Origin of the sequence: Mycobacterium barrassiae (assembly GCF_025822765.1) — a bacterium.
In the GTDB taxonomy this organism is placed as follows: Bacteria; Actinomycetota; Actinomycetes; order Mycobacteriales; family Mycobacteriaceae; genus Mycobacterium; species Mycobacterium barrassiae.
Genome location: NZ_JACKUK010000014.1, coordinates 57,184 through 283,003 on the forward strand (window position 1 = coordinate 57,184; position 225,820 = coordinate 283,003).

226 protein-coding genes and 1 tRNA gene (1 of these 227 cut by a window edge) are annotated in these 225,820 nt (G+C 66.8%); 144 read left to right on the top strand and 83 right to left on the bottom strand.

Translation table 11 applies throughout. The features are described from left to right. The 3 genes in view from H7J93_RS04530 to ribD are tightly spaced (at most 40 nt apart) and all read left to right on the top strand, a layout consistent with a single transcriptional unit that may run on beyond the window. Window positions 1-1,189, top strand: partial view of an RsmB/NOP family class I SAM-dependent RNA methyltransferase gene (locus H7J93_RS04530; RefSeq protein WP_267305104.1) — the 3' portion only. The gene continues 203 nt to the left of window position 1, outside the view; 1,189 of the gene's 1,392 nt are visible here — the last part of the coding sequence; its start codon lies beyond the left edge, outside the window; its stop codon occupies window positions 1,187-1,189. A 40-nt stretch (window positions 1,190-1,229) separates the two neighbouring features. Continuing rightward, on the top strand, window positions 1,230-1,907 hold the full coding sequence (gene rpe, locus H7J93_RS04535; RefSeq protein ID WP_267305105.1) for a ribulose-phosphate 3-epimerase: 678 nt from the start codon (window positions 1,230-1,232) through the stop codon (window positions 1,905-1,907). Then, window positions 1,904-2,905, top strand: a complete 1,002-nt coding sequence (ribD, locus tag H7J93_RS04540; protein WP_267305106.1) for a bifunctional diaminohydroxyphosphoribosylaminopyrimidine deaminase/5-amino-6-(5-phosphoribosylamino)uracil reductase RibD — start codon at window positions 1,904-1,906, stop codon at window positions 2,903-2,905. Before rpe ends, ribD begins: the two co-directional genes overlap by 4 nt. Here the strand turns inward: ribD and H7J93_RS04545 are convergent. The 3 genes from H7J93_RS04545 to H7J93_RS04555 form a co-directional block, all read right to left on the bottom strand. Further along, a complete protein-coding gene (locus H7J93_RS04545; RefSeq protein ID WP_267305107.1) occupies window positions 2,886-3,893 on the bottom strand; it encodes an ABC transporter ATP-binding protein in 1,008 nt (335 codons plus the stop codon). The two genes, ribD and H7J93_RS04545, sit on opposite strands and share 20 nt — an antisense overlap. Window positions 3,894-3,896: 3 nt before the next feature. Then, a complete protein-coding gene (locus H7J93_RS04550; protein ID WP_267305108.1) occupies window positions 3,897-4,946 on the bottom strand; it encodes an ABC transporter permease in 1,050 nt (349 codons plus the stop codon). A 74-nt stretch (window positions 4,947-5,020) separates the two neighbouring features. Next, entirely contained in the window at window positions 5,021-5,584 is a 564-nt protein-coding gene (locus H7J93_RS04555; protein WP_267305109.1) for a type 1 glutamine amidotransferase domain-containing protein, read from the bottom strand. A gap of 186 nt (window positions 5,585-5,770) precedes the next feature. On the opposite strand from H7J93_RS04555, the gene H7J93_RS04560 reads away from it, so the two are divergent. Further along, window positions 5,771-5,932: a hypothetical protein gene (locus H7J93_RS04560; RefSeq protein ID WP_267305110.1), complete on the top strand. Its 162-nt coding sequence runs from the start codon at window positions 5,771-5,773 to the stop codon at window positions 5,930-5,932. Window positions 5,933-5,941: 9 nt separating this feature from the next. Here H7J93_RS04560 and H7J93_RS04565 read toward each other — a convergent pair whose 3' ends face one another. Beyond that, complete coding sequence (locus tag H7J93_RS04565) at window positions 5,942-7,663, bottom strand: MFS transporter (RefSeq protein ID WP_267305111.1); 1,722 nt, start codon at window positions 7,661-7,663, stop codon at window positions 5,942-5,944. Beyond that, window positions 7,663-8,355: an LppX_LprAFG lipoprotein gene (locus H7J93_RS04570; RefSeq protein WP_267305112.1), complete on the bottom strand. Its 693-nt coding sequence runs from the start codon at window positions 8,353-8,355 to the stop codon at window positions 7,663-7,665. The genes H7J93_RS04565 and H7J93_RS04570 overlap by 1 nt, the downstream gene beginning before the upstream one ends. A 63-nt stretch (window positions 8,356-8,418) precedes the next feature. On the opposite strand from H7J93_RS04570, the gene H7J93_RS04575 reads away from it, so the two are divergent. The 5 genes from H7J93_RS04575 (at window position 8,419) to H7J93_RS04595 (ending at window position 11,856) form a co-directional block, all read left to right on the top strand. Next, window positions 8,419-8,910 (top strand): GNAT family N-acetyltransferase, encoded by a 492-nt coding sequence (locus H7J93_RS04575; protein ID WP_267305113.1) that lies wholly within the window; start codon window positions 8,419-8,421, stop codon window positions 8,908-8,910. Window positions 8,911-8,919: 9 nt separating this feature from the next. Next, on the top strand, window positions 8,920-9,540 hold the full coding sequence (locus H7J93_RS04580) for a riboflavin synthase (protein ID WP_267305114.1): 621 nt from the start codon (window positions 8,920-8,922) through the stop codon (window positions 9,538-9,540). A gap of 65 nt (window positions 9,541-9,605) precedes the next feature. Beyond that, window positions 9,606-10,931, top strand: coding sequence for a bifunctional 3,4-dihydroxy-2-butanone-4-phosphate synthase/GTP cyclohydrolase II (locus tag H7J93_RS04585; RefSeq protein ID WP_267305115.1), 1,326 nt, complete (start codon window positions 9,606-9,608; stop codon window positions 10,929-10,931). Further along, window positions 10,928-11,410, top strand: a complete 483-nt coding sequence (gene ribH, locus H7J93_RS04590) for a 6,7-dimethyl-8-ribityllumazine synthase (protein WP_267305116.1) — start codon at window positions 10,928-10,930, stop codon at window positions 11,408-11,410. Before H7J93_RS04585 ends, ribH begins: the two co-directional genes overlap by 4 nt. Continuing rightward, window positions 11,407-11,856, top strand: a complete 450-nt coding sequence (locus H7J93_RS04595) for a PH domain-containing protein (RefSeq protein ID WP_267305117.1) — start codon at window positions 11,407-11,409, stop codon at window positions 11,854-11,856. Before ribH ends, H7J93_RS04595 begins: the two co-directional genes overlap by 4 nt. Here the strand turns inward: H7J93_RS04595 and H7J93_RS04600 are convergent. Next, window positions 11,843-12,313, bottom strand: a complete 471-nt coding sequence (locus tag H7J93_RS04600) for a GNAT family N-acetyltransferase (protein WP_267305118.1) — start codon at window positions 12,311-12,313, stop codon at window positions 11,843-11,845. The genes H7J93_RS04595 and H7J93_RS04600 overlap by 14 nt on opposite strands. Then, a complete protein-coding gene (locus H7J93_RS04605) occupies window positions 12,310-14,250 on the bottom strand; it encodes a gamma-glutamyltransferase family protein (RefSeq protein ID WP_267305119.1) in 1,941 nt (646 codons plus the stop codon). The genes H7J93_RS04600 and H7J93_RS04605 overlap by 4 nt, the downstream gene beginning before the upstream one ends. A gap of 53 nt (window positions 14,251-14,303) precedes the next feature. On the opposite strand from H7J93_RS04605, the gene uvrC reads away from it, so the two are divergent. The 4 genes from uvrC to whiA are packed head-to-tail and all read left to right on the top strand — an operon-like array spanning window position 14,304 to window position 19,202. Beyond that, window positions 14,304-16,286, top strand: a complete 1,983-nt coding sequence (gene uvrC / locus H7J93_RS04610) for an excinuclease ABC subunit UvrC (RefSeq protein ID WP_267305120.1) — start codon at window positions 14,304-14,306, stop codon at window positions 16,284-16,286. 11 nt (window positions 16,287-16,297) lie between these two features. Then, complete coding sequence (gene rapZ / locus H7J93_RS04615; protein WP_267305305.1) at window positions 16,298-17,209, top strand: RNase adapter RapZ; 912 nt, start codon at window positions 16,298-16,300, stop codon at window positions 17,207-17,209. After that, window positions 17,206-18,228 (top strand): uridine diphosphate-N-acetylglucosamine-binding protein YvcK, encoded by a 1,023-nt coding sequence (gene yvcK, locus H7J93_RS04620; protein ID WP_267305121.1) that lies wholly within the window; start codon window positions 17,206-17,208, stop codon window positions 18,226-18,228. The genes rapZ and yvcK overlap by 4 nt, the downstream gene beginning before the upstream one ends. Beyond that, window positions 18,225-19,202, top strand: coding sequence for a DNA-binding protein WhiA (gene whiA, locus H7J93_RS04625; protein ID WP_267305306.1), 978 nt, complete (start codon window positions 18,225-18,227; stop codon window positions 19,200-19,202). The genes yvcK and whiA overlap by 4 nt, the downstream gene beginning before the upstream one ends. A gap of 74 nt (window positions 19,203-19,276) precedes the next feature. Here whiA and H7J93_RS04630 read toward each other — a convergent pair whose 3' ends face one another. Next, entirely contained in the window at window positions 19,277-19,666 is a 390-nt protein-coding gene (locus H7J93_RS04630) for a hypothetical protein (RefSeq protein ID WP_267305122.1), read from the bottom strand. Between the two features lie 29 nt (window positions 19,667-19,695). Continuing rightward, window positions 19,696-20,013, bottom strand: a complete 318-nt coding sequence (locus H7J93_RS04635; RefSeq protein ID WP_267305307.1) for a hypothetical protein — start codon at window positions 20,011-20,013, stop codon at window positions 19,696-19,698. Between the two features lie 117 nt (window positions 20,014-20,130). On the opposite strand from H7J93_RS04635, the gene H7J93_RS04640 reads away from it, so the two are divergent. The 7 genes from H7J93_RS04640 to ppc all read left to right on the top strand — a co-directional run bounded on the left by H7J93_RS04640 (window position 20,131) and on the right by ppc (window position 29,693). After that, window positions 20,131-22,746 carry a winged helix-turn-helix domain-containing protein gene (locus H7J93_RS04640; RefSeq protein ID WP_308204908.1) on the top strand — a complete coding sequence of 872 codons (2,616 nt, stop codon included), beginning with the start codon at window positions 20,131-20,133 and terminating at the stop codon, window positions 22,744-22,746. Between the two features lie 4 nt (window positions 22,747-22,750). Beyond that, on the top strand, window positions 22,751-23,461 hold the full coding sequence (locus tag H7J93_RS04645; RefSeq protein WP_267305124.1) for an ABC transporter substrate-binding protein: 711 nt from the start codon (window positions 22,751-22,753) through the stop codon (window positions 23,459-23,461). A gap of 72 nt (window positions 23,462-23,533) precedes the next feature. Continuing rightward, a complete protein-coding gene (gap, locus tag H7J93_RS04650) occupies window positions 23,534-24,556 on the top strand; it encodes a type I glyceraldehyde-3-phosphate dehydrogenase (protein WP_267305125.1) in 1,023 nt (340 codons plus the stop codon). 5 nt (window positions 24,557-24,561) lie between these two features. Beyond that, window positions 24,562-25,776 carry a phosphoglycerate kinase gene (locus tag H7J93_RS04655; protein WP_267305126.1) on the top strand — a complete coding sequence of 405 codons (1,215 nt, stop codon included), beginning with the start codon at window positions 24,562-24,564 and terminating at the stop codon, window positions 25,774-25,776. Window positions 25,777-25,789: 13 nt separating this feature from the next. After that, on the top strand, window positions 25,790-26,575 hold the full coding sequence (tpiA, locus tag H7J93_RS04660; protein ID WP_267305127.1) for a triose-phosphate isomerase: 786 nt from the start codon (window positions 25,790-25,792) through the stop codon (window positions 26,573-26,575). A 30-nt stretch (window positions 26,576-26,605) separates the two neighbouring features. After that, on the top strand, window positions 26,606-26,842 hold the full coding sequence (gene secG, locus H7J93_RS04665) for a preprotein translocase subunit SecG (RefSeq protein ID WP_083149609.1): 237 nt from the start codon (window positions 26,606-26,608) through the stop codon (window positions 26,840-26,842). A gap of 61 nt (window positions 26,843-26,903) precedes the next feature. Further along, window positions 26,904-29,693 carry a phosphoenolpyruvate carboxylase gene (gene ppc / locus H7J93_RS04670; RefSeq protein WP_267305308.1) on the top strand — a complete coding sequence of 930 codons (2,790 nt, stop codon included), beginning with the start codon at window positions 26,904-26,906 and terminating at the stop codon, window positions 29,691-29,693. Between the two features lie 9 nt (window positions 29,694-29,702). Here ppc and H7J93_RS04675 read toward each other — a convergent pair whose 3' ends face one another. The 8 genes from H7J93_RS04675 to tkt all read right to left on the bottom strand — a co-directional run bounded on the left by H7J93_RS04675 (window position 29,703) and on the right by tkt (window position 38,430). Next, window positions 29,703-29,996, bottom strand: a complete 294-nt coding sequence (locus H7J93_RS04675) for a hypothetical protein (RefSeq protein WP_267305128.1) — start codon at window positions 29,994-29,996, stop codon at window positions 29,703-29,705. A 56-nt stretch (window positions 29,997-30,052) separates the two neighbouring features. After that, entirely contained in the window at window positions 30,053-31,336 is a 1,284-nt protein-coding gene (locus tag H7J93_RS29245) for a cytochrome P450 (protein WP_267305129.1), read from the bottom strand. Then, window positions 31,336-31,713, bottom strand: coding sequence for an ATPase (locus H7J93_RS04685; RefSeq protein ID WP_267305130.1), 378 nt, complete (start codon window positions 31,711-31,713; stop codon window positions 31,336-31,338). The genes H7J93_RS29245 and H7J93_RS04685 overlap by 1 nt, the downstream gene beginning before the upstream one ends. Window positions 31,714-31,931: 218 nt before the next feature. Further along, window positions 31,932-32,669, bottom strand: a complete 738-nt coding sequence (gene pgl / locus H7J93_RS04690; RefSeq protein ID WP_267305131.1) for a 6-phosphogluconolactonase — start codon at window positions 32,667-32,669, stop codon at window positions 31,932-31,934. Further along, window positions 32,666-33,577, bottom strand: coding sequence for a glucose-6-phosphate dehydrogenase assembly protein OpcA (opcA, locus tag H7J93_RS04695; RefSeq protein ID WP_267305132.1), 912 nt, complete (start codon window positions 33,575-33,577; stop codon window positions 32,666-32,668). Before opcA ends, pgl begins: the two co-directional genes overlap by 4 nt. Before the next feature lie 97 nt (window positions 33,578-33,674). Continuing rightward, complete coding sequence (gene zwf / locus H7J93_RS04700; protein WP_267305133.1) at window positions 33,675-35,201, bottom strand: glucose-6-phosphate dehydrogenase; 1,527 nt, start codon at window positions 35,199-35,201, stop codon at window positions 33,675-33,677. After that, a complete protein-coding gene (tal, locus tag H7J93_RS04705) occupies window positions 35,198-36,319 on the bottom strand; it encodes a transaldolase (RefSeq protein ID WP_267305309.1) in 1,122 nt (373 codons plus the stop codon). Before tal ends, zwf begins: the two co-directional genes overlap by 4 nt. Before the next feature lie 17 nt (window positions 36,320-36,336). Continuing rightward, window positions 36,337-38,430, bottom strand: a complete 2,094-nt coding sequence (tkt, locus tag H7J93_RS04710; protein WP_267305134.1) for a transketolase — start codon at window positions 38,428-38,430, stop codon at window positions 36,337-36,339. 177 nt (window positions 38,431-38,607) lie between these two features. On the opposite strand from tkt, the gene H7J93_RS04715 reads away from it, so the two are divergent. Continuing rightward, window positions 38,608-39,540, top strand: coding sequence for a heme o synthase (locus tag H7J93_RS04715; RefSeq protein WP_267305135.1), 933 nt, complete (start codon window positions 38,608-38,610; stop codon window positions 39,538-39,540). A gap of 10 nt (window positions 39,541-39,550) precedes the next feature. After that, window positions 39,551-40,501, top strand: a complete 951-nt coding sequence (locus H7J93_RS04720; protein ID WP_267305136.1) for a DUF1254 domain-containing protein — start codon at window positions 39,551-39,553, stop codon at window positions 40,499-40,501. On the opposite strand, the gene H7J93_RS04725 is transcribed toward H7J93_RS04720, so the two are convergent. Continuing rightward, the gene (locus H7J93_RS04725) at window positions 40,498-41,469 is read right to left on the bottom strand and encodes a quinone oxidoreductase family protein (RefSeq protein WP_267305137.1); all 972 of its coding nucleotides are present in this window, start codon (window positions 41,467-41,469) and stop codon (window positions 40,498-40,500) included. The genes H7J93_RS04720 and H7J93_RS04725 overlap by 4 nt on opposite strands. Before the next feature lie 17 nt (window positions 41,470-41,486). Here H7J93_RS04725 and H7J93_RS04730 point away from each other — a divergent pair, with 17 nt between their 5' ends. Next, the gene (locus H7J93_RS04730) at window positions 41,487-42,425 is read left to right on the top strand and encodes an ATP-grasp domain-containing protein (RefSeq protein ID WP_267305138.1); all 939 of its coding nucleotides are present in this window, start codon (window positions 41,487-41,489) and stop codon (window positions 42,423-42,425) included. Here H7J93_RS04730 and H7J93_RS04735 read toward each other — a convergent pair. Beyond that, window positions 42,321-43,331: a COX15/CtaA family protein gene (locus H7J93_RS04735; RefSeq protein ID WP_267305139.1), complete on the bottom strand. Its 1,011-nt coding sequence runs from the start codon at window positions 43,329-43,331 to the stop codon at window positions 42,321-42,323. The genes H7J93_RS04730 and H7J93_RS04735 overlap by 105 nt on opposite strands. Before the next feature lie 118 nt (window positions 43,332-43,449). Then, window positions 43,450-44,028, bottom strand: a complete 579-nt coding sequence (locus H7J93_RS04740) for a TetR/AcrR family transcriptional regulator (protein WP_267305140.1) — start codon at window positions 44,026-44,028, stop codon at window positions 43,450-43,452. 90 nt (window positions 44,029-44,118) lie between these two features. Between H7J93_RS04740 and H7J93_RS04745 the strand changes: the two genes are divergently transcribed. Further along, window positions 44,119-44,805 carry a hypothetical protein gene (locus H7J93_RS04745; RefSeq protein ID WP_267305141.1) on the top strand — a complete coding sequence of 229 codons (687 nt, stop codon included), beginning with the start codon at window positions 44,119-44,121 and terminating at the stop codon, window positions 44,803-44,805. Here the strand turns inward: H7J93_RS04745 and H7J93_RS04750 are convergent. From H7J93_RS04750 to H7J93_RS04765, 4 genes are read right to left on the bottom strand one after another with little or no spacing between them, the layout of a single operon-like run. Next, entirely contained in the window at window positions 44,719-45,492 is a 774-nt protein-coding gene (locus tag H7J93_RS04750; RefSeq protein ID WP_267305142.1) for an ABC transporter permease, read from the bottom strand. The genes H7J93_RS04745 and H7J93_RS04750 overlap by 87 nt on opposite strands. Further along, window positions 45,489-46,430 (bottom strand): ABC transporter ATP-binding protein, encoded by a 942-nt coding sequence (locus tag H7J93_RS04755; RefSeq protein WP_267305143.1) that lies wholly within the window; start codon window positions 46,428-46,430, stop codon window positions 45,489-45,491. The genes H7J93_RS04750 and H7J93_RS04755 overlap by 4 nt, the downstream gene beginning before the upstream one ends. Further along, the gene (gene mptB / locus H7J93_RS04760; RefSeq protein ID WP_267305144.1) at window positions 46,427-48,130 is read right to left on the bottom strand and encodes a polyprenol phosphomannose-dependent alpha 1,6 mannosyltransferase MptB; all 1,704 of its coding nucleotides are present in this window, start codon (window positions 48,128-48,130) and stop codon (window positions 46,427-46,429) included. The genes H7J93_RS04755 and mptB overlap by 4 nt, the downstream gene beginning before the upstream one ends. 16 nt (window positions 48,131-48,146) lie before the next feature. Beyond that, window positions 48,147-49,154 (bottom strand): NADP-dependent oxidoreductase, encoded by a 1,008-nt coding sequence (locus H7J93_RS04765; protein WP_267305145.1) that lies wholly within the window; start codon window positions 49,152-49,154, stop codon window positions 48,147-48,149. A 76-nt stretch (window positions 49,155-49,230) separates the two neighbouring features. Here H7J93_RS04765 and H7J93_RS04770 point away from each other — a divergent pair, with 76 nt between their 5' ends. From H7J93_RS04770 to H7J93_RS04800, 7 genes are read left to right on the top strand one after another with little or no spacing between them, the layout of a single operon-like run. Continuing rightward, window positions 49,231-49,950, top strand: coding sequence for a helix-turn-helix transcriptional regulator (locus H7J93_RS04770; RefSeq protein ID WP_308204906.1), 720 nt, complete (start codon window positions 49,231-49,233; stop codon window positions 49,948-49,950). Then, a complete protein-coding gene (gene sufB, locus H7J93_RS04775; RefSeq protein ID WP_267305147.1) occupies window positions 49,947-51,374 on the top strand; it encodes a Fe-S cluster assembly protein SufB in 1,428 nt (475 codons plus the stop codon). The genes H7J93_RS04770 and sufB overlap by 4 nt, the downstream gene beginning before the upstream one ends. Then, entirely contained in the window at window positions 51,374-52,561 is a 1,188-nt protein-coding gene (gene sufD, locus H7J93_RS04780) for a Fe-S cluster assembly protein SufD (RefSeq protein ID WP_267305148.1), read from the top strand. The genes sufB and sufD overlap by 1 nt, the downstream gene beginning before the upstream one ends. Next, on the top strand, window positions 52,561-53,331 hold the full coding sequence (sufC, locus tag H7J93_RS04785) for a Fe-S cluster assembly ATPase SufC (RefSeq protein ID WP_267305149.1): 771 nt from the start codon (window positions 52,561-52,563) through the stop codon (window positions 53,329-53,331). The genes sufD and sufC overlap by 1 nt, the downstream gene beginning before the upstream one ends. Window positions 53,332-53,333: 2 nt before the next feature. Then, entirely contained in the window at window positions 53,334-54,590 is a 1,257-nt protein-coding gene (locus H7J93_RS04790) for a cysteine desulfurase (RefSeq protein ID WP_267305150.1), read from the top strand. Window positions 54,591-54,601: 11 nt separating this feature from the next. Continuing rightward, window positions 54,602-55,057 carry a Fe-S cluster assembly sulfur transfer protein SufU gene (gene sufU / locus H7J93_RS04795; RefSeq protein ID WP_267305310.1) on the top strand — a complete coding sequence of 152 codons (456 nt, stop codon included), beginning with the start codon at window positions 54,602-54,604 and terminating at the stop codon, window positions 55,055-55,057. Continuing rightward, window positions 55,035-55,382 carry a metal-sulfur cluster assembly factor gene (locus tag H7J93_RS04800; protein WP_267305151.1) on the top strand — a complete coding sequence of 116 codons (348 nt, stop codon included), beginning with the start codon at window positions 55,035-55,037 and terminating at the stop codon, window positions 55,380-55,382. The genes sufU and H7J93_RS04800 overlap by 23 nt, the downstream gene beginning before the upstream one ends. Window positions 55,383-55,423: 41 nt before the next feature. Here the strand turns inward: H7J93_RS04800 and H7J93_RS04805 are convergent, their stop codons facing one another. The 5 genes from H7J93_RS04805 to H7J93_RS04825 form a co-directional block, all read right to left on the bottom strand. Next, entirely contained in the window at window positions 55,424-55,768 is a 345-nt protein-coding gene (locus H7J93_RS04805) for a hypothetical protein (RefSeq protein WP_267305152.1), read from the bottom strand. Window positions 55,769-55,861: 93 nt separating this feature from the next. After that, on the bottom strand, window positions 55,862-56,422 hold the full coding sequence (locus H7J93_RS04810; protein ID WP_267305153.1) for an HAD-IA family hydrolase: 561 nt from the start codon (window positions 56,420-56,422) through the stop codon (window positions 55,862-55,864). A 105-nt stretch (window positions 56,423-56,527) separates the two neighbouring features. Next, window positions 56,528-56,962: a VOC family protein gene (locus tag H7J93_RS04815; protein ID WP_267305154.1), complete on the bottom strand. Its 435-nt coding sequence runs from the start codon at window positions 56,960-56,962 to the stop codon at window positions 56,528-56,530. Next, window positions 56,959-57,837, bottom strand: a complete 879-nt coding sequence (locus H7J93_RS04820) for a DUF427 domain-containing protein (protein ID WP_267305155.1) — start codon at window positions 57,835-57,837, stop codon at window positions 56,959-56,961. Before H7J93_RS04820 ends, H7J93_RS04815 begins: the two co-directional genes overlap by 4 nt. Window positions 57,838-57,860: 23 nt before the next feature. Next, the gene (locus H7J93_RS04825; RefSeq protein ID WP_267305156.1) at window positions 57,861-58,730 is read right to left on the bottom strand and encodes an alpha/beta fold hydrolase; all 870 of its coding nucleotides are present in this window, start codon (window positions 58,728-58,730) and stop codon (window positions 57,861-57,863) included. An 85-nt stretch (window positions 58,731-58,815) separates the two neighbouring features. Here H7J93_RS04825 and H7J93_RS04830 point away from each other — a divergent pair, with 85 nt between their 5' ends. From H7J93_RS04830 to H7J93_RS04875, 10 genes are all read left to right on the top strand, one after another. Then, window positions 58,816-59,337 carry a CGNR zinc finger domain-containing protein gene (locus H7J93_RS04830; protein WP_267305157.1) on the top strand — a complete coding sequence of 174 codons (522 nt, stop codon included), beginning with the start codon at window positions 58,816-58,818 and terminating at the stop codon, window positions 59,335-59,337. Window positions 59,338-59,348: 11 nt separating this feature from the next. Beyond that, window positions 59,349-61,055: an MOSC and FAD-binding oxidoreductase domain-containing protein gene (locus tag H7J93_RS04835; protein ID WP_267305311.1), complete on the top strand. Its 1,707-nt coding sequence runs from the start codon at window positions 59,349-59,351 to the stop codon at window positions 61,053-61,055. A 28-nt stretch (window positions 61,056-61,083) separates the two neighbouring features. Next, window positions 61,084-61,626: a hypothetical protein gene (locus H7J93_RS04840; RefSeq protein ID WP_267305158.1), complete on the top strand. Its 543-nt coding sequence runs from the start codon at window positions 61,084-61,086 to the stop codon at window positions 61,624-61,626. A 24-nt stretch (window positions 61,627-61,650) separates the two neighbouring features. Then, window positions 61,651-62,307, top strand: a complete 657-nt coding sequence (locus tag H7J93_RS04845; protein WP_267305159.1) for a hypothetical protein — start codon at window positions 61,651-61,653, stop codon at window positions 62,305-62,307. Further along, entirely contained in the window at window positions 62,304-62,939 is a 636-nt protein-coding gene (locus H7J93_RS04850) for an RNA polymerase sigma factor (protein ID WP_267305160.1), read from the top strand. Before H7J93_RS04845 ends, H7J93_RS04850 begins: the two co-directional genes overlap by 4 nt. 11 nt (window positions 62,940-62,950) lie before the next feature. Then, window positions 62,951-63,175 carry an anti-sigma factor family protein gene (locus H7J93_RS04855; protein WP_267305312.1) on the top strand — a complete coding sequence of 75 codons (225 nt, stop codon included), beginning with the start codon at window positions 62,951-62,953 and terminating at the stop codon, window positions 63,173-63,175. Window positions 63,176-63,253: 78 nt separating this feature from the next. Continuing rightward, the gene (gene trxA / locus H7J93_RS04860) at window positions 63,254-63,619 is read left to right on the top strand and encodes a thioredoxin (protein WP_267305161.1); all 366 of its coding nucleotides are present in this window, start codon (window positions 63,254-63,256) and stop codon (window positions 63,617-63,619) included. An 18-nt stretch (window positions 63,620-63,637) separates the two neighbouring features. After that, window positions 63,638-64,495, top strand: coding sequence for an enoyl-CoA hydratase (locus H7J93_RS04865; protein WP_267305162.1), 858 nt, complete (start codon window positions 63,638-63,640; stop codon window positions 64,493-64,495). 26 nt (window positions 64,496-64,521) lie between these two features. Beyond that, window positions 64,522-66,150, top strand: a complete 1,629-nt coding sequence (locus H7J93_RS04870; protein ID WP_267305163.1) for an ABC-F family ATP-binding cassette domain-containing protein — start codon at window positions 64,522-64,524, stop codon at window positions 66,148-66,150. Window positions 66,151-66,249: 99 nt separating this feature from the next. Beyond that, on the top strand, window positions 66,250-66,447 hold the full coding sequence (locus tag H7J93_RS04875) for a helix-turn-helix domain-containing protein (RefSeq protein ID WP_267305164.1): 198 nt from the start codon (window positions 66,250-66,252) through the stop codon (window positions 66,445-66,447). On the opposite strand, the gene H7J93_RS04880 is transcribed toward H7J93_RS04875, so the two are convergent. Further along, window positions 66,438-67,031, bottom strand: a complete 594-nt coding sequence (locus tag H7J93_RS04880) for a TetR/AcrR family transcriptional regulator (protein ID WP_267305165.1) — start codon at window positions 67,029-67,031, stop codon at window positions 66,438-66,440. The two genes, H7J93_RS04875 and H7J93_RS04880, sit on opposite strands and share 10 nt — an antisense overlap. Before the next feature lie 2 nt (window positions 67,032-67,033). Beyond that, a complete protein-coding gene (locus H7J93_RS04885; RefSeq protein WP_267305166.1) occupies window positions 67,034-69,838 on the bottom strand; it encodes an aconitate hydratase in 2,805 nt (934 codons plus the stop codon). A 159-nt stretch (window positions 69,839-69,997) separates the two neighbouring features. On the opposite strand from H7J93_RS04885, the gene H7J93_RS04890 reads away from it, so the two are divergent. The 11 genes from H7J93_RS04890 to H7J93_RS04940 all read left to right on the top strand — a co-directional run bounded on the left by H7J93_RS04890 (window position 69,998) and on the right by H7J93_RS04940 (window position 80,221). Further along, entirely contained in the window at window positions 69,998-70,549 is a 552-nt protein-coding gene (locus tag H7J93_RS04890; protein ID WP_267305167.1) for an Rv1476 family membrane protein, read from the top strand. Window positions 70,550-70,757: 208 nt separating this feature from the next. Further along, window positions 70,758-72,179 (top strand): NlpC/P60 family peptidoglycan endopeptidase RipA, encoded by a 1,422-nt coding sequence (gene ripA / locus H7J93_RS04895; RefSeq protein WP_267305168.1) that lies wholly within the window; start codon window positions 70,758-70,760, stop codon window positions 72,177-72,179. A gap of 53 nt (window positions 72,180-72,232) precedes the next feature. Further along, complete coding sequence (gene ripB / locus H7J93_RS04900; RefSeq protein ID WP_267305313.1) at window positions 72,233-72,895, top strand: NlpC/P60 family peptidoglycan endopeptidase RipB; 663 nt, start codon at window positions 72,233-72,235, stop codon at window positions 72,893-72,895. A gap of 175 nt (window positions 72,896-73,070) precedes the next feature. Next, on the top strand, window positions 73,071-74,219 hold the full coding sequence (gene moxR1 / locus H7J93_RS04905) for a chaperone MoxR1 (protein WP_267305169.1): 1,149 nt from the start codon (window positions 73,071-73,073) through the stop codon (window positions 74,217-74,219). After that, window positions 74,216-75,160, top strand: a complete 945-nt coding sequence (locus H7J93_RS04910) for a DUF58 domain-containing protein (protein WP_267305170.1) — start codon at window positions 74,216-74,218, stop codon at window positions 75,158-75,160. Before moxR1 ends, H7J93_RS04910 begins: the two co-directional genes overlap by 4 nt. 28 nt (window positions 75,161-75,188) lie before the next feature. Further along, a complete protein-coding gene (locus tag H7J93_RS04915) occupies window positions 75,189-76,196 on the top strand; it encodes a VWA domain-containing protein (protein ID WP_267305171.1) in 1,008 nt (335 codons plus the stop codon). Between the two features lie 15 nt (window positions 76,197-76,211). Continuing rightward, window positions 76,212-77,222, top strand: coding sequence for a VWA domain-containing protein (locus H7J93_RS04920; RefSeq protein WP_267305172.1), 1,011 nt, complete (start codon window positions 76,212-76,214; stop codon window positions 77,220-77,222). Between the two features lie 43 nt (window positions 77,223-77,265). Next, entirely contained in the window at window positions 77,266-77,982 is a 717-nt protein-coding gene (fabG1, locus tag H7J93_RS04925; RefSeq protein ID WP_267305173.1) for a 3-oxoacyl-ACP reductase FabG1, read from the top strand. A 16-nt stretch (window positions 77,983-77,998) separates the two neighbouring features. Beyond that, window positions 77,999-78,808, top strand: a complete 810-nt coding sequence (gene inhA, locus H7J93_RS04930; protein ID WP_267305174.1) for an NADH-dependent enoyl-ACP reductase InhA — start codon at window positions 77,999-78,001, stop codon at window positions 78,806-78,808. A gap of 9 nt (window positions 78,809-78,817) precedes the next feature. After that, a complete protein-coding gene (locus tag H7J93_RS04935; RefSeq protein ID WP_267305175.1) occupies window positions 78,818-79,831 on the top strand; it encodes a ferrochelatase in 1,014 nt (337 codons plus the stop codon). Between the two features lie 99 nt (window positions 79,832-79,930). Next, on the top strand, window positions 79,931-80,221 hold the full coding sequence (locus H7J93_RS04940; RefSeq protein ID WP_267305176.1) for a hypothetical protein: 291 nt from the start codon (window positions 79,931-79,933) through the stop codon (window positions 80,219-80,221). An 8-nt stretch (window positions 80,222-80,229) separates the two neighbouring features. Here H7J93_RS04940 and H7J93_RS04945 read toward each other — a convergent pair whose 3' ends face one another. Then, entirely contained in the window at window positions 80,230-81,087 is an 858-nt protein-coding gene (locus H7J93_RS04945; RefSeq protein WP_267305177.1) for an Rv1486c family protein, read from the bottom strand. Window positions 81,088-81,146: 59 nt separating this feature from the next. On the opposite strand from H7J93_RS04945, the gene H7J93_RS04950 reads away from it, so the two are divergent. Further along, window positions 81,147-81,578, top strand: a complete 432-nt coding sequence (locus H7J93_RS04950) for an NfeD family protein (RefSeq protein WP_267305178.1) — start codon at window positions 81,147-81,149, stop codon at window positions 81,576-81,578. A 36-nt stretch (window positions 81,579-81,614) separates the two neighbouring features. Beyond that, window positions 81,615-82,847, top strand: a complete 1,233-nt coding sequence (locus tag H7J93_RS04955) for an SPFH domain-containing protein (RefSeq protein ID WP_267305179.1) — start codon at window positions 81,615-81,617, stop codon at window positions 82,845-82,847. A 6-nt stretch (window positions 82,848-82,853) separates the two neighbouring features. On the opposite strand, the gene H7J93_RS04960 is transcribed toward H7J93_RS04955, so the two are convergent. Then, complete coding sequence (locus H7J93_RS04960; protein WP_267305180.1) at window positions 82,854-83,597, bottom strand: TVP38/TMEM64 family protein; 744 nt, start codon at window positions 83,595-83,597, stop codon at window positions 82,854-82,856. A gap of 147 nt (window positions 83,598-83,744) precedes the next feature. Here H7J93_RS04960 and mutA point away from each other — a divergent pair, with 147 nt between their 5' ends. The 4 genes from mutA to lipL are packed head-to-tail and all read left to right on the top strand — an operon-like array spanning window position 83,745 to window position 90,208. Further along, the gene (gene mutA, locus H7J93_RS04965; RefSeq protein WP_267305181.1) at window positions 83,745-85,601 is read left to right on the top strand and encodes a methylmalonyl-CoA mutase small subunit; all 1,857 of its coding nucleotides are present in this window, start codon (window positions 83,745-83,747) and stop codon (window positions 85,599-85,601) included. A gap of 1 nt (window position 85,602) precedes the next feature. Continuing rightward, window positions 85,603-87,888 carry a methylmalonyl-CoA mutase gene (gene scpA, locus H7J93_RS04970; protein ID WP_267305182.1) on the top strand — a complete coding sequence of 762 codons (2,286 nt, stop codon included), beginning with the start codon at window positions 85,603-85,605 and terminating at the stop codon, window positions 87,886-87,888. Between the two features lie 11 nt (window positions 87,889-87,899). Next, window positions 87,900-88,877, top strand: coding sequence for a methylmalonyl Co-A mutase-associated GTPase MeaB (gene meaB, locus H7J93_RS04975; RefSeq protein ID WP_267305183.1), 978 nt, complete (start codon window positions 87,900-87,902; stop codon window positions 88,875-88,877). 59 nt (window positions 88,878-88,936) lie between these two features. Next, window positions 88,937-90,208: an esterase/beta-lactamase LipL gene (gene lipL / locus H7J93_RS04980; RefSeq protein WP_267305184.1), complete on the top strand. Its 1,272-nt coding sequence runs from the start codon at window positions 88,937-88,939 to the stop codon at window positions 90,206-90,208. A 13-nt stretch (window positions 90,209-90,221) separates the two neighbouring features. Here the strand turns inward: lipL and H7J93_RS04985 are convergent, their stop codons facing one another. Both H7J93_RS04985 and H7J93_RS04990 read right to left on the bottom strand, forming a co-directional pair. Next, the gene (locus H7J93_RS04985; protein ID WP_267305185.1) at window positions 90,222-90,959 is read right to left on the bottom strand and encodes a hypothetical protein; all 738 of its coding nucleotides are present in this window, start codon (window positions 90,957-90,959) and stop codon (window positions 90,222-90,224) included. Between the two features lie 43 nt (window positions 90,960-91,002). Beyond that, the gene (locus H7J93_RS04990; protein WP_083149549.1) at window positions 91,003-91,374 is read right to left on the bottom strand and encodes a transcriptional regulator; all 372 of its coding nucleotides are present in this window, start codon (window positions 91,372-91,374) and stop codon (window positions 91,003-91,005) included. A 137-nt stretch (window positions 91,375-91,511) separates the two neighbouring features. Here H7J93_RS04990 and H7J93_RS04995 point away from each other — a divergent pair, with 137 nt between their 5' ends. Then, window positions 91,512-92,177 (top strand): condensation domain-containing protein, encoded by a 666-nt coding sequence (locus H7J93_RS04995; RefSeq protein WP_267305186.1) that lies wholly within the window; start codon window positions 91,512-91,514, stop codon window positions 92,175-92,177. Window positions 92,178-92,458: 281 nt separating this feature from the next. Next, window positions 92,459-95,572 carry an isoleucine--tRNA ligase gene (ileS, locus tag H7J93_RS05000; protein ID WP_267305187.1) on the top strand — a complete coding sequence of 1,038 codons (3,114 nt, stop codon included), beginning with the start codon at window positions 92,459-92,461 and terminating at the stop codon, window positions 95,570-95,572. On the opposite strand, the gene H7J93_RS05005 is transcribed toward ileS, so the two are convergent. The 3 genes from H7J93_RS05005 to H7J93_RS05015 are packed head-to-tail and all read right to left on the bottom strand — an operon-like array spanning window position 95,565 to window position 97,575. Next, on the bottom strand, window positions 95,565-95,771 hold the full coding sequence (locus tag H7J93_RS05005; RefSeq protein ID WP_267305314.1) for an RNA-binding S4 domain-containing protein: 207 nt from the start codon (window positions 95,769-95,771) through the stop codon (window positions 95,565-95,567). The two genes, ileS and H7J93_RS05005, sit on opposite strands and share 8 nt — an antisense overlap. A 5-nt stretch (window positions 95,772-95,776) precedes the next feature. Continuing rightward, window positions 95,777-96,829 (bottom strand): TIGR03617 family F420-dependent LLM class oxidoreductase, encoded by a 1,053-nt coding sequence (locus H7J93_RS05010; protein ID WP_267305188.1) that lies wholly within the window; start codon window positions 96,827-96,829, stop codon window positions 95,777-95,779. Beyond that, entirely contained in the window at window positions 96,820-97,575 is a 756-nt protein-coding gene (locus H7J93_RS05015; RefSeq protein ID WP_267305189.1) for a ferritin-like domain-containing protein, read from the bottom strand. Before H7J93_RS05015 ends, H7J93_RS05010 begins: the two co-directional genes overlap by 10 nt. Before the next feature lie 33 nt (window positions 97,576-97,608). Here H7J93_RS05015 and H7J93_RS05020 point away from each other — a divergent pair, with 33 nt between their 5' ends. After that, window positions 97,609-98,973 carry a DNA polymerase IV gene (locus H7J93_RS05020; protein ID WP_267305190.1) on the top strand — a complete coding sequence of 455 codons (1,365 nt, stop codon included), beginning with the start codon at window positions 97,609-97,611 and terminating at the stop codon, window positions 98,971-98,973. On the opposite strand, the gene H7J93_RS05025 is transcribed toward H7J93_RS05020, so the two are convergent. Together H7J93_RS05025 and H7J93_RS05030 are read right to left on the bottom strand one after the other, a co-directional pair. Beyond that, window positions 98,955-99,413, bottom strand: a complete 459-nt coding sequence (locus H7J93_RS05025; RefSeq protein ID WP_267305191.1) for a hypothetical protein — start codon at window positions 99,411-99,413, stop codon at window positions 98,955-98,957. The genes H7J93_RS05020 and H7J93_RS05025 overlap by 19 nt on opposite strands. 12 nt (window positions 99,414-99,425) lie before the next feature. Continuing rightward, window positions 99,426-100,346: an asparaginase gene (locus H7J93_RS05030; protein WP_267305192.1), complete on the bottom strand. Its 921-nt coding sequence runs from the start codon at window positions 100,344-100,346 to the stop codon at window positions 99,426-99,428. 42 nt (window positions 100,347-100,388) lie between these two features. Here H7J93_RS05030 and lspA point away from each other — a divergent pair, with 42 nt between their 5' ends. The 6 genes from lspA to H7J93_RS05060 all read left to right on the top strand — a co-directional run bounded on the left by lspA (window position 100,389) and on the right by H7J93_RS05060 (window position 107,458). Next, complete coding sequence (lspA, locus tag H7J93_RS05035; RefSeq protein WP_372507784.1) at window positions 100,389-101,000, top strand: signal peptidase II; 612 nt, start codon at window positions 100,389-100,391, stop codon at window positions 100,998-101,000. After that, complete coding sequence (locus H7J93_RS05040) at window positions 101,000-101,929, top strand: RluA family pseudouridine synthase (RefSeq protein ID WP_267305193.1); 930 nt, start codon at window positions 101,000-101,002, stop codon at window positions 101,927-101,929. The genes lspA and H7J93_RS05040 overlap by 1 nt, the downstream gene beginning before the upstream one ends. A gap of 38 nt (window positions 101,930-101,967) precedes the next feature. Further along, on the top strand, window positions 101,968-102,813 hold the full coding sequence (rarD, locus tag H7J93_RS05045; RefSeq protein ID WP_372507789.1) for an EamA family transporter RarD: 846 nt from the start codon (window positions 101,968-101,970) through the stop codon (window positions 102,811-102,813). Window positions 102,814-102,859: 46 nt separating this feature from the next. Continuing rightward, window positions 102,860-103,042: a hypothetical protein gene (locus H7J93_RS05050; protein WP_267305195.1), complete on the top strand. Its 183-nt coding sequence runs from the start codon at window positions 102,860-102,862 to the stop codon at window positions 103,040-103,042. A gap of 73 nt (window positions 103,043-103,115) precedes the next feature. Beyond that, window positions 103,116-106,649: a DNA polymerase III subunit alpha gene (gene dnaE / locus H7J93_RS05055; protein ID WP_267305196.1), complete on the top strand. Its 3,534-nt coding sequence runs from the start codon at window positions 103,116-103,118 to the stop codon at window positions 106,647-106,649. Further along, the gene (locus tag H7J93_RS05060) at window positions 106,649-107,458 is read left to right on the top strand and encodes an isocitrate lyase/PEP mutase family protein (RefSeq protein WP_267305197.1); all 810 of its coding nucleotides are present in this window, start codon (window positions 106,649-106,651) and stop codon (window positions 107,456-107,458) included. The genes dnaE and H7J93_RS05060 overlap by 1 nt, the downstream gene beginning before the upstream one ends. Here H7J93_RS05060 and H7J93_RS05065 read toward each other — a convergent pair. Both H7J93_RS05065 and H7J93_RS05070 read right to left on the bottom strand, forming a co-directional pair. Next, window positions 107,455-108,288, bottom strand: coding sequence for a class I SAM-dependent methyltransferase (locus H7J93_RS05065; RefSeq protein ID WP_267305198.1), 834 nt, complete (start codon window positions 108,286-108,288; stop codon window positions 107,455-107,457). The two genes, H7J93_RS05060 and H7J93_RS05065, sit on opposite strands and share 4 nt — an antisense overlap. A gap of 35 nt (window positions 108,289-108,323) precedes the next feature. After that, complete coding sequence (locus H7J93_RS05070; protein ID WP_372507785.1) at window positions 108,324-109,064, bottom strand: hypothetical protein; 741 nt, start codon at window positions 109,062-109,064, stop codon at window positions 108,324-108,326. 29 nt (window positions 109,065-109,093) lie between these two features. On the opposite strand from H7J93_RS05070, the gene H7J93_RS05075 reads away from it, so the two are divergent. After that, window positions 109,094-109,495, top strand: coding sequence for an SRPBCC family protein (locus H7J93_RS05075; RefSeq protein WP_267305199.1), 402 nt, complete (start codon window positions 109,094-109,096; stop codon window positions 109,493-109,495). Between the two features lie 46 nt (window positions 109,496-109,541). Here H7J93_RS05075 and H7J93_RS05080 read toward each other — a convergent pair whose 3' ends face one another. Beyond that, window positions 109,542-109,736 carry a hypothetical protein gene (locus H7J93_RS05080; protein ID WP_267305200.1) on the bottom strand — a complete coding sequence of 65 codons (195 nt, stop codon included), beginning with the start codon at window positions 109,734-109,736 and terminating at the stop codon, window positions 109,542-109,544. A gap of 156 nt (window positions 109,737-109,892) precedes the next feature. On the opposite strand from H7J93_RS05080, the gene ilvA reads away from it, so the two are divergent. Beyond that, a complete protein-coding gene (gene ilvA / locus H7J93_RS05085; RefSeq protein WP_267305201.1) occupies window positions 109,893-111,173 on the top strand; it encodes a threonine ammonia-lyase IlvA in 1,281 nt (426 codons plus the stop codon). Window positions 111,174-111,189: 16 nt separating this feature from the next. Here ilvA and treZ read toward each other — a convergent pair whose 3' ends face one another. The 4 genes from treZ to sucT are packed head-to-tail and all read right to left on the bottom strand — an operon-like array spanning window position 111,190 to window position 119,445. Next, entirely contained in the window at window positions 111,190-112,914 is a 1,725-nt protein-coding gene (treZ, locus tag H7J93_RS05090) for a malto-oligosyltrehalose trehalohydrolase (RefSeq protein ID WP_267305202.1), read from the bottom strand. Next, complete coding sequence (treY, locus tag H7J93_RS05095; RefSeq protein WP_267305203.1) at window positions 112,907-115,120, bottom strand: malto-oligosyltrehalose synthase; 2,214 nt, start codon at window positions 115,118-115,120, stop codon at window positions 112,907-112,909. The genes treZ and treY overlap by 8 nt, the downstream gene beginning before the upstream one ends. Before the next feature lie 3 nt (window positions 115,121-115,123). Next, window positions 115,124-117,274, bottom strand: coding sequence for a glycogen debranching protein GlgX (gene glgX, locus H7J93_RS05100; protein ID WP_267305204.1), 2,151 nt, complete (start codon window positions 117,272-117,274; stop codon window positions 115,124-115,126). Next, window positions 117,274-119,445 (bottom strand): acetyltransferase SucT, encoded by a 2,172-nt coding sequence (gene sucT / locus H7J93_RS05105; RefSeq protein ID WP_267305205.1) that lies wholly within the window; start codon window positions 119,443-119,445, stop codon window positions 117,274-117,276. Before sucT ends, glgX begins: the two co-directional genes overlap by 1 nt. A 32-nt stretch (window positions 119,446-119,477) precedes the next feature. Between sucT and H7J93_RS05110 the strand changes: the two genes are divergently transcribed. The 4 genes from H7J93_RS05110 (at window position 119,478) to H7J93_RS05125 (ending at window position 123,192) form a co-directional block, all read left to right on the top strand. After that, on the top strand, window positions 119,478-120,764 hold the full coding sequence (locus tag H7J93_RS05110) for an adenosylmethionine--8-amino-7-oxononanoate transaminase (RefSeq protein WP_267305206.1): 1,287 nt from the start codon (window positions 119,478-119,480) through the stop codon (window positions 120,762-120,764). Between the two features lie 96 nt (window positions 120,765-120,860). Then, window positions 120,861-122,009 (top strand): 8-amino-7-oxononanoate synthase, encoded by a 1,149-nt coding sequence (locus H7J93_RS05115; RefSeq protein WP_267305207.1) that lies wholly within the window; start codon window positions 120,861-120,863, stop codon window positions 122,007-122,009. Then, window positions 122,006-122,683, top strand: a complete 678-nt coding sequence (gene bioD / locus H7J93_RS05120) for a dethiobiotin synthase (RefSeq protein WP_267305208.1) — start codon at window positions 122,006-122,008, stop codon at window positions 122,681-122,683. Before H7J93_RS05115 ends, bioD begins: the two co-directional genes overlap by 4 nt. Window positions 122,684-122,685: 2 nt before the next feature. Then, the gene (locus tag H7J93_RS05125; protein ID WP_267305209.1) at window positions 122,686-123,192 is read left to right on the top strand and encodes a 2'-5' RNA ligase family protein; all 507 of its coding nucleotides are present in this window, start codon (window positions 122,686-122,688) and stop codon (window positions 123,190-123,192) included. A gap of 3 nt (window positions 123,193-123,195) precedes the next feature. On the opposite strand, the gene H7J93_RS05130 is transcribed toward H7J93_RS05125, so the two are convergent. Together H7J93_RS05130 and H7J93_RS05135 are read right to left on the bottom strand one after the other, a co-directional pair. Next, window positions 123,196-123,531 (bottom strand): MmcQ/YjbR family DNA-binding protein, encoded by a 336-nt coding sequence (locus H7J93_RS05130; protein WP_267305210.1) that lies wholly within the window; start codon window positions 123,529-123,531, stop codon window positions 123,196-123,198. A 42-nt stretch (window positions 123,532-123,573) separates the two neighbouring features. Next, complete coding sequence (locus H7J93_RS05135; protein WP_267305211.1) at window positions 123,574-124,149, bottom strand: TetR family transcriptional regulator; 576 nt, start codon at window positions 124,147-124,149, stop codon at window positions 123,574-123,576. Between the two features lie 52 nt (window positions 124,150-124,201). Between H7J93_RS05135 and bioB the strand changes: the two genes are divergently transcribed. The 3 genes from bioB to H7J93_RS05150 are packed head-to-tail and all read left to right on the top strand — an operon-like array spanning window position 124,202 to window position 126,042. Further along, window positions 124,202-125,197, top strand: coding sequence for a biotin synthase BioB (gene bioB / locus H7J93_RS05140; RefSeq protein ID WP_267305212.1), 996 nt, complete (start codon window positions 124,202-124,204; stop codon window positions 125,195-125,197). A gap of 12 nt (window positions 125,198-125,209) precedes the next feature. Further along, a complete protein-coding gene (bsaP, locus tag H7J93_RS05145) occupies window positions 125,210-125,401 on the top strand; it encodes a biotin synthase auxiliary protein BsaP (RefSeq protein WP_267305213.1) in 192 nt (63 codons plus the stop codon). Then, the gene (locus H7J93_RS05150; RefSeq protein WP_267305214.1) at window positions 125,398-126,042 is read left to right on the top strand and encodes a DUF2567 domain-containing protein; all 645 of its coding nucleotides are present in this window, start codon (window positions 125,398-125,400) and stop codon (window positions 126,040-126,042) included. Before bsaP ends, H7J93_RS05150 begins: the two co-directional genes overlap by 4 nt. Here H7J93_RS05150 and H7J93_RS05155 read toward each other — a convergent pair. After that, a complete protein-coding gene (locus H7J93_RS05155; RefSeq protein WP_267305215.1) occupies window positions 126,008-127,345 on the bottom strand; it encodes a lipase family protein in 1,338 nt (445 codons plus the stop codon). The genes H7J93_RS05150 and H7J93_RS05155 overlap by 35 nt on opposite strands. Before the next feature lie 43 nt (window positions 127,346-127,388). Next, window positions 127,389-128,081 (bottom strand): NUDIX hydrolase, encoded by a 693-nt coding sequence (locus H7J93_RS05160; protein WP_267305216.1) that lies wholly within the window; start codon window positions 128,079-128,081, stop codon window positions 127,389-127,391. A gap of 32 nt (window positions 128,082-128,113) precedes the next feature. Here H7J93_RS05160 and nadA point away from each other — a divergent pair, with 32 nt between their 5' ends. From nadA to nadC, 3 genes are read left to right on the top strand one after another with little or no spacing between them, the layout of a single operon-like run. After that, window positions 128,114-129,172: a quinolinate synthase NadA gene (gene nadA, locus H7J93_RS05165; protein WP_267305217.1), complete on the top strand. Its 1,059-nt coding sequence runs from the start codon at window positions 128,114-128,116 to the stop codon at window positions 129,170-129,172. Next, window positions 129,169-130,725 (top strand): L-aspartate oxidase, encoded by a 1,557-nt coding sequence (locus H7J93_RS05170; RefSeq protein WP_267305218.1) that lies wholly within the window; start codon window positions 129,169-129,171, stop codon window positions 130,723-130,725. The genes nadA and H7J93_RS05170 overlap by 4 nt, the downstream gene beginning before the upstream one ends. Next, window positions 130,725-131,591 carry a carboxylating nicotinate-nucleotide diphosphorylase gene (gene nadC, locus H7J93_RS05175; RefSeq protein WP_267305219.1) on the top strand — a complete coding sequence of 289 codons (867 nt, stop codon included), beginning with the start codon at window positions 130,725-130,727 and terminating at the stop codon, window positions 131,589-131,591. Before H7J93_RS05170 ends, nadC begins: the two co-directional genes overlap by 1 nt. Here nadC and H7J93_RS05180 read toward each other — a convergent pair. Further along, complete coding sequence (locus tag H7J93_RS05180; RefSeq protein WP_267305220.1) at window positions 131,588-132,157, bottom strand: TetR/AcrR family transcriptional regulator; 570 nt, start codon at window positions 132,155-132,157, stop codon at window positions 131,588-131,590. The two genes, nadC and H7J93_RS05180, sit on opposite strands and share 4 nt — an antisense overlap. A 65-nt stretch (window positions 132,158-132,222) precedes the next feature. Between H7J93_RS05180 and H7J93_RS05185 the strand changes: the two genes are divergently transcribed. Further along, window positions 132,223-133,248, top strand: coding sequence for an alcohol dehydrogenase catalytic domain-containing protein (locus H7J93_RS05185; protein WP_267305221.1), 1,026 nt, complete (start codon window positions 132,223-132,225; stop codon window positions 133,246-133,248). Between the two features lie 4 nt (window positions 133,249-133,252). On the opposite strand, the gene H7J93_RS05190 is transcribed toward H7J93_RS05185, so the two are convergent. Both H7J93_RS05190 and H7J93_RS05195 read right to left on the bottom strand, forming a co-directional pair. Further along, a complete protein-coding gene (locus H7J93_RS05190) occupies window positions 133,253-133,663 on the bottom strand; it encodes a nitroreductase family deazaflavin-dependent oxidoreductase (protein ID WP_267305222.1) in 411 nt (136 codons plus the stop codon). 83 nt (window positions 133,664-133,746) lie between these two features. Then, complete coding sequence (locus H7J93_RS05195) at window positions 133,747-135,006, bottom strand: PGRS repeat-containing protein (RefSeq protein ID WP_267305223.1); 1,260 nt, start codon at window positions 135,004-135,006, stop codon at window positions 133,747-133,749. Window positions 135,007-135,664: 658 nt separating this feature from the next. Here H7J93_RS05195 and H7J93_RS05200 point away from each other — a divergent pair. The 11 genes from H7J93_RS05200 (at window position 135,665) to H7J93_RS05250 (ending at window position 144,594) form a co-directional block, all read left to right on the top strand. Beyond that, window positions 135,665-136,171, top strand: coding sequence for a hypothetical protein (locus H7J93_RS05200; RefSeq protein WP_267305224.1), 507 nt, complete (start codon window positions 135,665-135,667; stop codon window positions 136,169-136,171). A gap of 75 nt (window positions 136,172-136,246) precedes the next feature. Beyond that, a complete protein-coding gene (hisD, locus tag H7J93_RS05205) occupies window positions 136,247-137,563 on the top strand; it encodes a histidinol dehydrogenase (RefSeq protein ID WP_267305317.1) in 1,317 nt (438 codons plus the stop codon). Continuing rightward, on the top strand, window positions 137,560-138,690 hold the full coding sequence (locus H7J93_RS05210; protein ID WP_267305225.1) for a histidinol-phosphate transaminase: 1,131 nt from the start codon (window positions 137,560-137,562) through the stop codon (window positions 138,688-138,690). Before hisD ends, H7J93_RS05210 begins: the two co-directional genes overlap by 4 nt. Further along, window positions 138,687-139,301, top strand: coding sequence for an imidazoleglycerol-phosphate dehydratase HisB (hisB, locus tag H7J93_RS05215; protein ID WP_267305226.1), 615 nt, complete (start codon window positions 138,687-138,689; stop codon window positions 139,299-139,301). The genes H7J93_RS05210 and hisB overlap by 4 nt, the downstream gene beginning before the upstream one ends. Continuing rightward, window positions 139,298-139,915 (top strand): imidazole glycerol phosphate synthase subunit HisH, encoded by a 618-nt coding sequence (hisH, locus tag H7J93_RS05220; RefSeq protein WP_267305227.1) that lies wholly within the window; start codon window positions 139,298-139,300, stop codon window positions 139,913-139,915. The genes hisB and hisH overlap by 4 nt, the downstream gene beginning before the upstream one ends. Before the next feature lie 10 nt (window positions 139,916-139,925). After that, entirely contained in the window at window positions 139,926-140,660 is a 735-nt protein-coding gene (gene priA, locus H7J93_RS05225; protein WP_267305228.1) for a bifunctional 1-(5-phosphoribosyl)-5-((5-phosphoribosylamino)methylideneamino)imidazole-4-carboxamide isomerase/phosphoribosylanthranilate isomerase PriA, read from the top strand. Continuing rightward, complete coding sequence (locus tag H7J93_RS05230) at window positions 140,661-141,476, top strand: inositol monophosphatase family protein (protein ID WP_267305229.1); 816 nt, start codon at window positions 140,661-140,663, stop codon at window positions 141,474-141,476. Then, window positions 141,477-142,250, top strand: a complete 774-nt coding sequence (hisF, locus tag H7J93_RS05235) for an imidazole glycerol phosphate synthase subunit HisF (protein WP_267305230.1) — start codon at window positions 141,477-141,479, stop codon at window positions 142,248-142,250. It begins immediately after the preceding gene. Continuing rightward, a complete protein-coding gene (hisI, locus tag H7J93_RS05240; protein ID WP_267305231.1) occupies window positions 142,247-142,597 on the top strand; it encodes a phosphoribosyl-AMP cyclohydrolase in 351 nt (116 codons plus the stop codon). Before hisF ends, hisI begins: the two co-directional genes overlap by 4 nt. A 9-nt stretch (window positions 142,598-142,606) precedes the next feature. Beyond that, a complete protein-coding gene (locus tag H7J93_RS05245) occupies window positions 142,607-143,605 on the top strand; it encodes an alpha/beta hydrolase (protein ID WP_267305232.1) in 999 nt (332 codons plus the stop codon). Further along, the gene (locus tag H7J93_RS05250) at window positions 143,605-144,594 is read left to right on the top strand and encodes an alpha/beta hydrolase (protein WP_267305233.1); all 990 of its coding nucleotides are present in this window, start codon (window positions 143,605-143,607) and stop codon (window positions 144,592-144,594) included. Before H7J93_RS05245 ends, H7J93_RS05250 begins: the two co-directional genes overlap by 1 nt. On the opposite strand, the gene H7J93_RS05255 is transcribed toward H7J93_RS05250, so the two are convergent. Continuing rightward, window positions 144,578-145,381, bottom strand: a complete 804-nt coding sequence (locus tag H7J93_RS05255) for an ABC transporter ATP-binding protein (protein WP_267305234.1) — start codon at window positions 145,379-145,381, stop codon at window positions 144,578-144,580. The genes H7J93_RS05250 and H7J93_RS05255 overlap by 17 nt on opposite strands. Next, window positions 145,378-145,842 carry a peroxiredoxin gene (locus H7J93_RS05260; protein ID WP_267305235.1) on the bottom strand — a complete coding sequence of 155 codons (465 nt, stop codon included), beginning with the start codon at window positions 145,840-145,842 and terminating at the stop codon, window positions 145,378-145,380. Before H7J93_RS05260 ends, H7J93_RS05255 begins: the two co-directional genes overlap by 4 nt. Window positions 145,843-145,909: 67 nt before the next feature. Between H7J93_RS05260 and H7J93_RS05265 the strand changes: the two genes are divergently transcribed. From H7J93_RS05265 to H7J93_RS05300, 8 genes are all read left to right on the top strand, one after another. After that, window positions 145,910-146,623, top strand: a complete 714-nt coding sequence (locus H7J93_RS05265; RefSeq protein ID WP_267305236.1) for a phytanoyl-CoA dioxygenase family protein — start codon at window positions 145,910-145,912, stop codon at window positions 146,621-146,623. Window positions 146,624-146,626: 3 nt separating this feature from the next. After that, window positions 146,627-148,153: an anthranilate synthase component I gene (locus H7J93_RS05270; protein ID WP_267305237.1), complete on the top strand. Its 1,527-nt coding sequence runs from the start codon at window positions 146,627-146,629 to the stop codon at window positions 148,151-148,153. Further along, window positions 148,150-148,740 carry a TIGR02234 family membrane protein gene (locus H7J93_RS05275; RefSeq protein WP_267305238.1) on the top strand — a complete coding sequence of 197 codons (591 nt, stop codon included), beginning with the start codon at window positions 148,150-148,152 and terminating at the stop codon, window positions 148,738-148,740. The genes H7J93_RS05270 and H7J93_RS05275 overlap by 4 nt, the downstream gene beginning before the upstream one ends. Before the next feature lie 71 nt (window positions 148,741-148,811). After that, window positions 148,812-149,630: an indole-3-glycerol phosphate synthase TrpC gene (gene trpC, locus H7J93_RS05280; RefSeq protein WP_267305239.1), complete on the top strand. Its 819-nt coding sequence runs from the start codon at window positions 148,812-148,814 to the stop codon at window positions 149,628-149,630. A gap of 3 nt (window positions 149,631-149,633) precedes the next feature. Next, entirely contained in the window at window positions 149,634-150,893 is a 1,260-nt protein-coding gene (gene trpB, locus H7J93_RS05285; RefSeq protein WP_267305240.1) for a tryptophan synthase subunit beta, read from the top strand. Between the two features lie 14 nt (window positions 150,894-150,907). After that, window positions 150,908-151,678: a tryptophan synthase subunit alpha gene (trpA, locus tag H7J93_RS05290; protein WP_267305318.1), complete on the top strand. Its 771-nt coding sequence runs from the start codon at window positions 150,908-150,910 to the stop codon at window positions 151,676-151,678. Beyond that, window positions 151,675-153,777, top strand: coding sequence for a prolipoprotein diacylglyceryl transferase (gene lgt, locus H7J93_RS05295; protein ID WP_267305241.1), 2,103 nt, complete (start codon window positions 151,675-151,677; stop codon window positions 153,775-153,777). The genes trpA and lgt overlap by 4 nt, the downstream gene beginning before the upstream one ends. A 60-nt stretch (window positions 153,778-153,837) precedes the next feature. After that, window positions 153,838-155,124, top strand: coding sequence for an HNH endonuclease (locus H7J93_RS05300; RefSeq protein ID WP_267305242.1), 1,287 nt, complete (start codon window positions 153,838-153,840; stop codon window positions 155,122-155,124). On the opposite strand, the gene H7J93_RS05305 is transcribed toward H7J93_RS05300, so the two are convergent. Further along, window positions 155,110-155,775, bottom strand: a complete 666-nt coding sequence (locus H7J93_RS05305) for a response regulator (protein WP_267305243.1) — start codon at window positions 155,773-155,775, stop codon at window positions 155,110-155,112. The genes H7J93_RS05300 and H7J93_RS05305 overlap by 15 nt on opposite strands. Beyond that, the gene (locus tag H7J93_RS05310; RefSeq protein WP_276021387.1) at window positions 155,768-157,381 is read right to left on the bottom strand and encodes a sensor histidine kinase; all 1,614 of its coding nucleotides are present in this window, start codon (window positions 157,379-157,381) and stop codon (window positions 155,768-155,770) included. The genes H7J93_RS05305 and H7J93_RS05310 overlap by 8 nt, the downstream gene beginning before the upstream one ends. Window positions 157,382-157,467: 86 nt before the next feature. Here H7J93_RS05310 and H7J93_RS05315 point away from each other — a divergent pair, with 86 nt between their 5' ends. From H7J93_RS05315 to H7J93_RS05340, 6 genes are all read left to right on the top strand, one after another. Continuing rightward, window positions 157,468-158,466 (top strand): Bug family tripartite tricarboxylate transporter substrate binding protein, encoded by a 999-nt coding sequence (locus H7J93_RS05315; RefSeq protein ID WP_267305245.1) that lies wholly within the window; start codon window positions 157,468-157,470, stop codon window positions 158,464-158,466. Continuing rightward, window positions 158,463-158,984 (top strand): tripartite tricarboxylate transporter TctB family protein, encoded by a 522-nt coding sequence (locus H7J93_RS05320; protein ID WP_267305246.1) that lies wholly within the window; start codon window positions 158,463-158,465, stop codon window positions 158,982-158,984. Before H7J93_RS05315 ends, H7J93_RS05320 begins: the two co-directional genes overlap by 4 nt. Window position 158,985: 1 nt before the next feature. Continuing rightward, on the top strand, window positions 158,986-160,536 hold the full coding sequence (locus H7J93_RS05325) for a tripartite tricarboxylate transporter permease (protein WP_267305247.1): 1,551 nt from the start codon (window positions 158,986-158,988) through the stop codon (window positions 160,534-160,536). Continuing rightward, the gene (locus H7J93_RS05330; protein ID WP_267305248.1) at window positions 160,533-160,925 is read left to right on the top strand and encodes a universal stress protein; all 393 of its coding nucleotides are present in this window, start codon (window positions 160,533-160,535) and stop codon (window positions 160,923-160,925) included. Before H7J93_RS05325 ends, H7J93_RS05330 begins: the two co-directional genes overlap by 4 nt. A gap of 131 nt (window positions 160,926-161,056) precedes the next feature. Further along, window positions 161,057-162,484: a nitrate/nitrite transporter gene (locus H7J93_RS05335; protein WP_267305249.1), complete on the top strand. Its 1,428-nt coding sequence runs from the start codon at window positions 161,057-161,059 to the stop codon at window positions 162,482-162,484. 5 nt (window positions 162,485-162,489) lie between these two features. Beyond that, window positions 162,490-166,242 (top strand): bifunctional nitrate reductase/sulfite reductase flavoprotein subunit alpha, encoded by a 3,753-nt coding sequence (locus tag H7J93_RS05340; RefSeq protein ID WP_267305250.1) that lies wholly within the window; start codon window positions 162,490-162,492, stop codon window positions 166,240-166,242. Here the strand turns inward: H7J93_RS05340 and H7J93_RS05345 are convergent. Both H7J93_RS05345 and H7J93_RS05350 read right to left on the bottom strand, forming a co-directional pair. Next, the gene (locus tag H7J93_RS05345) at window positions 166,239-166,859 is read right to left on the bottom strand and encodes an FMN-binding negative transcriptional regulator (protein ID WP_267305251.1); all 621 of its coding nucleotides are present in this window, start codon (window positions 166,857-166,859) and stop codon (window positions 166,239-166,241) included. The genes H7J93_RS05340 and H7J93_RS05345 overlap by 4 nt on opposite strands. A 4-nt stretch (window positions 166,860-166,863) precedes the next feature. Next, a tRNA-Leu gene (locus tag H7J93_RS05350) sits at window positions 166,864-166,949 on the bottom strand. A 74-nt stretch (window positions 166,950-167,023) separates the two neighbouring features. On the opposite strand from H7J93_RS05350, the gene H7J93_RS05355 reads away from it, so the two are divergent. Together H7J93_RS05355 and H7J93_RS05360 are read left to right on the top strand one after the other, a co-directional pair. Further along, window positions 167,024-168,364: a M20/M25/M40 family metallo-hydrolase gene (locus H7J93_RS05355; RefSeq protein WP_267305252.1), complete on the top strand. Its 1,341-nt coding sequence runs from the start codon at window positions 167,024-167,026 to the stop codon at window positions 168,362-168,364. 16 nt (window positions 168,365-168,380) lie between these two features. Then, window positions 168,381-168,911, top strand: a complete 531-nt coding sequence (locus H7J93_RS05360; protein WP_267305253.1) for a YbhB/YbcL family Raf kinase inhibitor-like protein — start codon at window positions 168,381-168,383, stop codon at window positions 168,909-168,911. Between the two features lie 83 nt (window positions 168,912-168,994). On the opposite strand, the gene H7J93_RS05365 is transcribed toward H7J93_RS05360, so the two are convergent. Genes H7J93_RS05365 through H7J93_RS05375 form a run of 3 tightly spaced genes read right to left on the bottom strand, consistent with a single transcriptional unit; the run spans window position 168,995 to window position 171,325 of the window. Further along, window positions 168,995-170,059: a quinone-dependent dihydroorotate dehydrogenase gene (locus H7J93_RS05365; RefSeq protein ID WP_267305319.1), complete on the bottom strand. Its 1,065-nt coding sequence runs from the start codon at window positions 170,057-170,059 to the stop codon at window positions 168,995-168,997. Between the two features lie 7 nt (window positions 170,060-170,066). Then, a complete protein-coding gene (locus H7J93_RS05370) occupies window positions 170,067-170,324 on the bottom strand; it encodes a DUF5703 family protein (protein WP_372507787.1) in 258 nt (85 codons plus the stop codon). Further along, window positions 170,321-171,325 (bottom strand): YncE family protein, encoded by a 1,005-nt coding sequence (locus tag H7J93_RS05375; RefSeq protein WP_267305254.1) that lies wholly within the window; start codon window positions 171,323-171,325, stop codon window positions 170,321-170,323. The genes H7J93_RS05370 and H7J93_RS05375 overlap by 4 nt, the downstream gene beginning before the upstream one ends. Window positions 171,326-171,455: 130 nt before the next feature. Between H7J93_RS05375 and H7J93_RS05380 the strand changes: the two genes are divergently transcribed. The 5 genes from H7J93_RS05380 to H7J93_RS05400 are packed head-to-tail and all read left to right on the top strand — an operon-like array spanning window position 171,456 to window position 174,816. Next, complete coding sequence (locus H7J93_RS05380; RefSeq protein ID WP_267305255.1) at window positions 171,456-171,767, top strand: hypothetical protein; 312 nt, start codon at window positions 171,456-171,458, stop codon at window positions 171,765-171,767. Between the two features lie 42 nt (window positions 171,768-171,809). Next, entirely contained in the window at window positions 171,810-172,640 is an 831-nt protein-coding gene (locus tag H7J93_RS05385) for an undecaprenyl-diphosphate phosphatase (RefSeq protein ID WP_267305320.1), read from the top strand. Further along, window positions 172,637-173,341: a histidine phosphatase family protein gene (locus H7J93_RS05390; RefSeq protein WP_267305256.1), complete on the top strand. Its 705-nt coding sequence runs from the start codon at window positions 172,637-172,639 to the stop codon at window positions 173,339-173,341. Before H7J93_RS05385 ends, H7J93_RS05390 begins: the two co-directional genes overlap by 4 nt. Before the next feature lie 58 nt (window positions 173,342-173,399). After that, window positions 173,400-173,987 (top strand): DUF3090 domain-containing protein, encoded by a 588-nt coding sequence (locus tag H7J93_RS05395; RefSeq protein ID WP_083151113.1) that lies wholly within the window; start codon window positions 173,400-173,402, stop codon window positions 173,985-173,987. After that, window positions 173,971-174,816: an SCO1664 family protein gene (locus tag H7J93_RS05400; protein WP_267305257.1), complete on the top strand. Its 846-nt coding sequence runs from the start codon at window positions 173,971-173,973 to the stop codon at window positions 174,814-174,816. Before H7J93_RS05395 ends, H7J93_RS05400 begins: the two co-directional genes overlap by 17 nt. On the opposite strand, the gene H7J93_RS05405 is transcribed toward H7J93_RS05400, so the two are convergent. Further along, window positions 174,767-175,483: a Crp/Fnr family transcriptional regulator gene (locus H7J93_RS05405; protein WP_264073223.1), complete on the bottom strand. Its 717-nt coding sequence runs from the start codon at window positions 175,481-175,483 to the stop codon at window positions 174,767-174,769. The genes H7J93_RS05400 and H7J93_RS05405 overlap by 50 nt on opposite strands. A 128-nt stretch (window positions 175,484-175,611) precedes the next feature. Between H7J93_RS05405 and H7J93_RS05410 the strand changes: the two genes are divergently transcribed. From H7J93_RS05410 to H7J93_RS05420, 3 genes are all read left to right on the top strand, one after another. Continuing rightward, window positions 175,612-176,412: a 3'(2'),5'-bisphosphate nucleotidase CysQ gene (locus tag H7J93_RS05410; RefSeq protein WP_308204907.1), complete on the top strand. Its 801-nt coding sequence runs from the start codon at window positions 175,612-175,614 to the stop codon at window positions 176,410-176,412. 67 nt (window positions 176,413-176,479) lie between these two features. After that, on the top strand, window positions 176,480-177,718 hold the full coding sequence (gene mshC, locus H7J93_RS05415) for a cysteine--1-D-myo-inosityl 2-amino-2-deoxy-alpha-D-glucopyranoside ligase (protein WP_267305258.1): 1,239 nt from the start codon (window positions 176,480-176,482) through the stop codon (window positions 177,716-177,718). Window positions 177,719-177,758: 40 nt separating this feature from the next. Further along, complete coding sequence (locus H7J93_RS05420; protein ID WP_267305259.1) at window positions 177,759-178,637, top strand: SDR family oxidoreductase; 879 nt, start codon at window positions 177,759-177,761, stop codon at window positions 178,635-178,637. A 103-nt stretch (window positions 178,638-178,740) separates the two neighbouring features. Here the strand turns inward: H7J93_RS05420 and H7J93_RS05425 are convergent, their stop codons facing one another. After that, on the bottom strand, window positions 178,741-179,634 hold the full coding sequence (locus H7J93_RS05425) for a PAC2 family protein (protein WP_267305260.1): 894 nt from the start codon (window positions 179,632-179,634) through the stop codon (window positions 178,741-178,743). Between the two features lie 81 nt (window positions 179,635-179,715). Between H7J93_RS05425 and H7J93_RS05430 the strand changes: the two genes are divergently transcribed. From H7J93_RS05430 to H7J93_RS05465, 8 genes are all read left to right on the top strand, one after another. Continuing rightward, window positions 179,716-179,862, top strand: coding sequence for a hypothetical protein (locus H7J93_RS05430; protein ID WP_264073200.1), 147 nt, complete (start codon window positions 179,716-179,718; stop codon window positions 179,860-179,862). Between the two features lie 205 nt (window positions 179,863-180,067). Next, window positions 180,068-183,814, top strand: a complete 3,747-nt coding sequence (gene metH / locus H7J93_RS05435) for a methionine synthase (protein ID WP_267305261.1) — start codon at window positions 180,068-180,070, stop codon at window positions 183,812-183,814. Window positions 183,815-183,917: 103 nt separating this feature from the next. Then, window positions 183,918-184,601 (top strand): HAD family hydrolase, encoded by a 684-nt coding sequence (locus H7J93_RS05440; RefSeq protein ID WP_267305262.1) that lies wholly within the window; start codon window positions 183,918-183,920, stop codon window positions 184,599-184,601. Between the two features lie 58 nt (window positions 184,602-184,659). After that, window positions 184,660-186,126, top strand: a complete 1,467-nt coding sequence (locus H7J93_RS05445; RefSeq protein ID WP_267305263.1) for a sugar porter family MFS transporter — start codon at window positions 184,660-184,662, stop codon at window positions 186,124-186,126. A gap of 39 nt (window positions 186,127-186,165) precedes the next feature. Further along, window positions 186,166-186,447 carry a phosphoribosyl-ATP diphosphatase gene (locus H7J93_RS05450; RefSeq protein ID WP_264073108.1) on the top strand — a complete coding sequence of 94 codons (282 nt, stop codon included), beginning with the start codon at window positions 186,166-186,168 and terminating at the stop codon, window positions 186,445-186,447. Window positions 186,448-186,455: 8 nt separating this feature from the next. After that, window positions 186,456-187,313, top strand: a complete 858-nt coding sequence (gene hisG, locus H7J93_RS05455; RefSeq protein ID WP_267305322.1) for an ATP phosphoribosyltransferase — start codon at window positions 186,456-186,458, stop codon at window positions 187,311-187,313. Between the two features lie 69 nt (window positions 187,314-187,382). Then, complete coding sequence (locus H7J93_RS05460) at window positions 187,383-187,865, top strand: DUF4126 family protein (protein ID WP_267305264.1); 483 nt, start codon at window positions 187,383-187,385, stop codon at window positions 187,863-187,865. Between the two features lie 10 nt (window positions 187,866-187,875). After that, window positions 187,876-189,246, top strand: a complete 1,371-nt coding sequence (locus H7J93_RS05465) for an FAD-containing oxidoreductase (protein ID WP_267305265.1) — start codon at window positions 187,876-187,878, stop codon at window positions 189,244-189,246. Here H7J93_RS05465 and H7J93_RS05470 read toward each other — a convergent pair. From H7J93_RS05470 to H7J93_RS05490, 5 genes are all read right to left on the bottom strand, one after another. Further along, window positions 189,197-189,844 carry a flavodoxin family protein gene (locus tag H7J93_RS05470; RefSeq protein ID WP_267305266.1) on the bottom strand — a complete coding sequence of 216 codons (648 nt, stop codon included), beginning with the start codon at window positions 189,842-189,844 and terminating at the stop codon, window positions 189,197-189,199. The two genes, H7J93_RS05465 and H7J93_RS05470, sit on opposite strands and share 50 nt — an antisense overlap. Beyond that, complete coding sequence (locus H7J93_RS05475; RefSeq protein WP_267305267.1) at window positions 189,841-190,350, bottom strand: SRPBCC family protein; 510 nt, start codon at window positions 190,348-190,350, stop codon at window positions 189,841-189,843. The genes H7J93_RS05470 and H7J93_RS05475 overlap by 4 nt, the downstream gene beginning before the upstream one ends. Next, window positions 190,347-190,664 carry an ArsR/SmtB family transcription factor gene (locus tag H7J93_RS05480; RefSeq protein ID WP_267305268.1) on the bottom strand — a complete coding sequence of 106 codons (318 nt, stop codon included), beginning with the start codon at window positions 190,662-190,664 and terminating at the stop codon, window positions 190,347-190,349. The genes H7J93_RS05475 and H7J93_RS05480 overlap by 4 nt, the downstream gene beginning before the upstream one ends. Window positions 190,665-190,787: 123 nt before the next feature. After that, on the bottom strand, window positions 190,788-191,582 hold the full coding sequence (locus H7J93_RS05485) for a thioesterase family protein (protein ID WP_267305269.1): 795 nt from the start codon (window positions 191,580-191,582) through the stop codon (window positions 190,788-190,790). Next, window positions 191,579-192,469, bottom strand: coding sequence for a RecB family exonuclease (locus H7J93_RS05490; RefSeq protein ID WP_267305270.1), 891 nt, complete (start codon window positions 192,467-192,469; stop codon window positions 191,579-191,581). Before H7J93_RS05490 ends, H7J93_RS05485 begins: the two co-directional genes overlap by 4 nt. An 84-nt stretch (window positions 192,470-192,553) precedes the next feature. On the opposite strand from H7J93_RS05490, the gene H7J93_RS05495 reads away from it, so the two are divergent. After that, the gene (locus H7J93_RS05495; RefSeq protein ID WP_267305271.1) at window positions 192,554-193,393 is read left to right on the top strand and encodes a tRNA (adenine-N1)-methyltransferase; all 840 of its coding nucleotides are present in this window, start codon (window positions 192,554-192,556) and stop codon (window positions 193,391-193,393) included. Here the strand turns inward: H7J93_RS05495 and H7J93_RS05500 are convergent. Genes H7J93_RS05500 through H7J93_RS05510 form a run of 3 tightly spaced genes read right to left on the bottom strand, consistent with a single transcriptional unit; the run spans window position 193,390 to window position 194,785 of the window. Beyond that, window positions 193,390-193,686: a DUF503 domain-containing protein gene (locus H7J93_RS05500; RefSeq protein ID WP_267305272.1), complete on the bottom strand. Its 297-nt coding sequence runs from the start codon at window positions 193,684-193,686 to the stop codon at window positions 193,390-193,392. The genes H7J93_RS05495 and H7J93_RS05500 overlap by 4 nt on opposite strands. A gap of 12 nt (window positions 193,687-193,698) precedes the next feature. Further along, window positions 193,699-194,286 carry a lipoprotein LppK gene (gene lppK / locus H7J93_RS05505; protein ID WP_267305273.1) on the bottom strand — a complete coding sequence of 196 codons (588 nt, stop codon included), beginning with the start codon at window positions 194,284-194,286 and terminating at the stop codon, window positions 193,699-193,701. A gap of 7 nt (window positions 194,287-194,293) precedes the next feature. Further along, entirely contained in the window at window positions 194,294-194,785 is a 492-nt protein-coding gene (locus H7J93_RS05510; protein ID WP_264074047.1) for an MTB12 family secreted protein, read from the bottom strand. A gap of 146 nt (window positions 194,786-194,931) precedes the next feature. Here H7J93_RS05510 and arc point away from each other — a divergent pair, with 146 nt between their 5' ends. After that, entirely contained in the window at window positions 194,932-196,761 is a 1,830-nt protein-coding gene (gene arc / locus H7J93_RS05515; protein WP_267305274.1) for a proteasome ATPase, read from the top strand. A gap of 26 nt (window positions 196,762-196,787) precedes the next feature. Here arc and H7J93_RS05520 read toward each other — a convergent pair whose 3' ends face one another. Then, a complete protein-coding gene (locus H7J93_RS05520; RefSeq protein WP_267305275.1) occupies window positions 196,788-197,072 on the bottom strand; it encodes a DUF732 domain-containing protein in 285 nt (94 codons plus the stop codon). A 262-nt stretch (window positions 197,073-197,334) separates the two neighbouring features. Between H7J93_RS05520 and H7J93_RS05525 the strand changes: the two genes are divergently transcribed. Continuing rightward, window positions 197,335-197,976 carry a hypothetical protein gene (locus H7J93_RS05525; RefSeq protein ID WP_267305276.1) on the top strand — a complete coding sequence of 214 codons (642 nt, stop codon included), beginning with the start codon at window positions 197,335-197,337 and terminating at the stop codon, window positions 197,974-197,976. Between the two features lie 14 nt (window positions 197,977-197,990). Here H7J93_RS05525 and H7J93_RS05530 read toward each other — a convergent pair whose 3' ends face one another. The 3 genes from H7J93_RS05530 to H7J93_RS05540 are packed head-to-tail and all read right to left on the bottom strand — an operon-like array spanning window position 197,991 to window position 201,582. Then, window positions 197,991-199,160: a hypothetical protein gene (locus tag H7J93_RS05530; RefSeq protein WP_267305277.1), complete on the bottom strand. Its 1,170-nt coding sequence runs from the start codon at window positions 199,158-199,160 to the stop codon at window positions 197,991-197,993. Window positions 199,161-199,190: 30 nt separating this feature from the next. Beyond that, window positions 199,191-200,333 carry a hypothetical protein gene (locus H7J93_RS05535; protein ID WP_267305278.1) on the bottom strand — a complete coding sequence of 381 codons (1,143 nt, stop codon included), beginning with the start codon at window positions 200,331-200,333 and terminating at the stop codon, window positions 199,191-199,193. Then, complete coding sequence (locus H7J93_RS05540; RefSeq protein ID WP_267305279.1) at window positions 200,326-201,582, bottom strand: threonine/serine exporter family protein; 1,257 nt, start codon at window positions 201,580-201,582, stop codon at window positions 200,326-200,328. Before H7J93_RS05540 ends, H7J93_RS05535 begins: the two co-directional genes overlap by 8 nt. 39 nt (window positions 201,583-201,621) lie before the next feature. Here H7J93_RS05540 and dop point away from each other — a divergent pair, with 39 nt between their 5' ends. The 4 genes from dop to prcA all read left to right on the top strand — a co-directional run bounded on the left by dop (window position 201,622) and on the right by prcA (window position 205,042). Then, window positions 201,622-203,118, top strand: coding sequence for a pup deamidase/depupylase (gene dop / locus H7J93_RS05545; protein ID WP_267305280.1), 1,497 nt, complete (start codon window positions 201,622-201,624; stop codon window positions 203,116-203,118). 105 nt (window positions 203,119-203,223) lie between these two features. Further along, window positions 203,224-203,418, top strand: a complete 195-nt coding sequence (locus H7J93_RS05550) for a ubiquitin-like protein Pup (protein ID WP_267305281.1) — start codon at window positions 203,224-203,226, stop codon at window positions 203,416-203,418. After that, the gene (prcB, locus tag H7J93_RS05555; RefSeq protein ID WP_267305282.1) at window positions 203,415-204,320 is read left to right on the top strand and encodes a proteasome subunit beta; all 906 of its coding nucleotides are present in this window, start codon (window positions 203,415-203,417) and stop codon (window positions 204,318-204,320) included. The genes H7J93_RS05550 and prcB overlap by 4 nt, the downstream gene beginning before the upstream one ends. Further along, window positions 204,317-205,042 (top strand): proteasome subunit alpha, encoded by a 726-nt coding sequence (gene prcA / locus H7J93_RS05560; protein WP_267305283.1) that lies wholly within the window; start codon window positions 204,317-204,319, stop codon window positions 205,040-205,042. The genes prcB and prcA overlap by 4 nt, the downstream gene beginning before the upstream one ends. Window positions 205,043-205,045: 3 nt before the next feature. Here prcA and H7J93_RS05565 read toward each other — a convergent pair whose 3' ends face one another. Both H7J93_RS05565 and H7J93_RS05570 read right to left on the bottom strand, forming a co-directional pair. Then, window positions 205,046-205,930 (bottom strand): alpha/beta fold hydrolase, encoded by an 885-nt coding sequence (locus H7J93_RS05565; RefSeq protein ID WP_267305284.1) that lies wholly within the window; start codon window positions 205,928-205,930, stop codon window positions 205,046-205,048. A 53-nt stretch (window positions 205,931-205,983) separates the two neighbouring features. Further along, window positions 205,984-207,594 carry an alpha/beta hydrolase gene (locus tag H7J93_RS05570; RefSeq protein WP_267305285.1) on the bottom strand — a complete coding sequence of 537 codons (1,611 nt, stop codon included), beginning with the start codon at window positions 207,592-207,594 and terminating at the stop codon, window positions 205,984-205,986. A gap of 141 nt (window positions 207,595-207,735) precedes the next feature. Between H7J93_RS05570 and pafA the strand changes: the two genes are divergently transcribed. Beyond that, complete coding sequence (pafA, locus tag H7J93_RS05575; RefSeq protein WP_267305286.1) at window positions 207,736-209,094, top strand: Pup--protein ligase; 1,359 nt, start codon at window positions 207,736-207,738, stop codon at window positions 209,092-209,094. On the opposite strand, the gene H7J93_RS05580 is transcribed toward pafA, so the two are convergent. Continuing rightward, on the bottom strand, window positions 209,078-209,677 hold the full coding sequence (locus H7J93_RS05580) for a class I SAM-dependent DNA methyltransferase (protein WP_267305287.1): 600 nt from the start codon (window positions 209,675-209,677) through the stop codon (window positions 209,078-209,080). The genes pafA and H7J93_RS05580 overlap by 17 nt on opposite strands. A 22-nt stretch (window positions 209,678-209,699) precedes the next feature. Between H7J93_RS05580 and H7J93_RS05585 the strand changes: the two genes are divergently transcribed. The 6 genes from H7J93_RS05585 (at window position 209,700) to H7J93_RS05610 (ending at window position 216,593) form a co-directional block, all read left to right on the top strand. After that, window positions 209,700-210,704, top strand: coding sequence for a helix-turn-helix transcriptional regulator (locus tag H7J93_RS05585; RefSeq protein ID WP_267305288.1), 1,005 nt, complete (start codon window positions 209,700-209,702; stop codon window positions 210,702-210,704). Beyond that, complete coding sequence (locus tag H7J93_RS05590) at window positions 210,701-211,666, top strand: helix-turn-helix transcriptional regulator (RefSeq protein WP_267305289.1); 966 nt, start codon at window positions 210,701-210,703, stop codon at window positions 211,664-211,666. The genes H7J93_RS05585 and H7J93_RS05590 overlap by 4 nt, the downstream gene beginning before the upstream one ends. Window positions 211,667-211,695: 29 nt before the next feature. Further along, window positions 211,696-211,950 (top strand): Sec-independent protein translocase subunit TatA, encoded by a 255-nt coding sequence (gene tatA / locus H7J93_RS05595; RefSeq protein WP_267305290.1) that lies wholly within the window; start codon window positions 211,696-211,698, stop codon window positions 211,948-211,950. 50 nt (window positions 211,951-212,000) lie between these two features. After that, window positions 212,001-212,951, top strand: a complete 951-nt coding sequence (gene tatC / locus H7J93_RS05600) for a twin-arginine translocase subunit TatC (RefSeq protein WP_267305291.1) — start codon at window positions 212,001-212,003, stop codon at window positions 212,949-212,951. After that, window positions 212,935-215,730, top strand: coding sequence for a DEAD/DEAH box helicase (locus H7J93_RS05605; protein ID WP_267305292.1), 2,796 nt, complete (start codon window positions 212,935-212,937; stop codon window positions 215,728-215,730). Before tatC ends, H7J93_RS05605 begins: the two co-directional genes overlap by 17 nt. 68 nt (window positions 215,731-215,798) lie before the next feature. Continuing rightward, window positions 215,799-216,593, top strand: coding sequence for a DUF4333 domain-containing protein (locus H7J93_RS05610; protein ID WP_267305293.1), 795 nt, complete (start codon window positions 215,799-215,801; stop codon window positions 216,591-216,593). A 4-nt stretch (window positions 216,594-216,597) separates the two neighbouring features. Here the strand turns inward: H7J93_RS05610 and H7J93_RS05615 are convergent, their stop codons facing one another. Beyond that, complete coding sequence (locus H7J93_RS05615) at window positions 216,598-217,566, bottom strand: 5'-3' exonuclease (protein WP_267305294.1); 969 nt, start codon at window positions 217,564-217,566, stop codon at window positions 216,598-216,600. Between the two features lie 23 nt (window positions 217,567-217,589). On the opposite strand from H7J93_RS05615, the gene H7J93_RS05620 reads away from it, so the two are divergent. Together H7J93_RS05620 and H7J93_RS05625 are read left to right on the top strand one after the other, a co-directional pair. Continuing rightward, a complete protein-coding gene (locus tag H7J93_RS05620; RefSeq protein ID WP_267305295.1) occupies window positions 217,590-217,985 on the top strand; it encodes a VOC family protein in 396 nt (131 codons plus the stop codon). Between the two features lie 10 nt (window positions 217,986-217,995). Then, on the top strand, window positions 217,996-219,138 hold the full coding sequence (locus H7J93_RS05625) for a M24 family metallopeptidase (RefSeq protein ID WP_267305296.1): 1,143 nt from the start codon (window positions 217,996-217,998) through the stop codon (window positions 219,136-219,138). On the opposite strand, the gene H7J93_RS05630 is transcribed toward H7J93_RS05625, so the two are convergent. Then, complete coding sequence (locus tag H7J93_RS05630) at window positions 219,135-219,560, bottom strand: F420-dependent biliverdin reductase (RefSeq protein WP_267305297.1); 426 nt, start codon at window positions 219,558-219,560, stop codon at window positions 219,135-219,137. The genes H7J93_RS05625 and H7J93_RS05630 overlap by 4 nt on opposite strands. A 35-nt stretch (window positions 219,561-219,595) precedes the next feature. On the opposite strand from H7J93_RS05630, the gene dprE2 reads away from it, so the two are divergent. The 4 genes from dprE2 to H7J93_RS05650 are packed head-to-tail and all read left to right on the top strand — an operon-like array spanning window position 219,596 to window position 223,029. Further along, window positions 219,596-220,351 (top strand): decaprenylphospho-beta-D-erythro-pentofuranosid-2-ulose 2-reductase, encoded by a 756-nt coding sequence (gene dprE2 / locus H7J93_RS05635; RefSeq protein WP_267305298.1) that lies wholly within the window; start codon window positions 219,596-219,598, stop codon window positions 220,349-220,351. A 16-nt stretch (window positions 220,352-220,367) separates the two neighbouring features. Then, window positions 220,368-221,546: a precorrin-6y C5,15-methyltransferase (decarboxylating) subunit CbiE gene (gene cbiE, locus H7J93_RS05640; protein ID WP_267305299.1), complete on the top strand. Its 1,179-nt coding sequence runs from the start codon at window positions 220,368-220,370 to the stop codon at window positions 221,544-221,546. Next, window positions 221,543-222,298, top strand: a complete 756-nt coding sequence (gene cobM / locus H7J93_RS05645; protein WP_267305323.1) for a precorrin-4 C(11)-methyltransferase — start codon at window positions 221,543-221,545, stop codon at window positions 222,296-222,298. Before cbiE ends, cobM begins: the two co-directional genes overlap by 4 nt. After that, on the top strand, window positions 222,298-223,029 hold the full coding sequence (locus H7J93_RS05650; protein ID WP_267305300.1) for a cobalt-precorrin-6A reductase: 732 nt from the start codon (window positions 222,298-222,300) through the stop codon (window positions 223,027-223,029). Before cobM ends, H7J93_RS05650 begins: the two co-directional genes overlap by 1 nt. Here H7J93_RS05650 and H7J93_RS05655 read toward each other — a convergent pair. Continuing rightward, window positions 223,007-224,080: a phosphotransferase family protein gene (locus H7J93_RS05655; RefSeq protein ID WP_267305324.1), complete on the bottom strand. Its 1,074-nt coding sequence runs from the start codon at window positions 224,078-224,080 to the stop codon at window positions 223,007-223,009. The two genes, H7J93_RS05650 and H7J93_RS05655, sit on opposite strands and share 23 nt — an antisense overlap. A gap of 356 nt (window positions 224,081-224,436) precedes the next feature. Here H7J93_RS05655 and H7J93_RS05660 point away from each other — a divergent pair, with 356 nt between their 5' ends. Next, on the top strand, window positions 224,437-225,528 hold the full coding sequence (locus H7J93_RS05660) for an IS110 family RNA-guided transposase (RefSeq protein WP_267305301.1): 1,092 nt from the start codon (window positions 224,437-224,439) through the stop codon (window positions 225,526-225,528). Window positions 225,529-225,820: the final 292 nt, after the last annotated feature.

Genomic DNA, 225,820 nt, shown 5'->3' on the forward strand with positions numbered 1-225,820 from the left:
CACCTGTCGCACCCGCGGTCTGTTGGACGCGATCATCGGTGCGGCAGCGGGACGTTCGACGGACAAGATCGATCCCGTGCTGCTCGATCTGCTGCGCCTCGGCACCTATCAGCTGCTGCGGACCCGGGTCGAACAACATGCCGCCGTGTCCACCACCGTCGAGCAGGCCGGTATCGAATTCGACTCGGCGCGAGCGGGTTTCGTCAACGGTGTGTTGCGCACCATCGCCGGCCGCGATGAGCAGTCCTGGGTCGACGAACTGGCGCCGGATGCCGTGACCGATCCCGTCGGTCACGCGGCGTTCGTCCACGCTCATCCGCGCTGGATCGCGCAGGCGTTCGCCGATGCCCTCGGCGCCGACGCCGGGCAGCTGGACGCGCTGCTCGCCAGCGACGACGAGCGGCCGTCCGTGCATCTGGCCGCGCGGCCCGGTGTGCTCACCGCGGAGCAGTTGGCCGAGCAGGTCGACGGCACCGTGGGCCGGTACTCGCCGTACGCGGTGTATCTCTCCGGCGGTGACCCCGGTCAGCTCGCCCCGATCCGTGACGGTGCCGCGCTCGTGCAGGACGAGGGCAGCCAGTTGGTGGCCCGAGCGCTGACGTTGGCCGAACTGGACGGCCCGGATTCGGGACGCTGGCTCGACCTCTGCGCCGGGCCGGGCGGCAAGACCGCGCTGTTGGCGGCACTCGTCGGGGAGGGGCGGGTCACGGCGGTCGAACCCGCCGCGCGACGCGCCGACTACGTCGAGCAGAACACCGCCGGCCTACCGGTCGACGTGCTCCGCGTCGATGGCCGGGACCCCGGGTTGGATTCCGGCTTCGACCGTGTCCTGGTCGACGCACCGTGCACCGGACTGGGGGCATTGCGGCGCAGGCCTGAAGCGCGCTGGCGTCGGGTGCCCGCCGATGTCCCTCAGCTGGCCAAGCTGCAGCGTGAGCTGTTGGCCTCGGCGATCCGACTGACGCGACCCGGCGGTGTGGTGCTCTACGCGACCTGCTCGCCGCATCTTGCCGAGACCGTGGGCATCGTCGCCGATGCGCTGCGCAGGCATCCGGTGGCTGCGATGGACACCCGGGAACTCTTCGCCCCGGTGGACGGGCTCGGTGACGGACCGTACGTGCAGCTGTGGCCGCACCGGCATGGCACCGATGCGATGTTCGCGGCCGCCCTCAAAGTGCTCGAAGTGTGATGAGCGCTCGCGCGAAGAGCCAACAGATAGGGTGAGGCGCATGTCGAAGCCGTTGATTGCGCCGTCGATTCTGGCCGCCGACTTCGCCGAGCTGGCCGACGAGGCCGCCGCGGTGTCCGGCGCGGACTGGCTGCACGTCGATGTCATGGACAACCACTTCGTGCCCAATCTGACGATCGGGTTGCCGGTCGTCGAGGCTCTGCTCAAACGGACCGACATCCCGATGGACTGCCATCTGATGATCGACAACCCCGACCGGTGGGCGCCGCCGTACGCCGAGGCGGGCGCCTACAACGTCACCTTCCACGCCGAGGCGACCGACAATCCGGTCGGGGTGGCACGCGACATCCGCGCCGCGGGTGCGAAGGCGGGCCTGTCCGTGAAGCCCGGTACGCCCATCGAGCCCTATCTGGAGATCCTGCCGGAGTTCGACACGGTCCTGATCATGTCCGTGGAACCGGGATTCGGCGGCCAGAAGTTCATCCCCGAGGTGTTGCCGAAGGTCGGCATTGTGCGCCGCCTGGTCGACTCGGGTGAGCTGACGATCGTGGTGGAGATCGATGGCGGCATCAACGCGGACACCATCGAGCAGGCGGCTCTGGCCGGCGTGGACTGCTTCGTGGCCGGTTCGGCGGTCTACAGCGCCGAGGACCCCGCCGCCGCCGTCGAGTCGCTGCGGCGCCAGGCGGGTGCGGCGTCCAAGCATCTGTGCCTATGAACCTCGAGACCGCGATGCGGCTGGCGATCGAACAGTCCGAACGGGTCAAAGGCGCTACCTATCCCAACCCGCCGGTCGGCGCGGTGATCCTGGACAGCGACAACGAGGTCGCCGGCGTCGGGGCGACCGAACCGCCCGGGGGACCGCACGCCGAGGTGCTCGCCCTGCGCCGAGCGGGGCAGCGTGCCGTCGGCGGCACGGCGGTGGTGACCCTGGAGCCGTGCAATCACCACGGCCGCACCCCGCCGTGCGTGGACGCGCTTGTCGCGGCGGGCATTTCGGCGGTGGCGTACGCGGTCACCGATCCGAACCCGGTGGCCGCAGGCGGTGCGGCGCGGCTGGGCGAGCTCGGACTCGAGGTGGTGGCCGGTGTGCTGGCCGACGAGGTTTCGCGCGGGCCGTTGCGCGAATGGCTGCACAAGCAGCGCACCGGGATGCCGCACGTGACTTGGAAATTCGCCACCAGCGTCGACGGCCGCAGCGCCGCAGCAGACGGTTCCAGTCAGTGGATCACCAGCGAGGCTGCGCGCGCCGACGTCCACCGCAGGCGTGCCGTGGCGGACGCGGTGCTGGTCGGGACGGGCACGGTGTTCACCGATGACCCCTTGCTCACCGCGCGGCTACCCGACGGATCCCTCGCGGAACGCCAGCCGTTGCGCGTCGTGGTGGGCGAGCGCGAGATACCGCCCGAGGCCAAGATTTTGAACGACGACTCCCGAACGATGGTGATTCGGACCCGGGATCCGCACGAGGTGATCAAGGCGCTGTCGGACCGCACCGATCTGCTGCTCGAGGGCGGGCCGACGCTCGCGGGTGCGTTTCTGCGCGCCGGGGTGATCGACAGGATCCTGGCCTACATCGGGCCGATTCTGCTGGGCGGCCCGATCACCGCGGTCGACGACGTCGGCGTGCTGTCGATCGCGCACGCGCAGCGCTGGCGTTTCGACGGCGTCGAGTCGATCGGTCCGGACGTGCTGCTCAGTCTGGTACCGAACTAGTCGGTTTCAGCGGCCGGTGTTCGATCAGGTCGCGAATGCCGTTGGCGCCGAGGCGTTCCCGGAAGGCGCGCACGGTGTAGCCGATGACCGTCGCGTCGGTGCGTGCCCGCACCGTCGCCGAGCGCGGCAGGTGGAACACCGGGCCGATCTCGCCGAGGTAGTCGCCGGCCTTGGCGACCTTCTGGAGTTCCTCACCGCCGGTGGGTAATTCGCGGATGATCTCTAGCTCGCCATCGGCGACGACGTAGATCAGGTCACCCATCGTGCCCTGTTCGAACAACACCTCGCCGGCTTCCAATTCGACGGTGTCGGGGGGCCGCTCCGTCGAGGCGAACTCGGGAACGAGCTCGACGACACGGTCGGCCAACGGCAGAATCCTGCTGTCGTGGGTCGCCACCACCACCATCCGATCGCCGCTGGCGAGTTCCCGGATGAGGCGCAGCACCTCCTCGACCTGGATGAAATCGAGGTGCGCGGTGGGCTCATCGGCCAAGATCAGCGGGGGATCGAGCGCAATCGCACGCGCGACCGCGACCCGTTGCTGTTGGCCGCCGCTGAGATCGCCCGGCCGATGAGATACCCGGTCCTCCAGCCCGACGCGCGAAAGCAGCTGTCCCGCGCGTTTGCGTGCCGCGCGCCGGGGTTGGCCCGCCGCCAGCAGCGGCACCATGACGTTCTCCAGTGCGGTCAGGCTCGGCACGAGATTGAACGCCTGAAAGACGATGCCGACGGTCTCGCGGCGGTATTTCGACAGCTCGTGTCCCGTCAGCGACGTCACATCGACATCGCCGAATTTGATTGCGCCCGAGGTGGGCTTCAAGATGCCGCCGAGACACGACAACAGCGTCGTCTTTCCGCACCCGCTGGGCCCCATCAGAATCACGAGCGAGCCGGCGGACACATCGAGGTTGAAACCGTTGATGGGGCGGACGGTGTCGGCGCGACCCTTGTACTCAACCACCAGGTTCTGAATGCTGAGATCGCCCACGGCTCAGGGACCTCCGAACGCGATGGCCGGGTCGACCGAGACCGCCCGGTGCAGCCCTGTCGCGCTGGCAATGAGGCCGATCACGATGGCGAGCACGGGAAGCGCGATGAACGCCTGGACGGGAATGATGACCTGCATCGGGAACAGCGGCCCGAGCAACAGCGAAAGTCCGGCCCCCACAAGCGCCGCCAGCAGCGCAACGATGACCGCCTGCAGCGCGAGCCCGGCGGCGATGCTCTTGGTGGAGACTCCAATCGCCTTGAACACCGCGAAATCTCGCAGCCGCTCGAGCGCCGACAGATAGATCACCGATCCCACAACCAGAGCAGCGACCACCCACAGCAGAATGGCCACGATCGTGATCGAGTTCACGGCAACTTTCAACGGGCGCAACAGATCTTCGACCGCGCCCGCACGGTCGATCACGCGGTAGCCGGCGGGCGGCTGCTCGAGCGTGCCGCGCAGCCCGATGGATGCCACCAGCGGCTCGCCACCGTAGACAAGCTGCTGTGCGCCCTCGGTGGTGAGGAACACGTTGGGCAGGTTGGCCAGCGCAGTGGAGTTCTCCACGATGCCGACGATACGCAGCGTGCGCGAGGCGATCTCGACCTCCTCGCCGATCCCTCGGCCGAGGGTGCTCGACACCGCCACCTCGTCACGCGTCGACGGTGGGCGCCCCTCGGTCACCTCGGGCATGCCGGGCCCGTTCTCGGGAGCGCCGAAGATGTCCACGTTGCGCGTCGAGCCGTCCAGTGTGGCGGTACCGCCCGCGTAGGCCAGGGGAGCGGCCGCGTCCACCCCGGGAGCCTGCGCGACTCTGCGCAACTCCACCGGGGCGAACGGCGTCGCCCCGACAAACGGACCCGACGCACCAGCCTTGACGAGAAACAGGTCGACACCGAGGGAGTCGACGGTCTTGTCCGCTTCGACCCGGAACCCGTTGGCCAGACCGGTCAGAACGAGGGTCATCGCGAAGATGATGGCGGTGGACAGGATCGCGATGACGAATCGCCGTCGTCGCCACTGCATGTCGCGCAGCGCGGCCATCAGCATGGCGGCGACGTTACCGACGCCGACACGTTCGCGGGACAGGTTTGGCTTGGATGTGACCTTCTACGCCGTGACTTCTACGCTGTGACCCTGCCGACGACCTCGACCAACGCATTACAGAATGCGGGCAGATCATCGGGCTTACGGCTGGAAACCAATGTGTTTGGGCCGCGCGAGCATTCGACGACTTCGTTGTCGACCCAATTCGCACCGGCATTGACGAGGTCGGTCTTGACGCTGGGCCACGAGGTCATCGTCCGCCCGCGCACCACGTCGGCCTCCACCAGCGTCCAAGGCCCGTGGCAGATGACCGCGACGGGTTTGCCCGTGTCGAAGAAGCTCTTGGCGAAGGCGACAGCGTCGGCGTTCGTGCGCAGAAAGTCCGGATTGGCAACGCCGCCCGGGAGCACCAACGCCGCGTAATCCGATGCGGAAACGGCGTTGGCGGCCTTGTCGGCCTCAAACGTGTCGGCGGGAGTGAGGTGGTTGAACGCCTGAACCTTGCCGACTTCCGTCGACACGAGTTCGGGTGTGCCGCCCGCGTCCTGTACGGCCTTCCACGGTTCGGTCAGCTCGACCTGTTCGACGCCCTCGGTGGCCACCAAAAACGCTATTTTCTTGCCACTCAGTGAACTTGCCATTGATTATCGTCCTCCGAAATTGTTGCCTTCCTCACGCGCATACCCGGCGTAGTGAGCAGCAAACCGGGGACCCTACGTCGGTACACTCGTACCAGAGTCAGCCACCGTGGCCTGACGTTTGTTATCGCCGTATCGCGCTTTCACCGACGAGCTGCGCGTGTGAGCACGAAACGAAGGACGACGAGCATGACTGCATTGCAGGACTGGCTCAGCGAGCGCCCCGTGAATCCGCTGAATCCGCGAAATCTCAAGGCGTTGATTCGCGACGCCTTGCGGGGCGGTCCCAGCGACGAGCCTGAAATCCGTACCGAACCCACCCTGATGGGGCGGGGCCGAGAGCGCTGCTGAGCTCCGGTGTCAGTCTGGGCGGTGGTGGCCGCGCGGCTGCTCCAGCCGGGCCGTCTCGTCGGCGGCCTGACCCGATATCGCCTGGGTAGGCGCCTCGAAGGCCCGTGTCGGGTTGTCGTCGGCGGGTGAGCCGACGGCTGCCCGGTGCGGGGTGGCGTCCACCGCTTCGGTCATCGGCTCATCGGCGTGCTCATGGCGGCCGCTGATCAGCAGCGCGAGCAGCGCACCGATCACGCACACAACCGCCGTGATCTTGAAGATTTCTCCGTACTGCATCACGTAGGCCTCGACGGAGGCCTGCGCGAGCCGCGTGGTCTCGGCAGCAAATCGGCCAGCGGGGGTGTCGGCGTTGGCGGGCGGCAGCGCCGCCAGGCGTTCCTGCAGGTACTGGTTGAACTTGTAGAGTCCCCACGCCGAGAGTGCCGCGAGACCGATCAGCATGCCGATCATGCGCGCGACCACGACCGCAGCGGACGCGATGCCGTGCTGAGCGGCAGGCACCACCCGCAGGGTCGCCGACGTCAATGGGCCGATGACCAGGCCAAGACCCAGGCCGGCGATCACAAGGTCGGTATCCAGCATGGGCAACGTGATGAATCCGAGGTCGTGATGGGAGGACAGCACATCGGCACGCCACCCCGCGACCAGGTAGTAGCCGCCGGCAGCGATCAGCAGTCCCGCACACGCGACGATCCGGTCGCCGACCTTGGTGGCGATCCAACCGCCAAGCAGGGCACCGATCGGGAGCGCGACCAGGAAGCGCAGGAGGAGGAAGGCGGCCTGGTTCTGGTCCTGGTTGAGTACGCCCTGGCCGAACAGCTCGACGTTCACCAGGGTCACCATCAGCGCCGCGCCCGCGACCAGGGAGGCACCCAGGGCGGCGAGGAACGGCCGGAAGTGCACGCCTGCGGGTTCGATCAGCCGGGTCCGGGCGAACCGCTCCCACACGAAGAACGCCACAGCCGCGACCACCGCGCCGATGATCAACGGCGGACCGTAGCTGGGCAGCACCTGTTTGCCGTCGGGCGCCGGGTTGTAGAGACCCCAGGTCGCCAGGCCGAGGGTGACCGCGAGCAGCAGCCCGCCGATGACATCGACCTTCTCCGGATGGTCGGTCTTCTGGCGCGACGGCAGGCTGAAGTGGATCATCACCATCGCGATCAGGGCGAGCGGCACATTGACCCAGAACACCGACTGCCAGTGGTGGAAAAGCCAGACCAGGCTGATGCCGTAGATGGGACCGAGCACGCTGCCCAGTTCCTGGGCCGCACCCACACCGCCGAGCACGGCCGCACGGTTGCGGGCGGTCCACAGGTCGGCGGCGAGGGCCAGCGTGACCGGTAGCAGCGCGCCGCTGGCGATGCCCTGAATCAACCGGCCGATTACGAGGATGTCCAGATCCGTCGACATGGCCGTGACCACGGAACCGACGGCGAAACCGGCGAGGCTGGCCTGTAGCAACAGCTTTCGGCCGAACCGGTCCGATGCCCGGCCGAGCAGCGGCATCGCCGCGATGTAGCCGAGCAGATACACGGTGACGATCGGTGTGACCCGCTGGATCTGATTGATGCCGATGCCGACGTCGACCATGATGTCGCGGATGATCGTGACCACGACGTAGGTGTCGAGGGCACCGAGCAACACCGCGAGGCTGCCCGCGCTTATCGCGATGCGCCTGCCGGCCGTCGCCGACGCCGTGCCTTCGAGCGAGGCTTCGGGCGAGGCGGCCATCAGACGGCCGGCTTGGTGACCGTCACAGGCTTACCCCAGTCCGACAACGTCATCGTGAGGCTGGTGTCCTTGCTCGGATCCAACTTGGCCTGCACCAGTTCGTGGTTGCCTTCCTCGGCGATCCACGCGGTGCCCGGCACCGGGCCGGTGGCCCCGACCTGCGGCACGATCTTGTCGACGGCGTCCTTGCTGACGGTTCCCGTCACGCGGACGGTCTTGACGCCGTTGATGGTCTCGCGGCCCTCGGCCTTGGCATCGGAGAAGTTGGACAGCACGTTGGCCAGACCCTTGTCGGGCGACAGGAGCACCGAGGCGTCGTAGATGTCGGCGGCCGGGCCGAAATCCTGGAAGGTGCCCGCGGTGATCGCGCCGTACAGGATGCCGTCGACGACGACGAAGTTCACGCCCTGCAACTTCTGGCCGAGGAACAGGATGTCGGCCTTGCCCTGCGCGGCGACCGCGGGCGTGGTCGTCAGATCGCCCTCGAGGGTTTCGATCGGGAACGAGGCGATCTGGCCCTGCACCGTCAGCAGGAGATGCACGCTCGATTGGGCTCTGGTGGTCTCGGCGGACTGCTTGAGCAGTGTCGCGGCGTCGGGCAGGTTCTTGTTGTCCTCGGAGCCGGAGCACCCTGCGAGGAGAGCGGCGGCGGTGACGAGGGCGGCGAAGATCGCCAGGAGGCGGGTCTGCATGACTGCATCGTAGAGGGTCGGCTCACCTGGACGGGGTCGCCGGGCGCGGGTAGAAGTGGAAATATGGCTGCTGAGCTGGACTTTCGTCATGTCTCCGCGGAGGACGGTGACGGCGCTGCGCTACTGGCCGCGATGGTCGAGGAGATGCGCGAGCTTTACTGGGACATCGGCGACGGCCTGGATCTCACGTCGCCGGACATGCCCGCGGCGGGTCCCGCGGAGCTCAGCCCGCCGGGTGGCGCGTATCTGGTCGGGTACCGCGACGGTCGACCGGTCTGCGGCGGCGGCATCAAACGGCTTTCCGACGACGCATGCGAGATCAAGCGGATGTACGTCGTCCCCGCCGCGCGCGGCCAAGGCCTCGCGAAGGCGCTGCTGCACGCGCTCGAGGACGCGGCGCAGCACATCGGCTATGCCGTCGTCCGGCTCGACACCGGACCGCGGCAGCCACACGCCCGGGACCTCTATCTGGCCCACGGCTATCGGGAGATCGGCAACTTCAACGGCAATCCGGTGGCGACGTTCTTCGGCGAGAAGCGACTGTCCGGGGATTAGTCTGGCGGCGTGTTCACCGGAATCGTCGAAGAAATGGGCGAAGTCGTCGGCAAGGAAGACCTCGGCGATTTCGCCCGGTTTGCCATCCGGGGACCCGTCGTCACCTCGGACGCCGGTCACGGCGACTCGATCGCAGTGAACGGCGTTTGCCTCACCGTGGTCGAAGTGCGCCCCGACGGTGCCTTCACCGCCGACGTCATGGGCGAAACGCTGAACCGAACCAGCCTGCGCCGTGTCGGGGTGGGCAGCCGCGTCAATCTGGAGCGCGCCGCTGCCGTGAACAGCCGGCTGGGTGGTCACATCGTGCAGGGCCATGTCGACGGCACCGGCCACGTGATCGCGCGTACCCCGGCCGAGCACTGGGAGGTGGTGCGGATCGCGCTACCGATGGCGCTTAGCCGGTATGTGGTCGAGAAGGGCTCGATCACGGTCGACGGGGTGTCGCTGACGGTCTCCGCGGTGGGGCACGACTGGTTCGAGATCTCCCTGATTCCGACGACGCTCCAGTTGACGACGCTTGGTCAGGCCGAGGTCGGCAGCCCCGTCAACCTCGAGGTCGACATCATCGCGAAGTATGTCGAACGGCTGCTGGATGCCAAGGACGGCACCATCGACGCCATGGGTGATTGACGGCCGAAGTCCCAGGTCAGGGGAGCGGCAATAAGACTTGGGCTCTGGTGGTTCATACTGATGTGGTGACGAGGCTGGACACCGTGGAGCGGGCGGTTGCCGATATCGCCGCGGGGAAGGCCGTGGTGGTCATCGACGATGAGGATCGCGAGAACGAAGGCGACCTGATTTTCGCCGCCGAGAAGGCGACTCCGGAACTCGTCGCGTTCATGGTGCGGTACACGTCCGGCTATCTGTGCGTCCCGCTGGACGGTGCGATCTGCGACAAACTCGGCCTGCTGCCCATGTACGCGGTGAACCAGGACAAGCACGGCACTGCCTACACCGTCACCGTTGACGCGAAAAAGGGTGTGGGAACGGGCATTTCGGCCTCCGATCGCGCGACCACAATGCGATTGCTCGCCGATCCGACCAGTGTCGCCGACGACTTCACCCGACCGGGCCATGTCGTCCCCCTCCGCGCCAAGGACGGTGGCGTGTTGCGCCGCCCCGGGCACACCGAGGCAGCCGTCGACCTGGCCCGCCTCGCCGGTCTGCAGCCCGCAGGTGCCATCTGCGAGATCGTCAGCCAGAAGGACGAAGGCGCGATGGCGCAGACCGATGAGCTGAGGGTCTTCGCCGACGAGCACGATCTGGCCCTGATCTCGATCGCCGACCTCATCGAGTGGCGGCGTAAGCACGAGAAGCACATCGAGCGCATCGCCGAGGCCCGCATTCCGACCCGCCACGGCGAGTTCCGTGCCGTCGGCTACACCAGCATCTACGAAGACGTCGAGCACGTCGCGCTGGTGAAAGGCGATATCGCCGGACCGCACGGCGACGGCCATGACGTCCTGGTCCGCGTGCACTCCGAATGCCTCACCGGCGACGTTTTCGGTTCCCGGCGCTGCGACTGCGGCCCGCAGTTGGACGCCGCGCTGGCGATGGTCGCCCGCGAGGGGCGCGGTGTCGTGCTGTACATGCGCGGACACGAAGGCCGCGGCATCGGCCTGATGCACAAGCTACAGGCGTATCAGCTGCAGGACGCCGGCGAGGACACGGTCGACGCCAACCTGAAGCTGGGTCTGCCCGCCGACGCGCGCGACTACGGTATCGGCGCGCAGATCCTCGTCGACCTGGGTGTGCGGTCGATGCGGCTGCTCACCAACAACCCCGCCAAACGCGTTGGTCTCGACGGTTACGGGCTGCACATCATCGAGCGTGTGCCGCTGCCGGTGCGCGCCAATGCGGAGAACATCCGGTACCTGATGACCAAGCGCGACCGGATGGGCCACGACCTGATCGGCCTCGACGAGTACCACGAAGCCGTCACCATGGACTCCTACGAAGAGGGCGTGTATCTGCTCGGCGATCGCACGCCTCCGGAGCGCGATCTCGGCGGAGCCCTGTGAGCCCTGCTGCAGGCGTTCCCGATCTGCCCCAGCTCGACGCCGCTGGATTGAGGCTGGCCATTGTCGCCAGCACGTGGCACGAAACCATCTGTGACGCGCTGCTCGACGGTGCACGCAAGGTCGCCGCCGACGCCGGTGTCGAGAACCCGACAGTCGTCCGGGTCCTTGGCGCGATCGAAATCCCCGTCGTCGCACAGGCATTGGCCGCCAATCACGACGCGGTGGTGGCGCTGGGTGTGGTGATCCGCGGTCAGACGCCGCACTTCGACTACGTCTGCGACGCCGTCACACAGGGCCTCACGCGGGTATCGCTCGACTCGTCGACCCCGGTCGCCAACGGTGTGCTCACCGTGAACACCGAAGAGCAGGCCCTCGATCGCGCCGGGCTGCCCGATTCGACCGAGGACAAGGGCGCACAAGCGGCGGCTGCGGCGATCTCCACCGCGCTGACGCTGCGCGACCTCCGCCAACAATCATGAGCGACTGGGATGTGGAGATACGGCCCCATCTCACAACGTATTTCGCCTACGGCGCGGCGGCGCTCATCCTGGCGGCGCACATCACCGTCGGTGCGCTACTGAAGATCGCGTCGACGGGCGTCATCTTCCAGACCGCCGACCAGGTGGCGATCGCCATGCTCGGTGTCGTCATCGCCGGCGTGGTCCTGTTGTTCACTCGCCCCCGCCTGCGTGTCGGCGCCGACGGCATCGCGGTGCGGAACTTGTTGACCTACCGGCTGATTCCATGGTCGGACGTCGTCGATGTGTCATTCCACCCCGGTGCGCGCTGGGCGCGCATCGACCTGCCCGACGACGAATATGTGCCGGCGCTGGCGATACAGGCGGTCGACAAGGACCGCGCGGTCGAGGCGATGGACACCGTGCGCACGCTCATCGGGCGCTACAAGGCCATCAACTCACGCTGAGCGTCATCGCGACTTCGTTTTCGGGGCCAAGGGTTTCGACCGTCGGCGACGCGGCGAACCCCAGACTGCGGTACACGGCACGTGCCGCGGCATTGTCGGAGGCCACCCGGAGCGTGATGGTGCGCGCCCGCTGTTCGCGTGCCCAGTCCACCGCGGCGGCAACCAATTGGCGCGCCAGGCCGCGTCCGCGTGCGGCGGGGTCCAGCCACAGCGAGTAGAGGTAGACCGAGTCCGGGTTCTCTTGCTGCGCGGCGATCAGTCCGACAGGACGGTCGCCGACCAGTGCCGCGAACTGCGCGTGGTCCCGGAGCCGGCGTCGCCACTGCGCAGCAGTGAACGTGACCTCCTTCCGGTACTGGGGATCCTTCTCGCCCAGCGAGTCAACCAGGGCGCGCAACCGAATCACAGCGAAGGCCCGCCAATCCGATTCGGTCAGGCGGGTGATGCGTACGGTCACCTGGTGTCGCCCATCACCAGCCCCTCGCGGCGAGGGTCGGCGCCACCGATCAGGCCCGTATCGGTGCGGATGATCGCGGACAGGCCGCTCGACTGGTCCGCCAGATCGACTTGATGTCCCAGCTCCCGCAGACCGGTGACGAGTGGGTCGTGGTCTCCGTTGTCGGAGGTGTCGATGATGGGATGCTCACCGCCGATGTTGGTCTTGGGTGTGTTCGCCGCCCCGAAGTCGACCGAGGACACGGCCTGTTGGGGATCGAGCCCCCAATCCAGCATGGAGACAATCGTTTTGACGACGAACTGGATGATGACCGATCCGCCCGGCGAACCGAGCACCGAATAGAGCCTGCCGCCGCTCCCGACGGGGCCGTCGAAGATCAGCGTCGGTGCCATCGAGCTGCGCGGCCGCTTGCCGGGCTGGATCCGGTTGGCAATCGGAGCACCGTCGGGCCCTACCGGTTCGACTGAGAAGTCGGTGAGCTGATTGTTCAGGATGAACCCGTCGACCATGTGAAACGAGCCGAATGCCGACTCGACCGTGGTGGTCAGCGACGCTGCGTTGCCGTACGAGTCGATGATGCTCACTTGACTCGTACCGTGCTCGGGGGTCGGTGGCGCCGGGCTGGTCGGTGGGCCGAATTCACCCGGCTTCGCCGTCCCCATCGAGCGTGTTTCGGAGATCAGCCGCGCGCGCCCCGCGAGATAGTCGCTGTTGATCAACGAATTCGGCGAGCCACCGGGTAGCGGCACGAAATCGGTGTCGGCCACGTACTTGTCGCGGTCGGCATAGGCCAGCCGCTCGGCCTCGGAAATCAGGTGGACACCCATCACCGACGGTCTGCCGCCGTTGAGGTCGACGTCACCGGGGCCGTGCTCGGCCATGGCGAACTGCTCCAATATGCCCAGCGTCGCGGCGACGGCGATACCGCCCGACGACGGCGGTGGCATGCCGCAGACCTGTCTACCGCGGTACGGGGAACAGAGCGGGTCGCGTTTCTTGACGGCGTAGCCGGCCAGGTCCTCCGTGGTCATCAGGCTGGGCGTCCGGCCGCCGGACGTGTCGGCCGCCGCGTCGACGACGGCCTCGGCGATCGCGCCGGTGTAGAACGACTGTGGATCAGATGCGATGGCGCCCAACGTCTTTGCGTAGGCGGGGTTGGTCAGCCGAGTCCCTTCGGTTTTGGGGTTGCCGTCGGGATCGAGGAAGTATTCGCCTGCCTGGGGATCTGCCTTCAGCTCCGGTGCGGCATCGGCGATGGCTGCCGCCAGCCGCGGGCTGATGTCGAAGCCGTCGTCGGCGAGGGTGACGGCCGGGGTGAACAGGTCGCGCCAGCCGGTCTTGCCCTGCTCGGCGTGGACATCGGCCATGAGGCGGACGATGCCGGGCACGCCGATGGAACGTCCCGATGCGCGGGCGTCGGGCTTGGGCTCGGCGCGATCGGTGTCGGAGACCCAGCGCAGGTAGTTCTCGGTCGCCGCGGCGGGTGCGACCTCGCGCCCGTCGTACGCCTCTACGGAACCCGCCGCCGCGTCGTAGTACAGCAGGAACCCGCCGCCGCCGATGCCGGAGGACTGGGGCTCGACGAGGCCGAGCACCAACTGCGCGGTCACCAGCGCGTCGGCGGCGGTGCCGCCCTCGCGAAGCGCCTCGCATGCGGCCTGGGTGGCCAGCGGGTTGGCGGTGGCGACCGAATAGCTGCTGGTGCGCACGGTGGTCATGTCCGTGCGATAGCCGACTGCGATCTCGGGGTTGGTGGAGATGTCCTGGGAGCCCGTGGTGGGGGCCGTCGACGTCTTGAGGACCGGGGTTCCGTTGGCCACGATCGCACACGGTGTGGCAGCGCTCGGCTGGGAGCCGTCTTCGGCGGCGCATCCGGCCAGCACCAGCGCAACCCCTGTCAGCGGCGCCATCACTTTACTGAGCGATGAGATCCGCATCACCCGACGGTAGTTGATCTGACCCGTCTGAGGTCGGCAGTAACCTGGAATCCGTGCCCGATCCAGCGACGTACCGACCTGCCCCAGGGTCGATTCCCGTGGAACCGGGTGTCTACCGATTCCGGGATCCGCACGGCCGGGTGATCTACGTCGGCAAGGCCAAGAGCCTGCGCAGCCGACTGAACTCCTACTTCGCCGACCTCTCCGGGCTGGCGCCGCGCACCCGTCAGATGGTGACGACGGCGGCAGGCGTCGAGTGGACGGTGGTCAACACCGAAGTCGAGGCGCTTCAGCTCGAGTACAACTGGATCAAGGAATTCGATCCGCGATTCAACGTGCGGTACCGCGACGACAAGTCGTATCCGGTGCTGGCGGTGACGTTGAACGAGGAGTACCCGCGGCTGATGGTCTACCGGGGTGCGCGTCGTAAGGGAGTCCGGTACTTCGGGCCGTACTCCCACGCGTGGGCCATCCGCGAGACGCTGGACCTCCTCACCCGGGTGTTCCCGGCGCGTACCTGCTCTGCGGGAGTCTTCAAGCGGCACAGTCAAATCGACCGGCCGTGCCTGCTGGGGTACATCGACAAGTGTTCGGCACCGTGCGTCGGGCGGGTGACCGCCGAGGAGCATCGGCGGATCGTCGAAGACTTCTGCGACTTCCTGGCCGGCAAGACCGACCGCCTGGTCCGTGACATGGAGCACCAGATGAACCAGGCGGCAGAGCTGCTCGACTTCGAGCGGGCAGCCCGGTTGCGGGACAACATCTCTGCGATGAAACGGGCCATGGAGAAGCAGGCCGTGGTGTTCGGTGACGGCACCGACGCTGACGTGGTCGCCTTCGCCGACGACGCGCTGGAGGCGGCCGTGCAGGTGTTCCACGTGCGTGGTGGCCGGGTGCGTGGCCAGCGGGGGTGGATCGTCGAAAAGTCAGGGGAGCCAGGCGACTCGGGCCAGGAGCGCCTCGTCGAGCAGTTCCTGACGCAGTTCTACGGCGATCAGGCCGAACTCGACGGCGCGGCCGACGTGTCGTTGACTCCGGTGCCGCGACAGGTGCTGGTGCCGTGCCTGCCCGACAACGCCGAGGAGTTGGAGACGTGGTTGTCCCAACTGCGCGGGTCACGGGTGTCGGTGCGGGTGCCGCAGCGCGGCGACAAGCGCGCGCTCGCCGAGACCGTGCGGCGCAATGCGCAGGATGCGCTGGCCCAACACAAACTCAAGCGCGCGGGCGACTTCACCGCGAGAAGCGCTGCACTGCAGAACATTCAGGAGTCGCTGGGGCTCGCCGAAGCACCGTTGCGCATCGAATGTGTCGACATCAGCCATGTGCAGGGCACCGATGTGGTGGCGTCGCTGGTGGTCTTCGAGGACGGCCTGCCGCGAAAGTCGGACTACCGTCACTATGCGATCAGGAGCGCCGCGGGCGAGGGTCGTTCCGACGACGTGGCGTCCATCGCCGAGGTCACCCGACGGCGCTTCTACCGGCACCTGCACGACATGCAACACCCGACCGAGCTTGCGCCGGAGGGTAAATCGCGCAAATTCGCCTATCCGCCCAACCTGTACGTGGTCGACGGCGGCGCCCCGCAGGTCAATGCCGCGCAGGCGGTGCTCGACGACCTGGGCATCGACGATGTCGCCGTCATCGGGCTGGCCAAACGGCTGGAAGAGGTGTGGGTGCCCGCCGAGCCCGACCCGCTGATCATGCCGCGCAACAGCGAGGGCCTGTATCTGCTGCAACGGGTGCGCGACGAAGCCCACCGGTTCGCGATCACCTACCACCGCAGCAAGCGGTCCAAGCGGATGACGGCGTCGGCGCTGGATTCGATCCGTGGGCTTGGCGAGCATCGCCGCAAGGCGCTGGTGACACACTTCGGATCGGTGGCGCGCCTGAAAGAGGCCAGCGTCGAGGAGATCACCGCGGTACCCGGCATCGGGGTCGCGACCGCCAAGGCCGTCCTGGAGGCATTGGGAGTCCCGCCCGATTCGTCTCCGTCCGCAACGGGTATCGGCGATGATCAGAGCAGAGCATCCGGATGACAGACCAAGGCATGCACGAAGAACTCCACGAAGGCGCACCAACCGGCGACGGCGCTGAATCCGGCATTGACGTCGTACTGGTCACCGGGCTGTCCGGCGCGGGCCGGGGTACGGCGGCCAAGGTGCTGGAGGATCTCGGCTGGTACGTGGCGGACAACCTGCCGCCCGAGCTGATCGCGCGGATGGTCGAGCTGGGGCTCGCGGCGGGGTCGCGCATCACCCAGCTCGCGGTGGTGATGGACGTGCGGTCACGCGGGTTCACCGGCGACCTGGACTGGGTGCGCAACGAGCTGGCCACCCGCAACATCACCCCGCGGGTGCTGTTCCTGGAGGCGTCAGACGACATCCTGGTTCGCCGATATGAGCAGAACCGGCGCAGCCATCCGCTGCAGGGGAATCAGACACTTGCGGAAGGCATCGCGGCCGAGCGGGCGATGCTCGCGCCGGTACGGGCCGCGGCCGATCTGGTGATCGACACGTCAACGCTGCCGGTGCCCGCTCTGCGGGAGAGCATCGAGCGGGCCTTCGGCGGGGAGACCGTCGCGTACACGAATGTGACCGTCGAGTCGTTCGGATACAAGTACGGGCTGCCCATGGACGCGGATACGGTGATGGACGTGCGTTTTCTGCCCAACCCGCATTGGGTGGACGCACTACGGCCACATACCGGGCAGGACCCCGCGGTACGCGATTACGTGCTCGGTCAGCCGGGCGCGACGGAGTTCCTCGAGACCTATCATCGACTGCTGGACTTCGTCATCGACGGATACCGTCGCGAGGGAAAGCGCTATATGACTGTTGCCATCGGCTGCACGGGCGGCAAGCATCGCAGCGTCGCCATCGCCGAGGCGCTGGCGGCGCGACTGCAGGGCGGAGACGGCCTGACGGTGCGGGTACTGCACCGGGATCTGGGCCGCGAATGACTCCACGGATCGTCGCTCTGGGGGGTGGGCACGGCCTCTACGCCACGCTGTCCGCGGCCCGCAGACTGACCCCGCACGTCACCGCCATCGTCACGGTCGCCGACGACGGCGGTTCCTCGGGCCGGTTGCGCAGCGAACTCGATGTGCTGCCCCCCGGCGATCTGCGAATGGCGCTGGCCGCGTTGGCATCTGACAGCCCGCAGGGCCGGCTGTGGGCGACCATCCTCCAGCACCGCTTCGGGGGCAACGGTGCGCTTGCAGGTCATCCGATCGGCAACCTCATGCTCGCGGGTCTCAATGAGGTGCTGGCCGACCCCGTCGCGGCGCTCGACGAGCTCGGCCGCCTGCTCGGCATCCACGGCCGGGTGTTACCGATGTGCCCGATGGGGCTCGAGATCGAGGCCGACGTCGCGGGTCTGGAATCCGACCCCCGGATGAGCCGGGTGATCCGGGGTCAGGTGGCGATCGCGACCACCGTCGGCAAGGTGCGCCGGGTGCGGCTGATACCGGGCGATCCGCCGGCCACCCGTCAGGCCGTCGACGCGATCATGGCCGCCGATCTTGTGGTGCTGGGACCCGGATCGTGGTTCACCAGCGTCATCCCGCACGTGCTGGTTCCGCAGCTTGCGGCCGCCCTGCAGGCGACGACGGCGCGGCGGGCCCTGGTCGTGAACCTGGTCGCCGAACCGGGGGAGACGGCGGAGTTCTCCGCGGAGCGGCATATCCACGTGCTGTCGCAGCACGCGCCGGGTTTCACAATGCACGATGTGATCGTCGATGCGAGCCGTGTGCCCAGCGAGCGCGAACGTGAGCAGTTGCGCCGCACCGCCAGAATTTTGGATGCCCAAGTTGAGTTTGCCGATGTGTCCAGACCTGGTACACCTTTACATGACCCGGCGAAGTTGGCCGCGGCCCTGGAAGGTGTGAGGTTGCGCGGGACGGCGCCGCCGACGCCCGCAGCGCCGACTGTGCCCACACCGACAGCGAACGGACCGAGAGGTGACGACCAGTGGCGATGACAGCCGAGGTCAAAGACGAGCTCAGCCGCCTGGTGGTCAATTCGGTGAGTGCTCGTCGTGCCGAGGTGGCCTCACTGCTGCGGTTTGCCGGGGGCCTGCACATCGTGTCGGGACGGGTGGTCGTCGAGGCCGAGGTCGATCTGGGCATCATCGCGAGGCGTCTGCGCAAGGACATCTACGACCTCTACGGCTACAACGCGGTGGTGCACGTGTTGTCGGCCAGCGGGATCCGTAAGAACACCCGTTATGTGCTGCGGGTCGCCAAGGACGGCGAAGCGTTGGCGCGGCAGACCGGCCTGCTCGATCTGCGTGGCCGGCCGGTGCGGGGTCTGCCCGCGCAAGTGGTCGGCGGCAGCGTGGCCGACGCCGAAGCCGCCTGGCGCGGTGCATTTTTGGCGCATGGTTCGTTGACCGAGCCGGGCCGGTCGTCGGCGCTGGAGGTCAGTTGTCCCGGGCCGGAGGCGGCGTTGGCGCTCGTCGGCGCGGCCCGACGACTGGGGGTCAGCGCCAAGGCCCGCGAAGTCCGTGGCGCGGACCGGGTGGTGGTGCGCGATGGTGAGGCCATCGGTGCGCTGCTGACCCGCATGGGCGCCCAGGACACCAGGTTGACGTGGGAGGAGCGGCGGATGCGCCGCGAGGTGCGCGCGACCGCGAATCGACTGGCCAATTTCGACGACGCCAACCTGCGGCGGTCGGCGCGAGCGGCGGTGGCCGCCGCAGCGCGAGTGGAGCGCGCGCTCGAGATTCTCGGCGATACGGTGCCCGACCATCTGGCCGCGGCGGGCAAGCTGCGCGTCGAGCACCGACAGGCGTCGCTGGAGGAGCTGGGCCGCCTCGCCGACCCGCCGATGACCAAAGATGCTGTGGCAGGCCGTATTCGACGGTTGCTGTCCATGGCCGATCGTAAGGCGAAACAGGACGGCATTCCCGATACAGAGTCGGCTGTCACGCCGGATCTGCTCGAAGACGCCTAATTCTCTGCCCCGACTGCACGCTTGTTGTACTCATTCGTCGAGTAGCCGCGAAAACAAGCGTGCACTCGAGGAGGTCAATCCGACATCTGCTGCAGCATGTCCTCGTCACCCTGCGACAGCTGCTGCAAGAGCGTGGCGAGTTCGCGCTCTGTGCGGGTGAAGCTCTCAAACGCATTGAGAGCCAATGCATCTGACATGGCGGCTTCGTCGTGCGGCGCCATCGGTAGATCCCGGTAGCCGGCCATCTGTCGGGCGATTGCCGTCAATCGATCCGCGACGTCACGGTGCGCAACCACGAGTGCCGCATAGGCGTCGAGTTCGTGCCTGGCCTGAAGGTCATCGGGGTCGAGCGCTCTGGCGTGGACTTCGAGAATCGTTGCTTGCGCTGCAAACAACTCGCCGAGCTTGGCGGGCAGACTGGATCGGCTGGCCAAGCCCCGGCCGCAGGTCGATGGTTCGTCCATGCTTGGGGTCTGCCCGATATCGGCGGTACTCAACCGTCGCGAAGGCTGATGATCAGATCCTTGACTTCGGCGAACTGCTCGTCGACCGAGCGGAAGTTCGCTCGCGTCTCCTGGCGGAAGTCGATGAACTCGATCTTGAGTGCCGCCAGGTCCGTCTTGACGGCCGCGACATCGGTCTTGACGGCCGCGACATCGGTTTTGACGGCCGCAAGTTCGGAGTTGGCGCGCGCCAGACCAACCGAATGGTCCCGTTGGTTCGCACCGAGAGCGTTGACAGCGGATAGGACGGCGCGATAGTCGGCGTGCGAGGCCTCCAGTGCAGCTACCCGCGCTTCCAACTCGTCCATCCTGGCCACACGCCTGATCGTAACCGCATAAGGCCAACTCCTCCTGCAGCTATCCACAGGGTCGACCGCGTTCTGTGCGATTCTGTGCAGGTGTCCGCGGGGGACCCGCCCACGGGTGTGGTCACGTTCCTGTTCACCGATATCGAGGGTTCGACCCGTCGGTGGGAGTCCGACGCGGACGAAATGCGGTCGGCGTTGGCCGCACATGACAAGGTGTTGCGTTCTGCAATCGAAGCTCATGAGGGCTTCGTGTTCAGTCACAGCGGCGACGGGATGGCTGCAGCGTTCTCGTCGCCGATGGCCGCCATCGATGCGGCGATTGATGCTCAACGGGAGTTGCAGCTACCGGTCCGGATGGGTATCGCCACTGGCGAGGCCGAGTTACGCGACAACGACTATTTCGGCACAGTGCTCAACCGGGCGGCGCGGGTGATGGCTGCCGGCCATGGCGGGCAGATCCTGGTGGCCGAATCGACGGCCGGACTGCTCAGCGGAGTAGATCTGATTGATCTGGGGTCGCGACGTCTGCGAGATCTGCCGAATCCGGTCAGGGTGTACCAATTGCAGGTGCAGGGATTGCGTTCCGACTTCCCGCCATTACGGACACTCGACCCAACTCTTGGCAATCTGCGGCGTGCGACGTCGGCCTTCATTGGGCGAGAGGCCGAAGTTGCCGAGATCGCAACTCTGCTTCGCTCACGACGAATGGTCACGCTGACCGGTGTCGGGGGAGTCGGCAAGACCCGGCTCGCCGTCGAAGTTGCCGCGCAGCTATCGGGCGAGTTTCCAGACGGTATATGGGTTTTCGAGCTTGCCGCCGTCAGCGACCCCGTCGTAGTCCCGGAAGCGGTCGCGGCGGTCATGGGTATCACCCAGCAGCCTGGTCATACGATGACTGAGTCAGTCGCAGCCGCACTTGAGGGTCGACGCCGCTTGTTGGTCTTCGACAACTGCGAGCATTTGCTTGACGCGGTCGGGGATTTGGCCGAGGCCATTCTTGCCGCTTCGGCAACCTCAACGATCCTGGCGACGGGTCGTGAGGGTCTGGCGTTAGCTGACGAACAGGTCTGGCCGGTACGTTCTTTGAACGTCGATGCAGCGACGGAACTGTTCATCGAACGAGCCCGTCAGGTCGCCCCGACTCTGCAGATCGACAATGCGAACGTGGTCGCTGACGTGTGTCGACGGCTCGATGGAATACCGTTGGCCATCGAACTCGCGGCGTCGCGTATGTCGTCGATGGCCGTGGAGGAGATCCGTGATCATCTCGATCATCGATTCAAACTGCTTGTCGGTTCGCGGCGCGCCCTAGGACGTCACCAGACGTTACGTCAAGCTGTTGCGTGGTCCTACGACCTGCTAAGCGATGCGGAAAAGCAACTGTTGGAACGGTGTTCGGTGTTCGCGGGTGGATTCGACATCGAAGGCGCATGTGCAGTAGCTGGATTCGAGTCCGACAGCTACCACGTTCTGGACCTGCTCGACGCTCTGGTGCGCAAATCGCTTGTCATCGCCGAGCGGACGTCTGGGCGGACGCGGTTCTCGATGCTCGAGACGATCCGTGAGTTCGCCGACGAAAAGCTTGTGGACCACGGCGGCGGTGTCGAAGCGCGTGACGCACACGCCGGGTACTACGCGGGGCGCGAAGCCGAGATCATGGCGGTGTGGGACAGCCCACGTCAGCGCGAGACTTACCGTTGGTTTGGCACCGAGCTGTCCAACCTGCGCTCTGCATTCCGGTGGACCGCGGATCGGGAGCAGATTGATCCGGCCGCAACGATCGCCACGTACGCCGCATTGCTCGGCTTCTGCATCGAGAACTACGAGCCTGTCACTTGGGCTGAAGAACTGATCGAGACTGCCCGCGCTGTCAATCACCGCCGACTTGCGTATCTATGCACGATGGCGAGTGGTTGCTGGTTCGTAGGGCGTCTCGAGGAGGCCGTCCGATACAGCGACTCCGGACACGCGGCGTTACGCACCAGTGCGGATGAAATTCCATTCGGGTTCGCGGGCATTTTGGGCAGTCCCTATCTAGCCATCGGTCAGCCCGACCAGGCAGTCGAGCAGTGCCGTACCCGCCTCGCAGAGCGCGGTAACAAGCACCCGGTCATCGTGGCGGACTTAGTCATGTTCTTGACGATCGCAGGCCGCGATGAAGAGGCGATGGCTGCTACCGACGGCCTGCTCGCCAGCGCCGAGGACACCAGCAACCCTTTTGCAGTGTCGTTGGCGCTCATGGCTTTAGGTTTCGCCTGGCGCAACGCGGACCCTGACCGCGCGCTGGCGGCGACGCGCAGGGGCCTCGCGATTGCCCGCGACAGCGGCAACCGTTTCAACGAGTCCCACCTGACCGCCAATCTGGCCCAGCTCGACGCCGAGCGTGGTGATCCGTTGTCGGCGCTGGACCACATCGGCCTCGCGATTCGTCATATGCACGATTCCGGCAACATCGTCACCGTTCGCTCGCCGCTAGCCAACCTCGCGATCTTCCTCGACGGGATCGGACAGTACGAGGCAGCGGCTACCGTCGCGGGCTTTGCATTCAGTCCGCTGATGAGGGCGTCTTTCCCAAATCTCGAGGTTGCGGTCGCACACCTGCGCGGCGTTTTGGGCGAGCCGGCTTACGAATCGTTTGCTAGCAAGGGAAGGTCGATGACGACAGCTGCGATGGCGGCATATGCGTACGAGCAAATCGATCAGACACGGGCTCAACTCGAACAACTACGGTGAACCCATGGAGACGTTGAGAGTCGGTGCGGCCTTTCCCGATCCACCGTTCAACGGCATGCCGGACGATGGCGGTCTCGACATCGACCTGATGGCGGCAATCGCCGAGAAACTCGGTGCGACAGTCGAATTCATTTCCTATGACGGGCCTGACTTCAACGGTATCTTCGACGGGCTCGGATCGGCCTACGACTGCGTCACCGCCGGCACCACCGTGACACCCGAACGTGAGAAGAAGGCACGGTTCGTTCCGCCCTACCTCATCTCCGGACAGTCACTCGCCGTCGACACCAGGCGACTGCCCAACGTCACCTCCATCGACGACCTCGAAGGCCTGACCATCGGCGTGCAACAGGGCAACACCAGCCAGCCCATCGCCGACAAGCTCGTCGCCGACGGCAGGGCCAAGGCCGTCCGGGTCTACGACTACGGGACCATTCGCACCGCGCTCACCGACCTGACCACCGGCGCATGCGATGCGTTCATGAAACTCGCACCCGTGCTGACCGAGCTCGTCAAGCCGATCCCGGGTGTCGAGGTGGTGCAGCGCGGCATCTCGGTCGAGCACATCGCCATCGCGGTTCCCCTGCATGACCAGGCGCTACTGAGCCGCATCACCGTCGCCCAGGCCGAATTGGAAGACGACGGCACACTGCAGCGGATCCGGCGAAAGTGGCTGGGCAACCCGTATACGGATCAGAGTCTGGCCGTGCACTGACCAGCCCGCACGTGTCGACTGTCACAGCATTAGGCTGGCCGGTGAGCATCAAGGCAAAAAAGGGAGAAACACGTGACCATCCGGGTTGGCGTTAACGGCTTCGGCCGCATCGGACGCAACTTCTACCGGGCCCTCGCGGCGCAGAAGGCCGAGGGCAAGAGCACCGACATCGAGATCATTGCGGTCAACGACCTCACTGACAACGCCAGCCTGGCGCACCTCTTGAAGTTCGACTCGATCCTGGGCCGCTTCCCCGAGGACATCACCCTCGAGGGCGACGACACCATCGTCGTCGGCAGCACCAAGATCAAGGCGCTCGAGGTCAAGGAAGGTCCGGCCGCCCTGCCGTGGGGTGACCTCGGCGTGGACGTCGTCGTCGAGTCCACCGGCATCTTCACCGCCCGCGCCAAGGCGCAGGGCCACCTGGATGCGGGCGCCAAGAAGGTCATCATCTCCGCGCCGGCCAGCGACGAGGACATCACCATCGTGCTCGGCGTCAACGACGACAAGTACGACGGCAGCCAGAACATCATCTCCAACGCGTCCTGCACCACGAACTGCCTCGGCCCGCTGGCCAAGGTGCTCAACGACGAGTTCGGCATCGTCAAGGGCCTGATGACCACCGTCCACGCGTACACGCAGGACCAGAACCTGCAGGACGGCCCGCACAAGGATCTGCGCCGCGCCCGTGCCGCCGCGCTGAACATCGTGCCGACCTCCACCGGCGCCGCCAAGGCAATCGGCCTGGTGCTCCCGGAACTGAAGGGCAAGCTCGACGGTTACGCGCTGCGCGTGCCGATCCCCACGGGTTCGTGCACCGACCTGACCGCCGAACTGAAGAAGTCGCCTACCGCCGAGGAGATCAACGCGGCGTTCAAGGCCGCCGCCGACGGTCCGCTCAAGGGCATCCTCAAGTACTACGACGCGCCGATCGTGTCCAGCGACATCGTCACCGATCCGCACAGCTCGATCTTCGACGCCGGGCTGACCAAGGTGATCGACAACCAGGCCAAGACCGTGTCCTGGTACGACAACGAGTGGGGCTACTCGAACCGCCTCGTCGATCTGGTCGCGCTCGTCGGCAAGTCGCTCTAGTCGTCATGGCCGTCAAGACCCTCGACGATCTGCTCACCGAGGGCGTCGAGGGTCGGGGCGTGTTGGTGCGCTCCGACCTGAACGTCCCACTCGACGACGACCGCAACATCACCGATCCGGGACGCATCATCGCGTCTGTCCCGACGCTGAAGGCACTCTCGGACGCCGGTGCGAAGGTGGTCGTCACGGCGCACCTCGGCAGGCCGAAAGGTGGCCCGTCGCCGGAGTTCTCGCTCGCCCCGGTCGCCAAGGCGCTGGGGGAGCAGCTCGGCAGGCATGTCCAGCTGGCCGGCGACGTCGTCGGAACTGACGCGCTCGCACGGGCCGAAGGGCTGACCGACGGCGACATCCTGCTGCTGGAGAACATCCGGTTCGACGCCCGCGAGACCAGCAAGGACGACGGCGAGCGCCTGGCCCTGGCCCGCCAGCTCGTCGAACTCGTCGGGGATGACGGCGCTTTCGTGTCCGACGGCTTCGGCGTGGTGCACCGCAAGCAGGCGTCGGTGTACGACGTGGCGACCCTGCTGCCGCACTATGCCGGCACTTTGGTGGCCGCCGAGATCAAGGTGCTCGAACAGCTGACCAGCTCCACCGAGCGGCCCTACGCCGTGGTCCTCGGCGGCTCGAAGGTGTCGGACAAACTGGCCGTCATCGAGAACCTCGCGACCAAGGCCGACAGCATCGTCATCGGCGGCGGCATGTGCTTCACCTTCCTTGCCTCTCAAGGTGTTTCGGTGGGCAGCTCGCTGCTTGAAGAGGGTATGATCGACACCTGCCGCAAGCTGCTCGAGGACTACGGCGACGTCATCCACCTGCCGGTGGACATCGTTGTGGCCGACGAGTTCAAAGCCGACTCGCCTGCGGAGACCGTTGCGGCCGACCGCATTCCGGACAACAAGATGGGCCTGGACATCGGGCCCGGGTCGGTCGAGCGGTTCACCACGCTGCTGTCCAACGCCAAGACCATCTTCTGGAACGGCCCGATGGGTGTGTTCGAATTCCCCGCATTCGCGGCGGGCACCAAGGGTCTGGCGGAGGCCATCATCGCGGCGACGGGTAAGGGCGCGTTCAGCGTCGTCGGCGGTGGCGACTCGGCCGCTGCGGTACGCCAGCTCGGACTGCCCGAGGACGGCTTCTCTCACATTTCTACCGGCGGCGGCGCCTCCCTGGAATACCTTGAGGGCAAGACGCTCCCGGGTATCGAAGTGCTCGACGACTGAAAGGCGCTAGACCATGAGCCGTACGCCGCTGATCGCCGGCAACTGGAAGATGAACCTCAACCACTTCGAGGCGATCGCGCTGGTCCAGAAGATCGCGTTCTCGCTGCCGGACAAGTACTTCGACAAGGTCGATGTCGCGGTGCTGCCGCCGTTCACCGATCTGCGCAGTGTGCAGACCCTGGTCGACGGCGACAAGCTGCGCCTGACGTACGGGGCGCAGGACCTGTCCCAGCACGATTCGGGCGCCTACACCGGTGAGATCAGCGGCGCCTTCCTCGCCAAGCTGGGCTGCACCTATGTCGTCGTCGGGCACTCGGAGCGCCGCACCTACCACCACGAGGACGACGCCCTGGTGGCCGCGAAGGCGGCCGCCGCGTTCAAGCACGGCATCACCCCGATCATCTGCATCGGCGAGCAGCTCGAGGTCCGCGAGGCGGGCAACCACGTCGAATACAACGTGGAGTCGCTTCGTGGCTCGCTGGCCGGGCTGAGCGCTGAGCAGATCGGCCAGTCCGTCATCGCCTACGAGCCGGTCTGGGCAATCGGCACCGGCCGAGTGGCAAGCGCCACAGACGCGCAGGAGGTCTGCAAGGCCATCCGCGACGAGCTGGGCAAACTGGCGTCCCCGCAGCTCGCGGCCGCGGTCCGGATCCTGTACGGCGGCTCGGTGAACGCCAAGAACGTCGGCGAGATCGTCGCGCAGGAGGACGTCGACGGTGCACTGGTCGGCGGCGCGTCGCTGGATGGTGAGCAGTTCGCCACCCTGTCGGCCATCGCCGCTGGTGGGCCGTTGCCGTAGCGGTACTTTTCGGCCTGTAGGCTGTCGCCCATGCTCCTTGCCCTGCAGATCACGCTCATCGTCACCAGCTTGCTCGTGGTGTTGCTCGTGTTGCTGCACCGCGCCAAGGGTGGCGGTCTGTCGACCCTGTTCGGCGGCGGCGTCCAGTCCAGCCTGTCCGGCTCGACCGTCGTGGAGAAGAACCTTGACCGGTTGACGTACTTCGTCACCGGCATCTGGGTGGTCTCGATCATCGGCGTCGCGCTGCAGATCAAGTACGGCGTCTAGCCCCTCAGCGCGCCCTCGGCCTGCAGCCGACGGCGGCCGCGCCGATACTGGGGTCATGGTCATGGCAGAGGTCGGCGGACTGGAACCCATCGGTGCGGTACAGCGCACGAAGGTGGGTCGCGAAGCCACCGAGCCAATGCGCGAGGACATCAGGCTGCTGGGCACGATCCTCGGTGAAACCGTCCGTGAGCAGAACGGCGAGGACGTGTTCGACCTCGTCGAACGCGCTCGGGTGGAATCGTTCCGGGTGCGGCGCTCCGAGATCGACCGCGCCGAGCTCGCGTCCATGTTCGACGGCATCGACATCCACCAGGCCATCCCTGTCATCCGGGCGTTCACCCACTTCGCATTGCTGGCCAACGTCGCCGAGGACATTCACCGTGAGCGCAGGCGGCAGATCCACGTCGCCGCGGGCGAGCCTCCACAGGACAGCAGCCTGGCCGCGACGTACGCCAAACTCGAATCGGCCGAACTCGATTCGGCGACGGTGGCCGACGCGCTCGCAGATGCACTGGTTTCACCGGTGATCACGGCGCATCCCACCGAGACGCGGCGGCGCACGGTCTTTGACACCCAGCACCGCATCACCCAACTGATGCGGCTGCGCATGAGGGGCCACCATCACACCGACGACGGCCGCGAGATCGAGCGTGAGCTGCGTCGCAACATTCTCACGCTGTGGCAGACGGCACTGATCCGGTTGTCCCGGTTGAAGATTCAGGACGAGATCGAGACCGGCCTGCGCTATTACCCTGCGGCGTTCTTCGAGGTCGTGCCGCAGGTCAACGCCCAGGTGCGCAACGCGCTGCGATCACGGTGGCCCGATGCCGAACTGCTGAACAAGCCGATCCTGCGACCGGGCTCGTGGATCGGCGGTGACCGCGACGGCAACCCGAACGTCACCGCCGACGTGGTGCGGCTGGCGACGGGCGGTGCCGCCTATACCGCGCTGGAGCACTACTTCAACGAGATCACGGCGCTCGAAGAGGAACTGTCGATGTCGGCGCGGCTGGTGAAGATCAGCGACGAGCTCGCTGCGCTCGCGGATCAATGTCATGAGCCCGCCCGCGCCGACGAACCGTACCGGCGGGCACTGCGTGTCATCCACGCGCGGCTGACCGCCACCGCGAGCGAGATCCTCGACCGTCAACCTGAACACGTGCTCGACCTCGGACTCGAGAGTTACGAGACGCCGGCCGAACTGTTGGCCGACCTGGACGTCGTCGACAACTCGCTGCGCGTGAACGGCAGCGCGGTGCTGGCCGACGACCGGCTGTCGCGGCTGCGGGAAGCCGTCCACGTCTTCGGGTTTCACCTGTCCGGCCTCGACATGCGGCAGAACTCCGAAGTACACGAGGAGGTTGTCGCCGAGCTGCTGGCGTGGGCCGGCGTGCACCCCGACTACCGGTCGCTGCCGGAACCCGACCGCGTCGAGTTGCTTGCCGCCGAAGTGGCCACGCGGCGGCCGCTCATCGGGGAGGGCGCCGAACTCTCCGAGTTAGCCCGCAAGGAACTCGACATCGTCGCCGCGGCCGCCCGCGCCGTGAAGGTGTTCGGCTCGCAGGCCGTGCCGAACTACATCATCTCGATGTGTCAGTCGGTGTCGGACATGCTCGAGGCCGCTGTCCTGCTCAAGGAGGTCGGCCTGCTGGACGTCTCCGGACCGCACACCTACACACCCGTCGGCATCGTGCCGCTCTTCGAGACCATCGACGACCTGCAGCGCGGTTCGTCGATTCTCGAACAGGCCCTTGACCTTCCGGTGTATCGGGCCATCGTGGCGGCGCGCGGGGACAGCCAGGAAGTGATGCTCGGCTACTCCGACTCCAACAAGGACGGCGGCTACCTCGCGGCGAACTGGGCGCTGTATCGCGCTGAACTCGACCTTGTCGAGTCGGCACGCAAGACGGGAATACGGTTGCGACTCTTTCACGGTCGCGGCGGGACCGTCGGTCGTGGCGGCGGACCCAGCTACGATGCGATCCGCGCACAGCCTCCCGGCGCGGTGAACGGGTCACTCCGGATCACCGAGCAGGGTGAGGTCATCGCGGCCAAGTACGCCGAGCCGCAGACCGCCCACCGAAATCTCGAAACTCTGTTGGCCGCGACGCTGGAAGCCACGCTTTTGGACATCGAGGGCCTCGGCGACGCCGCCGGTCCCGCCTACGAGGTGCTCGACGACCTGGCGGCACGCGCACAGCGGGCGTACTCCGAATTGGTGCACGAGACACCGGGATTCGTCGAATACTTCAAGGCGTCGACACCGGTCAGCGAGATCGGGGCGCTGAACATCGGAAGCCGACCGACCTCGCGTAAGCCCACCACCTCCATCTCCGACCTACGCGCCATCCCGTGGGTGCTGGCCTGGAGCCAGTCGCGGGTGATGCTGCCCGGGTGGTACGGCACCGGCACCGCGTTCGAGGGCTGGATCAACGAGGGCGACGGGCGGCTGGAGGTACTGCAGGATCTGTATCGACGGTGGCCGTTCTTCCGCACCGTGTTGTCGAACATGGCGCAGGTGCTGGCGAAGGCCGATTTGGGTCTGGCGGCGCGCTACTCCGAGCTGGTCTCCGATGGGCAGTTGCGGCGGCGGGTGTTCGACAAGATCGCCGACGAGTACACGCGCACGCTGCGGATGCACAAGCTCATCACCGGTCAGGAGGATCTGCTCGCCGACAACCCGGCGCTGGCGCGGTCGGTCTTCAACCGGTTCCCTTACCTCGAGCCCCTCAACCATCTGCAGGTGGAGTTGTTGCGCCGCTACCGATCTGGCGATGACGACGAACTGGTGCAGCGCGGCATCCTGCTCACGATGAGCGGGCTGGCGACCGCACTGCGCAACAGCGGCTAGGACACCCGGCTAGTACGCCGCGCTGTCGCGGGCCTTCTCGAGCGCGGCGATCAGCGCGTCGACTTCGGCGCGCTTCTCCGCGGGCACGATCAGGGAGTAGAACGTCCCCACGTTGACGGTTAGCTGAAGCAGTTCTTCCCGCTCACCACCGAAGAGCTTCTTCCGACGGCTGATCTCCTTGATGTCGGTGCCCGCATATTTGTCTGCGGGGTTGCGGCCCCGCGAGGTGTTGGCCCGCAGCTTCTCGACCCAGTTGCCGTCGACCACGATGCTCTCGCCGTTGATCCCGTCGATCCGAAACATCCGGCGATCCTATCGGCCTAGGCGGGGTGAAGCTGGGTGAACGCCCTCGTGGAAGATTACGTTCGGGCGTACGCGATGGGGCATTCATCGGCAGCGCGCGCGACGCCGCCGATCTGTGCGGGCACCGGCCGCGGGTAGCCAGTCCATCCCGGTGACATCTCGAATGTGTTGAGCAGACACGTCATTGCCGCACTCATGGCCGCCAGCGAGAACGGTTGCGCGGGGCATGAGTGCTTGCCGTGTCCGAATGCCGTCACAAGTACGGGGGAGGGCAGGGCTGCCGCATCGACGAGGCGGTGGCGCTGCCAGCGATCAGGGTCCCAGACTTCCAGGCCCGGTGCCGCCGAGGTGTTCAGTAGCGGCAGTAGCGTGGCGATGGTCCAGCCGGCGGGGACGTGGTAGACCACGTCGCCGGTGTCGAGGTCGACGGGTGCCAGTACCGCCCGCGACATGATGGATCGCTGTGCCAGCCGGGTGCTCTCCAGCGCACATCGCTGGGCGAACTCGCTGTCGCCTGCGGCCACGCGCTGTCGTTGTTCGGGGTGCTCGAGCAGGTCGACCAGCGCCCAGCCGAGCGCGGCCATCAGGTTGGACATCGACGCGATATGGATGAGCGCGACGTCGAGTGCGATACCGCGCAGCCGCACAGCATCCGGTTCCGAGGACCACGCATTGACGATGCGGCCGAACAGATCGCTTTCATTGGAATCCGATGCCCGCATGGAGGTTTCGATGACCGCGACGATGTCCGCGAGGGCGGCCCGCTCAGCCTGCTTGTCCGCGGCCGCGACGGCCGCCATGGCGTCGGGATGCACGAACGCATCCGAACCGTCGAGGGTCTCGAAGGCCTCGACCAGACGTTCGAACGCGGTTCCCTCGCTACAACCGGGTCCCGCCCAGGAGGCCAGGCCCATGCGGTGCCCGAGACGGCGGGTGAGGGCGAACAGATCCACGGTCCCCTCGTCGCCCAGCTCGGCCACCGTCTGGATCAATGCATGGTCGAGGTTCGCGAGATAGGAGGCCACGTCGTCGCGGCGGAACAACGACGTCGGGAGAATGCGCCTGCCATCGAAGATGTCGTCGGGGAGTTTTCGTCGCAGCATCAGGTAGTCGGCGACGCCCTTGCTCGACGTCTCCTCGGGAAGCCGGTAGAACGCTTCGACGCCGGCCGGGGAGAACGTGAACAGGTAATGGTCGTCGCCACTGTGGACGGCGAAGGTGTCGCCGTATCGGGCGCGCGCTGCGGCGATGGTGGCGACCGCGTCGTCGACGGACACGTCCCACGGAAGGCCGACGCCCTCGGCGACCGGGGGCTTGGGAACCGGGTGGCTCTCGGGCACTAGAGACCGGTGGTCTTGCGCACCTTGTTGACCGCGCCGCGGACCACCTGTTCGGTCGCGGCCAAGGGGGAGATCACGGATTCGCCGAGACCCACGATGCGTTCGACGCGATCGACGATGCCCTCGAGGCGATCGACCATCGCGATGAGACGCGGCGCGAGTTCGTTGATGCGGCTGATCGTGTCGTTGAACCTCTCCAGCGTCGTGTCGAGCTTCTCGGTCGACTTGTCGAGGTCGACGAGCGTCTCGCTCAGTCCCTCGAGGATGGTGTCGACCTGCTCGACCGTGACGTCGGCGTTCAGTGCAGCCTGTGCCAGTTTCTGGATCCGTTCCCGGCCACTTCGCGGGGCGGGCTTACCAACACCCTTGTCTGCCATGACGGTCATTGGACCACACGCGCGGGAACCGCCGAGGCGGACTGGTCGTCTGACTCTGATGTGACGACGCGCAGAGGGAACACGACATCGCGCCAATGTCCGAGTGATTCGTGGCGCAGGACCGACGCGCCTGACGCGACCAGCCGGCGCCCCGACTACGACGCAGGCTTCCGGGATGGCGAGCGGGATCGCCGGGCCGACAAGCGGGGTTAGGGCCGCTACAGCTTGGACGCGGCTGCCTCGTCGAGCAGCCACACGGTCGCCTCACGACCGACCGCCCCTGCGGCGGGCAAGTCGACGGGCTCAGCGCCCCCGATGGCCGCCGCAACGGCGTCGGCCTTCGCCTCGCCCGACACCACCAACCACACCTCGCGGGACCGCTGCACAGCGGGCAGTGTCAACGTGATCCGCCGCGGCGGCGGCTTGGGGGAGTCGGTCACGCCGACCACCATCCGGGTGGTTTCGCGAACCGCCGGGGTGTCGGGGAACAGCGAGTTGATGTGTCCCTCGCCGCCCATGCCGAGCAGATGGACATCGAAATCAGGTGTCGGCTGGTCGTCGTCGGCGTACTCGGCCACCACCTGCGCATACGCCGCCGCGGCCGCATCGAGGTCGTCGCCGAACGCGCCGCCGCTCGGTGCCATCGCGTGCACGTTGGCTGCGGGGATGCCGACGTGGTCGATCAGCGCCTCGCGGGCCTGCTTCTCGTTGCGCTCATCGTCGTCCGCGGGCACGAAGCGGTCGTCGCCCCAGAACAGCTGGACCTTGGACCAATCGATTCCGGCACCCTGCTCACGGACCCGCTTCAGCAGTCCGGTCCCGGTGCCGCCGCCGGTCAGCACGATGAGCGCGCGTCCCCGTTGGCTGATCGCATCGGTGATCGCGGCCACCAACCGGTCGCCGGCGGCGGCGACCAAAGCAGCTGTGTCCGGGTACTTTTCGACGACTGTGCTCATACGTACTGCACCTTCTCGATTCCCTGCAGGGCCTCGTGGTAGATCTCGTCGGCGTCGAGCCTGCGCAGGTCCTCGGCGAGGCATTCCTTGGCCTCCCTGCGAGCCAACGGGATCAGCGAGTCCGGCTTCGCGGTCCTGCTGATCGTCGCCGTCACCCCGTTCTGCGGCCGGCGCAGCGTGATGGTCTCGGTGTTGCGGATCAGCTCCACCTTCAGTTCGCCGACCACCCTCTGCACGGGACCGTCGATCCGCGTCGCCAGCCAACCGGCGAGAACATCCAACGACGGTTCGTCGCGCAGGCCCGACACCACCGCTGACGTGACGGGCTCAAAAGGAGGCTGATCGAGTGCCGCCGTCAGGAGTGCGCGCCAGTAGGTGATGCGAGCCCACGCCAGATCGGTGTCTCCGGACGTGTACCCGGCCAGGCGACTCTTGATCGCGCGCATCGGGTCGGCGCAGTCCGTGGCATTGGTGATCCGCCGAACCGCCAAGTGCCCCAGCGGGTCCCGCGCCGGAACATCGGGACCGCCCGCCGGCCACCAGGCCACCACCGGGGTATCGGGCAACAGGAACGGCAGCACGACGCTGTTGGCGTGGTCAGCCATCTCGCCGTGCAGATGAAGGGCGACAACCTCACCCGCCCCTGCGTCGGCGCCGACACGCAGCTGCGCATCCAGCCGAGGTCGCTCCGCATTCCGATCGCCGGCGACCACGACGATCACCCGGCACGGGTGCTCACGGCTGGCGAAGTTGGCCGCCTCGATGGCGTCCTCGAGCAGCTCGTCCGTGTGCAGCGAGATGACAAGGGTGAGCACGCGGCTCAGCGTGATCGCGCCGCCCTCTTCGCGGAGTCCGGTGATCTTCTTGTTGATGTCGTTGGTGTTCGTATCGGGCAGGTCGACGATCATTTCGGCTCGACGCCTCCTCGCTCCGCTCCTCGCTGCGTTCCTCGCGCCGAGGGCGCTGCGGTACTCACTGCGATGCTCGCTCGTCGTCGCCTTCGCGTCACGGCCGCCTCCATTCCCTGCCCATGCGGTGCAACATCTCGTCGGCGGACGCAGGTCCCCAGGTACCGGACTCGTATGCTTCGGGTTTGCCGTGCGACGCCCAGTAGTCCAGCACCGGATCCAGTATTTCCCAGGAGAATTCGACCTCGCGGTTCACCGGGAACAACGACGGCTCGCCAAGCAGTACGTCGAGGATCAGGCGTTCATAGGCCTCGGGGGAGTCCTCGGCGAACGCCGAGCCGTACGAGAAGTCCATGTTCACGTCGCGGACTTCCATGGCACTGCCCGGGACCTTGGAGCCGAATCTCGTGGTGATGCCTTCGTCGGGCTGAACCCGGATCACCAACGCGTTCTGCCCGAGTTCCTCGGTCATCGTCTTGTCGAAGGGCAGGTGCGGGGCCCGCTTGAAGATCAGCGCGATCTCGGTGACCCTGCGGCCCAAGCGTTTTCCGGTGCGAAGGAAGAACGGCACCCCGGCCCATCGGCGGGTGTCGATCTCGAGGGCGATCGCCGCGTACGTCTCGGTGGTCGAATCCTTGGAGAAGCCCTCCTCCTCGAGCAGGCCGACCACCTTCTCGCTGCCCTGCCATCCCGCGGCGTACTGACCGCGCGCCGTGGTCTGGTCCAGCGGCTGCATCACCTGGGTGGCGGAGAGCACCTTGATCTTCTCGGCCTGCAACTCGCCGGGTCCGAAGTTGACGGGCTCCTCCATCGCGGTCAGCGCCATCAGCTGCAGCAGGTGATTCTGGATGACGTCACGGGCCGCGCCGACACCGTCGTAATAGCCGCCGCGGCCACCGAGGCCGATGTCCTCGGCCATGGTGATCTGGACGCTGTCGACGTAGTTGTTGTTCCAGATCGGTTCATACAACTCGTTCGCGAAACGCAGCGCCAGGATGTTCTGGACCGTCTCCTTGCCGAGGTAGTGGTCGATGCGGAACACCGACTCCTCGGGAAACACACTGTTGACCACTGCGTTGAGATCTCGTGCGCTGGCCAGGTCGTGCCCGAACGGCTTCTCGATGACCACCCTGCTCCACGAGCCCTCGCGTTGATTGGCCAGCCCCGACTGCTTGAGCTGTTCGCACACCACGGGGAACGCGTTCGGTGGGATCGACAGGTAGAAGGCGTGGTTGCCGCCGGTGCCGCGTTCAGCGTCCAGCTTCTGCAGCGTCTCGGCGAGCCGCTCGTAGCCCTTTGGGTCGTCAAAGGTGCCCTGGGCGAATCGAATTCCCTCCGCCAAGCGGTCCCAGACTTCCTGACGGAACGGCGTACGGGCGTGCGCCTGGACGGCCTCATAGACCAGCTTGGCGAAATCCTCGTCCGCCCAGTCGCGCCGGGCGAACCCGACGAGGGCGAAGTTGGCCGGCAGCAGCCCCCGGTTGGCGAGGTCGTAGATCGCCGGCATCAACTTCTTGCGCGCCAGGTCACCCGTCACACCGAAGATGACCACCGCGCAGGGGCCTGCGATGTGGGGCATCCGCTTGTCGCGCTTGTCGCGCAGCGGATTGCGCCACTCGCTCATTTCTTGGCGACGTCGAGCTGACCCTGCGTCGCTTCGAGAAGTTCTAGCCATGACTTCTCGAACTTCTCCACACCCTCGTCTTCGAGGACCCTGAAGACATCCGGCAGATCGATGCCGACAGCGTCGAGCTTGTCGAACACCGCCTGTGCCTCGCCGGCCGTTCCGGTGACGGTGTCTCCGGTGATGACGCCGTGGTCGGCCACGGCCTCGATCGTCTTCTCCGGCATGGTGTTCACGGTGTTGGGCGCGACGAGCTCGGTGACATACAGGGTGTCGGAGTAGTCCGGGTTCTTCACACCGGTCGACGCCCACAGCGGCCGCTGGACCCGCGCGCCGTCGGCCTTGAGAGCCGCGTAACGCGAACCGCCGAGGAACACCTCTTCGTATGCGGCGTAGGCGAGTCGGGCGTTGGCCACCCCCGCCTTACCGCGCAGTGCGAGCGCTTCATCGGATCCGATCTTCTCCAGCCGATTGTCGATCTCGGTGTCCACCCGCGACACGAAGAACGATGCGACCGAATGGATCTTGGAGATGTCGTGGCCGGCCTCCTTGGCCTTCTCCAAGCCCTGGAGATACGCGTCCATCACCAGGCGGTGGCGCTCGACGGAGAAGATCAGCGTGACGTTTACCGAAATGCCTTCGGCGAGAACAGAGGCAATGGCTGGAATGCCGGCTTCGGTGGCGGGGATCTTGATCAGCAGGTTGGGCCGGTCGACGATCTTCCACAGCTCGATGGCCTGCAGGATCGTCTTGTCGGTGTCGTGCGCCAGCCGCGGGTCGACCTCGATCGACACCCGGCCGTCGACACCGTCGGACAACTCGTACTGCTTGGCCAGCACGTCGCAGGCGTTGCGCACGTCGTCGGTGGTGACGGTGCGGATGGTCGCGTCGACGTCGGCGCCGCGCTCAGCCAGCTCCTTGACCTGATCGTCGTAGGCGTTGCCCTTGGACAGCGCCGCCTGGAAGATCGACGGGTTGGTGGTCACTCCGACGACGCTGCGGGTGTCGATGAGCTCCTGCAGGTTGCCGGTTTGCAGCCGGTCTCGTGACAGGTCGTCGAGCCACACGGAGACGCCTGCGGCGCTCAAGGCGGCCAGATTCGGGTTCTGCGTCATGATGTTCGCCCTTCTTCGGTCTAGTTCTCGATGGATCGCTCTGCCGCGGCGGCGACGGCCTCGGGGGTGAAGCCGAACTCGCGGAACAACGTCTTGTCGTCGGCCGATTCGCCGTAGTGCTCGATCGACACGATCTCGCCGGTGTCCCCGACCAGCTTGTACCAGCTCTGTGCGACGGCCGCCTCGACCGCCACCCGCGCCGAAACCGTTGGGGGCAGAACCGAATCGCGGTATTCCTTGGGCTGCGATTCGAACCACTCGACGCACGGCATGGACACCACATACGCCGTGATGTCCTTCTCGGCCAACAGCTTCTTGGCTTCCACCGCAAGCTGCAGTTCCGAACCGGTGGCGATGATGATCACGTCGGCGTCATCGGCGGGATTACCGCCGCCGAGCACATAGCCGCCCTTTGCGACACCCTCGGCGTCGGTGCCCTCCAGCACTGGAATGCCCTGGCGCGTGAGAATGAAACCCACAGGCCCGCTGCCGTTTCCGCGGGCGAGGATGCTGCGCCAGGCGTAGGCCGTCTCGTTGGGATCCCCGGGCCGTACCACCGAGAGGTTGGGGATCGCCCGCAGCGCCGCGAGGTGCTCGATCGGCTGATGTGTCGGCCCGTCCTCACCAAGCCCGATGGAGTCGTGGGTCCAGATGTAGATGGTGTCGATGTCCATCAGCGATGCCAGCCGGACCGCGGGGCGCATGTAATCGGAGAACTGAAGGAACGTTCCACCGAAGGCGCGCGTCGGGCCGTGCAGCACGATGCCGGACAGGATCGAGCCCATGGCGTGCTCGCGGATGCCGAAATGCAGCACCCGGCCGTACCAGTCCGCGGTGAAGTCCTCGGTAGAAATGGACGGCGGACCGAACGACTTCACCCCCTTGATGGTGGTGTTGTTGCTGCCGGCGAGGTCGGCCGAACCGCCCCACAGCTCCGGCAGTTTCGGCGCCACATCGTTGAGCACCTGACCGAACGCAGCCCGAGTCGCGATCGGCTTGCTGCCGGGCTCCCAGTACGTCAGGTCGGCGTCCCAGCCCTCCGGCATCTCCTGGGCGAGCAGCCGGTCCAGCAGGGCCTTGCGTTCGGGTTCGCGTTCGGCCCAGGCGTCGAATTGCGGCTGCCACTTCTCGTGGGCTTCCCGGCCGCGGGCCACCAGCTTGCGGGTGTGCTCGATGACCTCAGGGCGCACCTCGAACGTCTTGTCCGGATCGAATCCGAGCACTTTCTTGGTGGCCGCGACCTCTTCGTCGCCCAGCGCCGATCCGTGCACGCCGCCGGTGTTCATCTTGGTGGGCGCCGGGTAGCCGATGATCGTGCGCAACGCGATGAACGACGGCTTGTCGGTGACCTTCTTGGCTTCGGCGATGGCTTGTTCTATACCGACGACGTTCTCGCCGCCCTCGACCTCCTGGACATGCCAGCCGTAGGCGCGGTAGCGGGCAGCGACGTCCTCGGACAGCGCGATGTTGGTGTCGTGCTCGATCGAGATCTGGTTCTTGTCGTAGAACACGATCAGGTTGCCGAGCTGCTGGGTGCCGGCCAGTGACGACGCCTCGCTGGTGACGCCCTCCTCGATGTCACCGTCGGAGGCGATCACATAGATGTAGTGGTCGAACGGGCTCTCACCGCACGGCGTGTCCGGGTCGAACAGGCCGCGCTCATACCGCGACGCCATCGCCATCCCGACGGCCGAGGCCAGGCCCTGCCCCAGGGGTCCCGTGGTGATCTCCACGCCCTTGGTGTGGCGGAACTCCGGATGGCCGGGGGTCTTGGACTTCCACGTCCGCAGCGACTCGATGTCGGAGAGCTCCAACCCGAAGCCGCCGAGGTAGAGCTGGATGTACAGCGTGAGGCTGGAATGTCCGCAGGACAACACGAAGCGGTCGCGGCCCAGCCAGTGCACATCACTGGGGTCGTGGCGCATCTGGCGCTGGAACAACGTGTACGCGAGCGGCGCCAGGCTCATCGCCGTGCCGGGGTGCCCGTTACCGACCTTCTGCACCGCGTCGGCGGCCAACACCCGCGCAGTGTCGACAGCCAGGGAGTCGACATCGGTCCAGTCATCGGGGTGATGCGGACGGGTCAGGGTGGAAATCTCTTCGAGCGTGGTCACAGGCGCCCTCTCCAGGTCGAATGTTGAGCTCGGCAAGCTGCCTCTTCGACCACCCTAGTGCGGGAGCGTCTTCGGCTGCAGTCTGCTAGGGGGACGATTAGGCCGCCGTTCGGGAGCGGTCTACCATCCTCTGTAGTAGACGCCGTGTGCGCTGCAGCCATTTCAAGGAGTCACTGCGTGGATATTCGCGAGAGCCCGCTCCCCGTTGGGACGCACGGCCGGGTGCGCACCACGCTGTTGGGCTACCTCTCGCTGACGAAGCCGCGGGTCATCGAGCTGCTTCTGGTCACCACCATCCCGGCCATGCTGCTTGCGCACCGCGGCACCGTCGATCCGCTGCTGATCCTGAACACGCTGTTCGGCGGTCTGCTGGCGGCTGCGGGCGCGAACACGCTCAACTGTGTGGCCGACGCCGACATCGACAAGAAGATGAAGCGCACCGAGCGCAGGCCGCTGGCCAGGGACATCGTCCCGCGCAGTCATGCGCTGATCTTCGGGCTGATGCTCTCCGTCGGCTCGTTCTTCTGGCTGTGGTGGACGACGAACATGCTGTCGGCCCACCTGGCCGGCGCGACGATCGCGTTCTACGTGCTCGTCTACACGCTGCTGCTCAAGCGCCGCACGACGCAGAACGTGGTGTGGGGCGGCGCGGCGGGCTGCATGCCGGTGATGATCGGCTGGTCGGCGGTCACCGGCACCATCCAATGGCCCGCGCTCGTCATGTTCGCCATCATCTTCTTCTGGACGCCGCCGCACACCTGGGCGCTGGCGATGCGCTACAAGGAGGACTACGCCGCAGCCGGGGTGCCGATGCTGCCCGTGGTGGCCACCGAGACGCAGGTGACCAAGCAGATCCTGATCTACACGTGGCTGACCGTGGTGGCCACTCTGGCGCTGACGCTCGCCACCGGCTGGCTGTACGCCGCAGTGGCCATCCTGGCCGGCGCGTGGTTCCTGGTGATGGCGCATCAGCTGTACGGCGGTGTGCGACGCGGCCAGCCGGTCAAGCCGCTGCGGCTCTTCCTGCAGTCGAACAATTACCTCGCGGTGGTGTTCCTCGCGCTGGCCATCGACTCGGCGCTCGACCTTCCCACGCTGCTGCACCTGTAGCCGTCGGCCGATGTCCGGTGTCCGCGTCACCCCAGACAACTTCGCTCGCGCCGAGAGCGACCTCTACTTCGGAAACATCGTCAAGGACGGTGGTTTCGGCAGGTTCTTCCACATTCGTGAGCTGACCCCGATCGACCACCAGCTCGTCATCCGGGCCAACCGTGACACGCTCTACTCGGCGGCGGTCTTCGACCTGGACGCCGGCGCGGTAACCATCACGCTGCCCGACGCCGGTGGGCGGTTCCTGTCGATGCAGGTGATCGACGAGGACCACTACACCCCCGAGGTCCTCTACGACGCCGGCGAACACACCTTGACCCGCGAGCAGATCGGCACCCGCTACGTCGCGACCGCGGTGCGCATCCTGGTCGACCCCGACGACCCCGACGACCTCTCGGCGGTGCACGCCCTGCAGGACGCCATCGCTGTCAGCCAGGACGACTCCGGATCCTTTGACGTACCGCACTGGGATCCGGTGAGCCAGAGGACGGTTCGCGACGCCCTGATCACGCTGGCGACCACGCTGACCGACACCAGGGCCGCATTCGGCACCAGGGCGGACACCGACCCGGTGCGCCACCTGATCGGGGCTGCCAACGCCTGGGGCGGCAATCCGGAGAAGGACGCGCTGTACCTCACCGTCGTCCCAGCCGAGAACGACGGCGCGACGGTGCACCGGCTGGTCGTTGGTGAGGTCCCCGTGGACGGGTTCTGGTCGGTGACCGTCTACAACGCGGACGGCTACTTCTCGCCGAACGCGCAGAACGCGTACTCGTACAACAACGTGACCGCGCAGCGGGACGAGGACGGAACCATCACCATCCAGTTCGGCGGGTGCGACGGTGCGACGCCCAACTGCCTGCCGATCACACCGGGCTGGAACTACACCGTCCGGCTGTACCGTCCGCGCAGCGAGGTTCTCGACGGCACGTGGACCTTCCCGCAGGCGCAGCCCGTCTAGGGGACCAGCACCACCGAGCCGACGGTTTTGCGGCCGTGCAGATCGCGGTGGGCGTGGGGGGCGTCTTCGAGGCGGTATCGCTCGCTGACGGTGACGGTGAGGGTGCCGTTGGAGATCGCATCGAGCAGTTCACCTGCCCGCCAGGCGAACTCGTCGGGGGTGCGGGTGTAATGCACCAGCGTCGGCCGCGTCAAGAACAGTGAACCCGCGGCATTGAGGCGCTGCGGGTCGAACGGCGGCACTGGTCCGCTGGACGCGCCGAACAGTGCCAGCGTGCCGCGGACGGCGAGGCTGGCGAGACTGGCGTCGAACGTGGCGGCCCCCACGCCGTCATAGACCACGGCGACGCCGCCGTCGGTGAGCTGCTTGATCTTGGCGCCGAACTCCGCGGGATCGTCGGGGTAGTCGAGCACCTCGACGGCGCCCGCCTTACGCGAGAGCTCGGCCTTCTCGGGGGTGGACACCGTGGTGATCACCCGCGCCGCCAGGCTGGTCGCCCACTGCGTCAAGATCAGCCCCACACCGCCTGCGCCCGCATGCACCAGGACCGCGTCACCCTGCTGCACCGGGTACGTCGAGAAGATGAGGTAGTGCGCCGTCATCCCCTTGAGCAGGGCCGCGGCTGCCACGTCGGCGCTGACACCATCGGGGACGTAGGCGCAGAAATCCGCTGCGGCCAAGGCGTATTCGGCATACGCGCCGTTCGCCTGGGCGGTCACCACCCGGTCGCCGACCGACAGCGCGGCCACCCCGTCGCCGACAGCCTCGACGGTCCCGCACACCTCGTTGCCGAGGATGAAGGGCAGCTCCCGCGGGTACTGCCCCGAGCGGAAGTACGTGTCGAGGAAGTTCACCCCGATCGCCTCGGCCTTGATCAGCACCTCGCCGGGCCCAGGGGTCGGCTGCGGCTTCTCGACGTAGGTCAGGACTTCTGGTCCGCCGGTCTCGGCGATTTCGATGGCGTACATCCTTCTATCCTGCCTTGGTGAAACTTGCCCGACCCGACGTCTTCCATCCCCGCCTCGTACTCGCCGGCTGTCAGGCGTTACCTGAGGGAGACGGGGACGACGCCGGACTGGTCGATGTGCTGCGCAAACACGGCCTGCACGCTCGCTGGCTGCCCTGGGACGACCCGGCCACACTGGACGCCGATCTGGTGATCCTGCGGGCGACGTGGGACTACATCGAGCGCCTCGACGAGTTCCTGGACTGGACGACGAAGGTCAAGAACCTCGTCAACGCCCCGCGCGTGGTGGCGTGGAACACCGACAAGCGGTATCTGCTCGACCTCGCCGAAGCCGGGGTGCCGATCATCCCCAGCCATTTCGCCGCGCCGGGGGAGCGAGTGCGCCTGCCCGCCGGTGAGGTCGTGGTGAAACCCGCTGTCGGTGCTGGATCTGTTGGTGCACAAAGATTCACCGATCGCGACGACGCGCGTCGCCACGTCGATGCGTTGCACGCCGACGGTCGGACGGTGCTGGTGCAGCCCTATGACCGACGGGTCGAGAACGGTGAGACTGCGATGGTCTTTCTCGGCGGTCGGGAGTCGCACGCATTCACCAAGGGGCCGATTCTGCCGGCGCCGGGTGAACGTCCGGCGTTCGACGATTCGGGCACGTACGCCGAGGAGTCGCTGACACCGGCCGAGCCGGACTTCGAGCTGTGGGACGTCGGCCATGCGGCGTTGGCCGCCGCGGCCGCTCACCTCGATATCGAGGTTGCTGAGCTGCTGTACGCCCGCGTCGACGTGATCGGCGGACCCTCCGATCCGCAACTGCTCGAACTCGAACTCGTCGAGCCGTCGCTGGGTTGGCGTCAGCTAGACGCCGCGACCAGGGCGCGCAGGCAGCGCGACTTCGTCGTCGGGGTCGAGGACACCCTCGAGCGGCGCGGTCTCGGTCCGCTCTCGCATCGACGCCCATAGCGCGGCGGTCGCGGCCGTACATGCGGCCGCGCCTGCGACGTGGAGGGCGACCAGCGCCGCGGGGACGTTGTTGTAGAACTGGACGGCGCCGACGGCTCCCTGGGCGCACACGAGCACAACGAGCACCCCGAGCCGCAGCAGGACCGGCCTCGCTGCGCGGACGGCGAGCAGCCCGAAGCCCAGCGCCACGAGCAACGACAGGTAGGCCACGAGAAGCGTCGAGTGCATGTGCACGAGCGTGGTGATCTCGACCTGGAGCCGGGGCACCTGCTGGGTGATGCTCTTGTCGCCCGCGTGCGGGCCCGCGCCGGTGACGAACGTCCCGGTCACCAGCACCGCGGCGAGCGTGATCGCGCTGAGAACGGTCAACTGGCGCAACGGTTTCGGAACACGGTGGCGGACGACGCCGTCGTCGGGTTCGCCGATCTTGACGTAGAGCAGCACCGCGACCCAGACCATGGTCATCGATGCCAGCAGATGGATGGCCACCGTCCACCACAGCAGCCCGGTGAGCACCGTGATGCCACCGATGACAGCCTGGACCACCGTCGATGCGGGCATCAGCCACGCGTAGATCAGCACCTCGCGGCGCCTGCGTGCCCGGGTCACGGCGAGCACGGCCAGCGCTGCGGTCAGCACCACCAGGAACGTGAGCATTCGGTTGCCGAACTCGACGGCCTGATGGATACCGGCGACCTCGGGGTGGGGGATGGGCGTGAAGCTGCCGGGGAAGCACTGGGGCCACGTCGGGCAGCCGAGGCCCGAGGCGGTGACGCGGACGATCGCTCCGGTCACCGCGATACCGCCCTGGGTCACGATGACGGCGGCGGCGATGGCGCGCTGGACTCGCAGGCTCGGCAAGGGCAGAAGGTCGACGAGCCGCAGGAAGATTCGTCCGACGGGCACGGCTTAGATCGTAGAGCAGCTGTAACTACAGCCCGTAGTAGGGCTGGCCCAATCGCTATCCACGAAGTGCAGAGGAAGTTCGAGTGCGGACCTGCAAAACGTGGATAGCGATGCGAGCTCAGGCGGGACGACGTGGCGACACGAACGGCACCAGGACCTCGTCGACCAGCTGGACCACCAGCTCGTCGGTGATCGGGTCGCCCGTGATCAGCAGGCGGTGCCACAACACGCTCTGTCCCAGTTCACGCGCGATCTCGACGGGTACGTCGGACCGGACATCGCCGCGCTCGATTCCGCGGGCCAGCAGCGCGGCCATCTCCCGCTTGCGCCAGCCGATGACGTCCTGCTGAAAGGTCGCCATCAACTCGGGGTCGTGGGCCGCGGCCGCGACGGCGGCGCGCAGCACGTCGGCCTGCGGCCCGGTGAACAGCGCCGCCCATCCGCGCAGGATCGCGAGCATGTCGGTGCGGTAGCTGCCGGTGTCCTCGTGGGGGATCGCGGTGGTGGCGATGCGTAACAACGTGTCCCGCAGCAGTGCGGCGCGGTCGGGCCAGCGCCGATACAGCACAGGCTTGCTCGTCTGCGCCGCTGCGGCGACGGCCTCCATGGTGACCCCGGCCGGGCCGTGCTCGGCCAGGAGATCGAGGACGGCGGTGCGTATCGCCGCATCCAGTTCGTCACCGTGACGTCGCCGCATCGGACCTCCTCAAAAGAAACGCTTGCGTATCTTACGACCGAAGTCTAACCTGACCTCATAAGAAACGCTACCGTATCTTGGAGGTTCACAATGAGTCGTCTTGTGCTCTATCCGCTGCGCCCCGTCAGCTCAGCGACAGTCCATTTCAGCGAGCATCCGCACGGCCGGCGCCGCATCACGATCGATCACCGGCCGCTACCAGGCGTCACCCCGGCGATGATGCTCGACTGGTTCACCCACCTCGGCGGCACGATGTCCTACGGCGGCGAGGTCATCGATCGCTACCTCGCCTGGCATCCCATCGACCACATCAAGTGGGAACTCGCCCGGGAGGCGCCGGGCGGTGGTGCGGCCGAGGGGGCGCGGTTCCACATGGTCGAGGCGTTCGGCGCCAGGCCTGAGTACACGATCGATGAGATCGCCCGCGTCGAGAAACTCGACGAGACCGGCATCCGGCTGGTCAGGAGGGTGGCCGGTGTTCCCGTGTTCCAACTCGAGCACACCTGGTCGGCGGGCAGCGACGGCGCGCACTATGTCTCGGTGATGGACCTCGGCGTCCGGTCGGCGCTGCTGGCCCCGATCAACCGCATCGTGTGCCGCCTGTTTCCCGAGGACAAGATGCGGGCCTGGGTCAAGCACAACATCGAAGAAGTCGGTCAGCTGGAATATCTGCTGCCGCAACTGAAATCGTCAGGTGAAACGGAACCAGCGCAGGGCGGCCAGCGCCGCGACGCCGCCCCACACCGCGAGTACCGCCAGGCCGAACCAGTCAACTGACGGCGTCATCGCCTGCGACAGCGCCTCGGTGAGCGCGCCCGACGGGGTCAGTCGCGCCACCCAGGCCAGCGCGGTGGGCACCATGCCGGTCTCCACTGTCAGCGCGCCGAGTCCGGCGAAGACGAACCACAACAGGTTGGCCACCGCCAGCACGATCTCGGCGCGCAGGGTGCCGCCCAGCAGGAGGCCGAGCGCGGCGAAACCGGCGGTGCCCAACGCGATGATCACCGCGCCAAGGGCGAGGCCGACGAGGCTCGGACGCCAGCCGAGCGCAAACCCTATGACGCCCAAGATGATTGCCTGGAGGAACACGACCGCGACGACGGCCAGCGACTTGCCCGCGATGATGCCCCATACCGGCAGCGCGGTCGCGCCAAGCCGTTTGAGCGCCCCGTACCGGCGATCGAACGCCACGGCGATCGCCTGTCCCGTGAATGCGGTAGAGATCACCGCCAGCGCCATGATCGCGGGGACGAAGGTCGCCGCCCGGTTGTCGCCGAACGATCCCAACGGCAGCAGCGTCAGCCCCACCAGCAGGGTGATCGGGATGAACATCGTGAGCAGCAGCTGTTCGCCGTTGCGCAACAGCAACTTCAGCTCGAGACCGAACTGTGCGGTCAGCATCTTCCGGACCGTCGCCGGACGCGGGTCGGGCGTAAACGTCCCTGGCGCAAAGCGATTCGTCACGGCCGCAACTCCCGCCCGGTGAGGTCCAGAAACACGTCTTCGAGGCTGCGTTGTTCCACCCGCATGTCGGTGGCCAGCACGTTGACCCGCGCGCACCACGCGGTCACGGTCGCCAGCACCTGCGGGTCGATATCGCCTTCGACCAGATATTCGCCCGGCGCGGTCTCTTTGGCCGTGTACGTCTCGGGCAGGGCGGACACCAGAAGCGACAGGTCGAGCATTCGCGGGGCGCGGAATCGCAGTTGGTTCTCGGCGCCGCTGCGCATCAGTTCCTGGGGTGTTCCGGTCGCCACCGCGACACCGTGGTCGATGATGACGATCCGATCGGCGAGTTCCTCGGCTTCGGCGAGCTGATGGGTGGTCAGCACCACCGTCACACCGTCGCGGCGCAGCCCGTCGATCAACTCCCACACCACGATTCGGGCGTGTGCGTCCATGCCTGCGGTCGGCTCGTCGAGGAATACCAGCTCCGGGCGGCCCACCACGGCGCACGCGAGTGCCAGTCGCTGCTGCTGGCCGCCGGAGAGCCTGCGGTACGTGGTCTTGGCCGAGTCCGTCAGGCCCAGCGTGTCCATCAGCCACTGCGGATCGAGCGGGTTGGCGGCATAGGAGGCGACGAGATCGAGCATTTCGCCGGCCCGTGCGGCGGGGTAGGCGCCGCCGCCCTGCAGCATCACGCCGATGCGTTCGCGCACCGCGGCATTGTCGGCGACCGGATCGAGTCCGAGGATCTCGATCGTGCCCGAGTCGGGCTTGATGAAGCCCTCGCACATCTCGACGGTCGTGGTCTTACCGGCACCGTTGGGCCCGAGCAGGGCGAGCACCTCGGCGCGCGCCACCTCGAGGTCGAGCCCTGCCACCGCCGTCGTCGACCCGTACCGCTTGCTGACCCCGCGTAGGCGGACGGGGACGGGGGAGGTCCCCGATGGGTCGGTCACGGGGATTCAGCGTAGGCGTCGGGCTGCACCTGTTGTGGCGGCGGTGGCGGTGACGGCTTCGCCGCCATGTCGGCACCGTCCGTCTCGACGGGCACGTTGCGCCACGGCAGATGACGGTAGGTCAGCGCGATGAGCAACAACACGATCACCGTGCTCGCCACGACGGCCAGCAGGATCTGGAACAACGTGAACCGGTCGCCGTTGGCGGTCGGGCCGAAGATGCCGACGACGAGGGTCACGACGATCGTCGTCGTGCGGAAGGCCGGGCGGGTGGCCCACGCGGCCAGCGGGATGACCGCCCACAGCACGTACCAGGGCTGCACCACCGGAAACAGCAGGACGGTCAACCCGAGGGCGACACCGAGCCCACCGACCGGATGCAGGCGTCCGCGCAGGACGGCCAGCAGCAGCCAGGTCACCAGAATCGCGATGACGACGACACCGATCGCACGGGTCAGGCCGAGTATCGCGGTGGTGTGGTCGCCCAGCCCGAGCAGAATGCCGACCTGCCCGGTGCCCAGCGCGGCCAGCGTCGGCAGCGACATCCAGCTGCGCACGACGTTCGCGGTGCCCAGCGTGAAAAGCCAACCGAACCCGAGGCCGCTGGCCCAGCCGATCAGTGCCATCACCGCCACCGACACCGCGGTCAGCGAACCGCCCGCCAGGATGAACGCCTTGAACGTGCCGCCCCATCGGCAGGCCAGCGCCATCGCCACGAAGCCGAGGGCAAGCAGCGACGGCAGTTTGACCTGTGAGGACATCGTGATCAGCACGACGCCCACCAGGAGCATCAGCGACGGCCGCCAGCGCGCCCACGCTTCGGGCCCCTGCGGCCAGGCCAGCGGCCTTGGAATCAGCGGGCGCGCGGCGTCGATGCCCCGCAGCGCGAACTCGGTGCCCGCGAGCATCAAGCCCAGCATCAACGCCTCGTTGTGGATGCCCGCGACCAGATGCATGATCAGCAGCGGGTTGGCCGCGCCCAGCCACAGCGCACTCACCTCGGCCACCCCACACCGCCGGGCCAAACGCGGTGTGGCCCAGACGATCAGGCCGACGCCAAGCAGCACCACCAGTCGGTGGCACAGCACCGCGGCGACGATGTTCTCACCGGTGATCGCCGAAATGCCCTGCCCGATCCACAGGAACAACGGGCCGTACGGTGCGGGCGTTTCGCGCCACATGTTCGGCACCGACAGCGTGAAGACGTGGTCGAGGCCGAGGCCGGGCGCGGGTCCGACACGGTAGGGATCCAGACCTTTCATGGCGATCTCGCTCTGCGCCAGATAGGAGTAGACGTCGCGGCTGTACATCGGGGGCGCGATGAGCAGCGGCAGTACCCACAGCAGCAGGGTGCGATCCAGCTGGCTGCGCGACATCCGCCGTTGCCCGAGCGCAAACCGCCCGAGCATCAGCCATGCGAGCGCCATCATCACCGCGCCGGTGGTGGTCATCGTCAGCGACACCGTCTGGATCCGCGACGGCAGGTTGAGCAGACGAACGCCGAACGTCGGATCCTGCACCACGGGGCGGGCGCCGACACCCAGCGCGCCGATCGCCATCAGCACCGTGCCGGTCGCGCCGAACAGGCGGGTGCGCCGCATCGCGACGACTTCGGCGTCGTTGAGCGGCGAGCCCACCGCACGTTCGTCGGCATGCCAACGGGCAATCGACGAGCTCAGGGACCGGGCGCGGGCGGCCATCAATGCAGCGTAACCGTCAAAGCGCGACGATCACCTTTCCGGTGTTTCCGCCGCTGAACAACAGATTCAACGCATCGGGCGCCTTCTCGAGGCCCTCGACGATGTGCTCCGACGACTTGATTTTGCCTTCAGCGATCCAGCCGGCCATCTCGATCTGCGCGGCAGGGAAGCGGTCCAGGTAGTCGAGAATGATGAACCCCTCCATGCGCCCACGGCGCACCAGCAGGTTCAGATAGTTGCTCGGGCCGGGCGGCGGACCGTCTTCGTTGTAGGTGGAGATGGCCCCGCACAGCACCACGCGGCCGCGGTGCGCGATGTTGGCCAGGCAGTCGTTGAGGATCGAGCCGCCGACGTTGTCGAAGTACAGGTCGATACCGTCCGGGCAGGCTTCGCGGAGTCGCGCCGCGACGTCCTCGTTCTTATAGTCGATCGCCTCGTCGAAACCGAGCTCGTCGACGATGTGGGCGCACTTCTGCGGCCCGCCGGCGATGCCCACCACCTTCTTGGCGCCCTTGATCTTCGCGATCTGCCCCGCCGCCGAGCCGGTGGCACCCGCCGCTCCCGAGACCACCACGACGTCGCCCTCGGCGACCCGGCCCACGTCGGTGATGCCGAAATAGGCGGTCATGCCGGTGACGCCGAGGATCCCGATCGCCATGCCCGGCGAAACGCCCTCGGGCAGCACCTGCATCGCGCGCTCGCCGGCGTCGACGATCACGTAGTCCTGCCACCCCGTCATGCCGAACACCAGCTGCCCGGGCTGATAGGCGTCGGTCCGGCTCTCGACGACCTCGCCGACGCCGCCGCTGCGAACGACCTCGCCGATCTGGATCGGGGGCAGGTAGCTGGGCACGTCGTCCATCCACGTGCGGATCGTCGGGTCGATCGACAGGTATCGGACCTTCACCAGGGCCTCGCCGTCGCCGGGCTCAGGGGCCGGTTCGGGCTCCAGGCGTACCGTCTCGTCGTCGACGAGCCCGGAGGGCCGCCTGGCCAGGATCAGGCGCCGGTTGGCTTCGCTCATTGGCCGATCCTATGACGGTGCTCACGTAAGGCTGCCCTTGCTAGACCCGGTTTCGGAATTCCGTCACAATAGTGTTGTGAAATTCAGCCCGGACAGTGCCGACCGCCATACGCGTGGCGCGATCGTCCAGCTCCTGCTGGAGTCCGGGCCCATCACCGCAGGCGAGATCGGCGATCAGCTGGGTATCTCGGCCGCGGGCGTTCGCAGGCATCTCGACGCGCTTATGGAGGCCGGTGACGCGCAGTCCAGCGCGGCGGCGGCGTGGCAACACAGCGGCCGCGGCAGGCCCGCCAAGAGGTACCGGCTCACCCCGGCCGGTCGCGCGAAAATGGGCCACGCCTATGACGATCTGGCGGCCGCGGCCATGCGCCAGCTGCGCGAAATCGGTGGGGACGATGCGGTGCGCACGTTCGCGCGGAGGCGCATCGACAGCATCCTCTCGGGAGTAACCGAGGGAGCCGATGACGTTGAAACTGTCGTCGATCGCGTGGCAGATGCACTGACCAAGGCCGGGTACGCTGCGACCGCCACCAAGGTGAGCGGACCCCTCCACGGAATAGAGCTGTGTCAGCATCACTGCCCGGTGTCGCACGTCGCCGAGGAGTTCCCGGAGCTGTGCGAAACCGAGCGGGAGGCGTTCGCCGAGATCCTGGGTACGCACGTACAGAGGCTCGCCACGATCGTCAACGGTGACTGCGCGTGCACCACGCACGTGCCGCTTACCGAGACCCACAAGACCCTTCGGCACACAGCCCACGCCGAAGAAACCACGAGCAAGCTAGGAGCGTCGACATGACGACCACCCCAGAAGCCCTGACCCAGGAGCAGACCATTGAGTCACTGGGTCGCTACGGCTATGGCTGGGCGGACTCCGACGTCGCGGGGGCCAGCGCCCAGCGCGGCCTGTCCGAGGCAGTGGTGCGCGACATCTCCGCCAAGAAGAGCGAGCCCGAGTGGATGCTGCAGACCCGGCTCAAGGCGCTGCGCACTTTCGAAAAGAAGCCGATGCCGAACTGGGGTTCCAACCTCGAGGGCATCGACTTCGACAACATCAAGTACTTCGTGCGGTCCAGCGAGAAGCAGGCCGCCACATGGGACGACCTGCCGGCCGACATCAAGAACACCTACGACAAGTTGGGCATCCCGGAGGCGGAGAAGCAGCGGCTGGTCTCGGGTGTGGCGGCGCAGTACGAGTCCGAGGTCGTGTACCACTCGATCCGCGAGGACCTCGAGGCCCAGGGCGTGATCTTCCTCGACACCGACACCGCGCTCAAAGAACACGAGGACATCTTCAAGCAGTACTTCGGCACCGTGATCCCCGCCGGTGACAACAAGTTCTCCGCGCTGAACACCGCTGTGTGGTCGGGTGGTTCGTTCATCTACGTGCCCAAGGGTGTCCACGTCGACATCCCGCTGCAGGCTTACTTCCGGATCAACACCGAGAACATGGGCCAGTTCGAGCGCACGCTGATCATTGTCGACGAGGACGCCTATGTGCACTACGTCGAGGGCTGCACCGCGCCGATCTACAAGAGCGACTCGCTGCACTCGGCGGTGGTGGAGATCATCGTCAAGCCGGGCGGCCGGTGTCGGTACACCACCATCCAGAACTGGTCGAACAACGTCTACAACCTGGTCACCAAGCGGGCGCGGGCCGAGGCCGGCGCCACGATGGAATGGGTGGACGGCAACATCGGCTCGAAGGTGACGATGAAGTACCCCGCCGTGTGGATGACCGGCGAGCACGCCAAGGGTGAGGTGCTCTCGGTGGCGTTCGCGGGCGAGGGTCAGCATCAGGACACCGGCGCCAAGATGCTGCACCTGGCGCCGAACACGTCGAGCAACATCGTCTCGAAGTCAGTCGCGCGTGGCGGCGGCCGCGCCTCCTACCGTGGCCTGGTTCAGGTCAACAAGGGCGCGCACGGCTCGCGGTCCAGCGTGAAATGCGATGCGCTGCTTGTCGATACGGTCAGCCGCAGTGACACCTACCCGTACGTCGACATCCGCGAGGACGACGTCACGATGGGCCACGAGGCCACGGTGTCGAAGGTCAGCGAGGACCAGCTGTTCTATCTGATGAGCCGCGGCCTCACCGAGGACGAGGCGATGGCGATGGTCGTCCGCGGCTTCGTCGAGCCCATCGCCAAGGAACTCCCGATGGAGTACGCGCTGGAGCTCAACCGGCTGATCGAGCTGCAGATGGAAGGTGCGGTCGGCTAGTGAGCAACTTGACCGAGGCAGTTGAGGGTTCGGCCCTCACTGCCGTCAACAAGGGTGAACTGTTCTCGTCGTTCGACGTCAACGCGTTCGAGGTGCCCGGCGGCCGTGACGAGATCTGGCGGTTCACGCCGCTGAAGCGGCTGCGCGGCCTGCACGACGGGTCGAATGGGGACCCGAGCGGCACCGCGCGCATCACCGTGACCGAACGTCCCGGCGTCACCGTTGAATCCGTACAACGTGGGGACCAGCGGCTCGGCCAGGCCGGCAAGCCTTCCGATCGCGTTGCCGCGCAGGCCTTCTCGTCATTCGAGTCGGCGACCATCGTGACCGTCGCGCGGGATACCGAGATCGCCGAGCCGATCGAGATCGTCATCGACGGACCCGGCGAGGACCAAGTCGCCTACGGCCACCTGCAGATCCGCGTCGAAGAACTGTCGCGGGCCATCGTCGTCGTCGACCTGCGTGGCAGCGGGGTCTACGCAGACAACGTCGAGATCATCGTCGGCGACTCGGCAGGGCTTGGCGTCATCTGGATCGCCGACTGGGCCGACGACACCGTGCACGTCAGCTCGCACCACGCCCTGCTGGGCAAGGATGCGACGCTCGGGCATGTCAACGTCACCCTCGGCGGCGACGTCGTGCGGACCACCGCCACGGTGCGCTTCACCGCACCCGGCGGCGAGGCCAAGATGCTCGGCACCTACTTCGCCGACGACGGCCAGCACTTCGAATCGCGCCTGCTCGTGGATCACTCGCAGCCCAACTGCAAGTCGGATGTGCTGTACAAGGGTGCGCTGCAAGGCGATCCGGAGTCGCGCAAGCCTGACGCGCACACCGTGTGGGTCGGCGACGTGCTGATCCGCGCTGAGGCCACCGGCACCGACACCTTCGAGGTGAACCGCAACCTGGTGCTCACCGACGGCGCCCGCGCCGATTCGGTACCCAACCTGGAGATCGAGACCGGCGAGATCATCGGCGCCGGCCACGCCAGCGCCACCGGCCGTTTCGACGACGAGCAGTTGTTCTATCTGCGCGCCCGCGGCATTCCCGAGGATCAGGCCCGCCGTCTGGTGGTGCGCGGCTTCTTCAACGAGATCATCGCGAAGATCGCCGTGCCCGCAGTGCGCGACCGCCTGACCGAAGCCATCGAACGAGAATTAGCAATCACGGAATCGAGTACGTCGTAATGACCACACTGGAAATCAAAGACCTGCACGCATCGGTCTTCACGCCGGAAGGCGAAGAGGTTCCGATCCTCAAGGGCGTCAACCTGACGGTGAAGTCGGGGGAGACCCATGCGGTCATGGGGCCCAACGGATCCGGCAAGTCCACGCTGTCCTACGCGATTGCCGGTCATCCCAAGTACACCGTGACCTCCGGGTCGATCACGCTGGACGGTCAGGACGTGCTCGAGATGAGCATCGACGAGCGCGCCCGCGCCGGCCTGTTCCTCGCCATGCAGTATCCGATCGAGGTGCCCGGCGTATCGATGTCGAACTTCCTGCGCACCGCCGCCACCGCCGTGCGCGGTGAGGCGCCCAAGCTGCGGCACTGGGTCAAAGAGGTCAAGACGGCCATGTCCGACCTCGACATCGACCCGTCGTTCTCCGAACGCAGTGTCAACGAAGGCTTCTCGGGCGGTGAGAAGAAGCGCCACGAGATCCTGCAGCTCGGTCTGCTCAAGCCCAAGATCGCGATCCTCGACGAGACCGACTCCGGCCTCGACGTCGACGCGCTGCGCGTCGTCAGTGAAGGGGTCAACCGCTACCGGGAGACCGAGAACGGCGGCGTCCTACTGATCACGCACTACACGCGGATCCTGCGCTACATCAAGCCGCAGTTCGTTCATGTTTTCGTCGGCGGTCGCATCATCGATTCCGGTGGTCCGGAGCTGGCCGACGAACTCGAAGAGAACGGCTACGAGCGCTTCACCCAGGCAGCCCCCGCGGAGGCCTGACCGTGACGGCTGCGAAGACGCTCGACCTGACGGCGATAAGGGCGGACTTTCCGATCCTGAGCCGGGTGATGCGCGGCGGAAAACAGCTGGCATACCTGGACTCCGGGGCGACCTCACAGCGGCCGCTGCAGGCCCTCGACGCTGAGCGTGAGTTTCTGATCACCTCCAACGGGGCAGTGCACCGCGGTGCGCACCAGCTGATGGAGGAGTCCACCGACGCCTACGAGCAGGGCCGCGCCGATATCGCGGCCTTCGTGGGCGCGGACACCGACGAGCTGGTGTTCACCAAGAACGCCACCGAGGCCATCAACCTGGTGTCGTACGCGGTCGGCGACGACCGCTTTCCCGCAGCCGTCGGACCCGGCGACGTCATCGTCACCACCGAACTCGAGCACCACGCGAACCTGATCCCGTGGCAGGAGCTGGCGCGCCGCACGGGTGCGACGTTGAAGTGGTACGGCGTCACTTCCGAAGGGCCTGAAGCGGGACGGATCGATCTCGATTCACTCGAGCTCGACGAACGCGTGAAAATCGTTGCCTTCAGCCATCATTCCAACGTCACGGGTGCGATCGCCCCGGTGGCCGAACTGGTCGCGCGGGCGAAGGCGGTCGGTGCGCTGACCGTGCTCGACGCCTGCCAGTCGGTGCCGCACCAGCCCGTCGACTTCCACGCCCTCGACGTTGATTTCGCGGCGTTCTCCGGACACAAGATGTTGGGGCCCAACGGGATCGGTGTGCTCTACGGCCGACGCGAGCTGCTCGATCAGCTGCCCCCGTTCATCACCGGCGGATCGATGATCGAGACGGTGACCATGGAGCAGACGACGTACGCCCCGGCTCCGCAGCGGTTCGAGGCGGGCACGCCGATGACCTCTCAGGTCGTCGGCCTTGCGGCGGCCGCACGGTATCTGACCGAGGTGGGCATGGAGGCCGTCGAGGCGCACGAGGCCGAACTGGTGGCTGCAGCGCTCGAAGGGTTGTCGGGCGTCGACGGCGTGCGCATCATCGGCCCGGCGTCGCTCGAAAACCGCGGTTCACCAGTGTCATTCGTGCTCGACGGGGTACACGCCCACGACGTGGGCCAGGTGCTCGACGACGAGGGTGTCGCGGTGCGGGTGGGTCACCACTGCGCGTGGCCGTTGCATCGGCGGTTCGGCATCGCAGCGACCGCGCGGGCGTCGTTCGCCCTCTACAACACCCGCGACGAGATCGACCGCCTCGTCGCCGGCGTCAAGCGGGCCGTGGAGTTCTTCGCGTGAGACTCGAGCAGATGTATCAGGAAGTGATCCTGGATCACTACAAGCATCCGCATCACCGTGGGCTGCGCGAGCCCTATCACGCGCAGTCGTATCAGGTGAACCCGACGTGCGGCGACGAGGTCACGCTGCGCGTCACGTTGTCCGACGACGGCGAGCACATCGCCGACATCAGCTACGACGGGCAGGGCTGTTCGATCAGTCAGGCGTCGACCTCGGTGCTCACCGACCAGGTGATCGGCCAGGACGTCGGCGCGGCGCTGAAGACCGTCGCGGCGTTCACCGAGATGATTTCGTCGCGCGGGGCCGTCGAGGGCGACGAGGATGTGATCGGAGACGGCATCGCGTTCGCGGGCGTCTCGAAGTACCCGGCGCGGGTGAAATGCGCGCTGCTGGGTTGGATGGCCTTCAAAGATGCACTAGCGCAGGCCAGTGAGGAGATTTCAGATGAGCGACACCGCAGTGCCTAGCGACGAACTGCTCGCCGATCTCGAAGAGGCGATGCGCGACGTCGTCGATCCCGAACTCGGCATCAACGTCGTCGACCTCGGTCTGGTGTACGGCCTGAACGTCGAGCAGGGGGACGAGGGGAACGTCGCGTTGATCGACATGACGCTGACGTCGGCGGCCTGCCCCCTGACCGATGTGATCGAGGACCAGTCGCGCACCGCGCTGGTGGGCAGTGGACTGGTCAAGGAGATCAAGATCAACTGGGTGTGGAACCCGCCGTGGGGTCCGGACAAGATCACCGAGGATGGCCGCGAACAGCTGCGGGCGCTGGGCTTCACAGTCTGAGTTCGCGGCCGTCCCGGTCATCGCTGCACAGCCAACATCGCTCAACAGACGATCTGTCCGCCGAACAGGCCGGTGCCGCATTCGAAGGGCGAAGCCGGAGGCATCGGGCCATCCCAGACATTGCTGGGGCTGTAGTCGATGGAGCCGTCCAGATTCTTGGTGGCCACATTGCCGGTGCCCATGCTCACGTACTGCCAGGTGTGGCAGACGTTCATGTCCCAGACATAGACGCCTCCGGGCCCGGACGGCGGGAGCATTGATTGCCCTGGGCACCATTGATGGGGCACCGATGGCGCGGCCACCGCAGTGCCCGTGCCGATGCCCAGGCCTGCCGCCGCGAGACTGACCGACGCCAGCGCGCCGACGAGTATCCGTTTGGTAGACATGTACTTCCTTTTGTTCGGGCGCCGCTCCCTTAGCGACGTCGTTCAGCCGAAGTACACCGCGTGGGCCTTGGAAGATCCTTGACGCAGCCGTCTCTAGCTAAGTCGGTCGGCGAGTTCCCGCAGGTCGGCGGCCACCACATCAGGCGCAGGGACCTCACGAGTCGGCAGTGGCGCGTTGCCAGGACGGGTGATCAGCGCGGCGCCGAAACCCGCGGATTGCGCACCCATCGTGTCCCACGGGTGGGCGGCGACCATCATGCATTGCGACGGCGCCACCCCCAGCGCTTCGGCGGTTCCGGTGTAGAGCTGACGGGCCGGCTTGAACAGCCGCCAGGTGTCGACGCTGAACTGTTTCTCGAAGAACTCCGCGACGCCCGCGTTGTCCAGGGGCGTCGCACCGGAACCGGTGGGGGAATTCGTCAGGGTGACCAGGCGATAACCCTGCGCGCGCAGCGCCGCCAAACCCTCCGCCACATCGGTATGGGCGGGCATGGTGCGCATTCCATGCGCGAGTCGTCGAGATCGCCCTCGGTCACCGGTGTCCCACGAATGTCGCCGAGCATCCGCAGCACCGCCTGTCCGAGCGTGAAGAAGTCGACGTACGTCTCCGACAGGGTGACCGCCATCGAGTACATGACGAGCTGGTTGTACCACTCGCGAACCACGCCGCAGTCGCCGAAAACCCGGTCGAAATGCGGTTCGAGGGCTTCGATGTCGAGCAGGGTCTCGTTCACGTCGAACACCAGAACCGAAGGGCGGTCATCCATTCCGATGGTCCCGTTCCTGGAGGACCCAGTGATTTCCGTCGGGATCGCTGAAGTCGGCGAAGCTGGCGTAGTCGGATCTGTGCGGATCGGCGCCCAGTCGGTAGCGACCTCGCCACTCGCCGTGGTCGATGTCCTTGTGGCGGATGGATGTCACGCCGACACCGCGGTCGACGAGTTCGTCCCGCACGGCAGTGATGTCGTCGACCACGAGGTACAGGCCACGCACCGAGCCGGGATGCGCGTAGGTGAGCCCGACGCCGAATTGGATCGAGGTGCTTGACCCAGGCGGTGTCAGCTGCACGACCCGGAAATCCGGCGCGGGTGCATAGTCGACGTCCAGCGTGAACCCGAGTCTGTCCTGGTAGAAATCCAGCGACTTGTCGATATCCGACACCGGCACGATCACAACCTCCAGCGTCGCCTTCACGATGTGCTCCGTGCGGCGTTCTGCAGCACCTCGTCGGCGTCCAGTCCGCGGTCGATGCCGTGGGCGACGACGGTTTGACCCGGTTCGAGCTGCAGGCGCCGGTCGTCGAGCCACACCTCGATCTTGTCGGGTTCGAAGGAAACCAGACCGCTCACCCTGCCGGACTCCGGCCACGCGTCGAGATAGGACCAGGCAGCCTTCTGGTGTTCGCCGACGGTGTAGTAGTCGGCCAACCCTTTGTATGGGCAGAACGTCTGGCCGTCAACGTGTTCGAGCTGTGTCTCGTCGACGTCCTCGCGCGGCACGTACCACCGCGGCGCGAAACCCGACTCGTACAGGACCACCGGGCGATGGGTGTCGGCGATCACCCGTTCGCCGTCGCGAACGACGAGATGGCGTGACGAATTCCTGATGTCGATGCGGTGGTACGGGTCTGCCGCATGCCCGACGATGCGGTCGTCCTCTTCGTAGAAACCGTCCATCGCCCGCCACGCGAATGCGACGCGGTTCGTCAGTTCGTCTGCGTATTCGGGCGGCGCGGTGTGCTCCCACGCCGCGTGGGGGAGGCGTCGATCACCGACTACCACGGTGTACCACTGCATCTCGCCCAAGTCGCCGTGTTGGGTGACGCGGTCCTCGGCGACCAAGATGCCGTCGACGATGTCCTCCACAGGAAAGTAGGCGACGGGGTAGCGCCCCGGTTCGTGCAGCGCCAACACGTTCTCGCTGTCGGCGACCCAGTGGTCACCGACGCGCACCCGCATCCGCCGGCGCAGCGGCTCGGCGAACAGCAGGTGTTCGGGCATCGGTTGCGCGGTCAGGAATCGCCCGATCGAACCCGCGGCCAGCGGACTTTGTTGCCATGCCAATCCCATTGTGGTGCCCCTTCGTTCGATGGTTATGCAGTGGTTCGCTGGAGGAAGTCGCGGATCAGGTCGGCGACTTTCTCGGCTGCCGTCTCCAACAGGAAGTGGCCGCCGTCGAGCAGATGAATCTCGGCGCCCGGCGCGTCCTTGCCGAAGGCACGGGCGCCGTCCGGTCCGAAAATCGGGTCGCCTTCACCCCATACCGCGAGTACCGGCACCCCGCTGGAGCGGAGGTACTCGTGCAGCGCGGGGTACATGGGCGCGTTCGTCGCATAATCCCGGAAGAGCTTGAGCTGCACCTCGTCGTTGCCGGGTCGGCTCACCAGCGCGGCGTCGTGCATCCACGTGTCGGGGCTGACGAGCGATTCGTCGCTGACGCCGGCCACGTACTGCCACCGGATTCCCTCAACGCTGAGCGCCGTGCGCACACCGGCCTCGTTGGCAGGGTTCTGATCGCGCTGGTAGTCCCAGACCGAGGTCCAGAAGGTCTCGACAAAACCTTCGTCATAGCCGTTGCCGTTCTGCGTGACGATCGCGGTGATCGCCTGCGGGTGCCGCAGGGCCAGCCGCCATCCGATCGGGGCGCCGTAGTCCTGGACGTAGATCGCGTACCGGGTCTGGCCCAGCTGATCGAGCAGTCCCTCGGTGAGGTCGGTCAAGGCGTCGAAGGTGTAGTCGAATTCGTCGACGGTGGGTGCGTCGGACAGTCCGAAGCCGAGGTGGTCCGGAGCGATCACGTGATAACGGTCGGCCAGCCGGGGGATCAGGTCGCGGAACATGAACGAACTGGTCGGAAACCCGTGCAGCAGGACCAGCGTCGGCGCGTCCTGTGGACCCGCCTCCCGGTAGAACAGCCGATGGCCGCTGACGGTGGCATATCGATAGTGGACCTGCGCTCCCATGACTAACTCCTTTAACTAGTTTTATCGGTTAGTGACAGTGAACTCTTCGTGATGTAACCTGTCAATAGCAATTTGGAGGTTAGTTATGGATCTGGTGGCAATAAGCCCGTCCGATGAGGCGTTGTTGCTCGATCTACTCAACACAACGCCCGTGATCGACGGCATCGTGCACGACGGCCTCGCCGATTCGACTGCAGCGAAAGCCTGGATGCGCGCACACGGCATCGCTGCTACGAAAGAGGAGGAAGCCGCGCTGGTCGAGGCGCGATCGACACTGCAGAAGGTGGTGCGTGGCGAGATCGGCACCAAAACGCTGAAGAGGTTCGTGGCGGACGTCCGCTTGCGGCCCGTCGTCGACGGCGACGGATTGGACTGGCGGCTCGACGTCGAGGCCGGCGCCACCGGTGCGGCGCGCGCGGTGCTGGCCTGGGACGCGCTGCGGATCTCCAGTCCCGGCCGGCTGCGGCCATGTGCGAACTCCGAATGCCGACTGTTCCTCATCGACCGCAGCAAGCCCAATACGGCCCGCTGGTGTTCGATGGCCATCTGCGGAAACCGGATGAAGGCCCGCAGGCACTACCGTCGCGCGCGCTCGGCCGACGCGTGACCACACCGGAGATGCCGACGGTCGTGTCCGTCAACGTCGGCATGCCCGCCGATGTGTCGTGGCGGGGCAAGACCGTCCACACCGGCATCTACAAGCACCCGGTGCAGGGCCCCGTCATGGTGCGCAGGCTCAACATCGACGGGGACGGCCAGGGTGACCTCGCGGGCCACGGCGGTGAACAACGCGCGGTGATGGTGTACCAGACAGAGTCCTACGACCATTGGCGACGCCATTTCGGGCGCGACGACCTGCGGCCCGGGATGTTCGGCGAGAACTTCACGATCACCGGCCTGAGCGATGACGAGGTGTGCATCGGCGACCGGTACCGCATCGGGCACGCGGAGTTCGAGGTCACTCAGCCGCGTGTGACGTGCTTTCGGGTCGGCATGCGCCTCGGCGAGCCCGAGATGCCCAATCTCCTTGTCGCTCACCATCGCCCGGGCTTCTACTTTCGCGTCATCGAAGAAGGTCTGGTGGCGGAGGGTGACGAGATCGTGCGGACGCGGCGCGGCCGTCACGAACTGAGCGTCGCCGATGTCGATGCGTTGTTGTACCTACCCGACCGTGACGTGGGCATGCTCCGTCAGGCGGTCGATGTGCCTGCGCTGAGTCCGGGCTGGCAGCAGTCGTTCGCGGAACTCCTTGCCGCCCACGACAAGCCGTCGGGCACCACACCACCGCCGATCGGCGTCGAGCCGGGGTGGACCGGGTTCCGCACCCTGCGGGTCGCGCAAACCCGCCGTGAGAGCCCGGCCGTGCTGTCGATGGAGTTGGAGGCCGCCGACGGCGCCACACTGCCCATCGCGCGGCCGGGCCAGTTCCTGACGCTGCGGTTTCCTGCCGGCGATCCTGCGCCGCTACGCAGCTACTCGTTGTCGAGCGGCGGCGCACAAACGCGCTACCGGATCAGTGTGAAACGTGAGGAGCACGGTCACGTCAGCGGGTGGATTCACGCCAACGTCCGTGCAGACACCCTCGTGCAGGCCGCCGCCCCGCGCGGTGACTTCTATCTGGCCGACGGGGCGGAACCGGTCGTGCTCGTTTCGGCAGGCATCGGCATCACGCCCGTGCTCGCGATGCTGCATGCTCTGGCGGCGCAGCGCAGTGCCCGGGAGATCTGGTGGCTGCACATCGTGCGCGACCGCCACAGCCTCGCGTTCGGTGAGGAAGTCGGCGAGCTCATCGAATCGCTGACCAACGCGCATCAGCACGTGTTCTACACGGCGGAGTCCGGTCGACCCGACGCCGCGGCGATCTCCGCGCTCGGCCTGCCCGCCGACGCCGTCGCCTACCTGTGCGGGCCCGAACTCTTCATGACGGACATGCGCAGCGCGCTGACAGCGGCGGGAATCGCCCAGAGTCGGATCCGCACCGAATTGTTCGGCGCCCTACCGCCGATCAATCCGGGCATCACCGATACCGCGCACCGGGCACCGCATGTGCCCGACGCGCCGCCTGGCGCGGGACCGTCGGTTTCGTTCGCGCGCAGCGGGCTCACCGTGAACTGGTCGGAGGCCTACGACAGCATCCTCGAACTCGCCGAGGCCTGTGACGTCCCGACGCGGTTCTCCTGTCGCAGCGGCGTCTGTCATGTCTGCGCCACCGCGCTGGTGGACGGCGCCATCACCTACACGCAACAGCCGCTCGAGACCCCGTCCGACGGGACCGTACTGATCTGTTCGGCCCAACCGCGGGTGGGAGTCGTGTTGGACCTGTGAAACCGCCGATATCCGTCACACTTGTCCCGTGGTCACGATTCCCGCTGCAGTGTGGCGCGGTGGGTTCGTCTCTCGGGCGCTGACCACCGGCGTCGTCGTCGGACTCTGCCTGGGAACGTTGGCCTGGCTCGATTCGGGCTTCTGGCTGGCCGCAGCGATCGTCTTCGTTGTCGTCGGCACGTTCTACGGAATCTGGATGGCCCGCCGCATGGCGAGGTACTGGCCAGGTGCGAAGGAGTTGACCGGCGAGGAGCGCGTGAAAGTGGCGCGGGCGGTGCGGCGTGGTGAGCCGATCGATGACGCCCGACTGGCACAACCCGTCATCGACTACAGCCGCGGGCTCCACGACGCCGCGGCGAACCGCATGTGGCGCTGGCTGCTCATCCTCGTCCTCGTCGTGGCGGTGGGTACGGCGATCTGGGATTCGGTGACCGGCACGTGGGGCAACACCGTGGCATCGGTCGTCTATCTCGCGGCACTGCTGGTCGAATCGTTCTGGATGCCGAAATGGCAGGCGCAGTTGTTGGCCAACGCAGACCGGGCCGCGGCATTGGCCGGAAAGTCTCTGTAACGCCACGCGCCATCTGGTAACTCAGTGAGTGTGAGCTTCGAGGCGACCTATGTCGGCACGCGCCGCCAGCTGCGTGGAGTGGCCGAGAGTCTGATCGCCGGCCCGCAGTACCGATCGTCGGGAACGATCCGCCTCGCTGTACGCCCGGACGGTTTCGCCGCGGTGACCATCCCGGTCGCGGTGCACGGCATCGATCTGGTCCTGCCCAACGATGCGGTGCGGCTGGAGGGCCCGATGAGTTCGATCGCCGACGCCGCAGGCATCGTCGCGGGCCCACCCGAAGACGTCTACCCGATCGTCGACCCACTGCCGCCCGACATCGATCTGCGGCTCGACGCGGAGGCCGCCGAATGGGTCAACCGAAGCCACTACGCCGGCGGCTACGCACTGAAGACCTTTCTGCCCGAATGCCATCCGGTGCTCTGGCCCGAACACTTCGACGTTTCGGTGACCGACAGTGAGGTGAACTACGGCGTCTCCGCGGGGGACGACCACCACCCGATGCCCTATGCGTACGTCGGTCCGTGGACGGTGCCGACGGGCCCGTTCTGGAATGCGCCGTTCGGCGCGCTCTACCCACTGGATCGCGCCACCGATGTCGACGGTCTCACCAGCCGCATCGTCGACTTCTTCGAGCGCGGCCGTCGCGAGTTGTCGAACCCCGTCGCGGGCCCGTCGTGATCACCACCGTCGACGAATCCGCACTCGTTGCCGCGCTGCGCGACGGTGATGAAACCGTCTTCGCGCAACTGGTCGACCAGCACACACCGGCGCTGCTGCGGGTGGCCCGTGGCTACGTGCCCAGCCACGAGATCGCCGAAGAGGTGGTCCAGGAGACATGGATCGCTCTGATCAAGGGAATTGCCGGATTCGAAGGCCGATCCTCGTTGCGCACTTGGCTTTTCAGCGTGATGATCAACATCGCCAAGGCGCGCGGCTTGCGTGAGCGTCGCGATGCCGACGCGGCGATCGCGGCGTACACCGACGGCACGGTGGACCCGGCTCGGTTCCGCGGCACCGACGACCCCTATCCCGGTCACTGGAAACCCGATGAGGTGCCCGAAGCGTTCCCCGACACCCCCGAGGGCTCGGTGTTGGGTGGTGAGCTCGTCGAGGTGGCCCGCCGCGAAATCGACAAGCTGCCCAACCGGCAGCGGACCGTCGTCGCGCTGCGCGACATGCTCGGGTTCGACTCCAAAGAGGTGTGCGAACTGCTCGACATCAGCGTGGCCAACCAACGCGTGCTGTTGCACCGCGGCAGGGCAGTCGTGCGGCAGGCGCTCGAAAACTATCTGACGGAGGCCGCATCGTGACCGACTACGCGATGGACTGCAACGAACTCGTCGAGCTGGTGACGGCCTACCTCGACGGGGCGCTCGATCCCGACACCCGGGCCCGTTTCGACGCGCACCTGCTCGAATGCGAGGGCTGCGAGAACTACCTTCAGCAGTTCCGCAACACCGTCGCGACTGTCGGCCGGATCCGCGACGACGAGCTCGATCCGGCCTTTCGGAAACGCCTGCTCGACGCCTTCAAGGATTTCCACTGAAGCGGCCGAACGCCCATGGCCGTTTTGGCTTGACCACATACTGGGAACAGACTGCTCGAGCCCGACGTTAGGAGAAGCGTGGCTACCAGAGACATCACCGCTGAAGAATTCAACGACACCATCACGGGCAACGACATCGTGCTGGTGGATTTCTGGGCGTCCTGGTGCGGCCCGTGTAAGGCTTTCGCCCCGACGTTCGCTGCCTCCTCTGAGCAGCACCCTGATGTGGTCTACGCCAAGGTCGACACCGAGGCCGAGCAGCAGCTGGCGGCCGCAGCCGAGATCCGCTCCATCCCGACGCTGATGGCGTTCAAGAAGGGAAAGCTGGTGTTCAACCAGGCCGGCGCCCTTCCGCCCGCCGCGCTGGAGGACCTCGTCCAGCAGGTCAAGGCGTTCGACGTGGACGCGGCCATCGCCGCGCAGGAGAGCGGTCAGCCGAACTAACCGGTTGCACGCGATAGCGTGCAGTCCGTGAGCGAGCACTCAGGCCTCCATTCAGGCCCTGTAGAAGACCAATTCGTCCTCGTCGACCGGCCGCGACCCAATGTCGCATTGGTGACCCTGAACCGCCCCGAGCGGATGAACTCGATGGCGTTCGACGTCATGGTTCCGCTCAAGAAGGTTCTCGACGAACTGAACCACGACAACTCCGTGCGGGTGATTGTGCTCACAGGGGCGGGTCGTGGGTTCTCGTCGGGCGCCGACCACAAGTCGGCCGGTTCGGTGCCCCACATCGACGGGCTGACGCGGCCCACCTTCGCCCTGCGGTCGATGCAGGTGCTCGACGACGTCATCCTCGCGCTGCGCAAGATGCATCAGCCGGTCATCGCGGCGGTCAACGGTGCGGCAATCGGCGGGGGACTGTGCCTCGCGCTGGCCTGCGATATCCGCGTCGCCGCAGCTGGGGCGTATTTCCGCGCCGCGGGCATCAACAACGGCCTGACCGCCAGCGAGCTCGGGCTGTCCTACCTCCTGCCGCGCGCGATCGGGACGTCACGGGCGTTCGAACTGATGCTCACCGGACGCGACGTGGACGCCGAGGAGGCCGCACGCATCGGCCTGGTGTCGCGGGCCGTACCCGACGCCGAGCTGCTCGAGGTCTGCTACGAGCTCGGCGAACGGATCGCGTCGTTCTCCCGGCCAGGAATCGAGTTGACCAAGCGCACGCTATGGAGTGGACTGGACGCCGGTAGCCTTGAGGCGCATATGCAGGCCGAAGGCCTGGGACAACTCTTCGTCCGACTGCTCACCGCCAACTTCGAAGAAGCGGTAGCCGCGCGCGCAGAACGGCGGTCCCCGGTCTTCACCGACGACAAGTAACCGACGACAAGTAACAGGAGAGCAGCGTGATCACCGCAACGGACCTCGAGGTCCGCGCAGGCGCGCGCACGCTGCTTTCGACCGAGGGCGCCGCACTGCGGGTGCAACCCGGCGACCGGATCGGCCTCGTCGGCCGCAACGGCGCGGGCAAGACGACCACGATGCGAATCCTGGCCGGTGAAGGAGAGCCATACGCGGGTTCGATCTCCCGCACCGGTGAAATCGGTTATCTGCCACAGGATCCCAAGGAGGGTGACCTCGACGTCCTGGCTCGCGACCGGGTGCTGTCCGCCCGTGGGCTGGACACGCTGCTGGCCGATCTGGAGAAGCAACAGGCCCTGATGGCCGAGGTCGCCGACGATGCCGCACGCGACAAGGCGGTCCGGCGCTACGGCCAGCTCGAAGAACGGTTCGCCGCCCTCGGCGGATACGCCGCCGAAAGCGAGGCCGGCCGCATCTGCGCGAGTCTCGGTCTCCCCGAACGGGTTCTGACGCAGCCCCTGCGCACACTCTCCGGCGGGCAGCGCCGACGGGTGGAGCTCGCGCGCATCCTGTTCGCCGCGTCCGACACCGGGGCCGGGTCGTCAACGACGCTGCTCCTCGACGAACCCACCAACCACCTCGACGCCGACTCGATCGGCTGGCTGCGCGAGTTCCTGCACCAGCACAAGGGCGGGCTCATCATCATCAGCCACAACGTCGACCTGCTCGCCGAGGTCGTCAACCGGGTCTGGTTCCTCGACGCGGTGCGCGGTGAGGTCGACGTCTACAACATGGGCTGGCAGAAGTATCTCGACGCCCGTGCCACCGACGAACAGCGTCGCCGCCGCGAACGGGCCAACGCCGAACGCAAGGCCACCGCGCTGCGCAACCAGGCCGCCAAGATGGGCGCCAAGGCCACCAAAGCCGTTGCCGCGCAGAACATGCTGCGCCGTGCCGACCGGATGATGGCAGCGCTGGACGAGGAACGGGTGGCCGACAAGGTGGCCCGGATCAAGTTTCCGACCCCGGCGCCCTGCGGTCGCGTCCCGCTGGTCGCCAAGGGCCTGACCAAGAACTACGGCTCGCTCGAGGTGTTCACCGGCGTCGACCTGGCCATCGACCGGGGGTCGCGCGTCGTGGTGCTGGGCCTCAACGGCGCAGGCAAGACCACGCTGCTGCGCCTGCTGGCGGGCGCCGAGACCCCGGACGCGGGCACGCTGGAGCCCGGTCACGGGCTGAAGCTCGGCTACTTCGCGCAGGAACATGACACGCTCGATGACCGGGCGACGGTGTGGGAGAACATCCGCCATGCGGCACCCGATACCGGCGAGCAGGATCTGCGGGGTCTGTTGGGCGCGTTCATGTTCAGCGGTCCGCAGCTCGAGCAGCCCGCGGGCACGCTGTCGGGCGGCGAGAAGACCAGGTTGGCTCTGGCCGGCCTCGTCGCGTCCACGGCCAACGTGCTGCTGCTCGACGAGCCGACCAACAACCTCGATCCGGCCTCGCGTGAGCAGGTTCTCGATGCGCTGCGGAGCTATGTCGGTGCGGTGGTGCTGGTGACCCACGATCCGGGTGCGGCCGAAGCGCTGAACCCGCAACGGGTGGTGCTGCTGCCCGACGGCACCGAGGACTTCTGGTCCGATGACTATCGGGATCTCATCGAGCTGGCCTGAGCCGGAGAAGCAGAACGGTTTCACCGATTTTCGCCACCGCGGTGTAACTGGTTCCTACGCTGGGTATGCGTCGGGAATCAATCGCACGGGGAGGTGTCGATGAAGAAACTGACCAAGGACAGGGATGAACTTCTCACCGAGTTGAGGAGTGCATACGAAGGGGGTGCGAGCATTCGCACGCTGGTGGCGTCGACCGGTCGTTCATACGGTTCGATTCACAGCATGCTGCGCGAGTCGGGGACTACCATGCGCAGCCGCGGGGGGCCCAATCACCGCAGCCGCAAGCACTACAGCTGACCATCAGGCTCGGGCTGCATCGAAGCCTGCCGCAACGACGCCTCGACGAGGTCCAGTACGCCGCTGAGCTTTTCGGGATCGTCACCGGAAGCCAGGCGAGCGACCAGGCCGTCGAGGACGAGATCAAGATACGTCTGCATCACTGCGCTCGGCACGTCGTCGCGTAGCCGACCCGCCTGCTTCTGGCGGCGCAGCCGTGCTGTGGTGGCGGCCGACAACTCAGCGGAGCGCTCCATCCAGCCCCGATGGAACTCGGGGTCGTTGCGCAGCTTGCGTGCGATCTCCAACCGGGTAGCGAGCCAGTCGAACTGTTCGGGTGCGGCCAGCATGTCCCTCATCACCTGCACGAGGCCTTCTCGGGACGCCACGTCCGCCATCCGTTCGGCGTCCTCGCGTGCCAACTCGAAGAACAGCGTGTCCTTATCGCGAAAGTGATGAAAGATGGCGCCGCGCGACAGCCCGATAGTCTGCTCGAGCCGTCGCACGGTCGCCTTGTCGTAGCCGTACTCCGCGAAACACCGCCGGGCACCGTCAAGAATCTGCCGGCGCCGCGCCGCCAAATGGTCGTCGGTGACCCGGGGCATGCCTACGACCGCAGCATGTTGCGCAGGACGTACTGCAGAATGCCGCCGTTGCGGTAGTAGTCGGCCTCGCCGGGTGTGTCGATACGCACCACGGCGTCGAACTCGACCTTGCCGCCATCCTCTTTCGTCGCCGTCACCTTCACGGTCTTGGGTGTCTTGCCGTCGTTGAGCGCCTCGATGCCCGTGATGTCGAACGTCTCGGTGCCGTCGAGCTTCAGCGACGCCGCCGACTCGCCCTCCGGGAACTGCAACGGGATGACACCCATCCCGATGAGGTTGCTGCGGTGGATGCGCTCGAACGATTCGGTGATCACCGCGCGCACACCCAACAGGCTGGTGCCCTTGGCCGCCCAGTCACGCGAGCTGCCCGATCCGTACTCCTTGCCGCCGAGCACGACCAGCGGGATGTTCTTCTCCGCGTAGTTCTGTGCGGCGTCGTAGATGAACGCCTGCTCGCCGCCCTTGGTGAAGTCGCGGGTGTATCCGCCGGACACGTCGTCGAGCAACTGGTTGCGCAACCGGATGTTGGCGAACGTGCCGCGGATCATCACCTCGTGGTTGCCGCGGCGCGAACCGTAGGAGTTGTAGTCCTTCTTGTCGACACCGTGGGAATCGAGATACTGCGCGGCCGGGGTGCCCGGCTTGATGCTGCCCGCGGGGGAGATGTGGTCGGTGGTCACCGAATCACCAAGCAGGGCCAGCACTCTGGCGCCCTTGATGTCGGTCACGGGCTCGGGCTCGGCGGGCATCCCGTCGAAGTACGGTGGCTTGCGCACGTACGTCGACTTGCCGTCCCACTCGAAGGTGTTGCCGCTGGGCGTCGGGAGGTTGCGCCAGCGCTCGTCACCCTTGAACACGTCGGCGTAGTTCTTCCGGAACATCTCGGTGTTGATCGCGGAGGCGATGGTGTCGTCGATGTCCTTCTGCGACGGCCAGATGTCCTTGAGGAACACATCGTTGCCGTCGTTGTCCTTGCCCAGCGGCTCGGACTCGAAATCGAAGTCCATGGTTCCCGCGAGCGCGTAGGCGATGACCAGAGGCGGGGATGCCAGGTAGTTCATCTTCACATCGGGATTGATACGTCCCTCGAAATTGCGGTTACCCGACAGCACGGCGGTGACCGACAGGTCGGCGTCGTTGATCGCCTTGCTGATGTCCTCGGGCAGCGGACCCGAGTTACCGATGCACGTCGTGCATCCGTAGCCGACGAGGTAGAAGCCGAGCTTCTCCAGATACGGCCAAAGGCCGGCCTTGTCGTAGTAGTCGGTTACGACCTGGGAGCCCGGCGCCATCGTGGTCTTGACCCAGGGCTTGGTGGCCAGGCCCTTCTCGACCGCGTTCTTCGCGAGCAGGGCGGCGCCGAGCATCACCTCGGGGTTGGAGGTGTTGGTGCACGACGTGATCGCCGCGATCACCACGGCGCCGTGGTCGATGATGCAGTCGCCGCGCTCGGAGTTCTTGATCTCCACCGGGTTGCTCGGCCTGCCGTTGGAGCCGACCGCCGCCGACGGAACGACGGCATCCTCGTCGGCGAAGGACAGCGACACCGGGTCGCTGGCCGGGAACGATTCCTCAACGGCCTCATCGACCTTGGTGTGCTCGACGGGCAGGTTTTCCTCCACGTAGTTGTGGATGTCCTTGCGGAATGCGTTCTTCGCATCGGTCAGCTCGATACGGTCCTGCGGACGCTTGGGGCCGGCGATCGACGGCACCACGTCGGACAGATCCAGCTCGATGTACTCGGAGAACTTCGGCTCGCGCGACGGGTCGTGCCACAAGCCCTGCTCCTTGGCGTACGCCTCGACGAGCGCGAGCTGCTCCTCACTGCGGCCGGTCAACTTCAGGTAGTCGATCGTGACCTCGTCGATCGGGAAGATCGCTGCGGTGGAACCGAATTCGGGGCTCATGTTGCCCAGCGTCGCGCGGTTGGCCAGCGGCACCTCGGCAACGCCTTCGCCGTAGAACTCGACGAACTTGCCGACCACCCCGTGCTTGCGCAGCATGTCGGTGACGGTCAGCACGACGTCGGTGGCGGTCACGCCGGGGCGGCGCTCACCGGACAGCTTGAAGCCCACGACGCGCGGGATCAGCATCGACACCGGCTGGCCGAGCATGGCGGCCTCGGCCTCGATACCGCCGACGCCCCAGCCCAGGACGCCCAGCCCGTTCTCCATCGTGGTGTGGCTGTCGGTGCCGACGCAGGTGTCGGGATAGGCGACACCGTCGCGCGACATCACAACGCTGGCCAGGTACTCGATGTTGACCTGGTGCACGATGCCGGTGCCCGGCGGCACGACCTTGAAGTCGTTGAAAGCGCCTTGGCCCCAACGCAGGAACTGGTAGCGCTCACCGTTGCGCTCGTACTCGATCTCGACGTTGCGCTCAAAGGCGTTGGCGGTACCGAACAGATCGGCGATCACCGAGTGGTCGATCACCAGGTCGGCGGGCGCCAGCGGGTTGACCTTGTCCGGGTCACCGCCGAGCTCGGCAACGGCCTCACGCATGGTGGCGAGGTCGACGATGCAGGGCACACCGGTGAAGTCCTGCATGATCACCCGGGCGGGGGTGAACTGGATCTCCACGCTGGGATCGGCGGACGGGTCCCAGTTCGCGATCGCCTCGATGTGGTCCTTGGTGATGTTGGCGCCGTCCTCGGTGCGCAGCAGGTTCTCGGCGAGCACCTTGAGGCTGTAGGGAAGTTTCTCGGTGCCGGGCACGGCGTCCAGGCGATAGATCTCGTAGCTATTGTCCCCAACCTTCAGCGTGTCGCGGGCTCCGAACGAATTAACCGAATCTTTGCTGCTCACATCAACTCCCGGCTAGATATCGCCGCGACGGGCTGTGTCGGCGGCGCTCTCGACTCTAACAGTACGCTTGTCCTGTAAATAACCCCAGGGCGCTCCTAGTCTTCTCCTCGTGCGCGCGTGCTGCCACCCACGCGTATACCCATCACGTACGGTTCTCGTGTGATCGGACCGCATGTTATTCCGTTCCCGCCGACGTACATCCCCACCGATGTGTGCGGACCGGTCGGCAAGGATCCCGCGACGACTCCGGTCGACGAGTGCATGAACCTCGTTATCGCCGACATCAGGGACGACGGCGTGAGCGCCTCGCCGACTCCGGAGAACGCCGGCCTGGCCGACGTCGTCGCCGAGGCCAAGCAGAAGGGCATCGACCTCAAGATCGTCGTGGTCGATCAGAACCCGCCCATCGACACCCCACTGCGTGATGTCGCCACCGAGGTGGGGGAGGCGTACCCGGGGTCGACGGTGTTGGTGCTCAGCCCGACGGAGTCCGGCACCTTCAGCACCACCTATGACCGGGTGACGTTGGAAGCCGGCCAGGACGTCGCGGAGGGCCGCGGTGCGGTACAGGGATCGAAGAATTTCGTCAGCGAGTTGACGACGCAACATTTCCCGTGGACGACATTCACGATTGTGGTCGTTTTGGCAGTGATTGGCGCGGTGGTGGCAACGCGAATGTTGCAAAACCGCGCCAAACGACAGAAGGCATAGCGATAGCCGAAAAGCCCCGTGGCGCTGGGCTTTTGCGCGACTCCAGGGAACCGAATATCACGGCCCGATAACGCTATTCGCAATTACAAACTTGTAGTTTGTGACTAAAGTTTCCTTGGCGTCAGTTGTGACGTACGGTGCATTCTATAGCTGATGTTGCAGATGTGACTTCTGTGACTTCGCGTTGAGCCATAGGAGACCTTGTCCAATGAGACGCACCTCTAGCGCCTCTGCTGCGCAGCTATGCGGGCGGGTCTGCGCGATTCCCCTCACTGCCGGCATGCTGTTTGTCACACCGGGATTGGCCGTGCCGCCACCCGCCGCGGCGGACACCATCGGATCGCTTGTCGCCGAGGTCGCCAACGTCAACCAGAAGCTGGAGGACCTCGGCGCCGCGATCCTGCAGAAGCAGGAAAGCGTCAACAAGGCGATCGTCGACGTGCAGACCGCACGTGAGAACGCCGCCGCCGCGCAGCGCGAGCTCGATGCCGCCGCGCAGCGCGTGAAGGACGCCGACATCGCGATCGAGTCCGCGCAGCAGCGGTTCGACACGTTCGCAGCCGCGACCTACATCAACGGGCCGTCGAGTTCGTATCTGACCGCGTCCGACCCGAGCGACATCCTCAAGACCGCGGCGACCGGACAGACCCTGGCGGTCAGCACCCAGCGGGTGATCGCCGACCTCCAGCGCGCGCGCACCGAGCAGGTGAACAAGGAGTCGGCCGCGCGACTGGCCAAGCAGAACGCCGACCAGGCGGTCATCGACGCGGAGGCCAGTCAGCAGACCGCAGTGGACGCGCTGACGGAGGCGCAGGAGACCTTCCGCGCTCAGCAGGTCGAATTGGATCGGCTGAAGGCTGAACGCGCCGCCGCCCAGGCCAAGCTCGACGAGGCCCGCAAGTGGGCGGCACCGGCAGCGAACGCTCCCGCCCAGCCGGCCTCTGCCGCGACGGGGCCGTCGAACCCCGGCGCGGACTGGGACCGCGCCCCGCAGAAGGTCGACCCGGCCACGGGCAACTGGGATACGCCGTGGGATCCGTTCCTGCCCGCGATCCCCAGCGCCTTCGTCAGCGGCGACCCGATCGCGATCATCAACCAGATCCTCGGCTATGCGGCCACCTCGGCACAGGTGACGCAGGACCTCGGGCGCAGCTTCCTGCAGAAGCTGGGCCTGTTGCCCACGCCCACCGGCTACACCAACAACGGTGCGATTCCGCATGTCTACGGCAGGCAGGCCACCGAATACGTGATCAACCGCGCCATGTCGCAGCTCGGCGTGCCGTATTCATGGGGTGGCGGCAACGCTGCGGGTAAGAGCCGGGGCATCGATTCCGGTGCCAACACAGTCGGTTTCGACTGCTCGGGGCTGATGCTCTACGCCTTCGCGGGTGTCGGCATCAAGCTGGACCACTACTCGGGCTCGCAGTACAACGCGGGCCGCAAGGTGCCGTCCGCGGAGGCGCGCCGCGGCGACATGCTCTTCTGGGGGCCCAACGCCAGTCAGCACGTCGCCCTGTACCTCGGCGACGGAAAGATGATCGAGGCCCCGTACACCGGCTCGGTGGTGAAGATCTCGCCAGTGCGCACCAGCGGTATGACCCCGTACGCGACACGTCTCATCGAATGGTGACGAGAAGGATCGTTTTGCATTTCAGCCGTTTTCGGTTCCTGTCCGGCGTTCTGATGGTGGTCGCAGCGGCCGCTGTCGCCATCGGCGCAGCGCTGCCCGCCGCAGCGGCTCCCGATGACGGCCAGTGGGATCCCACGCTGCCGAAAATTCTGAGCGCCGGCGCGCCAGGGGACCCGCTGTCCATCGCCAACGCGTCACTGGCGGCGACGGCACAGGCCACCGAGGCTACGATGGATCTCGGCCGTAAGTTCCTCGCCACACTCGGCTTCGGACCGCCGGCCTCGGCCAGCGTCGCACCCGGCCGGGTGCGGGGGCCGCAGGCCGTCGAGTACGTCATCCGGCGCGGCGCCTCCCAGATCGGCACCCCCTACTCCTGGGGCGGAGGCAAGCCCACCGGGCCGAGCACCGGGGTCGAGTCCGGGGCCAACACCGTCGGCTACGACTGCTCGGGGTTCACCCAATTCTCGTTCGCCGGCGTGGGTGTGCTGATCCCGAAGTACTCGGGCGATCAGTACAACACCGGCCGCAAGGTTCCACTCAACCAGGCCAAGCGCGGCGATCTGCTGTTCTGGGGCCCCGGTGGGAGCCAGCACGTCGCGATCTACCTCGGCGGCGACAAGATGCTGGAGTCCGGGGGCACCGCGGGCGGCGTCGGGGTGAGTCAGGTGCGCCGGGCCGGTCTGCAGCCCTATGCGGCGCGAATTATCGAAACCTGAGCGACAGCTGAGCAAATACTGAGCTGCCGCTAGCAATGCTGCTCATGTGGGCGCCACGCGGCCGGGCAACGTCGACGGATGCCGACCTGCCTGGAATAGTTGACGACGAGCATGCGGCGGACCAGGTGCCGCCGAGGCCGGAGACCGGCCATATACCGATGTGGGAGGACCGTTGATGACGTCACCGAGTGGGCCGCCGCAGGGCGCCGGAGGGTATTCCGGACAGGGCCCCGCGCAGGGTTACCCCCCCGGCCCGGGCGGATCGCACGCCGCACCGGTCAACAACGGGGGCCTCCAGCAGGAGGTCCACACCCTCGAGCGCGCGATCTTCGAGGTCAAGCGGATCATCGTCGGCCAGGACCAGCTGGTCGAGCGGATGCTGGTCGGCCTGCTCGCCAAGGGGCACGTGCTCCTCGAAGGTGTCCCCGGCGTGGCCAAGACGCTGGCCGTCGAGACATTCGCCAAGGTCGTGGGTGGCACCTTCGCGCGCATCCAGTTCACCCCCGACCTGGTGCCCACCGACATCGTCGGCACCCGGATCTACCGCCAGGGCAAGGAGGAGTTCGACATCGAACTCGGCCCCGTCGTGGTGAACTTCCTGCTCGCCGACGAGATCAACCGCGCCCCGGCAAAGGTGCAGTCGGCGCTGCTCGAGGTCATGGCCGAGCGCAAGATCTCCATCGGCGGCAAGACGTTCCCGCTGCCTGCACCGTTCCTGGTGATGGCCACGCAGAACCCGATCGAGCAGGAGGGCGTGTACGCGCTCCCCGAAGCGCAGCGCGACCGCTTCCTGTTCAAGCTCAACATCGACTACCCGACGCCCGAGGAAGAGCGCGAGATCATCTACCGGATGGGGGTCAAGCCGCCCGAGCCCAAGCAGGTGCTCGGCCCCAACGACCTGCTCCGCCTGCAGGACGTCGCCGCCAACAACTTCGTGCATCACGCGCTGGTGGACTACGTGGTGCGGGTCGTCACCGCGACGCGCGAGCCCGAGAAGTTCGGCATGCCCGATGCCAAGGCGTGGATCGCCTACGGCGCCTCACCGCGTGCCTCGCTGGGCATCATCGCCGCCTCCCGCGCGCTGGCGCTGGTGCGTGGGCGTGACTACGTCATCCCGCAGGACGTCGTCGAGGTCATCCCGGATGTGCTGCGGCACCGCCTCGTGCTGACGTACGACGCGTTGGCCGACGAGATCTCGTCGGAGACGGTGATCACCCGGATCCTGCAGACCGTTGGCCTGCCGCAGGTCAATGCCATTCCGCAGCAAGGACATTCGGTGCCGCCCGTGATGCCTGCCGCGGCGGCTGCGGCCAGCGGTCGGTGACCAGCTCCCGACGTACGGTCGATCTGCCGTCGCTCAAGCGCGGGGAGATCCGTGATCCCGCGCTGACGGCGGCGCTGCGCAAGCTCGAGTTGACCGTGCGCCGCAAGCTCGACGGCGTGCTGCACGGCGACCACCTCGGCCTGCTGCCGGGACCGGGGTCGGAACCCGGCGAATCGCGGCTGTACCAACCCGGCGACGACGTGCGCCGGATGGACTGGTCGGTGACGGCGCGCACCACCCATCCGCATGTGCGCCAGATGATCGCCGACCGTGAACTCGAAACCTGGCTTGTCGTCGACGTTTCGGCGAGCCTGGACTTCGGCACCGTGGGCTGCGAGAAGCGCGACCTGGCCGTCGCCGCGGCGGCCGCGATCACCTTCCTCAACAGCGGCGGCGGCAACCGGATCGGCGCCATCATCGCCAACGGCGACACGATGCGCCGGGTGCCCGCGCTGTCGGGCCGGATGCACGAGCAGGAGGTGCTGCGGGCCATCGCGACGATGCCGAAGGCGCCTCCCGGTGTGCGCGGCGATCTGGCCGCGGCCATCGACGCCCTGCGCAGGCCGGAGCGCCGCCGCGGGATGGCGGTCATCATCAGCGACTTCCTCGGCCCGATCAACTGGATGCGCCCGCTGCGCGCCATCGCCGGTAGGCACGAGGTGCTGGGTATCGAGGTGCTCGATCCGCGCGACGTCGAACTGCCGCCCGTCGGTGACGTCATCCTGCAGGACACCGAGACCGGCCGGACCCGTGAGTTCACCATCGATCCGCAGCTGCGCGACGACTTCGCGAAGGCGGCGGCGGCGCACCGGGCCGAGGTGGCGCGGACACTGCGACGCTGCGATGCACCGCTGCTGTCGCTGCGCACCGACAGGGACTGGATCGCCGACGTGGTCCGGTTCGTCGCCACCCGGCGCCTGGCCCTGGCTGGCCGCGCCTGAGGGCACGACGTGGAATGCTAAGGCGTACATGACATTACCGATCCTTGGACCGATAACACTTTCGGGTTTCGAGCACGCGTGGTTCTTCCTGTTCCTGTTGGTCGTGCTCGGTGTCATCGCGCTCTACATCGTGGTGCAGCTGGCCAGGCACCGGCAGATGCTGCGGTTCGCCAACATGGAGTTGCTGGAAAGCGTTGCGCCCAAACGGCCGACGCGACGGCGCCACCTGCCCGCGATCCTGCTCGTCATCGCGTTGGTCTTCCTCACGGTGGCCATGGCGGGCCCGACGCACGACGTCCGTATTCCACGTAACCGCGCTGTGGTCATGCTCGTCATGGACGTGTCGCAGTCGATGCGGGCCACCGACGTCTCACCCAATCGCATGGCCGCCGCGCAGGAGGCGTCCAAGCAGTTCGCCGACGAGCTCACTCCGGGCATCAACCTCGGGCTGATCGCGTATGCGGGCACGGCGACGGTGCTCGTCTCACCGACCACCGGCCGCGAGGCGACCAAGGCCGCGATCGACAAACTGCAGTTCGCCGACCGCACCGCCACCGGTGAGGGCATCTTCACCGCGTTGCAGGCGATCGCCACCGTCGGCGCGGTGATCGGTGGCGGTGACGAGCCACCGCCGGCACGCATCGTGCTGTTCTCCGACGGTAAGGAGACGGTGCCGTCGAACCCCGACAACCCCAAGGGCGCGTTCACCGCGGCGCGCACCGCCAAGGACCAGGGAGTGCCCATCTCGACCATCTCGTTCGGCACCCCGTACGGCTACGTCGAGATCAATGACCAACGTCAGCCGGTGCCCGTCGACGACGAAATGCTCAAGGAGATCGCCGATCTGTCCGGCGGCGAGGCGTTCACCGCCTCCAGCCTCGAACAGCTGCGTCAGGTGTACGCCAACCTCCAGCAGCAGATCGGCTACGAGACGATCAGGGGCGACGCGAGTATCGGCTGGCTGCGCCTGGGTGCGCTGGCGCTGGCGCTCGCGGCGCTGTCGGCTTTGTTCATCAACCGTCGTCTGCCGAACTAGGGATGACGATCTGATATGACGCTTCCGCTCCTGGGCCCGGTCTCACTCACCGGATTCACTCACGTCTGGTGGCTGTTGTTCTTCCTTGTCATCTTGGCGGTTCTGGTGGGGCTTTATGTGGCCGCACAGATCGCCAGGCGCAGGCGACTGCAGCAGTTCGCGAACACCGAACTACTCGACAGCGTGGCACCCAAACGCCCGAGTCCGTGGCGGCACGTACCGGCGGCACTGCTGGGGATCTCGTTGTTGCTGTGCACAATTGCGCTCGCCGGCCCCACCTACGATCAGCGGCTGCCACGCAACCGTGCCGTGGTGATGATGGCGATCGACGTGTCACAGTCGATGCGGGCCACCGACGTGGAACCCGACCGACTCACCGCCGCCAAGGAAGCGTCCAAGCGGTTCGTCGACGAGCTCACCCCCGGCATCAACCTCGGCGTGATCGCCTATGCGGGCACCGCCACGGTGCTGGTCTCGCCGACCACGAACCGGGACGCCAGCAGGCGCGCCATCGACAACCTGCAGGTGGCCGACCGCACCGCCACCGGTGAAGCGATCTTCACCGCACTGTCGTCGATCTCCACAGTCGGGGCCGTCATCGGCGGCGGGGACACGCCCCCGCCCGCGCACATAGTGCTGTTCTCCGACGGCAAGGAGACAGTCCCGAACAACCCCGACAATCCGAAGGGCGCGTTCACCGCCGCGCGCACCGCCAAGGACCAGGGCGTGCCGATTTCGACCATCTCCTTCGGCACCAAGCACGGCGAGGTCGAGGTCAACGGCGAGAAGGTGCCGGTGCCCGTCGACGACGCGATGATGAAGAAGATCGCCCAGCTCTCCGGCGGTGAGTCCTACACCGCGTCGAATCTCGAGGAGCTCAACAAGGTCTACTCCACGCTGCAGGATCAGATCGGCTACGAGACCGTGCGCGGTGAGGCGACCACCGGCTGGCTACGCCTCGGGGCCCTGATGGCCGCCGTGGCGGCGGTGGCGGCCCTGCTGATCAACCGTCGCCTGCCATTCTGAGGCGATTTCTTAAGAATGCTGTCGAGGCGATAGGTTGGCGGGCATGCCGGAATTCGTATCGCGCTCTGTACTCGTCACCGGTGGCAATCGCGGCATCGGACTTGCCATAGCTCAGCGGCTCGCGGCCGACGGCCACAAGGTCGCCGTCACGCACCGCGGGTCCGGCGCCCCGGACGGGTTGTTCGGTGTGGTGTGCGACGTCACGGACAACGCCTCCGTCGACCGCGCCTTCAAAGACGTCGAGGAGCACCAGGGCCCCGTCGAGGTGCTGGTGTCCAACGCAGGCATCTCCAAGGACGCATTCATGATCCGGATGACCGAGGAGCGCTTCGAAGAGGTCATCAACACCAACCTCACCGGTGCGTTCCGGGTGGCTCAGCGGGCATCGCGCAGCATGCAGCGCAAGCGGTTCGGCCGGATCATCTTCATCGGGTCGGTCTCCGGCATGTGGGGGATCGGCAATCAGTCCAACTACGCGGCGGCCAAGGCGGGTCTGATCGGCATGGCCCGGTCGATCTCCCGGGAGCTCGCCAAGGCCGGCGTCACCGCGAATGTGGTGGCGCCGGGCTACATCGACACCGAGATGACCCGCGCGCTGGACGAGCGCATCCAGGAGGGTGCGCTGGACTTCATCCCGGCGAAGCGGGTCGGCACCGCCGAGGAGGTGGCCGGCGCGGTCAGCTTCCTGGCATCCGGGGACGCGAGCTACATCGCCGGCGCGGTGATCCCGGTCGACGGCGGCATGGGCATGGGCCACTAGAAAGGAAAACCACGACATGGCAGGACTTCTGGAAGGCAAGCGGATCCTCGTCACGGGGATCATCACCGACTCGTCGATCGCGTTTCACATCGCCAAGGTGGCGCAGGAGGCGGGCGCCCAGCTGGTGTTGACCGGGTTCGACCGGCTGAAGCTGATCCAGCGCATCGCCGACCGGCTTCCGGAAAAGGCGCCGCTGCTCGAATTGGATGTGCAGAACGAGAAGCACCTCGACACGCTCGCCGAACGCATCACCGAGGTGATCGGTGAAGGCAACAAGCTCGACGGCGCGGTGCACTCGATCGGCTTCATGCCGCAGACCGGAATGGGCATCAACCCGTTCTTCGACGCCCCGTACGAGGACGTCTCGAAGGGCATCCACATCTCCGCGTACTCGTATGCCTCGCTAGCCAAAGCGGTGCTGCCCGTCATGAATCCGGGCGGCTCGATCGTCGGCATGGACTTCGACCCGACCCGCGCGATGCCCGCCTACAACTGGATGACGGTCGCCAAGAGTGCGCTGGAATCGGTGAACCGCTTCGTGGCTCGCGAGGCGGGTCCGCACGGTGTGCGATCGAATCTCGTTGCCGCGGGGCCGATTCGCACGCTGGCGATGAGCGCCATCGTCGGCGGTGCGCTCGGCGAGGAGGCCGGTGCCCAGATGAAGCTGCTCGAAGAGGGCTGGGACCAGCGGGCGCCGATCGGCTGGAACATGAAGGACCCGACGCCGGTCGCCAAGACCGTGTGCGCTCTGCTGTCGGATTGGCTGCCCGCCACGACCGGGACCGTCATCTACGCCGACGGCGGCGCCAGCACACAGCTGCTGTAGCGCGACACGATGAGCGGTCGCGCGGAGAGCACTGACATCGACGCCGTCCTGCTGCTGTCGTTCGGCGGCCCGGAGGGGCCGGACCAGGTGATGCCGTTCCTCGAGAACGTCACCAGAGGACGGGGGATTCCGCGCGAGCGGCTCGCGTCCGTCGCCGAGCACTACCTGCACTTCGGCGGCGTGTCCCCGATCAACGGCATCAATCGCGCGCTCATCGACCAGTTGCGTGGCCTCATCGACATCCCGGTGTACTTCGGCAACCGCAACTGGGAGCCGTACGTCGAGGATGCGGTCGGCGACATGGCCCGCGACGGGATTCGCCGCGCCGCGGTTTTCAGCACGTCGGCGTGGGGCGGTTACTCGGGCTGCGCGCAGTACGTCGAGGACATCGCCAGGGCCAGGCGCGCCGTCGGCGACGCCGCGCCGCAGCTGGTGAAACTTCGGCAGTTCTACGACCATCCGCTGTTCGTGCAGATGTTCAGCGATGCGATCACCGCGGCCGCGCAGACCGTGCCCGACGATGCACGGTTGGTGTTCACGGCACACTCCATTCCGCTGTCGGCCCGATCCCGTTGTGGCACAGACCTGTACGAGCGCCAGGTGGCCTACGCCGCCAAACTCGCCGCCGCCGCGGCAGGGTACGACGATTACGACCAGGTCTGGCAGTCGCGCTCCGGGCCCCCGCAGGTGCCGTGGCTGGAGCCCGACGTCGCCGATCACCTCGGAGCTCTCGCGGCGGCGGGCACCCGCGCGGTGGTCGTCTGCCCGATCGGTTTCGTGGCCGACCACATCGAGGTGGTGTGGGACCTCGACAACGAGCTCAAGGGTGAGGCAGAGCGGTACGGCATGGCGTTCGCGCGGGCCGCGACGCCCAACGCCGACCTCGCGCGCGTGGTCGCCGACCTGCTCGACGAACTACGCCACGGCCGCGACCCGGTTCGCGTCGCCGGTGCGGAACCTCCACCGCTACAGGGCTTCTCGATCGACGGGGTGTACTGCACACCTGCGTGCGATACCAGGTAGCCGGGGGAACGTCTTGGGTGGCTCCCGCAACGACACGGCAGGGTGTGCGCGCAACTCTGGAAGTGCAGCAGAAACATAGATATTCGAAGGAGTTTCGCGATGCGACCAGGGTTGAAGCAGATTTTGGCGGCGATGATGACAGGCGCGGCAGTGGTGACCATTGCGGCGGCTCCGGTCGCGGCGGCGGACACCGTACCGACCTCACCAGCTGTGGTGTCGACCGCACATCCTGGGGCGGACCTGACCGTCATTCCGGCCGGCCACGGCTACGGCGGTCACGGATACGGCCACATCGGCCACTACGGATTCCATGGCTATGGCGGTCCGGGCTTTGTCGGTCCGGACTATGGGTTCGGCTACTACCGGCACTGGTGGCCTTGGCGTTGGTGAGGTGAAAGTCAGTGCTTCCAGGCGGAATGCAGGATCGCGCTGACCGCGGCCAGCCGCGCCGACCGCACGACGCCGTTGAGCGGACGTAGTGCTTCGCTGGCGGTCTGCACGTCCGCGGAGCTGTTCAGCCCGATCGGGATCAGCCCCGAGCTCACGGTGATGATCGCGTCGATGTACGCCGCGTTGTCCAGTACCCGCAGGGCGCGGGTTGGGGCGTGATCCGGAATGCTGTGTTGCCGTTCGGATTCCACCACTTGCTCGACGAGGCTGCGGGGGTCCTCGATGTCGCTGCCCGCCGCCTCGGCGTGCAGGGCGCCGAGCGCGTCGGCGGCGGAGCGGACGGCCGACCGCATGGCGTACTCCGCTTCGCCGAGGTCCAGACCCTCCATCGGCTTCGCTCCGGGCACCGAGTACACCGTCCACGACATGCCGCACGGATCGGGTGCGGCGTCGGGGTCATCGCTGTCGTCGAGGTCGGGGTAGTCGTAGTCGGGCACCAAGCCGATGGCCTCGGCGGGGTCACTCGCGACGATGAGTGCCTCGCCCGCGGTCACCGCGTCGCGCTGGAACTGGGTCCCCGCAGGCAGCCCGCGGACGTCCCCGGGCACCGGCAGGACGACGCCCATCGCGGGAGACGAACCCCCGCGGCCGGCACCGGTGCGCAGCGTCTGCAGCAACGAAACGGCGCCAGAGTCGGTCAGATCCGGCCAGGGCAGCCCGGTACGCCCGGCTGCCACCGAGTCGTATGCGGTGACGGAATGTCTTGGCGCCCACAGCGATAAGGCATCCAGCACATCGTCAGGCGCGGCGGCGCCGGCCAGCCAGGCATTGGCCCACACCGACAGCGACACACTCGGACACCACATAGTTTTCGCAGTGTAGTTGTTAGCGGCTCAATGGGTCGGCTACGCGCTAGGCTGGCGGCATGCCTGCTGCGTTGATCTGGCTAGTCGCCGCACTGGCCCTGGCCGGGGCCGAGGCGCTGACGGGCGATCTGTTCCTGCTGATGCTCGGCGGCGGGGCTCTTGCGGCCGCGGGGTCAAGCCTCATCTTCGATGACGTGTGGGTGCACGGAGCGGTGTTCGCCGTCGTGTCGGTGCTCCTGCTGGTGCTGGTGCGGCCCGCTCTGCGCAAGCATTTCCAGTCGGGTAAAGGGCTGCCCGAGCCCGCCAAGGCGCTGGAGGGCAAGAGCGCGCTGGTGCTGGACCGGGTCGGGCGCCACGAAGGCCAGGTGAAACTCGAGGGAGAGGTGTGGACCGCGCGCCCTCTGAACGAAAACGACGTGTACGAGCCGGGTGACCATGTGACCGTCGTGCAGATCGACGGCGCGACGGCGGTCGTCCAGAAAGTCGTCTAGAGAACTGGACCAGAGAACACCGAGGAAGGAACGTTCATGGATGGTGCGGTAGCCGGCCTGGTGCTCCTGGTCGTGTTGGTGGTGTTCGCCGCCATCATCGTGGCCAAGTCCGTCGCATTGATCCCACAGGCCGAAGCCGCGGTGATCGAACGCCTCGGCCGCTACAGCAAGACGGTCTCGGGACAGCTGACTCTGCTGTTGCCGTTCATCGACAAGATCCGGGCCCGCGTCGACCTCCGCGAGCGCGTCGTGTCCTTCCCGCCCCAGCCGGTCATCACCGAGGACAACCTGACCGTCAACATCGACACCGTCGTCTACTTCCAGGTCACCAATCCGCAGGCCGCCGTCTACCAGATCAGCAACTACATCGTCGGCGTCGAGCAGCTGACCACCACCACGCTGCGCAACGTGGTCGGCGGTATGACGCTGGAACAGACGCTCACCTCACGTGACTCGATCAACGGCCAGCTGCGAGGGGTGCTCGACGAGGCCACCGGCCGCTGGGGTCTGCGCGTCGCGCGCGTCGAACTGCGCAGCATCGACCCGCCGCCGTCGATCCAGGATTCAATGGAGAAGCAGATGCGCGCCGACCGTGAGAAGCGCGCCATGATCCTGACGGCGGAAGGCAACCGCGAGGCGTCGATCAAACAGGCCGAGGGGCAGAAGCAAGCGCAGATCCTCGCGGCCGAGGGCGCCAAACAGGCCGCCATCCTGGCAGCCGAGGCGGACCGGCAGTCCCGCATCCTGCGCGCACAGGGTGAACGAGCCGCGTCCTATCTGCAGGCCCAAGGCCAGGCCAAGGCCATCGAGAAGACATTCGCCGCGATCAAGGCCGGCCGTCCGACGCCCGAGATGCTGGCCTACCAATATCTGCAGACCCTGCCGCAGATGGCCAAGGGCGAAGCCAACAAGGTGTGGCTCGTGCCCAGCGACTTCGGCTCCGCGCTGCAGGGGTTCACGAAGCTACTCGGGGCGCCTGGCGAAGACGGCGTGTTCCGTTATCAGCCGTCCCCGGTCGAGGAGGATCTGCCCAAGCCCGAGGACGATTCGGACGAGGTGGCCGAATGGTTCAACACGCAGACCGACCCCGAGATTGCGCAGGCCGTCGCGCAGGCGGTGGCGGAGGCGCGCACTCCGGTCGACAGTCCGGGGTCGATCGAACCGCCGAAGCAGTACCCGCCGCTGTCCCAACAACAGCAGCCGCCCTCGGCCTACACTCCGCCGCCTGCGCCGGGACCGCGCGGCGACGGGGGAGCGCACTCCCTCTGAGGCTGATTACCTGACCGCCGGCTCGGAACTTTCCTCCGCGTCGGCCAGGCGCTCGCGGTGATGGCGCCGGTGGGCGCGGATCTCGTAGACGAGCCCGGTCGCGCCGACGCACGCGGTGCAGAACGAGATCAAGAACAGCAGCGGGCTGACGTTCCCGGTCAGCGCGTCACCGAGGATCACCACCGCCGCGGTGCCGGGCACCAGCCCGACCAGCGTGGCGAACGTATAGGGAAGCACCCGCACCGCTGACGCCCCGGCCGCGTAGTTCAGCACCGAGAACGGCACCGCGGGGATCAGTCGCATCGACACGATGGCTGGCCACCCCCGTTCACGCAGCCGGGCGTCCAGGGAGTCGATGCGGGGGTGTCGCACCAGCTTGTTGAGCTGCCATCCGGCCGCGCGCACCAGCAGCAGGGCGATGACGGCGCTGATGGTGGCCGCCCCAACCGCCAGCGGCACACCGAGGACCGGCCCGAACAGCAGCCCTGCGGCCAGGGTGAACGCGGTACGCGGGAACGGAAACACCGTCACCACGATGTGGGCGCCGAGGAATGCCAACGGGAACCACGGGCCGACGGACGTGGCCCAGTCGCGCAGCTGCACCGCGGTCGGCAGAGGCACCAGCAGCGCGATTGCGACGAGAATCACAATCGCGGAAAGGATGGTGAACACGCGCCTGCGGGGCAGTGCCGACGCCGTCGCAATCACCGACGCACGAATGGCGCGCAGCGTGCTGACGACGGTATTCACGCCTACCAACCCTACGTGGCGTCGGCCGGTAAGACCGGACGGCGCGAGCGTGAGTCCGCCGACCGGCCGTCAACACCGTGACAGCGATCATTTAGCCTGGTGAACGGTCGTGTTAGACACAGAGGTCACACGTTTCGACAACAGGAGATGCCGGTGTCGGTAGGTACGCCCGTGGGATCGGAATCGGATCGCGAGCAATGGCGCGCGGCCGTCGCCGCGGTGCTCGCCAAGAGCAGCCGCAAGGATCCAGCGGAGCTCGGCGAAGCGCCTGAGCACCTGCTCGACTCGCCCACGTATGAGGGCTTCCCGATCCGCCCGCTGTACACCATCCTCGATTCCCAGCCCGAGCCGCCGCTGCCGGGACGCTGGCCGTACACCCGCGGTTCCGATGGGCTGCGCGACGTCAAATCCGGCTGGAAGGTCGCCGAGACTTTTCCCGCGCCCGGCCAGGTTTCGGTAGCGGACGGAAACGGCGCCGTGCTCGCCGCGCTCACCGAGGGGGCCAGTGCGCTGATCCTCGACATCGGCCCCAACGGGGTCGGCGCCGACGAGCTCGACCGGCTTCTCGAAGGTGTGTTCCTCGAACTCGTGCCCGTGGTTCTGGACGCGGGCCAGGACTTCACCGCCGCCGCCGACGCGGTGCTGGCTCTGGTGGCCGACCTGGATGACGAACGGCGCGAGCGCCTTTCGATCGATCTCGGCGCCGACCCGTTGACCGCCGCTCTCAGCGGCCGCGGCGCGCCGACGACCGACCAAGTGGCGGCCACCGCCGCCAAGACGATCGGCTACGGCGGTGGCGTCCGTGCCATCACCGTCGACGGGCCGGCGTTCCATGACCGTGGCGCCAACGCGTCGTTGGAGCTGGCGGGCGCGATTGCTGCGGGGGTCAGCTATCTGCGGCTTCTTTCCGAGCACGGCATCTCGGTGCCGGACGCGTTGCGGCAGATCAGCTTCCGGCTCGCCGCCGACGACGACCAGTTCATGACCATCGCCAAACTGCGTGCCGCGCGGCAGCTTTGGGCGCGGGTGGCCGAGGTGGCCGGTGCGCCCGACGCCGGCGCAGTGACCGTGCACGCGGTGACGTCCAAACCCATGATGGCGCAGCGTGATCCGTGGGTGAACATGCTCCGCACCACCGTCGCCGCCTTCGCCGCGGGTGTCGGGGGAGCAGACACGGTCGCGGTCCACCCGTTCGACAGCGCCATCCCCGGCGGATGGCCCGGCACCGCAGCCAGTTTCGCGCGCCGGATTGCCCGAAACACCCAGCTGCTGCTGTTGGAGGAGTCGCACCTCGGCCGAGTGCTCGACCCCGGCGGCGGTTCGTGGTACATCGAAGACCTCACCCGGGAGCTCGCCGAACACGCGTGGAAACACTTCCAGGACATCGAATCCCGCGGCGGCTTCGCGGCAGCAGGCGATTATCTGTCCGAGCGGATCGCGCAGGTGAGCGACACGCGCCAAGACGACATCGCCCACAGGCGGACGGCGCTCACCGGTATCAACGAGTATCCGAATCTGGCGGAAATACCGCTGCCCCATGCTGATCCGGATCCCGCCGTGCAGCGTTACGCGGCCGGTTTCGAGGCGCTGCGCGACCGATCGGATGCATACTTGGCCGAGCACGGCGCCAGGCCGCAGGCGCTGCTCCTTCCGCTCGGTCCGCTGGCCGAACACAACATCCGCACGACGTTCGCGGCGAACCTGCTGGCATCCGGCGGGATCGAGGCCGTCAACCCGGGTCCGCTCGACGCCGCCGGGGTTGCGAAGGCGGTGTCGGACGCGGGCGGCGCCGTCGCTGCCGTGATCTGCGGTACCGACGCCCGGTACGCGGACGAGGTCTCCGACGTCGTCGAGGCGGCGCGGACGGCAGGGGTTTCGCACGTGTATCTCGCCGGGCCGGAGAAAGCGGTCGCCGAGGCGGCCAGCAAGCCGGACGAGTATCTGACCGCCAAAATTGACGCGATCGCCGCCCTGTCGGCGCTGCTCACCCGATTGGGGGCGTGACATGACCGTATCCAATGTCGCCGGTCAGCCGGCTTCGGACGTGAAGCCGGGGGCCATCACCAACTTCGCCGAGGTGCCGCTCTACGGCGAGAAGACCGGTGAGCCCGCCACCGAAGCGGCGGTGACCGAGCACATCGCCGCGGCCGCTGCGGCGCACGGTTACACCGCCGATCAACTGGACTGGACCACCCCGGAGGGCATCGACGTCAAACCGGTGTACATCGCGGCCGACCGCGATGCGGCCGTCGACGCCGGCTACCCGTTGGACACCTTCCCTGGCGCACCGCCGTTCGTCCGGGGGCCGTACCCGACCATGTACGTCAATCAGCCGTGGACCATCCGCCAGTACGCCGGCTTCTCGACGGCGGCGGAGTCCAACGCGTTCTATCGTCGCAACCTGGCCGCGGGCCAGAAGGGTCTGTCGGTGGCGTTCGACCTCGCCACCCACCGCGGCTACGACTCCGACCATCCGCGCGTTCAGGGCGACGTCGGAATGGCCGGTGTGGCAATCGATTCCATCCTTGACATGCGGCAGCTGTTCGACGGTATCGACCTGTCCACCGTCTCGGTGTCGATGACGATGAACGGTGCGGTGCTGCCGATCCTCGCGCTCTACGTGGTCGCGGCCGAGGAGCAGGGGGTGCCGCCGGAGAAGCTGGCAGGGACCATCCAGAACGACATCCTCAAAGAGTTCATGGTCCGCAACACCTACATCTATCCGCCGAAGCCGTCGATGCGGGTGATCTCCGACATCTTCGGCTACACCAGCGCGAAGATGCCGAAGTTCAACTCGATCTCAATCTCCGGGTACCACATCCAAGAGGCCGGTGCCACAGCCGATCTCGAGCTCGCCTACACGCTGGCGGACGGTGTCGAGTACATCAAGGCGGGCCTGGACGCGGGGCTGGACATCGACAAGTTCGCGCCGCGGCTGTCCTTCTTCTGGGGCATCGGCATGAACTTCTTCATGGAGGTCGCCAAGCTGCGTGCGGGCCGGCTGCTGTGGAGTGAGCTGGTCGCGGAGTTCGGCCCGAAGAACGACAAATCGCTGTCGTTGCGCACCCACTCGCAGACGTCGGGATGGTCGTTGACCGCTCAGGATCCGTTCAACAACGTGGCGCGGACCTGCATCGAGGCGATGGCCGCGACTCAGGGGCACACCCAGTCGCTGCACACCAACGCCCTCGACGAGGCGCTCGCGCTGCCGACCGACTTCTCGGCGCGCATCGCCCGCAACACCCAGCTGCTGCTGCAGCAGGAGTCGGGGACCACGCGTCCGATCGACCCGTGGGGCGGTTCGTACTACGTCGAATGGCTCACCCATCAGCTGGCCGAGAAGGCCCGCGCGCACATCCGCGAGGTGAACGAGCACGGCGGTATGGCGCAGGCGATCAGCGACGGCATCCCGAAGATGCGCATCGAAGAGGCCGCCGCGCGCACCCAGGCACGCATCGACTCCGGCGCCCAACCCGTCATCGGGGTGAACAAGTACCAGGTCGACGAGGACCATGAGATCGAGGTCCTCAAGGTCGAGAACAGCCGGGTGCGCGCCGAGCAGATCGCCAAGCTCCAGAAGTTACGCGCCGAGCGCGACGAAGCGGCCACCCAGGCTGCGCTGGCCGAATTGACCAGGGCCGCAGGTGAATCCGAGGCAGCAGGCGAGGACGGCCTCGGGAACAATCTGATGGCGTTGGCCATCAACGCGGCCCGCGCACACGCGACGGTGGGCGAGATCTCCGACGCGCTGGAGAAGGTGTTCGGACGGCATCAGGCCGAGATCCGTACGATCGCAGGCGTCTACCGAGATGAGGTGGGGACGGTCAGCAATATCTCTACCGCAACGGAACTCGTGAACAAGTTCGCGGAGGCGGACGGTCGTCGGCCGCGCATCCTGGTCGCCAAGATGGGGCAGGACGGCCACGACCGCGGACAGAAGGTGATCGCGACCGCATTCGCCGACATCGGCTTCGACGTGGACGTCGGCTCGTTGTTCTCCACGCCCGAGGAGGTCGCGCGCCAGGCCGTCGACAACGACGTGCACGTGGTCGGGGTGTCGTCGTTGGCCGCTGGCCACCTGACGCTGGTGCCCGCGCTGCGCGAGGCGCTCGCCGAGGCGGGCAGGCCCGACATCATGATCGTGGTCGGCGGCGTGATCCCGCCGGGCGACTTCGACGAGTTGTACGCGGCGGGCGCGACCGCGATCTTCCCGCCCGGCACCGTCATCGCCGACGCCGCCATCGGCCTGCTGCACAAGCTCGCCGACCGGCTGGGCTACAAGCTGGCATAGCCCGGGGGTAGATGAACGCCATCGAGGACTTGGCCGCCGCGGTGCGCAACGGCGACCGTGCGGCGCTGCCCAAGGCCATCACGCTCGTCGAGTCCACCCGGGCCGACCATCGCGAACAGGCGCAGCAACTGCTGCTGGACCTGATGCCCGACGCGGGCAGCGCCATGCGCGTGGGGATCACCGGGGTGCCCGGCGTCGGCAAGTCCACGACCATCGAAGCGCTCGGCATGTACCTGATCGAGCAGGGGCACCGCGTCGCGGTACTGGCGGTCGACCCGTCCTCGACGCGCACCGGGGGATCGATCCTCGGGGACAAGACGCGGATGGCGAAACTGGCGGTGCACCCCGACGCCTACATCCGGCCGTCGCCGACCTCGGGCACCCTTGGCGGCGTCGCGCGGGCCACCCGCGAAACGATCGTGCTTCTGGAAGCGGCCGGGTACGACGTCATCCTGGTCGAGACGGTTGGCGTCGGGCAGTCCGAGGTGACCGTTTCCAACATGGTCGACACCTTCGTGTTCCTGACGCTGGCGCGCACCGGCGATCAGCTGCAGGGCATCAAGAAGGGTGTGCTGGAACTGGCCGACATCGTCGTGGTGAACAAGGCCGACGGTGAGCATGCGGTGGAGGCCAAGGCGGCGGCCCGTGAACTGACCGGCGCGATCCGACTGATCTATCCCCGCGAAACACTTTGGCGCCCACCGGTTCTCACGATGAGTGCGCTGACCGGCGACGGTCTGGTGGAGCTGTGGGAGACGGTGCTCAAACATCGCGAGGTGCTCACCGAGGCCGGCGAGTTCGAGGCGCGGCGGCGCACGCAGCAGGTCGAGTGGACCTGGTCGATGGTCCGCGACGCGGTGCTGGATCGTGTGCTGTCGCATCCTTCGGTTAAGAAGATCCGGGCCGACGTCGAGCGCCAGGTGCGGGACGGAAAATTGACGCCCGCGCTTGCTGCACAACGCATCCTGGAAGCATCCGACCTGCAGTAACTTAACTTTTCGGTAACGCTTCGTTTATTTGCCGGGGGGCCGGGTAAATTTAATTCATTGTGACGGGTGTCAAATCCGTGGAGCGCAGCGCGGCGCTCCCACGAGGGATTCAGGGCGCAGCGGACTCGAACTTTGCCTGCACCCTGTGCGCGTTCTCGAACCTGTTCCCCGGCCGCCGGTTCGGCGGTGGCGCCCTGTGCGTCTATCTCCACGGTGAACCCGTCGTCGATGTGTGGACCGGCTACGCCGACCGCCGCGGCACCGAATTCTGGACGGCCGACACCGGCGCCATGGTCTTCTCGGTCACCAAGGGTCTCGCGTCGACGGTGATCCATCGGCTCGCCGACCGCGGCCTGCTCGACTACGACACTCCGGTCAGCGAGTACTGGCCCGAGTTCGGGGCCAACGGCAAGTCCCACATCACGGTCCGCGACGTCATGCGGCATCGCGCCGGGCTGTCCCAGCTCAACGGTGTCAGCAAGTCCGAGCTGCTGGACCACCTCGCGATGGAGCAGCGGATCGCCGCCGCGCCGGTCAACCGCCTGCTGTACGGCCACCAGGCCTATCACGCTTTGACGTATGGCTGGCTGATGTCGGGGCTGGGTCGAGCCATCACCGGCAAGGGTATGCGCGACCTGATCCGCGAGGAGCTGGCCGAACCGTTGGACACCGATGGACTGCACCTGGGTCGTCCGCCCGCCTCGTCGCCGACTCGTCCCGCCCAAATCCTCGCTCCGCAGGGCACATTGGCCAATCCGATATTCAACTTCGTGGCGCCCCGGGTGGCCGCGCTCGGCGTGTCCGGGGTCTTCGGTTCGATGTACTTCCCCGGGATGAAGTCCGTTGTGCAGGGGGATACGCCGTTTCTGGACGCCGAGATTCCGGCGGCCAACGGAGTGACCACCGCGCGGGCGCTGGCAAAGATGTACGGGGCGATCGCCAACGGCGGACGGGTCAACGGCACACAGTTGCTGTCCCCGGAGCGGGTCGAGGGCCTGACCGGCGAGCGGAGCTTCGCGCCAGACCGCAACCTCTTCGTGCCGCTGTCCTTCCACCTCGGATACCACTCCGTGCCGATCCCCGGTGTGATGCCAGGTTTCGGGCACGCGGGGCTGGCCGGCTCGGTGGGATGGGCCGACCCGGAATCGGGGATGGCCTTCGGCTTCGTGCACAACCGGTTGCTGACGCGCATGGTGCTCGATCAGGCGACGTTCGCCGGCCTGCAGACCTTGATTCGCCGCGACGCCGCCCGCGCGCGCAGGCGGGGATACGACACGGTGCCCGCACTGGGAGCGCCCTACAAGAAGGTCACCCGGCCCGTCGCAGGTTAGATCAGCAGGTTAGTCAGCGGTCGGCCGTTGAGAACCATTTGGTCTTCTTGCGCCACGATTCCGCCGACGTGATGGCGAACCCGGCCCCGCACATGCACGCGAAGATCCACACCAGCGTGGAGCCGGCGTCCAAAGCCTGGAGCTGCGGAATGAAGGCGGTGGCCAGCCGGGTCAGGCAGGCAGCGATGCCCGCGGCCGACGAGACCAGGTAGATGTTGGCGACGGTGCGAGAGCGCGGATCCTGGCGCAGCACCAGCAGCGCTCGCGAGCCGTAGCCGAGCAGATAGATGAGGGTTCCGCACAACAGCAGCCAATAGATGTTCAGCCAGAAGTCTGTCGGCACCTGGAAGAAGTCGGCCTTGTAGATCTTGGCGCCGTTGCCCAGGGTGAACGCGACAAGGAGCAGCGGTATACACAACGTCGCGGGGTACTCGACGTACTGCTTGAACGACAGCCGGAGATCGTGGTCCTGCTGTAACCGGCCGAGCGCGTTGTAGACCACCGCGGACGCCGCGACGATGTAGAGGTCGTGGCCGATATAGTCCTCGAGGTTCCATTTACCGGTGAGGGAGTGCAGGAATACGCCGAGCGTTTCCGAGGCCCACGGCGACATGAGAAGTACGGCGCCGCCCTGCAAGGCGATGTTCAACGTTGCCGCGAACTCCCAACGGGAGGACCACGTGACGCGCCTAATCCACAGGCTCCATGCGATACAGCAAAGCGTTATCGCGATCAGAGAAGTGAGAGCCATAAGTGTCGCTTTCGAGCCGCAATGTACTCAGCAAAGTATAGGGCTACAGGGGCGGTGCGTCACTGCGCGGCTTGAGCTCGGACAGCTTCGGGGCGCGAGTCCGTTGGGTGGTGCGGGTGGCGGTGGCCTCGCGCAGTGCGGTGGGCGCGAAGGGTGAGGACTCGAGGTAGCTCCACACCTCCTGCTCGCTCATCAGGCCGAACCGAATCTGCAGGTCGGGGTAGCTGAGGCCGAATCTATCGGCTACGCGGCGCAATTCCTCGGCGTCGGGATAGTCGCTTTCTTTGATACGCCGGTAGTACGTACTGCTCGATGTGCCGAGCGCGTCGTAAATATCCTTGGCGTCAATATCGCCGTCCAGGAGATAGTCGAGCAGGGCTTTTAGCTGTCGGCCGTTCTCGTCTGTTCGGGGCACCTTACCCACGATAAAGCAATTTCCGACGAATGGGCAGGGGCAGCCGCAAACTGGAAGGCTTTGCCTTAATTGACACTGGCGTCACAGTTTCGGGAGCACTATCCCAAATATGGGACACCTGAGCTATCGTTGGCATTATGGTTGCTCCCCAGTTGCCGACAACGGCCAACGAGGTTTTCGAGGCTGTTTCCGACGCCGTTTCCGAACGTGCAATTCCAGCGATCCACATCGTGGATTACGACACTCCGGATGGTTCACGTCCCGCGGGCATGGCGCGGGTGTCGACGACGGATACCGAAGAACTCACCGCAGAACTGGACGGGGCCATCGAGTGGCTGGGCGTCGCTTCCGACGAGATTCTTCTCGCGGCCCTGGCCCGCACGATCGCCAGGACGCTAGGCGAGGGCACCGTCGCCGTCGATATCGCCAGTCAGCGCGGCAGCATGCTCGACGCGGTGCCGCTGACCTGTGCCACCGCCCGGCAGGTCGACGCCACCGAAATGCTGCGCAGCGTGTCGGCCATCCTCGCCTCGGCCACGGAGAGCGCTGCCGACGGGATGTCGGAGATGTACTTCAACTACCTGGGTGAGGTCCCCGAAGATGCGGTGCCGGTGCCGGTGCAGGAGACGCCGCCCGGGCTGGGCCACGCGCTGGAGATGCGGGTCTACCGCACCGGCGGCCTGGTGCACGTCGACTGGTGGTACGACACGAGCCAGTTCGAGCCCTACACCATCGAAGAGCTGGCCGAGCAGTTCCCGCGCGCGTTCTACGAAATGACCACGGACGCGCTGCCTGCCGGATAAGCGCTGGCGACCGCGCATTTCGTAGGATTTGCGCTCGTCATTAGAATCGACCACACGGCGTTGATCCGGCTATCACCGGGGAGCCTTCGGAAGAACGGCTGTTTTGGCTCAGTAGAACCGAACGGGTGGGCCCGTCATCGCCCGAAGTGAGCGGCGCACGTCGTCGATGTGCGCAAGCGGGGTGGTACCGCGGCGCTCGCGCACCGCGCGAGGTCGTCCCCGTGCCTTAGATGTGATGGGGCCTCCGAAGGCGGAGGCCGCAGATTGGGCACAGGAGACACGTGACCGCCTACCCGAAGCCGGCCGCCGGGGCACCCCACTTCCCGGCGCTGGAGGCCGACGTCCTGAACTACTGGGAGTCCGACGACACGTTCCGCGCCAGCATCGCGCGCCGCGAGGGATCGCCGGAGTACGTGTTCTACGACGGTCCGCCCTTCGCCAACGGCCTCCCGCACTACGGCCACCTGCTGACCGGCTATGTGAAGGACATCGTGCCGCGCTACCGCACCATGCGCGGCTACAAGGTGGACCGCCGCTTCGGCTGGGACACCCACGGCCTGCCCGCCGAACTTGAGGTCCAGCGCCAACTCGCGATCACCGACAAGGCGCAGATCGAGGAGATGGGCATCGAGAAGTTCAACGCGGCCTGCCGCGCGTCGGTGCTCAAGTACACCAACGAATGGCAGGCCTACGTCACGCGGCAGGCCCGCTGGGTGGACTTCGAAAACGATTACAAGACACTGGATCCCGGCTTCATGGAGTCGGTGATCTGGGCATTCAAACAACTGTGGGACAAGGGCCTGGCGTATGAGGGCAACCGGGTCCTCCCGTACTGCTGGAACGACGAGACGCCGCTGTCCAGCCATGAGCTGCGCATGGACGACGACGTCTACCAGAGCCGCCAGGATCCGGCGATCACCGTCGGTTTCCAGGTCAGCACAGGCGATTTGGCTGGCGCTTACCTGCTGATCTGGACGACGACGCCGTGGACGCTGCCGTCCAACCAGGCCGTCGCGGTGCACCCCGACGTGACCTACGTCGTCGTGGCGGGCCCCGACGGGAACCGCTACGTGCTGGCCGAGGCCCGGCTGGCGGCCTATGCGCGCGAACTCGGCGACGAGCCGGAGATCCTCGGCACCTACAGCGGCAGCGATCTGCTCGGTGTGCAGTATCTGCCGCCGTTCCCGTACTTCATGGACGCGCCGAACTCATTTCGGGTGTTGCCCGCCGACTTCGTCAGCACCGAGGACGGCACCGGCATCGTGCACATGTCGCCCGCGTACGGCGAGGACGACATGGCCACCGCATCGGCGGCCGACATCGTCGCCGTCACCCCGGTCGACTCCAAGGGCCGGTTCGACGCGACCGTGCCCGAGTACGCGGGCCAGCACGTCTTCGACGCCAACCCGCAGATCATCCGCGACCTGAAGAACCAGAGCCGCGCCGCTGCCGCGAACGGGGCGGTGCTACTGCGGCACGAGACCTACGAACACTCGTACCCGCACTGCTGGCGGTGCCGGAACCCGTTGATCTACCGGGCCGTATCGTCGTGGTTCATCAAGGTCACCGAATTCCGTGATCGGATGGTCGAGCTCAATCAGGAAATCACCTGGTATCCCGAGCACGTCAAGGACGGTCAGTTCGGCAAGTGGCTGCAGGGCGCCCGCGACTGGTCGATCTCTCGAAACCGCTACTGGGGCAGCCCCATTCCGGTCTGGAAGTCCGACGACCCGGCGTATCCACGCATCGACGTGTACGGCAGTCTCGACGAGCTCGAGCGCGACTTCGGCGTGCGCCCGACGGATCTGCACCGGCCCTTCATCGACGAACTGACCCGGCCCAACCCCGACGACCCGACCGGCCGGTCGACGATGCGGCGCATCGAGGACGTGTTCGACGTGTGGTTCGACTCCGGTTCGATGCCCTACGCCCAGGTGCACTATCCGTTCGAGAATGCGGATTGGTTCGACACCCACTTCCCGGGCGACTTCATCGTCGAGTACATCGGCCAGACCCGCGGCTGGTTCTACACGATGCACATCCTGGCGACCGCGCTGTTCGACCGTCCCGCGTTCAAAACCTGTGTCGCACACGGCATCGTGCTCGGTAACGACGGGCAGAAGATGAGCAAGTCGCTGCGCAACTACCCCGACGTCACCGAGGTGTTCGACCGCGACGGCTCCGACGCGATGCGCTGGTTCTTGATGGCATCGCCGATCCTTCGTGGCGGCAACCTGATCGTCACCGAACAGGGCATCCGCGAAGGCGTCCGCCAGGTACAGCTGCCGCTGTGGAACGCCTACACGTTCCTGGCGCTCTACGCCCCGAAGAAGGGGACGTGGCGCACCGACTCCACCCACGTGTTGGATCGCTACATCCTGGCCAAGCTCGCCGAGCTGCGTGACAGCCTCACCGAGTCGCTGGACGTCTGCGATATCTCGGGCGCCTGTGACCAGTTGCGCCAGTTCACCGATGCGTTGACGAATTGGTATGTGCGACGGTCACGTTCGCGGTTCTGGGAAGAGGATCCCGACGCCATCGACACACTGCACACCGTGCTCGAGGTGACGTGCAGGCTTGCCGCGCCGCTGCTTCCGCTCGTCACCGAGATCATCTGGCGCGGGGTGACCGGTGAACGCTCGGTGCATCTGACCGACTGGCCGGAAGCAGACCTCCTGCCGAAGGACCCGCAGTTGGTGGCCGATATGGACCTGGTCCGGGTGGTCGCCTCGGCGGGTTCGTCGCTGCGCAAGGCCAAGAAGCTGCGGGTGCGGTTGCCCTTGCCGAAACTCACGGTGGCCGTTGATGATCCGCGACGGCTCGAGCCGTACCGCGACATCATCGCCGACGAGCTCAACGTCAAGACGGTCGAGCTCACCGACGACATCGCCACCTACGGCCGTTTCGAGTTGACCGTCAACGCCAAGGTGGCCGGCCCTCGGTTGGGCCGCGACGTGCAGGCCGCCATCAAGGCCGTGAAGGCCGGCGAGGCCGTCGCCAACGACGACGGAACGCTGACCGCGGGACCGGCGGTGCTGCAGCCCGACGAGTACAGCTCCCGGCTGGTGGCCGCCGACCCCGAGTACACCGCGGCGCTGCCTGACGGCGCCGGACTGGTGGTGCTCGACGGCACGGTCACCGAGGAGCTCGAGGCCGAGGGCTGGGCCAAGGACCGCATCCGGGAACTGCAGGAGCTGCGGAAGTCGACGGGGCTGGACGTCTCGGATCGCATCTCCGTGGTGATGTCGGTGCCGCCCGCCCATCAGGACTGGGCGCGCACCCACAGCGAGCTCATCGCGCGCGAAATCCTCGCCACCAGCTTCGAATTCGGTGATCCGGAGGACGGCAGCGAGATCGGCGACGGCGTCTCGGTGGCCATCGCGAAGGTCAACTGACCCGAGCGCGACGGCCTTCGAACTCCACGATGTCGCCCGATCGCAGCTGTCGACCTCTGCGGCGCTCGACTAGTTCGTTGACGATAACCAGCCCGTCCGCGATTGCCGCCTTGGCGTCGGCTCCGCTGTCGATCAGCCCCGCCAGTTTCAAGAACTGGCCCAAGCGGATCGTCTCGTCGCGGATCGGCACATCGTTCACGCCGGTCACGTCGCCGACCGTCCGGTGACCCTGCCCGGGATCGCCTTGATGCGCCTGACCATCGCGGCGAATTCGTCGTCATCGTCCGGGTTGGGCGGCGTGTCGAGTGCGATCCCGTCGCAGACGCCGTCGTACCAGGACGCCAGCACGTCGGGTAGCTCGGCGTAAGTGCCCTGCGGGACGAGTCGGTCCATCACGTCGTCGGAGAGGACACCGGCCAGCGTCGACCATTCCTTGCGCCGGGTGTGCTCGCTGAGGCGGGCGGCGACGTCGTGCAACCCGAACAGCTCGAGCGTGCGTTGATAGGCCGGCGTGGAGTAGAGGAACGCCAGTTCCGCGCGCAGATCGTCGCGTGCGGCGGCGACGGCCGCCCGGTCACGTCCGGCGATCACCCGCGGCACCACCACCAGCTGCGGTCCGCCGTCGGTGCGGCCCTCCTTGGCCGCACCGGCGGCCAGTGCGGGCAGCACGTATTCGCGCAGCACCGCCGGGTGCGAACTGGTGGTGTGGGCGACGAAACCGTCGGCCACGGCGCCGGCAAGCGTGCACATCCTGCGGTTGACGCCGCCGGTCCAGATCGGCGGGGGAACCGTGCCGATCGGCCCGGGGTTGAAGTACGGCTGCAGGCGGGTGAACGTGTAGTGGCTGCCGTGGTAGTCCAGATTCCCGCCCTCGGCGAAGGCGGTGAAGATCGCGCGCAGCGACGCGACATAGTCGCGCAGCTGCGCGGCGGGGTCACTCCAGGGCATCGAGAAACGTCCGACGATGTTGCCCCGCACCTGCGTGGCGATTCCGAGCTGAAAGCGGCCCCCCGAGTAGCGGGCCAGCTCCCACGCAGCGCAGGCGGTGACCATCGGGCTGCGCGCGAAGGCGACGATCATGCTGGTTCGCACCACCAGCGTCGTGCTGTGCTCCAGGGCGAGCGTGCACACGGCGAACGGATCGCGCACCGTCTCGGAGATGTGAACACCGTCGAAGCCCATGTCCTCGATGCGCTGCACCTCGTCGGCCACCTCGCTCAGGTGCATGCTGGCCGGAAGTGACGTGACTACGTCCACGACGCCCACCTCCGGCGGGACATCACGGCCGCGGTCAAACGGGCGAAATCGCCGAGCACGTCGCGGACGAACCCGGTGCGGCGATAACCGATCGCGTCGAGCGCGCCCCGGTGATCGAACGCGACCACCACGGTCGCGCCCACGGCGACCAGCCACCACAGGCCGAGAGCCAGGGCGCGCAGCGGCGCAGGCGAATCGGCGAAACCGTCGCGCAGGCGGTCTCGCTGAAACCGCACGTGGGCGTGTTCGTCGTCGACGATGCGCGCCGCCACGGCACGGGTGACCGGGTCGGGGCCTGCCGACGCGAGGCCGCCGTAGTACGACAGCGCGACGACCTCGGCGACGGTCAACACCATCAACTCGGTACGCAACCCCATCAGCCGGCGCAGGCGCACGAACACCGCGTCCGACCAGTGCCTGCTCATGGGGGTGCCGCCGAGGTAGCCGAGCAGTCGCAACAGGAGCGCGGCGTGCTGCTGTTCCTCGGCGACGAAAAGGCCGATGGCGCGCACATATTCGGGGTCGCCGGCCCGCTGCGCGTTACGCAGCAACTGGCGCCCGTCGCCGCTTTCACCGAGCTGGAACCGCCGCACCGATTCGATCAGCGGACGCCGTACGGGCTCGGGGACGTCGCAGTCGGCGTCGAAGTCGATGGCAGCGTCCACCTCGGCGTGCACGGCTTCATTCGCCTCGAAGTGGTCGACCCATCGGCCGAAGGTGCTGAGCCGACCGACAGGTTGCGTCATGGACGCCAGGCTAGCGAAATAGCATCGGCGGATGTGGACGGTCGATGGGTACTGCATCTCGACATGGACGCGTTCTTCGCGTCCGTCGAGCAGCTGACCCGTCCCACCCTTCGTGGCCGGCCGGTCCTGGTCGGCGGGCTGGGCGGCCGCGGTGTGGTCGCGGGCGCCAGCTACGAGTCCAGGGTGTTCGGCGCCCGGTCCGCGATGCCCATGCACCAGGCCCGCCGGATGGTGGGCGCCGCCGCCGTCGTGCTGCCCCCACGCGGTGTCGTCTACGGCGTCGCCAGTCGCCGGGTGTTCGACACCGTGCGCAGCTTCGTGCCGGTGCTGGAACAGCTCTCGTTCGACGAGGCGTTCGCAGAGCCCGCCGAACTCGCCGGTGCATCGGAGGATGACGTCGAAGCGTTCTGCCGGATCGTGAAGTCGCGGGTGCTCGACGAGACCGGATTGATCGCGTCCGTGGGCGCCGGATCGGGTAAGCAGGTCGCCAAGATCGCCTCGGACCTCGCCAAACCCGACGGCGTGCGGGTGGTGGCCCGCAGCGAGGAGCGCACGCTGCTCAACGGGTTGCCCGTGCGCAGGCTGTGGGGCATCGGACCGGTCGCCGAGGAGAAATTGCACCGGCTCGGCATCGACACCATCGGCGCCTTCGCGGCGCTGAGCGATGCCGAGGCCGCCGACATCCTCGGCGGCGCCGTCGGCGCGGCGCTGCACCGGCTGGCGCAGGGAATCGACGACCGGCCCGTCGCCGAGAACTCGCCCGCCAAGCAGATCAGCGCGGAATCGACGTTCCCCGAGGACCTCACCACGCTCGATCAGCTCCGTGAAGCGGTGGCGCGCATCGGCGAACACGCGCACACCCGGCTGCAGAAGGACGGTCGCGGCGCCCGCACCATCACCGTCAAACTCAAGAAATCCGACATGAGCATCCTCACCCGGTCGGCCACCCTGCCGTACGCGACCACCGATGCCCCCACCCTGATCGCCACCGCGCGCCGACTGCTGCTGGACCCCATCGAGGTCGGCCCTATTCGCCTTGTCGGCGTTGGCTTTTCGGGCCTGTCAGAGGTGCAGCAGGAATCGCTGTTCCCGGATCTGGAGTTGGTGGCAGAGGAGGTCTCCAGCACCGGCCTGCCGCCGACGCTGACCGAAGCCGCCGCGACACCCCCGGCGTGGCGAGTCGGCGACGACGTCGCCCACAGCACTCACGGGCACGGCTGGGTGCAGGGCGCCGGCCACGGCGTGATGACCGTGCGTTTCGAGACCCGCAGCACCGGGCCAGGACCGGTGCGCACACTTCCGCACGACGATCCCGACGTCGTCCGGGCCAATCCCGTCGACAGCCTGGACTGGCCGGCCTACGTCGACGAGCTCAGCCGCTACCAGAGCTCGCCGTAGCCGGTGGCCAGGAGGAACCCGTGGTTGTCGTAGGTCTCGCAGCGCACGACGTCGTCGTCGTCGACCGCGCAGCTGGCGCCCCAGTTCTCCAGCCGGTGCCCGGCGGGTAGGACGTCGACGTCGCGGGTGAAGGTGGCGGTGTCGGAGTGGAGGTACTCTGCCGGGCCCCAACTGTTGACGACCGTCTGGTTGGTGCCTGCAGGCGCATCGGCGGGGACGGCGTCGCAGCCGACCGGACCGCCGTTGGGGCCGATGCCGCACGACCGGCCGTCGGGGGTCTTGAAGTACACGTAGTAGAAGTCCTGGGCGGTGGTGTATCGACCCTGGGCCACGGGGTAGTCGCGGATGTCGTCGTCGGGGGCCGGCTGGGCACCCGCGCTCGGCGCGGCCGTCAGGGCGAGGCCGACGATCCCGGCGGCGGCGACGTACGCAGCGTTCACCCCTCCTGCATATCAGCCCCAGCGGGCGAGCACATCGCCGAGCGGCGATCCGGCCGCCAGGGCGGCCATCAGCAGGACGCGGGCCTGCGGGGGACGTAGCCGCGGCACGAAAACCGCTCCGGCATCGGCGAGTTCGCGACCTGGCCCATATCCGGGACTGACCCGCCCCCCGGGCACCCGCGTCGACACCGCGACCGTCACACCGTTGCGGCAGTGCCGCCGCACGCCGTCGATCACCGCCGCGCCCGCATTGCCCGATCCCAGCGCCTCCAACACCAGACCCCGCGCACCGGCATCGACACATGCGTCCATCGCCGCGGTGTCACCGCCCGGATACACCGCGACGGTGTCGACCCGCGGCGCATCGGCCGCCCGGCCCGCCGCCAGTGACGGACGATTCTTCGGCGCGTCTGCGGTGAACGTCTCCGACACCGAGCCGACCGCGGTGCCGCGGAAGCTCTGTAGATCGTCCGTCGCCACCTTGTTCAGACCAAGCGGCTGCCATACCGTGCCCGCGAAACTGACGAGCACTCCGAGCCCCCGGGCCTGCGGGCTCGCCGCGACCGTCAACGCGTCGCGAAGGTTGCGGGGCCCGTCGGCATCGGGTGCGTCGGCGCTGCGCTGCGCACCGGTGAGCACCACGGGCATCTGACCGCCGTACGTCAGCTCCAGCCACAGCGCGGTTTCCTCCATGGTGTCGGTGCCGTGGGTGATCACCACGCCGTCGGCGTCGCGCAATTCGCCAACCGCCGCACCGATCCGATCCCAGTCGGCGGGTGTCAGCATCGAGCTGTCCACCGCCATCAGGTCGACGACCTGCACGTCGAGCCCCGCAGTGAGATCGGCTCCCGTGCGTGACGGACGTTTCACCCCGTCGTCGTCGGCGCTGGTGGCGATGGTGCCGCCGGTGGTGACGACGACGAGTCGAGTCATGGGTGGAATTGTCGTTCATTGTGGCTTTGGAATGATGGGGGAGTGACTGATGAATCCCCGGCGCCGGACGAGCCGCTGACGGGCGCCGGGGCACCGGCCGCCGTGGAAGCGCCTGCGCCGAGGCGTCGACTGCGCATGCTGCTGACCGTGGCCGGGTTGGTGCTGGTGGCCGACATCGTCACCAAGGTGCTCGCCGTCAAACTGCTGACCCCCGGACAACCGGTGTCGATCATCGGCGACACCGTGACCTGGACGCTGGTCCGCAATTCGGGTGCCGCGTTCTCGATGGCCACCGGCTACACCTGGGTGCTGACGCTGATCGCGACCGCGGTCGTCATCGGCATCATCTGGATGGGCCGAAGGCTGGTGTCGCCGTGGTGGGCGCTGGGATTGGGCATGATTCTCGGCGGGGCGATGGGCAACCTGGTCGATCGGTTCTTCCGGTCGCCCGGCCCGTTGCGCGGCCACGTCGTCGACTTCTTCTCGGTCGGATGGTGGCCGGTGTTCAACGTCGCCGACCCGTCAGTGGTCGGTGGGGCGATCCTGCTCGTCGCGCTTTCGGTGTTCGGGTTCGACTTCGACACGGTCGGAAGGCGTACGAACAAGCCTGAGACGGCCGACGCCGACGGCGCTGGGGACGGTGGCGGGGGCTGATGACCACCCGCTCGATGCCGGTCCCCGAGGGGCTGGCGGGTATGCGCGTCGACGCAGGTCTGGCGCGGCTGCTCGGGCTGTCACGCACCGCCGCCGCAGCCATTGCCGAAGACGGCGGTGTCGAGGTCGACGGCGCCCCGGCGGGCAAGTCCGACAAGCTGACCGCGGGCGCCTGGCTGGAGGTCCGGCTGCCGGAACCGCCTGCGCCGGTGGAGAACACGCCCGTCGAAATCGAAGGCATGTCGATCCTGTACTCGGATGCCGACATCGTCGCGGTCGACAAACCGCCCGGTGTCGCGGCGCATGCCACCGTCGGGTGGAGCGGGCCGACCGTGCTCGGTGGGCTGGCGGCGGCCGGGTTTCGCATCAGCACGTCGGGAATCCATGAGCGCCAGGGGATTGTGCATCGCCTCGACGTGGGTACGTCGGGTGTCATGGTGGTGGCACTGTCGGAGCGCGCGTACACGGTGCTCAAGCGTGCGTTCAAGCAGCGCACCGTCGAGAAGCGTTACCACGCACTGGTTCAGGGCCATCCCGATCCGTCCAGCGGAACCATCGACGCGCCGATCGGGCGGCACCGCGGCCACGACTGGAAGTTCGCCGTCACCGAGGGCGGCAGGCACAGCATCACTCACTACGACACGCTCGAGGCCCACCGGGCCGCAAGTCTGCTCGACGTCGAGCTGGAAACGGGCCGCACGCATCAGATCCGGGTGCACTTCGCCGCGCTGCACCACCCCTGCGCCGGTGACCTGACCTACGGTGCCGACCCCACGCTGGCGCGCAAGCTCGGGCTCGAGCGCCAATGGCTCCACGCGCGATCGCTGGCCTTCGCGCATCCCGCCGACGGTCGGCGCGTCGAGATCACCAGTCCCTATCCGGCGGACCTGCAGCACGCGCTCGATGTGCTGCGGAATCACGAACTGTGAGGACGTCCGGACTCCTCTTCGGCATCGGCGCCTACGCGATGTGGGGTGTGTTCCCCGCATTCTTCCCGCTGTTGGAACCGGCGAACGCGCTCGAGATCCTCGCCCACCGCATCGTGTGGACGTGCCTGCTGATGGTCGTCGTCATCGCGGCGGCCAGGCGGATGCGCGATCTCCGTGCGATCTCCGGCCGGGTGTGGCTGCTGCTGATCGCCGCGTCGGCGCTGATCTCCATCAACTGGGGTATCTACATCTACGCCGTCAACAACGGCCACGTCGTCGACGCCGCGCTGGGCTACTTCATCAACCCACTGGTCACTGTGGCGTTGGGGCTCTTGATCTTTCGCGAACGTCTCAACAGTGCTCAGTTCGCCGCGCTGGCCATCGCGCTGGTCGCCGTCGTGGTGTTCACCGTCGAGGTCGGCACACCGCCCGTGATCGGGCTCGGGCTCGCGTTGTCGTTCGGCCTCTACGGTGCGGTGAAGAAGGTGGTGCCCACCGATCCGCGGGTCAGTGTCGGGGTGGAAGCCGCAGTCGCTGCGCCGTTCGCGTTGGCCTACATCGCGGTGCTGGAGGGCGGCGGGCCGGGAACGTTCACCGATTTCGGTGCCGGCCACATCGCGTTGCTCATTCTGTCGGGTGTCGTGACGGCGCTGCCGTTGCTGCTGTTCGCCGCCGCGGCCCAGCGGCTGCCGCTGGTGACGATGGGGCTGATGTTCTACCTGACTCCTGCGATGCAGCTGACCTGGGGAGTGCTCGTCGGCCATGAACCGATGCCGCCCGCGCGCTGGTTCGGTTTCGGGCTCATCTGGCTGGCGCTCGTGGTGTTCAGCGCCGACGCCCTGTGGCGGGCGCGGGTCGGCCGCGCGGCACCCGACGCGATATAGGGAAACACCCGATTCCTCATCGTCTCGTGCGCCCTAGCGTGGAGGTATGAACGGGGTCTGGTTCGCGGCGATGGTCGCGGTCCTCGTGGGGGCTGGCGTCGTCGCCCAGCTGGGCTGGCAGCTGCCCGAAAAAGCAGAGGTCAAGCGGGTCTTCCGGCTGCACCGGCCGCGGTCGGGTCAGCTGCGGGCCGCGGCGTCCACGGCTGCTGCGTCCGCCGAGCCGCGGTAACCGACATCCCGGTAAGGACACGCACCGCGACACGCCGAGATCTGTCGGGGCACGGCAATAGACTGACGACCCTATGAACTCCCAGTCCTTCGTGCACCTGCACAACCACACCGAATATTCGATGCTGGACGGTGCCGCGAAGGTCAAGCCGATGCTGGCGGAGGCGCAGCGGCTCGAGATGACCGCGATCGGTATGACCGACCACGGAAACATGTTCGGCGCCAGCGAGTTCTACAACGCGGCGACAGAGGCGGGCATCAAGCCGATCATCGGTGTCGAGGCGTACATCGCACCGGGCTCGAGGTTCGAAACCAAGCGCATCCTGTGGGGTGACCCGTCCCAGAAGTCCGACGACGTCTCGGGCAGCGGGTCCTACACGCACATGACGATGGTCGCCGAGAACGCGACGGGGCTGCGCAACCTGTTCAAGCTGTCGTCGTTGGCGTCGTTCGAAGGTCAGCTCGGCAAATGGTCCCGCATGGACGCCGAACTGATCGCCGAGCATTCGGCGGGCATCATCGCCACGACCGGGTGTCCGTCGGGTGAGGTGCAGACCCGCCTGCGCCTGGGGCACGACCGCGAGGCGCTCGAGGCGGCCGCGAAGTGGCGCGAGATCTTCGGGCCGGAGAACTTCTTCCTCGAGCTGATGGACCACGGACTCGACATCGAGCGCCGCGTCCGCGAGGGGCTGCTCGAGATCGGCCAGAAGCTGGGTATTCCGCCGCTCGCCACCAACGACTGTCACTACGTCACGCGCGACGCCGCCCGTAACCACGAGGCGCTGCTGTGTGTGCAGACCGGTAAGACCCTGTCGGACCCGAACCGGTTCAAGTTCGACGGCGACGGCTACTACCTGAAGTCGGCCGCCGAGATGCGTGCGCTGTGGGACGGGGAGATCCCGGGCGCCTGCGACTCCACCCTGCTGATCGCCGAGCGGGTCCAGAGCTACGCGGAGGTCTGGACCCCGAAGGACCGGATGCCGATCTTTCCGGTGCCCGAGGGTCATGACCCCGATTCGTGGCTGCGACACGAGGTCGACGCCGGCCTGCGGCGGCGCTTCCCCGATTCGGAGGTGCCCGCCGAGTACCGCGACCGGGCCGACTACGAGATCAAGGTCATCTGCGAGAAGGGTTACCCGTCCTACTTCCTGATCGTCGCGGACCTGATCAACTACGCGCGCTCGGTGGACATCCGGGTGGGTCCCGGCCGCGGTTCGGCGGCGGGGTCGCTGGTCGCCTACGCGCTCGGCATCACCAATATCGACCCGATCCCGTACGGGCTGCTGTTCGAGCGGTTCCTCAACCCCGAACGCGTGTCGATGCCCGATATCGACATCGACTTCGACGACCGCCGCCGCGGCGAGATGCTGCGCTATGCCGCCAACAAATGGGGCAGCGACCGGGTCGCCCAGGTCATCACCTTCGGCACCATCAAAACCAAAGCAGCGCTCAAGGATTCGGCCCGCGTCAACTACGGCCAGCCCGGCTTCGCCATCGCGGACCGGATCACCAAGGCGCTACCTCCGCCGATCATGGCCAAGGATATTCCGCTCTCGGGTATCACCGACCCCTCCCATGAGCGGTACAAGGAGGCCGCCGAGGTTCGCGGCCTGATCGACACCGACCCCGACGTGCGCACCATCTACGAGACCGCCCGCGGCCTCGAGGGGCTGGTGCGCAACGCGGGTGTGCACGCCTGCGCGGTGATCATGAGCAGCGAGCCGTTGGTCGACGCGATTCCGCTGTGGAAGCGGCCGCAGGACGGCGCCATCATCACCGGCTGGGACTATCCGGCGTGCGAGGCCATCGGCCTGCTGAAGATGGACTTCCTCGGCCTGCGCAACCTCACCATCATCGGCGATGCCATCGAGAACATCCGGATCAACCGGGGCATCGACCTCGACCTCGAGTCGGTGCCGCTCGATGACGGGCCCACGTATGAACTGCTGGGCCGCGGTGACACGCTCGGGGTGTTCCAGCTCGACGGCGGCCCGATGCGCGACCTGCTGCGCCGCATGCAGCCGACGGAGTTCGAGGACGTCGTCGCCGTCATCGCGCTGTACCGGCCCGGACCCATGGGCATGAACGCCCACAACGACTACGCCGACCGCAAGAACGGCCGTCAGCCCATCAAGCCGATCCACCCCGAGCTGGAAGAGCCGCTGCGCGAGATCCTCGCCGAGACCTACGGCCTGATCGTCTACCAAGAGCAGATCATGCGCATCGCGCAGAAAGTGGCCAGCTACTCGCTGGCCCGAGCAGACATTCTGCGCAAGGCGATGGGCAAGAAGAAGCGCGAGGTCCTGGAGAAGGAGTTCGAAGGCTTCTCGGAAGGCATGAAAGCCAACGGCTTTTCGGCGGCGGCCATCAAGGCGCTGTGGGACACGGTGTTGCCGTTTGCCGACTACGCGTTCAACAAGTCGCACGCCGCGGGTTATGGGCTGGTGTCGTACTGGACGGCGTATCTGAAGGCCAACTACCCGGCCGAGTACATGGCAGGCCTGCTGACGTCGGTGGGCGACGACAAGGACAAGGCCGCCGTCTACCTCGCCGACTGCCGCAGGCTCGGCATCACCGTGCTGCCGCCCGATGTCAACGAGTCGAGCCTGAACTTCGCCTCGGTCGGCGAGGACATCCGCTACGGCCTGGGTGCGGTGCGCAACGTGGGCGCCAATGTGGTGGCCTCACTGATCAATTCGCGCACCGACAAGGGCAAGTTCATCGACTTCTCCGACTACCTCAACAAGATCGACATCGCGGCCTGCAACAAGAAGGTCACGGAATCGCTGATCAAGGCGGGTGCGTTCGACTCGCTGGGACATCCGCGTAAGGGACTGTTCCTCATTCACACCGATGCGGTCGATTCGGTGCTCGGCACGAAGAAGGCCGAGGCGATGGGACAGTTCGACCTGTTCGGTGGCGCGGATACGGCCACCGACGCGGTGTTCAGCATCAAGGTGCCCGAGGAGGAGTGGGAGGACAAGCACAAACTCGCGCTGGAGCGCGAGATGCTCGGCCTCTACGTGTCCGGGCATCCGCTCAACGGCATCGCCCATCTGTTGTCGGCGCAGGTCGACACGGCCATCCCGGCGATCCTCGACGGCGACATCGCCAACGACACGCAGGTGCGGATCGGCGGCATCCTGGCCTCGGTGAACAGGCGGGTCAACAAGAACGGGTTACCTTGGGCGTCAGCGCAGTTGGAAGACCTCACGGGTGGCATCGAGGTGTTGTTCTTCCCGCAGACGTATTCCACGTTCGGCGCCGAGATCGCCGACGACGCGGTGGTCCTGATCGGCGCCAAGGTCGCGATCCGTGACGACCGGATCTCGGTGATCGCCAACGACCTTGTGGTACCGGACTTTTCGAGCGCGCAGATCGATCGCCCGCTGGCGGTCACGCTGCCGACGCGGCAATGCACGGTCGACAAGGTCACCGCGCTGAAGCAGGTTCTCGCGCGTCATCCCGGCACGTCGCAGGTGCACCTGCGGTTGATCAGCGGCGAGCGCATCACCACGCTGGAACTGGATGCATCCCTGAGGGTGACGGCGTCGTCGGCGTTGATGGGCGATCTGAAAGCGCTGCTGGGCCCCGGCTGCCTGGGCTGATGTCTTTTCGCGAACTGCACGAGCAGGGCTGTTTCGTCATTCCGAATCCGTGGGATCGGGGCACGGCGATCGCGTTGGCGGCCATGGGGTTTCCGGCGCTGGCCACCACCAGTGCGGGCGCGTGCTTCGCGCAGGGACTGCCGGACACGCCGAGCGCGCTCGGCGTCGACGCGGCACTGCACAACATCGAAGAGATCGTGCGTGCGGTCGACCTGCCGGTCAACGCCGACTTCCAGGCGGGCTACGCCGACGATCTGGATGGTCTCGCCGCCAACGTCAGGCGATGCGTGGCAACCGGGGTCGCCGGCCTGTCCATCGAGGACGCGAGGGGCGGTGCCCAGGATCCCCTGTACCCGTTGCCCGAGGCGGTGGAACGGATCCGCGTCGCGCACGCGGCGATCGACGGGGCCGACGTGCTGCTGACTGCTCGTGCCGAATGCTTCCTGTACGGTCACCCGGATCCGCTGCGGGAGGCGATCGCCCGGCTGCAGGCGTACGCCGAGGCGGGTGCGGAGGTGTTGTACGCGCCGGGTGTGCGGACCAGGGAGGACATCGCCGCGATCGTCGACGCGCTGCGACCGTCGCCGGTCAACGTGTTGATGTCGTCGGACACCGGGCTGACGGTGAACGACCTGGCGCAACTCGGTGTGCGCCGGATCAGCGTCGGGTCCGCGTTGACGCGCGTCGCGTGGGGTGCGTTCCTGTCGGCCGCCCGCAAGATCGTGCACGACGGCTCCTTAGCGGGGCTGGCCGATGCCGCCGACTTCGGCGAACTGAACAGCCTGTTCGAGGCGTACCGCTTGCGCTAGAACGTGTAGCGCAGGATGCGCGCCTTGCGGGCGCCGGCTTTCGTCCTGCCCATCAACTTCGTCGGGATCCGAATCCAGGGTGGAAACAGCTCGACCTCCGGCTCGCCCGTCAGGCTGGCCTCCTCCACCAGCGTCATTCGTGGGTTCCACGTCTGCGGATAGTGCGCATCCTTGAAACCGGCGTAGCCCCACTGGCTTTCGACGTCCTTGAACATCTTCTGCGGGGTCAGCTTCACCGCGATGCGGCTGACCAGGCCGATGCGGCCGTAGTCGTTGAATGCCAGTTCACCGGAGGCGAAGTGGTCGGTGATGCGGCGGAAGATCCCGGCGATCTGCGACTCGGACAGGAAGGCGAACAGTCCGTCGGCGATCAGTATGGTCGGCCGGTCGGCCGGGATGGCGTCGGGCCAGTGCGCGTCGGCAAGCGATACGGGCACGGAGTGCGAGTGCGCATCGGCGGGGAGGACGTGGTCGCGTAGCGCCATGGTTCCGGGGAGGTCGACGCTGTACCAGTCGACCGACGGCGGCGGGCTGACGCCATAGAACCCGCTGTCGAGCCCGGCGCCGAGATCGACGACGACCGCGTCGGTATGATCGGCGACGAACATCCGCACCCGGTCGTCGAGCATCTTGGCGCGCAGCGCTGTCTGGCACACGACGCTGGTCTGCACGCCCAGCCCGGCGAAGTCGTAGTCGATCTTGCCGACGACGTCGTATGCCAGCCGATCGCCCAGGATGGGGCGCGGCCATTGGCTGTCCAGCGCGCGGGCGTACTCGGTGAGAAAGGCGGTCTGCTCAATCGGCGACAGTTCCGCGGTGGCGAGGCCCATGACTGCGACCGTACTCCGGTTTCGACGCTGAACGTTCAGCCCAAAACGTTCACCGCTCTTGCGATTACGAGCCCCAACGTGGTGAACGAGATGACCGCCTGCCCCGTCATCAACATCTTTGCCCGCCGGGTCATCGGCATGGTGTCGGTCGGTGAGAACGCCACCACGTTGGTGATGCTGACGTACAGGTAGTCGAAGAACTCCGGTCGCCAGTTCGGCGGCGCCAGTTCAGGTTCCGTCATCTGCGGGAACATGAAGTCGGGATAGGGCTTGCGCCCCTCGCGTCGTGCGAACGGCCCGCCGCGGTCCAGCTCCCAGTACCAGATCCCGAACGCGATGACTGTGGTGACGTATATCGCGCCGCCGCTTCCGAGCAGTACCGCGGCGTTATTGCTCACGTCGCCGGTGAGGATGCGGATGTTCAGGAACAGCGCGGACAGCGAGTTGTCCAGCGTGATGGCCGCCAACAGCAGATAGCTGGCCCACTGGCCGGACCTGGTGCGCCTCGACAACCGAAGCGGGTTCAGCCCGACAAGCACGACGACCAGCAGTATCTCGAGGACGATGAGCGGCCACCGCGGCACCACCGTGTAACTCCTCGGAATGGCGAGCTGCAGGCCGATGGCCACGAGCAGGGCGATCAACACCGGTATTCGGTTCTCGGGGTCACCGGAACGCAACCACGAGGGAACGCGTTCGTCGGCCCCGGAGGCCAGGCGCTCGGCGCGACGGACGAATTCCTCGACTGGATTCGAAGGTTCGGGGGTCGTGTCCACCAGGAAAGTGTGTGCGCCACCATGAAGGTATGCAGTCGCGACACGTCAGTATTTGGATCGACGTTGCACCAGAGGTGGTCTACGAGTTCGCCGCGGATCCGCAGACCTGGCCGCAATGGGCTGCCGGGCTGGCCGAGGGCGGTTTACGCCAGGAAGCCGATGGTTGGGTCGCGGATTCGCCGATGGGCACCGTGACGGTGGAGTTCTCACCACCGAACACGTTCGGTGTGCTGGACCACGTGGTCGGGTTGCCGACGGGGGACAAGGTGTACAACCCGATGCGCGTCGTCCCCGGTGGGGTGAATGAGGAGCGGTGTGAGGTGACGTTCGCCGTGCGGCAGCGCGAGGGGATGACCGACGAGCAGTTCGATGCCGATGCTCAGGCGGTCGCCGCGGACCTGACGACGTTGAAGCGTCTGGTGGAGGCATAGAACGCGACAGGCCCTCCCGACGGGAGGGCCTGCTTGTCGTTACTTGTCACTCAGTCGATTGAAAGGCGCCAAGGCCCAGCCACACGACCGTGCCTGCAGCAGCGGCTGCGAGCACGGCCGGCGCTGCACTCGTTGTCGCGACGGCCACGATGACTGCGACGATGGCCGCCACCGCGAGCGCAAGCACCTTGTACACCGGCCAGGGCACCCCGGCGATGCTGACTTGGTCGCGTACGGTCATGGTTTGACGATAGCTCGTAAGCAAGTTTTCGGGCAACCGAAACACCGGATGAGGGCGATCAATTTCCCTAGTCAGGCTATGAATCGGGCCCGTGGGCGGGTCGGCGCCTGACGGCCCCATTTAAGAAAAAGGCCGGGTTGGTGGCACCATTGATCGGTGACCGCTGAACTGAGCCAGAGCCCGAGAACGTCGCCGCTGTCCGCGGCCGACATCGACGAGGCTGCTCAGCGAATTTCCGGCGTGGTGATGCGCAGCCCGCTGCAGTACAGCGAGCGGCTGTCGGAGGTCACCGGCGCGAACGTCTACCTCAAGCGTGAAGACCAGCAGGCCGTGCGGTCCTACAAGCTGCGCGGCGCCCACAACCTGCTGATGCAGCTGTCCGCCGAGGAGATCGCCGCCGGCGTGGTGTGCTCGTCGGCGGGTAACCACGCGCAGGGGTTCGCGATGGCCTGCCGGTCGATGGGTATCCACGGCCGGGTCTACGTGCCGGGCAAGACCCCGAAGCAGAAGCGCGACCGCATCCGGTACCACGGCCGTGAGTTCATCGAGCTGATCATGGTCGGCCACACGTATGACGAGGCCGCGGCGGCCGCGCTCGAGGATGTCGCCCGCACGGGTGCCACCCTGGTTCCGCCCTACGACGATCTGCGCACGATCGCGGGGCAGGGCACGATCGCCGCAGAGATCCTCGACCAACTCGACGCTGAACCGGACCTGGTGATCGTCCCCGTCGGCGGCGGCGGATGCATCGCAGGAATCACGACCTATCTCGCCGAACGCACCAACAACACGTCGGTGCTCGGGGTCGAGCCCGCGGGGGCGGCGGCGATGATCGCGGCGTTGGCCGCGGGGGAGCCGGTGACCCTGGACGACGTCGACCAGTTCGTGGACGGTGCCGCGGTGAACCGCGCGGGCGATCTGACCTTCGCCGCACTCGCAGCGGCGGGCGACATGGTGTCGATCACCACGGTGGCCGAGGGCGCGGTGTGCACCGCGATGCTCGACCTCTACCAGAACGAGGGCATCATCGCCGAACCCGCGGGCGCGCTGTCGGTAGCGGCGCTGATGGAGGCGCAGCTCGAACCGGGATCGACCGTGGTGTGCGTGATCTCGGGCGGCAACAACGATGTCTCCCGCTACGGCGAGGTGCTCGAGCGCTCGCTGGTGCACCTCGGGCTTAAGAAGTACTTCCTAGTGGATTTCCCGCAGGAGCCCGGTGCGCTGCGGCGGTTCCTCGACGAGGTGCTCGGCCCCAACGACGACATCACGCTGTTCGAGTACGTCAAGCGCAACAACCGCGAAACCGGTGAGGCTCTGGTCGGCATCGAACTCGGCTCGGCCAGCGACTTCGACGGCCTGATGGCGAGGATGCAGGCGTCCCACATTCACGTCGAGGCGCTGGAACCGGGCTCGCCCGCGTACCGCTACCTGCTCTGAGATCCGCTGTAAAGCTTCAGTTTCGGCGGAGAACGGCGACCGAGTGACCCGGTATCCGGGTGGTTGAGGTGCCGGCCGTCGGTTCGTCCCAGGTCAGCACCACGTCGCCGCTGACCGGTAGATCGACGGGTTCCGCACCGAGATTGCACGCGATCGCCAACGCGCCGCGGTGCATGACGAACCATCGGGCGTCTTCGTCGTAGTCGATCCGCAGATCGTCCAGCCACGGGTCGGCCAGATCGGGTTCGGTGCACCGCAGCGCGAGAAGTCCGCGGTAGAAGTGCAGCAACCGGGCGTGTTCATCGTCGCCGCGCTCGTCCCACTTCAGCTTGGATCGTTCGTAGGTCTGCGGGTCCTGCGGGTCGGGGATCTCGTCGGCGTCCCAGCCGTGTTCGGCGAACTCGCGTTTGCGGCCCTCGGCGGTGGCTCTGGCCAGTTCGGGCTCGGGATGTGAGGTGAAGAACTGGAACGGGGACGACGATCCCCATTCCTCGCCCATGAAAAGCATTGCGGTATAGGGTGATCCGATCGCTAGCGCCGCTTTGACCGCCAACTGGCCGAACGTCAGGTTCTGCGACGGTCGATCACCGCAGGCTCGATTGCCCACCTGGTCGTGGGTGAGTGTGTAGGCCAGCAGTCGGGTGGCGGGAATGGTCGCCGTGTCCAGTGGCCGCCCGTGTCTGCGGTGCCGGAACGACGAGTACGTACCCGCGTGGAAGTACCCGTGCTTCAACGTCGACGCCAGCGCCTCCAGCGAACCGAAATCCGAGTAGTAGCCCTGGCGTTCACCCGATACCGCGGCGTGGATGGCGTGGTGAATGTCGTCGTCCCATTGTGCGGTCATCCCGAGGCCGCCGCGGTCGCGCGGCGTGATGAGCCGCGGATCGTTGAGGTCGCTTTCGGCGATCAGTGAAAGGGGTCTGCCCAATTCCTCGGCCAGCGCGTCGGTTTCGGCCGCCAATTCCTCGAGAATGTGGATCGCCGTGGTGTCGACGAGGGCGTGTACCGCGTCCAGGCGCAGGCCGTCGGCGTGGAAGTCGCGCATCCACCGCAGTGCGCAGTCGAGGATGTAGCGCCGCACCTCGTCGGCGTCGGGACCCGAGATGTTGATCGACTCGCCCCACGGATTGCTGCCCGACGACAGGTAGGGACCGAACCGCGGCAGGTAGTTCCCCGACGGGCCGAGGTGGTTGAACACCGCGTCGATCAGCACGCCGAGGCCGCGCCGATGGCACGCGTCGACGAATCGCACCAACGCGTCAGGCCCGCCGTACGGTTCGTGCACGGCGTACCACAGCACCCCGTCGTAACCCCAGCCGTGCGTACCGCCGAACGCGTTGACGGGCATCAGTTCGACGAAGTCGACGCCGAGATCGACCAGATAGTCCAGCTTTTCGATCGCCGAGTCGAGCGTCGCGCCCGGGGTGAACGTTCCGATGTGCAGTTCGTAGATGGCCCTGCCCTCGATCGAGGCGCCGGCCCAGTCGCCGTCGGTCCAGGCGTCGGGATCCGGCTGCCACAGCGCGGACCGCTTGTGAACCCCGTCGGGTTGGCGCGGCGATCGCGGGTCCGGCAGCACGGTCGGGTCGTCGTCGAGAACGAACCCGTAGCGCGCTCCAGCGGGCGCGTCGACGTCGGTGCGCCACCAGCCGTCGTCGGACCTGGTCATCTCGTGCAGCGTGCCGTCCACGTCGACCCGAACCCGGTCGGGAAGGGGCGCCCACACCGAGAACTCAGCCATCGGTGCGCTCCAAGAGGGCGACCGGCAGGTCGGCGAACAACTCGGCCGCCAGGGTCCTGCCGCTGAACTCTCGGCCCGAGATGCGGTCGGTCCACCGTCCGTCCGGTAGCGCCATTGTCGTGTCCCCCCAACCGGTTTCCGACAGCAGCACCGTGTGCCGGCTCACCACGGTCATCACGTCGTCGCCGCGAAGGAACCCCACCAGATGATCGGCTGCCGGGCCGTCGGCGCGCATCGGTGTGTAACCGCCCTCGGTGAAGCTGGCCGCGCGCTCGCGGCGCAACCGCAGCGCCGCGGCCACCACACGGATCTTCGGATGGCGCAACGTCTTGAGCGCCTCCACGCGGGCCGCATAGTCGACAGGACGCCGGTTGTCCGGGTCGACGAGGCTGTCCTCCCACAGTTCGGTGCCCTGGTATACGTCCGGCACACCTGGCGCGGTGAGCGAGATCAGCTTCTGACCGAGGGCATCGCTACGCGCATGGAGGTCGAGCCGAGCCACGACTGCCGCTATCTCTGCGCCGATCGGCCCGTCGAGCACGGTGTCGATCCACCGGTGTACCGCCGACTCGAACTCCTCGTTCGGATCGTTCCAGCTGGTGTGCAGCGCCGACTCCCGGATCGCCTTCTCGGTGTACGCGTGCAGTCGGTCCCGCAGCGCCGGTGGGATCTCGCCGTCTACCGGCCACACCCCGAACATGTTCTGCAACAAGAACAGTCCGGTGGCCGGATCAGGGGGCGGGGCGGCCAGCATCCATTTGCCGACGAGCTCGGCCCACAGCGACGGCACCTGCGACAGCACCCCGATTCGGGCGCGCACATCCTCGCCGCGCTTCGTGTCATGGGTGGACAGGGTGACCATGGCGTGGGGCCACATCGTGGCCCGTACCGACGCGCGGTGGTGGAACTCGGCGACGCTCACCCCGAACCGACGCGGCTCGCCGCCGACCTCGTTGAGCGAGACCAGCCGCGCATCGCGGTAGAACAGGCAGTCCTCCATCGATTTCGCGGTCGCAGCTCCGCACAACTGCTGCAACCGCACGTTGGCTTCCTTGCTGACGGCCAGCGCCGACGCAACGATCGCCAGCGGCGCGGCCAGCTCCGGCCGCTCGCTGACCGCGGCGGCGATCGCGGTCGGCAGCACCGCCGAAAGTGCCTGGTAATCAGAGCGATAGACCTCGATATGGCTGATCAATGTCGCCACGGCCGCGGGGAGGTCGGTGTGGTCGGTACCTGCGGCCGCGATGACCACGCGACACAGCCGCGCCAGTTCGCTCTTGAGAGTTTCGGTGACGGCCTCGGCCTTGAGCCGGCGTGCGATCTCCGGCATCGAGCTGTAGTCCGAGCCCGCCGAGTCGTAGAGATCGGTGAGAGCCTTCTCGCCGGCAGGATCGATGAACACCCCGCCGATTTCGCGCAGCGCGTCGTAGCCGGTGGTGCCGGCCACCGGCAGCGTGGGTTCCAGCGCCTCGTCGACGGCGAGGATCTTCTCGATGACGATCCATGCCTCCGGTCCGGTCAGTTCACGCAGCCAGCCGAGATAACCTGCCGGGTCCGATAATCCGTCCGGATGGTCGATCCGCACACCGTCCACCAGTCCTTCGCGGAACCAGCGCTCGACCTCCACATGCGTCGCGTCGAATACGGCGCGATCCTCTTGACGCAGCCCGGCCAGCGAGGTGATCGAGAAGAACCGCCGGTACCCGCAGATCCCATTGCGCCAGCCGATGGCCCGATAGTGAGGGCTGTCGGCCGGGTAGCCGGGCGGCGGATCGTCGCCGTCGGCACCGAGGACCGGCAACACGATCCGTCCGTCCGGGTCCAGGTCCCAGTCGATGTCGAAATAGGACGCATAGGGCGAGTTCCGGCCGTGCGTCAAGACATCCAGCCACCATTGGTTCTGCTGCGGATCGTCGACCCCGACGTGGTTGGGCACGATATCAACAACGAGGCCGATACCTCGCGAGCGGGCCGCGGACGACAGCCGGGCCAAACCTTCGGCGCCGCCCAGTTCGGCCGACACGGTGGTGGCGTCGGTGACGTCGTATCCGTGTGTCGACCCCTGTGCTGCGGTCAGGATCGGGGACAGATACAAGTGCGACACCCCGAGTGCGTCGAGGTAGTCGAGGAGGTTTTCGGCGTCGGCAAAGGTGAAGGAGTCTCCGCGCATCTGCAGCCGATACGTTGAAAGCGGTTGAATCGACATGCGCTACGCGGTCTTACGCAGTACCAGCAGGGACCGCGCCGCGAGCGTGAGCTTCTCGCCCGCGGCGACCACCAGATCGGTCTCGCCGGTCGCGTCGGCGGTGTCGAACGCCGCGGTCCACTGGGCGGCATAACCGATGTCGGGAGCGACGAAGTCCACAGCCTTGCTGTGCGAGTTGAAGCACAGCAGGAATGAGTCGTCGACGACGCGCTCGCCGCGTTCGTTCGGCGCCGGGATCGCGTCGCCGTTGAGGAATACCGCGACGCATTTGTCGAAGCCCGAATCCCAGTCCTCAGGGGTCATCTCGCTGCCGGCAGGCGTCAGCCACGCGATATCGCGTACCTGATCGCCGGTGCGGATGGGCGCACCCTCGAAGAACCGACGCCGCCGAAACGCAGGGTGCCGTTTGCGGAACTCGATGACCTTGCGGGTGAACTCCAGATGGTCGGCATTCTTCTCGCACAGCGACCAATCCATCCAGGAGATCTCAGAGTCCTGGCAGTACACGTTGTTGTTGCCCGACTGGGTGCGGCCGATCTCGTCGCCGTGGGCGATCATCGGCGTGCCCTGCGACAGCATCAGCGTCGCCATGATGTTGCGCATCTGCTTACCGCGCAGCGCGAGGATCTCGGGGTCATCGGTTGGCCCTTCGACGCCGCAGTTCCACGACCGGTTGTGGCTCTCGCCGTCGCGGTTGTCCTCGCCGTTGGCCTCGTTGTGCTTCTCGTTGTACGACACCAGGTCGTTCAACGTGAACCCGTCGTGGCAGGTGACGAAGTTGATGGACGCGCTCGGGCGCCGCCCGGTGGCCTCGTAGAGATCCGAGGAACCGGTCAGCCGCGAGGCGAACTCGCCGAGTGTTGCGGGCTCTCCCCGCCAGTAATCACGCACAGTGTCGCGATACTTCCCATTCCACTCGGTCCACAAACCCGGGAAGTTGCCGACCTGATATCCGCCCTCGCCGATGTCCCACGGCTCGGCGATCAGCTTCACCTGGCTGACCACCGGATCCTGCTGCACCAGGTCGAAGAACGCCGACAGCCGGTCCACGTCATAGAACTCGCGCGCGAGCGTCGCGGCCAGGTCGAAGCGGAATCCGTCGACGTGCATTTCCAGCACCCAGTACCGCAGCGAATCCATGATCAGCTGCAGCGTGTGCGGGTGCCGGGCGTTCAGACTGTTGCCGGTGCCGGTGAAGTCCTTGTAGTAGCGCTTGTCCTCGTCGAGCAGCCGGTAGTAGGCGGCGTTGTCGATACCGCGGAAATTGATCGTCGGGCCGAGATGATTGCCCTCGGCAGTGTGGTTGTAGACCACGTCGAGGATGACCTCGATGCCGGCCTCATGGAACGTGCGCACCATCGTCTTGAACTCCGCGACCGCGCCGCCGGCATGCTTGTTTGCGGCGTATTGGTAATGCGGTGCGAAGAAGCCAAAGGTGTTGTAACCCCAGTAGTTTCGCAGCCCGAGTTCGAGCAGCCGATGGTCGTGCAGGAACTGGTGCACCGGCATCAGCTCGATCGCAGTGACGTTGAGCGACTTGAGGTGGTCGATGATCACCGGGTGCGCGAGGCCCGCATAGGTTCCGCGCAGCTCCTCGGGAATACCGGGATGCGTCTGCGTCATGCCCTTGACGTGCGCCTCGTAGATCACGGTCTCGTGGTACGGCGTACGCGGCGCGCGGTCAGACACCCACTGGAAGAACGGGTTGATCACGACGCTGGTCATGGTGTGGCCGAGCGAGTCGATCATCGGCGGGGTGCCACCGGTCGCGAGGTCCTCGGCGTTCAGGTCGTAGGAGAACAGCGCCTGGCTGAAGTCGAAGTCGCCGTGGAAGGACTTCCCGTACGGGTCGAGCAACAGCTTGCTCGGGTCGCAGCGATGGCCCGCGGCCGGCTCCCACGGTCCGTATACCCGGAACCCGTAGCGCTGCCCGGGGGTGACGGTGGGCAGATAGCAGTGCCAGACGTAACCGTCGACCTCGTCGAGGTTGATCCGCTCCTCGCTGCCGTCCTTGCCGATGAGGCACAGCTCCACCCGCTCAGCGATCTCGGAAAAGAGCGAGAAGTTGGTGCCCGCTCCGTCGTAGGTGGCGCCGAGAGGGTAGGGGGTGCCCGGCCAGACGGTGGGTACCGACGCCGGCGCGTCGGACGCCATCAGTCGACCCACCAACCAGTGATGGCCGCGATCTGTCGCCCGAGTTCGGGCGTCATCGTGCGCATGTAGGTAGTCGAGATGTGGTGGGCATCGTGATACAGCAAGACATTTCCCTCCACCGCGCGGCAGATGTCCTTGCGGCACATCGCATCGCTCATGTCCAGGGGCTTGAGCAACGGGAACCGCTTGACGAAATCGAGTGCGGGGTTATAGGGAGACAGTACGTCGGATCGCTTGACTCCGCAGGAGATGGCGTTGCCGCCCTCGGCCAGGCAGTCGGCGGGGAAGTACGGCTGTCCGTCGCGCACCAGCCATGGGGTATCGCGCATCGCGAGGATCGGAATGTTGTTGTCGGACAACGTCTGCCAGATACCGACGTAGGAGGCGGGCATGACGTCGCCCGGCTTGATGTTCCATGGCCGTGTCGCGGTGGTGAACACGTAGTCGGGACGGTCGGCGATGATCTTGTCCATCACCCGCTCGTTCCACTCGTGGCACTTCGGGTAGGGACGGTTGTCGCCCATGACCAACGGGACTTCCTCGGTGGTCAGCGGGCAGCCCATCTTCAGATAGGTGACCACTTTGAAGTGGTGCATCCGGCCAAGAAGGTCCAGCGCGGTGATCCAATGCTCGGCGTGCGAACCACCCGCCAAAGCGATGGTGCGGGAGGCGGTTTCGTCACCGTAGTTACAGGTGATGACGCCGACGTTGTCGAAGTCGCTGATGCAGCCGTCCTCGGTGGTGCGGGGCAGGTCCTTCCTGGCCTCGAGCACCGTCGGGCGCATCGGCAGCTTCGGCACCTTCACCTTGTCGATGAGTGCGCGGGCGCCCGGATAGTCACGCGAGGAAAGACCGCTCAGCTCTTTTCCGGTCGAGCGTTCGATGATCACGTGCTCGCGCCAGGTGAACGAGGTCGCCGTCAACGCCACCGCCAGCAGCACAACCACCGAGCCGAGCGCCATCGTCGGCCTGCGCAATCTGGCCCGCAGCGGGACGGCGGTGGACGAGGCGGGGCGATAGCGCAGCGGGTTCTCGACGAACTTCGTTGTCAGCCAGGCCAGCATCCCGGACACCACCAAGATGACGGCACCCTCGATGAAGTTGACGCGTCGATGCCCGGTGTAAGAGAGATAGAAGATCAGCAGCGGCCAGTGCCACAGGTACAGCGAGTACGCCATGGCGCCCAGCGCGACGAACGGCGCCGTCGCCAGCAGCCGGTTGGGGGCGGGCATGTGACCCGCGGTGTGCGGATCGGCCACCCGGTTCGCGGCGGACAGGATGAACAGCATCGTGGCGCCGACCGGAACCAGCGCCCACGGGCCGGGGAACTCGTGCACGCCGTCGATCAGGGCGCCACAGGCGAGGATCGCGGCCAGCCCGATCACCGCCGCCGTCGTACGCAACCACATCGGCCAGCGCAGGTTCGTGACCAGCGCGCCGACCAACGCGCCCAGCAGCAGCTCCCAGGCCCGCGCGAAGCTGTTGTAGTAGGCGGTGGCCTGATCGGTGTTGTGGGCGTGGATCGCGTAGACGAAGGAGGCGATGGTCAACGCGCTCAGCAGCACGACGAACGCGATCCGCATGTGGCGGCGGAAGACGCGGCGGAACAGGAGGGTGAACCCGAAAATCAGCGCCAGGAAGGCGATGTAGAACTGGCCCTGCACCGACATCGACCAGATGTGCTGCAGCGGGCTGACGGCCTCGCCGGCGCGAAGGTAGTCCGAGGCGGTGTGGGCCAATTCCCAGTTCTGGTAGTAACCCAGACTCGCCAGACTCTGGTCTGCGAATGTCTCCCAACGGGTTTCGGGCTGGATGAGGATCGTCAACACGGCCGCCGCCGCAAGGACGACGACCAATGCGGGCAGCAGACGTCGAACGAGCCGGGTGACCTCGGGCACCGGCCACAGCGATGCGCCGGGCGTCATCGCGGTGCGCAGAATGCGTCCGCCGAAGAAGAAGCCCGACAGCGCCAGGAAGACGTCGACCCCACCGGAGACGCGGCCGAACCACACATGGAACACCGCGACGAGGAGGATCGCGATGCCGCGCAGGCCGTCGAGATCGTGTCGGTAATAGCCCGATGCACGTGCAGGCGTAGCAGCCTTGGCCGCGCGCGACGGAGGTCCCGGGTCGGTTGTTGGTGCCGGACGGGCAGGGGCGAGGGTCATCATGGTCGACGGATAATCTACCCAAGGTGGCTTCCATGACGCCTGCCGAGATCAGCGCCATCGACGCCGCCCACGTCTGGCATCCCTACAGCACGATCGGCGCGGAAGCGTTCCCGCCGCTGGTTGCCACGGGCGCGCGCGGCGCATGGTTGACGCTGCACCGGGTTGGGCGCGACGTGCAGGTTCTCGATGCGATGGCGTCGTGGTGGACCGCGATCCACGGCCACGGTCATCCGGTCCTGGATGCGGCGATCACCGACCAGCTGGCCACCATGAACCACGTGATGTTCGGCGGGTTGACGCATGAACCCGCGGCACGGCTGGCGCAACTGCTGGTCCAGCTCACGCCCGACGGTCTCGACACCGTCTTCTTCAGCGATTCGGGTTCCGTCTCGGTGGAGGTCGCGGTCAAGATGGCGCTGCAGTATTGGCGCAGCATCGGCCGCGGGGCGAAGTACCGGCTCATGACCTGGCGTGGCGGCTACCACGGCGACACGTTCACGCCGATGAGTGTGTGTGACCCGGAGGGCGGGATGCACTCCCTCTGGACCGACATTTTGGCCCAGCAGGTGTTCGCACCTGCGGTGCCCCGCGAGTACGACGCCGACTATGTGAAGGCATTCGAGAAGCAGCTCGTCGAGCACGTCGACGAGCTGGCCGCCGTCATCGTCGAGCCAGTCGTGCAGGGGGCGGGCGGCATGCGGTTTCATGATCCGCGCTATCTGCTCGACCTGCGGGAGATGTGCACCCGCCACGGTGTGCTGCTGATCTTCGACGAGATCGCCACCGGGTTCGGCCGGACGGGGGAGCTTTTCGCCGCCGACCATGCGGGCGTGACGCCCGACATCATGTGCGTGGGAAAGGCGCTGACCGGCGGCTACCTCACCCTGGCCGCGACGCTGTGCACCCGCGAGATCGCGGAGACGATCAGCACGCACGAGCCCGGCGCGCTGATGCACGGGCCGACGTTCATGGCCAACGCGCTGGCGTGCGCGGTCTCGGTGGCATCTGTCGAACTGTTGCTCGCCGGGGACTGGCGGTCGTCGGTGCGGGCAATCGAGGCGGGCCTGCGCGACGGTCTTGCGCCCGCCGCCGATCTCGCAGGGGTGGCCGACGTCCGGGTACTCGGCGCGATCGGTGTGATCGAGATGGACCGACCCGTCGACCTGGGCATCGCGACGCCCGTTGCGCTGGACCACGGGGTCTGGCTGCGGCCGTTTCGCAACCTCGTCTACGTGATGCCGCCGTACATCTGCACGCCGGAGGAGGTCGCCCAGATCTCGTCGGCGATGGTCGCCGTCGCGCGTGCGCTAACGGGTTGATCGCCCGCATCTGGTGACGGCAATCAACCCGTTAACGGTCTGACCGCGCTCTGCGTTAGCCTGAACACCGTTCAAGTCGGCTCGCCGGAGGCACACGTGACACCACGCACAGGTCTTTCGCCGCTGGCGTGGCTCGACGACGTCGAGCAGCAGCGCCGCGCCGCTGGCCTGCGGCGCTCCCTCCACACGCGCCCGCCCGTCGGCGCCGAACTCGACCTGGCCTCCAACGACTACCTCGGCCTGTCTCAGCATCCCGACGTCATCGAGGGTGGAGTGTCCGCGCTGCGGACCTGGGGCGCAGGCGCGACGGGTTCGCGGCTGGTGACCGGCAACACCGAGATCCACGAGGGTTTCGAACGGGCGCTCGCCGACTTCGTCGGCGCCGAGTCCGCGCTGGTGTTCTCGTCCGGCTACACCGCGAACCTCGGTGCTGTCGTCTCGCTCTCGGGCGCCGGCTCGCTGCTGGTGTCTGATGCGCTGACGCACGCCTCCCTGGTCGACGCCTGCCGGCTTTCGCGGGCCCGGGTGGTGGTGACACCGCACCGCGACGTCGAGGCCGTCGAGGCGGCGCTGGCCGCCCGCGATGAGGAGCGCGCGGTCGTCGTGACCGATGCGGTGTTCTCCGCCGACGGTGTGCTCGCCCCGCTGCGGGCACTGCACGATGTGTGTCGCCGCCACGGCGCGCTGCTGGTCGTCGATGAGGCGCACGGGCTCGGCGTGCGGGGGACAGGCGGCCGTGGCCTGGTACACGAGGTCGGACTTTCGGGTGCTCCGGACGTGGTGGTCACGACGACGATGTCCAAGGCGCTGGGCAGCCAGGGCGGTGTCGTGCTGGGGCCGGCGGCAGTGCGTGACCATCTGATCGACGCCGCACGGCCGTTCATTTTCGACACCGGGTTGGCGCCCGCCGCGGTGGGTGCGGCGTGGGCGGCGCTGAACGTCTTGATCGCCGAGCCGTGGCGTGCGCAGGCGGTGCTGGACAACGCGGCGGAACTCGCCACGGTGTGCGACGTCGCCGAGCGCCCCGACTCCGCGGTGGTGTCGGTGATCCTCGGTGAGCCGGATGTGGCGCTGGCCGCTGCGGTGGCGTGCCTGGACCGCGGCGTACGGGTCGGCTGCTTCAGGCCTCCGACGGTCGCGCCGGGCACTTCCCGGCTGCGGCTCACGGCTCGCGCGTCTTTGTCGGAGGATGAGATGGCCCTGGCGCGTGAGGTTCTCACCGACGTGCTCTTTCCCGGCACGTGAGCACGGTCGTCATCACCGGGACGAACACCGGCGTCGGCAAGACGGTGGCGACTGCGGCGCTGGCCTGTCATGCCCGGCTCGCGGGCATCGACGTGGCGGTGTGCAAACCCGTGCAGACCGGCAGTCCGCAGGACGACGACCTGGCCGACATCGGGCGGCTATCCGGCGTGACCGACCTGCGTGGTTTGTGGCGTTACCCGGAACCGCTGGCGCCGGTCGCCGCCGCGCAACGGGCGGGCTTGGCGTTGCCGACGCGCACTGAACTCGTCGAATCGGTGCGTGCCGCCGGCGAGGGACCGGCGAAGCTGGTCTTGGTGGAAGGTGCCGGCGGCCTGCTCGTCGAGCTGGGTGTCGGAGGCGTGACGCTGCGCGACGTCGCGAAGGACCTGGGCGCGCCGGTACTGGTCGTGGTCGCCGCGGGCCTCGGCACGTTGAACCACACCGCGCTGACGCTGGAATCACTTGCTGCACAGGGTATTCCATGCGCGGGTCTGGTCATCGGTGCGTGGCCGTCGGAACCCGGTCCGGCCGAGGAGGGCAACCGTGAGGCGCTGAGCAGGCTGGCGCCGCTGCGCGCGGTGCTGTCTGCCGGTCTGGGGGCGGTAAGCGCGGCCGAGTTCGAGGCCGTGAGCAAGTCGGGGTTCGATCCGGTGTGGGTCGCCAGTCTGGGGTAGCGATGGTCCATTCCGTGGAACTCGTCTTCGACGACAACACCGAGGCGGCGGTGCGCCAGATCTGGGATGCGTTGCGCGAGGCCGGAATCCCGAGCCAGGCGCCGGCCAGTCGCCCGCATACCACGTTGACGGTCGCTGAACGGATCGACGCCGAGGTCGACGCGGTGCTGGCATCGCTGACGGATCGCTTTCCGCTGCCGGGCCGGATCGGGGCGCCGCTGTTTTTCGGCCGGACCAAGGCCGTGTTGGCCCGGCTCGTGGTGCCGACCGCGGCCCTGCTCGACTTGCACGCGCAGGTGCACGAACTGTCCCAGGCGTTCCTGCATCCGGGTCCGATGGCCAACGCGCAGCCGGACGGCTGGACCCCGCACGTGACCATGGCGCGCCGCGTCGTGCCGGCTCAGATGGGCCGTGCCGTGCGGATCGCCGCGAAACCGCCGGAGATCGGTGGGGCTGTTACGGGCCTGCGGCGGTGGGACGGCAATTCCAAGCGCGAGTTCCTGATCTAGCCGCTACGGGACCGTCGCCGCAACGCTTTTCGGCACGCACATCCGCCAGCCGTCGATCACCAACTCGCGAAGCTCATCGAGCTCGATGGCATCCAGCTTCACGAGGATCCAGTTGTATCGCATCTCCGACGTGCGCGGCAGCATGAACTTCTCGGGATGGGCGGCGACCATGGCGGCGCGCTCTTCCTTGGGAAAGCCGACGCCCATCACCGTCTCGTCGCGCGAGAACGCGGCATAGACCAGCCGGCCGGCCCGAAACCTGATCTCGTCGCGCACCACCCCCTCAGAGGACCGCGGCAGGGTCGCAGCGATGCGCCGCACGTCGTCGACGGTGATCACGATCCGAACGGTAGTCCGCACCACCGACAATTCGACGGGGCTCTACTCGATCGTTTCCGCCATCGCGTGCGTCTGCGCGTGAATGCCGTCGACGAGCAGTTGGAGACCGAAGCCGAACCGGGCATTGGCGTCGTCGGTGAGCACCGACTGCCACTCGGGGAGCTCGGCGCCTGCGGCGTCCCACTGCAGACGGGACTGTTCGTCGACCGTGAAGCCCAGCACGTAGTAGACGACCGTGCGAGCGGCCAACTCGGCATGCGCGAAGTCGACGCCGACCTCGGAGACCGCCTCGGTCAACAGCGCCAGAATCTGCTTCATCGCCGACGACTGCCCGGCCGCAAAGCTGGCCGACACCAACTCGGCGCCGTCGGTATGCGACAGCAGCGCATCGCGCAACCGATTGCACACCTCCACGACGCCACGTGCCGTGGGGACCCCGTCGAGAATGCGGTCGCTGATCGCGCCCAACAACTCCTGCTTGTTGGCGAAATGCCAGTACAACGCCCCGGCGGACACGTTGAGTTCACGCGCGAGCCGTCGCATCGTCAGGTCGGCGATGCCGTACTCGTCCAGCAGCGCCGTCGCCGCCGCGACCACGTCCCGTTTGGTCAGCTGCACGCCCATACCCTAGCCTGAACACCGTTCAAGTTCTCAAGGAGAGTGGTTACGGGTGAGCGACATTCTGGCGGAGGCTCGCGAACAGGTATTGGAGCGCGGCGAAGGCCTCGACCAGGAGCAGACGCTGCAGGTGCTGCAGCTTCCTGACGACAAGCTCGACGAACTCCTGGAACTCGCCCACGACGTCCGGATGAAGTGGTGCGGCCCCGACGTCGAGGTCGAGGGCATCATCAGCCTCAAGACCGGCGGCTGCCCCGAGGACTGCCACTTCTGTTCGCAGTCGGGGCTTTTCGCGTCGCCCGTCCGCAGTGCCTGGCTGGACATCCCGAGTCTGGTGGAGGCCGCCAAGCAGACCGCGAAGACAGGCGCCACCGAATTCTGCATCGTCGCCGCCGTCCGCGGCCCCGACGAGCGGCTGCTGGCACAGGTCGCCGCGGGCATCGAGGCGATCCGCAACGAGGTCGACATCCAGATCGCCTGCTCGCTGGGCATGCTGACCGCAGAACAGGTCGAGCGACTCGCCCAGATGGGCGTACATCGCTACAACCACAATCTCGAGACCGCGCGGTCGTTCTTCACCAACGTCGTCACCACGCATACCTGGGAAGAGCGCTGGGACACCCTGCAGATGGTCCGCGACGCCGGCATGGAGGTCTGCTGCGGCGGCATCCTCGGCATGGGTGAGACGCTCGAGCAGCGCGCGGAGTTCGCCGCGAACCTCGCCGAGCTCGATCCGCACGAGGTCCCGCTGAACTTCCTCAACCCACGGCCGGGCACGCCGTTCGGCGACCTGGAGGTACTGCCGGCTTCGGAGGCGTTGAAGGCCGTCGCGGCGTTCCGGCTCGCGCTGCCGCGCACGATGCTGCGGTTCGCCGGTGGCCGGGAGATCACGCTCGGCGACCTGGGCGCCAAGAAGGGCATCCTCGGCGGCATCAACGCCGTGATCGTCGGAAACTACCTGACCACGTTGGGACGGCCCGCCGAAGCCGACCTCGAGCTGCTCGACGATCTGCAGATGCCCATCAAGGCACTCAACGCCACCCTGTAGCACCATCAAGAGATGGCGTTCAACGTCTACACAGGCGAACCCGACGGCACGGCGATGCCGACGGCGGCCCGCCTCGGCCTCGAGCCGCCGCGGTTCTGCGCGGAATGCGGTCGGAGGATGATCGTGCAGGTACGTCCCGACGGCTGGTCGGCCAAGTGCTCACGGCACGGGATCACCGACTCGAAAGATCTTGAGCAACGATGACTGACCTAACGGCGAATAATCCAGCGCCATCACGTATTTCGCGCGGACGCGCGGCGGTGATCGTGATCGCCGCACTCACGCTCGCCGGCGCAATCGTCGGCGCACTGTGGGCGTGGCTGGCGCCACCGGTTCATGGCGTGGTGGCATTGACCAAGGGCGGTGAGCGGGTCCGGGCGTACCTGGGCAACGAGGCCGATCACTTCTTCGTCGCGGCCTTCCTGGTGGTCGGCATGGTGTGTGTGGTGGCCTTTGTCGCGTCGGTGCTGGTGTGGCAGTGGCGTGCGCACCGTGGCCCGGTGATGGTCGCGGCGCTGAGCATCGGAGCCGCCGCGGCGGCCGGTGCGGCAGCGGGAGTCGGTGCGGTACTGGTGCGTTGGCGGTACGGCACGATCGATGTCGCCAGCGCACCGATTTCACCCGAGCATCGAGTGCACTACGTGATCGAGGCGCCTGCGGTGTTCTTCGGGCACTCGCCGCTACTGATCGCGCTGACCATCCTGTTTCCCGCAGCGATCGCGGCCCTGGTCTATTCGCTCATCGCGGTGTCGATCGCACGTGACGACCTGGGTGGGTGGCCGCCCGCCGAACGTGACGACCTCGATTCCTTTACAGCGGTGAACGCTCCACCGTCCGGCCAGTGACCACCTTGGCGACGATCTTCGCAAGCCGTGCCATCCCGACATACGTCATCGGATTCAGCAGCGTCGGCCACTTGGTCCGAACCATGTGCTCCGACAAGGGCTTTCCGTTGAACCGATCGATCAACCAGCGCAGCGTCATCGGCGCGGACAGCGGGTGCAGCAGCATGTGCTCACTGAACATGTCCCGGTGGTAGGTCACCGAGGCGCCGCCGGATTTATAGGTGTCGGCGAGTTCATCGATGTCGTGGACGTCGATCAGCAGGTCGTGGACCGCCTGCACGATGAGCACCGGCGGGGTCGGTACGGTCGCGCCGAGCTTGATCTCGTCGAAGACCCGTTGCACCGCAGGCGTACTGAGAATCTGCTCCAGGGGCGCGTCGAGCATGTCGCCCATGTCCCGCCGGAAGAGCCGGACGACGGCCTCCACGGTCGTCATGTTGTGCAGCCGATCCAGGAGCGTCCTGCCCTCCTCGGTGACGTGCTCCTCGATGACCTCGTTCAGGTCGGGGTAGATGTCGGCCAGCGCCGCGACGACGAGGGCGGGCAGGCCCGCCATGTGGCTTCCGTTGAGTCGGCGGAATGTGTGTCCGAGGTCGCCTACCGGGGATCCGAGCACGGCGCCGACGACGTTGAGTTCCGGCGCGTAGGTACCGCTCACCTCGGCGGCCCAGGCGGTCGCGAGTCCACCGCCGGAGTAGCCCCAGAGGCCGATCGGCGCATCGAGCGACAACCCCAGCCGCTTCGACGTGAGCGCGGCACGTACGCCGTCGAGAACGTGGTAGCCGGGCTCGTACGGAGCGCCCCACATCCCGAGACGGCCCTCATGGTCGGGTACCGACACCGCCCAGCCCTCGGCGAGGCATGCGGCAACCAGCAGGAACTCGAACTGAGCGATCGAACCCGTCGCGTGCGCATGACGCCGCAGGGCATAGGACGGGAAGCAGCGCGACGTGACCGCATCAATGGCGCACTGGTAGGAGATCACCGGCGTCACCGCCCCCGGAGCGCGCTCAGCGGGCACGATCACGGTGGTTGCGGCGGCATCGGGTGCGCCGTGCATGTCGGTGCTGCGATACAGCAGCTGGGTGGCGCGAACACGCTGCGGAATCAGGCCCATGAACGCCAGCTCGACGTCACGGCTACGCAGGACCGTTCCCGGGGTGGCGTGCTGGAAGCCGTCCGGAGGGTCGTAGAACGGGTCGTCACACGGCAGCTGGGGGCGGGTACCGCGGACCAGGTCCTCGTGCGGGACTTGCCCGATCCACTCTGCACCCGCTGCTGGTGCGACGCTGCCCAGATCCATCCGGCCATTCTTACTTAAGAAAGCGTTAAGAAGCCAGCCCGACTCACCCGGGCGGGCGTAATGCCGCGAATTCGTCGGTGACCCGATAGTGGGCGTCGGTGAACCGGTACAGCGCGGCCGGGCGGCCGCCGCTGCGGCCTGATCGTGCGGTGGTGCCGGTGCGGGTGATGACGTTTCGCCGCTCGAGCACGCGTTGCAGATTGGTCGCGTCCACCGGGTGTCCGAGTGCGGCGCTGTAGATGTCCCGCAGCGAGGACACCGCGAATTCGGTTGGGGCCAAGGCGAACCCGATGTTCGTGTAGGACAGTTTGGCGACGAGTCGAGCATGCGCGTGTTCGACCATCGGACCGTGGTCGAATGCCATCGGCGGCAGATCGCTGACTGGATGCCACCGCGTGTCCGAAGGCAGCTCGGGGGTCGCGGGGGAGGGCACCAGCCCGAGGAACGTCGACGCGATGGTGCGGGCGCCCGGCACCCGTTTCGGGTCCGAGAACACCGCCAGCTGTTCGAGGTGAGCAACCTCACGTAGGTCGACTTTTTCCGCGAGTTGCCGTCGAACGGAGCTGGTCAGATCCTCGTCGTCGCGTAGCCGGCCACCCGGGAGCGCCCACCTTCCGGCCTCGGGTTCCAGGGCGCGCTGCCACAACAGCACGTGAAGTGCAGGTTTCGGCGAGTCGACAGCCCGTACTTGGAACACAGCGGCGAGGACCTCGTGCTCGGTGCTAGTATGAGCCATGTTTTCGATTATAAGTCGAAAACCTCGACGGAATGAAGGAGCCGGCTGTGACAGTTTTGGATCGCATGCCCGCTAACGATCTCGCGGACCGCATCACATCCGGTCCCACGGGGTTTTCCGGCGTCGACGGCGACCAGCGGTGGGCCGACGAGGTGCGTCGGCTGGCCGATCTGCGCGGCGCGACGCTGCTGGCGCACAACTACCAGCTGCCGGCGATTCAGGACGTCGCCGACCACGTCGGCGATTCGCTCGCGCTGTCGCGTATCGCTGCTGAGGTGCCCGAGGACACGATCGTGTTCTGCGGCGTGCACTTCATGGCCGAGACCGCGAAGATCCTGTCCCCGGAGAAAACGGTGTTGATTCCCGACCAGCGTGCGGGCTGCTCGCTGGCCGACTCGATTACCGCCGACGAACTCCGCGCCTGGAAGGCCGAGCATCCCGGAGCGGTCGTCGTGTCCTACGTCAACACCACCGCAGCGGTGAAAGCCGAGACCGACATCTGCTGCACGTCGTCGAACGCGGTCGAGGTGGTGGCGTCCATCCCGGCCGACCGCGAGGTGTTGTTCTGCCCGGATCAGTTCCTCGGCGCTCACGTGCGGCGGGTCACCGGTCGCGAGAACCTTCACGTGTGGGCGGGAGAGTGCCATGTGCACGCCGGTATCAACGGCGACGAGCTGGCCGACCAGGCCCGCACCCACCCGGACGCGGAACTGTACGTGCATCCCGAATGCGGTTGCGCCACTTCGGCTCTGTACCTGGCGGGGGAAGGGGCTTTTCCCGAGGACCGGGTCAAGATCCTGTCGACCGGCGGCATGCTCGACGCCGCCCGGGATACCCGCGCGCGCCAGGTACTGGTGGCCACCGAGGTCGGAATGTTGCACCAGTTGCGCCGTGCCGCACCGGAAGTCGACTTCCGCGCCGTCAACGACCGCGCCTCGTGCAAGTTCATGAAGATGATCACCCCCGCCGCGCTGCTGCGCTGCCTCGTGGAAGGTAAGGACGAGGTCCACGTCGATCTCGAGACCGCCCGGCTGGCACGCGCCAGTGTGCAGCGGATGATCGAGATCGGTCAGCCCGGCGGCGGCGAATGACCGGCCAGATGGCCTGCGGCGGCCGCGGCTACTGGCAGCAGCGCGCCGATGTCGTCGTGATCGGCACCGGTGTCGCGGGTCTGGTGGCGGCCCTCGCGGCACACCGCCGCGGCCAGAAGGTGATGGTTCTCAGCAAGGCCGGCGATACAGCCACCTTCTATGCGCAGGGCGGAATCGCGGTTGTGCTGCCCGATGCCCTACGCGAAGAGGGAGATTCGGTGGACGCGCATGTCGCCGATACGTTGGCGGCCGGTGCCGGACTGTGCGATCCGGAGGCGGTGCGTTCCATCGTCGCCGACGGCTACCGCGCGGTGCGTGATCTCGTCGACGACGGCGCCCGCTTTGATGAAGCCGCCCCGGGACGGTGGTCGCTGACTCGCGAGGGTGGTCATTCGCGGCGTCGGATCATCCATGCCGGAGGCGACGCCACCGGCGCCGAGGTGCAGCGCGCGCTCGACGTGGCCGCGGCCCGGCTCGACATTCGGCGCAACCACGTCGCGCTCGAGATCCTGCACGACGACGGTGCCGTGACCGGTGTCCTCACGCTCAACGACGATGGCCTGGGAATCGTCCACGCGCGATCGGTGATCCTGGCGACCGGCGGATTGGGCCATCTGTACTCGGCGACCACCAACCCCGAAGGGTCGACGGGCGACGGTGTGGCACTGGCGATGTGGGCCGGGCTGCCGGTGGCCGATCTGGAGTTCATCCAGTTCCACCCCACCATGCTGTTCGACGGTGAGACAGGCGGTCGGCGACCGCTGATCACCGAGGCCGTACGGGGTGAGGGCGCGGTTCTCGTTGACTCTCAAGGCCGTTCGGTCACCGCCGGTGTGCACCCGATGGGGGACCTGGCGCCGCGCGACGTCGTTGCCGCAGCCATCGACGCACGGATGACCGCAACGGGTGACCCCTGCGTCTTCCTCGACGCGCGGAGCATCAAGGGCTTCAAGAAACGCTTTCCCACCGTCACCGCTGCGTGTCGCGCCGCGGGCATCGATCCGACGCGGCAGCCAATCCCCGTCGTTCCCGGTGCGCACTACAGCTGCGGCGGCGTGGTCACCGATACGAACGGCCGCACCGAAATGGCAGGGCTTTTCGCCGCGGGCGAGGTGGCACGCACCGGGCTGCACGGCGCTAACCGGTTGGCCTCCAACAGTCTGCTCGAGGGCCTCGTGGTGGGTGGCCGCGCCGGAAGGGCTGCCGCCGCACATGCCGCGGACGCCGGACCGTCGACGGCTCGGCTGCCGGAGCCCAGCGTGCGACGCGCGCTGCCCCGACCGGTATTGCAGCAGGCGATGAGCCGCTACGCATCGGTGGTGCGCGATGACACCGGCCTGTGCGCGCTCTCGCAGGCGCTGGAGGCAGCTACTCCGCGGAAGTTCGGCTCGCGCACGGATTTCGAAGACGTCGCACTGACGACGGTGGCGGGCGGTGTGATGGCTGCCGCGTTGGCGCGGACCGAAACGCGCGGGTGCCATCATCGCGCCGACTACCCGGACACCGATCCGGCGATGGTCCGCACCTTGGAACCGGCGGTGGCGTGCGTCTGATGGAACTGACTGCCGACGAACTGACCGAGGCGCGGCGCGTGATCGCTCGCGCGCTCGAGGAGGATCTGCGCTACGGCCCCGACGTCACGACGCTGGCCACGGTGGGCGCGGATGCGACGACGACGGCGTCGATGGTCGCCCGGGAGCCGGGCGTCATCGCGGGTGTCGACATCGCCCTGTTGGTGCTCGACGAGGTCTTGGGCTCAGGCGCTTACGTCGTCAAACACCGCATCGACGACGGCGAACAACTTGATGCCGGAGGGCTGGTGCTCGCGGTCGAGGCGCCGACGCAAGGATTGCTGACCGCCGAGCGGACCATGCTGAACCTCGTGTGCCACCTGTCGGGGATCGCAACCACGACCGCGGCCTGGGTGGCCGCCGTCGAGGGCACCAAGGCCAAGATCCGCGATACCCGCAAGACGCTGCCCGGCCTGCGGGCGCTGCAGAAGTACGCGGTACGCGCCGGCGGCGGCGTGAACCACCGAATGGGGCTGGGCGACGCGGTATTGATCAAAGACAACCATGTCGCCGCCGCGGGTTCGGTGGTCGCCGCACTGCACGCCGTGCGGGCTGCAGCCCCCGAACTGCCGTGCGAAGTCGAGGTCGATTCGCTGGAGCAACTAGACGAGGTGCTCGGCGAGAACCTGGGGGATCAGGCGCTCATCCTGCTCGACAACTTCCCGGTCTGGCAGACGCAGATCGCGGTGCAGCGCCGCGATTCGCGTTCGCCGGCAACCAAATTGGAGTCGTCCGGTGGACTGTCGCTTGACACTGCCGCCGAGTACGCGGGAACGGGCGTGGACTACCTGGCGGTCGGAGCGCTCACCCATTCGGTGACCGTGCTCGACATCGGACTGGATCTCTAGGGCCGCTCAACCAGCCGCCGCGCACCGGCCTTGGCGGCCTTGAGCGCTGCGTCGTCGCCGGCGATGCGCGACAGGATCAACGCCCCTTCGAGGAGCGCGATGACGGCGAGCGCCGTCTGTTCGGCGTCGGCGTCGGCCCAGCCGTCGCGGCGCAGTCGGTCCTCGATCGCCGTGCGCCAGCCGCGAAATGCCCGTGCCGACGCCTCGCGGACGACGGGGCTTGCGTTCACGGATTCGGTCGCGATCGGCTCAATAGGGCAGCCGTCTCGCCGGTCCGACGCCAGCCCGGCGGACATCAGGTCGATCCAGCCGTCCACGATGTCGGCGACCGCCAACTCGCTGTCGAGGAATTGCCGAAGCCGGGCTTCGATGTCGGCGCCGGCACCTTCCACCACGGCCGCGGCCAACTGCTGCTTGCCGTCGGGGAAGTGGTGGTACAGCGACCCGGCCTTGACGTCTGCGGTCTCCAGGATCTGGTTTACGCCGGTCGCCGCGTAGCCCTGCCTGCGAAAGAGCAGGGCGGCGGCGTCGACGAGCGCGGTGCGGCTGCGATCCGGACGAGGCATCCCTTGACTTTACTTGAAAGGTCACTCAAGAATAGTTGAACACTCACTAAAGAACGGAGCCGACAATGCGGCAGCTGGTGTTCGAGGAGACCAACTCCTATGGCTGGCACGAGGTGGCAGATCCTGAGATCCAGGCTCCTGAGCAGGCCATTGTCCGGCCGCTGCTGGTGGCTTGTTGCGACCTGGATGTGGCGGTGGCCGAGGGCAGGCTCCCGCTGCCGCCTGGCCACGCCGTCGGTCACGAGGGCATCGGTGAGGTCGTCGCCGTGGGTGACACTGTGCAGGGCGTGCGGCCCGGCGACCGGGTCGTGGTGCCGTTCCAGATCAGCTGCGGGCAATGCCGTGAATGTCGGCGCGGGGTGACAGGGTCGTGCGCGGCGCTGCCGCTGATGGCGATGTACGGCATGGCTCCGCTGGCCGGGCTGGACGGCGGCGGGTTCATGGCCGACCTGGTTCTGGTGCCGTATGCGGATGCGATGTTGGTGCCGATTCCGCGCGGAGTGGACCTCGTCGGCATCGCCTCGCTGTCGGACAACATCGTCGACGGCTGGCGGGCCGTCGGGCCGTATCGAACCGAACTCGCCGCACTCGACGAATCCGACCGACGGGTGCTCGTCGCCGGACGGCAGTCGATCGGCCTGTACGCGGCGGGGCTGGCCGCCGCGCTCGGCTATGGAGTCGACTACGTCGATACCGACCCGCAGCGCTTGGCCGCGGCCGAAAAGCTCGGCGCCACAGTGCATGACAGACCCAAACCGGACAAATCGATGGGCCCATATCCGGTCACCGTGCACACCTCAGCGGAGCCCGCCACGCTTGCGGCGACCTTACGGGTGACGTGGCCTGACGGAGTGTGCACCGATACCGGGATCTACTACCAGGGCGCGGTGGAGATGCCGCTCCTGCCGATGTACACCCGCGGGGTGAGGTTCGTGACGGGTCGGGTGAACGCACGCGCGGTCATTCCGGAGGTCGTCGAATTGCTCGAGGCCGGCTGCGACCTGACACCGGCGGTCGACCGCGTGGTGCCGTGGGACGACGCCACTGAGGTCTGGCCGACGATGAGGGGCAAGACCGTATTCACCCGGTAGCGCGTCAGGCGATGTCGGCGACGAAGATCGCCATCTTCTTCGCCTGAACACGAGCCATGAGAGGCAGGCCCTCCGCATCGCCGCCTGCGGGAATGATCCGTGGATTGACAAGGTGAACCGCGCGCGAGCCGAAGAGTATGTCGGCCTCGTTGGCGGCGAGCACGTTCTTCACCCAGTCGGTTTTGCCGTGGCCGAGCGCGATCGCGAGGGTATTGCCCTTGCGGAAAGGGGTCACCACCGTTTCGTACGTCTTCCCGGATTTGCGGCCGCGGTGCTGGATCTTGGCGAGGCCGGGCATGAGCCGGGCGACCCGCTTGACGACGGGGTTCATGTACTTGATCTGCAGGCGCTCGAACGCGGGCGGGTAGATCATCGGGACGCCCGGGGCGTTGTTGGGGTGATCCTTGGCGGACATGAATCTCAACACTACGTGACGATGCCCGCCCCACAAGGGGACGGGCATCGCCATTTCTGTTGCGGTGTCAGCCGTTTCGACGACTACGGGCCACTGTTGTCGCCGTCGCTGCCGTTGCTACCACTGTTGCCGCCGACGCTACCGCCGGAGCCGCCGGTGCCGCCGGTGCCGCCGTTGTCGTCGTCGGCCGCGCCACCTGTGGCGTCGCCGCCATTGCCGCCATTGCCACCATTGGAGGCAAAGGTGCCGCCGTTGCCGCCGTTGCCGCCGTTGCCGCCGCTGGTGGTGGTGGTCCCGTCGTCACCGGTGGCGTTGGCGTCGCCGCCAACACCGCCATTGCGGCCGTTACCGAAGACGACTCCGCCGTTGCCGCCGTTGCCGCCGTTGCCGCCGGTAGCCGAACCGGTATCTGTGTCAGCCCTGCCGCCGTTGCCGCCGTTGCCGCCGTCGCCAACGAATTGGGCGTTGGAGCCATTTCCGCCGTTTCCGCCAGTGGCAAGCCCGTCGTCTGTCTCGGCCGTGCCGCCGCTGCCGCCCGCACCGCCGCCGGTGCCGCCAGCACCGCCGTCACCGCCGTCGCCGGCCTCAGCAGGGGCCGTTCCGGTGGCCGACGCATCGCCGCCGTCGCCGCCGTCGCCGCCGATCCCGACGAAGCCGCCGGAACCGCCTTCGCCGCCCTCGCCAGCGTCCGCTTCGGGACCGGTCAAGAGTCCGCCGCCAGGATTGTGGTCGTCGCCGCCGTCGCCGCCCGCGCCGCCGTTACCGAAGTTGCCGGCATTGCCTCCGCGACCGCCGTCCTGCGCCTCGTTCAACCGTTCCCCTGCGAGGTAAGTCGCATCGGCACCGTCGCCGCCGCGACCACCGTTTCCGCCCCAGAAGCCGGCATTGCCGCCATTTCCGGGGCGGATGCCGAGCGCGGCTTCTTCTGAACTTGGGCTATAACCGTCGCCGCCGCTACCGAACAAGAACCCGCCGTTGAAGCCGTCGGGATGCAGAGCGTTGCCGTCGGCACCATTGCCGATCATCCCGAAGGTGAACGCCATCGTGAGCGGGTTGTCGAGGAACGGATCTGCCAGCGCGAGGAAGGGGCCTGGATCGAAGGCACGATTACTCGAACCAAAGTCGGCGCCCCCGCCGATGAGCCCGGTCAAGCCCTCGATCGGGCAGAGCACTCCTTGGCAATCGGTTTGTGCTTGAGCTGTGCCGGCGCCTTCGGCCGTGCCGAGCCCGATGAAGGCCACGGTCATCGCCCCCCCGAGCATGGCCCCGCCGACTGCGCGCCGCGCGACGGTACCTCGTGGCGAGGCTGCGCGGTGCTTACCGGCGACTGTTGTCCTGGACATTTTTCTCCCCTTCTGTCGACCCGGATCTGGCGATCCAGTTACCCCGACGACTGCGACGTCCGTTCGCGAAGGCGGTGGCCGAGTGGCTGGACCATGTGCTCGCTCTCGTAGTCAGCTAATCAGCGAATGCCGATCACAGACATATTGGCACCTGGTGCAGAGAATTCCTAGCAACTTCTCAAATTAGTCGAAAAGTTTTCTATTTACACTGGCGTCAATTGTGACTGTGGCGTAAATTTCTGCGGCTTGGACGCTTGCGAATGCAAGAAACAATTACGGCGGTCGTTGCACCTTCGGCAACCCTGATATTGATTCTCGCCCACACCTGATCAGTAGTGGTCAGATGCTCTTAAGTCTAAGGTCACCTGCAAAAACGAACCCAGCAAAGCTAATCTGGCGCAACCCCTCGAGTCGATGGTCTCGCACTAAAAAACAGCACTTCGTATGCTGGATATTGACATTACAGACAATTGTTCTACTGAGATTTACAAGATCGTCAAATATGCGGCTACAGCTAACATCACAAGATCATATAGTTGAGTTGGCAATCATTGATGAGGCGAAGCTAGACAAATTGATCTTGTATTCGACCAACCGATTAGACAGATAAAGCAGAGTTAGCTGCATCAGGCGCGAGCAACCCGCTACTATCTGCCGCATGTCTGAGACAACGCAGTCATCACGGGGGTCCATTGTGTCGGTTGTAGCGCTCGTTGTGGCGCTCGTAGCGGTAGGGGTGGCCGTCTGGGCGCTGGTCAAACAGCCCACGTCGCCGACCGAATCCGCCGGGCCGGCTTCGGTTTTCACCGGTACCGCGACCGACGACCCCAAGGGCAGCGTCTGCGAAGCCTTCAACCTCGTTCGCAACGGCGTCCAACTCAACACCAACATGCAGGCCCCTGGCGGGCCAGAGGACGTCACCGGCGCAATGGCGGTCGCGGCCAATGCGCGGTTGTCACTGTCGGAGGGCGGGGCGTACCTGATGGCCCGACTCCAGCCCGACACGCCGCAGGAACTCGCCGACGCCGTCCGCAAGTTCGCCAACCAGCTGTCGGACATCGGCGCGCGCTCGATCGCGGGCATTCCGAACTCCGATCCCGACCAGGCGGCGCGCCTGCAGGAAGCGGACAAGTCCAACGCGACGATCACCAATCTGTGCAAGTGAACCTGGCCTGAGACGCCGCGGCGATATCGATTTGGCCTGTTCTGGGACAATGGGTGCGTGAGTGCACCGTCATCCCTGATCGCCCGCATCGACCTGCGGGGCACCGAGCTTTCGGCTGCCCAGCTGCGGTCGGCTCTGCCGCGTGGCGGTGTGGACGTCGACGCGGTCCTTCCGAAGGTCCGACCCATCGTCGACGCGGTGGCCGGAGGCGGGGCGCAGGCCGCCCTGAAATTCGGGGAAACGTTCGACGGTGTCCGGCCCGAACAGGTCCGGGTGCCCAAGGAGCGTCTGCAGCAGGCACTCGATCGGCTGCGTGACGACGTCCGGACTGCGCTCGAGGTGGCGATCGAACGCGCCCGTGCGGTGCACGCAGACCAGCGGCGCACCGACACGACGACGACGCTGGCCCCCGGTGCCACGGTGACTGAGCGCTGGGTGCCCGTCGAGCGTGTCGGGCTCTACGTCCCCGGCGGCAACGCCGTGTATCCGTCCAGCGTGGTGATGAACGTCGTGCCTGCGCAGACCGCCGGCGTCGACTCGTTGGTGATCGCCAGCCCGCCGCAACGCGACTTCGGCGGTCTGCCGCACCCGACGATCCTTGCCGCGGCGCAGTTGTTGGGTGTCGAGGAGGTGTGGGCGGTCGGCGGCGCGCAATCGGTGGCGCTGCTGGCCTACGGCGGCACCGACACCGACGGCGCCGAGCTGGCGCCGGTGGACATGATCACCGGGCCGGGGAACATCTACTTCACTGCGGCCAAACGGATCTGCCGTTCGCAGGTGGGCATCGACGCGGAGGCAGGCCCGACGGAGATCGCGATCCTCGCCGACCACACCGCGGACCCGGTGCACGTCGCCGCCGATCTGATCAGCCAGGCCGAACACGACGAGATGGCCGCCAGTGTGCTCGTCACGACCAGCGCCGACCTGGCGGATGCCACCGACAGGGAACTCGCGATCCAGCTGGAGACCACCTTCCACAAGGAGCGGGTAAAGGCGGCACTGGGTGGCAAGCAGTCCGCGACCGTGCTCGTCGACGATCTCGATGCCGGCATTCGCACCGTGAACGCCTACGCCGCCGAGCACCTCGAGATCCAGACCGCCAATGCTCGGGACGTGGTGGGCCGAATCCGCTCCGCGGGTGCGATATTCGTTGGCGCCTATTCGCCTGTAAGTCTTGGCGATTACTGCGCGGGGTCCAACCATGTGCTGCCCACCGCCGGGTGTGCCCGCCACTCCAGCGGACTGTCGGTACAGACGTTCCTGCGCGGCATCCACGTCGTCGACTACGACGAGGCAGCTCTGAAGGACGTGTCCGGGTACGTGATCACCCTCGCCGAGGCCGAGAACCTGCCTTCGCACGGCGAAGCGGTTCGGCGGAGGTTCGAACGGTGACGCCTGGCAAGAAGGTAACTCTGGCCGATCTGCCGCTACGCGAAGACCTGCGCGGCAAGTCGCCCTACGGTGCGCCGCAGCTGCAGGTTCCGGTGCGGCTCAACACGAACGAGAACCCTCACCCCCCGACCAAGGCCCTCATCGATGACGTGACGGCGTCGGTGCAAGCGGTCGCGGGGGAGCTGCACCGCTACCCGGACCGTGACGCGGTGGCGCTGCGTACCGACCTCGCCGCCTACATCACCACGCAGACTGGTGTCGACGTTGGCGTCGAGAATCTCTGGGCGGCAAACGGTTCCAACGAAATCCTGCAACAGCTCCTTCAGGCATTCGGCGGGCCGGGGCGCAGTGCCATCGGATTCGTCCCGTCGTACTCGATGCATCCGATCATCTCCGGCGGCACCCAGACGGAATGGTTGGTGGCCAACCGCGCCGACGACTTCAGTCTCGACGCCGACGTCGCGGTGCAGGCGATCAAGGAACGCACCCCCGACGTCGTATTCGTCGCAAGCCCCAACAACCCGTCCGGGCAGAGCGTTTCCCTCGACGACCTGCGCCGCCTGCTGGAAGCGATGAGCACCGGCCTGCTGATCGTCGACGAGGCGTACGGCGAGTTCTCCAGCCAGCCCAGCGCGGTCAACCTGATCGACGAATACCCGACCAGGCTGGTCGTGTCCCGAACGATGAGCAAGGCGTTCGCGTTCGCCGGCGGACGGCTGGGCTACCTCATCGCCGCCCCCGCGGTGATCGACGCGATGTTGCTCGTCCGGTTGCCGTATCACCTGTCGTCGCTGACGCAGGCTGCCGCCAGGGCAGCGCTGCGCCATGCCGACGACACGCTGGGTAGCGTCTCGAAGCTCATCGCCGAACGTGAGCGGGTGTCAGAATCTTTGACCGGCATGGGCTTTCGAGTCATCGAGAGCGACGCGAACTTCGTGCTGTACGGCGAATTCGCCGACGCACCTGCCACATGGCAGCGGTACCTGGACGCCGGTGTGCTCATCCGTGACGTCGGCATACCCGGATTCCTGAGGGCCACCATCGGCCTCCCCGAAGAGAACGATGCGCTGCTCGATGCGAGCGCTCGCCTCGCTAGTACCGAACTCGTATCCATAGGAGCATCGTGACCACGTCTCGAATCGCAAAGATCGAACGCAAGACCAAAGAGTCCGACATCGTCGTTGAGCTGGACCTCGACGGAACGGGGGTCGTCAGCGTCGAGACGGGTGTGCCGTTCTTCGACCACATGCTCACCGCCCTCGGCAGCCACGCGAGTTTCAATCTGCTGGTCCGCGCCAAGGGTGACGTCGAGATCGAAGGCCACCACACCATCGAGGACACCGCGATCGTGTTCGGCCAGGCGTTGGGCCAGGCGCTCGGCGACAAATCGGGTATCCGGCGGTTCGGCGACGCGTGGATCCCGATGGACGAGTCGCTGGCTCACGCAGCGGTCGATGTCTCGGGCAGGCCGTACTGCGTGCACACCGGCGAGCCGGACCACATGCTGCACTTCACAATCGCGGGATCCGAGGCGCCGTATCACACGGTGGTGAACCGGCACGTGTTCGAAACCATCGCGATGAATGCGCGCATCGCCCTGCACGTGCGGGTGCTGTATGGCCGCGATCCCCACCACATCACGGAGGCCGAGTACAAGGCCGTCGCCCGTGCGCTGCGCCAGGCCGTCGAGTTCGATGACCGTGTCACCGGCGTGCCGTCGACGAAAGGCACGCTGTGACAGCGAGAGTCGTCATCCTCGATTACGGCTCGGGAAACCTTCGGTCGGCTCAGCGCGCGCTGGAACGTGTCGGCGCGGATGTCGAGGTGACCGCCGACGCCGACGCGGCGATGAATGCGGACGGTCTGGTGGTTCCGGGCGTCGGCGCGTTCGAGGCGTGCATGGTGGGCCTGCGGAAGATCGGCGGCGAGAAGATCATCGCCGACCGGGTCGCTGCAGGCCGTCCGGTGCTGGGCGTGTGCGTCGGGATGCAGATCCTGTTCGCGCGCGGTGTCGAGTTCGGCGTGGAGAGCGCCGGCTGCGGTCTGTGGCCGGGTTCGGTAATCCGGCTGGACGCGCCGGTGATTCCGCACATGGGCTGGAACGTCGTGGACGCACCCGCTAATACGCGCCTGTTCAAGGGGCTGGATCCCGGCACTCGCTTTTACTTCGTCCACTCGTACGCCGCCCAGCAGTGGGAGGGCAATCCGGACGCACTGCTGACGTGGTCCACGCACACCGTGCCGTTCCTGGCCGCAGTCGAAGACGGTCCGCTTTCGGCCACTCAATTCCACCCGGAGAAGAGCGGTGACGCCGGGGCGTCGCTTTTGGGCAATTGGGTTGAGGGGCTCTAGGTTGACGGCTGTGAAATTGATACTCCTTCCCGCCGTCGACGTGGTGGAGGGTCGCGCTGTCCGGCTCATGCAAGGCAAGGCGGGCAGCGAGACCGAGTACGGTTCGGCGCTCGACGCCGCCATGACCTGGCAGCGCGACGGCGCGGAATGGATCCACCTGGTGGACCTCGACGCCGCGTTCGGCCGGGGCAACAACCGAGAACTGCTCGCGGAGGTTGTCGGCAGGCTCGACGTCGCGGTGGAGCTGTCCGGCGGGATCCGCGATGACGACTCGCTGAATGCAGCGCTGGATACCGGATGTGCGCGCGTGAACCTCGGCACCGCGGCACTGGAGAATCCGCAGTGGTGCGCGAAGGTTGTTGCCGAGCACGGCGAGAAGGTCGCCGTCGGGCTGGACGTGAAGATCTCCGGCGACGATTACCGGTTGCGCGGCCGCGGGTGGGAAACCGATGGCGGTGACCTCTGGGAGGTCCTGGAACGCCTTGACCGCGAAGGCTGTTCACGCTTCGTCGTCACCGACGTCACCAAGGACGGCACGCTCAACGGCCCGAACCTCGATCTGCTGAAGAAGGTCACCGACCGCACCGCGGCACCGGTGATCGCCTCGGGCGGGGTGTCGAGTCTTGACGACCTCCAGGCGATCGCGACCCTCACCGACCGCGGCGTGGAAGGTGCGATCGTCGGAAAGGCGCTGTACGCGGGGCGGTTCACGCTTCCGGAGGCGCTGGCCGCGGTGGCGCAGTAGATGGCGCTCGACACGGCCGACCTGGACGCTCTGGTCGCCGTCGCCGCCGAAATCCTCGACCAGGCGGCCAAACCGTTCATCGAGGGTCACCGTGCCGATTCGGCGGTTCAGAAGAAGGGCAACGACTTCGCCACCGAGGTCGACCTCGCGATCGAACGCCAGGTGGTCGAGGCTCTGACGCGTGAGACCGGCATCGAAGTGCACGGCGAGGAATTCGGCGGCGCCGACGTCGAGTCGCCGCTCGTGTGGGTCCTCGACCCGATCGACGGCACGTTCAACTATGCGGCCGGCTCGCCGATGGCGGCGATCCTGCTGGGCCTCTTGCGAGATGGCGAGCCGGTGGCGGGCCTGACGTGGATTCCGTTCACCGGCGAGCGGTTCACCGCGGTCGTCGGTAAGCCTCTGCGCTACAACGGTATCGAGCGCGCACCGCTGCAGCCCGCGCAGCTGGCCGACTCCGTCGTGGGAGTCAGCACCTTCAATGTCGATTCGCGGGGCAAAGTGCCGGGACGGTACCGGCTTGCGGTGATCGAGAACCTGAGCCGCAAGTGCTCGAGGATGCGCATGCACGGCGCCACCGGAATTGACTTCGCCTACACGGCAGCTGGAATCCTCGGCGGGACGATCAGTTTCGGTGCGCATGTGTGGGATCACGCCGCGGGCGTCGCACTGGTGCGCTCGGCCGGGGGCATAGTCACCAACCTGGACGGCAGCGACTGGACCACCGAGTCGCGCTCGGCCCTGGCCGGTGCGCCGGGCGTGCATGCCGAGCTGCTCGAGTTGCTGCAGTCCGTCGGCGCTCCGGAGGACTTCTAGATGGATCTCGCGGTCCGGATCATCCCATGCCTGGACGTCGACGACGGCCGGGTGGTCAAGGGTGTGAACTTCGAGAATCTGCGCGACGCCGGTGATCCCGTCGAACTGGCCGCCGCCTACGACGCCGAGGGTGCCGACGAGCTCACCTTCCTGGACGTCACCGCATCGTCGGCGGGCCGGGCCACCATGCTCGAGGTCGTCAAACGCACCGCCGAGCAGGTGTTCATCCCGTTGACCGTCGGCGGGGGCGTGCGCTCGGTCGCCGACGTGGACGTGCTGTTGCGTGCGGGGGCCGACAAGGTCGCTGTGAATACCGCCGCCATCGCCAGGCCCGAACTGCTCGCCGAGTTGTCCCGTCAGTTCGGTTCGCAGTGCATCGTGCTGTCGGTCGATGCGCGCACCGTTCCGCAGGGCGAGCAACCGACCGCTTCGGGGTGGGAAGTGACGACGCACGGCGGACGGCGGGGCACCGGGATCGACGCCATCGAATGGGCCACTCGGGGCGCTGAACTCGGCGTCGGCGAGATTCTGCTGAACTCGATGGACTTCGACGGCACCAAGGCCGGATTCGACCTGCCGATGATCGAGGCGGTCCGCGGCGCGGTCAACATCCCCGTGATCGCCAGCGGCGGGGCGGGAGCGGTCGAGCATTTCGCGCCCGCCGTGTTCGCCGGGGCCGATGCGGTGCTGGCCGCCAGCGTCTTCCATTTCCGTGAGCTCACGATCGGTCAGGTGAAGGCCGCCATGGCGGCAGAAGGGATCGTCGTCAGATGAGCGCGTTGGACGAGAGCATCGCCTCGAGGCTCAAGCGCGACACCAACGGGCTGTTCACCGCGGTGGTGCAGGAACGCGGTACCGGCCAGGTGCTGATGGTCGCGTGGATGGACGACGACGCGTTGGCGCGGACGCTGGAAACCCGTGAAGCGACGTATTATTCACGTTCACGCGGCGAGCAGTGGGTCAAGGGCGCGACGTCGGGCCACACTCAACACGTCCATTCGGTGCGGTTGGACTGCGACGGGGACACCGTGCTGCTCGAGGTCGATCAGGTCGGTGCCGCGTGCCATACCGGTGATCACAGTTGCTTCGATGCCGACGTATTGCTGGCCCCGGAGGCCTAAGCTGCGGGCGTGAAGCGAGCCCTGGCGGCCGCCGCGGTGCTGCTGGCGACTGCACCAACTGTGCGGCGGTATCTCGCAAACCGCGGGGCGCTGGCCGAGGTGGCGGCTGAACTCCGGAGTCCGTTGCTGTTGGTGCTTTCGCCGGCATCCGGCAGGCGCCTCCTGCCGATCACGCGCCTCAGTGCTCGACTACGCACCCCTTCGGGCGGCGGCGTGTCGGTGGTCGAGCATCGATCCGGTGATGCCGCTCTCCGCATCGTCGTCACCACACCGTCACAAGGCCGCAGGCCTCGCCCTGCGGTGTTGTGGATCCACAGTGGGGGTTTCGTGGTGGGATCGCCGCAGTTCGAATCATTCCTGACCGGGCAGATCGCGCGTGAGGTTGGCGCGGTGGTGGCATCTCCGGACTATCGGCTCGCGCCTGAACATCCATTTCCCGCGGCGTTCGACGACTGCATGTCCACCCTGATGTGGATGCACGCGAACGCTGACGCGCTCGGCATCGACTCACAGCGGATCGCCGTCGGGGGCGCCAGTGCGGGCGGCGGGCTGGCGGCCGCGGTGGCGCAACGCTGCCACGATGTTGGGATTCCGCTGGCAGGTCAGGTACTCGTGTATCCGATGCTTGACGACCGCACTGCGCTACGGGACGACTATGGCGGGCGCGGACATTTCCTGTGGACTCCCGCATCGGACCGATTCGGCTGGACGTCGTATCTGGGTCGCGAGCCGGGTGCGTCGGACGTGCCCGAATACGCGGCACCCGCACGCCGATCAGACCTCAGCGGTCTTGCGCCGGCGTGGGTCGGGGTAGGCGATCTCGATCTGCTGTACGACGAGAGCGTGACCTATGCCGAGCGACTGCGTGAGTCCGGCGTGGAGTGCGAGCTCGTCACCGTCCCCGGGATGTACCACTTCGCGGACGGCATCGCACGAAAAGCACCATCGATGCGCAGGTTTCGCGCCAGCATGCACGAGCATCTACGAACGCACCTGGAGGTTCACTGATGGTAAAGCGGATCGCAGCGATCCTTGTTTTTGGACTTGTTGCTACGACGGTGCGCAGCCACCTCAAAGTCCGCGATGCCTTGTCGGAAGTCGCACCCGAGTTGCGCAGCCCCGTCTTGTCGCTCGTCGCGGTGACGTTCACCCAGCGCAAACTGTGGTTCAGCAGGCGACTGATGAGCATTCCCACGAAGCCCTGCGCTGGCGTCACGATGGCCAACCGCCGCGTCGGCGATCCGTCGGTCCCGGTCCTCGTCTTCACGCCCGATCACCGTGCCACGCCCGCGCCTGCGGTGCTGTGGCTCCACGGCGGCGGATACGTCGTCGGGACCCCGGAGTTCGAGGCGGCGGGTTCGACGCGTCTCGCTCGCGACCTCGGCGCCGTGGTGGTGTCACCCGACTACCGGCTGGCTCCAGAGCACCCGTTTCCCGCGGGTCTCGACGACTGCATGGCGGTGCTCAACTGGATGCGTGAGAACGCCGACGAGTTGGGAATCGACGCGGCTCGCATTGCGGTGATGGGGGCCAGCGCCGGCGGGGGAATGGCGGCCGCGGTCGCCCAACGTAGCCACGACGAAGGAATCGCCCTACGGGCGCAGATCCTGGTGTACCCGATGCTCGACGACCGCAGCAGCCTGGTCAAGGACCATGCCGGTCGTGGCCGGTTCGCGTGGACACCCGAATCGAACGTGTACGGATGGACGGCGTATCTGGGCCGTCCTCCGCGGATGTCCGATGCACCCGAATACGCCTCTCCGGGTAGGCGATCCGACCTGTCCGGCCTACCGCCGGCGTGGGTCGGTGTCGGCGAGCTCGACGTCTTTCACGATGAGGACGTCGCCTACGCCGAGCAGCTGAAGTCCTGCGGTGTGCCGTGCGAGCTCGTCACCGTGCCCGGCATGTATCACGGCGCGGACTTCGTGCGGCCGAATGCGCAGTCCATAAAGGACTTTCGCGCCGGAATGGTCGATTTTCTCAAGCGCTACCTATGATGCGCGTCGCCTTGGCGCGGGCGGTCCACCGACCTTCGTCGTAGCCGACGACCACCGGGTGAGCGAATGCGGCACTGACGTTGTCGGTGGTCACGGTCTCCCGCGCCGTCCCGACGGCGACCGTTCGCCCGTCTGCGATGAGTAGGGCGTGGGTGGTGGTGGTCGGCAGCTCTTCGAGGTGGTGGGTGACGAGGATCGACGCCACGTCGGGATGGGTCTCGTCGAGCGAATCGATGGTTTCCAAAAGTTGTTCGCGCGCCGCCACGTCGAGGCCTGTCGTCGGCTCATCGAGGAGCAGTAGCCGCGGCTCGGACACCAGCGCGCGGGCGATCAGTGTTCGACCGCGCTCACCCTGCGACAGCGTCGGCCACACGTCAGCAGCCTTGTGCGACAACCCAACCGCGTCGATCATCGCGTCCGTCCGGTCAAGCTCCTCAGTACTCGGCGTCCAGCGCATCGGGGTGTCGATGGTTGCCGTGATACCCGTCAGCACCACTTCGCGCACGGTCAACGAATACTGCAGCCGGTGACGGGGATTCACGTGTCCGATGAAGCGACGCAGCCGCGCGAGCTCCACGCGGCCCATCTGCTCGCCGAGGATGTGCACGGTGCCCGACGTGGGGAACATGACTGCCGCGCAGAACCCCAACAGCGTGCTCTTACCCGCACCGTTCGGACCGAGCAGCGCCCAATGCTCACCGGCGTTGACCGTGAGCGAGATGCCATCGATGATCTGCTTGCCGTCGCGACGAAACGTCACGTCGGCGAGTTCAAGAACCGGCGTCACGCGGACTGCCGTTGGCGCAGCACCTCCAGCGCCTTGTCGGCGTGGGTGTCCATGCTGACCTCGCTCGCGATCACCTCGAGCACCGTGCGGTTGGTGTCGATCACGAACGTCGTCCGCTTGACCGGCATGAACTTGCCGAGCAGGCCGCGCTTGACCCCGAACTGCGTGGCGACGGTCCCGTCGGCGTCCGACAGCAGCGGATAATCGAACTTCTGCTTGTCGGCGAACTGCGCCTGCTTCTCGACGGGATCGGTGCTGATGCCCACCCGGCTCGCGCCGACCGCGGCGAACTCCGATGCCAGATCGCGGAAGTGGCACGCCTCCTTGGTACATCCCGGTGTCATCGCGGCGGGGTAGAAGAACAACACGATGGGGCCACCTGCAAGCAACTCCGAAAGGCTTCGCACGGTGCCCGTCTGATCCGGCAACTCGAACTCTGCGACCTGGTCACCACGTTTCATAGCTCTTCACGCTACGCCCACTCGAAAATCGTTGGCGCTGGTTGTCGTATCTGTGAGAACGTGCCGAATGCTCGACACCTTCATCTCCGACGGCTACGTCAAGCTCGAGCACGTCGTTCCACGCAGCGTCGCCGATGCGGCGCGCGCTGCGCTGTGGCAGCAGCTGGGTCTTTCGCACGACGATCGTGACCAGTGGTCAGAACCCGTACGGTGGGCGTCAGATCTGATGGGCCACGGGCCTTTCGGCGAACTCGTCCGAAGTCCGGTGCTGGCGGCGGCGCTCGATGCGGTGTGCGGCCGCGGCGGCTGGGTGCCGCGAGGCTCGCTGGGCAACGTGCCCGTCCGTTTCCCGGTGTCGCCGCCCAACGACGACCGCGGGTGGCACATCGACGCCAACACCCCGCAGCCCGACGGGACGTGGGCGGTGACGGGCCGCCCGCACACCGTGTTGGTGCTGACCTTGTTGTCGGAGGTCGGCCCGGACGACGCTCCGACGCGGATCCGGGTGGGCTCACACCGCGACGTGGCCCGCGTGCTGGGGCCGGACCCGGTCGAATTGGCCGAGATGGGTCGCCTCGTCGACGCCGCCAGCGCCCACAGGCCGGTGGCACACGCGACCGGCGAACCCGGCGACATGTACCTGCTGCACCCGTTCACAGCGCACGCAGCCGACGAACACCGCGGCAACACGCCGCGGTTCATGGCGCAGGCACCCGTCGTGCTGACCGGTCCACTGACACCCACGTCGTCGTCACCCTTGGCGCGCGTCTGGGAGGATTGATGGGTGCAATCGACCGCCAACCTCGCACTCACCACGTCACGCGAGGACTTCCGGGCGCTGGCCGCCGAGCACCGCGTGGTGCCGGTGACCCGCAAGGTGCTCGCGGACAGTGAGACGCCGCTGTCGGCGTACCGCAAGCTGGCCGCCAACCGTCCCGGGACGTTCTTGCTGGAATCGGCCGAAAACGGCCGCTCGTGGTCCCGCTGGTCGTTCATCGGGGCGGGTGCGCCATCGGCGCTGACGATTCGCGACGGCGAGGCGGTGTGGCTGGGCACCACTCCGAAGGACGCGCCCAAGGAGGGCGATCCCATCCAGGCGCTGCGCGCGACGCTCGAGCTGCTGAAGACCGAGCCGGTGCCGGGTCTGCCGCCGCTGTCGTCGGGCCTCGTCGGCTTCTTCGCGTATGACATGGTGCGGCGTCTGGAGCGGTTGCCGTCGCTGGCCGTCGACGATCTGGGCCTGCCCGACATGCTGCTGCTGCTGGCCACCGACATCGCCGCCGTCGACCACCACGAGGGCACGATCACGCTGATCGCCAACGCCGTGAACTGGAACGGCACCGACGAGCGCGTCGACTGGGCCTACGACGACGCGGTAGCCCGGCTCGATGTGATGAGCGCGGCACTCGGTGAGCCGTTGCCGTCGACGGTCGCGACGTTCAGCCGACCCGAGCCGCTGCACCGGTCGCAACGCACCGTCGAGGAGTACACCGCTATCGTCGAGAAGCTCGTCGGCGACATCGAGGCCGGCGAGGCCTTCCAGGTGGTGCCCTCACAGCGCTTTGAGATCGACACCGACGCCGACCCGCTCGACGTCTACCGGATGCTGCGGGTGAGCAATCCCAGCCCTTACATGTATCTGCTTAACGTCCCGAATGATGCTGGCGGCCTGGACTTTTCGATCGTCGGATCCAGTCCCGAAGCGTTGGTGACCGTGAAGGACGGGCGGGCGTCGACGCACCCCATCGCTGGCACGAGGTGGCGCGGGGAGACCGAGGAGGAGGACCTGCTGCTCGAGAAGGAGCTGCTGCACGACGAGAAGGAGCGTGCCGAGCACCTGATGCTGGTCGATCTTGGTCGCAACGACCTCGGCCGTGTCTGCCGGCCCGGCACCGTCCGCGTGGAGGACTACAGCCACATCGAGCGGTACAGCCACGTCATGCACATCGTGTCGACGGTGCACGGCGAGCTCGCCGACGACAAGACCGCGTTGGATGCCGTGTTGGCGTGCTTTCCGGCGGGCACGCTGTCGGGTGCGCCGAAGGTGCGCGCCATGGAGCTCATCGAAGAGGTCGAGAAGACCCGCCGCGGGCTGTACGGCGGCGTGCTGGGCTACCTGGACTTCGCGGGCAACGCCGACTTCGCGATCGCGATTCGAACGGCGCTGATGCGAGGCGGCACGGCGTACGTGCAGGCCGGCGGGGGAGTCGTGGCCGATTCCAACGGGCCCTATGAGTACACCGAGGCGTCGAACAAGGCCCTTGCGGTGCTCAAGGCGATCGCTGCGGCGGAAACCCTGACCGAACCATGATTCGGATCGCGCAGCTCGGGCTCGTCTTGGCGGCGGCGGCGTTGTGGATCGCGTCGCGGATGACATGGGTCGACGTGACGTCGTTCGACGGGCTGGGTCAGCCCCGAACGACGGCGCTGTCCGGCGGTTCATGGTCGACGGCGCTGGTCCCGCTGGCCATATTGCTGCTGGCCACCGCCGTCGCTGCGCTGGCGGTGCGCAGCTGGCCGTTGCGGGTGCTCGCGCTTCTCGCGGCGATCACCAGCGCTGGCATGGCCTACCTGGCCATCACGCTGTGGGTGATGCCCGACGTCGGTGTTCGGGCGTCACACCTTGCCGAGGCGCCGGTGGCCGATCTCGTGGGCACTCAGCGCCACTACGGGGGCGCGGTGATCACGGTGGTGGCGGCGGCCGTCACCCTGGTGTGCGCCACGCTGCTGTTGCGATCGGCGTCGAAGGACCGTTCCGCTGCGACGCGCTACGCCCGCCGCACGGCTGCTCCTGGGGACAAACGGGAGGACGTGATGACGGAGCGAGAGCTGTGGGATGCCCTCGACGAGGGCGTGGATCCGACCCAAGACCGGACCCCAGACAACAAGGGCCGGTGACACCCAATGGTGTGGCGGCGGTTACCCTTCGTTGAAGATCGGTTGGCACCATCCGGGAGGATTCGGCACACATGAGTTCGGCGACTGTGCTCGACACCATCATTGAGGGTGTCCGCGCTGATGTCGCGGCTCGCGAAGCGGCTCTTCCGCTCGCCGACATCAAGGAGAAGGCGAAGGCCGCGCGACCGCCACTCGACGTGTTGGCGGCGTTGCGGGAGCCGGGTATCGGTGTCGTCGCAGAAGTGAAGCGCGCCAGCCCGTCGCGCGGAGAACTGGCCGCCATCTCAGATCCCGCGGAGCTGGCCCGCGCATACGAAGACGGTGGCGCGCGCGTCATCAGCGTGCTCACCGAGGAACGGCGATTCAACGGCTCGCTGGCGGATCTCGACGCCGTCCGCGCGGCAGTGTCAATCCCGGTGTTGCGCAAAGACTTCATCATCGGGCCGTATCAGATCCACGAGGCCCGCGCCCACGGTGCCGACATGCTGTTGCTGATCGTCGCCGCCCTCACGCAGCAGGCGCTGGAGTCGATGCTCGATCGCACCGAATCGCTCGGCATGACCGCGCTCGTCGAGGTGCACACCGAGGAGGAGGCGGATCGCGCTCTGCAGGCCGGCGCCAAGGTGATCGGGGTCAACGCCCGTGACCTCAAGACGCTGGAGGTGGACCGGGACTGCTTCGCGCGCATCGCTCCCGGCCTACCGAGCGGCGTCATCCGCATCGCCGAGTCAGGTGTGCGCGGCACAGCCGATCTCCTTGCCTACGCCGGTGCCGGCGCCGATGCGGTGCTCGTCGGTGAGGGACTGGTCACCAGTGGTGACCCGCGCAGCGCCGTAGCCGATTTGGTCACCGCAGGTACGCACCCGTCCTGCCCGAAACCCTCACGCTGACAAGTGGCCGACCTCGCCGGTCCGGAGTTACCGCGTTCGAGCGCGGCCGTCGCCGAACCCACAGTTCATGACCCCGACGAACGCGGCCATTTCGGCGTCTACGGCGGGCGATACGTCCCCGAAGCGTTGATGGCGGTGATCGAAGAGGTCACTGCGGCGTACGAGAAGGCTCGCGGCGATCAGGAATTCCTCGACGAGTTGGATCGGCTGCAGCGGCATTACAGCGGTCGGCCGTCGCCGTTGTACGAAGCCTCGAGGCTGTCTGAGCATGCCGGCGGCGCGCGGCTCTTCCTGAAGCGAGAAGACCTCAACCACACCGGATCTCACAAGATCAACAATGTGCTGGGGCAGGCGCTGTTGGCGCGGCAGATGGGCAAGACACGCGTGATCGCCGAGACGGGCGCGGGACAGCACGGCGTCGCGACCGCGACGGCATGCGCGCTGCTCGGTCTCGAGTGCATCATCTACATGGGCGCGGTCGACACCGCGCGGCAAGCCCTCAACGTGGCGCGGATGCGTCTACTTGGGGCCGAAGTGGTGTCGGTCGAGGCCGGTTCCAAGACGCTGAAGGACGCGATCAACGAAGCGTTCCGCGACTGGGTAACCAACGCGGACAACACCTATTACTGCTTCGGCACGGCGGCGGGACCGCATCCGTTTCCCACAATGGTGCGGGATTTCCAGCGGGTGATCGGTCTCGAGGCGCGGGCGCAGATCCGGGCGCAGGCCGGCAGGCTGCCCGATGCCGTGACGGCTTGCGTCGGAGGCGGGTCGAATGCCATCGGAATCTTCCACGCGTTCATCGATGACCCGGGGACGCGCCTCGTTGGCTTCGAGGCGGCGGGCGATGGCGTCGAAACCGGCCGTCACGCAGCGACTTTCACTGGTGGTTCGCCCGGCGCCTTCCAGGGTTCGTTCTCGTATCTGCTTCAGGACGAGGACGGGCAGACCATCGAATCACATTCGATCTCAGCAGGTTTGGACTATCCGGGGGTGGGCCCGGAGCACGCGTTCTTGAAGGACATCGGGCGTGCCGAGTACCGGCCGATCACCGACACGGAGGCGATGGATGCCTTCGCCCTGTTGTGCCGCACCGAGGGAATCATTCCGGCCATCGAATCCGCGCACGCCGTGGCGGGAGCGTTGAAACTGGGGCAGGAACTCGGCCGCGACGCGATCATCTTGGTGAACCTGTCGGGACGGGGCGACAAGGACGTCGAGACTGCGGCGAAGTGGTTCGGTCTGATGGACGGTGAATCGTGAGTCGGCTGGCAGGAATGTTCGACGCGTGCCGGGCGGAGAACCGCTCGGCACTTATCGGCTACCTGCCTACGGGCTTTCCCGATGTGCCGACATCGATTTCGGCGATGAAGGCGCTGGTCGAATCGGGCTGCGACCTCGTCGAAGTCGGCATTCCGTATTCGGACCCGGGTATGGACGGGCCGACTATCGCGGCGGCCACCGAAGCTGCGCTGCGCGGCGGTGTACGCGTGCGCGACACGCTGACGGCGGTTGAGGCGATCAGCAATGCGGGCGGTCGCGCCGTGGTGATGACGTACTGGAATCTGGTGTTGCACTGGGGTGTCGACGCTTTCGCGCGTGACCTGGCTGCGGCCGGCGGGCTGGGGATGATCACGCCCGACCTGATTCCGGACGAGGCGGCGGAGTGGATCGAGGTGTCGGAGGCCCACGATCTGGACCGCATCTTCTTGGTGGCGCCGTCGTCGACTCCTGAGCGGCTGACCGCGACGGTGAAGGCGTCACGCGGATTCGTCTACGCGGCGTCCACGATGGGCGTCACCGGCGCACGCGACGCGGTGTCGACGGCCGCACCCGAATTGGTCAGGCGGGTGAAGGCAGTATCTGACATTCCGGTCGGCGTCGGCCTCGGTGTGCGGTCCCGCGAGCAGGCGGCGGAGATCGGCGCCTACGCGGACGGCGTGATCGTCGGGTCGGCACTGGTGTCGGCACTACAGGACGGGGTGCCGGCGGTGCGAACACGGACCACTGAGCTCGCCGACGGTGTGCGGCAGAGGATCACCGCGTGACGACAACTGTCCTGGCATCGATACCCAGTCCCGCGCAGGGTGTGTGGTACCTCGGTCCGGTCCCGATCCGCGCCTACGCGTTGTTCATCATCGTCGGGATCGTCGTGGCATTGGTCATCGGTGACCGCCGCTGGACGGCGAGGGGTGGCGAGCAGGGCGTCATTTACGACATCGCGCTGTGGGCGGTGCCGTTCGGGCTGCTCGGCGGCCGGCTGTACCACGTCATCACCGACTGGCCGAAGTACTTCGGGGAAGGCGGCGCAGGCTTTCTGGGCGTCGTCCGGATCTGGGACGGTGGTCTCGGAATTTGGGGCGCTGTTGCGCTCGGCGGCGTCGGGGCATGGATCGCGTGTCGGCTGCGCGGTATTCCGCTGCCGGCGTTCGCCGATGCGGTTGCGCCGGGAATCGTGCTGGCGCAGGCGATCGGGCGGTTGGGCAACTACTTCAACCAGGAGTTGTACGGCCGCCCGACAGATCTGCCGTGGGGCCTCGAGATCTACGAACGGGTTGGCGCCAACGGTGTCGTCAGCCCGGATCTAGCGAACGGGGTCTCGACGGGCCAGCTGTACGCCATCGTGCACCCGACGTTCCTGTACGAATTGCTCTGGAACGTTCTGGTTTTCGCGGTTCTGATCTGGGTCGACCGGCGGTTCACGATCGGTCACGGTCGCTTGTTCGCGTTGTATGTCGCTGGTTATTGCGTAGGCCGGTTCTGGATCGAACTGCTGCGTAGCGACCCCGCCAGCTTGATCGCGGATATCAGGGTCAACTCGTTCACGTCGACTTTCGTGTTCATCGGTGCCGTGGTGTACATCATGGTGGCACCGAAGGGTCGAGAGGATCCGGCCACGCTCAAGGGCAAGCCACATGACGGGTCGGTTATCGACGAGGTCGCCGACGAACTCGTCGCGGTCGCGGCAACGACGGGTGTGGTGGCGGCGGCCAAGGCGGCCGGTGCCGATGAGGACGAAGATGCCGCTACCGACGTGAATGAGCGTGCTGACGCGGAAGAGCCGGAGCCCGACGATGATTCGGCGACCGAGGCTCATACCGCGGTCGTCGAACTGCTCACGGCGGCTGCAGCGGCTGAGGATGAGGATTTCGACGGGGACGACGAAGAGCTTGAGCCTGTCGGTGGTGTGGGTGCCGTTGAGGGTGAGGATGCCGTTGAGGCGCAGGAGGCTGCGCCTGAGGTTCATGAGGCCGCCGTCGAGGATGCTGCTGAGGCCGAAGAACTAGCAGCGGACGTCGCGGAAGAAGCTAAGGAACCGGCGTCCGACGAAGGTGAGGCCGAAGGTGACGTTGAGGAAGCCTCCTCGGACGTTGAGGCCGAGCCGTCTGAGGTTGAAGCCGACAGCGTCGATGAAGGCGAAGAAGCAGCGGGGGCTGCTGACGACGCTGAGGCTGAGGAATCGGAACCGGCGTCCGACGAAGGTGATGTTGAGGAAGCCTCGGCGGACGTTGAGGCCGAGCCGTCTGAGGTTGACGCCGACGATGCCGACGATGCCGACGAAGGTGACGAAGTAGCGGAGGCTGCTGACGACGCTGAGGCTGACGAACTTGCCGCTGAGGAATCCGAACCCGATGAACTCGGCGACGACGAATCTGAGGCCACGGACGAGGAATCAGACGAGTCTGCTGAGGTCGAGCCTGTCGAGGATGAAGCTCCAGTCGACGATGCCGACGATGCCGACGAAGCGGACGAAGCTGAAGGCGCAGAGTCGGGCGAGGAGAAGTCGGAACCCAGCGAGGCTGGCGACGAGGACGCTGCAGATGACGACGAGGACGCTGCAGATGACGACGTCGCAGACGCGGAGGACGAGGACGTCGGGGCCGAAATTGCTGAAGCAGCTGAGGATCTCGCCTCCGACGAGGAATCGGAAACCGAACAATCCGACGATGCCGTCCAGGATGAGGGCGCCGACGTAGCGGAAGAAGCCGCCGAGGCAGAAGGCTCAGACGCCGAATCCGACGACACTCCAGCGGACGAGGCATCCGCCGATGAACCAGCCACTAAAGAAGCCGCCGCGACAGCGACGCCGCAACCGCCTGCAGAGCGCGGCGGACGCCTTCGTCGGCTGTTCCGGCGTCGCGGCTGATTTCCGCGAGCCGTTCGCCACGGACCAGAATTGTCGGTGGGCTGAAGTACCATCGAATGTATGTTCGATCTCGCGACCGTAACCGCGGTTGATCCACTCGCCGGAGAGGCCGAGCTGATAGCGCGGATCGCCGAGCTGGAACAACTCAAGTCGGCTGCCGCAGCAGGGCAGGCGCGTGCTGCCGCCGCGTTGGATGAGCGCCGACGCGCAGCAGAAGCGGCAGAGGGTGTGCCGTTGCGCAAGCGGGGCAAGGGCCTGGCCAGCGAGGTGGCATTGGCGCGACGCGATTCTCCGAACCGAGGAAACCAACATCTCGGATTCGCCAAGGCGCTGGTCCATGAGATGCCGCATACCCTTGCGGCATTGGCGTCGGGTGTGCTGTCGGAATGGCGTGCCACCCTGATCGTGCGCGAGTCCGCTTGTTTGGACGTCGAGCTCCGACGCACGCTGGATGCCGAATTGTGCGCTGACGTAAGCAAGCTCGATGGGCTCGGCGACAAGAGGTTGACCACTGAGGCCAAGAACATTGCCTACCGGCTCGATCCGCAGGCGATCGTCGACCGAGCCGCCAAGGCCGAGGCCGACCGCACGGTGACTATTCGTCCGGCGCCCGACGCCATGACATACGTCACCGTGTTGCTACCGGTCGCGGTGGGTGTCGGGGTCTACGCCGCGCTGAAGCGGTCTGCCGACACCACGTTCGACGGTCGGTCCCGCGGCCAGGTCATGGCCGACACGCTGGTCGAGCGGGTGACGGGCCGGCCTGCTGACGTTCCGGAGCCAATTGCGGTCAACCTCGTGATCTCGGATGAGGCGCTGCTCGGGGGAGAGAATGTCCCGGCGACGATCGACGGCTATGGGCCGATTCCTCCCTCGGTGGCATGCCGGCTGGTGGAATCCGCGGTCAGCGACCCGCGCTCAAAGGCAACGTTGCGCCGGCTGTACCGAAACCCGAAGAGTGGATCGCTCGTGGCCATGGAGTCCCGGTCACGGTGCTTCCCCAAAGGACTCGCGATGTTTATTGGCTTTCGCGATCAAGGCTGTCGAACACCGTATTGCGACGCGCCCATCCGGCACCGTGATCACGCAGTGCCGAGTAGCCGCGGCGGACCGACGAATTTACTCAACGGTGTCGGCATGTGCGCTCACTGCAACTTCGTGAAGGAGTCGCCGAACTGGCAGGTGTCTCCAAGCGAGGAGAACGGTGTCCACATAGCAGAATTCGTGACACCGACTGGTCATCATTACCGCTCGACCGCACCGCCCTTACTCGGGCAGCCGCTGATCACGGTCAGCGAAGTCGAGGTCAGAATCGGCATTGAGCTGGCAGATCTACACGCCGCGTAGGTGGTAGCGCCGCTCAGGTCTGCCGGCGCCGTACTGCAGTCGCAACTCCAACACCTCGGTGCTGAGGTAGTGCTCGAGATAGCGGCGTGCGCTGACTCGCGAAATCCCAACCAGATCCGCACATTCTGCAGCAGACACTTCGCCGGCGTCGCGCACTGCGTCCAAGACCAACCGGCCTGTCTCTGCGCCGAGACCCTTGGGCAGAACCTGCGTGGTACCGCCCGGCCGCCCGAACAGCGAGTCCACCAGCGACTGGTCGATTCCACCGGCCGACTCCAGGGCGTCTGCCCGTGCCGCGAATGCCTCGAGCTTCGCCCTGAACTGATCGAACTCGAAGGGCTTGATCAAATAGTCGGCCGCACCACCGTCCAAAGCGCCTTTCACCGTGTCCAATTCGCGGGCCGCGGTGATCATGATGACGCCCACGAGGTCGCCGCCCGACCGCAGCCGCTGCAGCACCTCCAAGCCCGTCATGTCCGGCAGGTAGACATCCAGCAGCACCAAATCCGGCTGCAACTCCTGCACTGCCGCAAGTGCCTCCGCCCCCGTGCGGGCGACCCCGCTCGGACGGAACCCATCGACCTGCTCCACGAATCGCCGATGGATCTCGGCCACCATGAAATCGTCGTCGACGATCAGCACGTCACGCATGGGCGGCCTTCTCGGCCACGACGCTCGCGGGTAGCCGGACCACGAAAAGCGCACCGCCGTAGGGACCGTCGGTCACCTCCGCCGTGCCGCCATGCTGTGCCGTAACCAACCGCACCAACGCCAGACCGATGCCCCGACCGCCGGGCACGTCGGGTTTGGACGTCACCCCACGGGCGAAGATCGACTCCCGAAGGTTGTCGGGCACACCCGGTCCGGAGTCCGCCACCGAGATCGCCAGGCCTGCGCGGTCATCGATACTGACCGTAACCCTGGCTGCTGACGACCCCACCGACACGTCGACCGCGTTGTCGATGAGATTGCCCAGCAGGGTGATCACGTCGGTCGCCAGCGCGGGCGGCAACGCAGCGAGATGCGAATCCGGGGCCAGTTCGAGCGACACGCTGCTCTCGGCCGCCAGAGTCGTCTTGGCGATCAACAACGCTGCGACCGCCGGATCAGAAATACGTTGTGTCACTGCATCACTGATCTCAGCGCGGCGCCTGGTCAAAGTCCCTACCAGATCGCGCACCGAATCGTATTCGCCCAATTGAACAAGCCCTGAGATCGTGTGCAGCTGATTGGCGAACTCGTGGGTCTGCGCCCGCAACGTATCGGTCACGCTCTTGTGTGACGACAGCTGGCCCTGCAGCGCCGCCAGCTCGGTGCTGTCACGCATCGTCGTGACCGTACCGATCTGCTGGCCCTGGCTCGTCGCCGCCCGCCGATTCAGCGCCAACACCCTTGTGCGAGTGACGATCACGACGTCACGGCCGTCCTCACCGGAAAGCAGGAAGTCGACCACCGCGGGATCGAGCCCGACACTGTCCACCGGCCGGCCCACAGCATCGGCGGCCACGCCCAGCAGTTCCTGTGCGCTGTCGTTCAGCACGCTGATATCGCCCTCGTTGTTCACCGCGACGACGCCCTCGCGGATGCTGTGCAACAACGCTTCCCGATGATCGGCCAGGCTGGAGATCTCGGCGATCTCCAAGCCGCGGGTGTGCCGTTTGATCCGCCGCGACAGCAGCCACGACGCCAGCAGCCCCAACGCTGCACCCAGCCCGAGGTAGAACAGCAGCCGCTCGCCAGAAGCACCCATCAACTCCCATATCGACGGATACCGCTCACTGACCGAAGCGATCGACACGACTTTCCCCGAGTCGGCCAGGATCGGCACTTCGCCGACAAGGCTGTGCACCCCGTCGATCGTCAGATCGCCGAACCAGGCCCGACCCTCGTCGGCGCGCGTCGGCCCCATGTCGACCTGCCGGCCGACGCGCTCCGGATCAGACGACACGCGCACCGTCCCGCCCGGATCGATGATCTCCGCAAGTCCCGCACCCGACAGTGCCACCGCACGATCGACCTCCGGCGCCAGCACCTTGGAAGCGCCCGGGTCGGCGTACCGGTCCCGCACTACCGGCGTCGACGCCATGTTCTCGGCGACCGCGATCATCCGGGCTCCGCGCACCTCACGGAACTCCCGAGTCGACTGCGCCACCGACACCGCCGCTACCGCAATCAGAACGACCGCGACGACCAGCAGCTGGAAGACCAGGAACTGGCCCGCCAGGCTGCGAAACCCCCGCGCCGGTGACCTGATCAGTTTCACAACGACCAAAACGTCCTTTGCGTACTCATGCGTGACCCATGTCACTGCGGGGTCCAGTATTGCTGAGCATCACAACCAACGTGATTGGGGACGACGTGAAGAGCACACACATACGCCCGGTGCTCATCATCGCCGTGATCGCCGCACTGCTGCTGAGCGCCTGTGGCGTCACGCGCGACGGCGGCGAGCTGGGACTGCACCGGCTGCGCATGATGGTGCCGAACAGTCCGGGCGGCGGTTATGACCTGACCGCCCGCACCGCGGTGAAGATCCTCGAGGACGAGGACATCACCGGTCGCATCGAGGTCTTCAACGTGATCGGCGCGGGCGGCACCGTCGCGATGGCCCGGCTGATGAACGAACGCGGCAACGACGACCTCATGATGACGATGGGACTCGGCGTCGTCGGCGCCACATACACCAACGGATCGAAGATCAAGGCCTCCGACGCGACCGCGCTCGCGAAGCTGATCGAGGACCCGGGCGCGATCTTCGTTCCCGCCGATTCGCCCTTCAAGACGGTGCAGGACTTCGTCGCCGCGTGGAAGGCCGATCCCTCCAAGGTGACCATCGGCGGCGGCTCTTCGCCCGGCGGTCCCGACCATCTCTTCCCGATGGAGGTCGCGCGGACCGTCGGCGTCGACCCGAAGTCCGTCAACTTCGTCACCTATGACGGCGGCGGTGACCTGTTGACCGCGCTGCTCGGCAAGAAGATCACGGTCGGCACCTCGAGTCCCGGCGAGCTCATCGACCAGATCGAGGCCGGCCAACTTCGGGTGCTCGCAGTCTCCAGCGAGCAGCGCGTCGAAGGTATCGATGCCCCGACACTCAAGGAGTCCGGAATCGACATGACCTTCGCCAACTGGCGCGGTGTGCTTGCGCCACCGGGCATTTCGGACGGCGCCAAGAAGTCGCTGATCAAGGTGCTCGAGGACCTTCACGCGACCCAGGGCTGGAAAGACGCCTTGGTCAAGAACGGCTGGACCGATGCGTTCGTGACCGGCGAAGCGTTCGAACAGTTTCTCGTAGAGCAGGACAACCGGGTCTCCACGACCCTGACCGAGCTGGGGCTGCTATGACGACGACAGACACCGCCGCGACGACGAACGGCAAACGCATCGACAAGGCGCAGTACGTCGTCTGCACCGTGCTCGTCGCGGTCGGCGCATTCGTGATCTACGACGGGCTCACCCTCGAGGAGGGTTTCGCCAAGGTCGATCCCGTCGGGCCGAAGATGTTCCCCGTCGCGATCGGCATCATCTTGATCGCGCTCGCGATCGTGTTGGCCATCGCGATCCCACGCGGGTCGGTGGGGGAGGCAGACGCGGGCGAGGACGTCGACCCGAACGCGCCGGCCGACTGGCGCACTGTCGGACTGTTGGTCGGTCTGTTCGTCGCCACGATCCTGCTCGTGATGCCGCTTGGCTGGGCCATCACCGGCGCGCTGCTCTTCGCCGGTACCGCAACCGTTCTGGGCAGCAGGCACTACGTCCGAAACATCGTCATCGGCGCGGTGCTCTCGGTCGGCAGCTTCTACGCGTTCTACTCCGGGCTTGGAATCCCTTTGCCCGCAGGCATTCTGGACGGAATCCTCTGACATGGAAAATCTCGACTGGCTGATCCAGGGGTTCGAGCAGGCCGCCACCCCGATGAACCTTCTGTACGCCGTCATCGGCGTGCTGCTGGGCACCGCCGTCGGTGTGCTGCCGGGTATCGGTCCGGCGATGACCGTGGCACTGCTGCTGCCCGTGACCTATAACGTAAGCCCAAGCGCCGCTTTCATCATGTTCGCCGGCATCTTCTACGGCGGCATGTACGGCGGTTCCACCACCTCGATCCTCCTCAACACACCGGGGGAGTCGTCGTCGGTCATCACCGCCATCGAGGGCAACAAGATGGCCAAGGCCGGACGCGCCGCGCAGGCACTTGCGACCGCCGCCATCGGATCGTTCGTCGCGGGCACCATCGGCACCGCGTTGCTCGCCGCCTTCGCCCCGCCGATCTCGCGGTTCGCAGTCACCCTCGGCGCACCGTCGTACCTCGCGATCATGCTGTTCGCCCTCGTCGCTGTGACCGCGGTGCTCGGTTCCTCGAAGCTGCGCGGCGCCATCTCGCTGTTCCTGGGCCTGGCGATCGGCGTGGTCGGCATCGACTTCCTCACCGGTCAACCCCGTGCCACGTTCGGAATTCCGCTGCTGTCCGACGGCATCGACATCGTGATCATCGCGGTCGCCATCTTCGCGGTGGGCGAAGCCCTATGGGTCGCAGCGCATCTGCGCCGTCGCCCCGCCGAGGTCATCCCGGTGGGCAGGCCCTGGATGGGCAAGAGCGACTGGCAGCGCTCGTGGAAGCCGTGGTTGCGCGGCACCGCATTCGGCTTCCCGTTCGGTGCGCTGCCCGCCGGTGGCGCCGAGTTGCCGACGTTCCTGTCGTACATCACCGAGAAGCGCTTTGCCAAGCGCAGCGGGCATGATGCAGAGTTCGGTAAGGGCGCGATCGAGGGCGTCGCGGGCCCCGAGGCGGCCAACAACGCCTCCGCCGCAGGCACTCTCGTGCCCATGCTGTCCCTCGGATTGCCCACCAACGCCACCGCCGCAGTCATGCTGACCGCGTTCGTGTCGTACGGAATTCAGCCCGGCCCAACGTTGTTCGAGAAGGAGCCGTTGCTCATCTGGACGCTGATCGCCAGCCTCTTCATCGGCAACCTGCTGCTGCTGGTGCTGAACCTGCCGCTGGCGCCGTTGTGGGCCAAGCTGTTACGCACACCGCGTCCCTACCTGTACGCGGGCATCCTGTTCTTCGCCTGCCTCGGCGCGCTCGCTGTGAACGTGCAGCCACTCGACCTTGCCCTGCTGCTGGTCTTCGGACTCCTCGGCCTGATGATGCGCAGGTTCGGGCTGCCGGTCCTGCCACTCATCATCGGCGTCATCCTCGGGCCGCGCATCGAACGCCAGCTTCGGCAGAGCCTGCAACTGGGCGGCGGCGACTGGACCAGCCTGTTCACCGAACCCGTCGCGATCATCGTGTACGTGCTGATGATCGTGCTGCTGCTGATGCCCCTGGTGCTGCGGCTCATGCACCGCAGCGAGGAGACGCTCCTGATCGTCGAGGACGACACGGACCAGCGGGAAAAGGCGGCCCAGGCATGATCGTCGTCGGATACAGCGCAGACCCGTTCGGCCGGGCCGCCCTCGAGCACGGCATCGCCGAGGCGAGACGGCGTAACACCACGCTCTTGGTCATCAACTCCACCTCAGGAGAGGCGTACTCCGACCCCCGGTTCGCTCAATCCGGCGAGGTGCACGACGTTGAACGGCATCTGGCCGAATGCGGCGTCGAGTTCGAGCTCACCCAACCCGTCGGGGTGGACACCGCTGAAGAGCTGCTCAAGGCCATGGATCGCGACGACGCGGAACTGCTGGTGATCGGGATCCGGCACCGCAATCCGGTCGGCAAGCTGCTGCTCGGCAGTGTGTCGCAGCAGGTGCTGCTCGAATGTCCCAAGCCGGTCCTGGCGGTCAAACCCGACGAAAGTTGACGTGGCGCAGGTCACGTATGTTTCGGTTGCGTTTCGTCGACCGCGCACGCAGCCATCACAGTGAAGTGAGCGGGTGTTGACGTTTCGGACATGACGGTGCAATCGGTAGGGAATGGCCGCACGCGAACCTAGTGCTCGTGAAAACCTTGAGCCGAAGCCGCACGATCGAGCACTGGGACGCCGAAGACGTCGAGGCATGGGAAGCCGGCGGGAAACGGATCGCCAAGCGCAACCTGATCTGGTCCATTTTCGCCGAGCACGTCGGTTTCTCGGTGTGGTCGATCTGGTCGGTGATGGTCCTGTTCATGCCGCAGAGCGTTTACCACATCGATGCCGCAGGAAAGTTCTACCTGGTCGCGGTGCCCACCCTGGTCGGCGCCGTCATGCGCATCCCGTACACCATCGCGCCTGCCAAGTTCGGTGGCCGTAACTGGACGATCGTCAGCGCCCTGCTGCTGCTCATCCCGACGGTCCTCACCCTCTGGGTGATGAAGAGGCCCGACACGTCCTACACGACGTTCATGGTCGTCGCGGCATTCGCGGGCTTCGGCGGCGGAAACTTCGCCTCCTCGATGACCAACATCAACGCGTTCTACCCGCAGCGCCTCAAGGGCTGGGCGTTGGGTCTGAACGCCGGTGGCGGCAACATCGGCGTTCCGGTGATCCAGCTGATCGGCCTGCTCGTGATCGCCGCGGTCAGCAACACCGCGCCCGAAATCGTCTGCGCCATCTATCTTGTGCTCATCGCCCTCGCTGCGATCGGTGCCGCACTGTTCATGGATAACCTCGGCAACCAGCGCTCGAACCTCGGCGCGATGGCAGAAGCGTTGCGGTTCAAGCACTCCTGGGTGATGAGCTTTCTCTACATCGGCACCTTCGGCTCGTTCATCGGCTTTTCGTTCGCCTTCGGTCAGGTGCTGCAGATCAACTTCCTCGCCGGGGGAGACACGCCTGCGCAGGCGTCGCTGCACGCCGCCCAGATCGCCTTCATCGGACCGCTTCTCGGCTCGATCTCCCGTCCGTTCGGCGGCAAGATCTCCGATCGGATCGGTGGCGGCAAGGTCACGTTGTACACGTTCGTCGCGATGATCTTCGCCGCGGGAATCCTGGTGGCAGCAGGTGTGATCGACGACGGTATGGCCGGCGCCGCGACGAGCGGCCAGATGATCGCCTACGTCACCGGCTTCATCCTGCTGTTCATCCTGTCGGGTATCGGCAACGGGTCGACGTACAAGATGATCCCGTCGATCTTCGAGGCCAAGGCCCAGGGCCGCGACGAATGGAGCCGCGAGGAGAAGGCGGCGTGGTCACGCAGCATGTCCGGCGCACTCATCGGCTTCGCCGGCGCGATCGGTGCACTGGGCGGCGTGTTCATCAACGTCGTGTTGCGCGCGTCCTACGTCAGCGATGCCAAGTCCGCGACCAACGCGTTCTGGGTGTTCCTCGGCTTCTACGTGATCTGCGCCATCGTCACCTGGGTGGTCTTCCTGCGAGTCCACACTGCGCGGGCCGGCGCGGGCGAGCAGATCGGCCGCACACCGGCGCCGGTGCCCGCCTGACGCCGATGGTGACCCGTACGGCGTGCTCATACTGCGGTGTCGGCTGCGGTATCGAAGTTCACAGCGTCGTGAGCTCCGATACCGGCCGACCCGTCATCGCCAAGGTCACCGGAGACAAGCTGCACCCCGCCAACTTCGGCAGGCTGTGCACCAAGGGTGCGACGCACGCCGAGATGATGGCCGCCGACGACGGACGGCTGACCTCCGCACTGAGGCGACCCGCCCGCGGCGACGAACTGGTGCCCGTACCCGTCGATGACGCGGTCGTCGAGGCGGGTCGACGGCTGCGTGCCATCGTCGACGAGCATGGACCGGACGCCGTCGCGCTGTACGTATCGGGCCAGATGTCCATCGAGGCGCAGTACCTGGCCACCAAGCTGGCCAAGGGCTTCCTGCGGACCGTGCACATCGAGTCCAACTCACGGCTGTGCATGGCAAGCGCCGGAACCGGTTTCAAGCAATCGCTCGGCGCCGACGGCCCACCGGGCTCGTACGCCGACTTCGACTGCACCGACCTGTTTTTCGTCATCGGTTCGAACATGGCCGACTGCCATCCGATCCTGTACCTGCGCATGGCGGACCGGCTGAAGGCCGGAGCGAAGCTGATCGTCGTCGACCCCCGCCGGACGGACACCGCCGAACGCGCCGACCTCTTCCTCCAGATCAAGCCCGGCACCGACCTCGCTCTGCTCAACGGACTGCTGCACCTGCTCGTCGAAAACGGTGACATCGACAAAGCTTTCATCGCCGAGCACACCAACGGCTGGGACACCATGCCCGCGTTCCTCGCCGACTACACGCCCGAGGTCGTCGCACAGATCACCGGCCTTTCCGAATCGGACATCCGCACCGGCGCCCGCATGATCGCCGAGGCCGGCGAGTGGATGAGCTGCTGGACGATGGGCCTCAACCAGAGCACCCACGGCACCTGGAACACCAACGCCATCTGCAACCTGCACCTGGCCACCGGCGCGATCTGCCGACCCGGCAGCGGCCCGATGTCACTGACCGGACAGCCCAATGCGATGGGCGGCCGCGAAATGGGTTACATGGGGCCGGGACTGCCCGGCCAGCGCTCGGTGCTCTCCGCAGACGACCGCACCTTCGTCGAACAGCAGTGGGACCTGGAACCCGGCACCATCCGCCCCGACGTCGGACCGGGCACCATCGACATGTTCGGCCAACTCGCCGACGGACGCATCAAGGCGTGTTGGGTTATCTGCACCAATCCCGTTGCCACCGTGGCGAATCGGAGCACGGTGATCGCCGGGCTGGAAGCCGCCGAGCTCGTCATCACCCAGGACACCTACCGCAACACCGCAACCAACTCGTACGCCGACATCGTGTTGCCCGCGACGCTGTGGGCCGAGGCCGATGCCGTGATGGTGAACTCCGAGCGCAACCTCACGCTGCTCCAGCAGTCGGTGCCGCCGCTCGGCGCAGCCCGCCCCGACTGGCAGTTGATCTGCCAGGTCGCCGCGCATCTGGGTTATGGCGAGCACTTCGCGTACGAGTCCAGCGAGCAGATCTTCGACGAAATCCGTCGCTTCTGGAATCCCAAGACCGGCTATGACATTCGCGGCGCGACCTATGCGCGGCTTCGTGAAACCTCGCTGCAGTGGCCCTGCCCGCCCGACGACGACAACGACCGCCACCCGATCCGCTACCTCAACGACGGCGTCAGCCAGGACTACTTCGTCGACGAGGATGGTCATGCGCCCCGGCTGGCCTTCGGGACCCCGACGCGGCGCGCCAACTTCTTCGCCCGGCCGCACTTGGACGCTCGCGAGCTGCCCGACGACGACTATCCGCTCGTGCTCAATACCGGTCGGCTGCAACACCAGTGGCACACCATGACGAAGACCGGCCTCGTCGACGCGCTCAACCGGCTGAACCGCGGACCGTTCGTGGAGGTCCACCCGGCCGATGCTGCGGCACTGGACATCTCCAACGGCCAGGACGTCGAGCTCACCACCCGGCGCGGCCGTGCGGTACTTCCCGCGGTGGTGTCCGACCGGGTCCGCCAGGGCACCTGCTTTGTGCCCTTCCACTGGAACGACGACCACGGCGAGTACCTGGCCGTCAACGCGCTCACCAACGACGCCGTCGACCCCGACTCGCTGCAACCGGAATTCAAGGCGTGCGCGGTGAGCCTGCGCCCACTGGCCATGCCGGTGCGCGAGACTGCAGTGCTGTCGCGCCCGAACCTCACCGAAGGGCCGCTGGTCCTGTGGGCGTCACAGACCGGCACCGCCGAGGAGTTCGCGGGCAAGCTCGCCGCCGGCATCGGTGTGCCGAACCTGGTGAACATGAACGATATCGACCTCGCCGACCTCGTCGCCCGCGACGTGTTGGTTGTCACCAGCACGTTCGGCGACGGCGGACCGCCCGACAACGGCGCGGAGTTCTGGAACCGTCTCAGCGCCCCCGACGCCCCGACGTTGACCGGTGTGCGGTACGCGGTTCTCGGTATCGGCGACCGCACCTACGACAACTTCTGCGGCCATGCCAGATCGATCGACTCCCGGTTGTCCGCGCTGGGCGCGGCCCGGCTGCTCGACCGTGTCGAATGCGAGGCCTACGACGACGAGCCGATGGGCCGATGGGTCGACCAGGTCGCCGCGCTGCTGGGTCGCTCGGTGTCCGCGTCGCCCGCGACTGCCGCCGAGCCGTTCACCCGCGCGAATCCGATCGTCGCGCCGCTGAGTCGAAATCTCCTCATCAGTGCGCCGTCGGCACGAAAGGAGGTGCGGCAGTTCGGGTTTGACATCTCCGAATTCGACGTCAGCTACTCCGCGGGCGACTCGCTCGGGGTGTTCCCGACGAATGACGCGGCCGCCGTCGATGCCTGGCTGACCGCCACCGGGATGCGTGGTGAGCACATCGTCGTGGTCGACGGCACCGAGCAGACCCTGCGGGAAGCCCTGACATCGCGCTACGACTTCTGCCGCGTCACCCCCGACCTGCTCCGGTTCATCGCCGAGAACAGCCGCGATGCGAAGGTACTGCGCGCCCGCAAGGACAAGCTCGACAAGTGGCTCCACGGGCGCAACGGGCTCGATCTCGTGCAGGAGTTCGTCGTTCACGCCGACCCCGATCAGTGGCTGGATGTCCTGGTGCGGCTGACACCGCGCAGTTACTCGATCTCATCCAGCCCGCTCGTCAGTCCGCACGAGATCCAGCTGACGGTGTCGGTGGTGCGCTACGGACACCAGCGTGGCGGGGTGTGCTCGACGTTCCTGGCCGATCGCGCGACGTCGGCCCCGGTGTTCCTGCAGCGCTCGCCGCACTTCCGGCCGCCCGAGGACGGCGATGCGTCGATGATCATGGTGGGTCCCGGCACGGGCATCGCGCCGTTTCGGGGCTTCCTTCAGGAACGTCGCGCTCTCGGGCACGCCGGCCGCAACTGGTTGTTCTTCGGCGACCAGCACCGCAACGAAAACTTCTATTACCGAGACGATTTGGAGGATATGGCCCGCGACGGCTTCCTCAACAGACTCGACCTCGCGTTCAGCCGCGACCAGAAGGACCGCGTCTACGTGCAGCACAAAATGCTCGATCGCGGCGCCGACGTATGGCGCTGGCTCGACGACGGCGGCCACTTCTACGTCTGCGGTGACGCAAACCGGATGGCCCGCGACGTCGATCACGCGTTGACGACGATCATCGAGACCCACGGGAAGATGTCTCGCGAACGGGCGCGCGATTTCAAACGCGAACTCGTCGCCGCGAAGCGATACGTGCGCGACGTGTACTAGAGACCGGGTTCCATCGCAGCGGCCACTTCGGCGGCCTCGTAGTGCGGTTCCGTCCGTAGGCCGTCGACGACGCCGCGGCGATCGGCCGCTGAGCGGTTCTGGCTCAGTTTGGCCTTGCCCTCGACGCGGCTGACGGTGATCTCGAGCCCGACGATGCCCGCGAGTTGACCCTCGATGTAGCGCTCGGGTGCGTCACTCGGTTGCCACGGCTCACTGCGCCCGTCCTCGTGCATCGCGGTCAGCCGGGTGACCACGTCGCGCAACCATTCCCGGTCCTCGTGCACCCGCACCGTGCCGGACAGGTGCACGGCGCTGTAGTTCCACGTGGGTACGACCCGGCCGTGTTCGGCCTTCGCCGCGTACCAAGACGGGCTGATGTAGGCCTGCGGGCCTGAACAGATCAGCAGTGCCGGGCTGTCGGGTGCGATGGCCTTCCACTGTGGGTTTGCCCGCGCCATGTGGGCCACGACGACGTTTCCGTCCCAGATCACCGGCAGCAGGGTGGCGACGGGAGTCCCATCCGGTTCGACCGAGATGAACTGCGCCGATCGCGCCTCGGCGACGAAGCGCCGAATTTCGTCCTCGTCGTCGATCCGGTTGAAAGACGGGGTGTACATGCTGTGTCCGAGGGGGGACTTGAACCCCCACGCCCGTTAATAGGGCACTAGCACCTCAAGCTAGCGCGTCTGCCATTCCGCCACTCGGACCCGTTGTGGGCAGCTAAGGCTATCGGATCAGCGAGGCCGGACCCAAACCCAGGGGAGTCGGCAATGGTACGAATGTGACTGTGACCGCATCCTCAGCAGCCGAAGCCGAGGTGGTTGATCTCGTCAGCGCCCTCATCCGCTTCGATACGTCGAACACCGGTGAGCCCGAGACCACCAAGGGCGAGGCCGAATGTGCCCGCTGGGTGGCCGAACAGCTGCAGGAGGTCGGCTACACCACCCAATACGTCGAGGCGGGCGCCCCCGGCAGGGCCAACGTGTTCGCGCGGCTCAAAGGCGCCGACCCCGAACGCGGCGCCCTGATGCTGCACGGCCACCTCGACGTGGTGCCCGCCGAGGCCGCCGACTGGAGCGTGCATCCGTTCTCCGGCGCCGTCGAGGACGGCTATGTCTGGGGCCGCGGTGCGGTCGACATGAAGGACATGGTCGGCATGATCATCGCGGTCGCCAGGCACTTCAAACGCTCGGGAATCGTGCCGCCGCGCGACCTCGTCTTCGCCTTCGTGTCCGACGAGGAAGCCGGTGGAAAGTACGGCTGCAAGTGGCTGGTCGACAACCGTCCGGACCTGTTCGAGGGCGTCACCGAGGCGATCGGGGAGGTCGGCGGGTTCTCGCTGACGATTCCGCGCCGCGAGGGCGGTGAGCGGACGCTGTATCTCATCGAGACGGCCGAGAAGGCGATGATGTGGATGCGGCTCACGGCGCGCGGCCGCGCGGGCCACGGGTCGATGATCCACGACAACAACGCGGTCACCGCGGTCGCCGACGCGGTGGCCAAGCTGGGCCGACACCAATTCCCGGTGGTCATGACCGATTCGGTCGAGCAGTTCCTGACCGCCGTCGCCGAGGAGACCGGCTACACCTTTGACGTCGACTCCCCGGATCTGGAGGGGGCGATCGCCAAGCTGGGGCCGATCGCGCGGATCGTGGGCGCCACGCTGCGCGATACCGCCAATCCGACGATGCTCAAGGCCGGCTACAAGGCCAACGTCATCCCCGCGACGGCTGAGGCCGTCGTCGATTGCCGCGTGCTGCCGGGCCGGCTCGCCGCCTTCGAGCGCGAGGTCGACGAGATCATCGGCCCCGACGTCACCCGCGAGTGGATCACCGAGCTGCCGCCGTATGAGACCGGCTTCGACGGTGATCTGCTCGAGGCGATGAACGCCGCGATCCTGTCCGCCGATCCGGAGGCCCGCACCGTCCCGTACATGCTCTCGGGCGGGACCGACGCAAAACACTTCGCGCGCCTCGGGATTCGCTGCTTCGGATTCGCACCGCTTAAGCTGCCGCCGGACCTCGACTTCGCTGCACTGTTCCATGGCGTGGACGAACGGGTACCCGTTGACGCACTGACGTTCGGCACCAGAGTTCTCGAGCATTTCCTGTTGCACTGCTGACGACGAAAGGATCGCGATGCCTTTTCCCTACAACCCCTACGATTTTCTGCCGAAGCTGCCGACGTTCGAGCTGACGTCGCAATCGGTGACCGACGGACAACCGCTGGGCAATGACCAGGTCAGCGGAATCATGGGTGCCGGCGGGTCCGACATCTCGCCGCAGCTGTCGTGGTCGGGTTTCCCCGAGGAGACGCGCAGCTTCGCGGTGACTATCTACGACCCCGACGCGCCGACTGCGTCCGGCTTCTGGCACTGGGCCGTCGCGAATCTGCCCGCGACCGTGACGGATCTACCGGCCGGCGCCGGCGATGGCAGCGTATTGCCCGGTGACGCACTCACTTTGGCCAACGACGCCGGGTTGAAGCGCTACGTCGGCGCTGCGCCGCCCCCAGGCCACGGCGCACACCGGTACTTCATCGCGGTACATGCCGTCGGTGTGGAGAAGCTCGAGCTGCCCGGCGATGCCACTCCGGCCTACCTGGGATTCAACCTGTTCCAAAACGCGATCGCGCGCGCGCTGATCCACGGCACCTATGAGCAGAACTAGTCGCGGATAGGCGCTAACGGGTTGATTGCACGCATCAGGTGCATGCGATCAACCCCTTAAGCGCACAGAAGCCAGGAGCAGAACTAGTCACGCACGGCCGAGCCGACGGCGTCTGCCAGCGAGGTGAATCCCTCGGCGCGTAGACGCCGGGCCAGGCCGTCGTGGATGCGCTTGGCCCACAACCCGCCGCCGTAGATGAATCCGGTGTAGCCCTGCAGCAGTGAGGCGCCGGAAACGATGCGCTCCCACGCGTCGTCGGCCGTTTCAATGCCCCCGACGCTGATCAGCACGAGGCGGTCACCGACGCGGCGGTACAACCGGCGCAACACCTCCAGCGAGCGTTGTGCGACCGGCGGCCCGGAGATGCCGCCCGGGCCGAGCTCGTCGACACCGGGGGTGGCCAGGCCGTCGCGCGACACGGTGGTGTTGGTCGCGACGATACCCTCCAAACCCAATTCGATTGCCAGGTCAGCGATCTCGTCGACATCCTGATCCGACAAGTCTGGTGCGATCTTGACCAGTACGGGCGTCGTCGTCTGCGCGCGGACGGCGCGAAGGATAGGCCGCAAAGACTCCACTGCTTGCAGGTCCCGCAACCCCGGTGTGTTCGGGGAGCTGACGTTGACCACCAGATACGAGGCGAGCGGCCCCACCAGCCGAGCACTTTCGGCGTAATCGTGGACGGCGGCCTCGGGCGCGACGGTCTTGGTTTTGCCGATGTTGACCCCGATCGGTACATCGGGCGTATGCCTGGCCAGCTGCAGCGCCAACTCGCCGGCGCCGTGGTTGTTGAACCCCATCCGGTTGAGCAGTGCGCGATCGTCGCGCAGCCGGAACATCCGCGGCGGCGGATTGCCCGGTTGCGCCTTCGCGGTGACGGTGCCGACCTCGGCATAGCCGAACCCGAGTGCGCCCCATGTCTGCAGCCCCAGGCCGTCCTTGTCGAAGCCCGCCGCGAGGCCGAGTGGACCCGGGAAGGTCACCCCGAAGAGCGTGCTGGACAGGATCGGATCACGCGGCGCCAGCCACCGCGCCAACGTGCGGCGCGTGACGGTGAGCGCGGTGACGGCCCGCAGCAGCGCGAAAACCCAGGTGTGAATGCGTTCGGGCGCGAAGAGGAAGAGCACCCGCTGCAGCGCGCGGTACATCATGAGCTCACAGCGCGGGCTGCTCGGGGATCGCCGCCTCGTGGAGGGCCGATTTCTTGCGGCGCAGCAACACGCGCCGCGATCCGTCGGTGTACAGGCGCACGCGGGTGAGCTCCCAGCCGCGATATTCGGCCTCGATGGACAGCCGCGTCGACGCGTTGATCCTGGTCAGATCGGGCGGTAGCCGCAGCGGAATCCACTCGTAGTCGTCGGACAGGTCCTTATCCCAGCCCTCAGGCATCCGGCCACGGTGCATCGTCGTCACGAACCCACCGCCGCATCCGGGATCACCTGGACACCCGCACCTGAGCCCGACACCACATAGAGGGTGCCGGATGACTCGTCGTAGATCAGGGAGTTCGGCTGCTGCACGGTTCGATAGCGCACCTTCTCGACGGGAATGCCGGTTGACAGATCGTAGCCAACCACCGAGTTCGACGCCGTCTGCGACACCCATGCCAGCGTCGGCGATCCGGCCAGCCCGTAGGGCGCATCTCGCACCGGATACTTCTGGCGCAGGATCAGCGGGTCGGTGCCGAAGACCAGCAGCTGGCCGCCGCGAGTGTCGGCAACGAGCACCCGGCCCATGCTATCGGCGGCCATGGTCGTCGCCCCTTCGCCTGCGCGCAACGCTTGTTCGGCCTTCTCGCCATCCTCGGAAAGTGCGGTCACCGACGTCTGGCCCCGGTCTAGCACGACGACGGTATTTCCTTGCGCCACAAGGTCATCCACTCGAGCAAAGATCTTCAGATGCGCACCGACGGCGGTTTCGGAACTCAGGGTGAATACCGTGCCGTCGGCGCTGCCCAGCGCCAGCCTGCCGTCTGCGCGACGCGTGATCGCGGTGAACTCCGTCTCCTCCTGCCCTTCAACGCGGATCGGCGTTGCGGTGCCCTCGGCGAGGTCGATCCGGAAATAGCCGCCGCGGGTCGACGCATACGCCCGGCCTTCGCCGTCTCCGGTGATCGCCGTCGCGGCCGCCGGCAACGTGACCGACCTGGTCCTGCCCGGCTCGCCGAGGGTGGTGATCTCCGACTCGCTCAGCACCGCCAATGACCTGGTTTTCGCGTCGAATACCGCGCCTTGGGCATGGGTTGTCAGCGGGCGCACGGTACCGGCAGGTTCGCCTGCCACAGGGGGCGAAACAGCCGCCTGAGCAGGTGTGATGGTCGGCGGCGGGGCATCGACGGGGTTCGACGAACATCCCGACAATCCGATCGCCAGCGCGGCCAGCGCCACCTGAATGGTGTTTACGCGGATCGGCAAGGGGTAGCTCTCAGGATGTGCGAATTGGAAATCGGTCGACCAGCAAGTCTAGGCAGACCGCTCATCGTGAAATGCAGACCGCTCGCCGTGCCCCCACCATCGGCGGCATGAGTCGAGTTATGGTCATCTCATGACCATCGCCGCAGACCGGGAATTGGGCGGGCAAGAGTTTGCTATCGAAGACATTTCCACTGGTCTTCACGCTAGCGGGTTTGGCCAAGTCGGCGACGGCCGGAGCTTCTCCTTCCACGTCGAGCGGCAGATGCTGATCGTCGAGGTGTATCGCCCCCGCCTGAACGGGCCCGTCCCGCAGGCAGAAGACGTCGTCGCGGGTACCACCCGCAAGCTCACCGGCATCGACCTCAACGACGAGCGCAGCGTTGCGGCTGCGGTGCGTGACGCAGTGGCGGCCGCCCAACCGGTTTCGCGCAGCAACCGCTGACCCGGCCCAGGTACGGTCGTCGTCGTGACGGACATGGCGGCGATGTCGTGGGTCCAGGTGATCGTTCTCGCGATTCTGCAGGGGCTGACGGAATTTCTGCCCGTGTCGTCGTCGGGACACCTGGCAATCGCGTCGCGGGTGTTCTTCGCCGACGACGCAGGAGCATCGTTCACCGCGGTCACCCAGCTCGGCACCGAGGTGGCGGTGCTGGTCTACTTCGCCCGCGACATCGCCCGCATCATCAAGGCGTGGTTCAACGGCCTCTTCGTGACCGCGCACCGCACCTCCGACTACTGGCTGGGCTGGTGGGTGATCATCGGCACGATCCCGATCGGTGTGTTCGGCCTGTTGTTCAAGGACCAAATCCGAACGGGCGCACGCAATCTGTGGTTGATTGCGATCGCGCTGATTGTATTTTCGGCGGTCATCGCCGCGGCGGAGTACTACGGCCGGCAGACGCGCCGCGTCGAACAGCTCACGTGGAAGGACAGCATCATCGTCGGTCTCGCACAGTGTCTGGCGCTGATTCCCGGTGTGTCGCGATCGGGCGCGACCATCAGCGCCGGGCTTTTTCTCGGTATGGAGCGTGAGCTCGCCGCGCGGTTCGGCTTCCTGCTCGCCATTCCGGCGGTGTTCGCATCGGGGCTGTACTCACTGCCCCACGCCTTTAATCCCAACGGCGAGGGGATGAGCGCCAGCGGTCCGCAGTTGTTCGTCGCGACGGTCATCGCGTTCGTGGTCGGATTCGCCGCCGTCGCCTGGTTCCTGCGATTCCTGGTGCGCCACAGCATGTACTGGTTCGTCGGCTACCGCGTGCTGCTCGGCACCGTCGTGCTGATCCTGCTCGGCACCGGGGTGGTGGCGGCGGTATGACAGTCATCTTGTTGCGCCACGGCCGGTCGACATCGAACACCGCCCACACCCTCGCCGGCCGCAGCGAAGGCGTCGACCTCGACGACAAGGGACAGCAACAGGCCGAGGGGCTGGTCCGGCGGATCGGAATGCTGCCGATCAAGGCGATCGTGCGCTCACCCCTGCTGCGTTGCGAACGCACCGTGCAACCGCTGGCCGCGGCATTAGGTCTGGAGCCGGTCGTCGACGAGCGCATCTCCGAGGTCGACTACGGCTCCTGGACGGGCCGCAAGATCGGCGAACTGGTCAAGGAACCGCTGTGGTCGGTGGTGCAGCAGCAGCCCAGCGCGGCGGTGTTCCCCGAAGGGGAGGGACTCGCCGCGGTCCAGTCGCGGGCTGTGGCCGCCGTGCGCGAGCACGACCGCAGGCTCGCCGAAGAGCACAACGGCGACGTGCTGTGGCTCGCATGCACCCACGGCGATGTCATCAAGGCGATCGTGGCCGACGCGCTGGGCACGCATCTCGACAGCTTTCAACGCATCACGGCGGACCCGGCATCGATGAGTGTGATCCGTTACACCGCGGTGCGCCCGTTCGTCATCCACGTCAACCACACCGGCGACCAGTTGACAGCCGGACTGCTCGCAAAACCGCCGAAGGACGCATCGGAAGACGGTGAAGTGCCGCCCGACGATGCGGTGGTCGGCGGCTCGACCGGTTAGCGGACGCGCCCCCGGGATTGCGGCTGACGCCGCCATAACCGGTATTTTGGAAAGTGCCATGGCCCGCGCAATTCACGTCTTCCGCACACCCGACCGCTTCGTGGCCGGGACCGTTGGGCAACCCGGCAACCGGACGTTCTACCTACAGGCCGTCCACGACAAACGCGTGGTGTCAGTGATCTTGGAGAAGCAGCAGGTTGCCGTGCTCGCCGAGCGGATCGCCGCGCTACTGCTCGAGATCAACCGCCGTTTCGGCACTCCGATACCGCCGGAGACCGGTGAAGTCGAGGATCTGAGCCCGCTGATCACCCCGGTCGACGCCGAGTTCCGGGTCGGGACCATGGGCCTGGGCTGGGACTCGGAGGCGCAGACCGTCGTCGTCGAACTGCTCGCGGTCTCCGATAGCGAATTCGACGCCTCCGTGGTGCTCGATGACGCGGAAGAGGGACCTGACGCGGTCCGCGTCTTCCTGACGCCCGAATCGGCGCGCGAATTCGCGACGCGATCCAACCGGGTGATCTCGGCGGGCCGACCGCCCTGCCCGCTGTGCGACGAACCGCTCGACCCCGAGGGCCACATCTGCGTGCGGACGAACGGCTACCTGCGCGGCGCCATCGCCGGTTCCGACGATGACGCCGACGGATAGCGGATCAGATTCCGCTCGTGACTCCGATGAGGTGCTGCGGCGCGGCGAACTGACTGTCATCGGACGTATCCGCTCGGCGAGCAATGCCACCTTCCTGTGCGAAGCGCATCTCGGTGAGCGGCAAGCACATTGCGTGTACAAGCCGATCGCGGGGGAGGCACCGCTGTGGGACTTTCCCGACGGCACCCTTGCGGGTCGTGAACGCGGCGCATACCTGGTGTCGGAGGCGCTGGGCTGGAACGTCGTGCCCTACACGATCATTCGTGATGGGCCGGCCGGGCGGGGCATGCTGCAGCGGTGGGTCGATCAGCCCGGCGAGAGCCTGACCGAGGTAGGCGACGAACCTGCGGAAGGACCGGATCTCGTCGATCTGCTGCCCGCCGGCGAGGTCCCACCCGGCTTCCTACCGATCCTGCAGGCGTACGACTACGCGGGCAACGAAGTGACTCTCGTGCACGCCGACGACGTCCGGTTACGCCGGATGGCGGTCTTCGACGTGTTGATCAACAACGCCGACCGCAAGGGCGGGCACATCCTGTGCGGCGTCGACGGCCGGGTATACGGCGTGGATCACGGGGTGAGCCTGCACGTCGAGGACAAGCTCAGAACCGTGCTGTGGGGCTGGGCGGGCAAGCCGGTCGACGATCAGACCATGGAAGCCGTTGCCGGCCTGCGTGATCAGCTGCGCAACGGCCTGGGGGAGGCGCTGGGCGAACACATCACCGAGCGGGAAGTCGCCGCATTGCTGGCGAGAATTATTGCACTGCTTGATGATCCGGTTATGCCGACACCGGATCGGCGACGCCCGATCCCGTGGCCGGCGTTCTAGCGCCCCAGGCGCGTTTGGCCAGCTGCTGCGGTCGGTGAATGACCGTCGTCTTGGCATCGGTCGTGATCCATCCGCGCTGCACGAAATCGCACAGCGCCTTGTTGACGCTCTCCCGAGTGGCGCCGACCAACTGAGCGATCTCGGTCTGAGTCAGATCGTGCGTCACCCGCCAGGATTCCCCCTGCTGAACTCCGAAGCGCTGTGCCAGGCTCAGCAGTTCCTTGGCGACCCGACTGGGCACATCGTCGAAGATGACGTCGAGCCGGTGATTGCGGGCCATTCGCAGCTGTGCGGCCATGAAGCGCAGCAGCTGTTGTGCGATCTGCGGATGCTCGGTCATCCACCCCTGCAGGGTTTCGCTGTCCACGACGGCCGTACAGACGTCCGTGACCGCGGTCGCCGTCGCGGTGCGCGGACCCGAGTCGAGCACCGAGACCGCGCCGAAGATGTCACTGGGTCCGCGGATCGCCAGCAGCTGCTCCCGGCCGTCGGCGGAGTGACAGCAGATCTTGACCTTGCCTTCCAGCACGATGTGTAGCCCGTCGGCGGGCTCACCCTGGCGGTAGACGGTGTCGCCACGCGACATCTGCACCTGCCGCAGCTGTTGGGCAAGGGCGAAGGTGACACTGGCGTCGAGCCCGGCGAGGAACCCCACCCGGGCCAGCACCGCGGCGGCGCGCTGGGGCGGCGCGAACTTGATCGGCTGTTTCACCCTGCGGTCTACCTTCCGCGCAATCGACGACGCACAGGATTCCACGGCCGGGCCGAACTAAACCTTCATGATCTACTGAGCCGGTGAGCCTGACCGATGCGGCGCTGGCCGCCGAGGTGGCCCGAGAAGCCGGCGAGATGTTGGTGGCCATGCGGGAGGAGATCGGCTTCTACGATCCGTACGACCTCGGGGACGCGGGAGACCGCCGTGCCAACACCCTGATCCTCAACCGGCTGCGTGCCGAGCGCCCGAACGACGCCGTGTTGTCGGAGGAGGCGGTCGACGACATCGCCCGCGTGCAGGCCGACCGGGTCTGGATCGTCGACCCCGTCGACGGCACCCACGAGTACTCGATGCCCGGCCGGGCGGACTGGGCCGTGCACATCGCGCTGTGGCAGCGCTTTGGTGCTCCGGGAGCGACGGCCTTTCACACCCGTGGACCGAACGGCGGCATCACCGACGCGGCCGTCGCGCTGCCCGCCAGGGGTGAGGTGTACCGCTCCGACACCGTGACCCCGCCGCCGCGCCGCAAGGAGGGGCCGATCCTCATCACGGCGAGCGCCAACCGGCCGCCGCCGGTGCTGTGGTGGTTACGCGAGCGGCTCGACATCCAGCTCGTGCGGATCGGCTCGGCGGGTGCCAAGGCGATGGCCGTGGTCCGCGGCGACGTCGACGCCTACGTCCACGCCGGCGGGCAGTGGGAGTGGGATTCGGCTGCGCCCGCCGGTGTGGTGGCCGCGGCGGGCTTGCATGCGTCGCGGCTGGACGGCTCGCCGCTGATTTACAACCGGCCCGATCCGTATCTGCCCGACCTTCTGATGTGCCGGGCGGAGCTCGCGGACGTGCTGCTCGAGGGCATCCTGTCGGCGTACCGGAACCGCTGACCCGAGATTGACGGGAATGAAACAGCCCCTCGCGGTGTCGCATCCCCTGATGCTTAAAGTCGACGCTATGAAATCGTGGCCGGCGCCCCCCGTTCCGGCACTTGACGGCCGCGGCCCGCAACTGCGGCTCTACGACAGTGCCGACCGGCAGGTCCGTCCGGTGACAGCCGGCGAAACGGCCACCATGTACGTCTGCGGCATCACCCCGTACGACGCCACCCACCTCGGCCACGCCGCCACCTACCTGACCTTCGATCTGGTCCACCGCGTGTGGCTGGATTCGGGACATCAGGTGCACTACGTGCAGAACATCACCGACGTCGACGATCCGCTTTTCGAACGCGCCGACCGCGACGGCATCGACTGGCGCCAGCTGGCCGACCGGGAGACAGACCTGTTCCGCGAGGATATGGCCGCCCTGCGGGTGCTGCCGCCCCATGACTACGTGGCGGCCACCGAGGCGATCGCCGAGGTCATCGAGGTCGTCGAGAAGCTGCTGGCCGCGGGCTCGGCCTACATCGCCGATGATGCCGAGTACCCGGACGTGTACTTCCGCGCCGACGCCACGCCCCAGTTCGGCTACGAATCGGGATACGACCGCGACACCATGATGCGGCTGTTCGCCGAGCGTGGCGGCGACCCCGACCGCCCGGGTAAGGGCGACGCGCTGGACGCCCTGCTGTGGCGGGCGCAGCGCCCTGGAGAGCCGAGCTGGCCGTCGCCATTCGGGGCCGGCCGGCCCGGCTGGCACGTCGAATGCGCCGCGATCGCCTTGAGCCGCATCGGCACCGGTCTGGACATCCAGGGCGGCGGCTCGGACCTGATCTTCCCCCACCACGAGTTCTCGGCCGCCCACGCCGAATCGGTGACGGGGGAGCGCCGATTCGCGCGCCACTACGTGCACGCAGGCATGATCGGCTGGGACGGCCACAAAATGAGCAAGAGTCGCGGCAACCTCGTGCTGGTTTCCACCCTGCGCACCGAGGGCGTCGATCCGGCGGCCATCCGGCTGGGTCTGTTCGCGGGCCACTACCGCGCCGACCGGTCATGGAGCGCCGCGGTTCTCGACGAGGCCAACGAGCGGTTGCAGCGGTGGCGCAGCGCGGTGGCCTTGCCGGCCGGACCTGATGCGGGCGACGTGGTGGCCCGCGTCCGCCGCTATCTGGCGGACGATCTGGACACCCCGAAAGCGCTTGCCGCACTTGATGGCTGGACGACGGATGCGCTGACCTACGGCGGCCACGACGCGCAGGCGCCGCAGACGGTGGCGACCGCGGTCGACGCACTGCTCGGCATCAAGCTGTAGACCCACCCGGCGTCGCAATCGGGTGGAGTACGTTTCGCCCATGGGATCTGTAAACGGAAAAGTCGTCCTGATCACCGGCGCGGGGAACGGCATCGGGGCTGAGGTGGCCCGCCGTCTGCACGACAAGGGCGCCAAGCTGGTGCTCACGGATCTGGACGAGGCCGCGCTGAAAAACCTGGCCACCAGGCTCGGTGAGGACCGCGTGTGCACCGTCGTGGCGGACGTCCGCGACCTGGCGGCCATGCAAACCGCCACCGATGCCGGTGTCGACCGGTTCGGCGGCATCGACGTCGTGATGGCCAATGCCGGCATCGCGACCCACGGATCGCTGTTGGCCGTCGACCCCGAGGCCTTCAAGACCCTGATCGACGTGAACGTGCTTGGCGTGTTCCACACAGTGCGGGCCGCGCTGCCCTCGATCATCGAGCGGCGCGGATACGTGTTGGTCGTGTCCTCGGCGGCCGCCTACGCGCCCGCGGCGGGCATGGTGCCCTATGACACGTCCAAGGCCGCCGTGGAGCAGTTCGCCAACGCCCTTCGCCTCGAGCTCGCATACCGGGGCGTCGACGTCGGGTCCGCGCACATGCTGTGGATCGACACGCCGATGGTCCGCGATGCCAAGGACGAGTCGGCGACCTTCCAGGAGATGCTGCGCAAGCTGCCGGGTCCCCTCGGCAAGACCACCTCCGTCGAGAAGTGCGGTGAGGTGTTCGTCAAGGGCATCGAAGAGCGTAAGCGCCAGATCAACTGCCCGGGCTTCGTCGGAGTCCTGCGTTGGCTGAAACCACTGCTGTCGTCCCGGATCGGTGAGTCGCTGACGCTGAAGGACGTTCCGGAGATGCTCCCGAAGATGGATGCGGAGGTAGCCGCGCACGGCCGGTCGATGAGCGCCCGCACCGAAGCGCTCGAGAAGCACTGAGCGACGAAACCCACTGTGTCCCAAGGAGTGATGGCCTGACCCTCGTGGGTCAGGCCACCGCTGGTTCAACGGGGGCTACCGCCCACAGTGCTGGTCCATCGGGCTACCGCCCGAAGCCTGGCCCGCGTCGACGCAGATACCGCTCGAACTCGGCGGCCAGCGCGTCGCCGTCGATCTTGCCGATCGCCTCATGCATGTCCACCTCGGCGTCGCCACGTTCCTCCAGTGACTGCACGTATTCGGCGATGTCGTCATCCTCGGTGGTCATCTCGGTGACGGCCATCTCCCACTCTTCGGCCTGCGTCGGCAGGTCGGCGAGCGGCACCTCGATGTCGAGTACGTCTTCGACCCGGCGCAGCAGCGCCACGGTGGCCTTGGGGTTCGGCGGCTGCGAGACGTAATGGGGCACCGCCGCCCAGAACGTCACCGCCGGGATACCGGCTTGCACACACGCATCCTGGAACACCCCGGCGATGCCCGTCGGTCCTTCGTACCGCGTCTCCTCCAACCCGAAGACCCTCGCGGATTCGGGGGAGTACGCCGCGCCGGACACCGGCACCGGACGGGTGTGCGGCGTGTCGGCCAGCAGCGCACCCAGGATGACGACCGTCTGCACGTTGAGCTTGTCGGCGATCGCGAGCAACTCCGCGCAGAAGGTGCGCCAGCGCATGTTGGGCTCCACGCCGTGCATCAGCACGATGTCGCGGTTCGATCCCGGCGGCCTGCAGTGCGAAATCCGCATCGACGGCCACACCAACTCCCGGGTCACGCCGTCGACCTGCCGAATCACCGGCCGGTTCACCTGATAGTCGTAGTACGCCTCGTCGTCGATCTCGATGATCGGCTCGGCTTCCCAGATCGCGTCCAGGTGCTCCAGCGCGTCACTGGCCGCGTCACCTGCGTCATTCCAGCCCTCGAAGGCCGCGACGACGATCGTCTCGCTCAGTTTGGGCAGGTCGGGCGGTTTGGGGTAGCCGCTCGCATCCGACGGGGTCACAAGGCCAGCGTAAGCCCTGTATGGCGGCTAGGAGCGGCATCGCCACACGGGTTGATTCGCCAAAACGACTACCCTGGCTTTGTGACTGTTGTGAACGATCGCACCGACGACGCCGATTTGGTCGGCGCCGCCTCGACGCGGGTCCCGGTGGGCGGTTACAACCAGCTCCTCAGCGCCACGTATGCCGGCGTGGTCGAAACGAAATACGTTCGGCTGCAATCTGGTTAGGCCTGGTGACGACGACTGATCCGACGGGACTCTGCTCTGCAGCGGGGTCGCTGCCGGTCGCGGCGATGACATGGGCGTCCACACGTCGATCCGAAGACGACGTAGACTTTTCTGGTCGAGAGGCGTTGCAACGGTTCCCGGTGACAACCGGTGACCGCCACGCTCGGCAGAGACAAGGACGCCTTCCGTTAAGGAAGGAACGTACGTGAGCTCCCCGGAGAACGCTCTGCAACCCAACATCCGACCCGACTGCACCGACGAACTGACGTCTGCGCTGCGTCAGCGGATCCTGGTGATCGACGGCGCGATGGGCACGGCGATCCAGCGCGATCGGCCGGACGAGGCGGGCTATCGGGGGGAGCGGTTCAAGGACTGGCCCAGCGATGTCGTGGGCAACAACGACCTGCTCACCCTCACCCAGCCGCAGATCATCGAGGGAATCCACCGCGAGTACCTCGAGGCGGGTGCCGACATCCTCGAGACCAACACGTTCAACGCCAACGCGGTCTCGCTCTCCGACTACGGCATGGAAGAGCTGGCCTACGAGCTGAACTACGAAGGCGCCGCGCTGGCCCGTAAGGCGTGCGACGAGTTCAGCACCCAGGACAAACCCCGCTACGTCGCCGGGGCGCTTGGGCCGACGACGCGGACTGCGTCGATCTCGCCGGACGTCAACGATCCCGGCGCCCGCAACGTCTCCTACGACCAGTTGGTCGCCGCCTACTACGACGCCGCGAGGGGACTGCTCGACGGCGGCGCAGACCTGCTGATCGTCGAGACGATCTTCGACACGCTCAACGCCAAGGCCGCGATCTTCGCCATCGAGACGCTGTTCGAGGAGCGTGGACGCCGCTGGCCCGTCATCATCTCCGGCACCATCACCGACGCGTCTGGGCGGACGCTGTCCGGCCAGGTCACCGAGGCGTTCTGGAACTCGATCCGGCACGCCAAGCCGCTCGCGGTCGGACTCAACTGCGCGCTGGGCGCCCCTGAGATGAGGCCCTACATCGCCGAGATGTCGCGGATCGCGGACACCTTCGTGTCCTGCTATCCGAACGCAGGCCTGCCCAATGCCTTCGGCGAGTACGACGAGTTCCCGACCCGCCAGGCCGGCTACGTCGCCGAGTTCGCCGACGCGGGCTTCGTCAACCTCGTCGGTGGGTGCTGCGGTACTACGCCCGCGCACATCGCCGAGATCGCCAAGGCCGTCGAGGGCAAGGCGCCGCGGCAGGTGCCGGAGGTCCCGGTGGCGACGCGGCTTTCTGGCCTGGAGCCGCTCAACATCGACGACAACTCGCTGTTCGTGAACATCGGTGAGCGCACCAACATCACCGGATCGGCCCGCTTCCGCAATCTGATCAAGGCCGAGGACTACGACACCGCGCTGTCGGTCGCCCTGCAACAGGTCGAGGTCGGTGCCCAGATCATCGACATCAACATGGACGAGGGCATGATCGACGGCGTCGCCGCGATGGATCGGTTCACCAAGCTGATCGCGTCCGAGCCGGACATCAGCCGCGTCCCGGTGATGATCGACTCCTCGAAGTGGGAGGTCATCGAGGCCGGCCTGAAGAACGTGCAGGGCAAGCCGATCGTCAACTCGATCTCGATGAAGGAGGGCGAGGAGAAGTTCATCCGGGAGGCCCGGCAGTGCCGCAAGTACGGCGCCGCCGTCGTCGTGATGGCCTTCGACGAACAGGGCCAGGCCGACAACCTGGAGCGTCGCAAGCAGATCTGCGGCCGCGCCTACCGGATCCTGACCGAGGAGGTCGGCTTCCCGCCCGAGGACATCATCTTCGACCCGAACTGCTTCGCGCTGGCGACGGGTATCGAGGAGCACGCGACGTACGGCATCGACTTCATCGAGGCGTGCCGCTGGATCAAGGAGAACCTGCCCGGAGTGCACATCTCCGGCGGCATCTCCAACGTGTCGTTCTCGTTCCGTGGCAATAACCCGGTCCGCGAGGCGATCCACGCGGTGTTCCTGTTCCACGCCATCAAGGCCGGCCTGGACATGGGCATCGTCAACGCTGGCGCGCTGGTGCCCTATGACTCGATCGACCCCGAGCTGCGGGACCGGATCGAGGACGTCGTGCTGAACCGCCGCGAGGATGCCGCCGAACGACTGCTGGAGATCGCGGAACGCTTCAACAAATCCGAGAAGACCGACGAAGCGGAAGCGGCGGAGTGGCGATCCTTGCCGGTCCGCGAGCGGATCACGCACGCGTTGGTCAAGGGCATCGACGCGCATGTCGACGAGGACACCGAGGAACTGCGGGCCGAGATCGCCGCGGCGGGCGGGCGCCCGATCGAGGTGATCGAGGGCCCGCTGATGGACGGCATGAACGTCGTCGGGGACCTCTTCGGCTCGGGCAAGATGTTTCTGCCTCAGGTCGTGAAGTCCGCCCGCGTGATGAAGAAGGCCGTCGCGTACCTGCTGCCGTTCATCGAGGCCGAGAAGGAAGAGAACGGTACGGCCGGGTCCAAGGACACCAACGGCACGATCGTCATGGCCACCGTCAAGGGCGACGTCCACGACATCGGCAAGAACATCGTCGGAGTCGTGTTGCAGTGCAACAACTTCGAGGTGATCGACCTCGGTGTGATGGTGCCCGCGCAAAAGATCCTGGACGCCGCCAAGGAGCATGGCGCCGACATCATCGGGCTGTCCGGGCTGATCACGCCGTCGCTCGACGAGATGGCGAACTTCGCGGTCGAGATGGAGCGCGCGGGGTTGGAGATTCCGCTGCTGATCGGCGGCGCGACGACCTCGCGTGCGCACACGGCGGTCAAGATTTCCCCGCGCCGCTCGGGCCCGGTGGTGTGGGTCAAGGACGCGTCGCGTTCGGTGCCCGTCGCGGCCGCGTTGCTCGATGACAAGCAGCGCCCCGCGCTGCTCGAGGCCACCGAGAAGGATTACGCATCGCTGCGCGAACGGCACGCCCAGAAGAACGAGCGGCCGATGGTGACCTTGGAGAAGGCGCGCGCCAACCGGACGCCGATCGACTGGGACGGCTACACGCCGCCGGTACCCGCCCAAGGTCTGGGCGTTCGCGACTTCTCCGACTACGACCTCGCCGAGCTGCGAGAGTTCATCGACTGGCAGCCGTTCTTCAACGCCTGGGAGATGAAGGGCCGCTTCCCGGACATCCTCAACAATCCGGCGTCGGGCGAGGCGGCCCGCAAGCTGTACGACGACGCCCAGGAGATGCTCGACACCCTGATCAAGGAGAAGTGGCTGACGGCCAACGGGGTGATCGGGTTCTTCGCGGCCAACGCGGTCGGCGACGACATCGAGGTCTACACCGACGAGACCCGCACCGAGGTGCTGACGACGCTGCACAACCTGCGCCAGCAGGGTGAGCACCGCGACGGCATCCCGAACCGTTCGCTAGGTGACTTCGTCGCCCCCAAAGACACGGGCCTGCAGGACTACGTCGGTGCGTTCGCGGTGACCGCGGGGCTCGGCAGCGGTGAGAAGATCGCGGAGTTCAAGGCCGCCAACGACGACTACAGCGCGATCCTGCTGGAATCGCTGGCCGACCGGCTGGCGGAGGCGTTCGCCGAACGGATGCATCAGCGCGTCCGCAAGGAGTTCTGGGGATACCAGCCCGACGAGCAGCTGGACAACGACGCGCTGATCGGCGAGAAGTACGTCGGAATCCGCCCTGCCCCTGGCTATCCGGCGTGCCCGGAGCACACCGAGAAGGTGACGCTCTTCAAGCTGTTGGATGCTTCTGCTCGCACCGGTATCGAGCTGACCGAGTCGATGGCGATGTGGCCCGGCGCCGCCGTGAGCGGTTGGTACTTCTCGCATCCGCAGTCGCAGTACTTCGTCGTGGGCCGACTGGCCCAGGACCAGGTCGCCGACTACGCGCGCCGCAAGGGCTGGACGCTGCAGGAGGCCGAGCGCTGGCTCGCGCCCAACCTGGGCTACAACCCGGAAGACTAGGAGTCAACGGCCACAAGGCTTTTCGTGTGGCGCCGCGATCGTGGACTGTGGTCCCGGCCACACGGATTTCGTGCTCGCAGTCGATGAGTGAGACAATTCGGTTATGCGTGCGGTGCTGTTCGACATGGACGGCACCCTCGTCGACTCCGAAAAGCTCTGGGACATCTCGATGCACGAGCTCTACGCGCGCCTCGGCGGTGTCCTGACCCCTGAGGTGCGTGAGTCGACGGTCGGCGGTTCAGCGGAGAGTGTCATGACGACCGTCTACAACGATCTCGGTCTGGACCCCGACCCCGCGGCCATGGCTGAGTCCGCGGACTGGTTGCACGACAGAACTGGTGAACTGTTCGAAGCCGGTCTGCCTTGGCTGCCGGGCGCACGTGAGCTGCTCGACGCGCTTCTCGCCGACGGCGTCCCGATGGCGTTGGTGACCAACACCCGCCGCGTTCTCACCGAGCAGGCGCTGAAAAGTATTGGTCGGCATTACTTCTCCGCATCGGTGTGCGGTGACGAGGTGCGCCGCGCCAAACCCGAACCCGACATCTACGCCCGTGCCGCGGAGCTGTTGGGCTTCGCTCCGGCGCAATGTCTGGCGATCGAGGATTCGGTGACCGGCACGGCTGCGGCGGAGGCCGCGGGATGCCCGGTGCTGGTGGTGCCCAACGACGTTGCTGTGCCGTCCGGTCCGCGGCGCCGGCAAATCCCGTCGCTGGCCCACGTGTCGGTCTCTGACCTACGGATTGCACATACCGAACTGAGTTCACAGTTGGGGGAACGCACCGCCTGACAACGGCATAAGTGATTGAATGTGAAGCCGGTCACGCACAGCTGCGGAAGGCGGTCATATGACTCACGGGCCCGTCGGGGATTCATCGGCAGGACTGGATTACGAGGAATCCGAGCACAGCGGTCGCGTGGTCCGCATCGCCGCGGTCGCCGCTCTCGGCGGCCTGCTGTTCGGCTACGACAGTGCGGTCATCAACGGCGCGGTGTCGGCCGTGGAACACCACTTCGGCATGAGCAAGCTCGCGTTGGGTATCGCGGTCGCAGCAGCGCTCATCGGAGCGGCGGCAGGCGCCGTGGTCGCGGGCCGGCTGGCGGACAAGATTGGACGCCTGGCGGTCATGAAACTCGCCGCGGTGCTGTTCCTCATCAGCGCCTTCGGCACCGGTCTGGCGACCGGGGTCTGGATGTTCGGCCTGTTCCGGGTGATCGGCGGGCTGGGTGTCGGCGTGGCATCCGTCATCGCGCCCGCATACATCGCCGAGACCTCGCCGCCGCGGATCCGGGGCCGGCTCGGGTCGCTACAGCAGCTCGCGATCGTGACCGGCATCTTCGTGTCGCTGGCTGTCGATGCGCTGTTGGCGCGCCTCGCGGGTGGGGCGCGCGAAGAGCTGTGGCTGGGTTTGGAGGCATGGCGCTGGATGTTCATCGTGATGGCGGTGCCTGCGGTCCTGTACGGCAGCCTCGCCTTCACGATTCCCGAGTCGCCGCGTTATCTCGTTGCCACCTTCCGCATTCCGGAGGCCCGCAGGGTGCTGACGAAGTTGCTGGGGGAGAAGAACCTGGAGCTGACGATCACGCGCATCCAGGAGTCGCTGAAATCCGAGAAGCCGCCGTCATGGTCGGATCTGCGTAAGCCGACCGGAGGCATCTACGGAATCGTCTGGGTGGGCGTATTCCTGTCCGTTTTCCAGCAATTCGTCGGCATCAACGTGATCTTCTACTACTCGAACGTGCTGTGGGAGTCCGTCGGCTGGGAGGAAAGCCAGGCGTTCACCATCACCGTCGTCACGTCGGTGACCAACATCGTCACGACCCTCATCGCGATCGCGTTGATCGACAAGATCGGCCGCAAGCCGCTGTTGCTGGTCGGATCGGCGGGCATGGCCATCACGCTCGGAACCATGGCGGTGATCTTCGGCACCGCTCCGGTGGTCGACGGCCAACCGGATCCGTCGGCGACGGCGGGGGTGATCGCATTGATTGCGGCCAACCTGTTCGTCGTCTCGTTCGGCATGTCCTGGGGCCCGGTGGTGTGGGTGCTGCTCGGCGAGATGTTCCCCAACCGCATCCGCGGCGCCGCGCTCGGACTGGCCGCCGCAGCCCAGTGGATCGCCAACTGCGCGATCACGGCGTCGTTCCCCGCGCTCGGCGACTTCTCGCTCGGTATCGCGTACGGCTTCTATGCGATCTGCGCGGTGCTGTCGTTCCTCTTCGTGTGGCGCTGGGTGGCTGAAACCAAGGGCAAACACCTCGAGGACATGGGCACCGATGTCGTGCACCACCAGGCGGGTCCGGCCGGACACTGACCGCAGCGGGTAAACCGGCGTGACCGCACCACGCGCGACGTGAAACAATCGCCTGCCGTGAAGACCTTCGACGCCCTGTTCGCTGAATTGAGCGAGCGTGCCCGCACCCGGCCGCCCGGCAGCGGCACCGTGGCCGCGCTGGACGGCGGTGTACACGGGCTCGGCAAGAAGGTTCTGGAAGAGGCCGGCGAGGTATGGCTGGCGGCCGAACACGAGGGCGACGAACAGCTGGCCGAAGAGATCAGCCAGTTGCTGTACTGGACGCAGGTGCTGATGATCTCCCGCGGCCTCACCCTCGATGACGTGTACTCGAAACTGTGAGCGCCACGCTGCGCGTCGCCGTGCCCAACAAGGGGACGCTTTCCGAATCGGCCGCCGAGATCCTGTCGGAGGCCGGCTACCGGCGCCGCACCGACCCCAAGGATCTGACGGTCATCGATCCGGCGAACAACGTCGAATTCTTCTTCCTGCGGCCGAAGGACATTGCGATCTACGTCGGTTCCGGACAGCTGGATTTCGGTATCACGGGCCGCGATCTGGCGTGGGAATCCGACGCTCCGGTGCGGGAGCGACTCGCCCTTGGCTTCGGGTCGTCGACGTTCCGTTACGCGGGACCTGCCGATGCGCAGTGGAGTGTCGAGGATCTTGCGGGTAAGCGAATCGCGACGGCGTTTCCCAACCTGGTGCGAAAAGACCTCGCCGCAAGGGGGATTGAGGCGACGGTCATTCGACTCGACGGTGCGGTGGAGATCTCTGTGCAGCTCGGCGTTGCCGATGCGATCGCAGACGTGGTCGGCTCGGGTCGCACTCTGCGGCTGCACAACCTCGCGGCCTTCGGGGAACCCCTGTGTGATTCGGAGGCGGTGCTCATCGAGCGCACCGACGTCGACGACGAGCCGGCCGAAATCACGCTTGCCCGCGACCAACTGGCAGCGCGTGTCCAGGGCGTCGTGTTCGGACAGCAATATCTGATGCTCGACTACGACTGTCCGCGCACCGTGCTCGAAGAAGCCAGCGCGGTCACCCCGGGTCTGGAGTCGCCCACCATCGCGCCGCTCGCCGATCCGGCGTGGGTGGCGGTGCGGGCGCTGGTGCCTCGACGCGACGTCAACGACATCATGGACAAACTCGCGGCGATCGGCGCCAAGGCGATACTGGCGTCGGACATCCGGTTCTGCCGCTTCTGATTCGGCAGGTCATGCCCAGCTAACCGTGTTAGCGTCCGGGGATCGTCTTCTCCCGGTACGGAGGTTGGCATGACGCATTTCCTCGTTCTCGTGCTCGCTCTGCTGATCGGCGTGATCGCCGGGTTGCGGGCGATGACCGCCCCGGCGGTAATCGCCTGGGGGGCTCTGCTCGGGTGGATCAACCTCGACGGCAAGTGGTCGGAATGGGTGGCGCACCCGATCACCGTCACCGTCCTCACAATCTTCCTGCTCGTCGAACTGGTCACCGACCAGCTTCCGAAGACGCCCAGTCGTAAGACGGCACCGCAGTTCATCACCAGGCTCATCATGGGTGGGTTCGCAGGTGCGGTGATCGGCAGCGCGTTCTTCCACACTTTCAGTGCACTCGGCGCCGGCATCGTCGGCGCGGTGTTGGGCACACTGGGCGGAGCGGCGGTCAGAACGAAGCTCTATGAAGCCAACAACGGCAAGGACCGGCCGGGCGCCTTCCTCGAGGACGTGGTGGCGGTGGGCGGCGGCTTCCTGATCGCCTTCCTGGTCAGCTTCGTCTGAACCGCGTTCTATGACCGAAACATTCGACGCAATCATCATCGGCGCCGGCCAGGCCGGGCCGCCGCTGGCAGGCCGGTTGACCGAAGCCGGTCACACCGTCGCCGTGATCGAACGCAAGCTCGTCGGCGGGACCTGCGTCAACTACGGCTGCATTCCCACCAAGACACTGGTAGCCAGTGCGCACGCCGCCCACGTCGCACGCCGAGGAGCCGAATTCGGCATCGGCACAGGCGATATCAGCATCGATATAGCCGCAGTCAAGGCACGCAAGGACAAGATCGTGCGCGGTGACCGCGAGGGCGTCGAGTCCTGGCTGGAGGGCATGAAGGGCGCGACGTTCATCCGCGGTCACGCCCGCTTCGAAAGCCCGCACACGGTGAGGGTGGACGACCGGTTGCTCGAGGCCGACAAGATATTCCTCAATGTCGGCGGCCGGGCGGTGGCCCCGTCCATGCCGGGGCTCTCCGAGATCGACTACATGACGAATATCGGCATCCTCGAACTCGACACCGTGCCAGAACATCTGGCCATCGTCGGCGGGAGCTACATCGCCTTGGAGTTCGCCCAGATGTACCGCCGCTTCGGTGCCCGGGTGACGGTGATCGAGAAGGGTCCGCGACTGACCTCCCGGGAGGACGAGGACGTTTCCGCGACCATCAAGGAGATCCTGGAGGCCGAGGGCATCGACGTGGTCGTCGACGCCACTGATATCCGATTCGCCAAGCGCGGCAACGGCTTCGAGGTCACTCCGCGCGATGGTGCACAGCCGATCGCCGGCACCCATCTGCTGATGGCCGTCGGACGTCAACCCAACACCGACGACCTGGGCCTCGACGCGGCGGGTGTGGAGACTGACCACCGCGGTTACATCGTCGTCGACGACCAGCTGCGCACGAACGTCGAACACATCTGGGCGATGGGGGACTGCAACGGTCGCGGAGCGTTCACCCACACCTCCTACAACGACTTCGAGATCGTCGCGGCGAATCTGCTCGATGATGATCCGCGGCGGGTGAGCGATCGAGTCACCACGTACGCGCTTTACATCGACCCGCCTCTGGGGCGCGCCGGTATGACGGTCGACGAGGTTCGCAAATCGGGACGAAAGGCGTTGGTGGGCAAACGGCCGATGACGCGCGTCGGCCGCGCTGTCGAGAAGGGGGAGACGCAGGGGTTCATGAAGATCGTCGTCGACGCGGAGTCCGAGCAGATCCTCGGCGCAGCGATCCTCGGCGTCGGCGGTGATGAGGTCATCCACTCAATCCTCGACATCATGACCGCCAAAAAGCCCTACACCGCGATATCCCGGACCATGCACATCCATCCGACCGTCAGTGAGCTGGTGCCGACGATGCTCCAGGAACTGAAGCCGCTGGACTAGCGGCACGTCCGACGTTGAGCTGCCGCGTGACGTGCGCGACGCGCCATCCGAGATGGCGACACGTCCGAACATCGGAGGGATGGACCGCATCCGAGTTCGCGTCGATGTTGGTCTGTGCGCCCGCACCGATGAAGAAACCCAGGCGATTGAGGTCGTCCTCGCTGCTGGTCGAGCTGTTCCAGCCGGGAGGAAGGCCGAGATTGACCCAGTGCATGTGGTGCTGGGCCGCGAAAACCGCCAGGGACAGCAGGGTATTCAGCTTGTCGCCGCTCTTGCCCCCGGAGTTGGTGAACCCCGCCGCAACCTTGTCGCGCCAGGTGCCCTCGATGCAGCGACGACCGGTCTGCTCGGCGAACGATTGAAACGCCGCCGACACGTTGCCCATGTAGGTTGCGGAGCCGAACACGATGCCGTCCGCCGAGTCGAGTACGTCCCAATCCGTTTCGCCCATCCGGTCGACGGCGATCATCGTCACGTCAGCGCCGGCCTCCGATGCGCCGGCAGGGACGGCTGCGGCGAGCGTCGCGGTGTGTCCGAACCCTGAGTGGTATGCGATCGCCAAGCTGGGTGCGGCGATATCGAACCCGTTGTGTGTCATGTGTGTTCGCCTCCGGTGTTCAGTGATGAGATGACCTCGAGGCGGCGTTGCGTCCAGTCGGGCAGCTCGTCGCCGGCGAGGTAGGCTTCCAGGCGATCGAGGAAAGCGTGTGTGCCGCCGCGGAATCCGCCGGCATTGCGCACACCGAGCCCGCGATGTGTAAAGCGCAGCAGGGTGCCGTCGCCGTCGGCGGTGAGCTCGTAGCGCACGACACCGTCCTCGACGATGGGTTGCTTCCATTCGTGTTCGAGCACGTGGGGCGGATCCCACACCAGGATGCGGCCCGTCATTCGTTTGCGCTCGGGCGGCAGCGGCGGGGCTGTCGCCACCATGTCGATGCTTCCGCCTTCGCGACCGTCGATCGTCGTGACGCCGAACCACTGCTCGCGTTCGGCGGGATCGGTGATCGCCGACCACACCGCCTCGACGGGGAAGGGCAGTCGGCGTTCGAAGGTGAGCACCGCCCGGTCGCCGTCGACCGTGAGTCGTCCTTCGCGACCGGTCATGTTGGCTCTCCGTGCTTGGTTTCCAGATGCCGTTCCAGGGCGTCGAGGTGGCCGGCCCAGTACCGGCGATAGCGGTCGATCCATTCGTCGATCGCGACGAGTCCGTCGGCCCGCAGTGCGTAGATGCGGCGCTGCGCGTCGGGGCGGACCTCGACGAGGCCGACCTCGCGCAGCACGCGCAGATGGCGTGACACCGTCGGCTGGGTCAATGCCGGCAGGGTGGCGACAAGCTCGCCCGCCGTCCGCTCACCGTCGGCGAGCGCGTCCAGCAGCGCGCGCCTGCTCGGTTCGGCGACGGCTTCGAAGACGTCCATGCCTGCAAGTATTGCAATTTATCTATATAGACGCAAGCACATATAGAGCCCGGTTCGAGACTGCTCACAGATCGCCCCTGAGCCTGAAAACGCGATCTATGCACAGTCTCGATCGACTGGCGGCTAGCGGCGCATCACGAGCAACGTCTGCGCCGACGTCCCGATGAACCCACGACGATCGAAAAGCTCTGCGGTCGTCACACCCATGCCATCGGGTCCGATCGAGGCGCGCGAGCGAAGCGCGAAGTCGGCGCCCTCCGGCAGCCGATGCAAGTGCACCGCGGTGTCGGTGTTCATGAAGATGAATTGCTCGGGATCCAACGCCGCGCCGGCGCCGTTCGCGGAATCCACCACCATCGCGAGGCGCTGCAGTGCGGTCGTCGGCTCCGAATCCACCAGCGGCACAAGGGGACCGAGCCAGACCACGTTTCCGGACTCACCGGTGTCGTGCTGGCGACGCCAGCTCACCGTCTCCAGATAGCCCTTCGCGCCCGCCCAGCTGTGCGGCACCTCGACCGCCTCACCCTCGACCAGCGCGGGATACCGGTCGGTGGCCGCATCGGAGGTGTCACTGGTGGCCAGCAGCCACGCCGCGACTCGCGCGACCACCCGCTCGGTGCCGTCCTCGCGGTGCGCCGACATCTCGGCTGCCCACAGGCAGATTCGCGCACCCGGCCGTTGCACCCAGCTGCGCACCCGCACGCGGGTGACCGGGATGGCGCCGAGGATGTCCAGCGTCGTCCGGGCGATTCGCAGCCCGGAGTCGGCGGTCGCTTCCTCGATCAGCTTGGTCATCAGCGCGAGAGGCGGTGACCCGTGCTGAATTTCGGGGTCCCAGTTGCTGCGCGTGCCGTCGGTGGATTCGAAGATCTGCGAATCGCCGTCGGTTCCGGCTCGCCGGTAGTAGCAGTCGATCACGCAGCCGTCCCCGAGGCGCGCAGGACGACCTCGTCCTCAGCGCCGGAGCCCTCGTCGGGAACCGTCGGCCAACCGGGGTAGGGCGGTGGCGTGCCGCCGAACACCGGACAGCGGGCGTGGTGTGCACACCAGTCGCACATGCGTGACGGGCTTGGTCGGAAATCGCCTGTGGCACCGGCAGATTGGATGGCTGTCCAGATCGCCATCAGCGTCTTCTCGAAGCGCAGCAGCTCGTCGAGATCGGGGGAGTAGTCCAGCACGGTGCCGTCGGACAGGTACAGCAGACGCAGCCGCGCGGGCAGCACACCGCGGGACCGCAGCAGTGCGACGGCGTAGAACTTCATCTGGAACATGGCCTTGAACTCGGCCAGCGCCCGCGCCTCTGGCGGCGCCTTACCGGTCTTGTAGTCGACGATCCGAAGCTCACCGGTGGGCGCGACGTCGATACGGTCGACGAAGCCGCGCAGCAGGGTGCCGTCCTCCAGTTCGACCTCGACGCGCTGCTCGCAGCTCTGCGGCTCGAACCGGGTCGGATCCTCCAGGCGGTAGTAACCCGACAGCAGTGCGCGTGCCTCATCGAGCAGGACAGCCCGCAGGTCCGGTTCGAAGGCGTCGGCGAGGTCGGGTTGTGCCGCCACCAGGCGCTGCCACGCCGGGTCGACGAGCGACATCGCGGTGGTGGGCCCGCGCTGGTCCGCAGGGAGCGCGTACAGCTGCTCCAAGGCGGCATGGACGACCGAGCCGCGGACCTGAGCCGTGGAGGACGGTTCGGGCAGCCGGTCGATGGCGCGGAACCGGTACAGCAACGGACACTGCTTGAAGTCGGCGGCCCGGGACGGCGACAGCGCGGGACGCCGGACGGCGGCGGATTCCGGCGTATCTGTCACGGTCTCAGCGTATGGCGACACTCCGACAAAATTTGGCAACCCCGCGCACCCGTCGCGGCGCGTTGACTGGCAGGCTGAACTGCTGTGAACAGGACCGGACCCTTCGCCGTCGGTGATCGAGTGCAGCTCACCGACGCGAAGGGCAGGCACTACACGATGGTCCTGACCCCCGGCGGGGAGTTCCACACGCATCGCGGAATCATCGACCTCGATTCGGTGATCGGGCTGCCCGAGGGCAGTGTGGTGAAGTCCACCAACGGCGATCAGTTCCTGGTGCTGCGGCCGCTGCTGGTCGACTACGTGATGTCCATGCCTCGCGGCGCGCAGGTCGTCTACCCGAAGGACGCCGCCCAGATCGTCCACGAGGGCGACATCTTTCCCGGCGCCCGTGTTCTGGAGGCTGGCGCGGGCTCGGGGGCGCTCACCTGCTCGCTGTTGCGAGCCGTGGGACCCGAGGGACGCGTCAGGTCCTACGAGGTGCGCGAGGACCACGGTGAGCACGCGGTGCGCAACGTCACGACCTTCTTCGGCGAGCGTCCGGCCAACTGGGAGCTGGTGATCGCAGACCTCAGCGACTACGCGGGCCCGGAAGTGGACCGGGTGGTGCTCGACATGCTGGCGCCGTGGGAGGTACTGGAGTCGGTGGCCAACGCGCTCGTGCCGGGCGGTGTGCTGATGATCTACGTCGCGACCGTCACGCAACTCTCGCGGACGGTCGAGGCGCTGCGCGAACAGAAATGCTGGACCGAGCCGCGGGCCTGGGAGAGCATGCAGCGCGGGTGGCACGTCGTCGGGTTGGCGGTGCGTCCGCAACACACGATGCGCGGGCACACGGCATTTCTGATCAACGTGCGCAAATTGGCGCCGGGTGCGATTGCGCCAATGCCGTTGCGGCGCAAGCGTCAGCTCGGCGGGAGCATCTAGTCGTCGGTGCTTCGCCGCACACCGCGCCGAACGGACAACAGCTCCACCTCGGGTCGTGACGCCACCAGCCGTTCCGCAGCGTCCAGCACCTCGATTAGATGGCCGTGGTCGGCCGACACCACCGCCATGCCGATGCCCGCACGCCGATACAGGTCCTGGGAACCGGTCTCGGCGGCCGACACCGCGAAGCGGCGCTGGAGTTCAGCGATCACCGGGCGGACGATCGAGCGCTTCTGCTTGAGCGAGCGCACGTCCCCAAGCAGCAAGTCGAATTCGAGCCAGCCGATCCACATCCGAGTTCGCGGTCAGCGCGGAGGCTCTGGGGGAGCGGGCGGTGCAGGGGCGGCCGAACTCGGGCTTGGCGCAGGCGAGTCCTCGCCCAGCAGCTCATCGGCAGTGCGACGGGCGAGCTGCCAGGCGCCGCCGGTCAAGGTGAACTCCATCGGATACGTGAAATCGCCGGCCTGGGGGTTCTCGGTCTTGAGGGTCACCAGCGCCGACACCCTTTCCGTCGAGCCTTGGACCCAGCGCAGATCCCTGGCCTCGAAGCTGACGGGGTCGTAGCCGGCCTGGCGCAGCGCCACCCCGAACTTGTCCATCGCGGCGGCGTCGGCCGGCGCGGCGGATTCGATCAGTGCAGTCTTCTCCGCGCCGGGGACGGCGGAGTCGGCGATCCTGTTCATCACGTCGGACAACGCCGTCGGTGGGGGCAGCGGCTCCGCAGGCGCCACCGGCGCAGGCGCGGGCACGATGGGCGGAGGAGCGTCGGCCACCGATTCAGACGGCGATTCAGACGGTGCGGCGGGCTTCTCCTCGCGCTCGGCGCCACATGCGCCAAGCCCGAACGCCGCCGCGACTGCGACGGCGCTCAGGATTACGACACTTCGGTGCAAAGGCTGCTTAGCCGACAGCAGACATCAAGGCCATGAGCGACTGCTTGGACATCTGCCAGCCAGTGGGGCTGGGGCCGGGCACGAACGCGATGCTCTGGCTCGCGACCCCGCCGTTGGCTGCGGTCGCGGTGACGTCGGCGGTCACCACGGGGCCGTTCTGGTCGATGTTGGCGAGCGTGAACGACAGCGGGAACTTGCCCTCGGCCTGTGCCTCACGCAGCTTCGTGTCGGCGACGCGGCCCTCGATGCGGCCGATGCCGCCCTGGATGTACGGCGCCTTGCCTGCGGACAGACCCGGTCCGCCGAGCGCCTGAAGCGTCGCGAGCAGTGCGCCCTCCAGATCGGGTGCGGGCGTCTCGGGCATCGGAATGTCCCAGGAGACCGGCGCAACGCGCGGCGAGTTCATCACATCTGAGGATGCAATGGACGTCACACCCACCGCGGCTCCGGCGATCACCGCGGCGGCTGCCGTGCCGCTAACGAGGGCTTTCAGGGTCACGATTGTCCTTTCGATAGGCCCAACTCAGGAATGAGGCTAACAAGTGCTGCTGGTGTGTCGAATTCCTAGAGCGCACACAATGGCTGAATCGCCGGTAGCGTTGAAGTTGTTACTGCACCAACATCCGGTGCGGGGAGGAGCGCACAATGAGCGAGTCCGAGCGTTCTGAAGGGTTTGGTACACCCCGCGAGTCCGGCATGTCCAGCGACGATGCCGCAGAACTCGAAGAGCTGCGCCGTGAGGCGGCCATGTTGCGTGAGCAGCTGGAGAGTGCCGTAGGACCGCAGAGCGGTCTGCGCAGCGCGCGAGATGTCCACCAGCTCGAGGCCAGGATTGATTCGCTCGCGGCCCGAAACGCCAAACTGATGGAGACCCTCAAGGAAGCGCGGCAGCAATTGCTGGCGCTGCGTGAGGAGGTCGACCGCCTTGGTCAGCCGCCGAGCGGATACGGCGTGCTGCTGTCAGTTCAGGACGACGAGACCGTCGACGTGTTCACCTCCGGGCGCAAGATGCGGCTGTCATGCTCGCCGAACATCGACACCAAGACTCTCAAGCAGGGCCAGACGGTCCGGCTCAACGAGGCACTGACCGTGGTCGAGGCGGGCCACTTCGAAGCCGTCGGTGAGATCAGCACACTGCGCGAGATCCTCTCCGACGGGCACCGCGCGCTCGTGGTCGGCCATGCCGACGAGGAGCGCATCGTCTGGTTGGCCGAACCCCTGGTGGCGGCCGAGGGGCTGTCCGACGACGAGACCGGCGACGGGAACGACGACCGTCCGCGCAAGCTGCGTCCGGGCGACTCCCTGCTGGTCGACACCAAGGCCGGGTATGCGTTCGAGCGCATCCCGAAGGCCGAGGTCGAGGATCTGGTCCTCGAAGAGGTCCCCGACGTCAGCTACAACGACATCGGCGGCCTTGGCCGGCAGATCGAGCAGATCCGCGACGCCGTCGAGCTGCCGTTCCTACACAAGGAGCTCTACCGGGAGTACTCACTGCGCCCGCCCAAGGGCGTGCTGCTGTACGGCCCGCCCGGCTGCGGCAAGACGCTGATCGCCAAGGCGGTGGCCAACTCCCTGGCCAAGAAGATGGCCGAGGTCCGCGGCGACGACGCCCGCGAGGCCAAGAGCTACTTCCTCAACATCAAGGGTCCCGAGCTGCTCAACAAGTTCGTCGGTGAGACCGAACGTCACATCCGGTTGATCTTCCAGCGGGCGCGCGAGAAGGCGTCCGAAGGCACCCCCGTGATCGTGTTCTTCGACGAGATGGACTCGATCTTCCGCACCCGCGGCACGGGTGTCAGCTCCGATGTGGAGACGACGGTGGTCCCGCAGCTGCTGTCGGAGATCGACGGCGTGGAGGGGCTGGAGAACGTCATCGTGATCGGCGCCTCCAACCGTGAGGACATGATCGACCCGGCGATCCTGCGGCCCGGCCGACTGGACGTCAAGATCAAGATCGAACGTCCGGATGCCGAGGCGGCCCAGGACATCTTCAGCAAGTACCTCGTCGAGGATCTGCCGGTGCACGCCGACGATCTCGCCGAGTTCGGCGGCGACCGGGCGGCGTGCCTGAAGGCGATGATCGAGAAGGTCGTCGACCGGATGTACGCCGAGATCGATGACAACCGGTTCCTGGAGGTCACCTACGCCAACGGTGACAAGGAAGTCATGTACTTCAAGGACTTCAACTCCGGGGCCATGATCCAGAATGTCGTTGACCGCGCGAAGAAGAACGCGATCAAGTCGGTGCTGGAAACGGGGCAGCCTGGTCTTCGCATCCAGCATCTGCTCGACTCGATCGTCGACGAGTTCGCCGAAAACGAAGACCTGCCCAACACCACGAATCCCGATGACTGGGCACGGATTTCGGGCAAGAAAGGCGAGCGGATCGTCTACATCCGCACGCTGGTCACCGGTAAGTCCTCGAGCGCCTCACGCGCGATCGACACCGAGTCGAATCTGGGCCAGTACCTGTAGGGGTACCGGCCCAGATCGAGCCGGCGTCAGCAGAGGTTGTTGGCCGCTGCTTCGTAGAACGTCTTCGCGTCCTTCGGTTCCACACCATCGGTGGTGTTGTCCGAGATCGTCTGCAACGTCTCGGACTCGGGCACACCGTTGGCGATGTCGCTGCAGATCTGGTTCCCCAGTGCCACCGCGGCATCGACGGGTCCGTCCCAGCCGTTGTTGGCAAGGTCGACGATAAAGCTGTCCTGGTCCGCGTAGGCCGGTGCCGCGACAGCGAGGCCGAGTGCCAACGCCGCGAACGAGGCCACGATGAGCTTCTTCATGGTTGTAGATCCCTTCACCCTTTGGTTGCGCACCGTTTGCCGAGGCCTGGGCGTGGTCACGGGACCACTCGGGACGTTGCTTGGCGCAGTGTAGAACAGGGATTTTGCATTCGCACCTTGAATCGTCGTTGTCGTCAATATCCCGGCACAGGGACGTTGAGCTGGGCAAACAACGCCAGCAAACTCCGCGAACGGACCGACACGCGACCAAATACCCGCAATTCGCGCACGTGCGCGGGGCGCAACGCCATAATTTCGCGATATGCCTGAAGACCCTCAAAGCGATGTCACCCTGATCGGTGACGTATTCGGAAAGCGCTACGGCGAGGTACTTCTGGTCCGCGCCGGGGAATCGGGTCCCGAGGCGACCGTCTACAACACGTTCCCCCTCAACGATTGTCCGGCCGAACTGTGGGACAAGCTCGACGCACAAGCCATCGCCGCAGAGAACAACGCGGTGGCTGCCCTGCTCAACGGCCCGCGATACTGGTTGATGAGCGCGATCGGCAAGCGTGACCGAGAGGACTTGGAGCACAAGACATTCGGAGGGCTGGAGATGATCCGGCAGGCTACGGTGCAGCTATCGTCGATGAATCCGGCGCCGTATCAGCCCAACCGGGTGGACCGTAAGGCGCTCTTCGTCTTCGACGCAGGCCGCGAAATCTATGAACTCATCGACCCGGACGGCCGACGCTGGGTCATGCAGACGTTCAGTCAGATCGTCGATCCGACATTGTCGCTGGCCGACCTTCCCGGTCTCGCCAGCCGCCTCTCGCTGCCACCGGGCTGGCGGTACGAAGCGCGCACGCCTACCTCGACGCTGCGCGTCGACACGACCGGCCAGGACGCGAGCGTCACCCAGGACGATCTGAAGAACAGCTATTCCCTGCAGTCGTCCCAGTAGCGCAGGCGCGGAAGCTAATCGGAGGGCTTTATCTTGCCATCCATCTCGAGATAGGCATCGCGCCCGGCCAGGCTCACCGCCACATCGGAGACCAACGGGTCGAAGAAACGCTCCCGATAGATCGGGTCGACGCTGGTGCTGACGGTGAAGTACAGACCCGAAAGCACGGCGACGAACAGCGACACGTGCACGACCGTCTGCGCCACCGGAACGTGGACGCCGAACCAGGTTCCCGCGCAGGGCGGTTCACCGACCGGACACGACTCCTCCGACGACCACAGCACCGCCACGTCGTCGGGCACCGCGACGATTCCGAGCGCCACGAAAAAGGCGAAAAGGCCTCCGGTGAAGAGCACCACCTGGATGGCCTGCGCGACCACCATCACCGCGACGACGTTGACCTGTTCGGCGAGGGACAGCGGGGTGCGGGCGGGGGTGTGGCCGTCGGCGATGGCCAGCGGTGTGCCCTCGAGGAGTTTGGCCGGGTTCGTCTGTTCGGCGCGGTCGTTGCGCAACGCCATCACTTCATCGCGAATCGTGGTGACCATGAAGATGATCGCGACCAAGGCGAGGAATCCGATGGTCTGCCAGAGCCGTTGCCGCGTCATGCGCGACGCCAGCTGCCACAGCTCGCCGGTGAAGTACACCACGACGGTCAACATCAACAGCGGCAGAGCCCGGCTCATCAATGTGCCGAGCGCGCCGAACTGAAGCCATGCGAACCTGAACGCCCACAGCACAATTGAGCCGATGCCGAGGTACGTCAGCCAGACCGCCAGTACGGCGACCACCGCGAAGCCGACGATCTCCGCCGCAGCGAGCCCGGAGAACCCGCTGTCGGCGAACGGCAGCCCGAACACGAACAGCGCCATCACGAGCAGGGCGCCCGACATCCGCCCCGCCTCACCGCGTGTCGTGCCGGAACGGTGCAGCAGGTAGAGCGCGAACGGTGCGGCGACGAGAAGCAGGGTGAGCACGCCGAGCCGGATCGCATAGCCGTAGTCCGGTTCGGCGTCCGTCAGCTCCGCAAGTGTCATCGTCAGCGCGATCAGCGCTCCGATGCCGCTGACCATCGGTGCGGACCGCTCGATCAGCGCGTGGGAGCGCACCCGCCGCGTCAGGACCAGCGGCAGTCCGCGACGGAGAAACCACTCGTGGACGCTCCGCATGTCGGACACGCGCATATTGTGCGCGAAATACGGCCGGAGAACGCGTCAGCGCGCCGGAACGGTCGCGCGGTAGCGATTCCGGGCGACCAGCGTCATCCGTAGGTCCTCGCTCAGCGGATCGAGAAACTGCTTGCGGTATTCGCCGTCGCCGGCGGACCTCGCGCTGACGTACATGAACGTCAGCGCGGCGAGGAACATCGTCACGTGAATCAACGGTTGCGGCACCGGGATCGTCATGCCGAGAACGGTTCCGTCGCTGGGCCCCTTGCCTTGTGTCAGGGCTCCCAGCAGATCCGGTGAGATGAGTATCAGGCCGAGGACCAAGAAGATCAGCGCGATGACGATGGCGACCGCGAAGATCTGCGCGAGTTGCGAAACGGCCAGCACGAACATGACATTGAGCCGCTCGGCACGGTTGAGGGCCTGAATCTCCGACGGGTCGGGCATCGCCGAAAACGGGGTACCGGCCAGTCGCGAATCACGAACGTCGGCGTCGGGCGCCTCGATGACCGGCTCGAACCGGTCGACGGTGACGGCGACCACGAACGCGGCCGCGATCACGCTGAGGAACACGATCGCGCCCCACATCCGGGCGCGCGAGACGTTGGCCGCCATCAGCCATACCGGCGAATTGAAGAACACGAGAAAGGTCAGCAGCATCACCGGTAGCGCGCGGATCATCAGAGATCCCACGGCCGCGAGATGCGAGAGGGTCATCCGCACAGTCCACGACAGGATGGAACCCAACCCGGATGCGGTGAGCGCCAAGATGGCCGCGATCACCACCGCCTCGAAGATCAGATCGGCCAGCAGCCGATGGCTGGGCCCGCCGATGATGCCGCCTGCGACCCCGACGACCAGCGCAACGGCCGCCGCCACCGTGCGGCCGCGCACGGTCGAGATTCTCGACACCAGCCAGCCGACCAGCGACGCCAGCGGCAGGACGAGGATGAGCAGCCCCAACACAAACCACTCCGTGCGCGTCGGTTCGCCCTCGATGTTGATCGTGTGCTTGCCGGTGACCTGGACGACGACCGCGGAATTGACCATGAACACCGCGAAAGCCGCCAGGGCAGGCGCGGAACGGGGCCAGAGTCGACGGACCAGCCGGCCGGGGCGCAACACGGCAGGCAGACCGTGTGCCAGGAACCAGGCATCGGCGGCCCGTCGCTGTTCGACTTCAATCATGCAGCGCCCGCCGTCGTGGGTTACCGGTGAGCTGGATCGCCGCCCGCCACAACACCAGTCCGCTTTGCACACCAACCGCGATGGACATCATCGAGATCAAGGTAGCGGTGAACATGGCGGTGCTGTGTGTGCCGAGAAGCTGTGTCATGCCCATGAAGCCAAGCGAGCCGGGCACGAGCAACCAGAAGCCCGGGAGTACCAGCGACACCGTCGGCGGGGTGTTCGGGCGGTGCGAAATCGCCAGCGCGAACAGGATCAGGGTCAACCCGCCGCCGAATCCGCTGGCGTAGCTGCCTAGCAGGGCGTTGCCGAGCCACTGGCCCGCGTAGGCGGTGTAGAGCATGAGCAGCATCCACGGCAGGAACTTCGTCGGCGGTCCGAAGTTCAGCATGGCTCCGAGGCCGTATACAGCCACCCCGAGAAACGGCGCCCACGGACCGAGCCGGTTCAGTTCGGTGGTGACCAGATTGGAGTCGGCGATGCCGGCGACCTGTGCGGCGATCAGAATGCCGAATGCCAACTGCACGATCTGCATGAAACCCGCGACGAGCCGGCTCGACCCCGACACCACATGGCGAGTGGACAATTCGATGACCGCCAGGGTGATAGCGGCGCCTGGCAGAAAGACGGCCAGTGGAGCCGCAAGGGCACGCAGGCTGTCGATACCGACATGCCAGTGCCGATTGAAAGTGAAGACGATGAGCGCCACCAGGAACGCGCAGATCGTCGGCAGCATGTAGCCGATCGAATCGACGCGCCTGCCCACCACGGAGAGGGTGCCGACCAGCAGCCCCAGGATCGACGCGCCGACCAGGCTCCATGGTGTCGGCTGCAGGATCAGCGCCAGCCCCATGCTCTGCACCGCGTATCCGACGATGGTCAGCCAGACCGGAAATCGCTTGTCCAGGTTGCGGATTCGACTCAGTTCGGCCATACCCTCCTTGGGGTCGACCGTTCCGGACGGTGCCCGCGCGACGAGTTTTGCCAGAGGGAACGACTGGTCGTAGCGCAGGACGAAGTCGGTGTTGGCGATGTAAAGGCTGTCACCCACCGGGCTGCCGACCTGGACGTAATTCGGGAGAGCGAGGAAGTGGTTGTCGAGGCCGTACGCCTTCGACGTTCCCTCCATCACGGCGCGCACCATGGTCACCGGGTAGTTGGCCGCGGACATCGTGGCGCCGAGTTCGGCCACGAACCGGCTTGCGGCCGCCTTTCGGTCCGCGGCTAGGTCGTCCTTCTCAGGCGGCACGGTCGCAGGCTACTGCGGTGCGTCACCTAGGCTGGCCACATGCAGCGGATTATCGGAACCGAGGTCGAGTACGGCATCTCCTCGCCGTCCGATCCAACCGCGAATCCGATACTGACCTCGACGCAGGCGGTGCTCGCTTACGCGGCCGCCGCGGGGATCCAGCGTGCCAAGCGCACGCGGTGGGACTACGAGGTGGAATCACCACTTCGGGATGCCCGCGGATTCGACCTGAGCCGCTCGGCGGGACCGCCGCCGGTGGTGGATGCCGACGAGGTCGGTGCGGCCAACATGATCCTGACCAACGGTGCCCGGTTGTACGTCGACCACGCGCACCCCGAGTACTCCGCACCCGAGTGCACGGACCCGTTGGACGCGGTGATCTGGGACAAGGCCGGCGAGCGGGTGATGGAGGCGGCCGCGCGGCACGTGGCCAGCGTCCCTGGGGCCGCCAAGCTGCAGCTTTACAAGAACAACATCGACAACAAGGGCGCCTCCTACGGTTCCCACGAGAACTATCTGATGTCGCGTCAGACGCCGTTCTCGGCGGTCATCGCGGGGTTGACGCCGTTCCTGGTGTCCCGGCAGGTGGTCACGGGATCCGGGCGCGTCGGCATCGGCCCGTCGGGCGACGAGCCTGGGTTCCAGCTGTCCCAGCGGTCCGACTACATCGAGGTCGAGGTCGGCCTGGAGACGACCCTCAAGCGCGGCATCATCAACACGCGCGACGAGCCCCACGCCGACGCCGACAAGTACCGGCGACTGCACGTCATCATCGGCGACGCGAACCTGTCGGAGACCTCGACCTACCTCAAGCTCGGCACCACCGCGCTGGTGCTCGACCTGATCGAAGAGGGCATGGACCTCTCCGATCTGGCACTCGCCCGGCCGGTGCACGCCGTCCATGTCATCAGCCGCGACCCCACGCTGCGCGCGACTGTCGCACTGGCCGACGGCCGGGAGCTGACGGCGCTTGCGCTGCAACGGCTTTACCTGGACCGGGTGGCCAAGCTGGTCGACAGCCGGGACCGCGATCCGCGGGCAGCCGACATCGTGGAGACCTGGGCCAACATCCTCGACCTGCTCGAGCGCGATCCGATGCAGTGCGCGGAGATCCTCGACTGGCCCGCCAAGCTGCGGCTGCTGGAGGGCTTCCGGCAGCGGGAGAACCTCAACTGGTCGGCGCCTCGCCTACACCTGGTCGACCTGCAGTACTCGGATGTCCGCCTCGACAAGGGCCTGTACAACCGGCTGGTGGCGCGCGGGTCGATGAAGCGGCTGGTCACCGAACAACAGGTGCTCGACGCCGTCGACAACCCGCCCACCGACACCAGGGCGTACTTCCGCGGCGAATGCCTGCGGAGGTTCGGCGCCGACATCGCCGCGGCCAGCTGGGACTCGGTGATCTTCGATCTCGGGGGCGATTCGCTCGTCCGGATTCCAACGCTGGAGCCGCTGCGTGGGAGTAAAGCCCACGTCGGTGCCCTGCTGGACTCCGTGGACAGCGCCGTCGAATTGGTAGAACAGCTCACCAACTAAGTGCGCTATCCACAGCAATATGCCCTTTGACCGGTAGGGTGGAGTAACGGCGGGGCGGGCAGTATGCCCAACCGTCAACGGCACAGACATACGCAGGAGGCCTCGATGGCGCAGGAGCAGACCAAGCGTGGTGGTGGCGGCGGGGAAGACGACGACCTCTCCGGCAACGCAGGCGCGGGCCAGGAGCGTCGCGAGAAGCTCGCCGAGGAAACCGACGACCTGCTTGATGAGATCGATGACGTGCTGGAAGAGAACGCCGAGGACTTCGTGCGCGCGTATGTCCAGAAGGGCGGCCAGTGACCTGGCCCCACCGCGAACAGCCGTCCATCTCATCCCCGCTACCAGGAGCACCGCCGCTTCCCGTGGACTTGTCGTCCTTTTCTGAGCTGCTGCGCCGGCAGGCGCCCGAACTGTTGCCCGTGAACCGGTACGCCGTGCCGTCCGACGTCCCGTCCGACGCGCTGCCGCACGGGACCACGATCGTGGCCCTGAAATACCCCGGCGGCGTCGTCATGGCGGGCGACCGCAGGTCCACGCAGGGCAACATGATCGCCGGCCGCGACGTGCAGAAGGTTTACATCACCGACGACTACACGGTGACCGGGATCGCGGGCACCGCGGCCATCGCCGTCGAGTTCGCCCGGTTGTACGCCGTCGAACTCGAGCACTACGAGAAGCTCGAGGGCGTCGCGCTGACGTTCGGCGGCAAGGTCAACCGCCTGGCGACGATGGTCCGCGGCAACCTCGGCGCGGCGCTGCAGGGCTTTGTCGCCCTGCCTCTGCTCGCCGGCTACGACCTCGACGACCCCAACCCCGAAGCGGCAGGACGCATCGTGTCCTTCGACGCGGCGGGCGGCTGGAACTACGAGGACGAGGGCTACCAGTCGGTGGGGTCGGGCTCGATCTTCGCCAAATCGTCGATGAAGAAGCTGTACTCGCAGGTGAATGATGCGGACTCCGCGCTGCGGGTCGCGATCGAGGCGCTCTACGACGCCGCCGACGACGACTCCGCGACGGGTGGACCAGACCTGGTGCGCGGTATCTATCCGACCGCCGTGATAATCGGTGCCGAAGGGGCGGAGGAAGTGCCCGAGCAGCGCATCGCCGACTTCGCCCGGCAGATCATCGAAAGCCGTTCGCGGACAGACACATTCGGTCCGGACGCCACTCACCGGTCCACCGACGCACGGGGTGACCAGTGAGCTTTCCGTACTTCATCTCGCCTGAGCAGGCGATGCGTGAGCGTTCGGAGCTCGCGCGCAAGGGCATCGCCCGCGGCCGAAGCGTCATCGCGCTCGCGTACGCCGACGGCGTGCTGTTCGTCGCCGAGAACCCGTCGCGCTCGCTGCAGAAGGTCAGCGAGCTCTACGACCGGGTCGGCTTCGCCGCCGTCGGGCGGTTCAACGAGTTCGACAGGCTGCGCCGCGGCGGCATCCAGTTCGCCGACACCCGGGGCTACGCGTACGCCAGGCGCGACGTCACCGGGCGTCAGCTGGCCAACGTGTACGCCGAGGCGCTCGGCACCATCTTCACCGAACAGGCGAAGCCGTACGAGGTCGAGCTGTGTGTGGCCGAGGTCGCCCACCATGGTGAGTCGAAAGCCCCTGAGCTCTACCGGATCACCTACGACGGGTCGATCAACGACGAACCCCACTTCGTCGTGATGGGTGGGGCCACCGAACCGATCACCGAGAAGCTCAACGAGAACTACACCGAGAACGCCGGACTTGCGGAGGCCGCCAGGGTGGCGATCGACGCGTTGAAGGCGGGCAGCAATGGCGAGTCCCGTCCGATCGGGCCGTCGACGCTGGAGGTGGCGATCCTGGATGCGAACCGGCCACGCCGTGCCTTCCGGCGGATCACCGGCTCAGCGCTGGAAGCGCTGCTGCCCGTCGATACGACGGATGAAAGCAAGCCGGAGTAGATCTCAGGCGGCGTCGCTCGGGCGAGCCCGGATGAGGATGAGCTCAGCGAACTGTTCGGGGCATTCCACCGGCGTGAAATGGCCGGCGTCGAAGGCGAAGTGCAGCGCGACGTCGGTGAAGTAGGAGTCGAGCCGGTCGGACCACTCGGGTGGGAACACCGGATCGTGGTGCGGCCACAGCACATCGGTGGGCACGTGGATCTTGATGGCGCGGTCCGGGGGCAGTTCAGTGAGTGACTGGGCGATGGTTCCCGCCCCGGCGCGGTACCAGGCGATCGACGCGGTGAAGGCTCCGGGAGCTCCGTAGTCGCCGACCAGCCGGTCAAGGTCATCCTCGGAAATCGTGAAATCGGGTGCGGACCAGTGCATCCAGAAGTGCCGCAGATATTCGCGGACGGCGTCGGGATTGCCGTCGAGCAACTGCGCGGCCACCGGCAACTGGTGGAAGGCCTGGTACCAGAACTCGCTCTGCGCCCGCGCCGTGAGGACCCTATCGCCGGCCCCGGGCAGCGGGGGAGAGAGCACCAATGCCGACACCAGGTCGGGTTCCATCCTGGCGATGCTCTGCGCCACCCTGCTGCCGACGTCGTAGCCCCCGAGCACCACACGGGACAGCCCGAGCTCCTTGATCAGGCCGATGATGCTGCTGGCTTGCGCCGTGGCGCTGTAGAAATGGCGGACGGCGACGGCGTGCTTGTCTGATCCGCCGAAGCCCCGCAGGTCGGGGACGATGACGTCAGCGGCGTCGCTGAGCAGGGGGACGACGTGCCGGTAGTCGTGACGGTTGCCCGGCCAGCCGTGCAGCAGTACCACCGGAGGCGCGCCCTTGGTGCCGAAACGGTCATAGGCCAACCGGAACCCGTCCACGGGCGCGCTGCGCGACCACATCGGCCCATTCTGGCCGCCGATCGCACGCAATGGCTGGTTTTGCTTAGCGGCCTTCACCCGGCGCGGCGGATTCGCTCGCGGTCGCCGGTGATCACCGCGAGGATGTTGCGCCAGGAGTCCGACGGCGAATTCAGCACATCGCTGTGCGCCTGCCGGCCCGCCATCAGCCGGCCGTCGTCGTAATGTCCTGTCGCCAAGGGGATTACGCCAGGCATTTCATCCGGATCCGCGCCGTGCGGACCGCCGGGGATGCCCTGCACCGCCTGAATGAGGTCGCCGGGCGCGGTCATCGAGTACCGCACCACGTCGGGATTGCGGTTGTGCCAGTCGCCGGGATCGTCGACGCCGACGCCCGCGCCCGCGGCGGCGACGTACATCGTCTGGTCGGCGGTCAGTCCCATGGCTTCGGCGGTGCCGAGGATCGAGCCGCCGTAGGAGTGCCCGATGTAGGTGACCGGCACGGACGGTCCGCCTGCGGCTTTCGCGTCCACTGTGCGGTCGACGTCCTCGCTGAACGCGACCAGTCGCGGCGCCATATCCAGTGCGTAGCGCGGGCTGGCCGCGTCGGCCACGCCCGCGACGAGATTGCCGCGGGGAAACGGCCCGCCCAGATAGGTGAGGACCGCGACGTCGCCGCGGGTGGCTGCGACGAAGCGGCGGGCGGTCGCGGTATTGGCGCCCGACCCCTCGATCGTGGTGTTCATCCCGGGGACAAGTATCGCGACGCTCGTCGCCGCCCGCAGGTCCCCGTTGAGTTCGACGAGGGAGGCGCGCGCCGGGTCGAAGGCCACGATCTGGCGGTCGATGCGGCGACCGCTGCCTGCCGGATCGTCGACCTCGCCGAGCAGTGTGCGGTAGAAGGCCGCCCGAACCGGGTTAGGCTCGACCAGGGCCGCCTGCGCGATATTGGTCCGGTTCGCGGCGATCCGCATGTCCCACGGCACGCCGTCGGTGTTGCCGACCTGATGGGGAAACTCGGCGACGAGTCGCTGGCGTTGTTCGGGGTTGAGCGCCGCGATCTGGTCGGCGATTTGGTCCTGGCCCGTCACCGGCCACCCGGCCACCAGCTCACCTAGCGGGATCGGTGAGGCGCCCGCGGCGACCGTCGCGGGCGGCCGCTCCGCCGGCGTAGCGAACGCCTCCTCGATGTCGGCCGCGGCATCGGCGTCCGCGGCGCCCAGCCGGTCGAGCGCGCCGGCGATCTGCGCGGTCAGTTCCATGGCGCGCAAGATCAGCAGCTCGCGGGCCACCCTGACGTCACCCCCGGAAACAGCAATCAGCAAAGTCGTCGGGGCGTCGTGCACCGCCACGCTGCCGTCATCGGCGACCGCGAACCCCTCCGCTTGCGCTGCCGACACCAACTCCAGCACCGCGTTGCGGGCGATGCCGATCTGCTCGGCGCCGTCGCGGGCGGCGACCGCGGCGTACACCATGGCGCGCGCCAACGCGTCCGACGTGCGTCCGACAGCCAGGACTTCGGCGCGTGCCGCCTCGGCCGCGGAGCCGTTCCAGACCTTGCGCGCAACGGTCACGCCCTGCACCGTCATCGCGATGTGGGCATGCATGTCCGTGGCTGCGGCCTGCCAGCTCAGCGCCGCGTCGCGCAGCGAATCAGGTTGCCACGCTTGCGCTTCGGACACTGTCGGACGCGTCCCGCCCCCCATGCCTCATGCTGACAGATCACGCCACAAACGCGCTCGAGTTATCCACAGGGCTACGCGTGACGTCGACCGCCTGGACTGTCAACCAAGCGGATCGGCGCGGCAGCCCGCCACGTTCGGTTTCCAACAAGTAGTCTCGATCTCGTGCAGCGTCGAATAATGGGCATCGAGACCGAGTTCGGTGTCACCTGCACGTTCCACGGTCATCGTCGGCTCAGTCCCGACGAGGTCGCCCGGTACCTGTTCCGGCGCGTCGTGTCGTGGGGCCGCAGCTCCAACGTGTTCCTCCGCAACGGCGCGCGGCTGTATCTCGACGTGGGCAGCCACCCCGAGTACGCCACCGCCGAATGCGACAGCCTCGTCCAGCTGGTCACTCATGACCGCGCCGGTGAGCGCGTGCTCGAAGACCTGCTGATCGACGCCGAGCAGCGGCTGGCCGACGAGGGTATCGGCGGGGACATCTACCTCTTCAAGAACAACACGGACTCGGCGGGCAACTCCTACGGCTGCCACGAGAACTACCTGATCGTGCGCGCAGGCGAGTTCTCGCGGATCTCCGACGTGCTGCTGCCGTTCCTGGTGACCCGTCAGCTGATCTGTGGCGCGGGCAAGGTCCTGCAGACGCCGAAGGCCGCGACGTTCTGCCTTTCCCAGCGTGCCGAGCACATCTGGGAGGGCGTCTCGTCGGCGACGACGCGGTCCCGGCCGATCATCAACACCCGCGACGAGCCGCACGCCGACGCCGAGAAGTACCGCCGGCTGCACGTCATCGTCGGCGACTCCAACATGTGCGAGGCGACGACGATGCTCAAGGTGGGTACGGCGTCGCTGGTGCTCGAAATGATCGAGGCGGGCGTCGCGTTCCGCGACTTCTCACTCGACAATCCGATCCGGGCGATCCGCGAGGTCAGCCACGACCTGACCGGACGCCGGCCGGTGCGACTCGCCGGCGGCAGGCAGGCCAGCGCCCTCGACATTCAACGGGAGTACTTCGCCCGCGCGGTCGAGTACCTGCAGAGCCGGGAACCCAACACGCAGATCCAACAGGTTGTCGACCTGTGGGGCAGGCAGCTGGACGCGGTCGAGAGCCAGGACTTCGCCAAGGTCGACACCGAGATCGACTGGGTCATCAAGCGCAAGCTGTTCCAGCGCTACCAGGACCGCTACAACATGGAGCTGTCCGACCCGAAGATCAGCCAGCTCGATCTGGCCTACCACGACATCAAGCGCGGCCGCGGCGTGTTCGACCTGCTGCAGCGCAAGGGTCTGGCCGCGCGCGTCACCACCGACGAAGACATCGAGGCCGCGGTGAACACCCCGCCGCAGACCACCAGGGCCAAGCTGCGCGGCGAATTCATCTACGCCGCACAGGAAGCCGGCCGCGACTTCACCGTCGACTGGGTCCATCTCAAGCTGAACGACCAGGCCCAGCGCACCGTGCTGTGCAAGGACCCGTTCCGGTCGGTCGACGAAAGGGTGAAGCGGCTCATAGCTTCGATGTAACTGCCCGGTGCACCGACACCGCGTAATCGCCGCTCTCATACGGCTGCCGGTCCCAAGTAGACCAGCGATGCACCAGTTGCAAGCCCGCCGACTCTGCCAGCCGGTCGTACTCCGTCAGCATCAGCCCGTCGGGTCGTAGCGCGAATCCTGCTACCAGCAGCGCATCGGGCCCCAGAAACGAACTCAGCTGCTCCAGGACACGGCCCTCGGTGCCCTCGGCGACGAAGATCATCACGTTCCCGGCCAGCGCGACGATGTCGAACTGCCCGGCCAGGTGCTCGGTCGCCGCCGCGAGATCGGCGTGGATCCACTGAAGTTCAGGTGCCTTGGCGCGTGCCGCCGCGAGCATGTTCGCGTCGAGATCCATGCCGACCACCGAGAAGCCACGCGCCGCGAGTTCGATCGCCACCCTTCCGGTTCCACATCCCGCGTCCAGGACACGACTCCCGCCGGTGTCGCGCAGCAGGGATTCGATCAGATCGGCCTCGCCATGAATGCTGTGACCTGCATCGGCCAGCCGTTGCCAGCGCTTGTCGTATTCGTCGCCGCGAGGCGCCCCGGTGTCCTGCCAGCGACTGCCCACGGCTCACCCTAAGCTGTTACGAGTGGCGATTTCCAAAGTCGAACGCTTGATGAATCTTGTCATCGCCTTGCTGTCGACTCGCACCTTCATCACCGCCGAACGCATTCGCGACACCGTGTCCGGCTACTCCGACAGCGCCAGCGACGAGGCGTTTTCCCGCATGTTCGAACGCGACAAGAATGAGCTGCGCGATCTGGGCATCCCGCTGGAAACCGGCCGCGTATCGCAGTTCGACCCGACCGAGGGTTACCGGATCAACCGTGACGCCTATGCGCTACCGCCCGTCGAACTGACCGCTGACGAGGCCGCGGCCGTCGCCGTCGCGACGCAGCTATGGGAGTCTCCGGAACTCATCACCGCCACCCAAAGCGCGCTGCTCAAACTGAAGGCTGCGGGCATCGACATCGAATCCGACGACGCCGCATTCGCGATCACCTCGGCCGCCGCGCTGCCGAGCATGCGCGGATCGGAGGAGGTATTGGGAATCCTGCTGTCCGCCATCGATTCCCGGCATGCGGTGCAGTTCCCGCATCGCTCGTCGCGCAGCGATCCGTACGTCATCCGAACCGTCGAACCGTGGGGTGTCGTCACCACGAAGGGCCGTTGGTATCTGGTCGGCCACGATCGCGACCGCGACGCCGTCCGCACCTTCCGGCTGTCCCGGATCGGGGCCGAGGTCAAGACGATCGGACCGGCCGGGGCGGTGCAGCGGCCCCACGGGGTGAATCTGCGTGAGATCGTCGAGCGCGCGGTCGAGGAATCCCCGACCGGTGGTCAGGCGAAGGTTTGGGTCGCCGACGGCCGTGCCACCGCCCTGCGACGGCGCGCGACGGTCATCGGCCCGCGCATCTTGGGCGGCCGCGCCGGCGAGGAGATCCAGCTCGACATCGGGACGCTCGACAGGCTGGCGCGCGAGATCGCGAGCTACGGCCCCGACGCCGTAGCCCTAGAGCCCGACGTGCTGCGTGCCGACGTGGTTGAGCGGTTACGAGCGCAGGCCGGGCAGACGGACGAGGTGCGCGCATGACCGCGATATCGACCCGGCTGGTGCGGCTGCTGAACATGGTTCCCTATTTTCAGGCCAACCCGAAGATCACCTACGCCGAAGCAGCGTCGGATCTCGGCGTCACCGTCAAGCAGTTGCGCGACGATCTCAATCAACTCTGGATGTGCGGCTTGCCAGGTTACGGACCCGGCGACCTGATCGACTTCGAATTCTCCGGCGACACAATCGAAGTCACCTTCAGCGCAGGCATCGACCACCCGCTGCGGCTGACCTCGCCCGAGGCGACCGGGGTGCTGGTGGCGTTGCGTGCACTGGCCGACGTGCCCGGGATGGTCGACCCCCAGGCCGCGCGCAGCGCGATCGCCAAGATCGAATCGGCGGCCGGCGTGGTCGGACAGGGCGACGGCACACCGACCGCGGTCGACGAGCCCGCCCCCATCGAAAGCGAGGCCGCCGCCGCGGTGCGGGCTGCGGCACGGGAGGGACGCGCGCTGTCACTGGAGTACTACTCGGCCTCCCACGACATGCTGTCGAGCCGCATCGTCGATCCGATCAGGGTGCTCCTGGTCGCTGACCACAGCTACCTGGAGGCGTGGTGCCGGTCGGCCGAGGGAGTTCGGCTGTTCCGGTTCGACCGCATCGTCGACGCCCACGTCCTCGACGAACCGTCGGCGCCGCCGCCACCTGCGGTTGCGGCCGGGCCGGACACGTCGCTCTTCGACGCCGACCCCTCGCTGCCGTCGGCCACGCTGCTCATCGACCGATCGGCGTCCTGGATGTTCGACTACTACCCGCTGCGGGAGATCCGCGAGCTGCCCGACGGCGCCTGTGAGGCGGCGATGACGTACGCCTCCGAGGACTGGATGACCCGGTTTGTGCTCGGGTTCGGGTCGGCGGTGCGGGTGCTCACCCCCGAGTCGCTGGCCCAGCGTGTCAGGGACTCGGCTGCGGCGGCGCTGAGCGCGTACGGGGTCGCCGGGTAGACTGGCCCCGTCGTCTGGAGGTGACCAAATTGGGCGGTCTACAACCCTGGCATTGGGTAATCGTCATTGCGGTGTTCGTGCTGCTCTTCGGTGCTAAGAAGCTCCCGGACGCGGCTCGCTCGCTTGGCAAGTCGATGCGGATCTTCAAGTCCGAGATCAAAGAGATGCAGTCCGACTCCAAGCAGGACGCGCCGCCCGCCACGCCCATCGCCTCGGAACGCGCCGACACCCCGGCAACGCCGGCTCCGGAGGCTGCACCGCCGCCGGACCAGCGACCGGCCTGACCGACGCAGACCAACCGACCGCGGCGTAACGCCGCGCCATAGACATCGCCGTGCAGACCCCCGGAATCTTCAAGAAGCTCGATCCTCGACGGCGTCGTTCGCGGGTCAACCCCGACGGCACCATGTCGCTCATCGAGCATCTGCACGAACTGCGCACACGGCTGCTGCTGTCCGTGGCCGCCGTCGTGCTGATGACAATCCTCGGCTTCCTCTGGTACACCCATGGTGTCTTCGGGCTGCCCAGCCTGGGGGACTGGCTACGCGGCCCATACTGTTCGCTGCCGCCGTCGGCACGCGCCACCATCGCGCCTGACGGCGCCTGCCGACTTCTGGCCACCGCGCCGTTCGACCAGTTCATGCTGCGCCTGAAGGTCGCGCTGACCGCGGGAATCGTGTTGTCCTGCCCCATCTGGCTGTATCACCTGTGGGCGTTCATCACCCCGGGCCTGTACAAGAAGGAACGGCGGTTCGCCGTCGCGTTCGTCACCATCGGCGCCGTGCTCTTCATCGCGGGCGCCGTGCTGGCCTACCTGGTGCTGTCGACCGCCCTCGGCTTCCTGCTGACCGTCGGCAGCGATGTGCAGGTGACGGCCTTGTCCGGCGATCAGTACTTCGGATTCCTGATCAATCTGTTGTTGGTATTCGGGTTCAGCTTCGAGTTCCCGCTGCTGATCGTGATGCTGAACTTCGTCGGCGTCCTGACGTATGCGCGGCTCAAGTCGTGGCGGCGCGGCCTGATCTTTGGACTGTTCGTCTTCGCCGCGTTCTTCACACCCGGTTCGGACCCGTTCTCGATGCTGGCACTGGCACTGGCGCTGACGGTGCTGCTCGAGTTCTCGATCCAGATCGCCCGTATTCACGACAAGCGCAAGGCGCGTCGCGAGGCTCTCGACGAGGTTCCCGACGAACAGGCGGCGCCGATCGGGGGTGTCGAGCAGATCGACGCGCCCACCGCGGTGCCGTCGGCGTCGCGACTCGTGGTCGATGACGACGCCACCTAGCGGCCCCCTTCTCGGCAGCTTCACCGAACAGCTGCCGTTCCGTCTCGATGCATTCCAAAAGACCGCGTGCGAGGCGCTGGAGAGCGGGCACGGTGTGCTGGTCTGCGCGCCGACCGGTGCAGGTAAGACGGTGGTCGGTGAGTTCGCCGTGCATCTGGCGCTCGCCGCGGGCCGGAAGTGCTTCTACACGACGCCCATCAAGGCGCTGAGCAACCAGAAGCACAACGACCTGGTGGCGCGATACGGTCCCGAGAAGATCGGCCTGCTCACCGGTGACCAGTCGATCAACGGCGACGCGGACATCGTGGTGATGACCACCGAAGTGCTGCGCAACATGCTGTATGCGAATTCTCGTGCGCTGGACGGGCTTTCGTATGTGGTGATGGACGAGGTGCATTTCCTGGCCGACCGGATGCGCGGGGCGGTGTGGGAAGAGGTGCTCCTGCACCTGCCCGACGACGTCCTGCTGGTCAGCCTGTCGGCGACGGTGAGCAACGCCGAGGAGTTCGGCGGCTGGATCCAGACGGTGCGCGGCGACACCACGGTGGTGGTCGACGAACACCGCCCCGTCCCACTGTGGCAGCACGTCATGGTGGGCAAGCGGCTGTTCGACCTGTTCGACTACCGGGCGAAGGGTGCGGCCAAGGCGTCGAAAACCCCGGGTCGTGAATTGTTGGTCGATCCGGAGTTGTTGCGCCACATCGCACACCGGCTGGAAGCCGACCGGCTCGCCGACTGGCAACCGCGCGGCCGCGGCCGCAACCGCAGCCGTCCGAGCATCTACCGCACCCCGACGAGGCCCGACGTGATCGCGACGCTGGATCGGGAAGGGCTGCTGCCCGCGATCACGTTCATCTTCTCGCGCGTCGGATGCGACGCCGCGGTCAAGCAGTGCCTGCGTTCGTCGCTGCGGCTCACCAGCAATGAAGAGCGCAAACGGATCGCCGAGGTCATCGATCGCCGCTGCGCCGACCTGCCCGAGGCCGACCTGATCGTCCTCGACTACCACGAATGGCGCGAGGGCCTGCTGCGCGGATTGGCGGCCCACCACGCCGGCATGCTGCCGGTGTTCCGCCACACCGTCGAGGAGCTGTTCGTCGCGGGACTGGTGAAGGCCGTCTTCGCCACGGAGACACTGGCTCTGGGCATCAACATGCCCGCACGCACGGTGGTGCTGGAGCGCCTGGTGAAGTTCAACGGCGAACAGCACATGCCGTTGACGCCGGGGGAGTACACCCAGCTGACCGGGCGTGCCGGCCGCCGGGGCATCGACGTGGAAGGCCACGCCGTGGTGCTGTGGACTCCCGATATCGACCCGGCCGAGGTCGCCGGGCTGGCCTCCACACGTACCTTCCCGCTGCGCAGTTCCTTTGCGCCGTCGTACAACATGACGATCAACCTCGTGCACCAGATGGGCCCGGAGCAGGCGCACCGGCTGCTGGAGAGCTCGTTCGCGCAGTATCAAGCGGACCGGTCGGTCGTCGGGTTGGTGCGCGGCATCGAACGCGGCGAGCGGATGCTGGAGGAGATCGCCGTCGAGCTCAGCGGCGGAAAGCCGCCCGGCAAGAACGGCAAGGAACCACCGATTCTCGAGTACGTGCGGTTGCGGCAGCAGATCTCCGAACGCGAACGCGCACAGTCGAGAGCGTCGCGGCTGCAACGCCGCAGGGCGGCCAACGACGCGCTCGCGGCGCTGCGCCGCGGCGACATCATCACCATCACTCACGGCAGGCGTGGCGGTTTGGCCGTGGTTCTGGAACCCGACCGCGACAGCGACGATCCGCGTCCGCTGGTGCTGACCGAACACCGCTGGGCGGGCCGGATCTCGTCCGCCGATTATTCGGGTGCGTCCGCGGCGTTGGGCTCGATGTCACTGCCCAAGCGGGTCGAGCATCGAAACCCGCGTGCGCGGCGCGACCTCGCGTCGGCGCTGCGATCGGCGGCCGCCGGACTCGACGTCCCGTCGGCGAAGGGCAAGCGCCGCGGCGACGCCGTCGAACGTGACGTCGACCCCGAGTTGGCGTCCCTGCGTGAGCAGGTCCGGCGCCATCCCGCACATCAGCTGCCCGACCGCGAGGAGAAAGCGCGGCTCGCCGAGCGCTATCTGCGTATCGAGCGCGACAACGAGCAGACCAGGCAGAAGGTCGCGGCGGCGACCAACTCGCTGGCGCGCACGTTCGACCGGATCGTCGTGCTGCTCACCGAACGCGGTTTCATCGATGCGGGATCCGATGGTGGCGACCCGAAGGTCACCGACGATGGCCGCCTGCTCGCGCGGATCTACAGCGAGAGCGACCTGCTGGTCGCCGAGTCGTTGCGCAGCGGTATCTGGGACGGTTTGAACGCCGCGGAGCTGGCCGGAGTGCTGTCGGCAGTGCTGTACGAGTCGCGCGGCGACACGCCGACCCCGTCCGGCGGTGTCGAGGTTCCCACCGGGGCGTTGCGACGTGCCCTGAACCAGACCCGCAGGCTGTGGACCGAGCTGCGCACCGACGAACAGCGGCATCGGATCAGCCAGAGCCGCGAACCCGACGAGGGGTTCGTGTCTGCCATCTACCGCTGGGCTTCGACCGGTGACCTCACCAGCGCACTGGCGGCATCGGATGCCGGGGGCTCGGGGTCCCCGCTGTCGGCGGGTGATTTCGTGCGCTGGTGCCGCCAGGTGTTGGATCTGCTCGACCAGGTGCGAAACGCCGCACCCAGCCCCGCGTTGCGCGCAACCGCGAAACGCGCGATCAACGATGTTCGGCGCGGCGTCGTAGCTGTTGATGCGGGGTAATGTGTGCGCAAGCACGACTACCGAATATTCGCCGTGTGCGTGGCTCTGCCGCGTGAGCAAGGAGTGAGATGAGCGGACCGCAGGGATCTGACCCGACGCAGCAATGGCCCGGCCAGCAGCCGGACCAGCCGGCGGAGCAGCCGTCGAGCGATCCGTCGGCCAATCAACCGTGGCAGCAGCAGCCGTCGGGCAGCGAGCCGACCACAGCCGCGCCGCAGTGGCAGCCGCGGGCCTACGACCCCCAACAGCAGCAGTACGGCCAGTACCCGCAGCAGCCCGCCTACCAGCCGCCGCAGGAGTACCAGCCGCCCACGGAGTACAGCCCGCAGGCGTACCCGCAGCAGGGTCAATACGGCCAGCCCGGCTACGACCAGTCCGGTCAGTACACGGCGCCATACGGTCAGCCCGGGCAGTACAGCCAGCAGCCCGGCCAGTACGGTCAGCCGACTCAGTACGGCCAGCAGCCCGGGCAGTACGGTCAGCCGGGCCAGTTCGGTGCCCCGACGACCGCCGACGCGGGGTCCAAGCGCTCGCTGGCGGTGATCGGCGGTGTCATCGGCCTGCTGGCGGCGCTCATCGTCGCCGTCGTGCTGGTGCTCGGCTTCTGGAAGCCCGGATTCTTCGTCACCACCAAGCTCGACATCGACGCCGCGCAGACCGGTGTGCAGCGCGTCCTCACGGACGAGGCCAACGGCTACGGCGCCAAGAACGTGACGAACGTGAAGTGCAACGACGGTCAGAACCCCACGGTCAAGAAGGGCGGAACCTTCAACTGTGAGGTCAGCATCGACGGCACCAAGCGTCAGGTGACAGTCACGTTCCAGGACGACGACGGCACCTACGAGGTCGGCCGGCCCAAGTAGCGGGCTAGCGGTTCGGCAGGTCGTCCAGGGCTTTCTGCAGGCGGCCGATCGACGACGTCACGCCGTACTGTTCGGCGAGCTTGACCACCCTGCGCGGGTGCGCGGCGGCCAGCGGGAGCTCGTCCGACGCCGTCGACCAGTCGATGTCCGCGTTCGGTGTCAAATTGCTGGCGACCCGCACCACGGGGCCCGCCTTCTCGATGTAGTCGGTGGCCGCCAGCAGTTTGGTCCGATACGCCTTGGACATCTTGGATTTCGGATCGTGCGCCGCGGCGAGGATGTTCTCCAGCGAGCCGTGCTGTGCCAACAGCGTGGCCGCGGTCTTCTCGCCGACGCCCGGCACGCCGGGTAGCCCGTCGGACGGATCACCGCGCAGCAGCGCGAGTTCGGCGTACGCGGGACCTGCGCGGTCGACCGGCACTCCATAGGTGTCGGCCACTTCCTCGGGGCCCCATTTGGTGGCCTTCGCGAGGCCTCGGCCCAGATAGAGAACCCGGACGGGCACCGGCTCGTGGCGCACCAGCTGCAACAGGTCGCGGTCACCGCTGACCACGACCACGGGGTCGCGTGTCTCGCGGTTCGCGAGTGTGCCGAGGATGTCGTCGGCTTCGCAGTGCGGTGCGCCCGCGGTCGCGATACCGAACGCGTCCAGGATCTCGAAGATCATGTCGACCTGCGGCGTCAGATCGTCGGGCACTTCCTCGATGTCGGGTTCGTCGGCCAAGACCTCCTCGACCCGGTGCGCCTTGTACGACGGAATCAGGTCCACGCGCCACTGTGGCCGCCAGTCGTCGTCGCGGCACACCACGAGACGCCCGGGGCGTTCTCGGGTGATGACGGTCGCGACGGCGTCGAGGAAGCCGCGCAGGGCGTTGACCGGCCGCCCGTCGGGCGCCGTGATCGACGACGGCACACCGAAGTACGAGCGGAACCACATGCTGGCGCCGTCGAGCAGTAACAGGGGAGCGGACACGATCTCTGACAGTAGCGTGAGGTATGACCTTCACCGTCGACCGAATCGACCACGTGGTGCTCAACTGCCGCGACGTCGACCGGACCGTGGACTGGTATGTGCGGGTGCTCGGCATGCGGCGGGAGGTGTTCGGCGAGGGCCGCATTGCGTTGGCGTTCGGCAACCAGAAGATCAACGTGCGTCCCAGCGGCGCGCCGAACTGGCCGACCGGTGCCGTGGACGCGCCCGGGTCGCTGGACCTGTGCTTCATTGCCGACACCAGCGCCGAGGACGTCGGCGCTCACCTGCGGGCCTGCGGTGTGCAGATCACCGAGGGGCCGGTCGCGAAGACCGGTGCGCTCGGCCCGATGACGTCCCACTACTGCCGGGATCCGGACGGCAACCTGATCGAGGTCGCCAGCTATCTGCAGCCCGATTAGCCTGAAAACCATGACAGCCGGCCGATTCGACACAGATGTCTACGCACAACGCCTGAGCGCGGCCGCTGCTGCGGCGGCCGACGCCGGGTTGGCCGGCCTGGTCATCACGCCCGGTTACGACCTGCGATACCTGGTTGGCTCGCGGGCCCAAACCTTCGAGCGGTTGACGGCACTGGTGCTGCCGGCGTCGGGTGCTCCGACGGTCGTCATTCCGCGGCTGGAACTCGCATCGCTGAAGGAGTCGGCGGTGACCGAACTCGGCCTCGCGGTGCGGGATTGGGTCGACGGCGACGATCCGTACCGGCTGGTGGCCGACGCACTTGGCGGCGCACCGGTGGCGACGGCTGTGACCGACTCCATGCCCGCACTGCACCTCCTGCCGCTGGCCGACGTGCTCGGCGTCGTGCCCGTGCTCGCGACCGACGTGCTGCGCCGGCTGCGAATGATCAAGGACGCCGCCGAAATCGATGCGCTGCGCAAAGCCGGGGCCGCGATCGACCGGGTGCACGCGCGTGTGCCCGAGTTTCTGGTGCCAGGCCGCACCGAGGCCGACGTCGCCGCCGACATCGCGAAAGCGATTGTCGCCGAAGGGCATTCGGAGGCCGCCTTCATCATCGTCGGGTCCGGTCCGCACGGCGCCGATCCGCACCACGAGTGCTCCGATCGCGAATTGCGGGCCGGCGACATCGTCGTCGTCGACATCGGCGGGCCCTACGAGCCCGGATACAACTCCGACTCGACCCGCACCTACAGCATCGGCGAACCGGACCCCGAAGTGGCGCGACGCTACGCCGTTCTGCAACGCGCACAGAAGGCCGCAGTCGACGCGGTGCGGCCTGGTGTCACCGCCGAACAGGTCGACGCCGCCGCGCGCGACGTGCTGGCCGCCGAGGGGCTGGCCGAGGCGTTCGTGCACCGCACCGGCCACGGCATCGGCCTTTCGGTGCATGAGGAGCCCTACATCGTCGCGGGCAACGACCTGCCGCTCGAGGTGGGAATGGCGTTCTCCGTCGAACCCGGCGTCTACTTCCCCGGCCAATGGGGCGCCCGCATCGAGGACATCGTGATCGTCACCGCCGACGGCGCAGAGTCGGTCAACAACCGCCCACACGACTTGGTGGTGGTGCCCGCAGGCCCGGCCGCGGCGGGTTAGTCGGCCGCGCGGTCCAGCAGGTCGGACGATCCGAGCACCCGCTCGACGCGGACCTCGATCACCACGCGCTTGGGGTTGGGCCGCGGGGTCCGGTACCGCTGTGCGTAGCGCAATTCGGCGTCGCGCACCGCGTCGGGGTCGCCGTTGACCTGTGCCTTGCCTTCCAGCGACAGCCACCGCGCACCGTCGACCTGGCTCAGCACCGCGACGCCCTGGTTCTCGGCGTTCAGCGCCTTCTGGGAGCCGCCCGAGGTGATCACCCTGGCGATGTGCGTCTTCGGATCGAAGGTGAACCCCACGGCCACCACATGCGGCGAATTGTCCGAGCGCAGCGTGGTAAGCATGGCCAGATGCCGCTCGGTGAGAAACGCAAGTGCATCGTTGGTGAGTCGGGTTGTTGCCCGACGACTTGACTGGGCCATCAGCGCCCAACTTAGCGCAGGCGATAATCGCAGCCGTGAAGGACACGGAGCCCGCGGCCGGGGTTGTGGTCATCTTCGGCGGGCGCAGTGAGATCGGGCTCGAGGTGGCGACGCGGGTGGCGCCCGGCGCGACCGTCGTGCTGGCGGCGCGCCGTGCCGATGACCTCGCCGAGCAGGTGGCCGCGGTGAGCGCCGCCGGGGCGGGCAAGGTCGTGGTGTGCGAGTTCGACGCCGACGCCCTCGATACGCACCAGGCGGTCGTCGAGGCCATCGTGTCCGAGCACGGCCCGATCGGCACCGCGGTGCTGGCGTTCGGGATTCTCGGCGACCAGGCCCGCGCCGAGAAGGACCCGGCGCACGCCGCGGCGATCCTGCACACCGACTTCGTCGCGCAGGCCAGCCTGCTGACGGTGCTGACCACCACGATGCGGGCCGCCGGTTCGGGTCGCATCGTGGTGTTCTCGTCGGTCGCCGGCGTGCGGGTGCGGCGGGCCAACTACGTCTACGGTTCGGCCAAGGCGGGGCTCGACGGTTTCTGCAGCGGCCTGGCCGACGCGCTGCACGGTTCGGGGGTGCACCTGATGCTGGTGCGCCCCGGCTTCGTCATCGGGCGGATGACTGAAGGGATGACGCCCGCGCCGTTCTCCACAACGCCCGACGTGGTGGCGGCGGCGACCGTGCGGGCGCTGTCGCGAGGCCGCCGCACGGTGTGGGTTCCGTCGGTGCTGCGACCACTGTTCTGGGGGATGCGGTTGCTGCCCCAGTTTGTGTGGCGCAGGATGCCACGGTGAGTAGGAACGGACAGCCATGATCGTCGTCGTCGGGATCGGCGCCGACGGAATGCCCGGATTGCCGCAGGCTTCTCGTGCCGAATTGGCCAAGGCCACAGTGATTTACGGATCGCAGCGGCAATTGGATCTGCTCGACGATACGGTCACTGCTGTGCGGCGCGCATGGCCGTCGCCGATGCTGCCCGCCCTTCACACCATCCTCGACGGCGCCGACGGTGATGTGCATGTGGTGGCCAGCGGCGATCCACTGCTGCACGGCGTCGGCAGCTCACTGATCCGGTTGTACGGCGCCGACCAGGTCGTCGTGCTGCCACATGTGTCGTCGGTGACGCTGGCCTGCTCGCGGGTCGGCTGGGCCGTGCAGGACACCGAGATCATCAGCCTGGTGACGAATGAACCGCACACCGCAGTGCGGCGCGGCGGCCAGGCCGTGGTGATGTCCAGGGACGCGACAAGCCCTGTGGCGCTGGCGCGTGTGCTCACCGACACCGGCCGAGGTGACTCGGAGATCACTGTGCTCGAGCAACTCGGCGGACCCGCGGAGCGGCGCCGCTCGGCGACTGCACGCGAATGGTCGGCGCGCCCACCCGGTGACGTCGACGACCTCAACGTGATCGCCGTGCGCTACCTGCCCGACGAGCGCAGGAACGCCGTGCTACCCGACGAGGCGTTCTCCCACGACGGTCAGATCACCAAACAGTCGATGCGCGCCGTCACGCTCGCGGCGCTGGCCCCGCGGCCGGGCGAACTGCTGTGGGATGTCGGGGCGGGATCGGGCAGCATCGCGATCGAGTGGTGCCGCAGCGGACCCGGGTGCCGTGCCATCGCGTTCGAGCGAAACGAGCGGCGGCGCAAGCGGATCGAAGAGAACGTCGCCAACTTCGGTGCTCGTGTCACCGTGACGTTCGACGCGCCGGACAGTTTCGCGTTCGAGCCGGCGCCACAGGCCATCTTCGTCGGCGGTGGGCTCACCCAGCCGGGTCTGATGGACGCCTGCTGGGACCGGCTGCCGGTCGACGGCCGGCTCGTCGCCAACGCCGTGACCGCTGAATCCGAAGCAGTTCTGGCCCAGTGGTATTCGCGGGTGGGCGGGGATCTCCACCGCTTCCAGCACTACCGCGGCGAACCGCTTGGCGGGTTCACCGGCTGGCGGCCCGCGATGCCGGTGACGCAATGGTCGGTGACCAAGCAGTGACGGTCTATTTCATCGGCGCCGGCCCCGGCGCCGCCGATCTGATCACGGTGCGCGGCCAGCGATTGCTCGCCCGGTGCCCGGTGTGCCTCTATGCGGGCTCGATCATGCCGCAGGATCTGCTGGCGGAATGCCCGCCCGACGCCCGCGTGATCGACACCGGCCCACTGACGCTGGACGCCATCATCGCCGAGATGGCCGACGCGCACGCCTCGGGTCACGAGGTCGCACGGTTGCACTCCGGGGATCCCTCGATCTACAGCGCATTGGCCGAACAGTGCCGCCGCTTGGACGCACTCGGCATCGACTACGAAATCGTACCCGGTGTACCGGCTTTCGCGGCTGCAGCCGCGGTGCTGGGACGCGAGCTCACCGTCCCCGGGGTAGGGCAGACCGTCACATTGACTCGGGTGGCAACGCTGTCGACGGCGATGCCTGCGGGTGAGGACCTGCCGACGCTGTCGGCGTCGGGTGGCACGTTGGTGCTGCATCTCGCCGCCGCGCAGATCGACACGATCGTCCCGCAATTGCTGGAGGGTGGACGCGACCCCGAAGCACCCTGTGCGGTGGTCGCGTTCGCGACCTGGCCGCAGCAGCAGGTGCTGCGGTGCCGACTCGTCGACCTGGCCGAGCAGATGCACGCCGCCGACATCACCCGCACCGCGGTCATCTTCGTCGGTGACGTGTTGGCCGCTGAGGGATTCAGCGACAGTTACCTCTACTCCGCGCACCGGACCCGCGGGGACCGGCACTGATGCGAATCCTGTTGCTCGGCGGAACGTCTGAGGCACGCGCGCTGGCCGCGCAGCTGCATCCCGACGTCGAGGTCATCAGCTCCCTGGCGGGCCGGGTACCGGATCCCGCATTGCCGGTGGGCCAGGTGCGCATCGGCGGATTCGGCGGCGCCGACGGGCTGCGGAACTGGTTGCGCGAAACCGGTGTCGACGCCGTCGTCGACGCCACCCACCCGTTCGCGGCGACGATCACCGCCACTGCCGCCGCGGTGTGCCGCGAGCTCGAGGTGCCGCATCTGGTGCTGGTACGGCCCGCATGGACGCCCGGCGACGCCATCGTCGTCGGGTCCGACACTCAGGCCGCGGAAACCGTTGCGGACAAACAGTTCTCACGGGTCTTCCTCACCACAGGCCGCACCGGAACCGCGGCATTCAAAGACGCCGACGCATGGTTTCTGATCCGCGCGGTGACGGCACCCGATCCGCAGGACCTTCCGCGACACCATCATGTACTGCTGTCGCGGGGGCCGTACCACTACGACGGTGAACTCGCGCTGCTGCGCGAACACCGCATCGATGCGCTGGTCACCAAGAACAGCGGTGGCGAGATGACCCGGCCGAAGCTCGACGCCGCGGCGGCACTCGGGGTGGCGGTGGTCATGGTCGACCGTCCGCCCTTGCCAGCGGGCGTGCGCACCGTTGCGACGACCGACGAGGCCGCCGCGTGGGTCAGCGCGATGCGTACTCGTTGATCAGTTCGAGCGTGTCCAACTCGCGGATCGCCTGGCAGCCGCGGCTGAGCATGGCGAGCATCATCTCGTCGCCGCGCTCGGTCGTCGATGCGAAAGCGGTGCCGAGCGCGACGAGCAGCGGCACCTGCACCGCGCCGAGTCGGTAGTCGCGCCAGCAGGTGTCGGCGTCGTAGTCGGCGATGCCGTAACCGAGCAGTGCCTGGTGATAAGCCGTGACCAGGTCGCGCTCGACGGCCGACCGCAAGCCCGGTTCGAGGCTGGTGCCGGTGAAGTAGGCGAGGTCGCGGCCAGGCAGCCCGATTCCCACGGTCTGCCAGTCGACGACGGTGACGCGGGTGCGATCCGGGTCGAACAGCATGTTGTCGAGCCGGTAGTCGCCGTGCATCAGCGCGTACCGATTCGGCTCCGCGCGCAGCCAAGGCGTCACCAAAGACATTGAGGCAACCAGAGTTTCCTGATCCTCGGTGCTGATATGCGCACCGAGCCTGTCGATCACGATGTCGGCCGCCATCTTCGAGATGTCGCCAAGGCCTTTGGCGGCGTCGTCATCACCGGGTTTCGGCATCGCGATCGCAGCGAGATCGAACCACTGGGGATCGCACCAGCTGGGGCCGTGCAGACCCGCGAGGGCCTCGACCGCGAGCCGGGCCTCCTGTTCACTGCAGCCGGCGATCTGGTCGCCCTGGACCGCGGGCGCCATGTCGCCGAGCAGCAGTACGACGTCGGCACCGTCGGCGGAGATGTCGCAGTAGAAGTTGCGGGGGACCGGGATTCGCATCCGCTCGGCGATGCGGGAGTAGAACTCGACCTCTGACCGGTAGCCCAGTGCGACGCGTTCGCGGACCGCGTCATCCTGCGCGGACAGCTTCACCGCGAACGAGTTCGGCAGGTCCGGCTGAGGCGACGAATACGTCGCGGCCACCCGATACGTCGCGCCGGTCTGACCGGTGCCGATCGCGGTGACGTCGACCGCACCCACGTCGACGTTGAGCACTGATGCCAACCAGGCCGGCGTTACATCTTCGGGTCCACGTGGAATGGCCGCAGTCACAGTCACGCGGCGGACATTACCAATCCACCCCAGCTCCATCGAGACTGCGGGCAGATCGCGAAATCGCGTCGAATCGCGATCTGTACGCCGTCTCGGCGCGTTGCTAGACGGTATGGGTGACCGTCGGCGTTGAGTCGGGGGTTGCGGGCCGGGGCCCCACTCACCCATGTTCGTGGGTTACCGAGTAGGAAGTCGCCTGCCCGGTCTATCCGACAGTGGTGGGAGGNGCTAGACGGTATGGGTGACCGTCGGCGTTGAGTCGGGGGTTGCGGGCCGGGGCCCCACTCACCCATGTTCGTGGGTTACCGAGTAGGAAGTCGCCTGCCCGGTCTATCCGACAGTGGTGGGAGGCCCCGGTGTTTATCGAGCGTACGAGTGTTGGACTGGACGTGCACGCACGTTCGGTGGCGGCAGCAGCAATTGATGGTGTCACCGGTGAGATAGTGCAGACCCGGTTGACCCCGTCCCATGAGCACATTCGGTCGTGGATATCGGAGTTGCCTGGCCCGGTGGCGGTGGCTTATGAGGCTGGTCCGACGGGTTTCGGGTTGCAGCGGGCGCTGAACGAGGTGGGTATCCGATGTGAGGTCGTTGCGCCGTCGAAGCTGCAGAAGCCTTCCGGTGACCGCGTCAAGACCGATGCCCGCGACGCGCTGCACCTGTCTCGACTACTGCGCCTCGACGAGGTGACCTCGGTGTCGGTCCCCAGCGTGTCCCAGGAAGCGGCCCGGGATCTGGTACGGGCGCGTGAGGACTGCCGTGGCGACTTGATGCGGGCACGTCATCGTCTGTCGAAGCTGCTGTTGCGACACGGCATCGTCTATTACGGAGGCCAGGGGTGGACTGGTGCGCATGACCAGTGGTTGCGCACCGTGGCGGCGCCCCAGTTGAGATCGGCGGCGACGCGAATGGCGTTCGACGCCGATTACGACCATGTGTTGACGATGCAGGCCCGGCGTAGGCGCCTGGACGCGGCGATCGAGGAGATCGCAAAGGACTGTGAGTTCACGCCGATCGTGCGGCGGGTGTCGTGCCTGCGGGGTGTGAGTACGTTGACCGGGTTCGCGTTGGCGGTGGAGATCGGCGATTGGGATCGGTTTACCGGCAACACGATTGGGTCCTTCGTCGGGTTGACGCCGTCGGAGTATTCGTCGGGGTCCTCGCGGGTGCTGGGTGCGATCACCAAGACCGGTAACACTCACGTGCGGCGGTTGTTGGTGGAGGCGGCCTGGCATCACCGGGCCCGGTATCGGGTGGGGGCGGTGATGCGGTCGCGGTGGGACCTCGCCTCGCCGGCTGCTCGCGCCCGCGGCGATGAGGGCAACCGACGCCTGCACCGCAGGTGGGTTGGATTCTTGGAACGGCGAAAGCGGCCGACGGTGGCCAATGTGGCGATCGCACGGGAGCTTGCCGGCTGGTGCTGGTCGCTGGCGGTGATGCAGGACTGACCGCCACCTAATCTGCTTCCTGCCTCAAGCCCGGTGGTGGCAGCGCGTGGATCGACCCGCGACACACCTATGAGCAGACCCCCGGGTCGACGCTCGACGCTAGACACGCGGATGCGATCCAGCCGAAACCCCGTCCTGCGGTAGCCAATCCGCGTATATCAGTCTGACCGCGCGTCGCCAACGACACGCTCACCACACTGACTATCGGAGGAAGCAAAAGAGGCGCCGTCGGGGTAGCTCCCCGGCGGCGCCTCACCTTGCCCTCTTGACAAACTTCTCTACATATCAGGTG

Bases quoted from the DNA above. Each gene is read 5' to 3' on its own strand.
- H7J93_RS05610 (WP_267305293.1), top strand. From the start codon at position 215,799: ATGAGCGGACCGCAGGGATCTGACCCGACGCAGCAATGGCCCGGCCAG.
- H7J93_RS05460 (WP_267305264.1), top strand. From the start codon at position 187,383: ATGACGCATTTCCTCGTTCTCGTGCTCGCTCTGCTGATCGGCGTGATC.
- H7J93_RS04855 (WP_267305312.1), top strand. From the start codon at position 62,951: ATGGACTGCAACGAACTCGTCGAGCTGGTGACGGCCTACCTCGACGGG.
- sufU (WP_267305310.1), top strand. From the start codon at position 54,602: ATGTATCAGGAAGTGATCCTGGATCACTACAAGCATCCGCATCACCGT.
- H7J93_RS05345 (WP_267305251.1), bottom strand. From the start codon at position 166,859: ATGTACACCCCGTCTTTCAACCGGATCGACGACGAGGACGAAATTCGG.
- H7J93_RS05050 (WP_267305195.1), top strand. From the start codon at position 102,860: ATGAACGGGGTCTGGTTCGCGGCGATGGTCGCGGTCCTCGTGGGGGCT.
- sufB (WP_267305147.1), top strand. From the start codon at position 49,947: ATGACGACCACCCCAGAAGCCCTGACCCAGGAGCAGACCATTGAGTCA.
- H7J93_RS04835 (WP_267305311.1), top strand. From the start codon at position 59,349: ATGCCGACGGTCGTGTCCGTCAACGTCGGCATGCCCGCCGATGTGTCG.
- H7J93_RS04655 (WP_267305126.1), top strand. From the start codon at position 24,562: ATGGCCGTCAAGACCCTCGACGATCTGCTCACCGAGGGCGTCGAGGGT.
- H7J93_RS04645 (WP_267305124.1), top strand. From the start codon at position 22,751: ATGGAGACGTTGAGAGTCGGTGCGGCCTTTCCCGATCCACCGTTCAAC.
- H7J93_RS04950 (WP_267305178.1), top strand. From the start codon at position 81,147: ATGCCTGCTGCGTTGATCTGGCTAGTCGCCGCACTGGCCCTGGCCGGG.
- H7J93_RS05150 (WP_267305214.1), top strand. From the start codon at position 125,398: ATGACTGACCTAACGGCGAATAATCCAGCGCCATCACGTATTTCGCGC.
- H7J93_RS05360 (WP_267305253.1), top strand. From the start codon at position 168,381: ATGCCTTTTCCCTACAACCCCTACGATTTTCTGCCGAAGCTGCCGACG.
- H7J93_RS05065 (WP_267305198.1), bottom strand. From the start codon at position 108,288: ATGGGCCTCGCCACCGCGGAACTGTCGCCGATTGAGCAGACCGCCTTT.
- H7J93_RS05185 (WP_267305221.1), top strand. From the start codon at position 132,223: ATGCGGCAGCTGGTGTTCGAGGAGACCAACTCCTATGGCTGGCACGAG.
- H7J93_RS05475 (WP_267305267.1), bottom strand. From the start codon at position 190,350: ATGACCGGTCGCGAAGGACGACTCACGGTCGACGGCGACCGGGCGGTG.
- dop (WP_267305280.1), top strand. From the start codon at position 201,622: ATGCAGCGGATTATCGGAACCGAGGTCGAGTACGGCATCTCCTCGCCG.
- H7J93_RS05365 (WP_267305319.1), bottom strand. From the start codon at position 170,059: ATGTACCGCGCGCTGCAGCGGGTGCTCTTCCTCTTCGCGCCCGAACGC.
- H7J93_RS04820 (WP_267305155.1), bottom strand. From the start codon at position 57,837: ATGGGATTGGCATGGCAACAAAGTCCGCTGGCCGCGGGTTCGATCGGG.
- ribD (WP_267305106.1), top strand. From the start codon at position 1,904: ATGAACCTCGAGACCGCGATGCGGCTGGCGATCGAACAGTCCGAACGG.
- H7J93_RS04745 (WP_267305141.1), top strand. From the start codon at position 44,119: ATGAGTCGTCTTGTGCTCTATCCGCTGCGCCCCGTCAGCTCAGCGACA.
- sucT (WP_267305205.1), bottom strand. From the start codon at position 119,445: ATGATGACCCTCGCCCCTGCCCGTCCGGCACCAACAACCGACCCGGGA.
- ripB (WP_267305313.1), top strand. From the start codon at position 72,233: ATGGTGGTCGCAGCGGCCGCTGTCGCCATCGGCGCAGCGCTGCCCGCC.
- H7J93_RS04880 (WP_267305165.1), bottom strand. From the start codon at position 67,031: ATGCCCCGGGTCACCGACGACCATTTGGCGGCGCGGCGCCGGCAGATT.
- arc (WP_267305274.1), top strand. From the start codon at position 194,932: ATGAGCGAGTCCGAGCGTTCTGAAGGGTTTGGTACACCCCGCGAGTCC.
- H7J93_RS04940 (WP_267305176.1), top strand. From the start codon at position 79,931: ATGCGACCAGGGTTGAAGCAGATTTTGGCGGCGATGATGACAGGCGCG.
- H7J93_RS05380 (WP_267305255.1), top strand. From the start codon at position 171,456: ATGACCATCGCCGCAGACCGGGAATTGGGCGGGCAAGAGTTTGCTATC.
- moxR1 (WP_267305169.1), top strand. From the start codon at position 73,071: ATGACGTCACCGAGTGGGCCGCCGCAGGGCGCCGGAGGGTATTCCGGA.
- rpe (WP_267305105.1), top strand. From the start codon at position 1,230: ATGTCGAAGCCGTTGATTGCGCCGTCGATTCTGGCCGCCGACTTCGCC.
- H7J93_RS05155 (WP_267305215.1), bottom strand. From the start codon at position 127,345: ATGGATCTGGGCAGCGTCGCACCAGCAGCGGGTGCAGAGTGGATCGGG.
- cbiE (WP_267305299.1), top strand. From the start codon at position 220,368: ATGATCGTCGTCGTCGGGATCGGCGCCGACGGAATGCCCGGATTGCCG.
- H7J93_RS05325 (WP_267305247.1), top strand. From the start codon at position 158,986: ATGGAAAATCTCGACTGGCTGATCCAGGGGTTCGAGCAGGCCGCCACC.
- H7J93_RS04985 (WP_267305185.1), bottom strand. From the start codon at position 90,959: ATGGCTCTCACTTCTCTGATCGCGATAACGCTTTGCTGTATCGCATGG.
- H7J93_RS05060 (WP_267305197.1), top strand. From the start codon at position 106,649: ATGTCTTTTCGCGAACTGCACGAGCAGGGCTGTTTCGTCATTCCGAAT.
- H7J93_RS05075 (WP_267305199.1), top strand. From the start codon at position 109,094: ATGCAGTCGCGACACGTCAGTATTTGGATCGACGTTGCACCAGAGGTG.
- H7J93_RS05605 (WP_267305292.1), top strand. From the start codon at position 212,935: ATGACGACGCCACCTAGCGGCCCCCTTCTCGGCAGCTTCACCGAACAG.
- H7J93_RS04575 (WP_267305113.1), top strand. From the start codon at position 8,419: ATGGCTGCTGAGCTGGACTTTCGTCATGTCTCCGCGGAGGACGGTGAC.
- trpC (WP_267305239.1), top strand. From the start codon at position 148,812: ATGAGTTCGGCGACTGTGCTCGACACCATCATTGAGGGTGTCCGCGCT.
- rapZ (WP_267305305.1), top strand. From the start codon at position 16,298: ATGCACGAAGAACTCCACGAAGGCGCACCAACCGGCGACGGCGCTGAA.
- H7J93_RS04955 (WP_267305179.1), top strand. From the start codon at position 81,615: ATGGATGGTGCGGTAGCCGGCCTGGTGCTCCTGGTCGTGTTGGTGGTG.
- H7J93_RS05520 (WP_267305275.1), bottom strand. From the start codon at position 197,072: ATGAAGAAGCTCATCGTGGCCTCGTTCGCGGCGTTGGCACTCGGCCTC.
- H7J93_RS05445 (WP_267305263.1), top strand. From the start codon at position 184,660: ATGACTCACGGGCCCGTCGGGGATTCATCGGCAGGACTGGATTACGAG.
- H7J93_RS05340 (WP_267305250.1), top strand. From the start codon at position 162,490: ATGGTGACCCGTACGGCGTGCTCATACTGCGGTGTCGGCTGCGGTATC.
- H7J93_RS05190 (WP_267305222.1), bottom strand. From the start codon at position 133,663: ATGTCCGCCAAGGATCACCCCAACAACGCCCCGGGCGTCCCGATGATC.
- H7J93_RS04685 (WP_267305130.1), bottom strand. From the start codon at position 31,713: ATGGCAGACAAGGGTGTTGGTAAGCCCGCCCCGCGAAGTGGCCGGGAA.
- scpA (WP_267305182.1), top strand. From the start codon at position 85,603: ATGACCGTATCCAATGTCGCCGGTCAGCCGGCTTCGGACGTGAAGCCG.
- H7J93_RS05110 (WP_267305206.1), top strand. From the start codon at position 119,478: ATGACGCCTGCCGAGATCAGCGCCATCGACGCCGCCCACGTCTGGCAT.
- H7J93_RS05620 (WP_267305295.1), top strand. From the start codon at position 217,590: ATGACCTTCACCGTCGACCGAATCGACCACGTGGTGCTCAACTGCCGC.
- meaB (WP_267305183.1), top strand. From the start codon at position 87,900: ATGAACGCCATCGAGGACTTGGCCGCCGCGGTGCGCAACGGCGACCGT.
- mutA (WP_267305181.1), top strand. From the start codon at position 83,745: ATGCCGGTGTCGGTAGGTACGCCCGTGGGATCGGAATCGGATCGCGAG.
- ppc (WP_267305308.1), top strand. From the start codon at position 26,904: ATGGCAGAGGTCGGCGGACTGGAACCCATCGGTGCGGTACAGCGCACG.
- dnaE (WP_267305196.1), top strand. From the start codon at position 103,116: ATGAACTCCCAGTCCTTCGTGCACCTGCACAACCACACCGAATATTCG.
- H7J93_RS05550 (WP_267305281.1), top strand. From the start codon at position 203,224: ATGGCGCAGGAGCAGACCAAGCGTGGTGGTGGCGGCGGGGAAGACGAC.
- glgX (WP_267305204.1), bottom strand. From the start codon at position 117,274: ATGGCGTCCGACGCGCCGGCGTCGGTACCCACCGTCTGGCCGGGCACC.
- H7J93_RS05250 (WP_267305233.1), top strand. From the start codon at position 143,605: ATGGTAAAGCGGATCGCAGCGATCCTTGTTTTTGGACTTGTTGCTACG.
- tpiA (WP_267305127.1), top strand. From the start codon at position 25,790: ATGAGCCGTACGCCGCTGATCGCCGGCAACTGGAAGATGAACCTCAAC.
- H7J93_RS05630 (WP_267305297.1), bottom strand. From the start codon at position 219,560: ATGGCCCAGTCAAGTCGTCGGGCAACAACCCGACTCACCAACGATGCA.
- H7J93_RS05180 (WP_267305220.1), bottom strand. From the start codon at position 132,157: ATGCCTCGTCCGGATCGCAGCCGCACCGCGCTCGTCGACGCCGCCGCC.
- H7J93_RS05530 (WP_267305277.1), bottom strand. From the start codon at position 199,160: ATGCGCGTGTCCGACATGCGGAGCGTCCACGAGTGGTTTCTCCGTCGC.
- fabG1 (WP_267305173.1), top strand. From the start codon at position 77,266: ATGCCGGAATTCGTATCGCGCTCTGTACTCGTCACCGGTGGCAATCGC.
- H7J93_RS04825 (WP_267305156.1), bottom strand. From the start codon at position 58,730: ATGGGAGCGCAGGTCCACTATCGATATGCCACCGTCAGCGGCCATCGG.
- H7J93_RS04595 (WP_267305117.1), top strand. From the start codon at position 11,407: ATGAGCGACTGGGATGTGGAGATACGGCCCCATCTCACAACGTATTTC.
- H7J93_RS05570 (WP_267305285.1), bottom strand. From the start codon at position 207,594: ATGGGGGGCGGGACGCGTCCGACAGTGTCCGAAGCGCAAGCGTGGCAA.
- sufC (WP_267305149.1), top strand. From the start codon at position 52,561: ATGACCACACTGGAAATCAAAGACCTGCACGCATCGGTCTTCACGCCG.
- H7J93_RS05160 (WP_267305216.1), bottom strand. From the start codon at position 128,081: ATGGCTCATACTAGCACCGAGCACGAGGTCCTCGCCGCTGTGTTCCAA.
- H7J93_RS05385 (WP_267305320.1), top strand. From the start codon at position 171,810: ATGTCGTGGGTCCAGGTGATCGTTCTCGCGATTCTGCAGGGGCTGACG.
- H7J93_RS05480 (WP_267305268.1), bottom strand. From the start codon at position 190,664: ATGGACGTCTTCGAAGCCGTCGCCGAACCGAGCAGGCGCGCGCTGCTG.
- rarD (WP_372507789.1), top strand. From the start codon at position 101,968: ATGTGGGGTGTGTTCCCCGCATTCTTCCCGCTGTTGGAACCGGCGAAC.
- treY (WP_267305203.1), bottom strand. From the start codon at position 115,120: ATGTCGATTCAACCGCTTTCAACGTATCGGCTGCAGATGCGCGGAGAC.
- H7J93_RS04720 (WP_267305136.1), top strand. From the start codon at position 39,551: ATGTCCGGTGTCCGCGTCACCCCAGACAACTTCGCTCGCGCCGAGAGC.
- H7J93_RS05535 (WP_267305278.1), bottom strand. From the start codon at position 200,333: ATGATTGAAGTCGAACAGCGACGGGCCGCCGATGCCTGGTTCCTGGCA.
- secG (WP_083149609.1), top strand. From the start codon at position 26,606: ATGCTCCTTGCCCTGCAGATCACGCTCATCGTCACCAGCTTGCTCGTG.
- trpA (WP_267305318.1), top strand. From the start codon at position 150,908: ATGTTCGACGCGTGCCGGGCGGAGAACCGCTCGGCACTTATCGGCTAC.
- H7J93_RS05650 (WP_267305300.1), top strand. From the start codon at position 222,298: ATGCGAATCCTGTTGCTCGGCGGAACGTCTGAGGCACGCGCGCTGGCC.
- H7J93_RS05465 (WP_267305265.1), top strand. From the start codon at position 187,876: ATGACCGAAACATTCGACGCAATCATCATCGGCGCCGGCCAGGCCGGG.
- yvcK (WP_267305121.1), top strand. From the start codon at position 17,206: ATGACTCCACGGATCGTCGCTCTGGGGGGTGGGCACGGCCTCTACGCC.
- H7J93_RS05015 (WP_267305189.1), bottom strand. From the start codon at position 97,575: ATGACGCAACCTGTCGGTCGGCTCAGCACCTTCGGCCGATGGGTCGAC.
- H7J93_RS04875 (WP_267305164.1), top strand. From the start codon at position 66,250: ATGAAGAAACTGACCAAGGACAGGGATGAACTTCTCACCGAGTTGAGG.
- H7J93_RS05265 (WP_267305236.1), top strand. From the start codon at position 145,910: ATGCTCGACACCTTCATCTCCGACGGCTACGTCAAGCTCGAGCACGTC.
- H7J93_RS05500 (WP_267305272.1), bottom strand. From the start codon at position 193,686: ATGTGGATCGGCTGGCTCGAATTCGACTTGCTGCTTGGGGACGTGCGC.
- H7J93_RS04805 (WP_267305152.1), bottom strand. From the start codon at position 55,768: ATGTCTACCAAACGGATACTCGTCGGCGCGCTGGCGTCGGTCAGTCTC.
- H7J93_RS05395 (WP_083151113.1), top strand. From the start codon at position 173,400: ATGGCCCGCGCAATTCACGTCTTCCGCACACCCGACCGCTTCGTGGCC.
- mptB (WP_267305144.1), bottom strand. From the start codon at position 48,130: ATGGCCGCCCGCGCCCGGTCCCTGAGCTCGTCGATTGCCCGTTGGCAT.
- H7J93_RS04740 (WP_267305140.1), bottom strand. From the start codon at position 44,028: ATGCGGCGACGTCACGGTGACGAACTGGATGCGGCGATACGCACCGCC.
- bsaP (WP_267305213.1), top strand. From the start codon at position 125,210: ATGGCGTTCAACGTCTACACAGGCGAACCCGACGGCACGGCGATGCCG.
- pgl (WP_267305131.1), bottom strand. From the start codon at position 32,669: ATGAGCACAGTCGTCGAAAAGTACCCGGACACAGCTGCTTTGGTCGCC.
- H7J93_RS04995 (WP_267305186.1), top strand. From the start codon at position 91,512: ATGGTTGCTCCCCAGTTGCCGACAACGGCCAACGAGGTTTTCGAGGCT.
- H7J93_RS05525 (WP_267305276.1), top strand. From the start codon at position 197,335: ATGCCTGAAGACCCTCAAAGCGATGTCACCCTGATCGGTGACGTATTC.
- H7J93_RS04635 (WP_267305307.1), bottom strand. From the start codon at position 20,013: ATGGACGAGTTGGAAGCGCGGGTAGCTGCACTGGAGGCCTCGCACGCC.
- H7J93_RS05625 (WP_267305296.1), top strand. From the start codon at position 217,996: ATGACAGCCGGCCGATTCGACACAGATGTCTACGCACAACGCCTGAGC.
- H7J93_RS04560 (WP_267305110.1), top strand. From the start codon at position 5,771: ATGACTGCATTGCAGGACTGGCTCAGCGAGCGCCCCGTGAATCCGCTG.
- H7J93_RS05195 (WP_267305223.1), bottom strand. From the start codon at position 135,006: ATGTCCAGGACAACAGTCGCCGGTAAGCACCGCGCAGCCTCGCCACGA.
- treZ (WP_267305202.1), bottom strand. From the start codon at position 112,914: ATGGCTGAGTTCTCGGTGTGGGCGCCCCTTCCCGACCGGGTTCGGGTC.
- ripA (WP_267305168.1), top strand. From the start codon at position 70,758: ATGAGACGCACCTCTAGCGCCTCTGCTGCGCAGCTATGCGGGCGGGTC.
- nadC (WP_267305219.1), top strand. From the start codon at position 130,725: ATGGAACTGACTGCCGACGAACTGACCGAGGCGCGGCGCGTGATCGCT.
- H7J93_RS05565 (WP_267305284.1), bottom strand. From the start codon at position 205,930: ATGTGGTCGCGCAGCGCGCCCGTGGACGGGTTCCGGTTGGCCTATGAC.
- H7J93_RS05330 (WP_267305248.1), top strand. From the start codon at position 160,533: ATGATCGTCGTCGGATACAGCGCAGACCCGTTCGGCCGGGCCGCCCTC.
- H7J93_RS04915 (WP_267305171.1), top strand. From the start codon at position 75,189: ATGACATTACCGATCCTTGGACCGATAACACTTTCGGGTTTCGAGCAC.
- H7J93_RS04550 (WP_267305108.1), bottom strand. From the start codon at position 4,946: ATGCTGATGGCCGCGCTGCGCGACATGCAGTGGCGACGACGGCGATTC.
- H7J93_RS05470 (WP_267305266.1), bottom strand. From the start codon at position 189,844: ATGACACACAACGGGTTCGATATCGCCGCACCCAGCTTGGCGATCGCA.
- H7J93_RS04725 (WP_267305137.1), bottom strand. From the start codon at position 41,469: ATGTACGCCATCGAAATCGCCGAGACCGGCGGACCAGAAGTCCTGACC.
- mshC (WP_267305258.1), top strand. From the start codon at position 176,480: ATGAAATCGTGGCCGGCGCCCCCCGTTCCGGCACTTGACGGCCGCGGC.
- H7J93_RS05200 (WP_267305224.1), top strand. From the start codon at position 135,665: ATGTCTGAGACAACGCAGTCATCACGGGGGTCCATTGTGTCGGTTGTA.
- H7J93_RS05275 (WP_267305238.1), top strand. From the start codon at position 148,150: ATGATTCGGATCGCGCAGCTCGGGCTCGTCTTGGCGGCGGCGGCGTTG.
- nadA (WP_267305217.1), top strand. From the start codon at position 128,114: ATGAAGGAGCCGGCTGTGACAGTTTTGGATCGCATGCCCGCTAACGAT.
- H7J93_RS05260 (WP_267305235.1), bottom strand. From the start codon at position 145,842: ATGAAACGTGGTGACCAGGTCGCAGAGTTCGAGTTGCCGGATCAGACG.
- H7J93_RS05230 (WP_267305229.1), top strand. From the start codon at position 140,661: ATGGCGCTCGACACGGCCGACCTGGACGCTCTGGTCGCCGTCGCCGCC.
- H7J93_RS05305 (WP_267305243.1), bottom strand. From the start codon at position 155,775: ATGCGTGACGTGCTGATCGTCGACGACGATTTCATGGTGGCCGAGATC.
- H7J93_RS05080 (WP_267305200.1), bottom strand. From the start codon at position 109,736: ATGACCGTACGCGACCAAGTCAGCATCGCCGGGGTGCCCTGGCCGGTG.
- H7J93_RS04605 (WP_267305119.1), bottom strand. From the start codon at position 14,250: ATGCGGATCTCATCGCTCAGTAAAGTGATGGCGCCGCTGACAGGGGTT.
- hisI (WP_267305231.1), top strand. From the start codon at position 142,247: ATGAGCGCGTTGGACGAGAGCATCGCCTCGAGGCTCAAGCGCGACACC.
- H7J93_RS05320 (WP_267305246.1), top strand. From the start codon at position 158,463: ATGACGACGACAGACACCGCCGCGACGACGAACGGCAAACGCATCGAC.
- H7J93_RS05390 (WP_267305256.1), top strand. From the start codon at position 172,637: ATGACAGTCATCTTGTTGCGCCACGGCCGGTCGACATCGAACACCGCC.
- H7J93_RS04675 (WP_267305128.1), bottom strand. From the start codon at position 29,996: ATGTTTCGGATCGACGGGATCAACGGCGAGAGCATCGTGGTCGACGGC.
- H7J93_RS04920 (WP_267305172.1), top strand. From the start codon at position 76,212: ATGACGCTTCCGCTCCTGGGCCCGGTCTCACTCACCGGATTCACTCAC.
- inhA (WP_267305174.1), top strand. From the start codon at position 77,999: ATGGCAGGACTTCTGGAAGGCAAGCGGATCCTCGTCACGGGGATCATC.
- H7J93_RS04765 (WP_267305145.1), bottom strand. From the start codon at position 49,154: ATGAGCGAAGCCAACCGGCGCCTGATCCTGGCCAGGCGGCCCTCCGGG.
- H7J93_RS05400 (WP_267305257.1), top strand. From the start codon at position 173,971: ATGACGCCGACGGATAGCGGATCAGATTCCGCTCGTGACTCCGATGAG.
- hisF (WP_267305230.1), top strand. From the start codon at position 141,477: ATGGATCTCGCGGTCCGGATCATCCCATGCCTGGACGTCGACGACGGC.
- H7J93_RS04830 (WP_267305157.1), top strand. From the start codon at position 58,816: ATGGATCTGGTGGCAATAAGCCCGTCCGATGAGGCGTTGTTGCTCGAT.
- H7J93_RS05040 (WP_267305193.1), top strand. From the start codon at position 101,000: ATGACCACCCGCTCGATGCCGGTCCCCGAGGGGCTGGCGGGTATGCGC.
- whiA (WP_267305306.1), top strand. From the start codon at position 18,225: ATGACAGCCGAGGTCAAAGACGAGCTCAGCCGCCTGGTGGTCAATTCG.
- H7J93_RS04570 (WP_267305112.1), bottom strand. From the start codon at position 8,355: ATGCAGACCCGCCTCCTGGCGATCTTCGCCGCCCTCGTCACCGCCGCC.
- H7J93_RS04945 (WP_267305177.1), bottom strand. From the start codon at position 81,087: ATGTGGTGTCCGAGTGTGTCGCTGTCGGTGTGGGCCAATGCCTGGCTG.
- H7J93_RS04800 (WP_267305151.1), top strand. From the start codon at position 55,035: ATGAGCGACACCGCAGTGCCTAGCGACGAACTGCTCGCCGATCTCGAA.
- H7J93_RS05170 (WP_267305218.1), top strand. From the start codon at position 129,169: ATGACCGGCCAGATGGCCTGCGGCGGCCGCGGCTACTGGCAGCAGCGC.
- zwf (WP_267305133.1), bottom strand. From the start codon at position 35,201: ATGAGCGAGTGGCGCAATCCGCTGCGCGACAAGCGCGACAAGCGGATG.
- H7J93_RS05590 (WP_267305289.1), top strand. From the start codon at position 210,701: ATGACCGCGATATCGACCCGGCTGGTGCGGCTGCTGAACATGGTTCCC.
- H7J93_RS04565 (WP_267305111.1), bottom strand. From the start codon at position 7,663: ATGGCCGCCTCGCCCGAAGCCTCGCTCGAAGGCACGGCGTCGGCGACG.
- H7J93_RS04630 (WP_267305122.1), bottom strand. From the start codon at position 19,666: ATGGACGAACCATCGACCTGCGGCCGGGGCTTGGCCAGCCGATCCAGT.
- H7J93_RS04935 (WP_267305175.1), top strand. From the start codon at position 78,818: ATGAGCGGTCGCGCGGAGAGCACTGACATCGACGCCGTCCTGCTGCTG.
- H7J93_RS05300 (WP_267305242.1), top strand. From the start codon at position 153,838: ATGTTCGATCTCGCGACCGTAACCGCGGTTGATCCACTCGCCGGAGAG.
- H7J93_RS04555 (WP_267305109.1), bottom strand. From the start codon at position 5,584: ATGGCAAGTTCACTGAGTGGCAAGAAAATAGCGTTTTTGGTGGCCACC.
- H7J93_RS05030 (WP_267305192.1), bottom strand. From the start codon at position 100,346: ATGACTCGACTCGTCGTCGTCACCACCGGCGGCACCATCGCCACCAGC.
- H7J93_RS05125 (WP_267305209.1), top strand. From the start codon at position 122,686: ATGGTCCATTCCGTGGAACTCGTCTTCGACGACAACACCGAGGCGGCG.
- H7J93_RS05440 (WP_267305262.1), top strand. From the start codon at position 183,918: ATGCGTGCGGTGCTGTTCGACATGGACGGCACCCTCGTCGACTCCGAA.
- opcA (WP_267305132.1), bottom strand. From the start codon at position 33,577: ATGATCGTCGACCTGCCCGATACGAACACCAACGACATCAACAAGAAG.
- H7J93_RS05420 (WP_267305259.1), top strand. From the start codon at position 177,759: ATGGGATCTGTAAACGGAAAAGTCGTCCTGATCACCGGCGCGGGGAAC.